Origin of the sequence: Mycolicibacterium litorale, assembly GCF_010731695.1 — a bacterium.
Classification (GTDB): domain Bacteria; phylum Actinomycetota; class Actinomycetes; order Mycobacteriales; family Mycobacteriaceae; genus Mycobacterium; species Mycobacterium litorale.
Genome location: NZ_AP022586.1, coordinates 4721901 through 4947413 on the forward strand (window position 1 = coordinate 4721901; position 225513 = coordinate 4947413).

Genomic DNA, 225513 nt, shown 5'->3' on the forward strand with positions numbered 1-225513 from the left:
GTCGAGCGCGACGGCGAGACCATCCAGCTCAACGCCGGCTTCCTGTGGGCCTGCAGCGGTTACTACAACTACGACGAGGGCTACTCGCCGGAGTTCCCCGGCGCCGACGACTTCGGCGGCACCATCGTGCACCCGCAGCACTGGCCCGAGGATCTCGACTACCAGGGCAAGCGCGTCGTCGTCATCGGCAGTGGGGCCACCGCGATCACGCTGATCCCCGCGCTGATCGACAGCGGCGCCGGCCACGTCACGATGCTGCAGCGCACCCCCACCTACATCGGCTCGCTGCCCGACAAGGATCCGTTCGCCGCGCGTGCCTACCGACTGCTGCCGGAGAAGCCCGCGTACACCGCGGTGCGGTGGAAGGCCATCCTGCAGGCCACGATTCAGTACCAGATGGCCCGCGTCATGCCGAACGTTTTCCGCAAGACGCTGCGCACCATGGCCGAACGGCGTCTGCCGGAGGGCTACGACTACGACAAGCACTTCAGCCCCAGCTACAAGCCGTGGGATCAGCGCGTGTGCCTCGCCCCGAACGGCGACATCTTCAAGGCGATCCGCAAGGGTAAGGCCGACGTGGTCACCGACGCGATCGAGCGCTTCACCGCCGACGGCATCCTGCTGAAGTCGGGCGAGCGCCTCGATGCCGACATCATCGTCACCGCAACGGGTCTCAACGTGCAGTTCTTCGGTGGCGCCGACGTGCTGCGCAACGGCGCCCCCGTGGACCTCGCTGACACTGTGGCGTACAAGGGCATGATGCTCTCCGGAATCCCGAACGCGGCGTTCACCTTCGGCTACACCAACGCCTCCTGGACGCTGAAGGCCGACCTCACCTCGGAGTACGTCAGCCGACTGCTCACCTACATGGACACCGAGGGCTACGACACCGTCGTGCCGCGCGACCCCGGTGCCGACGTCGAGCGGATGCCGTTCGTCGACCTGACGTCGGGCTACATCAAGCGCGCCCTCGACCGGCTCCCGAAGTCGGGTTCCAAGTCGCCGTGGCGGCTCAAGCAGAACTACCTGGTCGACCTGCGGGTCATCCGCAACGGCAAGGTCGACGACGACGCGCTGCAGTTCTCCAAGCACCGCGCGCCGGTTTCGGTCTAGTTCTCCCCGTCGACTGTGCGGTTTCATCCGCGCGCCACGGCGTTTCGCGGATGAAACCGCACAGTCGAAAGACGGGTCGGCCGGGCTACGGGGTGACGACGACGATGCCGTCGTCGTCGCTGTAGGCGACATCGCCCGGCGTGAACGTCACACCGCCGAACTCGACCGGCACATCCCGTTCTCCCGCACCGGTTTTCGTGCTCTTGCGCGGGTTGGTGCCCAGGGCCTTGATGCCGATGTCGAGGGTGCGCAGCGTCGACGCGTCACGCACCGCGCCGTTGATGATCAACCCGCTCCACCCGCTGTCGCGGCCCAGCGCGGCGATCACGTCGCCGACCAGAGCGGTGTGTACCGAGCCGTCCCCGTCGATCACCAGGACCCCACCGTCGCCTGGCTCGGCGAGCACCGACTTGAGCAGCGCGTTGTCCTGGAAACACCGCACGGTGGTGATCCGGCCCGCGAACTCGGACCGCCCGCCGAACTGGCGCAATTGCAGATCGCAGCTGCGGACGTCCGGTCCGATGTCGTCGACGAGGTCTGCGGTGGCGCGGGGTTCGATGGTCACCGGTCGATGCTAGCGACGACCACATCGTGCAGATACCGGGCCAACCCCGGCTCCCGGTCGTCGTAGTAGCGGGTGAAGCGCTCGTCGGCCAGATACATCTGCACCAGGCACCGCTGCATCTCGGCGTCGCAGTCGTAGAACCGCTCGATCGATGCGCGGTGGCGCGCCGCCAGCCGGTCGGCCTCCGGAGAACCGGGGGCCACCCCCGCCCTTTTGGCCGCCGCCAGATCCGCCAGCAGCGCGTCACCGTGGGCCTTGACGTCGATCCAGTCCTGCTTGGTCATCCGGGCCGCCCGCTGCTGGGACTGCCGCCACGCGTCGGTGTCGCCCCAGCGCTCCTCGGCCTCGGCCGCGTACTCGTCGCTGTGGACGGTGCTGCCGAAGATCTCGACCTGCTCCTGGGCCGTCAGCTGGATGCCTTCGCGGCGTGCGTTCATCAGTTCCTCCACTGCCTTGATGGTGTGCCGGATGCGGTCGGCGCGGTCGTGCAGCAGCTCGAGTTGGCGTTCGAGGTGTGCGACGACGTCGGCCCGCGGATCGTCGAGAAGCGTGCGGATCTCGTCGAGCGGCAGGCCCACCGACCGGTACACCAGCACCAGGTGCAGCCGTTCGACGTCGGCGTCGGTGTAACCGCGGTACCCCGCGGCGGTGCGCACGCTCGGCACCACCAACCCGATGTGGTCGTAGTGGTGCAGGGTGCGCACCGAGACGCCGGTGAGCCGGGCGACCGCGCCTACCGTGCTGGCTGCTGTGTCTTCCACGACGCCCACTATCGGCCCTGACGTGGCGTCAGGGTCAAGGGAAAATCAGCGGCGGCGTGCGACGAGGACCGCGAGCAGCACGAGCACGGCCGCGGCCACCGCCGCGGCGACCGGCAGCCGGGACTGATCGGGGCCGTCGACCGGCACCGGTGCCGGACCGGCCACCGGATTGCTGGCGGTCGCGACCGTCTTCTTCGCCTGCGCCGCGACCTCCTCGGCCGCGGCGGCGAGGTCACCGTTCGCGGTGACCAGGTCGGCGGGCGACGGCGGCGGTTGTTTCTGGGGCGGCGCGGTCTTCTTCGCCGGAGCCTTCTTGACGGCCTTGGCGGGCGCCTTCTTCGCCGCCGCCGCCTTCTTGGCCGGAGCTTGCTTGGCCGGAGTTTTCTTGGCGGTCGCCTTCTTCGCGGGCGTCTTCTTGGCGGGCGTCTTCTTCACCGGGGGTGCGGCATCGGCGGACGGCGCCGGCTCGGCGGGGCGGCCGGAGGTGTCGGCCTGCTCGTCGAACCCATCCTGGCGGTCGGCCATCGAGGCTGCTCCTTCGCGGTATTCGGGGTCGGCGACAGTGGTTACATCATGCCAGGCGGCGTGCGGGCTCATCCGGTGACGGCCAGCGCCGCGGCCAGCGTCAGCGCCACCGTCATCACCGCCAACTCCACCAGCGACCGCGACCGCGACAGCCCGGCGCTCGCGCGGTGACCCCGCGCCGCGGGCAGCCAGCGGCTCCGGTTGCGCCACGCCAGCGCTGTCAACGCGGCTGTCACCAGCAGCTTCGCCGTCATGAGCCGGCCGTAGCCGGTGGTGATCAGATCGCCGGGGGAGCCGACGGTGACCATCGCGCCCGCCAACCCGGCCAGCACCAGGGCGCCGACACAGCACAGCGCCAGCGTGGAGAACCTCGGGAGCACCCGCGCCCACTGCCCGCGGTGGGCCACCGTCGCCAGCAAGCCGACCAGCGCTCCGCACCACAGTCCCGCCGCCAGCGCGTGCACCGCGACCGCCACCCCGCCCAGCGGGCTCTCCGCGAGATGACCGGCCAGTGTCCTGGCGGCGAGCCCTGATGCGGCGATGCCGGCCGTGGCGAGCGTGACCGCCGTCGTGCGGGGCGCCGCGACCGCCATACCGCACACCACCGCGGCGGCCACCGCGCTGACCGCCCCGGCCCGACCCGCGGCGGTGTGGGTGATGAACTCGATGTAGGTCGCCACCCCGACGGTCCCGGCGGGCAGCGCCGCGGTCTGCGCGCTCACCACGACCAGCCGCACCAATTCGGTCAGCAGCCAGACCGCCGCGCCCACGGCCAGCGGCACCGCCGCCGACCGGGACAGCTCGCCGCGGTAGCGGCCGGTGTCGAGCAGGGGGACCACCGCGAGGCCGAGGGTGACGATCGCCGCGCAGTCCGCGGCGGCGCGGGTGGCCGTAGCGCTCAGCGAGTTCAGCGGCTGCGCGAGCGCCCACGCCGCGACCGACGTCGCCGCGATGACGCCGATGCCGCCGACCACCGCCCGCCAGGGCGGCGGATTCACGTCCGGCGTCGGGCCGCCCACCAGGCGGCTGCTCCGACCGCCGCGCAGGCGCCCACGATGAACGGCCACACCGGCAGATCGTCGCCGGGGGCGGGTGGCGGGGCCAGCGGTGCGGCCGACGGTCCGGGCGTCCCGGTGCCGCTGACGGTGAGCTCGAACGCCCACGAGCCGGTGACCACGTGTCCGTCCGCGGACGTGGCGCGGTAATTCACCGTGTAGGTGCCCGCCGGTCCGAGGGGCCGCAGCTCGACGGACACCACCGCGTCCTGGACCTGCGGCGCACCCGTCGACCAGAGGTTTCCGTCCGGACCCACGACGGTCATCGCGGCGAAGGCCGGTTGCATCGCCTCGTTGAACGTCGCGCTCACCCGCGCCGGTGCTTCGGTCAGCGTCGCCTTGTCGGCGGGATCGGTGCCGATGACGGCGGCGTGCGCGGCGGCGTGCCCCGCACCCACGAGCGAGAGGACGACGAGTGCGACCGCCGTGAACGCAGCCGCGAACCGGTGGACGAGGAATGGCATGGAACGTCTTTCGTCGAAACGGTCAGGCCACGCCGAGCCGGGCCATCAGGTCGGCGTCGATGCCGTCGAGCTGTTCGGCGATGGCGGCCTGTGCGGCCCGCCGGCGTGCGGTCGGCATGTTCTCCGCGGCGGTGACGGCCGCCGACAGGTCGCCGAGCCGCTCGGTGATCGCGGCGACGAACTGTTTGGTCTCGGCGTCCTTGGGCTTCTTCTGCGCGACCTGCCGCACGGACTGTTCGGCGCCGGCGATGCGCGCGGAGAGTTCGGCGCCGCTTCCGGAGAACTGCCCGAGCTGGCTCAGCGGCACCCCGAGGCGCTCGGCGCGCCGCTCGTCGGCGAATCCGCGGGCCGCGATCGAGGCGCGGTAGACCAGCGGCACCGCGATCGGCGCGAGCAGCCGGGCCACCGTGAGCAGGCGCCGGACGCGGCCGGGGGAGAAGAGCTTGCCTTCGCGGGCAGCCTTGAGTTGCATCTCAGCAACCTTGAGCGCACTGCGGTCACTCTCCCGCTGGGCGCGCAATTGGGCCTTGAGCGCCCGTGTCTCGGCCTTCTGTTGCGACTTGTACCGACGGGCCTCGTTCTTGGCCGACAGCCTGGCTTCCAGCTTCGCCTTCGCCTTGATCGCACGGGCCTCGGCTCGGCGGGTAGCGCGGCTTTTGCGTCGCTTGAACAAACCCATTCCCAGCTGCCCTCCGGTCCGGTGATCCACAGCCCCTGCGCGTGGCTGCATCGGTGCAGTCCAACCCTAGCGGTCGACGCCACCGCCGCGGCGGCCGCGCCTGGGGGCGGCCGCCCGATTCCATTCACTAGCAAACGCCCCGTACTAATTGTGCGAGAATCATCACAACGGTATGAAATGCCCGTTCGGGCGGGTGCGAGGGGCGGTGACAGGTGGGATCGCGGGTACGCGTCGCCGCGTCGGCCTGCCTCGTGGCCGCCGGCCTTTCACTCACGGGCCTGGGCGGAGCGATGGCACTGGCCGACTCCGATGACAGCGGCGCCACCTCGGCAGGTGCCGACGCCGGTGCCGGCCGCGACCTGACCGCACCTGAGGGTGATCGCACCAAAACCCAAGCGACGCAACAGGATCCGAATCCCGGCGACACCGGGGCGCCCAAGACCGAACGGCCGGAGGACCCGGGCACCTCGGTCCGCGGGCCCCGCTGGCCGGTGGGCTGGCGGTTGCCACGCTGGGGGTGGCCGCACGATTCCGACGAGACGAGCGCGCAGCCGTCGAGCCCACCCTCGTCGACCGACGTGACGCCCTCGACCCCGACCACCACTGCGGCGACCACCACTGAGCCGACCACCACGACACCGACCACGTCGCCGACCACCACGACGACGTCCACCACGACACCGACCACCACGACGACGTCGTCCGAGACGTCCACCTCGGAACCGCCGGGGGACACCGGCAGCGACGACGACGTGCCGGGTGGCTTCCCGCCGAAGCTCGACGAGCCGGGGCCGGTGAACCCCACCGTCGTCGACGTCGCGCCGGGCCTTCCGGTGGTGGTGCCGATGGCGCCGATCTCGGTTCCGGTGATCGTCGTCCCGCCGGTGGGCCTGCCCGCCGTGGTCGGCATCGGCGCACCGGGGTCGGCCGGATCCGGATCCCGGGGCGGCGGGGCGGCGCCCCGGGCGGGAGCGCCCGAAGCCCCGCCGCGCAGCGCACCCCCGCAGCGGCCCCCGGCCCGCGCACCCGAGGCACCCGTGCGCGGCGGCGACCCCGCGGCCGTGCCCGCGAACTTCCGTGTCGGATACGGCGAGTACCTGCGGACCGCGGGCGTCGCGCAGATCGCCGCGGTGGCCGTCCCCGGCACCGCGGGAATCCTGATGCTGACCGGACTCGGCGGCCTCGTCGGATACCGGCAGGCCAAGGCCGGCCGGGCCGTCCGCACCGAGAGCATCGCCCGGTTCATGAACTAGCCACCGTCGGCCGCTTCGGGAACGGCCGGCCACATCGAGAGTCGGAGAGGGGGAGACATGCCAACGAGCCGCACCGTCACGCGGGCGGTCAGCGCCGTACTCGACCTGGCACCGCGGCGCGGGGAAGTGTCGCTGCCCCGCCTGGTGCAGGCGGTCAGCGCCGACCGCGGACGGCCCATCGAGGTCAAGACCGCCGACCTGCCGCCCGGCGTGTGCGGGCAGTGGCGCCAGTACGCCGACCGCGACGAGTTCCTGATCCAGCAGGGGCTGCCCGCATGGGATCGCACGCTGGCGCACGAACTCGGCCACCTGGTGCTCGGACACGAGGGCATCCCGGTCGTCGAAGCCGCCCGCCAGACCACCGAGGTCGCCAGCTCCGAGCTGATCGGCTACATGCTCAACCAGCGCACCGGCTGTATGGGACCCAGCGGCGAGGACGCCGAACAGGAGGCCGAAGACTTCGCCGCTCTGCTGATCTACCGGCTCGGCCGGCTGCCCTGCGACCGCTCCTCGATCGTGCAGATCCGCCTCGGAGAGGCGTTTGGTTGATCGTCTGGGGCATCGCCGGACTGCTCGGGTTGGCGACCGGACTGCGCATCGGCTGGGCTCTGGTCAACAAACAGTCGCTGGTCAGCACCGCGATGATCCTGGCGCTCGGCAACCTGGCGGCCGTCGCGGCGCTGAACTGGCAGCCGCTGACCCTGCTGATCGACACGATGTTCTCCTGGCCGAACATCGCGATGGCGTTCAGCCAGATCGCGCTGATCATGTGCGCCGCAGGCAGCTGCGTGATGATCACGACCGTCGCGTCGGCGCGCACTCCGTCGGGCGCCCGCAGCGTCGCACTGGCCCAGTACGCGCTCGCCGCCGTCATCGCGGCGCTGAGCCTGGCGCTGTTCTTCGCCCAGGGCGCCCAGCCGCAGATGTCGCCCGAGGAGTACCTGCGTCGCAACCTCGGCTCCGGCGGAGCGTCGTGGGTGCTGCCGCTGATCTACGTGCTGCTGGCCATGTCGTTGGTCATGTGGGCGGGACTGCGCCACTCCAGCCGCAGCCGCCGCGGCCGGGCCCTGTTCGTGTTCACCGTCGGCATCACGCTCATCGTGGCGGTGGCCGTGCTGTTCCTTCTGCGGGCAACAGGGCTCGTCGAATCGGTGGGCGTGGGGACCGGAGCCACCCTGCTCGGCTGCGCCATGGTCGCGGTGGCCGTCGGGGCGCTGCTGCCCAGCATCGAGGACTGGTTCGGGGCGCGGCGCGAGCTGCGCGTCATCGAGCCGCTGCTGGCCGAACTCGGCCGGCGCCACGCCGACGTGGGCATCGGGGTGCGCCCGCACGGCCCGCTGGTCTTCCGGGTGGCCGAGCGGATGTCGCTGATCTCCGACGCGCTGTTCCTCGAGGCGTCGAGCGAACGCCGAACGGTGGACGCGCCGTCGGGACGCGCGGGCGACGCCGACCAGCGTCCCGAGGAGCTCACCGCGCCCGCGGTGACGCCCACCGAGCAGGCGCGGGCCATCGCGGCGTGGATCCACGCGGGGCGGGGTGACTCACCCGGCCACGGTCACGTACGGTTTCCTGGATTCGCCTGGTTGCGCCAGCCCGAGGTCTACTCGGACCGGGAATGGATACTTGCGATCGCCCGGGAGTACCGAGCGCTGGATCGCGAACGTCCCAGCGCACAACGCTGAGGCAAACACCACCGGCTTCGCCGCCCGCCGCCGCAGCGGACGGTCTCAGTCGTCCAGGTGTTCTTTGCGGCGCAGTTCGTCGACCTTGGCGACGATGTCCTGCTGCGCCTCCGGGGACAGCCCGACCGTGCGGGCCGCGATCCGGCGCACGCCCTCGTCCCGCATGTTCGCCAGCCACGTCAGCTCTTTGTCGAGCTTCTCGTAGTACTCGTCGTCGGTGAAGTAGGCGGGCTTGATCCGGAAGAAGTTGGCCAGGGCCGCCATGGTCGCCTGTGAGGGGTTGGTGCGGTTGCCCGAACGCAGCTGTGACAGGTACGGCGCCGACATCGTGATGCCCTCGGACTTGAGCGCACCGATCACCTCGGCGGATGTGTGCGGTCCACGGCCGGGCGGATAAACCGTGTCGAATAGGCGGTTCAGCCGTGCGGCGAACGTCTTGCTCATCGAATTGACCTCCACATGCGTGACGAGCGGGCTAAAGGGGCGGCGTATTTGCTGACCATCGTAGCGAGAGTTATGCCATCATCCAAGTGCAAACCGCCCAAATGTTCGTGTCGGTGCTTCCGTCAGGGGACGGAAACGCACGGAACTGCGGATTCGCGGGCTTCGACCGGAGACACGCCTCGCCGGAAGCAAATAATAACGTTTCCGTAGCATACCCTGTGCTGAGCACCCTCTCAGGTGCCTCCCAGCAATCGTTGTCTGCGCCGACGCGCAGATCGGCGGCCGGGACGTCACGGATTCGCGCGTTTGCCGCCTGTGCGCCGGCCGCGACGTGGCCGCTGCGCAGGCCCGCTGAACCGGGCGTCACCCGCCCATCAGGAGCGGGTCGAGGGTAGCCGGTCGCAGCTCAGACCGGTTCGGACGACGATTCCCGCGGCGTCGCCTGCGCGGCGCCGGCACGCCTGGCGCGGACACCGCGGACCACGGCGGCCGTCAACGCGAGAGCCGCCACCCCGCCCGTCGCGATCAGCGCCACGACCCGCCAGCCGAGCGCGGCGTCGAACAGCATCCAGAGGCCGAACAGCAGGAACAGCACGCTTGCCATCGCGTGCAGGAAGCCCTCGGGCAGCCGCTTGTGCAGGATTGCCCCGACGAGGATGGCAACGCCGTCGGCGAGCACCATGCCCACCGTGGCGCCGATCCAGACGCCGATGGCATCGCGGTCGCTGGCCAGGGCGACGGTCGCGAGCATGGTCTTGTCACCGAGTTCGGCGAGCACGAACGAGGAGATGATCGCCGGCACCACGAAGCGCGGTTCGGCCACGCGGACCTCGTCGTCGCCGGCGTTGCGGCCCTCCCGCCAGGTCCATGCCGCGAACAGCAGGAAGGCGATGGCCGCCGCGAACGCGATCGGCTTCTCGGGCAGCGTCACGCCGAGGAAGTGGCCGATCGCCACCGACAGGCCGTGGACGAGCATGGCGGCGATGCCGACCCCGGAGAGCACCACCCACCAGCGGTGGCGCAGCGCGTACGTCATCGTGATGAGCTGGGACTTGTCGCCGAGTTCGGCGACGAACACCACGGCGAGGCTGACCAGGATGGCGCCGAGCATCGGAAAACACCTTTCGACACGTCGCCGGAACGTGCGAAGACGCGCCGGCGTCGGAGTCGAAGGTCTCGCCCACCGAGGGTGCGGTTCGCCGGCCGGGCCCGCGGGCCAGTATGTCGACACGACGATTCGGGGCTACTCCCCTTCGCTGACGTCTACGACCATAGCGACGGGTCTCCCGGTGCGCCAGCGCCACAGACGAATTCGGGCAGCCGTATTCTCCGTTTGGGGCAGCGGTGTTCGCCGGGTTCCGTGCCCCGCTACGCGGCGAGCAGCATGGCCAGTACCGCGGTGTCGGGATGGCTGATGGGGTCGACGCCCACCCGGCTCACCATCGAGGTGACGGTGCCGTCGGATTCGGCCTCCACCCAGGCGGCGCGGTGCTCGAGGCCCAGATGCGGAAGGCCGGGCAGGAGGACACATCCCGATGCGGCGCCGCTGCACTCGGGCAGCGACGGGGTGGTCTCCGACGGCGGATGCAGCATGAGCAGTGCCGGCGGTTGGCGGTCGGCGAAGTAACCGGGCGGCACCGCGGCATCCCCGACGACGGTGCCCTCTGCGAGCACCAGCCCGACGGTGCCGGGTTCGGGTTCGTCCGGTAGCTCCTCGCGCACACCGAAAATCGTTGTGGTGGACAGTAACCCGGGCAGCGACGCGACGCGGACCGTGACCATCAGCAGCTGCGCCCACTCCTTGGTGGAGTCGGGCCAGCGCCCCGACACGACGAAGCCCTTGAGTGAACCGCCGGAATGAAAGGGCGCGATTTCGATCGCCCGACCGGACCCCGTCTCCATATCGCCTCCGAGACATCGGTGTTCGCCGTGAATCGACACGCCTGCGGGTCGTCTCGCATCAGGATGCGGCAGGGGTGCGCTGGCACGCAAGACGACACGAGTGCTAACGAGCGGTGAACTCTGGGCGTGAAAAAGCGGGGCGCCGCGCGAATTTCGCGCGGCGCCCCTCATGCGAGTCTGGCGATGTGCCGACGGTCAGCCCAGGATGATGCCGCTGGCCGAGCTGGTGGCCGTGGCGAAGCGGTTCTGGACGTCCTCCCAGTTGACGACGTTCCAGAACGCCTTGACGTAGTCGGCCTTCACGTTCTTGTACTGCAGGTAGTACGCGTGCTCCCACATGTCGACCTGCAGCAGCGGGATGATGCCCAGCGGGACGTTGCCCTGCTGGTCGAACAGCTGGAAGGTCAGCAGCTTCTGGCCCAGCGTGTCGTATCCGAGCACTGCCCAGCCGGAGCCCTGCAGGCCGTTGGCCGCGGCGGTGAACTGCGCGCGGAATCCGTCGAAGGAGCCGAACGCATCGTCGATCGCGGCGGCGAGCTCGCCGGTCGGCTTGTCGCCGCCGTTGGGGGAGAGGTTCTTCCACCAGATGGTGTGGTTGACGTGGCCACCGAGGTGGAAGGCGAGGTTCTTCTCGTTGAGGAAGATCGCGGAGTGGTCTCCGCTCTCGCGGGCTTCGGCCAGCTTGGCCAGCGCGTCGTTGGCGCCCTTCACGTACGTGGCGTGGTGTTTGCTGTGGTGGAGCTCGTTGATCTGCCCCGAGATGTGCGGTTCGAGTGCGCCGTAGTCGTAATCAAGATCGGGCAAGGTGTATTCAGCCATAAGGTTCCTTCCTCATCAGCGATCGATGGAGCTCGACATGCTCGACATCGTTGTCAACCTTGCTCCATCGCAGCGCGCACCGCAAGGATGCACGTTCCGCCCGCATCAATACCCGCCCGGCGGGCGATCAGAACAGGACGATCAGCGCGAGGATGCCCAGCAGGACCAGCGCGATGACGCCCGCCCGCAGGCACGCGATCAGCTGGCTGCGGGTGTAGACGCTCGCCGACGTGTGCCATTCCGAGGGCGGCATAGCCGAACCGTGTCCCATCGGAGGAGACGCCATCAGAAGCTCCTGACCTGCACGATCAATACAAACCCCCAGTGAGATCCATCACACGGCAACCGTGTGACGCCGATCATAACCGGTCGGGAACGCCGGGGGAAATCGGGTCGGCGCAGGACGCCACGATCCAGTGTCCGTCGATGTCAGAGGCGGTATCGGGACGCGGGCCCGGTCCGGCAGCGGGTTCGGATCACCGCGAGCGCAACCGCCCTCCGCGGGCGGGAACCGCGGCGGACAGCGAAGTCACGAGGTTGCCTCGGCGTGTCGACCGGGTACCCCGGGGTCTGGGTTGGCACACTGACTGCCCGGCCGCCGGACAGCTCTCGCGGCAGGGGTGAGTTCGGCCTGCCTTAGTGGTGCTAACCATTTCGCTCGACGGTTTCGTTACCGGCGTGTGACCTTTGGGCAGACTCTCGGTTTATCCACAGTTTCACTCGGCAAGCGCCCGCTTCGACTTGCGCGTTTCCGCTCACACACCAACCCGGGGCTGTGGATGAACCTGTGGAAATTGTGGATAACTCCGCGATTGCTGTCTTCCCGGGACGAGCGCGAGTCGGCGTCGGCGTGACAGCATGGAGCCCATGGACGACGTCGAGGTGATACAGGCCGACGTGACCGAACTCCCCGCTGCCTTCGACGAGTCGACTTTGCTGCTCGATGTGCGCGAAGACGACGAGTGGCAGTGCGGACACGCAGCGGACGCGATGCACATCCCCATGGGCGACGTGCCGTCGCGCCTCGGTGAGGTCGACCCCGAGGCCACGGTCTACGTGATGTGCCATGCCGGCGGCCGCTCGCAGCGCGTCGCGCAGTATCTGGCGCGCAACGGGTACCGGGCGATCAACGTCAGCGGAGGGATGCTGGCCTGGTCCGCGGCCGGACGACCGGTCGTCACCGACGACGGTGGCCCCGGAAGCGTGTGATCACCGCCGCTAGGCTGGTCGGATGATCCAGGTGTGTTCCCGCTGCGGAACGCGGTGGAACGTGCGCGACCGGGAACGACAGGTGTGTCCCCGGTGTCAGGGTGCGTTGATGGCGCCCTCGGCGCCACCGGCACCGGGTGCGGAGTGGAGCGGCGCCTCGGCCCGGCCCGGCGGCCCTCAGCGCCTGCCTGCCGGTTACCGCTGGATCGCCGTGCGGCCCGGTGCGCCACCGCCGCCGCGCGCCCGCCGCCGGCCGCTCGGACCCACCCCTCGCTACACGACGATCCCCCGATGGGGGCTCGTCGAGCACTTCGACGCCGTCGACCCGTCGGCGGCGCAGACCCGCACCGGCCCGTCGCCGACCGCGCTGCGCACGACGCTGATCGTGACCATGGCGGTGCTCGGCGCCACCGCCGCCATCCACGCGCTGCGGTACCTGCTGCTGCTGATCAACCGCACCACGCTGCTGCATCCGCTGGTGGCGGGTGCGGCGACCTGGTTGGGCGTCGCGATGAGCGTCGTGGCGGCGTTCCTGGTGGTCGCCAGCATCGTGCTGCTGACGAACTGGCTGATCGCGCGCCGCGGGGCCGCCTACGCCTACCGCGGGCAGGCCGATCCGCGGGATCCGCGGCGCATCCGGCTGGCCTGCCTGGTGCCGTTCGTCAACCTGTTCTTCGCCCCGGTCTACGCCCTGGAACTGGCCGCGCTGGAAAGCCGCACGTCGACGATGCGCAGGCCGATCATCGTGTGGTGGATTCTGTGGGTGCTCAGCACAGTCGTCTCGGTGTTCTCGATCGCGACCAGCTTCACCACCGACCCGCAGGGCATCGCCGACAACACCGTGGTGACCACGATCGCCTACCTGACCGCGCTGGCCACGCTGCTGGTGGCCCACCGCGTGGTGTCCGGCTTCGAGCAGGCGCCGGTGTCCCGCCCGGTCAAACGCTGGGTGATGGTGCCGGACGACGACGGGCCGGCGACGCCGGATGTGCACGCAGGCAGCCAATCCGGCGGTCCGGTTGAGTCCAGGGGCCAAGACCCGGCAGCATAGGGGCCATGAACCCGGATGACGGCACGCTCGGCGGTCATCCGTTCGTCGTCGCGCACCGTGGCGCCTCCGCCGACCGGCCCGAGCACACACTGGCCGCCTACGAGCTGGCGCTCAGAGAAGGTGCGGACGCGGTCGAGTGCGATGTGCGGCTGACCCGCGACGGCCATCTGGTGTGCGTCCACGACCGTCGGGTGGACCGGACGTCGTCGGGGACCGGGGTCGTCAGTGAGATGACGCTGGCCGAGCTGCGCGACCTGGACTTCGGCTCCTGGCACGCCAGCTGGCGCCCGGGCGCAGGCGCCGACATGACCGACGTGCTGACGCTGGAGAAGCTCGTCGAGCTGGTCCTGGACTGGCACCGGCCGGTCAAGATGTTCATCGAGACCAAACACCCCGTGCGCTACGGCGCGCTGGTGGAGAACAAGGTGCTGGTGCTGCTGCACCGCTTCGGTATCGCGGCGCCGGCCTCGGCCGATCTCGCGCGGGCCGTGGTGATGTCCTTCTCGGCGGCCGCGGTGTGGCGGATCCGGCGCGCCGCGCCGATGCTGCCGACCGTGCTGCTCGGCGAGACGTCACGCTATCTGGGCGGTAGTGCGGCGACGACGGTCGGGGCGACCGCCGTGGGGCCGTCGATCATGACGTTGCGCGAGCACCCCGAACTGGTCGACCGCGCCGCTGCCCAGGGGCGGGCGATGTACTGCTGGACGGTCGACCACTACGAGGACGTGCGGTACTGCCGAGACCTCGGTGTGGCCTGGGTGGCGACGAACCACCCCGGCCGCACCAAGGACTGGCTGCAGAACGGGTTGACCGGCGCGGCCGGCACCGATCGTTAGAGCGCGCCGCCCGCCGCGCGCGGGGCGCCCGAGTCGGATGCGCCACGCGGCATGTCGCGGGCGACGAAGTCCTCGAGGTGGAAAAGGTTGGCGCCCGCCCGCTCGGCGATGCGCACGAGCGTGGTCATCTGCGCGACCTCCTCGACCTGCTCCTTGAGGAACCACTGCATGAACTGCTCGCCGAGGTAGTCACCCTCTTCGCGGGCCACGCTGGCCAGCCGGGTGATCTGCTCGGTGACGGCGCGCTCCTGGTCGAGGGCCAGGGCGAGCGCGTCGCGGGGCGAGTCGAACCGGTTGCACACCTCGTCGACGCCCGGGATCTCCAGCTCGACGTCGCGGTCGATCAGGTACTGCACGAGCATCATGGCGTGGTTGCGCTCCTCGACGGACTGGCCGTAGAAGTGCTTGGCGAGCTGCGGCAGATCGGCGCCGTCGAAGTACACCGCGATCGCGATGTATTGCTGGGCGGCGGTGAATTCGCTGCGGATCTGTTCCTTGAGGAGTCCGTGGAATTTGGTGTCGAGAGCGCCGAATGTCGTCATGACCGCCACGATATAGCAGGTCAGAGGGCATTGTCAGCCAAGGTCAACCTTACTGAGGGAAGCTTCCCCTAAGCTGAAGCGGCAAATCTGTGACCGCGGTAACACACCAAGGCTTGGTTTGCTGAGTGTAGGCGTACCTCAGCGTGGGCCAGCCTGGGTCAACCTGGCGCGTCGAGCACGTCGGTGGGGACCGGGGTGTCGGCGGCCAGCGCGCCGAACAGCCGCCCGGCCGCATCGCCGTCCCACACCACGACGGCGCCGGAGCCGCCGCTGGTGAACTCGCCGATCGGGACCGTCGTGGTGGTGAAGTCCCCGCGCAGCGCCCAGCCGAGCCGGGCGAGGTCCCAGACATGCGCACCCGTGTCCACGGTCAGCGCGGCTCCGGCCGCGTGGGCCATCGGGAACCAGCGCAGCGGGTTGAGGAACACCGCGGGGCTCGCGGCGCGGTGCAGCAGCGCCGACATGAACGCCCGCTGGTTGATCATCCGGTCCAGGTCGGCGCGCGGGGTCGCGCGGGTGCGCACGAACCCCAGCGCGTTGCGGCCGTCGAGCTCCTGACAGCCGGCGGGCAGGTCGATGCCGGCGAGCGGATCGCTGATGGGCTCGGGCGGGCACATCGTGACCCCGCCGACGGCGTCGACCACCGCGGCGAACCCGTCGAAGCCGACCTCGGCGTAGTGGTCGAGCCGCAGTCCGGTGGCCTGCTCGACGGTCTGCGCCAGCAGCGGTGCGCCACCGAGCGCGAACGCCGCGTTGATCTTGTCCTCGCCGTACCCGGGAATCGGCACGTAGGAATCGCGGGGGATCGACACCATCGTCGTCGGGGCGTCCGAGCCCAGCCCCGGCAGGTGGACCAGCATGATCGTGTCGGTCCGGCCGCTGCCGACCTCACCGCCGGTGGCGAGCTGCGCCTGCTGCTCGGGGTCGAGACCGGCCCGGCTGTCGGAGCCCACCAGCAGCCAGGTGGTGCCGCGGCCGGCGGCGGGCCGGTCCGGGTAGGCGGTCAGCGCGGGGATGCGCTGCAGCGACGAGTCGACCCACACCACCAGGCCCACCAGCGTGAGGATCCCGACCAGCGCAACGGCCAGGACGATCCGGCCCCACGGCCGCCTGCGGCGGGGCTTGGCGGCCGCGGCCGGTGGGGGAGCCGGGGGCCGGGCGGGCGGGCGGACGCGCGGGGCGGGGGGTGGACGCCGGGCCGGTGCGGGTGGCGGCGGCGGTGGCAGTCGTTGCTCCCATGCCGGTGGCGGAGTGCGCGGAGGTGGGGGCGGCGCGGTCCGCGGAGGCGGGCTCGGCGGGTTGGGCGGCCAGACCGGCGGCGGCCGGTGCCCGGGTGGGCGGCGGATCACCTGCGACGGCTCTCGCGGACCGTCCGGTCGGCGCGGTCCGAACCCCTGCGGTCCGGGTCTGCCGCCGTCCGGCCGATTCGGGTTCACAGCGAAAAATGTACGTGCTGGATCACTGCAGCCAGCCGAGCCGCCCCGCAAGCAGGGCGTAGCCGACGAACGCCACCGCGTCGATCAGGGCGTGCGCGATGATCAGCGGCCACAGCCGGCCGGTGCGGTGCCAGACGTAGCCGAACACCAGCCCCATCGCCACGTTCCCCAGACCGGCACCGAACCCCTGGTAGAGGTGGTACGCCCCGCGCAGCAGGCTCGCCACGACGATCGCCACGACGGGGTTCACCCGCAACTGGCGCAACCGGGTCAGCAGGAAGCCGACGACGATGATCTCCTCGGCCCAGCCGTTGGCGAACGACATCGCCAGCAGCACCGGGATGCGCCACCAGGTGTCGTAGAGCTCGGCCGGCTCGACCGAGGCGTTGATGCCGAGGATGCGCGCCACCTGGTAGAGCGCCAGGCCGGGCAGTCCGATCAGCGCGGCGAGGCCGAGGCCGCCGAGGACGTCGGGCCGCATCCGCGGTCGCGCCAAGCCGATGTCGGCCAGGCGTGAACCGCTGCGCCACAGCAGGTAGACGCCCAGTGCCCCCCAAGCCAGGAGCTGGAAGACGCCGGCGAGGTTGAGCGCCAGGTCGATCAGATCGAAGGTGGACCGGCGCGGGTTGAGCGCGACCACCTGGCCGGACAGGCCGAGCAGGACGGATTCGAGCAGGCGCAGCAGCGCGGTGTAGGCGCTCAGCCCGAAGGTGACGGCGAGGACGACGGCGATCTCGATGCGCAGTGCACGGCGCTGCCGCTGATCAGGCAACTCGTCGGGAGGCCGGGTCACCGTCCATACGGTAGCGGTGCCCGGGGCCGGTCAGCCGCCCGGCCGCTCGAGGCGCCGGGCCTGCAGGCCGTTGAGGAACGGGCAGCCCATCAGCACCCGGATGGCCTGGCTCAGACCGGTCACGTCGTCGACGGGTTTGGGGAACGGTAGGCGAACGTCGTGGTCGCCGTCGGTGTCCTCGACGCGCAACTGGACGCCGTATCGGTCCAGGCCCAGCGGGCGCACGCGGCCGCGGCGCATCGCGGCGGGTAGCCGGCTGGCCAACCGGTCGACGACGTCCTGGTGTGCCGACTCCATGTGCTGCAGCCAGCAGGACTCCATCGCGCAGAACGGGTCGGGCCGGGCTTGCAGCAGCGCGCTGACGCCCACCGACTCCGCGCCGGTCGCGTCGGCGACCACCACCGACTCGATCTCAAGCCGCATCAGCGCGTAGCGGGAGTCGTCGCCCGAATTCACCTGCAGCAGAGCGGGATTGGGGTCCACGCTGGCGACCAGGTCGAGCAGGCCGGGTACGTCTGCGCCCGGCACGGTGTGCACGCGACCGCGGATCCACACCAGGGACCGCACCGGCTCGCGCAGCGGAAGAGGCGCGTAATCGGTCATCTCGAGCACGGCCTGGGCGCCCGCGGCGCCCGCGCGGGTGACCATCGCCGAGAGCGGACCGTCGACGGGAACGGTGATCGCGAACGATCCGTCGTCGAGGAGATGGTGCACGGGAGTGCTGACCGGGTCGGCGCCCTCCACCGCGAGCATCGCACCGCCGCCGCGGGCGCATGCGCTGCGGATTCGCTCGGCCGTTGTCGGTGTCGTCGTCGGTGCGGTACGTGCCATCGTGCTGCCTTCCGGTTGGTGAGGTAAGCCTTACTTAACTATGCGTGCCGGGGTCGCGCAAGACTTTGACCCGGACCCGTCCCGGTCAGCGGATAGTGTTGGGACGTGCCGCGCATCGCCTACCTCGGGCCCGAGGGGACGTTCACCGAGTCGGCGTTACGGCAGATGGTGGCCGGCGGCATGGTCCCCGGCGGCAACCCCGACGACAACCCCGACGACACCGCGGTAACCCCCGTGCCGACCGACAGCACGCCGGCCGGACTCGAGGCGGTCCGGTCCGGCGACGCGGACTATGCGTGCGTGCCGATCGAGAACTCGATCGAGGGTTCGGTGCTGCCCACGCTCGACAGCCTCGCGGTCGGGGCCCCGCTGCAGATCGTCGCCGAACTCACCCTCGACGTGTCGTTCAGCATCGTCGTCCGCCAGGACCACGACGGCGACGTCGCGACGGTCGCGGCGTTCCCGGTCGCCGCCGCCCAGGTCCGGCGCTGGCTGTCCGAGCACCTGCCCGCCGCGCGGCTCGTCCCCGCGCACTCCAACGCCGCCGCCGCGGCAGACGTCGCCGACGGGCGCGCCGACGCCGGTGTCAGCACCGCCCTGGCCGCCGAACGCTACGGCCTGCGCAGCCTCGCCGCAGGCGTCGTCGACGAACCCAACGCGCGTACCCGCTTCGTGCTCGTCGGGCGGCCGGCCCCGCCCCCGAAGCGCACCGGGGCCGACCGCACCTCGGTTGCGCTGCGGCTGCCCAACACCCCCGGCGCGCTCGTCGCCGCGATGACCGAGCTGTCCATCCGCGACATCGACCTCACGCGCATCGAATCCCGACCCACCCGCACCGAGCTCGGCACCTACGTGTTCTTCCTCGACTGTGTCGGTCATCTCGAAGACGATGCGGTCGCCGAGGCACTCAAAGCGCTGCACCGTCGTTGTGCAGATGTGCGATATCTGGGTTCCTGGCCGACCGGCGCGCCGGCCGGCGCGTCACCGCCGAGCAGCGACGAAGCCAACCGCTGGCTGACACGCCTTCGCGACGGGCTGCCGGAGGACGACCGATGAGCGGCAGGCTGGTGCTGGTGCGGCACGGCCAGTCGCACGCCAACGTGGAACGCCGGCTCGACACCCGCCCGCCCGGTGCGGCGCTGACCGACCTCGGCCACGACCAGGCACGCGCCTTCGCACGCGGACTGCTGCGCCCGCCCGGGCTGCTCGCGCACTCGATGGCGCGGCGCGCCGCGGAGACGGCCGCCGAGATCGCCGCGGCCGCGACCCTCGACCCGCTCGAGTTCGACGGTCTGCACGAGGTGCAGGTCGGTGAGCTCGAGAACCGCTCCGACGACGAGGCCATCACCGAGTTCGAGTCGATCTACCAGCGCTGGCACCAGGGCGATCTCGACGTGCCGATGCCCGGCGGGGAGTCCGGTAACGAGGTGCTCGACCGCTACGTGCCGGTGCTGACGCAACTTCGGATGCGCTACCTCGACGACCACGCCTGGCAGGACGACATCGTGGTGGTCAGCCACGGTGCGGCGATCCGCCTGGTATCGGCGGTACTGGCCGGCGTCGAGGGCACCTTCGCGCTCGACCACCACCTGGCCAACACCGAAGCGGTGGTGTTGGCCCCCATCACCGACGGCCGGTGGAGTTGTGTGCAGTGGGGTCCGCGGGTGCCGCCGTTCTATCCCGAACCAGGCGTCGACCCAGTGCACGACGCACTGGAGTCGGTCGACCCGATGGGCTAGGCGGTCAGATCGCGGCTCGGCCCGCGGCCGACTGGCCGCACTGGCAGCCCACCGCCTCGCAGTCGATGCGGAAGGTGTGCACCACCTCAGGGGTGGTGCAGTCGTCCTCGGTGCATTCGATGCGGTAGCGGACGTGGTGGATGACAGTGCCGTGGCAATGTTCCAGCCCGGCCCCGCACTCCCGGCACTGGATGGTCATGGCCCCGTTCTAGCACTGCGCGCCGACAAATGGGGAGTGCCGCGCTCACGCCCAGCCGAGTTCGTGCAGCCGATCGTCGTCGATGCCGAAATGGTGGGCGATCTCGTGGATCACGGTGATCGCCACCTCCTCCACCACATCCTCGTCGCTGTCGCAGATGTCGAGCAGCGCGTCGCGGTAGATCGTGATCGCGTCCGGCAACGAGCCCGCATAGGTGTGGTCGCGTTCGGTCAGCGCGACGCCCTCGTAGAGGCCGAGGAGGTCGGGCTCGTCGGGGTGGCGGCTCTCGACGAGCACCACCACGTTGTCGAGGGCGGCGGTCAACTCCGGCGGGATGAGGTCGAGCGCATCGGAGACCAGTTCGTCGAACCGCTGCGCGCTCATCCGGACGGCCACGCGGTTACGGCCCCGGCGGTGGGGGTGGCGGCGGAACCGGCTCGACCGGCGGCGCGGGCGCGGGAGGCGGCGGCGCGGGTGCCGGTGCGGGTGCGGGCGGCGGCGGAGGGACCGGCTCCGGGGCGGGCGGAGGCGGCGGTGCGGGGGCACCGGGTGCCGGCGGGGGCGGCGGTCCGTTGAGGAACGTGTTGCCGTCGCCGGCCGGCGGTGCCTCGGTCGGCGCGGCCTGTTGTTCGGTGGGCGCGGTCGTCTGCTGCGGGCCGTGCTGGGTCTGGGTCTCGTCGGTCTCGGTCTGCTCGCTCTGGCTGTAGTCCGGTTCGGACTGCGACGACGAGTCGACGGCGTCGGGCATCGGGATCGGCGGCAGGCTCAGCCGCTCCTCGGGGATGTCCGGCGGCGGGACCGGGGGCTGACCGTTGATCTGCAGCGGTCCCTTGGCGCTGTTGAGCAGCGTCGACCAACCGCCGTTGCCGAGCGTCGCGCCGATACTGCAGGACACCTGGCGGCTGCCCGCGGTCCAGCTCGGCAGCGAGACCGTGCTGTAGATCAGCGTCAGCGTGGTGCTGCGCAGCTGGATCGGCGCCAGGTACTGATCCGTCATCCGCGTGCAGGCGTCCTTGATGAACGCGTCCTGCTCGGGTTCGGGCGGCAATCCGCCGGGGAACTTCTCGGCGAGGTTCACCGCACCGGTGACCTCCATGGCGTGCGGGGCGGCGCAGTCGACGGGGATGTCGGTGGGCTGGTTGGTGGCCGGGTCGATGCCCAGGCAGGTGCCCGCGGGCCACACCTTGGACTGGTCGACGTCGGCGACCTTGCCCTTGAACGCCAACTGCTGGTTGTTGGCGCCCGGCAGCTGCAGACCGCACAGCATGCGGCGCTCGCCGGACTGGCGCCACGCCTTGTCCCCGGACCACATCATGCTGATCGTGAAGCGGCTGTTCGGGTCGAAGCGCGGGCCGAGGTAGCGGCGCACCGCGGCCTGGCACTGCTCCTGGCTGATCTGCTGGATGCGGGCCGGTGTCGGCGGCTCCGCATCGGGGCCGTACTCACTGCCCGGGAAGGTGCGCATGTCCACCGACTCGGCCACCTCGAAGCGGTGGTCGTCCTTGCAGTCGACGATCTGCGCGCCGTCGGGGTTGCGTTCCGGCCAGTTCAGGCAGTCGCCGCTCTTGGCGTGGTTGAACGTGTCGTTACCGCGCGGGCCGAGCGTGATCGCGCTGGCGCTCAGGCCGGGGCCGTTGCTGCCCTCGCTGCGGGGCAGGGCGGTGACGAGCCCGGCGATGAGCAGCCCGCCGAGCGCGGTCAACAACAGGGCGCGCCGGGTCGACGTGGCCTGCAGACTGTGCCACCACGGCGACGCCTCGCGCGTATCGCCCGCCGGGCGGTCGCGTTCTGGTGCCTCCAACATCCGCTCCATTGTGACAGGCGTGTCAGGTGCTGTGACAAGTGATGCAGTTGTAACGTTATGCGGTTGTGCCGGCCGGGACCCGGCGCGCGTAGATTCGGGCGTATGACGCGGCCCGACGACGCTGCGGACGAGGCGGGTCCCGACGAGGCGGTCGCCGAACTGGCCGGCCGGATCTTCGACATGGCGCGCACCGGTGACGCGGAGGCGCTGGCCGCCTATCTCGACGCCGGCGTGCCGGTGAACCTGACCAACGCCAAGGGCGACACGCTGGTGATGCTCGGCGCCTACTACGGCCACCCCGAGGTGGTGCGGGTGCTCGCCGCACGCGGCGCCGACGTCGACCGCGCGAACGACCGGGGGCAGACACCGCTGGCCGGTGCGGTGTTCAAGGGTGAGGACGACGTGGTGCGCGCGCTGCTCGACGCCGGCGCCGATCCACAGGCCGGCGCCCCGAACGCGGTCGAGACCGCACGGGTGTTCGGACGGACCGGCCACCTCCAGATGTTCGGAGCGGCCGGACAAAAGTAGGGTTGCGGCCGTGATCGACCTCAAACTCCTGCGCGAGAACCCCGACGTCGTGCGCGCCTCACAGCAAGCCCGCGGCGAGGATCCCGCACTCGTCGACGCCCTGCTCGAGGCCGACACCGCCCGGCGGTCGGCGGTGTCCGCGGCCGACAACCTGCGCGCCGAGCAGAAGGCGGCCAGCAAGAAGGTCGGCAAGGCCTCTCCGGAGGAGCGGCCCGCCCTGCTGACCCAGGCCAAGGAACTCGCCGAGCAGGTCAAGAGCGCCGAGGCCGCGCAGTCGGAGGCGGAGAAGGCGTTCAACGCCGCGCACATGGCGATCTCCAACGTCGTCGTCTCCGGTGTGCCCGCGGGCGGCGAGGACTGCTTCACGGTGCTCGACGTCGTCGGCGAGCCGCCGACGATCGAGAACCCGAAGGACCATCTGGAACTCGGCGAAGCGCTCGGGCTGATCGACATGGAGCGCGGCGCCAAGGTGGCGGGGTCGCGCTTCTACTTCCTGACCGGTCGCGGTGCGCTGCTGCAACTCGGCCTGATGCAGCTTGCGGTGCGGCTGGCCACCGACAACGGGTTCACGTTGATGATCCCGCCGGTGCTCGTGCGTCCCGAGGTGATGGCTGGCACCGGGTTCCTCGGCGCACACGCCGACGAGGTGTACCGCCTCGAAGCCGACGACATGTACCTGGTCGGGACGTCGGAGGTGCCGCTGGCCGGATACCACTCCGACGAGATCCTCGATCTGGCCAACGGCCCCCGGCGCTACGCGGGGTGGTCGTCGTGTTTTCGCCGCGAGGCCGGCAGCTATGGCAAGGACACCCGCGGCATCATCCGCGTGCACCAGTTCGACAAGGTCGAGGGCTTCGTCTACTGCAAGCCCGAGGACGCCGAGGCCGAACATGAACGGCTGCTCGGCTGGCAGCGCGAGATGCTCGCGCTGATCGAGGTGCCGTACCGGGTGATCGACGTCGCGGCCGGGGATCTGGGCTCGTCGGCGGCGCGGAAGTTCGACTGTGAGGCGTGGGTGCCGACGCAGCAGACCTATCGCGAGCTGACCTCGACGTCGAACTGCACGACGTTCCAGGCCAGGCGGCTGTCGACCCGTTACCGCGACGAGAACGGAAAACCGCAGATCGCCGCGACGCTCAACGGCACGCTGGCCACCACCCGCTGGCTGGTGGCGATCCTGGAGAACCACCAGCAGCCGGACGGCAGCGTGCGGGTTCCCGCCGCGCTCGTGCCGTTCGTCGGCGCCGAGGTGCTCGAACCGGTGCAGTAGCGGGTCAGTGCAGCAGGTTCGGCTCGTGGCGGACGATGCGGCGGGCCACCGCGGCCACCGGTTCGTGCCGCTCTTTGGCCAGCCGGATCAGCAGCGCGAACGCCGTCGCCGAGTCGATCGTGAAGCGCTCGCTGAGCACGCCTTTCGCCTGACCGATGATGTCGCGGTTGGCCAGCGCGGTACGGAAGTAACTCTCCCGGCGCCTGTTCTGCACGATCAAGGCCGCTTGGGCCGCGAACGTGAGCGCGAGGCCTTCGATCTCGTCGCCGTACACCCCAGGACGGTCGGCGTAGAAGGTCAGTGCCCCGACGGTGGGCCCGTCGCGGAACAACGGCATCGTGAGGATCGATCGGATCGGTGTCTGGCGGACCGCCACGTCGCAGAATGTCGGCCATCGGCTCTCGGTGGCCAGGTCGTCCGCGCGAAGCGCCGTCCCTGTTGTCGACGAGTCGAAACACGGACCTTCGCCGAGCCGTCCCTGGATCTCGCCGATGAGTCGGGGCACGCCGTCGGTGCACCCGACGCTGCGAATCGTCCGGTTCGTGACGATGGACACGCCGGCGTGATCGGCACCGGGAAGGTGAGCGACGGCGGCTTCGGTGAGCGCCGAGAGAACTCCGTCCGGGTCCGGCCCTGCTTCTGCGTGGATTCTGCCGGCGACTTCGACGACCGCCCGGTGGGTCGTCACCTTGGCCGTGCGGTTTCGCTTGGTTTCTCCTAGTACGTCCATCCGTCGTGCCTCTCCTCGGACGGTGATCCGGTCGCCGCGTCACACGGCCGAACCCTCGGCTTCGTCGACCGACGCGGCCAGCAGTGCGGCGATGTCCTGCCAGCTGTCGGTCACTGCGCAGGCGCCTGCGGCCGCCAGTTCGTCGCACCGTCCGGCGCGTTCACCGGGCGGCACGAACAGCAGGTTGCCGATGGTCGGGATCTCCGCGGCGACGGCGGACGCGACGCCGGGAACCGAATCCTCGATGGCCACCGCCTGTTCGGGTTGGATGCCGAGAGCGTCGAGGGCGAAGCGGTAGATCGCCGGATCGGGCTTGCTGGTCGGCGACGGCAGCGAATCCTCGGCACTGAATCGCACGTCCGCAGGGATCAGGCCGTCCAGGCCGGTTGCGGTGAAGCAGGCTTTCAGCCGCATCAGGGCGCTGGAGCTCACCGCCGCCAATCCGTACGCCCGGCTCACACGGCGCAGAGGTTCCAGGACGCGGGGGTCGGGTCGCAGCACCGAACCCAGGTGCGCGGTCACCTCGTCGCGTTCGCGGCGGACCCATTCCTCCAGCGCCCGGGCGGTCAGCACCGGGCCGGAGGCGTCGCCGGGCGCCACCGCACCGGATCGACCGCCTGCGAGCACCGTGTCCACCGGCACCCCCCACTCCACGGCGAGGTCGACGGCGGTGGTGCGAAAGTTCTTGCCCGTGGTGGCTATTCGCAGCTCCTGAGCCGTGTAGCGGCGGGAGATTCCCAGGCTCGCCAGATACCGGTTCGTCACGTCGACAGACGCGTCGAATGCGGGCTCTTCCGAGGGGAACAAGTTGCCGTCGGCGTCACACATCACGACGGTGACCGCCGCCGGCTCAAGCGGACGAAGGTATCGCAACGTCACTTCCTTCCTGCAGGCGATGACCGTGGCGACCCGCCAGCACCGTCTGCAGCGCTGCTGAGACGCCCCGCTGGTCGATGACGCGCATCATGCACTCGAGCGCGCCGACGAACTCCGGATCGTCACCGAGGTCTCCGAAGACCTCCCGTACCCCGAGCAACGGCCGCGGATCGCTGAGACCGAGTCGCGCCAGTGTCGAGAATTGTTGAGCGCGTTCATCTTCCACGATGACCGGCCGACCGGTGAGGTCGTAGCCGCGCAGGTACCGGAACCAGGCGGCCACCGCAAGGGTGAGCAGTGCCGTCGGCAAGCCACGCGAGCGGGCCTGACGCAGCGAGGGCAGCAGATACGACGGCATCTTCGTCGATCCACGCGCAGCCAGTCGCGAGAGAGCGTCGGGCACACCGGGATTCGTCAGACGACTGAGCAGGGTGAGCCGGTAGTCGACGAGGTCGATATCGGCCACTCCCTCCAGGAGCGGGGACAGTTCGCTCGCCATCAGCTGTTCGATGAAGCGGTAGACGCGCGGATCGCGCATCGCGACATCGGTGGTCTCGTGACCCAGCAGGATCCCGAGATAGCCCAGCGCGCAGTGCGATCCGTTGAGCATCCGGGTCTTCACCAGCCGGTACGGGCTGACGTCGGCGACGATGTCGACCCCGACGTCTTCGAGCGGTGGGCGACCGTTGCAGAACGAGTCCTCGACCACCCACTGCCGGAACGGTTCGGCGAGCACCGGCCACCGGTCGGCGATTCCGAAGGTCTCTGCGACAGCCGCGGTCGCGGCGGGCGTGGTCTTCGGGGTGATCCGGTCGACCATCGTGGCGGGGAACGCCACGTTGCGCTCGATCCAGCGGGCCAGTGGCGGGTTGCGCTGCGCGGTGAAGCCGACCAGCGCCCGGCGGGCCGCACCGCCGTTGTCGGGCACGTTGTCGCAGGACATGACGCTGAACGGCGGCAGCCCGCTGCGCCGCCGAAGCGCCAGTGCATCGGCGAGATACGCCCATGCGGTGAGGTAGGGGCCGGGCCCTTGGAGGTCGTGTCGCACTGCCGGGCAGTCGGCGTCGAACTCGTCCGTGAGCGCATCGCGGTGGTAGCCGTCGCCGGTGATGGTCAACGTCACCAGGCGCGTCCGCGGGTCGGCGAGCGCTGTGGTGACCTCGGCGTGCTCGTCGGGTGCGTACAGGTACCGGCGCAGCGATCCCACGACCCGTCCGTTGGACTCGCCGGGGCCGCGCTCCACGACCGTGTAGAGGCAGTCCTGGGCGGCCAACGCCTTCTTCATCTCGGGCCGGTGCAGTCCGACACCGGTGATACCCCAGTCCATCGAGGCACCGGTCCGAGCAAGATCGTCGAGGTAACTCGCCTGATGCGCCCGGTGGAACCCGCCGACACCGATGTGGACCACCGCCGGGGTCAGCGCCGAACGGTCGTAGTTCGGCACGGTGACCCGGCGGGAGTGGAGTGCGAGCGTGGCAGTCCTCAGGGGTACTCCGGTGTTCGGCCGCAGCCGGTTGACGTTGTGCATGGCGTTCTTCCCCCAGGCAGATGGGTGGCGAGCGCTCTGTGCGGAACGGCTCTGATGGGTCACGCGGTACTTCGGCGTGGGTCGATCGGCGTGGGCACGTGGTACCACCGATCGCCCCGGTTAAACAGTGATCGTGTACACCGGTGCGAGCAGGGCACGGAGCTGCGCCCACAACGCCGGGTGCGCGGCCAGGACGTCGCCGGTGGCCGGCCATGAGCCCGCGCTGGGCCCGGTCAGGTCGCCCACGGAGCCGCCGGCCTCTTCGACCAGCAGCACGCCGCCCGCACAATCCCAGGGGGAGAGACCGGGTGCCCACACCGCGTCGGCGGTGCCGGTCGCCACGTGGGCCAGTGCACTGGCGGCGCTGCCGCCGCGGCGCAGATCGCGTACGCAGCGGCCCAACTCGTGCACCATCTGCCCGGCGATCTCGCGCTGGTCGTCGCGGCCGAAGTTGATCTCGATCAGCGCGTGGGTCAGCGACTCGACGTCGTTGACGGTGACACGCCGGCCGTTGCAGTACGTGCCGTGCCCGCGCTGAGCGGTCGTGGTCCGGTCGAGCACCGGCTCGACCACCGCCGCGGCAACGACGACGTCGTCGCTGCACCGGACGGCGGCGACGCTGACCGCCCAGTCGGCGCGGCCGTAGAGGTAGCTCGTCGTGCCGTCGATGGGGTCGACCACCCAGCGGATTCCGCTGGTCCCGTCGACGGTTCCGCCCTCTTCACCCAGCACTCCGTCAGCAGGCCGCAGGCGTGCCAGCACGGCACGGATGGCGTCCTCGGCCTCGCGGTCCGCCCGGCTCACGAGGTCGCGCGGGCCCTGTTTCTCCTGGATCTCGAGTGCCCTGTGATCGGCCCACCAGCGCATGGCCACCTCGGCGCCGGCCGCGGCGGCCTGGTGCGCGACGTCGACCAACTCGGCCGGCTGCGGTGCATCGTCGTCGGCCGCAGCATCTTCGGCGACGTTGTGCTGCATGGCTTTCCATGTCGATGCGCCAAGAACCGCCTTGGCGGTGGCCCGGCAGAGCCGTTGCACGGCTGCGGTCATCACCCCCGGTCGACCGAGCGCGTCCAGGCTGCGGCTGCTGAAGAAGAGGTACGCCGCCGCGATCAAGACCCACGGCAGCACCGCGAGCAGCGGACGCGCACACCCGGTGACGTGGAAGTAACCGGTGAGCAGAACCGCCCCGACGGGGACGAGGAGCAGCCGAACCCGCCGCGCCGTCAGCACGGCAGCCAGCGTCACGGCCGCGCCGATGGTTGCCGCAGCGGCCCATTGGGTGACCGACGACGGTCCGCACAACCAGCGGCCCGTCGCCGCCGCCGCGCACCCGGCAGTCACCATCGCGACGTTCCACGGCGCGGCCGCGGGCGTCCGCTGTGACAGGGGAGCCCACCGTTTCACGTCGAGCCGCGGATCGGCCAGCCGTGCGGGCAGCCAGCGGATCAACACCAGCAGGTGTTCGCGAGCCTGGTCCGCGCGCGCCTCGAACCGCACCCGGCCGTCGTCGGCGGTGGCGAATGCCGTGGCCTCGACCGCCCAGCGACTGGTCACGAACGCCACACCGTAGGCCCACAGGGTCACGGCGGCCCAGATCGCGAGTGCCGGGTGCGCGGTCACGTCGATGGCCAGCGCCAGGCCGATCATTCCGCGCACGGCGTACCCGGCGCCGACCGTGAGCCAGATGAGCAGGACGCCCATGCGCAGCGGCGGCGGTACGCGGCCGTCGCGCCCCGTGAACCGGGAGCGCAGCCATTCGTAGACGAAGGCCACCCCGAACACACCGACGGCCGCGAACGTGAGAATGCCGCCGAGGTCGAGCCCCGGGAGCGCGATGACCAGCACTGGGACGCAGAGCAGCCGGAGTAGCGCCACCGTGCTGCTCGCGGCCACGTTCCGGCGTGCGCTGCACAGGGGTCCGGGGAGTCGGCCCCGGCCGGCGCAGTCGGGATGCCGCTGGTCGGCGACGAAGCCGCGGGCGTCGTTCCACTGATACCGGGCCGGGTAGATCAGGAGCTCGACCGCGGCCAGGACGACCAGTGCCCGGACCACGGAATGGGTGCTCAGCTCGCCGGTGGCGACGGTGCCGACCGCGTAGGTGACCGGGATCAGCGACGCTTTCACCAGGTCCTTGGGCCGTGGCATCAACAGGTAACCGGTCAGCGTCCGCTGTCGCACGACAGCGGTACTTACCGCCTGCTGCCGGGCTAAACGGTCCGTGGCGCTCGGCGACCCGTCCCGGCGAACTCTCAGCACCGCACTTTGTCCCGCGCGACCACCGGCATCGAGTGATGTGGGTCGCCGTCGGCAACTCGCGCTGCGCGCAGTGCCTCGGCGATGGAGTCGACGGCGGGAATTGCCCGATCCGCCCCGACAGCCCGCAGCAGCCGCCGCGCGGCGCCTCCGGTGACGACCGCCCAGGGCTGGCCGGTTTCCCGGCAGTCGCGGGCCACTTCGAGCAGAAAGCGGATCCCGGCGGCCCCCAGGAATCCCACATCGCTCATGTCGAGGACGAGGCGGTGACCCGAGCCGAGGAGCGGTCGGACGGTGTCGCGCAGCACGTCGACTATCGATCCGTCCACATCGCCGCGCACGTTCAGGACCGTGGCCGTCTGCGTGAGCGGAGGGTCGTCTTGTTCGACCGCGTGGTCGACTGGAGAGGAAGTCATGACTCACCCATGGGTTCGGTGTGCTGGTCGTCGGTCAGGGCAACGAAGGCGCAACGACGTCATCGGCTTGATTGCGACTGACCGACCACATGCCCGCAATCGGCGAAGTTATTCGTCCGGCCGGTCCCGACCGCGGCGCCCGCAGGGGTGGTTTCGGCTGGGCGGCGGCAGGTAGGTTCTGGGAGTGCCGATGCAGCAGACCGACCACCGTCGCCGCGAATCCGTCACCGGCGCCGAGGTGGCGAGGCCGTGATCGCGCTCGATCTCGACGACCTGCACTCATGGTTCGGGTTCGGGGTGGCGGGCAACTTCGCCGGTCACCTCGAGCAGGCCGGTGAAGCCGCGGATTTCGTCAACGTCACCTCCGAGGGGACGGCGCCGAAGGGGATCTTCCCCTGGTACGCACCAGGGGTCGGCGGACAACTCGGGCAGTTCCCGCTCTCGCACGACCGGATCGCGTTGCCCGCCAGCGGCGAACCGCTCAATCTGCAGATAGAACCCGAGGTCGGGCTGGCGTGCCGGGTGGTGTGGGACGGCGACACCGTCGTCACGCTGGAACCGTTCGCGCTCGGCGCGTTCAACGACTGCTCGATTCGCAGGCCCGGCGCCGCCAAGATCAGCGACAAGAAGAACTGGGGCACCGATTCCAAGGGGGTGGCCGCGCAGTTCTTCGAGATCAGCGACCTGACCCCGGACGGACCGACCGCCACGCTGCGGCTGGTGTGCTTCCTGCGGGACGCCGACGGGCACGAGCACGCCTACGGCGTGGACAGCCCGCTTCTCGGCTACTCGTACTACGGCGAGGTGCTGCTGGACTGGGTGGTGGAGCGACTGGCGCACCAGAAGGGTTCGCCCGACACCCCGCTGGAGGACGTCGGCGGGTTGATGGTCGCCGCCGGCCGTCCCGAGCACGTCCTGATCGGGATCGGCGCGACGCGCTACACCGAGCTGGGGGAGTCGACGTACCTGCAGCCCGGCGACGAGGCCATCGTGCGGGTGTACGACACCGAGTCCGGCGAGACCTCCGAACTGCGCCAGACCGTCGTCACGGGGTAGCCGCCCGGCCGTTTCGCCGTCCTCCGGCCGTGCCGTTTCGCCGTCCTCCGGCCGGGTGCCGTTTCACCGCACGCCGGCGGGGTATGGGCAGGGTCATGCGTGCCATGGTCTACCGCGGTCCCTACAAGATCCGGGTGGAAGAGAAGGACATTCCACCGATCGAGCATCCCAACGACGCGATCGTGCGGGTGGAGCTCGCGGCGATCTGCGGCTCGGATCTACACCTGTACCACGGGATGATGCCCGACACCCGGGTCGGGATGACGTTCGGTCACGAATTCATCGGGGTAGTCCACGAAGTGGGCCCCTCGGTGCAGAACCTCAAGCCCGGCGACCGGGTGATGGTGCCGTTCAACGTCTACTGCGGATCCTGCTACTTCTGTGCGCGCGGGCTGTACTCCAACTGCCACAACGTGAATCCCAACGCGACGGCGGTGGGCGGCATCTACGGCTACTCCCACACGTGCGGCGGATACGACGGCGGGCAGGCGGAATTCGTGCGCGTGCCGTTCGCCGACGTGGGGCCGTCGCTGATCCCGGACACCATCTCCGACGAGGACGCGCTGATGTGCACCGACGCGCTGGCCACCGGATACTTCGGAGCGCAACTGGGCGACATCGTCGAAGGTGACGTCGTGGTCGTGTTCGGTGCGGGTCCGGTCGGGCTATTCGCCGCGCAGTCGGCATGGCTGATGGGGGCCGGCCGGGTGATCGTGATCGACCACCTGGAGTACCGCCTGGAGAAGGCCCGCACCATGGCCCATGCCGAGACCTACAACTTCGCCGAATACGACGACATCGTCGTCGAGATGAAGAAGGCCACCGGCTATCTCGGCGCCGACGTCGTCATCGACGCGGTCGGCGCGGAGGCCGACGGGAACTTCCTGCAGCACGTGACGGCCGCGAAGTTCAAGATGCAGGGCGGTTCGCCGATCGCGCTGAACTGGGCGATCGACGCGGTGCGCAAAGGCGGAACCATCTCGGTGATGGGCGCCTACGGACCGATGTTCAGCGCCGTCAAGTTCGGCGACGCGATGAACAAGGGCCTGACCCTGCGGATGAACCAGTGCCCGGCCAAACGGCAGTGGCCGCGGTTGTTCTCCCACATCGAGAACGGCTATCTCAAACCGAGTGAGATTGTGACACACCGGATTCCGCTCGAGCACATCGCGGAGGGCTATCACATCTTCTCCGCCAAACTCGACAACTGCATCAAGCCGATCATCGTGCCCAGCGCAGCGTAAGGACTTCCATGACCTACACCGCAGACCATCCGCCCGTCCCGTCGTCCGAAGAGCTGCGGGCCCGTATCCCCGGCTGGGGTGCCGATCTGGACCCCGCCGACCGGCCGTCGGTGCCCAAGCTGCGACCCGAACCCACCGGTGCGCACTGGGACTTCCCCGAGCGGCAGCCCGAGAAGTGGCCGCGCGAGCGGTCCATCGAGCACAAGTTCCTCACCCCGGTGTTCGGCACGTCGACGCCGCCGCGCGGGCTGTCGGGAGCGATCCGCAAGTACTCCTACGCCAGACACAGCGAGGGCAAGGCCGCGCACTGGCTGCTGCTGATCCTCGCCGACCGGGTGGACGCCGTCGAACACCACCTGCAGTCGTTCGTGAGCCTGCGGCCGGACAACCCGTTCACCGAGACCGGGGTCAAGTCGGAGTTCACCCACAACGGGCTTGCGGCGCGCACAGACACCAAACGTGTTGATCGCAACCACATGTGGATCGACCCGATCCTCGTCGGCGGACCCTGGCTGGTGTCCGCGCTGGTCGCGGGGCGAGGCATCAAGAAGATCGCCACCCGCGTCCGGCGCTAGTCGGCCAGCAGTTCGTCGAGCATGTTCGTGAACTGCGCGGGGTCGGCCGGGGTGAACGCAGGTCGCCACCGGTTGTCGATGACGTCGAGGGTGATCAGCGTCGACCGGAACGGGCGGCGCACGTCCAGCGGTAACCACCGGCGCAGGTCCGAACTGCCCCACAACCGGTAGCGGTGCAGCAGGTTCAACGGCGCCGAAGTGTAGCCGCGGACCTGCCGCAACGGAATCACCTTCGAGGTGCCCGAGGGAAAGTGGTAGCGCCGCAACGTGATCGCGTGCTTGTCCAGCTGGACCAGCCCGTCGTCGTAGTACTGGCGCGGCGCGCTCACGGCTGTTCCGTCCGCAGTTCGTGACCCTTGGTCGTCAGGCATCGCCCGTTCTCCAGATTCCACTGCCAGCCGTGCAGGTTGCAGGTCAGCGTGCTGCCCTCGACGACGCCGAACTTCGACAGGTCGGCCTTCAGGTGCGGGCACCGCCGCTGGAACTCGTAGCCGCCCATGGTGATCGACGCCGAATCGTCGTGCGCCTCGGCGAACCAGCCGTCGGCGTAGGCCACGCGCTCGTCGGTCAGGCACTTGAAGAACGTGTACAGGTACTCGTTGTACCCGCCCACCCGCCACGCCCGGAACCGGGTGGACAGGAAGATGGTGTTGACCCAGTCGGGTTCCCCGTCGCGCAGCACGGTGCGCACCAGTTCCGGTGCGATCTCGAAGCCGTAGCGGAACTTCTCGTCTGGGATGGGTTCGCGCACAACCCGTTTCGGGAAGTCGACCACGATGGTCTCTGGGCCGATCCGCAGTTCGACCGGGTAGCCGATGCCGTCGCAGATCTGGTCGCTCTGCACCATGATCGGTTCGAACTTCTCCCGCAGCGGCTCGAGCAGCGATTCGCCGCCCGGCGCGGCCCACGACGCCTTCTCGGCGGCCAGTACCGGCGCCATCCGCTGGGCGAACGCCTCGATGTAGTCGGCCTTGCCGGTGGTGAAGATGGCCTCCACCTCGTCGTCCGGCAGCGGATGGGTCAGTGAGTCCAGTTGCGAGCCGGTGAATTCCGCGGTGGAACCGGGGATCATCAGCAGTCCGCCGTCGTGGCCGTGCCTGCGCATCTGGTCGAGGAACACCATCTGGTCCGGGAAGATGTTCGCCGGGTCACCGTGATCGTCGTTCAGGTCACGCAGCTCGGGGTCCAGGAAGCACGGCGGACCGGCCGACGGGATCACCCAGGTGGCGCCGACCTGGGCGATGTACTGGCGGCAGCGGTCCATCTGGCGCTGGCGCTTCTGCGTGCCGAACGCCTCCTTGGCCCGGGCAGGCATGTCGTAGACCATCGGGTACCAGATCGCCCCCGAGTACTGCAGCATGTGGACGTCGACCTGGCCGAAGTCGGCGGCCAGCACGTCGAGGTCGACCGGGCGGGCGTCGTTCATGTTGAACGCGACCGTCTCGCCGTCATCGACCACCAGCCCGGAGTCGCCGATCGGCCCGTCGGCCGGCGCCCGCAGCGCGATGATCATCACATCGAGGTCGCCCTTGGGGCCGCTGACGCGGTGCTTGACCGAGTCCGTGGTCTCGAAGAACCGGTGGAAGCCGAGCTTCTCGAGCTCCCGGCGCAGGTCCGGCACAGGATAGTCGGGCAGCAGCACGACGGCGTCCTTGTTGACGTGCTCGCGCAGGTTCTTCGGGTCGAAGTGGTCCTTGTGCAGGTGGGAGACGTAGAGGTAGTCGACGTCGCCGAGGGCGTCCCAGTCGAGCTGGGTGTTGTCGGGGAACGGGAACCACGAGGCGAAGTAGGCCGGATTGACCCACGGATCGCACAGGATGCTCCCCGCCCTGGTGTCGATCCTGAAGCCGGCGTGTCCCACGCTGGTGACCTGCACATTTTCCTTCCCGCACGCGCTCTCGCGCGCATGACGTCGCGGGTCCAGTCTAAGGGCCGGCACAGGTGGTTCCCGCCTGCCGCGGCGGGTGGTGTACGGCTCACCGCGACCCTGCGGCACGGCGCACTACGCTGGCCGTGTGGAACCGGTATACGGAACAGTCATCCAGATCGCGCGCCTGGCGTGGCGCATGCAGGGCTTGACGTTCACCGTCACCGGCGTGGAGAACCTGCCGAAGACCGGTGGCGCGGTCGTGGCGATCAACCACACCAGCTATTTCGACTTCACCTTCGCCGGTCTGCCCGCCTACCGGCAGGGGCTCGGCCGCAAGGTCCGCTTCATGGCGAAGAAGGAAGTGTTCGACCACAAGGTCACCGGGCCGATCATGCGCAGCCTGCGGCACATCGAGGTGGACCGCGAGAGCGGCGCCGCCTCGTTCGAGCACGCGTGCGAGGCGCTGGCCGCCGGGGAGCTGGTCGGGGTGTACCCGGAGGCGACGATCAGCCGCAGCTTCGAGATCAAGGAGTTCAAGTCCGGGGCGGCGCGGATGGCGATCGCCGCGCAGATGCCGATCGTCCCGCACATCGTCTGGGGTGCGCAGCGCATCTGGACCAAGGGCCACCCGAAGAAGCTGCTGCGCCCCAAGGTGCCGATCTCGGTGGCCGTCGGTGAGCCGATCGAGCCCACGCTGCCCGCTCCGGAGTTGACGGCGCTGCTGCACCACCGGATGCAGCATCTGCTCGAGCGGGTGCAGGACGCCTATGGCCCGCATCCGCCCGGCGAGTTCTGGGTGCCGCACCGGCTGGGCGGCGGGGCGCCGACGCTGGCGGAGGCGAACCGGATGGACATGGAGGAGGCGGCGCAGAAGGCGGCGCGCCGCGCCGAGCAGGCCGGGCCCGGCGGGGTGCCGGAGTAGCGCCTATGGAGCCGGTCTTTCGCACGCTGGAGATCGTCGCCGAGGCTGTCGCCAGGATCAACGGGACCCGGATCACCTACCACGGACTCGAGCACATCCCGGCTCGCGGCGGTGCGGTGGTGGCGATCAACCACACAAGCTACGTCGACTGGTTGCCCGCGGCCCTGGCGGTCAAGCAGCGCCGGCGACGGATGCGATTCATGATCAAGGCCGAGATGGAGCGGGTCAGGATCGTCGGATTCCTGATCAGGCACACCGGCACCATCCCGGTCGACCGGCGGGCGGGTGCGGGTGCGTACGCCGCAGCCGTCCAGTCGCTGCGCGCGGGTGAACTGGTGGGCGTGTACCCGGAGGCGACGATCAGCCGCAGCTTCGAACTCAAGGAGTTCAAGACCGGTGCGGCGCGCATGGCGATCGAGGCCGGGGTGCCGATCGTGCCGTTGATCGTCTGGGGTGCGCAGCGGGTGTGGACGAAGGATCATCCACGGGCCGTGGGTCGCAGCAGGATTCCGATCACGGTGGTGGTGGGCGAGCCCATCGCGGCGGCGGAGCCGGTGTCGGAGCTGAGCGTCACGCTGCGTGAGGCGATGGGCGCACTGCTGGACCGGGCGCAGTCCGACTACCCCCACCCGGCGGGGGAGTACTGGGTTCCACGCAGACTGGGCGGCGGTGCGCCGACCATCGAGGAGGCCAGGCGCCTCGACGAGGCCGAACTGGCGGAGCGGGCCCGGAGACGGGCGGAAGGCGGACGGCCTACATGACGCAAGCGAGGAGCGAAGGCGGATCGCGCATATGACGCAAGCGAGGAGCGAAGGCGGATCGCGCATATGACGCAAGCGAGGAGCGAAGGCGGATCGCGCATATGACATTGCCGGCGATGATCGCCACCGACGTGGACGGCACCCTGCTCGACGACGACGAGAAGGTCTCGCCCCGTACGCGCGCGGCCGTGCACGCCGCCGTCGACGCCGGTGTGCAGTTCGTGCTCGCGACCGGGCGCCCGCCCCGCTGGGTGGCGCCTGTGGTCGACGGGCTGGGACTGGCGCCGATGGCGGTGTGCGCCAACGGCGCGGTGATCTACGACCCGTCCACCGACCGCATCGTGTCGGCCCGCACGCTGTCGATCGACGCGCTGCGCGAGCTGGCCGACATCGCGAGCCGGGTCATCCCCGGTGCGGGGCTGGCCGTCGAGCGGGTGGGCCGATCCGCCCACGATGCGGCGACCCCGCAGTTCGTCAGCTCACCCGGTTACGAGCACGCCTGGCTCAACCCCGACAACACCGAGGTGTCGCTCGACGATCTCCTGAGCGCCCCCGCGGTCAAACTGCTCATCCGCAAGTCCGGTGCGCGCAGCGCCGACATGGCCGCGGAACTGGCCAAGCACATCACCGTCGAGGGTGATATCACCTACTCGACGAACAACGGTCTGATCGAGGTGATGCCGGCGGGCGTCAGCAAGGCCAGCGGAATCCAGGAGCTCGCGGGTCCGCAGGGTCTGGTCGCCGGCGACGTGCTGACCTTCGGGGACATGCCCAACGACATCCCGATGCTGCGCTGGGCCGGCCACGGCGTGGCGATGGGCAACGCGCATCCGGAAGCGGTGTCGGCCGCCGACGAGGTCACCAGCCGCAACAACGACGACGGTGTGGCGCGCGTGCTCGAACGCTGGTGGATGTAGACCCGGCTCAAGTTCGATTGTCGGACTCCTCAACGCGGCTCGTGCCTCGCCGCTTGATCGTCGTCCGACTAGGGATTGATCGGTGCGGTGAACCGTTCCAGCTGCACCGGCGGGGTGTGTGACGAAGCGGGCGGCAGTTCGAGCGGGACGCCGTCGATCACCCGGGTGACGGTGCCCTTCTCGCGGTCGAAGTTCAGCGTGCCGTGTTGGAAGTTCTGTTTGATCCACAGCGGTTCGTGGATCTCGCCGCTGGTGGGCAGTCCGAGTGCGCCGCGCTCGAATCCCAGTGCGCCCCAAGCGTCGTAGATGGCGCCCGTCACCGGCGCGGCGCCGCTCTCCGGTGACCAGTACATCGCGCCGCGCTCGAAGCGGACGTACTTGGCCGAGCCGGCGCCGGCGGCCTCCGGCGATGTCGGCGCGCCCAGCGCGCTGGTCATCGCACCCATCTTGGTCCATCGGTCGAAAATCGCTCCGCCGCGCAGGGTTTCGGCCAGATCCTCCGGCCCTGGGGGTGCGTTGAACCGGGCGGCGATGGCCCGCAGATCGCCCATCGCGGCGTAGGCGGCGCGGCCCGGGCATTCGGTGTTGCCGACGTCGCGGTGGGTGAAGATGCTCGGCAGTGTGGGGGTGGCGCCCTGCGGGAAGTGGGTGAACGACCCGCCGGCAGACGTCAGCACCACGGTCCCCATCGGGTCGACGCGGTCGAGTCCCAGCCGCCAGCCCAGCAGTCGTCCGGTGGTGCGCAACTGGATCGGGGTGGGCGGTACCAGGTCGAAGTTGCCCATCATCGCCACCCCCCAGGTGTCGATGTTGAACCCGCCGGTGTGCGATCCCTCGACTGGCCGGTCCATTCCGCCCGCGCGTCCCTCGAAGACCTGGCCGTACTTGTCGACCAGTGCGTTGTAGCCCAGGTCGCACCAGCCCAGCGTGCGGGTGTGGTACTCGTAGATCGACCGGACCATGCCCGCGGAATCCTCGGGTGCGTACTCATTGCTGCCCGCGGTGTGGTGCACGATCCCGGCGCGAACGGCCCTGTCGTAGCGCGGTTCTCCGCATCGCATCGATTCGTCGGCGCCCCACTGCGGGCGGGTGATGATGCGGGGTGGCACCCCCGGGGCCATCACCGCGTTGGGCAGCGGCAGTGTGTCGACCGGTGCCTGCGGCGGGCTGATCAGTACCGCGTTGATGTTCTGTGCGAACGGCTGCTCGACGGTGGCGGGGACGTACCCGAGCCGGGGTCCTTCGGGTGCTTTGGCCGGCGGTGCGGTGGGTGCGGCGTCGGGCGGCCGGGTCACCGCGATCTGCACGGTGGTGGTGCGTCCGACGAACACCGGGTCGGTGCCGCGCAGTGCGGCGTTCTCCTCGCCGACTCCTTCGAGTGGTTCGGCCTCGTACCACGGCCCCCATGAGCCGTCATCCTTCTTGGCGCGCACCCGTGCGGAGGTTCCGGTGAGGTCGTCGGCGGTCAGCGCGACCATGGAGAACGGAGTGTCCTGGTGGAGTTCGCGGATGGTCTCGCCGCCGCCGAGGCCGGGGAGGGCCTGCTCGGTCAGCACCGGTGCGCCGGGTGCCGCGGAATCGTTGTCGTCGCCGGGCAGTCCGTCGACCGCCCACGGCAGGATCACGATCGTCGCCGCGATTGCGGTGAAGAAGAGCGACGGCGCAGGTCGACGGGACAGCACGGACTGATGTTACGTATGTGTCAGTTGTTACTGATGTTTCGACACGGCCGAAAACGGCAACAAATCACAACTGCAACGGCACCGCAGAGTCGTCGTTGACTTCTGCGGTGCCGTTTCGATGCAGGACTACTACATACCCGGGGCCGGTGCCGGGGCCGGTGCAGGCGGCGGGAGCGGCGCGCCGGCGGGCGGGGCCGCCGACTTGATGGCCCCCGTGATCGCCGGCACCACGACGCCCTTGAGCAGGTCGATGGCCTGGCCCGCGCCGAGCTGGTTGGCCGCGCTGGACAGATCGCCGAGCAGGCCGGTGCTGGCCGGAGCGGTGGGCACCGTCGCCATCAGCGGATCGCCGAGGATCGGGTAGGTGCCCAGGGCCGGGTCGGTGGCCAGCGGCGCCGAGATCGGGATCTCTCCCGGCACCGGCAGGGCGCCGGTGGAAACCGGGGTCAGCGCCGGATCGAGGCCGGCCGCCGGCGTGGTCAGCCCCGGGGCGGTCAGCCCGGAGAGATCACCGGCGGGGCTGGTCAGCGCCGGGTTGGTGAGCGCGGGGTTGGTCAGCCCCACGTCGGTGAGCCCCGGCGCGGTCGCGGTCACCGGCGGCACGCTCACCCCCGGCGTCGTCAGACCGGGCGTGGTCAGGCCGGGCGTGGTCAGCCCCGGGGTGGTGAGACCGGGCGTGGCCAGGCCCGGGGTGGTCAGACCCGGCGTCGCGAGGCCTGGCGAGGTGAGACCGGGCGTGGCCAGGCCAGGGGTGGTCAGCGTCGGCGACGCGGCCGGGGTTCCGGTGAGCACGCTCGTCGGCATCGGCGGGAGGTTGATGCCGAACGAGGACAGGCCCTGCGACAGTGCGGACATCAGCTCGCTGGGCAGATCGGTGACCATGGCGGCCTGGACGAACTCTCGGTGCTGAGGCGCATCGGTGGACCCGGAGAGCTGGGTCACGGCCACGGCTGCGACTGGACTTGCGACGGCCAGGGCGGCGAACGCGCTCATGGCTGTCGAGGCCTTGTTGCGACGTCGGTTCGGCACGGAAGTCTCCTCAATACATGGACTACATGTGGTTATTGCTCGTCAGCTCAATCGATGTCGACGGCGCCGAACTCCCTCTCACGAGTCCACGCTTCGACCTGACCGATGCTACTGGCGTGACTGGTGTGACTAGAGTGACGATATGGAATCGTGAGCTAATTGCGACCTGACCCGCTGGCCCCACCGAGGGCTGCATGTCGGGGAAGGCGCTAACGGTCGGATACCCTGGCTGCCGATGAGCTCCCCTGTGTCCCCGGTCGCTCCGCCTCCATCCGGAGCCCACTACGACCTCTTCGTCGTCGGCTCCGGCTTCTTCGGCCTGACGATCGCCGAGCGCGTGGCGACCCAGTTGAACAAACGAGTCCTCGTCATCGAGCGGCGGCCGCACATCGGGGGTAACGCCTACTCCGAGCCGGAACCGCAGACCGGTATCGAGGTGCACCGCTACGGCGCCCACCTGTTCCACACGTCCAACCAGCGGGTGTGGGACTACGTGCGGCAGTTCACCGACTTCACCGGCTACCAGCACCGGGTGTTCGCGCTGTACAACGGCCAGGCCTACCAGTTCCCGATGGGCCTGGGCCTGGTCAGCCAGTTCTTCGGCCGCTACTTCACCCCGGACGAGGCCCGCGCCCTGATCGCCGAGCAGGCCGCCGAAATCGACACCGAGGACGCGCAGAACCTCGAGGAGAAGGCGATCTCGCTGATCGGCCGCCCGCTCTACGAGGCGTTCGTCAAGCACTACACCGCCAAGCAATGGCAGACCGACCCCAAGGAACTGCCCGCCTCGACGATCAACCGGCTGCCGGTGCGCTACACCTTCGACAACCGCTACTTCAACGACACCTACGAGGGCCTGCCCGTCGACGGCTACACGAAGTGGCTGGAGAACATGGCCGCCGACGACCGCATCGAGGTGCGGCTGGACACCGACTGGTTCGACGTCCGCGACGAGCTGCGCGCGGCCAACCCCGACGCCCCCGTCGTCTACACCGGGCCGGTCGACCGCTACTTCGACTACACCGAAGGCCGGCTGGGCTGGCGCACCCTGGACTTCGAACTCGAAGTGCTCGACACCGGCGACTTCCAGGGCACCCCCGTCATGAACTACAACGACGCCGACGTGCCCTACACCCGCATCCACGAGTTCCGGCACTTCCATCCGGAGCGCGCCTACCCCACGGACAAGACCGTGATCATGCGCGAGTTCTCCCGGTTCGCCGACGAGGACGACGAGCCCTACTATCCGATCAACACCGAGTCCGACCGCGCGCTGCTGGCCGCGTACCGGGCCAAGGCCAAGACCGAGACGGCGTCGGCCAAGGTCCTCTTCGGCGGGCGACTGGGCACCTACCAGTACCTCGACATGCACATGGCCATCGCCAGCGCGCTCAACATGTACGACAACACCCTGGCGCCGCACCTGCGCGACGGTGCGCCCCTGACCCAGAACGAGAACCCCGCATGAGTGACATCCCGACCGGCGCGCTGGCCGCCGGCGAATCGCGCGCCGTCAGCCTGCTGTCGCGCGTGATCCTGCCGCGGCCCGGCGAACCCCTCGACGTCCGCAAGCTCTATATAAAGGAATCCGACACCAACGCCCGGCGCGCACACGCGCCGACGCGCACCACGCTGGAGATCGGCGCCGAGTCCGAGGTGTCGTTCGCCACCTATTTCAACGCGTTCCCCGCCAGCTACTGGCGGCGCTGGTCCACGCTGGACTCGGTGGTGCTGCGCGTCGAACTCACCGGCAGCGCCCGCGTCGACGTGTACCGCACCAAGGCCACCGGCGCCCGCATCACCGTCGGCGGCACCGAGGTGACAGGCACCGAGGCCGAAACAGGCGTCGTCGAATTCGAGGTCGACCTCGGCCCGTTCGAGGACGGCGGCTGGATCTGGTTCGACATCACCACCGACTCCGAGGTCTCCGTCCGCAGCGCCGGCTGGTTCGCCGACTCGCCGGCGCCGGGCCGGGCCAACATCGCCGTCGGCATCCCGACGTTCAACCGGCCGGCCGACTGCGTCAACGCGCTGGCGGCGCTGACCTCCGATCCGCTGGTCGACGAGGTGATCGGGGCGGTGATCGTCTCCGACCAGGGCACGAAGAAGGCCAAGGACCACCCGGACTTCGAGGCCGCCGCGGCTGCGCTCGGCAACCGGCTGTCGATCCACGATCAGCCCAACCTCGGCGGATCCGGCGGTTACAGCCGGGTGATGTACGAGGCGCTGAAGAACACCGACTGCGAACAGATCCTGTTCATGGACGACGACATCCGCGTCGAACCGGATTCGATCCTGCGCGCGCTGGCCATGAACCGGTTCGCCAAGCACCCGACGCTGGTCGGCGGGCAGATGCTCAACCTGCAGGAGCCGTCACACCTGCACATCATGGCCGAGGTCGTCGACCAGGAGAACTTCATGTGGACGGCGGCGCCCAACGCCGAATACGACCACGACTTCGCCAAGTACCCGCTCGACGACGACGACGAGCGCAGCAAGCTGCTGCACCGCCGCATCGACGCCGACTACAACGGCTGGTGGATGTGCATGATCCCCCGCCAGGTCGCCGAGGAGCTGGGACAGCCGCTGCCGCTGTTCATCAAGTGGGACGACGCCGATTACGGGCTGCGCGCCGCCGAACACGGCTACGGCACCGTCACGCTGCCCGGCGCGGCGATCTGGCACATGGCGTGGAGCGACAAGGACGACGCCATCGACTGGCAGGCCTACTTCCACCTGCGCAACCGGCTGGTGGTCGCGGCCATGCACTGGGACGGCAAGGTCGGCGGCCTGCTCGCCTCTTCGGTAAAGGCGACGCTGAAACACCTTCTCTGCCTTGAGTATTCGACCGTCGCCATCCAGACCAAGGCGATGGCGGACTTCCTGGCCGGCCCCGAGCACATCTTCTCCATCCTGGAGTCGGCGCTGCCCGAGGTACGCAAGATGCGCGAGCAATACCCCGACGCCGTCGTGCTGCCCGGCGCCACCGCGCTGCCCGCACCGTCGGGCAAGGTGCGCCGCAAGATCCGCATCCCCACCAACAAGCCGGCCATCGCGATGCGGCTGACCCGCGGCGTGGTGCACCAGCTCAAGAAGGAGAACCCGGCCCACCACGAACGGCCGCAGCTCAACGTCGCCACGCAGGACGCCCGGTGGTTCCTGCTGTGCAAGGTCGACGGCGTCACGGTGACCACCGCCGACGGCCGCGGCGTGGTGTACCGCCAGCGCGACCGGGACAAGATGTTCGCGCTGCTGCGGGCGTCGATGCGCCAGCACATCCGGCTGGCCCGCAAGTTCAACCGGATGCGGCGCGTCTACCGCGAGGCGCTTCCGGTGCTGTCGAGTAAGCAGAAGTGGGAGACGGTGCTCCTCTCCCCGCATGAAGTGCGATGAACGATGGTTGACGAACCGCGCGGTGAGGACGCCGCGTTGGTGGCGGTACAGGCTGCCCTCGCAGGTCGCTCCGGTGTGCTGCCTGGCGCCCGCGCGCTGTCGCACTTCGGCGAGCACAGCGCGGGTTGGCTGGCCGTCGCCGGCGCCGGCGCCCTGCTGCAACCCTCGCGCAGGCGCGACTGGCTGGTCGCGGGCACCGGCGCGTTCGCCGCGCACGCGGCCGCCGTGCTGATCAAGCGCGTCGTCCGCCGGGAGCGCCCGCACCACCCGGACATCGCCGTCAACGTCGGCACACCGAGTCGGCTGAGCTTCCCGTCCGCACACGCCACGTCCACCACCGCCGCCGCGGTTCTGCTGGGCCGGGTGACCGGGTTGCCGCTGCCCGCGCTGCTGGTGCCGCCGATGGCGTTGTCGCGACTGGTGCTCGGCGTGCACTATCCCAGTGACGTGCTGACCGGCGTCGCGGTCGGTGCGGTGGTCGCCGAGGCCACCGCGCGTGCGGCCCACCGGAGAAGTGGAGTTTCGGCATGAGTGAGGAAGCGGCACCGGTCACCGGCCCGCCACGGAGCCTGCCCGCAGGCATCGTCAAGGCGATCCGGCCGCGGCAGTGGGTGAAGAACCTGCTGGTGCTGGCCGCGCCACTGGTCGCCCTCGGCGACGACCGGTTCACCTACGACTACCGCACCGTGCTGATCAAGGTGTCGGTGGCCTTCGTCGCGTTCTGCCTGGCGGCCTCCACGGTGTACCTGGTCAACGACGCCCGCGATGTCGAAGCCGACCGCGCCCACCCGACCAAGCGGTTCCGCCCGATCGCGGCAGGGGTGGTGCCCGAACGGCTGGCCTACATCCTCGCCGTCGTGCTGGGCGCGCTGTCGCTGATCATCTCGTGGCTGCTCACCCCGAACCTGGCGCTGGTGATGGCGGTCTACATCGCCATCCAGCTGGCCTACTGCTTCGGCCTGAAACATCAAGCGGTGCTGGACATCTGCATCGTCTCGTCTGGATTCCTCATCCGGGCCATCGCGGGCGGCGTGGCCGCCGACATCCCGCTGTCGCAGTGGTTCCTGCTCGTCATGGCGTTCGGCTCGCTGTTCATGGCGGCGGGTAAGCGCTACGCCGAACTGCAGCTGGCCGAACGGACCGGCGCCAAGATCCGCAAGTCGCTCGAGCGCTACACCACCACATACCTGCGGTTCGTGTGGACGATGTCGGCGACCGCGGTGGTGCTCTGTTACGGCCTGTGGGCGTTCGGGCGTGACGACCAGGGCGGCACCTCGTGGTTCGTCGTCTCGATGATCCCGTTCACCATCGCGATCCTGCGCTACGCCGTCGACGTCGACGGCGGCATGGCGGGGGAGCCCGAGGAGATCGCGCTGCGCGACCGGGTGCTGCAGTTCCTCGCCGTGGCGTGGATCGGGACCGTCGGTGCGGCAGTCATCTTCGGCTGACACGGTGCTGCCGCCGCGGCGACCGGACCCGGTGCGGACGGCGCGCGCGTCGGGGACCGTGCGACGGCTGGTCCGCGGCCCGGCGTTCCCGTACGACGTCACGGTGCGGGTGAGCCTGTGGGTGAGCGTCGTGCTGGTCGCGGTGCTGTTCGGCTGGGGCGCCTGGCAGCGGCGGTGGATCGCCGACGACGGCCTGATCGTGCTGCGCACGGTGCGCAACCTGCTGGCGGGCAATGGTCCGGTGTTCAACGCCGGCGAGCGGGTGGAGGCCAACACCTCGACGCTGTGGACGTACCTGATCACCGCGGGCGCCTGGGTCGGCGGGTCGGTGCAGCTCGAATACGTCGCGCTGGTGTTCGCGCTGGTGCTGTCGGTGGTCGGGGTGGTGCTGGCGATGCTCGGCACCGCCCGCCTCTACGCGCCGGGGCTGCAGGGCCGCCGCGCGCTGCTGCTGCCCGCGGGTGTCCTGGTCTACATCGCGGTGCCCCCGGCGCGCGACTTCGCCACCTCCGGCCTGGAGAACGGCATGGTCATCGCCTACCTGGGCCTGCTGTGGTGGATGCTGGTGGCCTGGTCGCAGGCCCTGCGCAACCCGTCGGCGACGGGCCGCGACGCGGTGAGCCGGCCCTTCGCCGCCGCACTGGCCTTCCTCGCCGGGCTCAGCGTGCTGGTGCGCCCCGAACTGGCGCTCGTCGGCGTCGGCGTGCTGCTGATGATGCTGGTGGCAGCCCGCTCCTGGCGGCGCCGGCTGCTGATCGTCGTGGCCGGCGGACTCCTGCCGGTGCTCTACCAGATCTTCCGGATGGGCTACTACGCCCTGATCGTCCCCGGCACCGCGGTGGCCAAGGACGCGACCGGCGCCAAGTGGACGCAGGGCTTCACCTACCTCACCAACTTCGCCGAGCCCTACCTGCTGTGGGTGCCCGCCGTCCTGCTGGTGCTCATCGGCGTGGTCCTGCTCAGCACCCGCAGCCGGCCGTGGTGGATCCGCCACCGGCCGCCGCCGGGCTACGGCCGGCTGGCCCGGCTGGTGCAGAGCCCCGCCACGGTGGTGCTGTTCATCGTGGTCAGCGGCCTGATCCAGGGTGTCTACTGGATCCGTCAGGGCGGCGACTTCATGCACGGGCGGGTGCTGCTGACCCCGCTGTTCTGCACGCTGCTTCCGGTCTCGGTGATCCCGGTCGTGCTGCCCGACGGCAGCCGCATCAGCCGGGAGACCGGATACCTGCTGGCCGGCGCGACCAGCGTGTTGTGGCTGGCGGTGGCGGGCTGGGCGCTGTGGGCGGCCAACTCGCCGGGGATGGGCCCCGACGCCACCCGGGTCACCGACACCGGCATCGTCGACGAGCGCCGCTTCTACGCGCAGGCCACCGGCCACGCCCATCCGCTGACCGCCGCCGACTACCTGGACTATCCGCGGATGCGGGCGGTGATCACCGCGCTCGAGAACACCCCCGACGGGGCGCTGCTGCTGCCCGCGGGCAACTACGACATGTGGGACGTGGTGCCCGCACTGCCACCGCCGCCGGACGCCGGCCCGGACTACGTCGGCCCGCACACGGTGTTCTTCACCAACCTCGGCATGCTCGGCATGAACGTCGGCCTCGACGTGCGGGTGATCGACCAGATCGGGCTGGCGAACCCGCTCGCCGCGCACACCGAACGCCTCGAGGACGGCCGGATCGGCCACGACAAGAACCTGTTCCCGGACTGGGCGGTGGCCGAGGGGCCGTTCCTGAAGATCCCGCCCTACCTGCCGACCTACCTCGACCGCGACTGGGTGGCCCAGGCCGAGGCGGCGCTGAAGTGCCCGTCGACCGAGGCGGTCCTCAACGCGATCCGCGGCCCGCTCACCCCGCGCCGGTTCCTGTCGAACGTGGTGCACGCCTACGAGTTCACCCAGTACCGCCTCGACCGGGTGCCGCGCTACGAGCTGATCCGGTGCGGTCTGCCCATTCCCGAACCCTTCGAGCCGCCCTACACCGGCATGCCGGCGACCGGGCCGTGACGGGCACCGGCGTGGCGTCGCCGATTTGTGACCCGCGCGCTTGGTCTGTTTGGGTAACGCCCGGGGCGGGTCGATGCGATATCCCGTTCGGGTGTCGTGCACACCCCAGTCGACGCTGCCCTGATGACCGCCGTGTGACGGCGCCGAACCGGTGGAGGACCGCAGATGCGTAGCACGTCAGCACCTGTTGGTGACCAATTCCACGAATCCGCCGGTGACTGCACCGCCACCCATCGATTTCCCCTCGGCGAGCACCCGCGCGCCGGGGCTCTGAGGTGCGCAAACGCACACCTCGACACCCGGCTCGAGCGCCGCTTTCCACGGGGCAGCAACGCTCGGGACGAAACCTGCAGGAGAGAGCGATCACACAATCGTGTGGTTGACTACACGGGCAACGCGGCCTGGTCTGGAGTGCCCGGACCGGTTGCGGCTTACGACAGATGGGATAGGTAGCAGTATGAGTTTCGTTGGGAAGATGCGCGACGCGGTGAAAGCCCTGCCGCGCCGGCTCACGATCGCGGCCGCGGTGGCCGCCGTGGTGCCCGGCCTGGTGAGCGTCGCAGGAGGCTCGGCGACTGCGGGGGCGTTCTCACGTCCGGGCCTGCCGGTCGAGTACCTCATGGTTCCGTCCGCGGGCATGGGCCGCGACATCAAGGTCCAGTTCCAGAGCGGCGGCGCCAACTCCCCGGGCGTCTACCTGCTCGACGGCCTGCGTGCGCAGGACGACTTCAACGGCTGGGACATCAACACCGCGGCGTTCGAGTGGTACGTCGACTCGGGCCTGTCGGTGATCATGCCGGTCGGCGGCCAGTCCAGCTTCTACAGCGACTGGTACAAGCCGGCCTGCGGTAAGGCCGGTTGCTCCACCTACAAGTGGGAGACCTTCCTGACCCAGGAGCTGCCCGCCTACCTGGCGTCCACCAAGGGTGTGAACCCGAACCGCAACGCCGCCGTCGGTCTGTCGATGGCCGGTTCCGCCGCGCTCACGCTGGCGATCTACTACCCGCAGCAGTTCCAGTACGCGGCCTCGCTGTCGGGCTTCCTGAACCTGTCCGAGGGCTGGTGGCCCATGCTGGTCGGCCTGTCGATGGGTGACGCGGGCGGCTACAAGTCCGAGGACATGTGGGGCCCGTCGAGCGACCCGGCGTGGAAGCGCAACGACCCGATGGTCAACATCGACAAGCTGGTCGCCAACGGCACCCGCGTGTGGGTGTTCTGCGGTAACGGCAAGCCTGCCGACATCAACGGCCAGGTCGAGGGCGACAACTTCAACGCGAAGTTCCTCGAGAGCTTCACGCTGCGCACCAACGAGACGTTCCAGGAGCAGTACCTGGCCGCCGGTGGCCGCAACGGCGTGTTCAACTTCCCGCAGGCCGGTACCCACAGCTGGGGCTACTGGGGCCAGCAGCTCCAGCAGATGAAGCCGGACATCCAGCGTGTGCTGGGTGCGGTGCCGCAGCCGTCTCCCGCGCCGGCACCGGCGGGCTGACAATCGCGCACTGATAGCAGCGGTCGGCGGCGGCGATCCCCTCGGGGTCGCCGCCGTCAGCCGTTTGCGGGGGCTTTTCGGCGCGTCCTGTGAGCGTGGTGTGATTCACTACCTGCGGGTTGGGCGACGGACGGACGTGAGGTGGGGCAGATGATGCGAGGGTTGTGGCGAGCGGTACTGACCGTGGTGGTGGCCGCGGGACTCTGGTCGGCCGTCGAGGCCACGTCCGAGACCACCGCGCGGGCCGACACCGTCGAGTACCTGATGGTCCCGTCGGCGGCCATGGGCCGCGCGATCCCGGTCGCCTTCCAGGGCGGGGGACCGCATGCGGTGTTCCTGCTCGACGCGTTCAACGCCGCCCCCGACGTCAGCAACTGGGTGACCGCGGGCAACGCCATGAACACCCTCGCCGGTAAGGGCATCTCGGTCGCCGCCCCCGCCGGCGGCGCCTGGAGCCTCTACACGAACTGGGAGCAGGACGGCAGCCGCCAGTGGGAGACGTTCCTGTCCTCCGAGCTGCCCGACTGGCTCGCCGCCAACAAGGGACTGGCCCCCAACGGGCACGGCATCGTCGGCGCCGCGCAGGGCGGCACCGGCGCGATGATGATGGCCACCTTCCACCCGGACCGGTTCCGCTACGCCGGCTCCATGTCCGGGTTCATGACGCCCTCGGCCACCGCGCTCAACGGAGCGATCACCGCCGGCCTCCAGCGGTTCGGCGGCGTGGACACCCGCAACATGTGGGGACTGCCACAGCTGGGCCGCTGGAAGTGGCACGACCCCGATGTCCACATCCAGCTGCTGGCGAACAACAACACCCGGCTGTGGGTGTACAGCCCGTCCACGCTGACGTGTGTCGACCCGGCCGCGATGATCGGTTACTGCGATCAGGCCCAGGGCAGCAATCGCGGCTTCTACCAGCACTACCGTGCCGTCGGGGGCAGCAACGGCCACTTCGACTTCCCGGCGGGCGGCGAACACGGCTGGGGCAGTTGGGGGCCGCAGCTCGGCGCGATGTCGGGCGACCTCGTGGCGGCCATCCGCTAGGCCGGCGGGCCTTTCGAGTCACCCGGAGCCCGGCAGGGCAGCCGGTACCGTGGAAGCGTGCAGCACAGCCAACGGCGGATCCTCCCGACGCTGCTCGTGCTGTCCGCGGTCGTCCTCGTCACCGCGTGTGCCTTGACCAACCCCGTGCTCAACCTCGACCAGACCTCGACCGCGGAGCCCCCGCCGGACGCGGCCGCGGGTGAGGCCGCCGACAGCGCTTCGGATCCGCCGGAGGTGGCCGCGCAGCCGGGCGCGCTGACCGTCACCGGCCAGCAGCGCCGCTACCTCGACGCGCTGAAGACCGCCGGGGTGCGCGCCACGAGCGATCTGCGGGCCCTGTCCATCGGTTCCACGGTCTGCCAGGCGCATGCCGCCAAACAGAGCGACCAGGCGGTGTGGGAGGCCATCCTGCCGCTCGTGCGCAGCGACGTGCGCGCCACCCGGCCGAATTCCATGCGAGTGTCGGCGAGCGAGGTCGACGACGCGACCGCCGACTACATTCGCATCGCAACAGAACGACTCTGCTAGCGCAGATCCGCGTACGCGAGGAGCCGAACACCCATGCCGAAATCCAGTCGACGTAAACGTCACCGAATCCTCGCCCTGGCCGCGGCCGGGGCGATGGCCCTGGTGGTGGTGCTGGTCGTGGCCATCATCGTGGTGGTGATGCGCAGGCCGGACACGCCGGAGACGGCGCTGCCGCCCACCGCGGTGCCGCCGACGGGCGTGCCGTCGACCGGTAAGCCGCGCCCGGAGTTCCAGGATGCGAGCTGCCCGGACGTGCAGCTGCTGTCGATCCCGGGGACCTGGGAGTCGTCACCGCAGCTCGACCCGTTCAACCCCACCCAGTTCCCGATCGCGCTGCTGCTGAACGTCACCAACCCGCTGCGCGCCGAGTTCGGCAACGACCGGCTGGAGATCTTCACGGTTCCCTACACCGCGCAGTTCCACAATCCGTTCTCCGCCGACAAGCAGATGTCCTACAACGACAGCCGCGCCGAGGGCACCCAGGCCGCGGTGAAGGCGCTGACGGACATGAACAACCGCTGCCCGCTGACCAGTTACGTGATCGTCGGCTTCTCGCAGGGTGCGGTGATCGCCGGCGACATCGCCAGCGACGTCGGCAACGGCCGCGGCCCGATCGACCAGGATCTGGTGCTCGGCGTGACGACGATCGCCGACGGCCGCCGCGAGACCGGGGTCGGGCAGGACGTCGGCCCGAACCCGCCGGGGGTGGGCGCGGAGATCACGCTGGCCGAGGTGCCGACGCTGAGCACCCTCGGGTTGAGCATGACCGGCCCGCGCCCGGGCGGCTTCGGACAGCTCAACGACCGCGTCTTCGAGATCTGCGCACCCGGCGACCTGATCTGCGCGGCGCCGGAGTCGGCGTTCTCGATCGTCAACCTGCCGCGGACGCTGGAGACCCTGGCGGGCGGCGCCGGGCAGCCGATCCACGCGATGTACGCCACACCGCAGTTCTGGCAGGTCGACGGCCAGTCCGCGACGCAGTGGACGCTGAACTGGGCGCGGGGCGTCATCGAGAGCGCACCGCAACCAAAACATGGTTGACACGTGACCGGAATGATTTGGCCGGTGCAGGCCGGTCACTTAACATTAAGAGAAAACTAAGACGGTGACCGACGGCCGGCACACGGCGTCGAGGCCGCCGCGGACCCACACCCGAGTAGCATCTTGGGGGTTTGGAGTTCGCGCGGTCCGTCGAGGAGGCTGCAGCGTCCCGTCGGTGCAACGCAGGCTTTGCGGGCCCGTAAGCCCGAAGTGCTTTGACAGGAGAGTGTGAGATGCCATTCCACAACCCGTTCATCAAGGACGGTCTCATCAAGTTCCCCGACAACGGGAACCTGGTGCGTCACGTCGAGCGGTGGGCGAAGGTGCGTGGCGACAAGGTGGCGTACCGCTTCCTGGACTTCTCCACCGAACGCGACGGCGTCGCCCGTGACCTCAACTGGAACGATTTCGGCGCCCGCAACCGGGCCGTCGGCGCGCGCCTGCAGCAGGTCACCCAGCCCGGCGACCGGGTGGCGATCCTGTGCCCGCAGAACCTCGACTACCTCGTCGCGTTCTTCGGCACCCTCTACTCCGGCCGTATCGCCGTGCCGCTGTTCGACCCGAACGAGCCCGGACACGTCGGCCGCCTGCACGCCGTTCTCGACGACTGTCATCCATCGGCGATCCTGACCACCACCGAGGCCGCCGAAGGGGTGCGGAAGTTCTTCCGGACCCGGCCGGCCAACCAGCGGCCGCGTGTCATCGCCGTCGACGCGGTGCCCGACGAGGTCGGTGCCACCTGGGAGCCGGTCGACGTCAACCAGGAGACCATCGCCTACCTGCAGTACACCTCGGGGTCGACCCGCATCCCGACCGGCGTGCAGATCACCCACCTCAACCTCGCCACCAACGTGGTCCAGGTGATCGAGGCGCTCGAGGGCGAGGAAGGCGACCGGGGCGTGTCCTGGCTGCCGTTCTTCCACGACATGGGCTTGATCACCGTGCTGCTGTCACCGATGCTCGGCCACTACATCACCTTCATGACGCCGGCGGCGTTCGTCCGCAGGCCCGGCCGCTGGATCCGCGAGATGGCCCGCAAGGAAGGCGACACCGGGGGCGTCATCTCCGTCGCCCCGAACTTCGCGTTCGACCATGCCGCCGTCCGCGGTGTGCCCAAGGACGGCGAGCCGCCGCTCGACTTGAGCAACATCAAGTGCATCCTCAACGGCAGCGAGCCGATTTCGGCGGCCACGGTGCGCCGGTTCAACGACGCGTTCGGGCCGTTCGGGTTCCAGCCCAAGGCGATCAAGCCGTCCTACGGTCTGGCGGAGGCCACGCTGTTCGTGTCCACCACACCGATCAGCGCCGAGCCGCGGATCACCTACGTCGACCGCGACGAACTGAACAACCACCGCTTCGTCGAGGTGACCGAAGATTCGCCGAAGGCCGTCGCGCAGGCGGGTGCGGGCAAGGTCGGCGTCGCGGAGTGGGCGGTCATCGTCGACCACGAGTCGGCCACCGAGCTGCCCGACGGCCAGATCGGCGAGATCTGGATCAGTGGCCAGAACATGGGCACCGGCTACTGGGGCAAAGAGGAAGAGACCCGCGAGACGTTCCACAACATCCTCAAGTCCCGCACTGAGCCCAGCCACGCCGCGGGTGCGCCCGATGACGCGACCTGGGTCCGCACCGGCGACCTCGGCGCCTACCACGACGGCGAGCTCTACATCACCGGCCGCGTCAAGGACTTGGTCATCATCGACGGCCGCAACCACTACCCGCAGGACCTCGAGTACTCGGCGCAGGAGGCCACCAAGGCGCTGCGCACCGGGTTCGTCGCCGCGTTCTCGGTGCCGGCCAACCAGCTGCCCGACGAGGTCTTCGAGAACGCCCACGCCGGTCTGAAGCGCGACCCCGCCGACACGTCCGAACAGCTCGTGATCGTCGGTGAGCGGGCGCCGGGCGCGCACAAGCTCGACATGGGCCCGATCGCGGACGACATCCGCGCCGCGATCGCGGTGCGCCACGGCGTCACCGTGCGCGACGTGCTGCTGACCCCGGCCGGCGCGATCCCGCGCACCTCGAGCGGCAAGATCGGCCGCCGCGCCTGCCGCTCGGCCTACCTCGACGGCAGCCTCCGCAGCGGGAAGGTCGCCAACGCCTTCCCCGACGAGACCGACTGACGAACGGGCCCCGCCCTTCCCACACACACCCGCCGCGGGCGGCGAAAGAGATGAACATGTCTGAAACACCGAACAATTCGCCCTCCGTGCAGAACCAGCCGGTCGTCGCGCAGGGGGAAGGCCATCTCGTCGCCTCCGGCGACGGTGGTCCGCTGAGGCCCGCGCAGGTCGACATGACCGTCGCCGAGATGCGCGAATGGCTGCGCAACTGGATCGCCAACGCCACCGGGCAGAACGCCGACTCCATCGACGAGTCGACGCCGATGGTGGAGCTCGGCCTGTCCTCGCGCGACGCGGTCGCCATGGCCAGCGACATCGAGGACCTCACCGGCGTCACGCTGACCGCGACGGTCGCGTTCCGGCACCCGACCATCGAATCGCTGGCGACGGTGATCATCGAGGGCGAGCCCGAACGCGCCGACGACGGCGCCGACGATCAGGACTGGAGCCGCGAGCGTGACGTCGAGGACGTCGCGATCGTCGGTATCGCGACCCGCTTCCCGGGCGACATGGACAGTCCCGAGGAGATGTGGCAGGCGCTGCTCGAGGGCCGCGACGCCATCACCGACCTGCCCGAGGGGCGCTGGGAGGAGTTCCTCGCCGAGCCGCGGATCGCCGAGCGTGTCGCCAAGGCGGCCACCCGGGGCGGCTACCTCAAGGACATCAAGGGCTTCGACGCCGAGTTCTTCGCGCTGTCGAAGATGGAGGCCGACAACATCGATCCGCAGCAGCGGATGGCGCTCGAGCTGACCTGGCAGGCGTTGGAGCACGCCCGCATTCCGGCGTCGAGCCTGCGCGGCGAACGGGTCGGCGTCTACATCGGCGCGTCGAACAACGACTACAGCTTCATGTCCGTCGCCGATCCGTCGGTGGCACACCCGTACGCGATCACCGGCACCACCAGCTCGATCATCGCCAACCGGGTCTCGTACTTCTACGACTTCCGCGGACCGTCGATGGCCATCGACACCGCGTGTTCCAGCTCGCTGGTCGCCGCACACCAGGGGGTGGCCGCGCTGCGCTCGGGCGAGGCCGACGTCGCCGTGGTCGGCGGTGTCAACGCGCTGATCACCCCGCTGGTGACCATCGGCTTCGACGAGGTCGGCGGCGTGCTGGCGCCGGACGGCCGGATCAAGTCGTTCTCGCAGGACGCCAACGGCTACGCGCGCTCCGAGGGCGCCGGCATGCTGGTGCTCAAGCGGTTGAGCGACGCCCGGCGCGACGGCGACGACATCCTCGCGGTGATCGCGGGCAGCGCGGTCAACCACGACGGCCGGTCCAACGGCATGCTGGCGCCCAACCCCGACGCGCAGGCCGAGGTGCTGCGCAAGGCGTACAAGGACGCCGGCATCAACCCGCGCGACGTCGACTACATCGAGGCGCACGGCACCGGAACCATCCTCGGCGACCCGATCGAGGCCGACGCACTCGGCCGCGTGGTCGGCCGCAACCGGCCGGCCGACAAGCCCGCGCTGCTCGGCGCGGTGAAATCCAATCTCGGACACCTCGAGTCGGCGGCCGGTGCGGCCAGCCTGGCGAAGGTGGCGCTGTCGCTGCGCAACGACAAGCTGCCGCCGTCGATCAACTACACCGGCCCGAACCCGTACATCGACTTCGACGCGGTGCGGCTGAAGGTCAACGACACCGTCTCCGACTGGCCGCGCTACAGCGGCCACGCGATCGCCGGTGTGTCCGGCTTCGGCTTCGGCGGTGCCAACGCGCACCTGGTGCTGCGCGAGGTGCTGCCCAGCGATCTGGTCGAGCCCGAACCCGAGCAGGTGGTCGAGGTGACCGCCGAGCCGAACAAGCCCGCCGTGTACGTGGGCGGGGTCCGGATGGACGAGTACGGCGAGTTCGTCTCCAGCGACGATGATGACGACGCACTGGACACCCCGGCCGCGGCCGCCGAACCCGAGTACGAGCTGCCCGGCCTGACCGACGAGGCCCAGCGGCTGATCGAGGCCGCCCGCCAGGAGCTCGAGGCGAAAGGACAGCCCACTCCGCTTGTCCCGCTTGCTGTTTCGGCATTCCTGACCTCCCGCAAGCGTTCCGCGGCCGCCGAGCTGGCCGACTGGATCGACAGCGAGGAGGGCCGGGCGGCGTCACTGGAGGCGATCGGGCGGACGCTGTCGCGCCGCAACCACGGCCGCTCCCGCGCTGTGGTGATGGCCCGCGACCACGACGAGGCCGTCAAGGGGCTGCGCGCGCTGGCCGAGGGTAAGCAGAGCCCGAACGTCTACAGCGCCGACGGACCCGTCACCAACGGTCCGGTCTGGGTGCTCGCCGGATTCGGCGCCCAGCACCGCAAGATGGGCAAGGACCTTTACCTGCGCAACGAGGTCTTCGCGGAGTGGATCAACAAGGTCGACGCGCACGTTCAGGACGAGCGCGGCTACTCCGTCGTGGAATTGATCCTCGACGACGCCATCGACTACACCAACGAGACCTGCGAGTACCCCATCGAGGTCGTCCAGACGGTGATCTTCGCCATCCAGATCGCCCTCGGTGAACTGCTCAAGCATCACGGTGCCAAGCCCGGCGCGGTCATCGGCCAGTCGCTCGGCGAAGCGGCCGCGGCGTACTTCTCCGGCGGCCTGTCGCTGGAGGACGCCACCCGCACCATCTGCTCGCGCGCCCACCTGATGGGTGAGGGCGAGGCGATGCTGTTCGGCGAGTACATCCGGCTGATGGCGCTGGTGGAGTACTCGGCCGACGAGATCAAGACCGTCTTCTCGGATTACCCGGGACTGGAGGTGTGCGTGTACGCCGCCCCCACCCAGACGGTCATCGGTGGTCCGCCCGAACAGATCGACGCGATCGTCGCCCGCGCCGAATCCGAGGGCAAGTTCGCCCGCAAGCTGCAGACCAAGGGCGCCAGCCACACCTCGCAGATGGACCCGCTGCTGGGTGAACTCTCAGCCGAGATCCAGGGCATCGAGCCGCATCCGCTGCAGACGGCGTACTACTCCACCGTGCACGAGGGCAGGCTGATCCGGGCGGGCGCCGACCCCATCCACGACGTGGACTACTGGAAGAAGGGGCTGCGCCACAGCGTCTACTTCACCCACGGCATCCGCAACGCCGTCGACAACGGGCACACCACGTTCCTCGAGCTCGCGCCGAATCCGGTGGCGCTCATGCAGGTCGGGTTAACGACGTCTGCCGCTGGACTCTACGATGGCCAGCTGATCGCGACGCTGGCCCGCAAGCAGGACGAGGTCGACTCGATGACCGCGGCCATGGCTCAGCTGTTCGTCCACGGCCACGACCTGGACATGCGCACCCTGTTCCCGCGGCGCTCGCGCGGGCTGGCCGGCGCGCTGGACTACGCGAACATCCCGCCGACCCGGTTCCGGCGTAAGCCGCACTGGCTCGACGTGCGCTTCAGCGGCGACAACGCCGGCGTCATGCCGGGTAGCCACGTCGCCACCCCGGACGGCAGGCACGTGTGGGAGTACGCGCCGCGCGGCGCGACAGATTTGGCCGTGCTGGTGAAATCTGCTGCCGCGCAGGTGTTCTCGGATGCCGCGGTGACAGCGGCCGAGCAGCGCGCGGTGCCCGGCGAGGGCGCCCGCCTGGTCACCACGCTGACCCGTCACCCGGGTGGGGCGTCGGTGCAGGTGCACGCCCGAATCGACGAATCGTTCACGCTGGTCTACGACGCGATCGTCACCCGCGGCGGTCAGGCTGTCGCGCTTCCCGCGGCCGTCGCCACGGGAACCGTTGCGGCGCAGGGCGAGGCGCTGGCACCGGCGGAGCCCGAGGCCGACGACGACGCGGCGATCCTGTCGGACAACCTGACCCAGGGTGCCAATCTCGGTGCGGGCCTGGGCAAATGGTCACCGGATTCCGGTGAGACGGTGCGCGACCGGCTGGGACTGATCGTCGGCGGTGCCATGGGTTACGAGCCCGAGGACCTGCCGTGGGAGGTGCCGCTGATCGAGCTCGGCCTGGATTCGCTGATGGCGGTGCGGATCAAGAACCGCGTCGAATACGACTTCGACCTGCCGCCGATCCAGCTGACCGCGGTGCGTGACGCCAACCTCTACGCCGTCGAGCAGCTCATCGTCTACGCGATCGAGCATCGCGACGAGGTCGACCAGCTGGCGGAGTCGCAGAAGGGCAAGACCGCCGAGGAGATCGCCGCGGAGCAGGCCGAGCTGATGGGCGGGGCGTCCACGGTCGCCGAGCTCGAGGAGAAGCTGGCGGCCGCCGGACATCCGCTGGGTGAGGCGGCGGCCGAACAGGCCGCCGAACAAGCCGCGGTGCTGTCCGGGGCCAACCTGACGACGGCGACCACCCAGGTGCCCGATCCGCAGGCCGAGCCGAGCACGCAGGACGACGACGCCCCGGCCATCCCGGCACCGCCGACCGATCCGTCGGGTCCGCTGTCCGATGTCGCGGCCGGGGCCGCTCCGAAGGCGGACATCCCTGCGCCGCCGACCAATCCGGCCGGGCCCTCGGCGGCCAAGTCCTCGGCGGCCAAGTCGTCGGCGGCCAAGGCGGCCGCGTCGGTGCTGACCCAGGAGGCCGTCACCGAGGCGCTCGGGGCCGACGTGCCCCCGCGTGATGCCGCCGAGCGCGTCACGTTCGCGACGTGGGCGATCGTCACCGGTAAGTCGCCGGGCGGCATCTTCAACGAACTGCCGAAGGTCGACGCCGCCACGGCGGCGAAACTGGCCGAGCGGCTGACCGAACGCGCCGAAGGCACCATCACCGCCGAGGACGTCACGTCCGCCACGACCATCGAGGAGCTGGCCACCACGGTGCGCGAGCATCTCGAGTCCGGCAAGGTCGACGGGTTCGTGCGGGTGTTGCGCGCCCCGTCGGAAGGCGGATCGCAGATTCCGGTGTTCGTGTTCCACCCGGCCGGCGGGTCGACCGTGGTCTACGAACCGCTGCTCAAACGCCTGCCCGCCGACGTCCCGATGTACGGCATCGAGCGGGTCGAGGGCTCCGTGGAGGAGCGGGCGGCCGAGTACGTGCCGAAGCTGCTGGAGATCAACGGCTGGACCGGCGGTCAGACGGGCAAGCCCTTCATCCTGGCCGGCTGGTCGCTGGGCGGGGTGCTGGCCTACGCGTGCGCCATCGGACTCAAGCAGGCCGGTGCCGACGTGCGGTTCGTGGGGCTGATCGACGCGGTGCGCGCCGGTGAGGAGGTGCCGCAGACCAAGGAGGAGACCCGCGCCCGCTGGGAGCGGTACGCCCGCTTCGCCGAGCGCACGTTCAACGTGCAGATCCCCGAGATCCCGTACGAGGAGCTGGAGAACCTCGACGACGAGGGCCAGGTGAAGTTCGTGATGGAGGCCGTCGCGGCCAGCGGCGTGCAGATCCCCGGCGGCATCATCGAGCACCAGCGCACGTCGTATCTCGACAACCGGATGATCGACACCGCCGAGATCAAGCCGTACGACGGGCACGTCACGCTGTACATGGCCGACCGCTACCACGACGACGCGATCTACTTCGAACCGCGATACGCCACCCGGCAACCCGACGGCGGCTGGGGTGAGTTCGTGTCGGAGCTCGAAGTGGTCCCGATCGGGGGTGAGCACATCCAGGCGATCGACGAGCCGTACATTGCCAAGGTGGGCGCTCACATGAGCGAGGCCATCAACCGGATTCACGGCGAAGCGCAGGAGAAGCAGGGGAAGTGACGACCGCGGACGTAACGCCCACCAAGCCCAAGACCACTGCCGAGAAGCTGGCCGAACTGCGCGAGAAGCTCGAGCTGGCCAAGGATCCCGGCGACGAGAAGGCGAAGGCGCGGCGCGACCGCAAGGGCCTGCCCAGCGCCCGCGCCCGCATCCACTCGCTGCTGGATCCGGGCAGCTTCCTGGAGATCGGTGCGCTGGCCAAGACGCCGGGAGACCCGAACGCACTGTTCGGTGACGGTGTGGTCACCGGCCACGGCACCATCAACGGCCGGCCGGTCGGGGTGTTCAGCCACGACCAGACGGTGTTCCAGGGTTCGGTCGGCGAGATGTTCGGCCGCAAGGTGGCCAAGCTGATGGAGTGGGTGGCGATGGTCGGCTGCCCGATCATCGGCATCAACGACTCCGCGGGCGCCCGCATCCAGGACGCGGTGACCTCGCTGGCGTGGTACGCCGAGCTCGGCCGCCGCCATGAGCTGCTGCGCGGTCTGGTGCCGGAGATCTCGATCATCCTCGGCAAGTGCGCCGGTGGTGCGGTGTACTCGCCGATCCAGACCGATCTGGTGGTCGCGGTACGCGACCAGGGCTACATGTTCGTCACCGGGCCCGACGTGATCAAGGACGTCACCGGTGAGGACGTCAGCCTCGACGAACTCGGCGGCGCCGACGCGCAGGCCCGCTACGGCAACATCCACCAGGTCGTGGAGGACGAGGCCGCGGCGTTCCAGTACGTCCGCGACTACCTGGAGTTCCTGCCGCCCAACACATTCGACGACGCCCCGATCGTGAACCCGGGGCTCGAGCCGGAGATCACCCCGCACGACCTCGAGCTGGACACGATCGTGCCGGACGCCGACAACATGGCCTACGACATGCACGAGATCCTGCTGCGGATCTTCGACGACGGCGACGTGTTCGACGTCGCGGCCAACCAGGGGCAGGCCATCATCACCGCGTTCGCGCGGGTCGACGGCCGCTCGGTGGGCGTGGTCGCCAACCAGCCGATGTACCTGTCCGGATCGATCGACAACGAGGCGTCCGACAAGGCCGCGCGGTTCATCCGGTTCTGCGACTCCTACAACCTTCCGCTGGTCTTCGTCGTCGACACCCCGGGCTTCATGCCGGGCGTCGAGCAGGAGAAGGGCGGCATCATCAAGCGCGGCGGCCGGTTCCTCAACGCCGTCGTCGAGGCCGACGTGCCGAAGGTGACGATCACGATCCGCAAGTCCTACGGTGGCGCGTACGCGGTGATGGGCTCCAAGCAGCTCTCGGCGGACCTGAACTTCGCCTGGCCGACCGCCCGCATCGCGGTGATCGGCGCGGAGGGCGCGGCGCAGCTGTTGGTGAAGCGGTTCCCGGATCCGACCGCGCCGGAGGTGCAGAAGATCCGCGCCGACTTCATCGAGGGCTACAACCTGAACATGGCGACGCCCTGGATCGCGGCCGAGCGTGGCTTCATCGACGCGGTCATCGAACCGCACGAGACGCGGTTGCTGCTGCGCAAGTCGATGCGCCTGCTGCGCGACAAGCAGATCAACCGCGTGCAGCGCAAGCACGGCCTCACCCCCATCTAAGTACTCAGCTCACTTCTCACCTCGCACCTCTCACCTCGCACCTCTCACCGCGACGGTGCGTGTCTGCACACGACATGCCGAGCCCCTCACAGGAGTCTGCGCACGCTCGCGGAGAGTCGAGGGTGCATGGTGGTCGGTACCGTCGGTTCGTATGCGCGATTCAGAGGTGACGGCCGACGTTCCGGCCGATGTGGTCGAACCCGTACAACCGCGGCGTTCCCGCGTGCGGTGGCGCCGCACGGCGATCGTGTCGGCCATCCTGCTGCTCCTCTTCGGGGTGCCGTGGTGGACGCTGCTGCTGGCCGGCACCGCCTGGCCGACGCCCGTCGTCGCCGCCGGTAGCGCGGTGTTCGCGGCGGCGTTCGTCGCGCTGCCGGCGCTGCTGTTCGTCGGCCGCGGCCGGCGGCGCCCCGACTGGGTCTCCGCCACGGCGGACGCACTGCTGGGCGTGGCGTGGGTGCTGTTCGTCTGGTCTGTGCTCGGGAACGTCCTGCGGCTGGTCCTGCTTCTCGCCGGAGTCGACGATCCGGTGCGGGGCCGGACGGTCGCGGCCGCGGTTCTGGCCGTGGCGGTCGTCCTCCTGGTGTGGGGATACGCCGAGGCGATGCGGGTGCCGCGGATAAAGACCGTCGACATCGGCATCGACGGGCTCGGTCGCGGCCTCGACGGTCTACGCGTCGCGATGATCACCGATACGCACTACGGCCCGATCGACCGCGCCCGGTGGTCGGCGGCCGTGGTGTCGCGCGTCAACGACCTCGGCGCCGACGTCGTCTGCCACGTCGGCGACATCGCCGACGGCACCGTCGAGCAACGCGAACCGCAAGCCGGCCCGCTGGCGGACGTGACGGCCGCCTGCGCCCGCGTCTACGTCACCGGCAACCACGAGTACTACAGCGAGGCGCAGGCCTGGCTGGACTACATGGAGCGCATCGGCTGGGACGCCCTGCACAACCGGCACATCGTCGTCGAGCGCGGCGGTGACCGGCTCGTGGTGGCGGGCGTGGACGACGCCACCGCCAAGGCGTCCGGTGTCCGCGGGCACGGTGCCAACCTCGACGCCGCCCTCGCCGGTGCGGATCGCAGCCTGCCGGTCCTGCTGCTGGCACACCAGCCCAAGCAGGTCACGCACGCCGCCCGCGCCGGGGTGGACCTGCAGATCTCCGGCCACACCCACGGCGGGCAGATCTGGCCGTTCAACTATTTGGTGCGTCTGGAGCAGCCGGTCGTCCAGGGACTCAGCCGGCACGGCGAGAGGACGCAGCTCTACACCAGCCGCGGCACCGGGTTCTGGGGTCCGCCGTTCCGGGTCTTCGCGCCGAGCGAGATCACGCTGCTCACGCTGCGCCGCACCTGACCGGCCGCGCGCGTGCGTACGCTCGCGATGAGTTCAGCGTGCGCTCGCGGTCTATCCGGCATGCGAAAGATCAAGGCCGGACTGTTCATCGCGCTCGACGGTGTCGTCGAGGCGCCCGACCAGTGGCACTTCCCCTACTTCGACGACGAGATGGGCGAGGCCGTCGGTGCGACACTCGGCGCAGCCGACACCGTGCTGCTGGGCCGCAAGACCTACGACAGCTTCGCCGGAGCGTGGCCGCAGCGGGAACGCGACGGCGGTGAGGACGCCGAATTCGCCAAGCAACTCGGCGACATGCGCAAGATCGTCGTCTCACGGCAGCAGCTGCGGTTCGACTGGCGCAACACCGAACAGCTCGCGGGCGAGCTCGTCGACGCCGTCACCGCGCTCAAAGCCGAGCCGGGCGGTGACATCGCGATGAGCGGGTCGGTGTCGGTGGTCCGACAGCTCCTCGACGCCGGCCTGCTCGACGAACTGCATCTGTTGGTGCACCCGATCGCGGTGCGCACCGGCGAGCGGCTGTTCGACAGCGGTGGCCCGGCACTGCCGCTGCGGTTGCTCTCCTCGCAGACCTTCTCGACCGGCGTGCTGAACCTGGTCTACGCGCCCGCTGATGCCCCACCGGCCGTGGGTTACGACGAAGCGAAGAAGCACATCGCGCAGCGCAGCTGAACCCCCGCTTGGCCACCGGCGCCGCACGTGGCCCGTAGGATTCGCCCATGCCGCTTGCGGAGGGGGAGAAGATCGCCGACTACACCGTCGTGCGATCGCTTGGTTCCGGCGGTATGGGCGAGGTGTATCTGGCCCAGCATCCGCGGCTGCCGCGCCAGGACGCGCTCAAGGTGCTCTCGGCCGCGGTGTCCGCCGACGACGAGTACCGCCAGCGGTTCCACCGGGAGGCGGAGATCGCCGCGACGCTGTGGCATCCGAACATCGTCTCCGTGCACGACCGCGGCGACGTCGGTGGCCTGCTGTGGATCTCGATGGACTATGTGCAGGGCACCGACGCGGCGCGGCTGCTCGCCGAACGCTATCCGAACGGTATGCCGCCCGACGTGGTGGTCCGCATCATCACCGGGGTCGCCCTCGCGCTCGACTACGCCCACCAGCGTGGCCTCTACCACCGCGACGTCAAACCCGCGAACATCCTCATCGCCGACCCGGGCACACCCGACGAGCGGGCGATGCTGGCCGACTTCGGGATCGCCCGCCAGGCCGGCGACACCGGCGGTCTCACCGGCACGAACATGACCGTCGGTACGGTGGCCTACGCCGCGCCCGAGCAGCTGCGCGGCGACCACATCGACGGGCGGGCCGATCAGTACGCGCTGGCCGCGACCGCCTACCAATTGCTCACCGGCACACCGCCGTTCACGCACTCCAACCCCGCCGTGGTGATCAGCGCCCACCTGACCGCCGAACCACCGGCCATCGGCGAGGTGCGCCCGGAACTGTCCGGCCTCGGGCCGGTGATCGGCCGGGCCCTGGCGAAGTCGCCGGACAAGCGGTTCGACCGGTGTATCGATTTCGCGCGGGCGCTCGAACACCGCATCGGCACCGACGACGCCACGATGGAGACGGTCTCGTCCAAGGCGGCGGCGATGCCCCGGCACGCGAAACCGGTGGAGCCCCGCACGCGGCGGACGCGGCTTCCCATGGTCGCCGCAGCGGTCGCGGTGGTGGCCCTGGCGGCCGCGGGCGGGTTCTGGTTCTCCCAGCGCGAGGAACCCAAGACGTCCGCGGATCCCGCCCTGCCGGTCGTGGTCGTCGGCGCGGACTGCGCGACGATGGGCGCCGCGGGCGTGACGCCGACCGGCACCCCGGCCTACTGCGCCCGCCTCACCGACACCAACGAGACGATCTGGTCGAAGTACCAGGGCGAGTTCGACAGCCCGTCGGTGCCGGCCGGGATGCAGCCCGACGAGGCGAACGTGCGGGTGTGCATGGAGCAGACCAATCAGTCGCAGGCTGACTGCGACACCGCGATCGACCGCCACAACGCCGCGAACGGCTGACCGGCAACTCAGTTCGTCGCTTGTGGTGGGGGTTGGAAGGGTGTGTACCACCACCAGTCGGCGCGTTCTCCGCTGGGTCCGCGGTAGGGCGGCACTGTGGGTGGGGGTAGGTTGGGTGGGCGGGCCAGCGATCCGGATCGGAGTTGTCGGCCGGTGCTGTCGGTGACGGTCAGCTGTGATGCGGGTCCGGTGATGGTGATGATGCCGCGGTGGTGCAGTCGGTGATGGTAGGGGCAGAGCAGCACGAGGTTGTCCAGGTCGGTGGGCCCGCCGTCTTCCCAGTGCACGATGTGGTGGGCGTGCAGACCACGGGTGGCCTCACAGCCGGGCATCGCGCAGGTGCGGTGGCGGTGTTCGAGCGCGCGCCGCAGTCGGCGGTTGACCAGGCGGGTGGTGCGCCCGGAGCCGATGACGGCTCCGTCGCGTTCGAACCACACCTCGGCGGTGGCGTCACAGCCCAGGTAGCGGCGGTCGGCGTCCGAGAGCAGCGGCCCCACATGCAGGGCGGCGATGCGGTCCTTGACATCGACATGCACGACGACGGTGGTGCGGTGGCTGTGGGGGCGGCGGGTGGCCTCGGCGTCCCAGCCGGCCTCGACCAGGGCGTTGAAGGCATCGATGCGGGTGGGCATCGGTGGCCGGTTCACGGCCGGGCTGTCGCCGTGGTCGCGTTTCCACTGCGCGATCAGCCCGTCGTGGTGGGACTGCAGCGCGGCCTCGAATGCTGCGCCTTCGATATGGGGCAGTGTGATGGTCCAGCAGGTGAATTCGTCGTCGGTGGTCGTGGTGATCGACCCGCGCGTCTCCGGCTCGGGCTCGGGTTCGGGCTCGGGTTCGGGCTCGGGTTCGGGCTCGGGTTCGGGCTCGGGTTCGTCGTCGGCGTCGGGGTCGGGTGCTGGTTCGGGTTCGGGTTTTGGTTCGAGTTTGATCGCGGTGCGTAGCTGGCTGACCGAGGCGTTGGCGGCGAGTTCGGCGTAGTGGTCATCAGAGCCTGGGCTGGCGGCGTCGGCGATGGCCCCGACTTGGTCGAGTGAGAGCCGCCCTGCGCGCAGGTCTGCCACGCAGCGGGGGAACTCGGCGATCCGCTGGGCGATGGTGGCGACGGTTTTCGCATTCGTGGGGGACACTCCGGTTTTCCATGCCACCAATGCGGCGATGGAGCGGGCACCGGTGGCGCCCCATAGTTCGTCACCGTCGATCTCGGCCACGATTTCCACGATGCGCCCGTCGATGGCGTTGCGCTGACCGGTCAGCTCCGCGAGTTCCTCGAAGCGCGCCTCGAGCCGCGCAGCGCGGGGCGCGCTGGGGACGAAAGATGGTGCGCTCGAAGACATGCCACCATCATGGCAGCGGGGTCTGACAAATCTCGGCCCGCAGCCCTACGGCTGGATGCGGATCTCACCCGGCTTCCACAGCCCGCTGTGCGTCGCGGTGCCCAGGTCGATCTTCGCCGGTTCGGCGTCGACGATCGTGTCGAAGCGGCGCAGCGAACCCCAGTCCTGGCCCCAGTCCTGCGACAGGTAGGTCGACATCACCGACGCCCGCAGCAGCAGGTCGGTGATTCCCAGCAGGCCGCCGTTGAGGCCGTCCTGCCACGTGTCGGTGGACTGCAGCTTGGCGTAGTAGTCCGGTGAGATGCGGAACTTCGGCACCTCGGTGACCCCGTTGGCGTGCAGCATCGGCTGCTGGCAGGGAAAAGCCAACCCGACCGCCCAGTCCAGCAGCACGGGCTGCTCGGAGCCGACGTACTCCTGCACCGACCGAACCTCGGGGACGCGCGGCGGCGTCACCGCGATCCAGTCGCCCTGGCCCAGGTTCAGGTCTTCGGCGATCACCCGCACCGCGACGGCGTCGGCCGGGACCAGATCCCGCGGGTAGCGCAGGTTGCGCCACGACGGCGTCGGGCCGATGTCGTAGGGGTCGACGCGGCCCGCGGGCACCGGCGCCCCGTCGGGGCCGCGGCGGGCGTATTCCAGCGCGACGGTCTGCCCGTCGGTGAATCCTTCGGCGACACTGCGTCCGGCGATCGTCCCTGCGGCGGTGATGGTCACCAACGGGTGGGCGTCGTCCGGAGCGGGCAGTTCGTACCAGGCCGAGGCCAGCCGGCTCTCCTGTTGCACGCCAGACGAATACGTTCCCGCGACGGGAACGCGGGCCGGATCCAGCCCGTAGGGCAGCGGCACCGTGGACCCGTTCACGCCGGGGCGCGACAGCTTCTCGGGCCGGTTCCAGTCGTAGTCGGTGCCGGGCTGCGGGTTGTTCAGCCGGATCGCCTCGGCGATGATCCGCTCCGGAACGCCGTTGGGGGAGAAGCCGACCGGATCGGTTCCGCCGAGCGGCCCCAGCGGACCGTAATTGCCGGGCAGCGGCCGCAGGAAGCCCGCGTTGGAGTCGGGTTCGACGAGCACGTCGTCGGCCAGGCCGCAGCCGCCGGCGAACGCCCGGATGTTGGCCCACCCGTTGGAGTAGGTGGGGTACTGGCGCACCACACCGACGGCCATCGACGCCACGAACACCACGACCATGAACCCCGCAGCGATGGGAAGCGGTGCGGCCGTGAGCTTGTCGACGATGCGTGATTCGCCGCGCTGGGTGAGGTGCAGCCAGAACGCCCACACTGCGGCGACGGCGAACAGCGCGAAGAACACCGCGCTGACGGTCACGCCGCCCAGTTGGGGGACCGAGGTGTTGAACGGCACCCCGAAGTTCGAGACGTACCACCAGCCGTTGGTCGACGCGAAGCACAGCGCCAGCACGAACAGCAGCGCCGCCAGGAACGCCATCCGGTTGCGCGCCGAACGCAGCACCGCCGGTGACACCAGCACCGTCGTCAGCGCCGCCATGGCCCCGCCCACCGCCGCGAACAGCCCGAAGTGGTGGATCCACTTCGTGGGGGTGAACATCAGGAAGAAGATCGTCGCGAAGATGACGCCCATCAGCCGCCAGGCCGGACCGCGTGCCACCCCGGCAACGCGCTTGCGTCGCAACATCATGAACAGCGACGGGAACAGGCACAGCGCGGCGAACAGGAACGCCACGCGCCGCGAGATCGCCGCGTCGGTGGTCGGCAGGATCAGGTAGTAGTAGCGAAGGACTTCGGTGTACCACTCCTGGCTGGGGCCGATCGCGGTGCGAATCCTGGTGGCTTCCAGCACTGTTGCGAGTGTCTGGTCGGCGAACACCACGGCCAGCACGACGGTGCCCGCGGCGAGCAGCGGTGCGATCAATGGCCAGGTGCCGACGATCTGCCTGCGCCGCATCAGGATTCGCAGGATCGGCCGGCCGCCTGCCACCAGCGCGGCCACCGCGATCAGGCCCGTGGGCTGGATGCCGAGTGTGAACGCGGCGCTGATGATCGCGAGCGCGGCGGGGGTGAGCCGGCCCGAGGTGATGGCCCGCTCGATGAGGACGTAGGTGATCAGCGCACCCGTGGCGATCTGGCCCTCCGGCCGCAGCCCGTTGTTGAACGCCATCCACGAGGCCAGCAGCACCAGCCCTGCCGACCACAATGCAGCGCGGCTGCCCATCACGGCGGGCCCGAGCCGGGGCAGTACTTCGCGGCTCAGCAGCAGCCAGCAGATCAGCGAGCAGATCAGGTCGGGCAGCCGGATCCAGATGCTGGCGTCGCTGACGTGGGTCATCAGCGCCAGCAGGTTGTAGTACCAGCCGAACGGGTCTTCGGGGCTGCCGAACCAGCGGAAGTAGTTCGACATGTAGCCGGCGTGGTCGGCCACCCGCGCCATGCCGAGGATGTAGCCGTCGTCCGACGAGTTGGCGCCGATGACGTACCAGACCAGGAATCCGGCGACCACCACCAGGTCGACCGGGCTGAAGGTGCGCCAGCGGGTCGGGATGACGTGGTGCATGCGCCGGCCGTCGAGGCGGTCCAGCCGCCACAGCGCGAGCAGCGCGATGACGGTCGAGATGATCGCCAGCAGGATCGCGGTCAGCTTCAGCGCCGTCGGCTGCGTGGTGAACCGAGTGTCGATGGTCGCCGAGAACGACAGCCCCGGCGGTGCGGGCCCGGTGAGATCGGTGAACACGCCGACGATCGCGGGCCTCAGGTTCGGGTCGGGGTAGCCGGTGCGCTGCGGTGACCCGTCGGCCTTGCGCAGTCCGACGAAGTCGGCGAACGTGCCGTCCTGCGACGAGGTGATGTCGATGCGGTCGCAGCCCGGGCTACCGGTGACCCGGTTCCGGTTGACGCTGGCGACCACGACGTTGCGGACGATGACGTCGACGCGGGTGCGCGTGACGTTGACGAGCATCGCGTTCAGCGCGGCGTCGCGGCCCTCGGCCGGTGCGGTGCCCAGCACCAGGCCGCCGTCGCGGGGCATGGTGCGGATGACCTCACACGGCACGGTCGCGGTCAGGCTCACCGGCGCCTGGGAGATCAGCGGTGCGGTGACGTTGGCGAACTGGCCCTGCTGCGGCCAGTTCAGCGTCGCGGTGGTCTGGGTGACCGGCAGCAGCGGCGTCGCCACCGCCATGACGAAGCCGAGCAGCCCGGCGATCGTGGCGACCCAGCGCGCGATCTTCACATCCCTACCGGCCGGCCGCGTCGGGGCGGCCGCGGTGTCGTCCGGCGCCACGGCCGTACTCACGGCTTGACCTGATGCGCCGTTCACGGCTTGACCTGATGTGCCGTTCACGGCGTCGCCCGATGTGCCGTTCACGGCAGTGCCCTGATCGGTCCGCCCCGGCTCCACCCGAACACTCGTTTCGATCCTTCCTCGATGACGGCGTCGGGCGCCTCGTCACGCGGCACAACCCGGATATAGCGTTCGATCGAACCCCAGTCCCGATACCAGTCGTCGCGCAGGTAGGTCGGGATCGTCGCGGTCCGCAGCAGCGCCTGGATGAACAGGAACGGGCCGCCGTCCTCCGCGGACTGCCACTGATTCGACGACGCGACCACCTGCTTGAAGTTCGGCAGGATCCGGTACTCCGGCAGTTCGGCCACCCCGAGGTGTTCGGTGAACGGCCGCTGGCATGGGAAGTTGGCGGCGGTGGCGATGTCCATCAGCACCGGCGTCTGCGAGCCGAGGAAGCTGCTGGCGGTCTCGAGCACCGGCACCCGCGGCGGGGTGAACGCGAACCACTGGTCTTCCGACAGGTTCGGGTCGTCGGCGACGATGCGGGCCACGTTGGCCTCCGGCGGCGCCCACGACAGCGGGAACCGCAGGTTGCGCCACGCCTTCTGCTGCACGATGTCGATCGGCTGCACCTCGTCGAGGGCCTGGTACGAGCCGTCGGGCCGGTGCACGCCCCACTGCAGTTTGAGCGACTGGCCGTAGTTGAACGAGCCGTCCTCCTCGTAGTACCAGATGGCCCCGGCGGCGGCGACGGTCACCAGCGGCCGGTCGGGGGTCCGGGGTGGCAGCTGGTACCACGCCGACGTCGCCTCGGCGGCGACGGTGTTCTCGTCGAAGCTGCCCATCACCGGGGTGCGGTCGGGGTCGAGCCCGAACGGCAGGAACACCCGCGACCCGTTGACACCCTCGGGGCCGTAGCCGCCGCCGGTGCCTGCCGCGTAGCCGACGCCGATGTTCGGTTTGTCGACGGGCCCGTCGGAGTTCACCGTGCCCGGGTTGGCGGCGACGGGTTCGGCGGGTTCGAGGGTGTCGCTTACCCCGTTGGGGGTGAAGCCGACGGGGTCCTCGCCGCCGAGCGGGCCGTACTCGCCGAAGCGCTGCCCCGGAACGGGTTGCAGCATGCCGGCATTGGTGTCGGCCTCGACGAGCACCTCGTCGGCCATCGCGCAGCTGTCGGCGGACAGTCCCGACCGCAGCGCGGCCGCGTTGGCGGCGCCGATCGTGTAGACGGGGTAGCGGCCGACGGTGGCCTTGACCATCGAGCCGAGTTCGAGCACCACCATGATGACGGCGACGACGAGCAGCGGCGTCGATGCGAGCGCGCGGTTGCGGCCGGTGTCGGCGACCTCGGTGTGCCCGGCGTAGTCCATGCGGAAGTGCAGCCAGCCGGCCAGCACGCCGCAGGCGATGGCCAGCACCAGGAAGATCGTGGTGACCGGGTAGCCGACGATGACCGGTTGCTTGTCGAACCACGGCACCCCGTAGTTGCCGACGTAGAACCAGCCGTTGATCCCGGAGGTCGACCACGCGAGCACGAACAGCAGCGCGGTCACGTAGAGCGCCAGGTTCCGGCGGCTGTTGACCCCGACCCGGGCGAACGCGAACGCGGTGACGGCGCCCAGGGCGCCCGCCAGGCCGGCGAACGCCCCGAACTGCACCGCCCATTTCGTGGGGGTGAGGGTCAGCAGCAGCAGCCCGACGGCGGTGGTGCCGGCCAGCCGCCACACCGGGCCGCTGAAGGTGCCGGGCAGCCGTCCGCGGCGCAACAGCAGCACGATGAGCCCGAACAGGCACAGCAGCAGGATGAAGACCGAGAAGCGGCGGGTCAGCGAGCCGTCCACGCTGTCCTCGACCGTGAGGAAGTAGTACCGCAGGAACTCCTGGTACCAGGGCAGCGTCGGTCCGACGACGTATTTGATGCGCACCGATTCGGCGACGGTGGCCAGGGTCTGATCGCGGAAGATCAGGACGAACACCAGCGACGCCGCGGCCAGCAGCGGCGCGATCGAGGACAGCAGCCCGTCGACGGGGCGGCGGGCGGAGACGTTGCTGGCGATGCCGCGCGCGCCCACGAGCAGCGGGGCCAGCGCGATCAGACCCTGCGGCGCGAGCGTCACCGAGAACATCGCGATCACGACGGCGACCGCGGCGGGCCACAGCCGGCGGGTGCCGATGGTCCGTTCGACCAGCATCCACACCGCGATCACCGCGAACGCGATGAGCGGTTCGGGCCGCAGGCCGTTGTTGAACGGCAGCCAGGCCGCCAGGAACACCGCGCCTGCGGTCCACACCGCGACCCGGTTGGCGGCCAGGCGCCTGCCGAGCCGGGGGATCACGCACCGGCTGATGATCAGCCACGTCGCGATCGCCGCCGCTGTGGCGGGGATGCGCATCCACACGCCGGCGGTGCTGATCGACGCGAGGTGCGACAGCACGCTCTGGTACCAGTCGAACGGGGCTTCCGACGCCCCGAAGTAGCGGAAGTAGTTGGTGGTGTAGCCGGCGTCGCCCGCCACTCGCGCGATCGTCAGGTTGTAGCCGTCGTCCGACGACTGCGCGCCGACCACGTGCCACACCAGCAGCCCGCCGACCACGCCGATGTCGGCCAGCCACGTCGACAGGCCGACCCGCCGCAGCCGCCGCCAGCCGCGCGGGATGCTGCGGCCGACGCGGCGGTCGAGCAGGGCCAGCGCGATGATCGAGCCCAGCACGCACAGCACGCCCAGCGTCATCACCGCGAGCTTGAGCAGTGTGGGGCTGGTGATGAACCGGGTGTCGACGTCGATGCGGGCGGAAAGGCGGGGTTCCGATGTCGCCGCCGGGGCGGCTCCGGGCTGCGACGCCACCTCCAGGTCGGTGAACACCCCGGCGACCTGCGGGCGCTTCTCGGGGGCGAGCGTGCCTGCCGCCCCGGGGATGCCGACGAAGTCGGCGCCCACCGCGCCGACGGTGGCCCAGATGCGCAGTTCGCTGCAGGCGCCCGCGGCGATCGCGGCACGCGGGGCGACCGCGGCGACCGAATCGCGGAACGCCACGACGACGTCGTCGGTGTTGGCGCGCACGAAGAGTCCGTTGCGGCCCGCGGCGATGCCGCCGGGCGGGATGGTCGAGAACACCAGGCCGCCGTCGGCGGGCATGGTGGCCATCACCTGGCAGGGGATCGTCACGTCCAGCGACAGCGGCGCACCGGACACCAGCGGCGCGGTCAGGTCACCGACGAACCCGTCCGCGGCGGGGGCCTGCGGCCACACGATGGTGGCGGTGGTCTGCTTGACCGGCAGCAGCGGGGCCAACGCGCACAGCACGATGCCCGCCAAGCCCGCGATGACAGCGATCAGGCGGATGGAACGGTGTGCGGGCACGAGCGTCGATGGTAGGCGAAGGTCCTAATGACGCAGCGGCGCCGGGCTCCACAGGCCGCTACGCGTTGTGGAACCGAGATCCAGCCGTGCCGGTTCGGCGTCCCGGTAGAACGGCGTGAGCTGCTGTAAGGCGCCCCAGTCGCGGAACCAGTCGTGGTCGAGGTACGTCGGCAGGGTGGTCGGCCGCACCAGCAGTTCAGTGATGCCGAGCGGGCCGCCGCCGAGGTAGTCCATCACCGGCGAGTTGGCCTCCGCGCCGAACCGGTCCGGCATGATCCGCCACTTGGGCACCTCGATGACGCCGTCGCGGTGGTCGAACGGCCGCTGGCAGGGGAACGCCAGGCCGACCAGCCAGTCCAGCAGCACCGGATCCTGCGACCCGACCACCTCCTGCAGCGTCCGCAGTTCGGCGATGCGGGGCGGGGTCAGGGCGATCCAGTGCTCCGGGCTCAGGTCGTCGTCGCCGGCGACCAGCCGGATGCGGGTGGCGTCGGCGGGGATCGCCGACAGCGGCAACCGCAGGTTGCGCCATGCCGGGGAGGCCCCGACGTCGCCCAGGCCGACGCTGCCGCCCGGCTCCGAATCGGCGCCGCCGTCGTCGGTGGCCCACTGCACCACGACCTCGCCGGGATCGAAGCGGCCCGCCGCCGACACCACCAGCAGCGGTCCGGCGGAGTCCCGGTCGGGCAGCCGGTACCAGGCCGAGCGCAGGCTGGCCGGCGCCTGGGTGCCGCTGCGCCAGCTGCCCAGCACCGGGGTGCGGGCGGGGTTGAGGTTGAACGGCAGCCGGGCGCGGGAGCCGTTGACGCCCGCGCGGGCGGTCGTGCCGCCCTCGGTGCCGGCCTCGCCACCGGTCTCGGTGTCGCCGTCGGTGTCGGCGAAGTTCGTCGCCCCCGGCTGGTCCATCACGGCGTCGGCGGAGACGTCGGACGGGATGCCGTTGGGGCTGAACCCCTGTGCGGTTGCGGCGCCGAGCGCGGCGCCGACGGGAACCCCGATCGGCGCCAGGAATCCGGCGTTGGGGTCCTGTTCGACCAGCACGTCTTCGGCCAGCCCGCACGTCTTGCCGGTCAGCGCCTCCAGGTTGGACCGTCCGACCGTCCACGCCGGGTACTGGCTGACCATCGCCACCGTCAGCGACACCACCTCGAACATCACGACCAGCCACGCGGCGATCGCCAGCGGGGACTGCACGATGCGGCGCCACCGCCAGCGGCCGTCGTCGGCGGGGGAGGTGTCGCGGCCCGAGAAGTGGAACCACGCCGCCAGCAGCAGCGTCAGCACCGACAGTCCGAGCAGCATCGTGGTGAACCCGAACTTGTACTCGGGGAACGAGTTCGACCACGGCACCCCGAAGTTGGAGACGTACCACCAGCCGTTGACGGTCGCGAACGACAGCGCGGCGACGAACAGCACGGTGGCCGCGAACATGGCGCGGTTGCGGCGCGACCGCATCGCGGCGGCCAGCACGGCGACGGCGGCCAGTGCGCCCAGCGATCCGGCGAGCCCGGCGAACACCCCGAAGTGGTGGGTCCACTTGGTGGGGGTGAACATCATGACCAGGAACGAGATGATCGTGATGCCGATGATGCGGCGACTCGGGCCGGCCGCGGTGCCGGGGATGCGGCCCTTGCGCAGCGTCATCGCCACGGAGACGGCGAGCGCGAGCAGCAGCGTCAGCACCGCGAAGCGCCGCGCCACCGACCCGTCGGGGCTGGTGGTGAACAGCCGTGAGTAGCGGATGTGCTCGTCGAACCAGCTCAGGCTCGGCCCGACCGCGCTCTTGAAGCTGCTGGCCTGCAGTTCGCCGACCAGGGTCTGGTCCCGGAAGATCAGGATCGCGGTGACGGTGCCCGCGGCGAGGATCGGCGCGAGCAGCGCCAGGTAGCCGAACCGCGAGGTGTGCCGGGCGACGATGGTCTTGAGCGGGCCGACGGCGACCAGCAGCGCGCCGACGGCGGCGATGCCGGTGGGCCCGGAGAACAGGGTGAGCGCGCCGATGATGATCGCGATCGCGACCGGTAGCAGCCGGCTGGTCGCCACCCCGCGTTCCACCGAGCACCAGGTCAGCAGGATGCCCAGCGCGATGATCGGCTCGGGGCGCAGGCCGTTGTTCAGCGGCAGCCAGAACGCCAGGAACATGCCGGCGGCCGTCCACGCCGCCGCGCGGTTCACCTTCACCGCGTGGCCGAGGCGCGGGATCACCTCGCGGCTGATCACCCACCAGCAGGCCAGCGCCATCAGCAGGGTCGGCAGCCGCATCCACACGCTGGCGGTGCTGACGTTCGACCACAGCGCGAGCAGGTCGTAGTACCAGCCGAACGGCGCTTCGGGGGTGCCGAACCAGCGGTAGTAGTTGGCCATGTAGCCGGCGTGTTCGGACACCCGGGCCATGGTCAGGATGTAGCCGTCGTCGGCGGTGTTGGCGCCGACGAAGTGCCACCACACCAGCACCGCGGTGACCACACCGTCCAGCGGCGTCATGGACCACCAGCGCGACGGCAGGAACCGGCGGTGGCGCATCCCGTCGTCGGTGTCGAGGACGTGCAGCGCGCCCAGCGCGATGACGGTCAGCGCTACACCGGCGAACATCACCAGCAGTTTGAGCAGGGTGGGGGTGCTGCTGTAGCGCGAGTCGACGGTCGCGGAGAACTGCAGGCCGGGCGGCGCGGGTCCGGACAGGTCGGTGAAGACGCCGACGATCTGCGGGCGGAAGTCGTAGCCGCTGCGTTCGCCGCGCAGCGGTTCACCGGGGGCTTCTCCCGGTTCCACGTCGTCCGGCCCCTTCACCAGCCCGACGAATTCGCCGGTCACCTTGTCGGCGTGGGCGGTGAACACGAAGCGCTCGCACTGCTGGCTGAGCACCTCGGTCAGCGGCGCGCTGACCACCGGGGTGTTGCGGACGATGACCAGCAGGTCGTTGCCCACCCGCTCGATCAGCAGACCGCGGTCGACGGCCTTGGGGGCCTGTTTGGGGACCGTGGACAGCAGCACGGTGCGCCCGGCGTTGGCCGGTCCGGCCAGTCCGGCGGCCACCTGACACGGCACCGTGATGGTGAGGTCGGTGGCGACGTAGCCGATCAGGGGTGCGTCGACGCTGCGCAGCACGCCGCTCTGCGGCCAGTTCAGTTCGGCCGTCGTCTGTTTCACCGGTAGCAGCGGGGTTGCCAGCGCCATCGCCGCGCCGAGCAAGCCGGCGACGATCGCGATGAGGCGCGCCGTCCGATGGTTGCTCCCGACCGCAACCCCAGGTTTCACGGGCCTAGATGTTAACGGCCGTGGCTGGGTGTCAGCCATCGACCGGTTGCCTGATCGCGAGGACGAACGGGCCGATGTCGGAGACCGCGAAGCGCGGGTCGTCGAACAGCGCCGCGTCGAGCTTCACCTGGTAGCGCCGCACGTTCGGGTGGTTGGGGTAGACGTCGGAGGCCAGCCGCAGCGTGTAGGTGTCCTCGCTGCCACGGCGCATCAGGAACACCGTGGGCGGGTCCCACGGCAGGTTGTCCAGCGCCGTCACGAACTGGTCTGCGTCGGCGAGGGTCTGCCAGCTCTCGATGGCTTTGGCCCGCGCGTCGAACTGGGCGAGCGGGTTGGCGTAGTGCGACGTCAGGCCCTGGAACCCGTAGTACGGGTAGTAGGACAGGAAGCTGTAGTCGGCGGTCAGCACGATCGTTTCGTTGCGCGGGCGGCCGGTGGCCTCGAGGATCGCCGCGTCCACCTCGCGGTAGTAGCGCTCGGCACCGGGCGGCCGGCGGTCGGCGCGCTGGCCGTAGCCGTCGGTGTCGGTGTAGGCGACGGCGATGTCCGGGCGCAGCACGTCGGGGATGTCCTGGGCGAACGTGAGCGCACCGATCGTGCCGATGGCGCCTGCGGCATCCAGCAGTCGCCGGCTGGAGAAGCTGTCGGCCAGGCCGCGGGCGGCCTCGACGAAACCGAAGACCCCGGCCGCGGACAGCAGGATCACCAGCGTCGGCTGCAGCCGGAACGACAGCAGCGTGGTGCCCGCGAGCGTGGTGAGCATCGACAGCAGCGACCAGGCGTAGACCGCGAGGACCGCGATGGCCAGGGCGCCGGCCGTCTGCTCTTCGCGCAAGCGCTCATCGCCGGCCCGGGTGGAGGTGCGGGCGCGCACGACCAGCCAGATCGTCCCGACCAGACACAGCGCGCCGAGCAGCGTGAAGCTCAGCATGGGGAACGACAGTTGCGCACCGTCGGCGGGCAGGTAGTGCTGGGCGGTGCCGGTGTCGGCGGGGGTGCCGCGCATCGCGGCCAGCAGGTACGGCGCCCACCCGATCAGCGCGATCGCGCCGGAGATGAAGGCGATGACGAGCAGGCGCAGCAGCGGTTCCCACGCCCGCCGGGCGATCGCGACGGTGGCCGCCATGATCACCAGCGTGAACGCGGCGTAGCCCAGCAGCAGCGTGTAGAAGAGCGCGGCCACGCCGAGGAACATCCCGACGCCGACGATCGCAGCCCACCCGCCGTTGCGGTTCGAGCCCCGCAACCCCGACCACGCCAGCACGAACACCGGGGGCAGCAGCACCGCGATGATCGCGGCATACGGTTCGGCCGGCGAGTAGGCCAGCATCACCGCGGTGGTGGCGGTGGTGACGATGAGCGCATAGCGGAAGCGGATCATCGCCGTCCACAACACGTACGCGAGCACGACGGCGATGGCGATCGAGATGATCGCCCACGGTTTGAACATCTCCCACGCGGGGGTTCCGGTCAGCGCGGCGAGGCGGCCGCCGAGCCAGAACCATCCGGGCGGATAGAACGGCGGCAGCCCGTAGTAGGTCATGTCGTGCAACGCGGCGGTGTCGGCGAACCGCGTCAGGTACTCGGTGCGGAACTGCTGGTCGACCGAGATGCCGAACAGGTAGAGCTTGGTGGCCCCCAGCGGCATCGCGAGCGTCACCACGACGAACGCGGACAGGAACACCGCCGACGCGGCGTGCGCCACCAGGTGCCGTCCGCGCTGGTGGATCCAGGCTGCCGCGAACAACCCTGCCAGACAGGCGAATTGGCCGACCGTGGTCAGCGCGTGCAGTTGGTTCGACGAGTTGTACGCCGGCCATTCGACCCGCGCGATCGCCGCCAGTGAGACGACCGCGACGGCGGCGGCGAGCAGGGCCGCCACGACCATCCGGCCCGCGACTCTCATCGGGGCGGTCAGCGAGTTGGTGGCCACCGGTTAGATGGGCAGCTTGCGGAAGATGGGGCGCGGAATGTGGCGCAGCACCATCATCACGTAGCGGAACGCGCCCGGCGCCCAGACCAGATCCTTGCCCTTGGCCGACGCGGTGACCGCCAACTCGGCGACGTACTCCTTGTCGACGGTCAGCGGCGCTTCTTTGACGTGTGCGCTCATCCGCGTCCGCACCTGGCCGGGGCGGATGACGAGGACGTGAACCCCGTACTCGCGCAGCGCTTCTCCGAGGCCGAGGTAGAACCCGTCGAGTCCGGCCTTGGTCGAGCCGTAGACGAAGTTCGACCGCCGCACCCGCTCGCCGGCGGCCGAGCTCATCGCGATGATCTGGCCGAACCCCTGTTCGCGCATCTTCTCGCCGAGCAGGACGCCCACCGAAACCGCTGCGGTGTAGTTGATCTCGGCGATCTGCACGGCTTTGCGCTGGTTCTGCCACAGCTCCTCGGCGTCGCCGAGCAGACCGAACGCGACAATCGCCACGTCGATGTCGCGCGCTCCGGCTTCGCTCGCGCGGTCGATCACGTCGGGATGGCTGGCGGTGTCCCTCGCGTCGAAGTCGATGACCTCGACGGATTTCGCACCGGCGCTGCGCATCTGCGCGACGGCGGCGTCGCGGCCGGGATCGTCGGGCAGCGCGGCCAGCACGATGCGGGCGGGTGCGTCGCGCAGATAGCGCTCGCAGATCGCCAGGCCGATCTCGGAGGTTCCGCCGAGCAGCAGGATGGTCTGGGGATTACCCACGGCGTCGATCACCATTCAGAGCAGCTCCAAACGTCGGGCCATGTCCGAGGCGAACACCCCGTCGGGATCGACCCGGCGGCGCACGGCGATCCACTCGTCGATGCGCGGATACATGGCGTGGAAGGTGTCGGCGGTGGTGCGGGAGTCCTTGGCGGTGTAGAGGCGGCCACCGAACTGCAGCACCCGGTGATCGAGTCCGCTGACGAACTCGCCGAGTCCCGGTTTGATCGGGAAGTCGACGCAGACGTTCCACCCCGGGATCGGAAAGCTCAGCGGCGCTTTGTTTCCCGGCCCGAAGAGCTTGAACACGTTGAGGAACGAGTAGTGCCCCGACCGCTGGATGTCGACGATGATGGCCTTGAACTCGTCGACGGCCTCGGTGGGCACCACGAACTGGTACTGCAGGAATCCGTCGCTGCCGTAGGCGCGGTTCCACTCCCCGAACATGTCGAGCGGGTGGTAGAACTGCGTCAGGTTCTGGACCTTGCCGCGGTAGGTGCCCGACTTGCGGTACCAGAGTTCGCCGATCGGCCCGAACGTCCACTTGTTGGCCAGTCCGTTGGGGAACAGGTCCGGGAACGTGAGCAGTTGCGGCGCATCGAATTTCAGCGGATTGCGCTGCAGCTTCTTCGGCAACTGGTCGAGGGTGGCCAGCGAGCCGCGGGAGATGGCGGCGCGGCCCAGTTTCGGAGGCGGGCTGATCGCGTCGAACCAGGCGCTGGAGTAGGTGTAGTTCGCCTCGCTGCCGTCGCTGTGGAAGGCGATGGTCTCGTCGAGGTCGGCGGTGACGTCGCCGTCGGCGATGAAGTACGCGGTCTCCGTCGGCGTCATCGCGATCGTGGCGCGCAGGATGATCCCGGTCAGCCCGTTGCCCCCGACCGTCGCCCAGAACAGGTCGGCGTCCTTGCCGCGCGGTTTGAGCGTGCGCACGGTGCCGTCCGCGGTGAGCAGGTCCATCGAGCGGACGTGGTTGCCGAAGCTGCCCGCGCTGTGGTGGTTCTTGCCGTGGATGTCGCAGGCGATCGCACCGCCGACGGTGACCTGCCGGGTGCCGGGCAGCACCGGAACCCACAGTCCCAGCGGCAGCGCCGCGCGCATCAGCTGGTCGAGGTTGACGCCGGCGTCGACGTCGACGAGGTGGGTGTCGCTGTCCATCGTGTGGATGCGGTTGAGCGCCGTCATGTCGACGACGAGGCCGCCGCCGTTCTGGGCGTTGTCCCCGTAGGACCGGCCGAGTCCGCGGGCGATGATCCCTCGCTGCGGATCGTCGGCGACCCGCGCGACCGCCTTGGCGATCTCCTCGGGGTCGGGCGTCGACAACACCTGGGCCACGGTGGGCGCGGTGCGGGCCCAACCGGTGAGCCGCCGGGTCGTGGTCTGCAACATCGTGACGAGGGTACCGCCCCTACTGCGGACTCCTATTCATCCCCGAGTCGTCCCGCTCCTGCCAACCGGAAGATCACCGTGCGCTGCACGACGAAGTTGATCACCGTCGCCGTGCCCTGCGCGATCACGAAAGCCACCGGCACCCGCCACGGCTTCTCCTCCCACGCCGTGAAGAAGACGTAGTTCAGGCCCACCTGCGCGGCGTAGGTGGTGGCGTACAGCGCGCACACCGCGAGGAACCGGGCCCGGCTCGGCGGCGCCTGGAAGGTCCAGCGCCGGTTGATCAGGTAGGCGGTGGTGGTACCGGCGATGAAGCTCAGCGTCTTGGCGATGTTGACGTGCAGACCGACCTCGAGCAACAGCACATATAGGCCGAAATCGACGATCGCGGAGAAGCCGCCGGTGAGCAGGAACCGCCACGCCTGCGTGGTCAGCGACAGCTGGGGCGACATGGGGGGCTCGGCCACCCCGGCAGCTTATGCGGTGCCGCGCTCAGCGCAGCGCAGCCTCCAGCACCCCGCAGAGCGCCTCGACGGCCGGGGCGAAGGCGTGCTCGGCGGGTGCGCCGAATCCGACGATGACGCCGTCGGGGTCGGCGACGTCCGGTCCGGCGGCGGGGTGGCGCATCACGGACAGGCCGATCAGGGCGACGCCGGCGTTGCCCGCCCGCTGCAGCACCTCGTGTTCGGCGCCGTCGGGCAGCGTGAGCAGGAGGTTGAGTCCCGCGGAGAGTCCGCGGACGCCGACGTCGAACGGGGCGAGTGCGTCGACGAGCCGGTCGCGCCTGCGCCGGTAACGCATCCGCATCCGGCGGATGTGGCGGTCGTACCGGCCGCTGGTGATGAAGTCCGCCATGGTCAGCTGCGCGAGCGAGTCGACGAAGAACTGGTTGCCGCCCGCCGCGGCGACCACGGGTTCGACGAGGTCGTCGGGCAGCGCCATCCAGCCCAGCCGCAGCGCCGGCGCCAGGCTCTTGCTGGCCGACCCGAGGTAGATCACCCGGTCGGGGGCGAGGCTCTGCATGGCGCCGACGGGTTGGCGGTCGTAGCGGAACTCGCCGTCGTAGTCGTCTTCGAGGACGTAGGCGCCGCGGCGCTGTGCCCATTCCGCGGTGGCGGTGCGACGGGTGGGGTGCAGCGGCATGCCGTGCGGGTTGTGGTGGGCCGGGGTGAGCAGGGCGGCGGCCACGTCATGGTTGTCGAGGTCGCTGATCACCGCGCCGTGCTCGTCGAGACCGATGGGCACCGTCGACGCCCCCAGCGCGCTGATCGCGTCGCGGAAGATGAACAGGCCGTAGGCCTCCACGGCGATCGGCCGCTGCGGGCCGAACACCCGGGTGAGCAGTTCGACCGCGTGCCGCACGCCCGCGCAGATGACGATGGTCTCGGGGGAGGTGCGCACGCCGCGCACCCGGCCGAGATAGTCGGCGAGCGCCTCGCGCAGTTCGCGTCGACCCCGCGGATCGCCCATCCACAGCGCCTCGTTGGGGGCGTCGGTCAGCGCGCGGCGGGCCGAGGCCAGCCAGGCGCTGCGCGGGAACTCCGACACGTCGGGGGATCCGGGCATCAGGTTGTGCCGTGCGGTCGTGCGCACTCCGCGCGGCCGGGCCGCCCGCTGCTGCGCGCCGGCGTTCACCACCCAGGTACCCGCGCCCTGGCGTGACGCCAGCCAGCCCTCGGCGACGAGTTCGGCGTAGCACTCGGCCACGGTGTTGCGGGCGACGCCGAGGTCGGCGGCCAGCGTGCGTGACGGCGGCAGCGTGGTGCCGGGGGTGAGGCGGCCCGAGCGCACCGCGTCGCGCAGCGCGTTGACGAGCAGTTCCCGCACTCCGCGGGCGCCGGGGCGGATCACCTCGCGCAGGTCGAGGTGCAGATCGCGCGCGCCCGAATTGGCCCACGAAGTCATGCATGAATTGAACCATCTGCGTGGGTTTTTCCGGGCTACGGTTCGAGGTATGACACAGACACTGGACACCGGGACCACCGACCGCATCAAGATGTTCAAAGCCTCACCGGAGCTCTACGGCGCGATGATGACGCTGTCGGAGGCGTCCGCCAAGGACGTCGACCCGATCATCGGCGAGCTGGTGAAGATCCGCGCCTCACAGATCAACCGCTGCGCGTTCTGCCTCGACATGCACACGCGCGACGCCCGCGCCCACGGCGAGACCGAACAGCGGCTCGCGCTGGTGGCGGCGTGGGAGGAGGCGGGCGACCTGTTCACTGAGCGTGAGCGCGCCGCGCTCGCGCTGGCCGAGGCCGTCACCGAGGTGGCGACGCGCGGGCCGGTCAGCGACGAGGTGTATCAGCGGGCCGCGGAGGTCTTCACCGACCGCGAGCTCGGCCAGGTGATCGCGATGGCGGTGACGATCAACGCGTGGAACCGGATCAACCTCGCCGCGCCGCAGCCGATCCCGCGCCGCTGAACGCAATACCGTCATTGGTGTGCAGACCCGGTCCGGTGCGGAGATCACCTTCGACGGTGAGGTGGTCTGCAAACTGCACCGGGCCGGCACCGATCCCCGGGCGCTGCGGACGCGGTTGACCCTTGCCGGCCGGTTGCGCGGCACCGTGCTCGCGCCGTTGACCGTCGTGCCGGAGCCGGTCGGCTCCCGGTGGCGGACCCGGTGGCCGCGGGTGGACGTCGTGGTGCCGCAGCCTGACCGGCTGCCGTGGGCCGAGGCCGGCGCACTGCTCGCACGGCTGCATGCTCACCCGGTCGACGCGCGGTTGCCGCACGGCTGGCCGGCCCGGTTGCGGCGCGCCGTCGAGCAGCTGCGGACCGCGGGCGCTGCGGCGGAGCCGGTGCGGCGGGCGGCGGCGGGGCTGCCGCCCGCGGTGTGGCGGGCCGGCTCGCCGGAGCGGCCGCGCACGGTCGTGCACGGCGACTTCCACCTCGGTCAGCTCGGACGGCGCGACGACGGGCCGTGGCTGCTCATCGACGTCGACGACCTCGGGGTCGGCGATCCGGCGTGGGATCTCGCGCGGCCGGCGGGCTTCTGGGCGGCCGGACACATCCCCGACGCCGACTGGGCGGCGTTCCTCGACGCGTACCGGCAGGCCGGCGGCGCGGCGCTCATCGCCGCAGCCGCCGACCCGTGGCCGGTGCTCGAACCGTTCGCCCGGGCGGCGGTGGTGGTCGCGGCCGCCCATCACCCGGACGACGAGCTGCTCGTCGAGGCGTGCGCGCGGATGGCCTAGCTGGAGAAGAACAGCCGTCCGAAGCCCTGCTTGCGGTAGTGCTTGTTGCCGCGTTGGCCCCAGCCCGGACCGTATCCGTAACCCGTCCCGTAGCCGCCCTGCGCTGGTGGCGGCGGGGCGGCCTGGACGAACCGGTTCTCCATCTGGGTCAGCGCCTCGAGCTCACCGAAATCGAGGAAGATGCCGCGGCAGCTGTCGCACTGCTCCAGATGGATGCCGTTGCGCTCGTAGGTCTTCATGTTCCCCGAGCACTTCGGACAGCGCAGCGTGTGGCTGCCGCCCGGGTTGGGAGACGTCGGCGGTTGATATGGCGGGATGCTCATATCGCGATAACGCTAGATGATCCTGGGAAGTGCCTGTGAGCTTTCGCGGACCGTCATACCCAGTACGGCACTCGAGCCCGGTACTGCTTCATGGCCAGCGCCGCCATCGTCCACCCGATGACCGTCAAGACGATCACCACGACCCAGTGCCGCAGCTCCTGGTCGGCGCCCAGCAGCGGAGCCCGCACGATGTCGAGGTAGTGCAGCAGCGGGTTGAGTTCGACGATCTTGGCCCACTGCCCGGCGCCCTGAGCCTGCAGCGTCGCCTCGTTCCAGATGATCGGCGTCATGAAGAACAGCAGCTGCACCACACTGTTGAGCAGCGGCCCGATGTCGCGGTAGCGGGTCGCGAGGATGCCGAAGCACAGCGACACCCACACGCAGTTCAGCATGATCAGCGCGAGCGCCGGGATCACCGCCAGATCGGTCCAGCTCCATGGTTTCGGATAGATGACCGCGATGATGACGAAGATGATGATGTTGTGCGCGAACAGGATCATCTGCCGCCACACCAGCCGGTAGACGTGCACCGACAGCGGTGTCGGTAGCTGTTTGATCAGGCCCTCGTTGGCGATGAAGACTTCGGCGCCTTCCAGGATCGACGCGTTGATCAGGTTCCAGACGATCAGGCCCATCGTCACGTACGGAAGGTGTTCGGACAGTTCGAGTTTGAACAGCTTCGAGTACAGCAACCCCATGGCGACCGCGGTGGCGCCGGTGGCGATGGTGATCCAGAACGGGCCGAGCACCGAACGGCGGTAACGCTGTTTGATGTCCTGCCAGCCCAGGTGCAGCCACAGTTCCCGCTTGCCGAACCCCTCCCGGAGGTCACGCCAGGCCCGCGCCATCGTCTTCGACTGCGCTGAAGCGTCAACGAACGTCACGTGCCCGGCCTCCCGAACTTCTCTTCCCGACCGAGACGGCGCAACCGGATCCACTCCCGGAGCGCGGCGGGATCGCGCTGGGACACCAGGAAGTACCAGCCGAACCGCACCCACTCCTGTGGCAGCAGCTTGCGCAGACCCGGCTGCGCCAGCAGGTATCCGCGGTTGCGATAGGTGAAGAAGCGTTTGGTGGCGTCGTCGGGATACTGCGTGTGCATCCGCCCGCCGAGGATCGGCTTGAATTCGTCGCTGCCGCACGGGTGGACGTAGGTCGCCTCCAGGCAGGTCCCGAACGGCAGACCCGAACGCACCAGGCGGCGGTGCAGTTCCACCTCGTCACCCCGGACGAACAGCCGCAGATCCGGCACCCCAACGGCCTCGATCGTCGACGCGCGGAACAGGGCGCCGTTGAACAGCGAGGCGATACCCGGCAGCAGGTCGCCGTCGCCGAGCTCGTCGACGCGGCGCCGCCACGCCAGCCCGCGCCGCAGCGGGAATGCCAGGCGGGCCGGGTCGTCGATGTCGCACACCATCGGCGACACCTCCGCGAGCCCGTGGCGCTCAGCGCAGTCGAGCAGCACACCGAGTACCGAGTGATCCAGCGGCCGTCCGTCGTCGTCGGCCAGCCACACCCAGTCCGCGCCGGCGGCCAGGGCGTGCAGCATGCCGAGCGCGAATCCGCCCGCGCCGCCGAGGTTGCGGCGCGACCCCAGATAGGTCGACGGGATCGGCTGGCCGGCGACCAGGTCACGCACCAGGGGGTCGTCGTCGTTGTCGACCACGATCAGCCCGTCGGGCCGACGGGTCTGCGCGCACAGCGCGTCGAGCGACCGCGCCAGTGATTCCGGACGCCGGTGGGTGACGACGACCGCGTGGACCGTTTCGGTCATCGGGCCGGCTCGTCGGTGGACCAGTCCCCGCGGTGTTCGTCGAGCACTTCCCGCACGTGCCGGGCCGCGTCCTCACCCTCGTAGGCGCGCACGACGTCCTCGATACCGCCCGCCATCTTGATGGTGCCGTGGTCGATCCACATCGCGGTCTTGCACAGCCGGGCGAGGAACTCGTTGGAGTGGCTGGCGAACACCAGGATCCCGGACCGTTCGACCAGCTTCTGCAGCCGCGTCTGGGCCTTCTTCAGGAAGTCGGCGTCGACGGCCCCGATGCCCTCGTCGAGCAGCAGGATCTCCGGGTCGATGCTCGTGACCACGCCCATCGCCAGCCGCACCCGCATACCGGTCGAGTAGGTGCGCAGCGGCATCGACAGGTACTCGCCGAGCTCGGTGAACTCGGCGATCTCGTCCACCTTGGCCAGCATCTGCTTGCGGGTCTGGCCGAGGAACAGCCCGCGGATGATGATGTTCTCGAAGCCGGAGATCTCCGGGTCCATCCCCACACCGAGGTCGAACACCGGCGCGACCCGGCCGGTCACCGTGGCCGAGCCGCGGGTCGGCTCGTAGATGCCCGACAGCAGCCGCAGCAGCGTCGACTTGCCCGCACCGTTGTGTCCGACCAGCCCGACGCGGTCGCCGAGTTCCAGCGACATCGTGATGTCGCGGAGTGCCTCGATGACCACGACGTTGGACTCGTTGCGTCCGATCGCGCCGCCGGCCTTGCCGAGGAACGCCTTCTTCAGCGAGCGGGTCTTGGCGTCGAAGATGGGGAATTCGACCCAGGCGTCCCGGGTCTCGATACGAGGAACCGCCACCGGTGCCCTAGAGGTACTGCCCGGTGCCGGGGTGCGCGGGCCCGCCGCGCTGACCCTGGACCCCGATGCCCGGGGGCAACGCGCCCTGTCGCATCTGTTCGAGCTGGGCCCTGGCGGCCATCTGCTGGGCGAACAGCGCGGTCTGGATGCCGTGGAACAGGCCCTCGAGCCAGCCGACCAGCTGGGCCTGGGCGATACGCAGCTCGGCGTCCGAGGGCGTGCTGTCCTCGGTGAACGGCAGCGTCAGCCGTTCGAGCTCTTCGCGCAGTTCGGGCGCCAGACCCTCTTCGAGTTCGCGGATGCTGGTGTGGTGGATCTCGCGCAGCCGGTTGCGGCTGGCGTCGTCGAGGGGAGCCGCGCGCACCTCCTCGAGCAGCTGCTTGATCATGGTGCCGATCCGCATCACCTTCGCGGGCTGCTCGACCAGGTCGGTCAGCGACTTGCCGTCGCCGTCCTGCTCCTCGGCGCGGGCGTCGCCGCCGATGATCTCGATGTTGTCGTCGTCGTTGTTCAGCGTCATCTCTGTCGCATTCCCTCTTAAGGCTGTTCTACCGGTGTGACACTAGTCCGTCCGTGCCGGTGCGCCCGCACGCCACCGGCCGCGCGGGTTGCCGGTGGGTTCCCAGGCGAACAACGGCGTCGAACGTGGGCACCGGCCGGTTGCGGAGGTGACTGCCCGGCCCCCTCCACCGATCATCGCGCGTGCCGAAAAAACGCGCTGTCGGCAAACAAGCGGTGGCCGCTGCGAAATGCCGGTCACTGACACGAACTGGCCGACCAGGTCGGCTGGTGGGACGGGCGTGCGCGTCCGCAGAGGTGGTTTACGCTCGCGTCAGCAACGGTGGGGGGATTAGCGCTCGGCACCGTCAGGGTCCTGGACTAGTATGGCTGCGCAGGTGAGCCGATCCAGTGCGGCAACGATCGATGCGCACGGTCGGGCACTCATCGAAATCGTGTCGGTTTGTGGAATTCACGAACGCTCTAAGGTGGCTGCAATGGCATACGACGTCGCCCGGGTGCGTGGGTTGCACCCCTCACTGGGCGACGGCTGGGTGCATTTCGACGCACAGCACGGGATGCTGCTGCCCGATGCCGTCGCCACGACGGTCTCCACCGCCTTCCGCGGCTCGATGTCGACGACCGTCGGACCACATCCGTCCGCCCGGCGCAGCGCCGCGGTGCTGCACGCCGCCCGCCAGGCCGTCGCCGATCTGGTCAACGGGGACCCGCGGGGTGTGGTGCTCGGCGCCGACCGCGCGCTGCTGCTGGCATCGCTGGCCGATGCCGCGTCGTCGCGGGTCGGGTTGGGCTACGAGGTCGTCGTCACGCGGCTCGACGACGAGGCGAACATCGCGCCCTGGCTGCGCGCGGCCAACCGCTACGGCGCCAAGATCAAGTGGGCCGAGGTCGACATCGAGACCGGTGAGCTGCCCGCCTGGCAGTGGGAGGGCCTGATCACCGGCCCGACGCGGCTGGTGGCCATCGGATCGGCTTCGTCGACCATCGGCACGGTGACCGACCTGCGTGCGGTGACCAAGCTGGTGCACGAGGTGGGCGGTCTGGTGGTGGTCGACCACTCGGCGGCCGCGCCGTACCGGCTGATCGACCTCGAGGAGATCGACGCCGACGTGGTGGCGCTCAACGCCGTCGCTTGGGGTGGGCCGCCGATCGGCGCGCTGGTCTTCCGGGATCCGTCGACCATCGACCAGTTCGGATCGGTGTCGCTGGACCCGTACGCGACCGGGCCCGCCCGGCTGGAGGTCGGTGTCCACCAGTTCGGCATGCTCGCCGGCCTGGTCGCCAGCATCGAATACCTGGCCGGCCTCGATGAGAACGCCACCGGCACCCGGCGGGAACGGCTGTCGCTGTCGATGCAGTCGGCCACGTCTTATATGAGCCGGCTGTTCGACTACCTGTTGATGTCGCTGCGCTCGCTGCCCCTGGTCATGGTCATCGGTCAGCCCGAGGTCCGCATCCCGGTGCTGAGCTTCGCGGTGCGCGACGTCCCGGCCGAGAAGGTGGTGCAGCGGCTCGCCGACAACGGCGTGCTGGCGATCGCGAACGCGAACTCCCGGGTGCTCGACGTCATCGGCGTCGACGACATCGGCGGCGCGGTGACGATCGGGCTGGCGCACTACACGACCGCCGCCGAGGTGGATCAGCTGGTGCGCGCCCTGGCGTCGCTGGGCTGATCAGTCGCGCACGCGCAGCAGGACCTTGCCCGACACCTCGCCGGAGTTCAGCAGTTCCTGAGCGGCTTGGGCTTCCTGCACCGGGAATTCCGCCCCGATGATCGGGCGCACCCGGCCGTCGGCGACCATCGGCCATACGTTCGCGACGACCTCGGCGACGATGTCGCTCTTGCCGCCCGGCCCCGCGACCGGACGTGAGCGCAGCGCGGTCGCCGTCACGCTGGCGCGTTTGCCCAGCAGCTTGCCGATGTTGAGTTCCCCTTTGACGCCGCCCTGCATGCCGATGATGACCAGGTGCCCGCCGGTGGCCAGCGCGTCGATGTTCCGGTCGAGGTACGCCGCGCCCATGATGTCGAGGATGACATCGGCGCCAGCGCCGTCGGTCTCGGCGCGGAGACGCTCGACGAAGTCCTCGTCGCGGTAGTTGATCGCCACCTCGGCGCCCAGTTCACGGCACAGGTCCAGTTTGTTGGCCGAGCCCGCGGTGACCGCGACGCGGCAGCCCAGCGCACGCGCCACCTGGACGGCGTGGGTGCCGATGCCGCTGGCCCCGCCGTGGACGAGCAGGACCTGCCCGGCCGCCAGCCCGGCCGTCATCACGACGTTCGACCACACCGTGCACGCCACTTCCGGCAGCGCGGCGGCGTAGGGGAGTTCCACCGAGTCCGGCACCGGCATCACCTGGTCGGCGGGCACGGTCACGTTTTCCGCGTATCCGCCGCCTGCCAGCAAAGCACACACCGGCTGCCCGACGGACCAGTCGGACACCCCGTCGGCGACTTCGCTGATGACACCGGAGACTTCGAGTCCCATGATGTCGCTGGCGCCTTTCGGGGGCGGATACTTGCCCGCGGCCTGCATCAGGTCCGCGCGGTTGATACCTGCGGCAACGACATCGATGCGGACCTCACCGGATTGAAGTGCGCGTTCGGGAACTTCCGTCCAAATCAGCTTCTCTGGGGACTCCGCAACGATCGCATGCATCATTTAAACCCTACCCCTGAGTACAGTTCGCTTCCCGGCAGCGGTTTCGTGTTCTACCATGGGCGGATGGAGGGGATGATCGGGGGGCGTACGGCGAGCGACATGCCGGGGCTCGACATTGCAGAACAGCGGTCCTGGCAAAATTTCCTGGACGCCGCGCTGAGGCTCTACGCAACGCTGAACAAGACGCTGGTCGAACAGCACCACTTGACGCTCAACGACGTCCGGTTGCTCGACATGCTGGACAAGTCGCCGACGGGCTCGGCACGTATGGGTGACCTCGCGGAGAAGCTGATGTCGTTGCCCAGTCGGGTGACGCGGCAGATCCGCCGGCTCGAGATGCAGGGCCTGGTGCGGCGGGGCGCCAGCCCGGACGACGGTCGCGGCGTGCTGGCGACGATCACCGATGACGGCCGCGCCCAGGTACGCGAGGCGATGGTCACCTACGGCGACGGCGTGCGGGCTCATTTCCTGGGCCGGCTGTCGCGGCCGCAGATCGCGGCGATGGGGGAGAACTGCCGCCGGGTGAGCGCGGCGATGCGGGCGGGCTCGGCGCCCGCCAGACTCGGCCGCGTGTAGCACCCACTACGCTGTTGCGCGGTGGCGTGGCAGAGCGGCCTAATGCACTCGCCTTGAAAGCGAGAGACGGCTAACACCGTCCGGGGGTTCAAATCCCTCCGCCACCGCTCATTCGCCGGTGAAATTCGGCGGCCGCGATCAGGTGGAGTTTCGATCGCGCCGACCAGGACACGAGGCTGTAGGACTCTTCTGGCCGTGCACCACCCGGTGCCTGCGTCCCCTGTGAGAATTGACCGATGGCTAGCCGCGCCGACTCCGACGAGCACTACGTCCTCGACCTGTGCGACGAGGTCCTCAGGATTCCGGGACATCGCCAGGCGAGGTTCGACTGGCTCCGCGGAGATCCGTCGCCTACACGGCCGCGTGGGGCGACGCTTCCCGTGGACGGGCACTGGCCGGACCTGGGACTCGTCGTCGAGTTCCAAGAGGAGCAGCACTCACAACCTTCGCCGTTCTTCGACCGGCGCCAGACCGTCTCCGGGATCGGCCGCGGCGAGCAGCGCCGGCTCTACGACGCACGCAAGCGCACGTTGATCCCCGAGCATGGGCTGCGACTCGTAGTGATCGAGAAGTCCGCCTTCACGGTGAGGTCGCGGCGGATCGCGCGTGACCGCACGAGGGACATCGCCGTTGTCCGTGAGCACCTCGATCCGGGATGAGACAAACGGGAAGGCGAGGCGACACAGCCGCTGTGAAAGTGGGGTAGGCGCGTTGCGGCTGTTCCGTGTCACGGTCAGTCCCAGACCGACCGCCACCCGTTCAGCCACGCCGCTTCGTCGTCAGGGTGCAGGCCAGACGGGCACATGCGGTGCCCGCTGTCTTCGCTCCACCCGAACCCCTCGCGGCGCACTTCGCGGGCTGCGTCGCGGCCGGCGATGAACGAAGCGGACTCGGCAAGGTCGTCGTAGATGCTCATGGCCGACATGGTGCTCGCGACCACCGACAACCGGCGCGCTTCACGCGTCGAACAGGTCAGCGGTGTGGGTAGTGGTCCGGCTCGTGACGTGCCACATGGGCGACACGTGACCGGGAATCAGAGCGCACATTCACGCCGCAGCTGCCTGGTCAGAGCTCTGTGACAGACCCCGCGCGCAGCGGAAACCGTTGGTGCCGCGAGCTTGAAAGCGAGAGACGGCTGAAACCGTCCGGGGGTTCAAATCCCTCCGCCACCGCTCATTCGCCGGTGAAGTTCGGCGGCCGCTTCTGGAACATCGCGGTGACGGCCTCGCCGAGATCCTTCGACGGCAGGAACGCCGAATTCCACGCCGCCACATAGCGCAGGCTTTCCGACACCCGGGCGATGCGCTGCTGATCGAGCACGTCCTTGACGCCCTGCACGGTCAGCGGCGGGTTCGCCGCGATGTCCTCGGCGGTGGCGCGCGCGGCGGCCAGCGAGGCCTCGGGATCGTCGAACACCTCGTTGACCAGGCCGATCTTCTCGGCGCGCGCCGCGTCGATGTCCTTACCCGTCAGTGCCAGCTCGCGCAGGTGCCCGTCGGTCAGGATCAGCGGCAGCCGGGCCAGGCTGCCCACGTCGGCCACGATCGCCAACTTCACCTCGCGCACCGAGAACTTGGCGTCGGCGCTGGCGTAGCGGATGTCCACCGCGCTGATCAGGTCCACCCCGCCGCCGATGCACCAGCCGTGCACCGAGGCGATCGTCGGGGTCCGGCAGTCGGCGACCGCGCTGATGGCGCCCTGCATCTTCTGCAGCCGCTTGTGGAAGTCGGCGCGCGACTTGGCGCCGGCGTCCAGACCGGGCAGCTCGGCGCCCATCGCGGCCAGGTCCAGCCCGTAGCTGAAGTTGCGGCCCGAGCCGGTGAGCACGATCGCCCGCACCTCGGGATCGGCGTCGAGGGAGCCGAACACGTCGGGCAGTTCGGCCCAGAACGCCGGCCCCATCGCGTTCCCCTTGCCGGGACCGATCAACGTCACCTGTGCGACGTGGCCGTCGACGCCGACGGTCACCGACTCGTATGTATCGCCCATAGGGCTGAGGCTAGCGGCCGACCAGGATCTCGCTGAGCCGGGCCGCGGGTAGGTATTCGCAGATCGCGTCGGCGAGCGTCTTGGCGACCACGGTCCGCTGGGAACCCATCCGACCGCTGCCCTCCTTCATCAGCTCGCCGATGATCGCGAGCTGCGCGTCCTCTTCGAGGGCGCCGTACTCCTTGCAGGTGACGGTCTGTGCGTCGGGGATCGGCGGACCCGGCTCGGTGGTCTGCGCGACGGTGCCGGTCACCGTCTGGGTACAGCCGGCGAGCAACCCCGCGCTCAGGAGTGCTCCCGCCGCCAGGCGTGCCGTCAGAGTCCTCGCATGCGTACCCATCTGGGCCACGATAGGCGCACCGCCACGTAACCTGAGCACCATGCGTAGCGACCTGCCGCAGGGACCCGACTCACCGCCGACCAACGAACTGCGCAGTGCCGAGCTCAGTCTCGGTGTGCTGCACCAGGTGGTGCGCGGAATCGCCCAGGACGATCTGGGCAAGCAGACGCCGTGCCGCGAATTCGACGTGGCGGGACTGACCGATCACCTGTTGAGGTCGATCACGCTGATCGGCGGCGCGGCCGGGGCGGAGATGCCCGAGCGGGATCCGTCGGAGTCGGTGGAACGTCAGGTGATCCTCGCCGCTCGGCCCGCACTCGACGCGTGGCACCGCCGCGGACTCGACGGCGCGATCGACGTCGGCGGCACCGAGATGCCGGCCACGGTGCTGGTCGGCATCCTGTCGCTCGAATTCCTCGTCCACGCATGGGATTACGCCGCCGCGACCGGCCGCGAGGTGCCCGCGCCCGATTCGTTGAGCGAGTACGTCCTCGGGCTGACGGAGAAGTTCCTGACGCCGGAGGGCCGCGTGCGGGCGGGCTTCGACGAGCCGGTGGAGGTGCCCGAGGACGCGCCGCCGCTGCAGCGGCTGTTGGCCTTCACCGGCCGCCGCGTCGAGGCTTAGACCCGCTCGAGGTAGAAGTAAAGGTGGCGGCCGGCCCCTGAGCTGAAGTCGAGGGCGCCCTTGCCGTTCATGATGCCCAGCAGGGTGTTGTCGTCGACCTTCTTGAAGTGGTCGTGCACGGGTGCGCCGTCGTAGACCATCGACGCGGTCACCTGGCCGCGGAACTCCTCCATCCAGAGGCTGGCTTCGCCCTTCATCGCCTCGGTGTTGGAGAATTTGTTGCCGTCGGCGTCCAGGCAGACCAGCGGTTTCGCGTCGGCCGCCGAGTGGAACGTCTTGCCGAACCAGTTGAGGCGCTCCATGAAGCCGTTCGCCTTATGACCGGTGTGGAACTCGCCGCCCTTCCACTCGCCGATCATGAAGTCGATGTCGACCGGTTCGAGCGTGGCCCAGAACTCGTCGAGTTCGGAGTCGGCGATGGTGTCGGTCCGGTCCTTGAGCTCGTCGAACCTCGTGCGGGTCATCGGTCTCCAATCCAGTTGCAGGCGAAGTCGAGAAACGCGTCGTTCTCGTGTGGTGCGGCGACGGTGACGCGCACGCCGTCCTCACCGTAGGGCCGTACCACCAACCGGTTCTCGGCTGCACGGCGGACGAAGTCGAGGGTGCGCTCGGCCAGTGGCAACCAGACGAAGTTGGCCTGCGACGGGGGCAGCGTGAACCCGGCGTCCCGCAGCGCGGCGGTGACGCGGGTGCGTTCGGCGACGACCTCGTCGGTGCGGGCGAGCAGTTCGTCCGCGGCGTCGATGGAAGCGATCGCGGCGGCCTGCGACACGGTGGTCGCGGAGAACGGGACGTAGACCTTGCCCAGCGCGGTGACGATGTCGGGGTCGGCCACGGCGTATCCGATGCGCAGCCCGGCCAGCCCGTAGGCCTTCGAAAACGTCCGCAACACCACGACATTCGGGTGCGACCGGACCAGCCCGAAGCTGTCGGGCAGCAGGTCGTCGCGGATGTACTCGACGTAGGCCTCGTCGAGCGCGATGAGGATGTGCGGCGGGACGGCCTCGACGAACCGGGCCAGCGCCTCGGGGTCGACGACGGTGCTGGTCGGGTTGTTCGGGTTGCACACGAAGATCAGCCGCGTGCGGTCGGTGACGGCGGCCAGCATCGCGTCGAGGTCGTGGGTGTGGTCGCGCAGCGGAACCTGCACCGGGGTGGCGCCCGCGGTGCGGACCTGCAGCGGGTAGATCTCGAAGCTGCGCCACCCGAACACCACTTCGTCGCCCACCGACGACGTGATCTGGATCAACTGCTGGCACAGGCTGACCGAGCCGCAGCCGACGGAGATCTGCTCGGGCGTGAAGGCCCCGCCGTCGAGGTGCTTGGCCAGGTGCTCGCGCAGTTCGAGGTAGCCGTTGTCGGGATAGCGGTTGATCTGGTCGGTTGCCTTCTCGATCGCCGCCCGCACGCTGGGCAGCGGGCCGTGCACGGTCTCGTTGCTGGCGATCTTGACGGCACCCGGAACCGTCTTACCCGGTGTGTAGGCCGGGATGTCGGCCAGTTCGGGGCGTAGGCGGGCGGTCACCCGACCAGCATAGGGTGGCCCATCGACCGCTTTGCTTCCACGGCCGACGGATGTGTAGGCTGTGCGACCGGCGGTAACGTCAGGAGGCGTGCCAGAGCGGCCGAATGGGACTCACTGCTAATGAGTTGTCCCCCTTACAGGGGACCGGAGGTTCAAATCCTCTCGCCTCCGCCGCGGCTGACTCGTCAGCCACGACTGAAGTACGACGGACAACTGAACACGGTAAGCGCCCGTAGCTCAACGGATAGAGCATCTGACTACGGATCAGAAGGTTAGGGGTTCGAATCCCTTCGGGCGCACTCAATACCAGCGCATATGCGTTTCAGCGGCTCAGCGGACACGCCCGTAGCTGACACTTTCCGGATACTTTCACTCTCACGTCTCGCCGACGAAGGCTTCCAGCGTTTCCCGTACGTCGGGGCCGCGGGTCTGGCGCTGCAAATAGTGCTTCTCGGTCGTGTCCAGCTTCGCGTGTGACAGTTGCTGTTGCGCCAACGCAGGCCCGTGAGCATCCCGCACGACAGTGGCAACCGTCCGTCGAAACGAGTGCGGCGTGATCCAGGCGAGGCTGTCAGGAAGCGCTGCGCGCAGAGCCCGACGCATGTTCGTCAGAGACATCCACCCGCCCAGACGGTTCGCGAATACCGGTCCGTCCGCAGCAGCTCCATCCTCTTTCAGTGTCAGCAGAGCGTCGACGCCGAACTGGGGGAGCACCACCGTGTGCTCCGGCGCCCCACCCTTGCGGAGATCCTGTCGGTGTAGCGGCATGCCCGCGATGCGACCGTGATCGATCAAGGTGCCCGTGATGGTAACGGTGGGAGGATCGCTGCTGAGATCTACGTCGGACCACCGCAGGGCCAACACCTCGTTCGGCCGGCCGCCGGTGGCCACCAGGAGATCGACGAACGGCAGTAGTAGGCGACCCGGTTGCGGTCCGGACCCCTGACGTTCCGCGTAGGCGCGCACCGCTGCCCGAACCTGATGAAATTCGTCCGCCGTGGCCGCCCGGGGAGAGATCGACGAGGTCTTAGTGACCTTCGCTTCCCTGATCGGGTTGACGCCGACAACATCGAATCCCACCGCGAGTGTGAACATTCCGCGCAGGACCATTCGGAGGCGCGTGGCCTGAGTAGTAGCGCCCATCAGCTTGAGGTGGGCATTGGCTCGACTGGTCGGCAGCTCTGTGACGGTGAGCGCGCCGAGCTGTTGAAGGCCATGCTTCTCCCAGACCGCCCTGTATTGATCGGCGGTCTGCTGGCTGATCCCGTCCTCGGCTGCCTTCGCCTCGATCCAGAGCTCGAAGATCTCGGCGAGAGTCGTCCGCTCCGTGATCGCTTGCCCAGACAGGGGTGTTCGGCGATGAGCGAGATGTCGCTGCAGAAGACGGCGCGCGTCCTCGATGGACTTATTACTTGACCGCTCTACTCGACGGCGCTTGCCGTCGGCATCACGTACGTACGTTGTCGCGAAGAATCGCCCGCCGCTGGACCTCTCAGCGATGCGGCCGTGCTCGCCGGGCTTCATTCGCTGTCTAGGCATGGCCGCGGGGGTAGGACAGCGGGAAGTTGAATTCGAACTCGTCGAATGTAGCGCCCGGGATCTCCCGCATCATCCGCTCGATCTGCCGGATGTGCGACACGTAATCGATCCGAGGCCAGGACTTCCCGTCAATGGGTTCACCACGTGCTGCCATCCTGGCCAGCGTCTGTTCCTGCCTCTTGGCGCTACGAATCATGCCCTCACGCTCACGGGATAGATGCAATAGTCGGGGCAGGTACTCCGGCGAGCCGGTGTCATCTTCGCCCGCGAACCAGCGGACAGCAGACAGAGCGGTTTCGACTTTCCCTGGGGTTCGCTCGACCTCTCCGTCAGGCAGATTCGGATAAAGCAGTGTCACTGGCGGAACCTCAAGTGCTGCAGCAATGATCAGAAGCTCGGCAACACTGAGAACCTCACCCCGGTGGCCAGAGTCCAACTTCGCGATCACGGTCGGGGAGATCCGATAGCCGAGCTCTTCCGTTCGTTCGCTGAGCCACCTCGCAGACCCATTCGCTCGGGCCGCCTTCGCAGCGCCACCAACCCGTCTGACAATCTCCGCCGCCCACGTCCGTACGGGCGCTTCACCCGACTCATCTTTCGCCACACGCAGAGTATACGGACTTTCTTGCGTCCGTAGAAAGCCGTGGTAGTCTTCGTCTCACGCAGATACGAACCAATACTCTGCGCAATACGAAGAAAGGGTCGAAATGTCAGCACCTCTGGCGGACCGAGCCAACGCTCAGTTGCACGGCGTGGAATCGGTGATGGTCAGGCTCGGCGTAGGGAGAAGCAAGGTCTTCGAACTCATGGCCAGCGGCGAATTGCGCAGTGTGAGAGTTGGCCGTAGACGGCTGGTCTCGGAGGCAGCCATCAATGAGTTCATCAACAAGATCGACGACGGCGCTGCCTGATGCGGGACTTGCCGCAGCAAGATCACTGCGACCTCGGGTTGGTCGACGACGACCAGACCCCGGATATGCGAAAGGCCCCGGTTGCAGCCGAGGCCCTTCGGAGAAACGACCACCCAGCAGTCACCACAACCACGAAGGAGATCTAGACATGAGTGTAAACACTTCATCCGCGAAGCGGACAAATACCGCCATCGATCAGCGGTTGGACACGATTGTCAACTTAATCGACCGGGTGCGCCTGGACCTTAACGGCATCCTCCGAGAGTCGCTGCAGGACGCGCCGCTGTTCGCGGTTTCCGATGTCGTGGCCGGGCTGGGCCACTTGCGGCAGGCCGCCGCGTTCATCGACCGTGCGTCCGATGTCCTCGAAGCCGAGGGAATCCGGCGATGAGCACCCGTCGACAGGCACTCTGCTGCGAGTGCGGCAACACCCGCACCTGCGAGCGCCCACGGAATTACCGCATGGAGAACTACTGGTTCAACTATCCGATCAACAACGACTGGCACCGGGAGGTTGGTGATCTCAAGTGCTCGGCGTGCGGTCGGATAACCCGTCACGCGTTGTTGAATCCGGCGAACGACAGCTACTACCGGGACCACGCTGAGGTCCTGCAGCAGCTCGCACTGGGGTTCAGCAACAACGGTCACTTCTCCGAAGAGCGACTCTCCGATATCCGGCGCGCGTACCGGCAGGCATTTCCACGCAATCCGTTCACCCGCCACAAGTGGTGGAGGTCCGACGAGGACGCCGCCCGTGCGGCCGGCCACACGCAGTTCCCGGCCATGTGCGGCGAGATGCTCGACGTGCCCGAGAAGCGGTACCCGGGCGGAGATGTGACTGAACTGAGAGCTCCCAGCCAAATCAACGATCTCGACGAACTGAACTTTGAACGACTCGATGTCGAGACCGGGATGTATTGGGATGTTGGCGATTGCGTCAATTGCCTCGCATACCGCAACGCCTGGTTGGTGAACAAGCGACGGGAAGAACTCAAGTACCTGTTTATCAAGATGGCCGCTTCCACAGAGAGTCTCGATGCCGCCCAGGTCCAGAAGATCTGGAGCGTACTGCAGGAGATCCCCTGTGACCGTTGACCGTAATAGCGAATCAGCTAATACCGACGAGGAGACCCCCGCCAGCACCGGCGGGGGCACTCCCGCGTCCCGACAGGTCAATTGGTTTGAGACCTTCCGGTACGCCAGCAGGATCGCCGCCGAGCACGGTGTCGTACTCAATCATCGTGCTCTTCCCGTCGCGGGGACGTTGCAGTGGTGCGGCATGGCAGACAACGACGCGCGCAAGTTGTTGTCGCTCATCCTCGGCGGTGTCCGGGAGGCTCTGACCAACGACGCCCGCCAGGAAGCGATTGCCGACGCCGGACGCGAGATCTCGACCGCCGCGCCCTGGTCCCGGATCGCTCAACAACAACTCGAACGTGCCCGGTGGGAAGAAGCGCACCCCTGGGCACGTCAGTACGGAAAGGGCGACGCCGCCTGATGACCACCGACGAGTTCTTCAACAGCACACCCGAACTGCGGACGATCCACCAGTGGGCACGCGCACGATTCGCCGCACCATGGGCAGTCTTCGGGGCCACGCTGCTGCGGGTATCGGCTAGCACCGGCCCCGAGGTCCAGTTGCCAGGCATCATCGGTGGCCGCGCATCCCTGAACCTGCTGGCTGCGTTCGTCAGTGCCAGCGGGGGCGGGAAAGGGATCAGCGACAAGGTCAGTCGGCTGGCGTGGCCGGCGCCCATCATCGAGCGCCCGATTGGGTCCGGTGAAGGTATCGCCGCGTTGTTCGCCCCACCGAAGAAAGAGGGCGCTGAACGGGTTACCCGCGCCATCATCAACGTCACCGAGATCGACACGCTGGCTGGTATCGCGTCCCGGCAGGGTTCCATCCTGCTGGCCCAACTGAAGGCGATGGCGATGGGCGAGCTGTTGGGGCAGTCCAACGCCTCGGAGGCAACATCACGTGTGGTGCAACCCCATACCTACCGGTGCTGTCTTTCGGTGGGCGCTCAGCCCGGTCACACGAGCGTGATATTCGGTGACACCACCGGCGGCACGCCGCAGCGATTCCTGTGGTTCCCTACCGTCGACCCGGATATGCCCGACAGTGCGGCCGACGACCCGGAACCGCTCAACACCAATCTGCCGGTCTGGGCTCGCGGGTCGGCCGAGGTGGTGGAGATCCAGTACGGCCCCGAGGAGATCGCCCGCACGGTGATTCAGGCGCATCTCGCCCGCCAGCGCGGAGAGGCGCACGCCCTCGACGGACACGCGGTGCTCACCCGATTGAAGGTGGCCGCCACGCTGGCGATCATGCATCACCGGTCGGTGGTGTCTGATCTCGACTGGCAGCTGTCCGAGGAAGTGATGGCAGTGTCGGATCGCACCCGCGATTGGATCGTCGAGCAGGCTCAGCAGGCTGCTCGAGCAAGGGTCCGTGATCGGGCGATCGCTCGTGCCGCCGGGGAAGAGTTCTACGAGTCGAGTCGCCTCGAGACGGTGAAGCGGAGCATCCATCGGATGTTGGACCGGGATGGCGAGCAGGCCGGAAGTGACCTTCGGCGGCGTCTCGGTACCCGCGAAAAGCGGGACCTTTTCGATCAGGCTATGAGTTTGCTGGAACATGAGGGCATCGTCAGTTCAGTGCCAGGTCAGATCAAGGGTGTTCGATACCGCTTAAGTGGTCACGGTGACCACGGTGGTCACCCCCCATATCCGCAGGTCAACAGCGGTGACCAGGCTAGTCACGGTGACCACTCAGATAACGTCACAGACCTCGATACCCGCAGGTGGCACGATCCGAGAAAACCGAAGCCGTCAGCCCGCGAGTGGTTCGAAGAACACATCCAACAGCTCCGAGAGGAGGGGCATACGACCGCAACATCGTTTGCTGTCTACGAAGCTGGAATGGCTGCCGGGCACAGTAAGAGCACCCTTGCTCAGGCTGCCAGCGCCCACCCCGAGGTGACGGTGATCGACCGCTCCCGTGGTACCGCAACGTGGTCCATCGTCCCTGGGGAGCAAGGTGCTTACGTGCCTGCGTCAGCGTGGGTCACCCGGTACCTCGACAACCTCCCCGAGGGGACCACGGTCGTCGATCAAGCACACTTCCGCGCCGCTGCCATCGCCGCGGGATACGACCACTCCACCGCTCGCACCGTCCTGCACAAGTCGGATCGGATCGTCTCGGAGCCGGCAGTTGGCAACGCCGTCAACAACAGGATCTGGCGCATCGTCAAAGACGACGACGGGGAACGAAGCGCATGATCGATCGACGGGTGCTGCTTGTCCATGAGCCCGAGAGCGGTGAGCGGCTGATGTCCGCGACGGCGGTCGCCCTGCTGATGGGTGTGCCGGTCGCCGAAGTTGAACAGGTGTGGGATACGTCAGTGGGACCGGCATGTCTGCCGGCGGAGTGGATCAAGGCGGGTAAGCGCCGTTCGGCGGAGGCGCGCGCTCACACTGGTGGAACGTCGGCCGCCATCGCCCTGGCGTACTGGGCGCGCAAGGACTTCGGCGCGGAGATTGAGTTCGATGAGAACACCCGCGAGGTCTGGTTGGTGACGCCGTGACTCGCCCTCCTGTTCAGCACTTCGCGGGGGCGGTCCTGTTGCAGGGTCAGGCATTGCAGGATGCGTACTACCTCGTGTCGGCGGGGATTCGCGCCGCCTCACGTAACGGGTATCCGACACAGCGGTTCGAGGAGATCCGTAGGGCGATACGCGCCGCCGATATGGCGCTGCGACGCCACGGCGACGTCGTTTCCATTGCGTCGCAGTCAGACTGGGGTAGTGATGACGAGTCCGCGGTCGACCCTATCGACACCGCCGAGGCTGCCCGAATACTTGGGCTGTCGCTTCGTAGCTGTCAGCGTCTGGCCCACGCCGGCCTCGGGCGCCGGGTTGGTGGCCGATGGGTGCTTGATCGCGGACTCGTCGTCGCCGAAGCCGCAGCACGAAAGGAATCTGCATGATGGCCGAACCAGCCGACGATAGTTACCCGGAGGCGTGGACCCCTCCGCACGTGCGGGAGATGCGGGCGGTGAGCGAGGCTGTCGAGCAGTACGTGGCCAACCTCTCCGACGAGCAGTTCGCCGACCTCGCGGCCCGGACCCGGCCGGGGGTGGTGTGATGCGAATCAACCCCATGTTGACCGACATCACCCACGTGCGCCGGCTGATGGACGCGGTCACCGAATGTGGTGTCACCCCACCGGAATCGCTGTCCTCGGTGCTCGACGGGCTCGACACCCTCACCGGCGCTACGGCGATCAGTGACCCGACGCAGGCGTTGATCCGGGCGGCGTTCGACGGTGGCGCCCCGGCGGCGGAGAAGAGTCTCGCGGAGTTCGCGGTGGCCGAGCTGGTCGCCGAGAAACGCAAAGGGCTGCGCGGCGTCATCGACCCGGCGTTCACTCAGGAGTTCTGCGACCGCCTCGAAGCCGGTGGTGCTGACGAGATCCTCGACATTCTGCGACCGGCGTTCGATGATGCGGTCGCGGTGATCGCTGACGCGCAGCGGATGGTGGACGTGACCGCCGACGCGCAGACCGTGATGGATGAGGCCAGCGCCGAGCAGCTCGCCGCCTGGCAGTCGATTCCGGGCGCTGTCGCCAAGCTCGACCAGATTGCCTCCGTCGCTGGGTCGTTCGGACCGAAGGCGCAGTCCTTCTCGCTCGTCGCCCCGCCGCACGGCCTCGAGTTCGGGTGGGCGCAGAACAACGCGGTGATGTGCTCGGCCGGCGACCTGATCAACGACTCCCGCGCCTTCGCGATGGCGGGTAACCAGCCGCGCCAATCCGCGTGGCTGCGGGTCGCACCGCGGCTCAACACCATCGCTGAAGCCCGTGAACGGGTCCGCGCCTACGCCGAATCCGCCTGGGCGTCGATGAACGGACACGCCAAACGGGGCCGACTCACCGACACGGGCGACGTGGCATGGGATCCGGTGCGCAACCCCTTCGCACTGGCCAACAAGTAGGGAGCAGCCCGTGGCCTCAATCGCGGACATTTTTGTCAGTGTCATACCGGAGACCAGTCGGGTCGCCAGCGGTGTCCGCGAGGTGTTCCGCGATATCGACCGCGAGGCGTATCAGGCGGGGCAGCGGTGGGGGCGCGAGATGGAGCGCGGCATGGGCCGTCCCCGGATCGGGGCCGATACCCGCCCAGGCGAACGTGACGTCGATGAGTTCAAACGGAAGGTCGACAAGACCCGCGCTTCGGTCAAAGTCGATGTCGATAAATCCGGGTTCGACGCGGCGGCCACGTCGCTGCGGAACTTGTCTACGAACTACAAAGCCGTCGGGCTTGCCAGCGCGGCCATTGCTTCGCCCACGGCGATCGCGGGCACCGTTTCGGTGGTGTCCCAACTGTCTGGCGTCCTCGGTCTGATTCCGGCCGCTGCGGGTGCAGCCGGGTTGGCGATCGGATCGCTCAAGGTCGCCACCGCAGGTTTCAGCGATGCGGTCAAAGAGGTCCGTGACCCAGAGAAGTTCGCCGAGGCGATCGGCAAGCTGTCACCGAACGCACAGCAGGCCGCCACCGCCATTCAGGGGATGCTGCCCGCGCTCGACCAACTCAAGTTCACCGTCCAAGACGCGTTCTTCGCCGGGTTCGGGCAGCAGTTGCAGCAGTTGTCCTCGAGCTATCTGCCGATGTTCCAGACCACCATGAGCAAAATCGCGGCGTCGGCCAACAGTGCGATGACCGAGGTGTCGCAGCAGTTGCAAACCCCGGCGATGCAGGGCGACATCGCGACGATGGGCGGCGTCATGGCCGTCGCGTTCGACAAACTCTCCGGGGCGCTCGCACCGATCGTGTCGTCGTTCGTGGACATCGGCCTGGTGGGTTCGGGGTTCCTGCCGCAACTCGCGGACGGCGCCGCCCGTGCGGCTGAAGCGTTCTCGCAGTTCGTCGGCGAGGCCCGCGCCTCGGGGGACATGCAAGCGTGGATCGAAGGTGGCATCGCCGGGTTCAAGCAACTGGGCGACATCATCGGCAACATCGGTGGGATCCTCGGTGGCTTCGCGTCTGCAGCCCCCGAAGGTGGTGGGCCGCTGGGGATGCTGCAGAGCCTCACCCAGGTCGCCAACGATTTCGTCAACTCCCCGGCAGGTCAGGGTGCGCTGACCTCGTGGATGACGGCCCTGCGGGACACCATGTCTGCGCTCGCCCCCGCAGCCGGCGCGTTCCTTCAGGCCATCGCCCCCATCGGCGGGATAGTCGGCACCGCGCTCGTCACCACCGTGGAGGCCATCGCCCCGGCGCTCACGTCGTGGTTCAACGCCATGCAACCGGTCGTGCAGCAGCTCTCGGGCGCGTTGACGCCGGTCGTCCAGGCCCTCGGCCCCGTCCTCGAGCAGATGGCCAGCGTCCTTGCCGGGCAGATGGTTTCGGGCATTCAAACCATCTTGCCCGTCCTGATTCCGTTCGTGCAGCAGTGGGGTCAGGCGCTGACCTCGATCATGCCGCTGTTGCCGTCACTGCTGCAGCTAGCCATGAGCGCGCTACCCATGGTGCAGCAGGCCGTCGCGGTCATCCTGCCCCCGATGACGCAGTGGATGAGTTTGATGGCCAACCTCGGCAACCTGGTCATCCCTCCGTTGAATGCAGCCATCACCACCATGTCGACGGTGTGGCAGGCCAGCTTCGGCACGATGCAGAACGTGGTGTCCACCGCGTGGAACGTCATGCAACCGGTGTTCAACGCCATCAAAACCGCGATCGACGGATTGTTGGGCCCGCTCGACGAGATCATCGGACTCGCTAGCCGGCTGCCCGGTGTGCAGTCCGCTATCGGCACCATCAAAGGCGTAGCGGGAGCGGCCACAACACCAGGCGCCATCCCCGGCGCAACCACCATTCCGGGACTCCCGGCCGCCTCCACCAAGCCGGCGGGTACCTACCGCACCCGCGACGGACAGATCAGGACCATTCCCCGCGGCACCGCGCCCATCGCCCCCATCGCCGGTGTCCCGACGACGCAGTTGCCGATCCCGCCGGTGTCGACGTACGTCGCGCCGGTGACCAGTTCGGGCGGAGGCAGCGGCTCGTCGACCGCTTCGAAGCCTCAGTTCAGTGACGCCAACCTGGTGCCGAACGCGGCCCGCCTCAACGACCTCATCGCCGAGCAGTTCCCGCAGATCCGCGAGATCGGCGGCTACCGCGCGAATGGCGGCGGGTCCAACGACCACCCCTCCGGCCGCGCACTGGACATCATGATCCCCGACTGGGACACCCCCGAAGGCAAGGCCCTCGGCGACCAGATCAACCAGTGGCTGCACCAGAACTCTGATCAGTTGGGTATCGACTCCACCATCTGGCAGGACTTCTGGGCACCCGTCACCGGAGGCGGTAAGCGCCTCGGCCGCCAAGGCGCCAACGAAGGCCACTACAACCACATCCACGCCAAGGTCAGCGACAAGCCCGCAAGCGGCACCTACACCTCGCCGCTGTCGGCGACGTACCCCGACACCACCGAATACACCGCCTACGACCCGATGGGCTCCACCTACGACACCACCGGAGATAAGTCGCTTCGCGACGCACAGCAGAAGGTGGACGACAAGTCCTTCGCCATCGAGCAGGCGCAACGCAAACTCGACGAACTCCCCGGCGACGCCAGCGGCTCGCAGCGCGCCCAACGGGAACGCGCACTCGCCAACGCCAAACGCGAACACGCTGATGCCCTCGAAGATCTCGCTGCCGCGCAGGGGAAGTACAACGAGAAGGCCGCTGCTGACCCGAGCGCGAAGGGCGGGAATTCGGACTTCAAGAGCCTTGGCTCCGACCTCGTCTCCGGGATGTTCGAAGTCCTCGGCATCGGGGACATCTTCAAAGACCCCACCCAGTTCGGCCTGTTCAAGATCGCCAAAGCCGTCATGGGTCTCGACATCAACACCGGAGCGGCCGGCGGCGAAGGCAGCGGCATGTTCCCCGGCGGCGGCGGTGGCGGTGGGGGATTGACGAGCCTGTTGTCCAACATCCCCGGAGCTATGGGCGCACTCAACATCGCCGGAAGCCCCGACGCCCCCACACCCTTCATGCCCTCCATGCCCCAAGCAGGCGGAGGCGGAGTCGTCCTGCCCGGCAACATGATGGCCTCACCGTTCAGCCCCACCGGCGCCAACAGCGCAGCCGGGCCAGGCAACCAACCACAGATCGACCAAAGCGTCACCATCAACGGCGCCCGCTTCGGCTACTCCCAAACCCAAGTCCAAGACCAGATCCGCAACACCCACCTATCCCAAGCCCGCGTGCCCCTCCGCACCCTGCCCACCCAGTAGGAGCCACCAGTGAGTCGACAGACCCGGATCAACAAGGAGCTCCGCGGCCAACTCCGCAGGGGGCAGCGGTGACAGGCGATCTCGGCTTCATCCTCGCTTACCCAACCCGGGCAAGCCGCCCCGCACTATCCTCACGGAAGGTCGCCTGCGCGCGCGCATACTTCTTTCCAGACGTTTCTCTTCCTCCGGCCGCGCCGCCCGCAGTTTGCGCTCAAGTCGCTCGACCTCTTTCTCGTACCATGCGACGACAGCTTCTACCTCTCTGTCCTGCTCGGCCGCCCAGTCTTCCCAGAGTTGCGACAGCCACGCTGGCAGCAACTTCTCACACTTCGGACACACACTCTGCGGGCGAAATGAAGTCTGCTCTAGAGGCTGATCAAACGGGTGGCCGCACAGTGCGTGATCGTCACGCCCGAGCCGATAGTCCCAATGGTGAACCGGCGCCGGCCTCGGCTCGTCTCGAATGTAGAAGTACGGCCACTCCATGGCGCGACGATACGACCGCCACCGTCTGTGGCGGCACGAATCCGCAGATCGCGGCCAGGGGTGGGGGGTGGCTCGCCTCCGGATCCCAGCGGCCACCCTACGGGCATAGCGTCTGCCACAGCGCGCATCGCATCGTGAAATCCCACGGGTCTAGCGGCGAAAGTGCTGCTCAAGCGGTGTTGGAGGTGTCGTGAGAACGCCCATAACGGCCGGTAAACGGCTCATAAACGCTCTTTCCGAGGCTTTAGAGGCCGGTATGGAGTGGACAGAAGCCGAGGAAGCGACGCTCGGGTTGATCGAATCGGCGGCTGATCGGGTGGCGATTCTGAAGCGGTTGTTCGACACCGAGGTGGAGAAGCCGGAGGTGTCGACCCGGCGGGTGACGGAGTTGTCGGCGGAGATCCGGCAGCATGAAGCGAACATCCAGAAGTGGGTTTCGGTCCTGGATCCGTATATGAGCCGGCAGCCGAAGTCGAAGCAGCATCAGTCGGCGGCGCACTCGAGGTGGCATGGTGGCGCGGCTTAAGCACCGCGGCAACGAGGTCGGGCTGCGGGAGTACCTGCTCGAGGAAGCCATCTACTTGCGCAATCTGTATGGGCACATCGATGGCTGTTGGGAGCCGCTGGCGATCCCGGTGGATCAGCTCGTGGGCCGTGAGCGGTACGGCTTCTATCGATACGAACTGCCTGGTGATCACCCGCTGCGACGGGCCGGCGAACTCCGTGACCGCCTGGTGCTCACCGAGGACGACCAGCTGTTGTCAGCGTGACTTCTTTAAGCGAGATAACGACTTAATCAGCCTTTCCACTTCAGGGGACTCGGGCTCGCGCCGCAGGGCTTGATCTACGAGCCCACGGTCGGGGTGTCTAAAGCGTTCTGGGTTCTTGAGGTGGTTGTGCTGGCGGTTGAGAACCATGAACAGGGATGTATTGGGGTCCTCGTCGGTGTCTCCGTGAAGTTCGCACAACTCGACGGTCTCGGGTCCGTACAGCTCAACCAGGCGACGCCTGACGAGCTTCTTGCGGACGACGCCCAACTGTTCGGCTGAAGTGAGGAATGCGCCACACACTGTGATGTCGTCGGTGTGAAACAAGTTCCGGTCGTCGTCTCTGCTCATCGAACTGCGGGCGTGCGCTTGATACTTGCGTACGTCGGAGAGCAGCCTGCCTGCGCGTTCGTTGATCTGCTCGCGGGCGTTGAGCTTGTTCGCGCCACGTTGCTGTCTGCCAGCAACATGGGGGGCGGCGACCCACGACGCTATCGCGCCGGCGAGTGCGCCGGCACCCGCAGAGGCGAGTGTGGTCCAGGTGTCGATAGCCATCAGGGTGCAGTGACGCGCTTCTGGGCTGTCCTGTTCAGCGGGTCCTTAATGGCCATGCGTCAACGTTGCTCGGATCGAATTACCCGCGCCTCGAGCTCCTTCACCGCTTCGTAGAGGGCCTTGACGACGAAGGTTGATTTGATGTCACCTGTCTTCGCCTCGTCCCAGACGGCGGCCGCCAGGGGGAGTTCGTCGGGCCGGTCGCCCCACGGGTGCGGGGGTTCGTAGTTGCCGTAGTGAGTGGTCTGCACCATGTTCATGACGCTGAACGTACAAGCCGACGACGAAGGGCGCGCTGGAAGCGTTCAGGCGGTCTCGCCGGCTACAACGTTCTGAACCGGCGAGACCTTGACGAGCAACGAATGGTGCACCACTCATCTCGCCCGGGAAAACCGATGCCCCAGCAGGCCGCCGGCCAAACAAAATGCCGAACGTACATTCCAGCTACGACGCCCACCGGATCCCCTCAACAGCCCCTCTAGCCGCCCGCTCGCACTACCGACTCCCTCCTGGAGGCACGCATTCGGATGCTCGCCCGCCGCCGCCCATCACCCCTGCCTGCTACGAGCAGCAACACCTCATCCTGCCCAGATCGACACTGCTAGATCGCACTGGCACATTGGCACAAGGTTGTGCACGGTCGGTGGGTGATTCGGTCAGAATCTCCACTTTCCTGACACAAACGCTCCCGAAACCGAGCGGACGACTGCGCACGCTTCCGGACTGTAAATGGCCATACCTGCTGATAGCTCAGTACTTTCACGCTCTACTACGGACGAACGCGTACGGTGCGACTACGCCAGAAGGTTAGGGGTTCGAATCCCTTCGGGCGCACTCACTCAACGACTCCCGCGGCATGCGTCACGCCCGGGAGTCGTTGCTTTCGGTAGTTCCGGTCGTGATCATGATCGATAATCCGCGTCATGTATCGCCTCAGTTCGCTCGCCGGTGCGGACGGCCGTGTCTTGGGCAGGCAGCGCGTCCGGCTGCTGCGGATCTACCTGGGCGCGACGACATTCCTCTATCTGTACGGCGTCGTGTTCACGATCTTCCCGGTGCGCACCGACATCGCGTATGCGAACCCCGTCGGGGGGATCGTCGCGATCGTCCTCGGGGTGGCGGCGCTGACGTATCTGGCGGTCAGACCGGAGCGGCTGATGCCGGCGACCCTCGCCGCGATCGCGGCCACCCCCGTGGTGATGGCCTTCCACGTCACGATCACCGCCGAGTACGTCTGCTTGATCGGCCCGATGTTCCTGGCGATGTATCTACGGGCGTTCCACCCGCCGCGCCAGGCATGGCTGTTGATCGCTTCGCTCACCATGGCGTGCCTGGTCGCGGTCGGCGCGGCCCCGGCGCCGCACGTGGGCGTCATCACCTTCCTCATCATGGTCGTGGCGATCGTCGGGGCGGCCGAATCGTTCGGGCTGCTCATGCGGGCGATGTTCACCGCGGCGTGCACCGATCCGCTGACCGGTCTGCTCAACCGCGCGGGGTGGGAGATCGGGACGGCCGACGTCGTGGCGCGGTGCCGCTCGGGTTCGGCGACCGTGTCGGTCGTCGCGCTGGACATCGACGGTCTCAAGGCCATCAACGACACCTACGGTCACCTCGCCGGCGACCGCCACATCACCGAGTGCGCTCGTCAGTGGAGGCGGGCCGCGCCAAGGGGCGCGGTGTTGGCGCGGCTCGGCGGCGACGAGTTCGCCGCCTGCATCGCCGGTGCCGATGACGGCACGGTGGCGGAGTTCGTGCGCGAGATCGAGGTGCGCACGCCCGGGGTGAGTGTGGGCACGGCCAGCCGGCCCTGCCGCGCGGCCGGCGTGGCCGACCTGTATGCCGAAGCCGACGCCGCGATGTACCGCGGCCGCGGCCGGCCGGTGCGCGACGACGCCGAGCCCCGGTGAGGCTCGGCGTCGGGTCGTGCGGTTCTTACAGGCGGCCCACCGCGTAGCTGGCGGCCTGCTGCGTCATCCCGTTCACGCCGTACAGGGCGTGCGCGATGCTCGGCTGTCCGCCGGGTGCGCCGTTGCAGATGGTGTCGCCGTCGGCGCACAGTTCGAGGGTCTTGGGCTGGTAGAGCGGCCCGATGACGACCGGCGGGGCGCCGTAGGTGCCGAGCCACTGCGGTGACGGCAGGCCGAACAGCGTGACCGCCGCGACGTGCTCGGAGACCTCGGCGGCCAGCGGCTGGGGCACGGAGTTCCGGTATGCGGCAGGCACCGCTTCCGGGACCGTGGACGAGGTCACGAAGCCGGCGACGACCGCGCCCTGGGAGAAACCGCCCAGCACGATCCGGGTGTTCGGGCACGTGTTGGCGATGGTCTGGACGCGGCTGCCGGCGTCCCGGATCCCGTCGACGACGGTCCTGGCCAGCTCGTCGCGGGCGTCGAAGTTGTTGGAGGCCGCGTAGTTGACCGCATAGACGTTCACGGTCCGGGGCGCGGCCTGCGCGCGCAGCGCGTCGACGAACGACTGGCCGACGCCCCCCACACCCACCGCCTCGCCGGTGCCGCGGGCGAAGACCACCTCGACGTCGGGACACGGTTGCGCGGACGCCGACGGGGCGGCCACACCGACCATCGCGGCCCAGGTGGTCAACGCCACCGCACCGATGAAGCGACCGATCTGGCGAACTCTCATGTGAAACTCCTGCGAAATAGTGGCCCGACGCCAGCCGTGATTACCCTCACGTTTCTGCACCAAACCCCGCGTAATCTCGCACGGTATGACGACACCTCCGGTCATCCAGCGCTGGCTCGAGCTCATCGACGACGGCCACGGCGGCGACGGCGGCGATGGTGGCGACGTGACGGCGCTGCTGGCACCGGATGCGGTGTTCTACTCACCGGCGGTGTTCACCCCGCAGGAGGGGCGCGACAAGACCGCCGCCTACCTGACCGCGGCTGCGAAGCTGTTCGGCGGTAACGACTTTCGCTACGTCAATCAGTGGTACGCCGAGCGTTCGGCGGTGCTGGAGTTCGTCGCCGACATCGACGGCATCCACGTCAACGGCATCGACATGATCGAGTGGAACCAGTCCGACGAGATCACCTCGTTCAAGGTGATGCTGCGCCCGTTCAAGGCGTTGCAGACCGTCATCCCCAAGATGGCCGAGTTGTTGGGGAACTGATGCGGCTGCTGCTCATCTCGGACACCCACGTGCCCAAGCGGGCGCGTGATCTGCCCGCGGTGGTGTGGGACGAGGTGGCGCGCGCCGATGTGGTGATCCATGCCGGCGACTGGGTGGAGCCGGCGCTGCTCGACGTGCTCGAGGAGCGCTCGGCGCGGTTGGTGGGCTGCTGGGGCAACAACGACGGCGCCGAACTGCGCCGCAGGCTGCCCGAACGAGCGGACGTCACGTTGGGTGGGGTGCGGTTCACCGTCGTGCACGAGACCGGGGCGTCGGGCGGGCGCGACGCCCGGATGGCGAAGCTCTACCCGGACACCGACGTGCTCGTGTTCGGCCACAGCCACATTCCGTGGGACACCACCGCGGCGACGGGGCTGCGGCTGCTCAACCCCGGCTCGCCGACAGACCGCCGCCGCCAGCCCTACTGCACGTACATGACCACGACCATCGCCGACGGCGCGCTCGGTGACGTCGAACTGCACAATGTGGAGCAGCGTGGCTGACCGACCCGCCCGGGTCGCCGACGTGCACGAGATCGCGGCCGCGATGCCGCACACCACGCGCATCGAAGGGCCCAAGGGCAACGCCATCTACCAGGTCGGCGGCAAGTCGTTCGTGTTCTTCCGCACCCCGCAACCGGACGCCGCGGACCCGGACAGCGGTGAGCGCTATCCCGATGTGATCATGATCTGGGTGGAGTCCGAGGAGGACAAACTAGCCTTGATCCAGGACCCACAGTCGCCGTTCTTCACCACCAACCGGTTCGACGGTCATCTGTCGGTTCTGGTGCGCGGCAAGGACATCGGCCGGATCGGCGTCGAGGAGCTGACCGAGTTGATCCAGGACGCCTGGTTGTCGCGGGCGTCCAAGCGGCGCGCCGAACGCTGGCTCGCCGAACAGCGGCGCTGACAAGGCTGTTGACCGGCCCCGGGTAGCGCTAGCCGGTGCTCGCGGCGACGATCAGGTCGATGTGCTTGGTCGCCCAGTTGCCCAGCGGCTCGAGCGCGTCCAGGAGTTCCCGGCCGGCGGGAGTCATCGAGTACTCCACGCGCGGTGGCACCTCGTGGTAGCTCTCCCGGTGCACCACGCCGTGGCGCTGCAGTTCCTTGAGGTGCTGGGTGAGCATCTTCTGCGAGATGCCGGCCAGACTGCGGTGCAGCGCGTTGAACCGCTTCGGGCCGTCCTGGAGTTCCCACAGGATCAGCGGCTTCCACTTTCCGTCGACCACCGCCATCGCGGCGTCCAGGCCGCAGGTGTACTCGCCGAGCCGGCTCATTCGACCTCCTGGTCAGCGCCATTACTTACCTCGAGGTGAGTATCGCACTTTGAAGTGGGTACTTGCTGAGAACTCCGCGTCGAATCGACGATGGGCCCATGACAATCAGCTTCCTGGGACTGGGCGAGATGGGGTCGGCTCTCGCCCGCAGCGCGATCGATGCCGGCCACGACGTCGTCGTCTGGAATCGCAGCCCGGCGCGCTCGGCCGCGTTCGCCTCTTCCGCGCGCGTGGCCGGATCGGCGGCCGAGGCGCTCGAGGCGGGTGACGTCGTCGTCGTCTGCCTGTTCGACGCCGAATCGGTGCACCGGGTGCTCGACCCCGTCGCGGACCGTCTGACCGGCCGTCACGTCATCAACCTCACGACCACCACACCCGAGGCCTCCCGCGACCTGGCCGGCTGGGCGGCCGGGCACGGCGCCGACTATCTCGACGGCGGCGTCATGGCGGTGCCTGCGATGATCGGCACGCCGGAATCGCTGGTCTACTACAGCGGTTCGCGTGCGGTGTTCGACGGGCACCGGGACCTGTTCGAAACCTGGGGTGCAGCAGAGTATTTCGGGCAGGACCCGGGGCTTGCCAGCCTGCACGACCTCGCGCTGCTGTCGGCGATGTACGTGATGTTCGCCGGGTTCTTCCACGGCGCCGCGATGGTCGGCACCGTCGGAACGTCGGCCAAGGAGTTCGCCGGCCGGGCCACCGCGTGGCTGCAGGCTCTGCTGCCCGCACTCGCCGGCTACGCCGAGGTGATCGACGGCGGCGACTACACGCTGCCCGGCCAGCAGAGCCTCGCGTTCTCCGACATCACCGAGATCGTCGAGGCCAGCCGCGCCGCCGGGCTCAGCACCGAGGTGGTCGACGTGGTGCAGCGTCTCATCCACCGCCAGATCGACGCGGGCCACGGATCCGAGGGCTTCGCCCGCATCATCGAGAGCATCCGGAACCCGGGGCGCGCGGCATGATCTCGGTACTCGGGCTCGGGCCGATGGGGCAGGCGCTGACGAGTGCGCTGCTCGACGCCGGCCAGCAGGTGACGGTCTGGAACCGCACCCCTGCCAAGGCCGCATCCGTACGCGCTCGCGGTGCGCAGTGGGCCGACGACCCGGCGGCGGCCGTCACCGCGAGTGCTGTCACGCTGATCAACGTCGTCGACCAGTCCGCCCTCGACGCGGTGGTCAGCGCCGCCGGTGACGCGGTGGCCGGCCGCGTCATCGTCGGACTGGCCTCGGACACCCCGGAGGCGGCACGCGCCACCGCGGCGCTGGTCGAGAAGCTGGGTGGGCGTTACCTCGACGGCGCGATCATGACGCCGACCGACACCGTCGGCAGCCGCGAGGCCCGCATCCTGTTCGCCGGCCCGCGCGACCTCTACGACGCGCACCGCGCGGTGTTCGACACGCTGGCCACCACGACCTGGCTCGGCGAGGATCCGGGGCGGGCAGCGGCTTACGACATGGCGCTGCTCGACCTGTTCTGGACGTCGGTCAGCGGGGTGCTGCACGCGGTGAATGTGGCTCGGGCGAACGGCATCTCACCCGATGAGCTGTTACCGCACGCCCAGGGCATCGTCGGTATCCTGCCGCCGATCGTCGACGATCTGCTCGGACGTCTGGCCGCCGACCGGCACGACGAGAGCACCGCATCGGTCTCGTCGGTGGCGGCATCGGTGCGTCATCTGATCGCCGCATCGCGGGCCGCCGGGGTCGACGCCGGGGCGCTCGAGGCGTTGCGCGGGTACGTCGATGCGGCGGTGGCGGCCGGTTACGGTGCCGACGAGATCAGCCGCATCGCCCACATGATGAGGTGATTCGGTGGCAGGGTCATCGCCATGGACTCGAAGCCACCGAGCGCGATCATCGAAGCGGCACACCGCGACCACCTGGGCAGCCTGCCGTTCGCCGACACCAGGGACTTCGAGGCCGCCGACCGCGGCTTCCTCGCCGCGCTCGACCCGTGCGTCATCGAGGCGGCCGACGGGCGGGTGGTGTGGGACAACGACGCCTATGCGTTCCTGCGCGCCGACGCGCCCACGTCGGTGCATCCGAGCCTGTGGCGCCAGTCGAGGCTGGCCGCCAAACAGGGGCTCTACGAAGTGGTCGAGGGCATCTATCAGGTGCGCGGCTTCGACCTGTCGAACATCACGTTCGTCGAGGGCGACACCGGCGTCATCGTCATCGATCCGCTGATCTCCACCGAGACCGCCGCGGCCGCGCTGGCGCTCTACCGTCAGCGCCGCGGTGACCGGGCGGTGGCCGCGGTGATCTACACCCACAGCCACGTCGACCACTTCGGCGGCGTGCTGGGGGTGACCACACAGGCCGACGTCGATGCCGGCCGGGTGCCGGTGATCGCGCCCGAGGGGTTCATCGACCACGCGGTGTCCGAGAACGTCTATGCCGGTACGGCGATGACGCGTCGCGCGACGTACATGTACGGCACGATGCTCGACGTCGGACCCGCCGGGCAGGTGGGTTGCGGGCTGGGACAGCGCACGTCGACCGGTGAGGTCGCGGTGATCGTGCCGACGCTCGACATCCGTACGACCGGGGAGACCCACGCGATCGACGGCGTCGAGATCGAATTCCAGATGGCGCCGGGCACGGAGGCACCGGCCGAGATGCACTTCTACTTCCCGCAGTTCCGCGCGCTGTGCATGGCGGAGAACGCCACCCACAATCTTCACAACCTGCTCACGCTGCGGGGTGCGCTGGTGCGTGACCCGCACAGCTGGGCGCGATACCTCACCGAGGCGATCGACACGTTCGCCGACCGCGCCGACGTGGTGTTCGCCTCGCACCACTGGCCGACGTGGGGCCGTGAGCGGATCGTGGAATTCCTGTCGTTGCAACGGGATCTGTACGCCTATCTGCACGACCAGACGCTGCGCCTGCTCAACCAGGGGCACACGGGGATCGAGATCGCGGAGGACTTCACGCTGCCGCCCGCGCTGGAGAAGGCGTGGCACGCGCACGGCTACTACGGGTCGGTGAGCCACAACGTCAAAGCGGTGTACCAGCGGTACATGGGCTGGTTCGACGGGAACCCGGGCCGGTTGTGGCAGCACCCGCCCGCGGCCGCGGGCCCGCGCTACGTGGAGGCGATGGGCGGGCTCGACCGGGTGGTCGAGTTGGCCCGCGCCGCGTTCCACGATGGCGATTATCGTTGGGCAGCAACGCTATTGGACCACGCGGTGTTCACCGATGAACAGCATGCCGGAGCGCGTGAGCTGTATGCGGACACCCTGGAGCAGCTGGGCTACGGGGCGGAGAACGCGACCTGGCGGAACTTCTTCCTGTCCGGGGCGACCGAGCTGCGGGAGGGGAACTTCGGCACGCCGACGCAGACTGCGTCGCCGAGCATGCTGGCCCAGCTCACGCCCGAGCAGATGTTCGACGCGTTCGCGATCAACGTCAACGGGCCGCGGGCGTGGGACCTCGACGTGGCGGTCGACGTGACGTTCGGGGACACCGGCGACAACTACCGGCTGACGCTGCGCAACGGGGTTCTGGTGCACCGAAAGGTGGCGGCCGATCCGTCGAGCGCCCACGCGACGATCCGGTTGGGGGACAAGCTGCGGTTGTTGGCGTACGCGGCGGGCGACAGTGCGTCGCCGGGTGTCGAGATCGACGGCGAGCAGGGCGCGCTGGCGTCGATCGTGGGCGTGTTGGACCGGCCGGACCCGGCGTTCGACATCGTCACCCCGTAGTGCCTACGGCTGCCCGCCGTCCGCTCGCAGGATTGAACCGGTCGTGAAACTCGACGCGTCCGACATGAGAAACAGTGCGGCGCCGACGATCTCGGACGGCGAGCCGGCCCTCGCCAGCGCGAGGTGACCGAACGGCTCCGCCACACCGGAGAAATCCCACGCCTTGCTGATGTCGGTGAGGAACGGCCCGGCCATCAGCGTGTTGACCCGCACCGTCGGCCCGAACGCCTTTGCCAGCCCCTCGGTCAACGTGTTCAGCCCGGCTTTGGCCGCCGCGTACGGCAACATCGTGGGGTCGGGCCGCAGCGAACCGCTCGAGCTGACGTTGACGATCACCCCGCCACCGTCGGCGACCATCCGCTCACCGACCAGCGCGGCCAAGCGGAACGGGCCTTTGACGTTAAGGTTGAACACCGCGTCGAAAAGCTTCTCGGACACCGACGTCAGCGAGTCGTAGAGCGGCGACATCCCCGCGTTGTTGACCAGCACGTCGAGTCTGCCGAACCGCGAGTACACCGCGTCGACGAGCCCGTCGAGCTGATCCCACCGCCCGACGTGCACCGCGTACGCCATGGTTTCCCGGCCGGTCGCCTCGGAGATCTCCGTCGCCGTCGCCTCGCACGTCTCCAGCGACCGGCTGGCGATCACGACGGAGGCACCGCACCTGGCCGCCGCGTACGCGATCTCCCGCCCCAACCCCCGGCTGCCCCCGGTGACCAGCACCACCCGGCCACTGAGATCGAACAGATCGTCGGCGTATCCCATGGCCCCATATGGTGGCACGGTGCAACTGCTTCTGGTCAGACATGCGCTGCCTCTGCGCAGTGAACCCGGTGAGGGCTCCGACCCCGTCCTGTCCGAGGAGGGCATCGAGCAAGCCAAACGGCTGCCCGACGCGTTGTCGCGATTTCCGATCGCCCGGTTGGTGAGCAGCCCACAGCGCCGTGCGGTGCAGACGGCCCAGCCGGTCGCCGACGCGCTGGGCCTCGACGTCGAGGTCGACGATCGCCTCGCCGAATACGACCGCGACCTGCCGCACTACATCCCGATCGAGCAGATCGCGAGGGAGAATCCGCAGGAGCTCGAGCGGCTGATGAACGGCAAGCTGCCCAGCGGAGTGGACGAGGACGCGTTCATGGCGCGGATCTTCGCCGCCGTCGACGACATCGTCACGAGCGCCGAGCGCGAGGACACCGTCGCGGTGTTCAGTCACGGCGGGGTCATCAACGCGCTGCTGCACCGCGTACTGCGCACCGAGAAGCTGCTGTCCTTCCACGTCGACTACGCCTCGGTCACCCGGCTGCTGTGGTCCTCGCGGGCCGGAGCGCTCACGGTGGCGTCGGTCAACGGCACCGAGCACGTATGGGATCTGCTGCCCCGAAACCTGCGGTGGTAGGAAAAGCGCATGACGTCTTCCACCCTCGACGGGCTCGACCTCGACGCACTCGACCGCCATCTGCGATCGGAGGGCATCGCCCGCACCGGTGACCTGCGCGCCGAACTGATCGCCGGCGGCCGCTCCAACCTGACGTTCCTGGTGTTCGACGACGCCTCGAAGTGGGTGCTGCGCCGCCCGCCGCTGCACGGGCTGACCCCCTCGGCGCACGACATGGCCCGCGAGTACCGGGTGGTGGCCGCACTCGCCGACACCCCGGTGCCGGTGGCCCGCGCGGTGACGATGCGCAACGACGATTCGGTGCTCGGAGCCCCGTTCCAAATGGTCGAGAACGTCGAGGGCCGGGTCATCCGCCGCGCCGACGAGCTCGAGGCCCTCGGCGACAGGGCGACGATCGAGGGCTGTGTCGACGAACTGATCCGGGTGCTGGCCGAACTGCACGCGGTGGATCCCGCCGCGGTCGGCCTCGCGGACTTCGGCAAGCCCAACGGCTACCTCGAACGGCAGGTGCGGCGCTGGGGTTCGCAGTGGGGGCATGTGCGGCTGGAGGACGATCCGCGCGACGCCGACGTGCACAAGCTGCACGCCGCGCTCGGCGAACGCGTCCCGACGGAGAGCCGCGCGTCGATCGTCCACGGCGACTACCGCATCGACAACACGATCCTCGACGCCACCGACGCGACCAAGGTGCGCGCGGTGCTCGACTGGGAGATGTCCACCCTCGGCGATCCGCTCAGCGACGCGGCGCTGATGTGCGTGTACCGCAACCCGATGTTCAACTACGTCCACAGCGACGCGGCATGGACCTCGGAGCTGCTGCCGACCGGCGACGAGATGGCACAGCGCTACGCGACGGCGTCGGGCCAGCCGCTGGCGCACTGGGACTTCTACATGGCGCTGGCGTACTTCAAGCTGGCGATCATCGCGGCGGGCATCGCCTTCCGTGCCCGCATGGGCGGCACGGAGGACAACGTCGGTGACGCGGTGGCACCGCTGATCGCGGCGGGGCTCGAGGCCCTCGACTGACGCCGACTCAGCGCAGCGCGGCCTTGTAGTTCTTCTTCGCGGCGCGCCGCAGCTGGAACAGCCGCGCGGCTCCGGCCAGCGACGCGATCAGCCCGCCGCACACGGCGGCCAGCAGGATCGCCACTCCCAGTGGCAGGTTCCACTGCCAGCCGAAGAACGCGAACTCCGCGGACTCGGTGTTCTGGGCGATGAAGATGAGCAGCACGATCAGGATGAGCAAGCCGACGATCACCGACGTCCACAGTGCGGCCGCCCTGGTGAAGTGGACCTTCTTGACCTCAGCCGGACTGCGATCCGCCACCGGGTAGTCCCCCGGCACCGGCGGGCCGGGGTTGGGCGGGTCGTAGGGCCCCGGCTCATGCCCTGCTGACGGCCCGTACGGATCGGTGCTCATAGCTGCTAATTGCCCATTCGCACGGTGTGTGAAACCCGTGTCGCGCTGAGGTAAAGGAGGGCGCACCCGGCCGCATCCCGCTAGTGTCCGCAAGAGCCACCCGCATGAGCACCTTGGCCGAGAGGACATCCGAATGGCGAGCACGCGCAGTCGCAGGCGGGGCGTGACCCGGCTGGCGGCGCTTCTGGCGTCGGTCACGTTGGCCGTGGCCGCATGCGGCAGTTCGAACCCGCTCGGCGGCGGGCAGATCTCCGGGGACCTGAAGACGATCGCCGTCGGGTCGGCGGACTTCACCGAATCCAAGATCATCGCCGAGATCTACGCCCAGGCGTTGGAGGCCAACGGTTTCGACATCAGCAGGCAATTCGGCATCGGCAGCCGCGAGACGTACATCCCCGCCGTGCAGGACCACTCGATCGACCTGATCCCCGAGTACACCGGCAACCTGCTGCAGTACTTCGACGAAGAGACCAAGGTGACCACGCCCGACGAGGTGGTGCTCGGGCTGCTGCGGGTGCTGCCCGGCGACCTGTCGATCCTGTATCCCTCGCCCGCCGAGGACAAGGACACCGTCGCCGTGTCGGCCGCGACCGCGCAGCGGTGGAACCTCAAGACGATCGGCGACCTCGCCGCCCACTCACCCGAGGTGAAGTTCGGCGGTCCGTCGGAGTTCCTCAACCGCACCGAGGGCCTGCCGGGGCTGAAGGAGAAGTACGGCCTCGACATCGCGCCCGCCAACTTCGTGGCGATCAGTGACGGCGGCGGGCCGGCGACGGTGCGTGCGCTGACCGACGGCACGGTCACCGCCGCCAACATCTTCAGCACGTCACCGGCGATCGAACTCAACGATCTGGTGGTGCTGGAGGATCCGAAGAACAACTTCCTGGCGGCCAACGTGGTGCCGCTGGTCGCATCGCAGAAGAAATCCGACGAGCTCAAGTCGGTGCTCGACGCGGTGAGCGCGAAACTCACCACCGAAGGCCTCATCGAACTCAACTCGGCGGTCGAGGGCAACCAGGGTGTCGACCCTGACGAGGCCGCGCGAAAGTGGGTCGAGGACAACGGCTTCAACCATCCCCTGCAGAAGTAGGCGACCCGATGATCACGTTCTCCGACATCACCAAGCGGTACCCGGACGGAACCGTCGCCGTCGACGACCTGAGCCTCGAAGTGCCCGAGGGCACGCTGACGGTGTTCGTCGGCCCGTCCGGCTGCGGTAAGACCACGTCGATGCGGATGATCAACCGGATGATCGAGCCCACGTCGGGCACGCTCACCGTCAACGGCGACGACGTCACCAAGGTCGACGCGGTCAAACTGCGGTTGGGGATCGGCTACGTCATCCAGAGCGCCGGGCTCATGCCGCATCTGCGGGTGGCCGACAACGTCGCGACCGTGCCGGTGCTGCGCGGCGAATCGCGACGCAGCGCCCGCAAGGCCGCACTGGCGGTGATGGAACGCGTCGGCCTCGACGCCGGGCTGGCCGACCGCTACCCCGCGCAGCTGTCCGGCGGTCAGCAGCAGCGCGTCGGGGTCGCCCGCGCGCTCGCCGCCGATCCGCCGATCCTGCTGATGGACGAACCGTTCAGCGCGGTCGACCCGGTGGTCCGCGAGGAACTGCAGGCCGAGATCGTGCGGCTGCAGAACGATCTGCGCAAGACCATCGTGTTCGTCACCCACGACATCGACGAGGCGATCAAGCTCGGCGACAAGGTCGCGGTGTTCGGCCGGGGCGGCAGGCTGCTGCAGTACGACGCCCCGGCGCGGCTGCTGTCCAACCCGGCCGACGACGCGGTGGCCGGGTTCGTCGGCGCCGACCGCGGCTACCGGGGGCTGCAGTTCCGCCACGCCTCAGGTCTGCCGCTGCACGACATCCGCCACGTCCGCGAACCCGAGATCGACGCGCTGCAGCTGGGGGTCGAGGACTGGGTGCTGGTCACCCGGCCGGACGGCACGCCGTACGCGTGGATCGACGCCGACGGTGTCGCCCTGCACCGCAGCGGCAGTTCGCTCTACGACAGCACGACCGCCGGCGGGTCCCTGTTCCGGCCGGACGGCACCCTGCGGCTCGCACTCGACGCCGCGCTGTCGTCGCCATCGGGGCTCGGGGTCGCGGTCGACGAGGCCGGTCAGGTGATCGGCGGGGTGAGGGCCCACGACGTGCTGGCCGCACTCGACCGGCAGCGGCGGGGTGTGTGAGCCGGTGCGGTATCTGCTGACCCACCTCGACGACCTGTGGGCGCTGACGGTGATCCACCTGCGGCTGTCGCTGGTCCCGATCGTGCTCGGACTGGTGATCGCGGTGCCGCTCGGAGCGCTCGTGCAGCGCACCACCGCGCTGCGGAGGCTGACCACGATCACCGCCAGCATCATCTTCACCATTCCGTCGCTGGCACTGTTCGTCGTGCTGCCGCTGGTCATCCCGACGCGCATCCTCGACGAGGCCAACGTCATCGTCGCGCTGACCCTCTACACCGTCGCCCTGCTGGTGCGCGCGGTGCCCGAGGCGCTGGACGCGGTGTCGCCCGCGGTGCTCGACGCGGCCACCGCCGTCGGCTACACACCGCTGGCTCGGGTGCTGAAAGTCGAACTGCCCCTTGCCGTTCCGGTACTGATCGCCAGCCTGCGCGTCGTCGCGGTGACCAACATCTCGATGGTGTCGGTGGGTTCGGTGATCGGCATCGGCGGGCTGGGCACCTGGTTCACCGAGGGCTACCAGGCCAACAAGAGCGATCAGATCGTCGCGGGCATCATCGCGATCTTCGTGCTGGCGGTGGTCGTCGACACGCTGATCATGCTGATCGGCAAGGCACTGACGCCTTGGATGAGAACGACAGGCGCGAACCGCCCGGCCCGCGCCAAGACCGTGGGGGCCGCCGCGTGAACTTCCTGTCCGAGGCGCTGTCGTTCATCTTCACCGCCGCCAACTGGGCCGGTCCGGCGGGACTGGGCGCCCGCATCGTCGAACACCTCGAGTACACCGTCATCGCGGTCGTGTTCTCCGCGCTGATCGCCGTGCCGCTCGGGATGATCATCGGGCACACCGGCCGGGGCACGTTCCTGGTCGTGACGGGGGTCAACGCGCTGCGCGCACTGCCGACGCTCGGGGTGCTGCTGCTCGGGGTGCTGCTGTGGGGGCTGGGGCTGATCGGCCCGACCGTCGCGCTGATGCTGCTCGGCATCCCGCCGCTGCTGGCGGGCACCTACGCCGGCATCGCGAACGTCGACCCCGCAGTGGTCGACGCCGCCCGATCGATGGGCATGACCGAACGCCGCGTGCTGCTGCGCGTCGAGGTGCCGATCGCGCTGCCGCTGATCCTCGGCGGACTGCGCACCGCGACGTTGCAGATCGTGGCCACCGCGACCGTCGCCGCCTACGCCAGCCTCGGCGGGCTGGGCCGCTACCTGATCGACGGCATCAAGGTCCGCGAGTTCTATCTGGCGCTCGTGGGCGCGCTGATGGTGACGGCGCTGGCGCTGATCCTCGACGGGTTGCTCGCGCTGGCGGTGTGGCTGTCGGTGCCCGGCACCGGTCGGTGGCGGCGCGCGGGCCGGATGCCGCAACCGTTCCTGAGCGACGAGGTGGCGCTGGAGTCACGAAGTCGTGGCGGATCACGGTCGACTTCGGCAGCGGGCTACGAACCTGCGGGCGCGTCGCCTACGGTAGAAGGGTGAGTGAAGCCGACCGCTCTGACTCGAAGAACACGTGGCCCGCGGTCTTGACCTGGCGGGCGCATGACGTCGCGCGGATGGAGTCCGTCCGCGTGCAGATGTCCGGTAAGCGCATCAAGGCCTACGGCCGGATCGTCGCGGCCCGCTGTGACGCGCACCCGGCGTTCTCCGCCTCCTACGATCTCGTCACCGACGAACACGGCGCCACCAAACGGCTGTCGATGACCGTCACGTTGGCCGAGCGGGAGCGGCAACTCTCGATCGCCCGCGACGAAGAGAACATGTGGCTGGTGCGCAATCAGCAGAACCAGATGAAGCGCGCCGCGTTCGACGGCGCCCTCGATGTCGACGTCGTGCTCAGCCCGTTCTTCAACACGCTGCCGATCCGTCGCACCGGTCTGCACGAGCACGCCGATTCCATCACCGTCCCGGTGGTGTACGTGCGGCTGCCCGAGTTCTCGGTGGAACAGGCCTCGATCAGCTACAGCGGCGGCGGGCCGGGCAACCCGGATGGCATCAAGGTGCATTCACCGGTCGCCGAGACCACGATCACCGTCGACGCCGACGGCTTCGTCGTCGACTATCCCGGGTTGGCAGCGCGGATCTGACCACCCCGCCGGCCCGGCCGGCCGCGGCCAGTTCGTCGCGCCAGTTCTCGGCGCCGATCACGGTGGTGATGATCTCCGGGCGGCTGAAGCTGTCGTAACGCATCCGGGCGGCGTGCCCTGATTCGACCAGTTCGGCCACCGAACCGTGCCGCGCCAGGGTGTGGCGGGCGGCGGTGAGCAGTTCGATGGTGCGGTCCAGTGCGGGCACGAGCTGCGCCGAGTTCGCCTCGCACATCGCCCGCACCAGATCGGGTGCGGTCGCGGCGACGCGGGTGCCGTCACGGAACGATCCGGCCGCCAGCGCGAACGCCAGCGGCACTTCCCCTGCGGTGACGGCGAGCGCCTCGGCGAGCAGGTGCGGCAGGTGCGAGATGCCGGCCGCGGCGGCGTCGTGTTCGTCGGAGCGGGCGGGCACCACCACGGCGTGGCAGTCCAGCGCGAGCGTCATCACCTGCGCCCACACGTCCGGGTCGACGTGGTCGTCGACGCTGATCACCCAGGGCGCACCGACGAACAGCGCGGCGTCGCCCGCGGCCCAGCCGGAATGCGCGGTGCCGGCCATCGGGTGTCCGCCGACGAACCGGTCCAGCAGCCCGAACGAGCGGACCTGTTCCAGCACAGCGCTTTTCACGCTCGTGACATCGGTCAGCGGGCACTGCGGCGCGGTGTCGCGGATGTGGCCCAGCATGAGCCCGAGGGCGGGCACGGGGACGGCCAGCACGATCAGCGCGGAGGTCTCGGCGGCGCGGCCCAGGACCTCGTCGACGTGTTCGCTGGCGTCGAACCCGTCGAAGCGTGCGGCCTGCACACCCTCCACCGACCGGTTGTATCCGAACACCTCGCGCCCGGCCGCGGCGGCCGCCCGCATCAGCGATCCGCCGATGAGGCCGAGGCCCAGCACGCACACGGGTGGTTTCGTCACCGTTCCAGGTTGGCACACCGCGTCGGCGGCGGTGCCCATGCCTGGTCAAAGGCGCTGGTGGGCGACTACCGTACTGCGACATGGGAGCACAGAGTGCGCCGGCGCAGGGCACACCCGACGGGTTCGGGGTGGCGGTCGTCCGCGAGGACGGCAAGTGGCGCTGCGCGCCCATGCGGCGGGCCGCGCTCAACAGCCTGTCGGTCGCTGAGAAGGAGCTGTGTGAGATCCGCAGCGCCGGAGCGGTGTTCGGGTTGCTCGACATCGACGACGAGTTCTTCGTGATCGTTCGGCCCGCACCGTCGGGGACGCGGCTGCTGCTGTCGGACGCCACCGCGGCGCTGGACTACGACATCGCCGCCGAGGTGCTCGAGCAGCTCGACGCCGACATCGAACCCGACGACCTCGACGACGCCGATCCGTTCGAGGAGGGCGATCTCGCCGTGCTGTCCGACATGGGTCTGCCCGAGGCGGTGCTCAGCGTCATCCTCGACGAGACCGACCTGTACGCCGACGAGCAGCTCGGCCGCATCGCCCGGGAGATGGGCTTCGCCGACGAGCTGTCCGCGGTGCTCGACAAACTCAATCGGTGACCTCCGACGAGACCCTGATCCGCACCGCGCTCGACGCCGCGGCGCTGGCCGGTCCGCGCGATGTGCCGATCGGTGCGGTGGTCTTCGGGCCCGACGGCACCGAGCTGGCGCGGGCGGCGAATGCGCGGGAGGCGCTGGGCGATCCGACGGCGCACGCGGAGGTGCTCGCATTGCGGGCGGCCGCGGCGGTGGTCGGCGACGGCTGGCGGCTGGAGGGGACGACGCTGGCGGTGACCGTCGAACCGTGCACGATGTGCGCCGGCGCGCTGGTGCTGGCGCGGGTGGCGCGGTTGGTGTTCGGGGCGTGGGAGCCGAAGACCGGTGCGGTCGGTTCGCTGTGGGACGTGGTGCGCGACCGCAGGCTCAACCACCGGCCCGACGTCCGCGGCGGGGTGCTCGCCGAGGAGTGCGCGCGCCCGCTGGAGGCGTTCTTCGGGGCACAGCGCTAGGGGTCCGTCGAAACTGCGCGTAGGGCTGCCAGCTCCCTCGATTGACGACCCTGGGCGCAGTCTCGATTAGGGCGAGCGGTCGAGCTTCGGTAAGCTGCCACACGGTGGCGTGTCCGAGCGGCCTAAGGAGCACGCCTCGAAAGCGTGTGACGGGTAACCCCCGTCCGAGGGTTCAAATCCCTCCGCCACCGCCAACACCGCCCGCCTGTTACCGCAGGTAAGGGCGGTTTTTGCGTTTGCTGGCGCGTGGTCGTGGATCCGAGTCGGCAGATCGGCTCAACTGGCTTACGGACGGTGGCGTGAAAGTTAAGGTGCGCGTATGGCGGAAGACGACGTGGAACGCGTGATCGACGACCTCAACCAGAGGGCGGAAGAAGAAGAATCGGAATTGCCGGAACAGGCTGACGTGCCTCTGAATGTCAGCGAGGACGAAGCGATACAGGCGGTTCAGAAGCAGTTCAAGGACGCGGGCACCGAGTGCACCGAAGAGGAGGCGCGCACGTTGGTGCACGCCGCCCGGGAGAAGGCGGAAAGGAAGAAGGCGGAGAAGAAGTCCGGCAGCGACTCGGACGAGAAGTCGGATGACGAATCCGACAAGGACTCGGACTCTTAGCGCAGTCGGCTCTGCCCGCGAGGAACTGTTCTCCCCTGCGCATCCCAGCTACTTGGAGTCAGGGCTCGTCACCGAGGGGGCGACGTTCGCGGCGGGACGGCTTCGGTAGGAGCGTCGAACTCGGCGATACTGACCCGGTGTCTGAACTCAATGTGCTCGGCGGTCCGCTTCAGGAGTGCGGCACCGATCCACTGACCGGCTTCTACCGCGACGGCTGCTGTTCGACCGGCCCGGAGGATCGCGGCGCGCACACGATCTGCGCGGTCGTCACCGTCGAGTTCCTCGAACATCAGCGCTCGATCGGCAACGACCTGTCCACCCCGCGGCCCGAGTACCGGTTTCCCGGCCTGAAACCCGGCGACCGCTGGTGCGTCACCGCCGCGAACTGGCTACGCGCGCACCGCGACGGGTGTGCCGCGCCGGTGGTGCTCGCCGCCACCCACGAACGCACCCTCGACGTGGTGCCGCTCGAGGCGCTGCAGGAGCATGCCGTTGACGTGCCCGACGACCTGGGCGGCCTCTAGCTGTAGTAGAAGGTGGTGAAGTCGGGTTTCCAGGCGCCGGCTTTGCACGTCAGCACCAACCCGTCGGGGGTCTGCGCAACGCCGGTGCTGTCGTGACACGGCAGCCCGTTGGTCCGCACGCCGACGAGCGCTGGTTGCGCCACCCACTCGCCCTGCACGTTGCACAGGTAGTTGTTGCCCGAGGCGTCGAGACCGAACAGGTAGCGGCTGCCGCCGGGGACGCATGATTCGCTCGGGTTGATGTTGCGGTCCACGTACGGCACGCAGTCGGCGCTGTTGCAGGGGGTCGCCCCGGCGGGCGATGCGGTGACGAGCGGCGCGGCGAGCGCGCCGCCGGCCAGGGCAAGAACAGCCACCAGTTTCATGGGATCAGCTTGCCCGATTCACCCCGCCGGCCGCAGGAAGTTCCCCGAGACGGTGATCGCCGGCGCCGACGAATCGCCGCCCACCACGAGCGTCGCGAACGCGATGTCTCCGGCGATCCCCGCGAACCAGCCGTGGGAATGGGTGTTGTCGCCGAACTCCGCGGTGCCGGTCTTGCCGCCGAGGTCGGGGATGTCGGACAGCACGTTCGCGGTGCCCTCGGTGACGGTCGCGCGCATCATCGTGCGCAGCGCGCCGACGACGTCGGCAGGCAGCGGTTCGGACGGGGTGTCGGCAGTGGTCTCCTCGCCGAGCACGAGGGTCGGGGTGATCGTCGATCCGTGCGCGAGGCTGGCCTCAGCGACCGCGAGCCCGAACGGGCTGACCGTGACGGTGCCCTGGCCGATGCCGTTCTCGACGCGCTGGGCGGCGGTGTCGGCGGCGGGCACCTTGCCGGTGACCGTGGTCAGGCCGGGGACGACGTAGTCGACGCCGATCCCGAACTCGCGCGCCGTGGTGGACAGTGCATCGGCGGGTAACCGGTCGGCCAGCGCGGCCATCGAGGTGTTGCAGGACCGGGCGAACGCCGTCGTCAACGGCACGGTGCCGAGATCGAATTCGTCATCGTTGGGGATGGTGCGGTTCTCGATCGTGAGCCGCCCCGGGCATTCGACCGGCGTCTGCGGCGTGACCAGTCCGGCCTCGAGCGCCGCCGCGGTGGTGATGGTCTTGAACGTCGAGCCCGGCGGGTACAGCCCGGAGAACGCGATGGCGCCCTGCGCGTCGGCCGCCTCGTTCTGCGCGGCCGCAATGATGCCACCGTCCGATGGCGAGATGGCGACCAGCACCGTCGGCCGCGGTTCGGTGGCGACCGCCTGCTGCGCCAGGAGCTGCAGGCGCAGATCCAGCGAGGTGCGGACGGGGTCGGTCGGGGCGGGCGGCGTCGCGGTCAGCCGCTGCGCGACGGCACCGTCGCCGTCGACCAGGTACACCGACCAGCCGGCGGTGCGGGTGATGCGGTCGTGCCACACCTTCGGCAGTTCGGCCATCGCGGGGGAGCGCAGCGCCCGGTCGGCGGTGAGCAGGTCGCCCTGCTCGGCGATCGCGACCCCGGGCACGGCGCGCAGCTGATCGGCGATCGGGGTGAGGTCGGCTTCGCGCAGCCGGATCACGGTGACCACCTTGTCGGCATTGGCGTCGAACTGTGCCGAGATCGATTCGGGCGTGATGCCCGGCTCGATCGGCGCGAGCAGTGCCGCGAGCGCGGCCGCCGACTGCCGGTGGTCCCGGTCCAGCGTGATCACACCGACGGTCTGCCACGTCATCAGTGGTTGACCGGTGCGGTCGAGCACGGGGGTCTGCAGCTCGCTGTCCTCGCTGTACTGGAACTTCAGGCCCGGCTGCAGGTCCGGGTGCAGCAGCGTCGGCGACCACGCCAGCCGCCACTCGTCACCGCTCTGCTCGGCGGTGCCCGTCGTCTCGTAGCCGAATTCGCGGCCGGGAGCCAGCGTCCACTGATAGCGCAGCGTCTGCCGGTTCTCCTCACCGTCGACGGCGGCCGCCTCGACGCGAACGCCGGCGTCGGCGCCCAACCCGTCGAACATCGCCGCGATCACCGGTTCGGCGGCGGACGGATCGGTGGTCTGCTGCGCCGCGGCCTTGGCATCGCGCCGGCCGAGCGCGTCCGCGAACGCGCCGAACGGGTCCGCGGGGCTCGACGACGAGCAGGCGGTGAGGGTGACGACGAGTGCGGCGACGAGCGCGAGGACGAGTCGTTTCACGCCCCCCATCGTGTCAGCCCGCAAAAGGGCCAGAAACGCCGACCGAAACCGGCATCGCGTGTCGCGCGCCGACACGGCAGGATCAGCGCTGTGACGGAAATCAACGACCTCGCGCAAGGTCGGATGCGAATTCTGGATGCGAAACCGGTCAATCTCGACGGATTCAGCGTCACCGACCCAGCGTTGGGGCTGGTCGCCATGCGCAGCCCGCACGACCCCGAGCCGTCGTTGGTCGTGCGTGACGGGCAGGTCGTCGAACTCGACGGCAAGCCGGTGGAGGACTTCGACGTCATCGACGAGTTCATCGCCCGCTACGGCCTCGACCTCGCGGTCGCCGAGGAGGCGATGGCGCTCGACGATGCGGCGCTGGCGCGGATGGCCGTCGACGTCAACGTGCCCCGCGCGGAGGTCGTGCGGCTGATCGGCGGCACCACGCCGGCCAAACTCGCACGGGTGCTCGCGGTGTTGACGCCGGTCGAGATGCAGATGGCGATGCACAAGATGCGCGCGCGGCGCACCCCGAGCAATCAGGCGCACGTCACCAACCAGCTCGACGATCCGCTGCTGATTGCTGCCGACGCAGCGAGCGCGGTGGCGTACGGCTTCCGCGAGGTCGAGACGACGGTGCCGGTGTTCGGCGACGCACCGTCGAACGCGATCGCGCTGCTGATCGGCAGCCAGGTCGGTGTCCCGGGCGCGATGGCGCAGTGCTCGATCGAAGAGGCGATGGAACTGCGGCTCGGCCTGCGCGGCTTGACCAGCTACGCCGAAACCATCTCGATCTACGGCACCGAGCAGGTCTTCGTCGACGGGGACGACACCCCGTTCTCCAAGGCGATCTTGACCGCCGCCTACGCCTCGCGCGGGTTGAAGATGCGCGTCACCAGCGGCGGCGGCGCCGAGGTGCTGATGGGCGCAGCCGAGAAGTGCTCGATCCTCTACCTCGAATCGCGGTGTGTGTCGCTGGCGCGGGCGCTGGGCTCCCAGGGCGTGCAGAACGGCGGCATCGACGGGGTCGGGGTGGTGGCGTCGGTGCCCGAGGGCATGAAGGAGCTGCTCGCCGAGAACCTGATGGTGATGATGCGCGATCTTGAGTCGTGTGCGGGCAACGACAACCTGATCTCCGAATCGGATATCCGCCGCAGCGCGCACACCCTGCCGGTGCTGCTGGCCGGCGCGGACTTCATCTTCTCCGGGTTCGGCTCGATTCCGCGCTACGACAACGCTTTTGCGCTGTCGAACTTCAACGCCGATGACATGGACGACTTCCTGGTGCTGCAGCGGGATTGGGGCGCCGACGGCGGTCTGCGCACGGTGTCGCCCGAGGATCTGGCGCGGGTGCGCAGGCGGGCGGCGACGGCGGTGCAGGCCGTCTACCGTGACCTCGGGCTGGCTGATTTCGACGACGACCGCATCGACGCGGTCGTGGTCGCCAACGATTCGCGGGACCTGCCCGCCGGTGACCCCAAGGCCGTCGCGGAGGCGGCCACCTCGATCGAGGCCAAACAGCTCACGGTGTTCGACGTGGTCGCGGCGCTGCATCGCACCGGCTACGCACCGGAGGCCGAGGCGATCATGCGCCTGACCCGCGAACGCCTGCGCGGCGACCAGCTGCAGACCTCGGCGATCTTCGACGACCAGTTCCGCGTGCTGTCGAAGATCACCGATCCGAATGACTACGCCGGGCCGGGCACCGGATACTCGCCGACCGAGGAGCGCCGCGCGGAGATCGACGGGATCCGGCAGGAACGCACCGCCGCCGAACTCACCGCCGACCAGGCCGAGCATCAGGGCCATCTGGTCTTCACCGAGGTCGAACCGGCTCGCCAGGGCAGCGACCCGCGGGAGGTGTGCATCGGGCTGTCCCCGGCGCTGGGGCGTTCGGTGTGGCTGTCGCTGTGCGGTCTGACGGTCGGTGAGGTGCTGCGGCAGATCTCTGCCGGGCTGGAGGAGGAGGGCTGCGTCCCGCGCCTGGTGCGGATCCGCTCGACCATCGACGTCGGGCTGATCGGGTTGACCGCGGCCCGGCTGTCAGGCTCCGGCATCGGAATCGGATTGCAGGGCAAGGGAACCGCGCTCATCCACCGCCGGGACCTGGCGCCGCTGGCGAACCTCGAACTGTTCAGTGTCGCCCCGCTGCTCACCGCGAAGATGTACCGGGAGTTGGGCCGCAACGCCGCCAGGCACGCCAAGGGGATGGCGCCGCTGCCGATCCTCGCCGGCGGCACCGACGAGTCCATCTCCGCCCGCTACCACGCCCGCGCGGTCGCGCTCGTGGCACTGGAACGTCAGGCCTGCGAACCCGGACAGGCGCCGATCACCGTGGAGGCCAAGCGCGTATGACCGAGAAATTCACCGTGGCGGCAGCGGTCGACGGCAAGCTGACGCTGTCGGATCTTCGGATGGACCCCACCACGCTGGCCTACCAGGCGGTCGTCGCCGAGGAGAACGGCAACCCGCAGCTGGCCGAGAACTTCCTGCGCGCAGCGGAATTGGCGGTCATCGACGACGACGCGGTGATGGGCCTCTACGAAGCGCTGCGCCCGTACCGGTCGACGGCCGCCGAACTCGAGGCGCTGCGGGTGTCGCTGGAGACCCGCGGTGCCTCGCGGTGTGCCGAACTGGTCCGGCAGGCCGCCGACGTCTACGCCAGGCGAGGCCTGCTGCGGTGAGTGTCGTGGCCGGTTGCGATGTCGGCAACCACACCACCGAGATCGTCCTCGCCCGCGTCGACGACGGCGGAGTGCAACCGCTGACCTACGGACAATCGCCGACCCGCGGGCGCAAGGGTTCGGTCGAGTCGCTCGAGGGGGCCGCGGCGCTGCTGCACCGGCTCGAGGTGGAGGCGCAGGTGCGGGTGGACGAGGTGGTGCTCGCGACGATTCGCCCGGTCGACACCGCGACCGCCCCGCTGGCGCCGGCGACGTCCCCACGGGCGCCGGTGCGCAGCCTGCGCCGCCCGGACGCCAGCACGCCGGCCGGCGCGGGCTACGGCGTCGGCAGGCATGTGCCGCTGGTCGACCTGACCGGACCGGTGCATTCCGAACCGGTGATCGTGTCCGTCAGCGCGGCAACGGATTTCGAGGTCGCGGCCCAGGCGGTCGCCGACGGGGTGGCCCGCGGCTGGAACATCGCGGGCGTGCTGGTCGCCCAGGACGATGCGGTGCTCATCCGCAACCGCATCCCGATCGACGTCCCCGTGGTCGACGAGGTGGACCTCGACGGTCTTCAGCGCGGTGCGCTCGTGGCCGTCGAGGTGGTCGCCGAGGGCCGGGCCTACCGCGCGATGGCCGACCCGATCGCGCTGTCCGCGGCGCTGCAGCTCGGCCACGACCGGCTGCATGACGTCGCCGAGTTCACCCGGGAGCTGGCCGACGCCCCGGCGATCGCCGTCACGGCCCGCACCACACCGCCCGACCCGCCCACGGTGGACGACGATTACGTCGCCTGCCGCGTCGGCGGTGAGATCGTCCGGTATGCGCCCGCCGCCGCGCACAGTGTGTTGCGGCTCGAGCCGCCGGGCAGCGCGGTCGAGATGCGGCTACGGGCGCTTCCGGCGGCGGCGGACGGGCTCGCGGTCGACGACGCGTTCTTCACCGACCTCGCCGCCATCGACAACGGTGCGTGGTTGCGCCGCGGTGTGGCGGACGCGCGCGGCACTGTCGTGGCGCTGCTGGCCGCCGACGCGCTGACCGACGCCGCCGCAACGCTTTCCGAGCTGAGCGGCCGGCCCGCCAGGACCTTGACCACCGAACCGGCGGCGGCCGCGCGCGGTGCGCACACCACGCCCGGATTGCCGCCCGGTGCGGTGGTGTGCGACATCGGCGGCGGCACGGTCGATCTCATCGGGCAGGGCCGCACGGTGACGGCGGCGGGCGCGGGCGAGACCATCACCACGGCGGTGTCCCGCGTGCTGGGCATCCCGCGCGCACTCGCCGAACGGGTCAAGCGGACACCGGCGCTGCGGGTCGAAGGCCCGCACGTCGCCCACGAGGAGGACGGCCGGCGGGTGTTCCTCGACAGTCCGGCGCCCGCCGACGCGATCGGCCGGTTGTGCACCCGCGGCAGCGCGGGTCTGGTGCCGTTCTCGCACCGCCTGGCCGCCGAGGAGTGGCGCAGCCTGCGGCTGGCGATCAAACAGGAGACCGTGGCGTCGAACATCGCGCGGTGCCTGCGGACGTTCGACGAACCGCCGAGCGCGCTGCTGCTCGCCGGTGGCGGCGCACTCGACGACGAACTGCTGCGCACGGTCGGTGAGTCGTTGCGCGGGGCGCGGGTCGTGGTGGGCCGGGCCAACATCGGCGGTGTGCACGGTCCGCGGTTCGCGGTGGCGTCCGGTCTGGTGCACCTGTACGCCGAGGACCGTGTGGCGACGACGGCGCGGACCTGAGTCAGGCGACGAAACGGCGGCCGCCCCGAAGGGCAGCCGCCGCCGTGGTGCTCGTCGGTGCTACGGGCAGGTGACCTCGATCTCGAACGGCTTGGTCACCGGTTGCAGCGGGTTGGCCATGTCGACGCCGGTGGCGTTGCCCTTGATGTTGTAGGTCTTGTCGTCCTTCTCCACCTCGGCGTTGCCCTGTCCGGTGCCCTGCTGGAAGCCGAGCGTCACGCCGTTGACGTTGCCCAGGCCGACCGACTGCACCGCGGGCGGGTCGGCTTCGGTGACCACCGCGCCGATACCGGTGGTGGCCTGGCCGATCGCGATGTTGAGGTTGCCGCCCATCGAGGTGCACGCGACGGTGCCCTGGATGGCCTGCTCCTGGCCGTCGATGATCACCTTCGCGCCACCGGGGGCCGAGGTGGCCTCGGCCGATGCGCTGGCGGTGGCCGTGTCGCTCGTCTCCGCGGACGTCGTCGACTCGGACGAGCCACTGTCCGACGAACAGCCGGCCAGACCGGCGATGACGATCGCCGCGCCGCCCACGCTCACCAGGAAACCACGCTTCACACTGTTCTCCTTCTCGTCGCGCGACCCGCTTCTGTTTGCCGGGCCGTCGCCCTGCAGTATGGCCGGGCGTGTCGATGCGGTTCCGCGATTGGCGGAAAAGGTCACTACCGGACCGGTAGGTTCAGCCGCATGCGGACACTACGCACTCCTGAGGACCGCTTCGCGAACCTTGCCCAATTCGGCTATCCCGCACAGTATTTGGAGGTCGACGACGGGGAGGGCGCCACGTTGCAGGTGGCGTGGGTGGAGGACGGCCCCGCCGACGCCGGTCCGGTGCTGATGCTGCACGGGGAGCCGTCGTGGTCGTTCCTCTACCGGAAGATGATTCCCGTGCTGACCGCCGCGGGGCACCGGGTGATCTGTCCGGATCTGGTCGGCTTCGGCCGTTCGGACAAGCCCACCGAGGTCGCTGATCACACCTATGCCCGCCACGTCGAGTGGATGCGCGCGCTGGCGTTCGACGGCTTGGATCTACGGCGAGTGACCCTGGTCGGCCAGGACTGGGGCGGGTTGATCGGCCTGCGGCTGGCCGCAGAACACCCTGACCGCTTCGCCCGGATTGTCGTGGCCAACACCGGACTGCCGACGGGGGACATCCCGATGCCTGAGATCTGGTGGCGGTTTCGGGAGGCGATCCAGTCCGCGCCGAGCATCGACGTCGGTCGTTTCGTGCAGGGCGGATGCCGAAGGCCGATGTCCGACGAGGTGCGCGCCGGATATGACGCCCCATTCCCGGACGACTCCTACTGCGCCGGGCCCAGGGCGATGCCGGGGCTGGTGCCGACCACGCCCGACGACCCGGCGTCGGCGGCCAACCGGGCGGCGTGGGAGACGCTGACCCGCAGCTCGACGCCGATGCTCGTCGCATTCAGCGACGGCGATCCGATCACGGGTGCGATGGCCCCGGTCCTGCAGCGGTCGATGCGCGGCGCTGCCGGGATCGACCATCCGGTGATCGCCGACGCCGGACACTTCCTGCAAGAGGATGCCGGCGAGGATCTGGCGCGGGCGATCGTGGATTTCATGGCGCGGTACTGAGCGGTGTTGAATACCCGCGTGGGTCAGCAGTTCTTCACCGTCGAGGCCAGACTTCCCGGGCAACGCGGCCGGGTCGGCGTGATCCACACCCCGCACGGCGACATCCACACGCCGGCGTTCATCGCCGTCGGCACGCAGGCCACCGTCAAGGCGGTGCTCCCGGAGACGATGAAAGAGCTTGGCGCACAGGCGGTTCTTGCCAACGCCTACCACCTCTACCTGCAGCCCGGCCCCGATATCGTCGACGCCGCAGGCGGCCTCGGCGCGTTCATGAACTGGCCGGGCCCCACGTTCACCGACAGCGGCGGCTTCCAGGTGATGTCGCTGGGGGTGGGGTTCAAGAAGGTGCTCGCGATGGACGCCAACCGGGTGCAGACCGATGACGTCATCGCCAAGGGCAAGGAACGTCTGGCCCACGTCGACGAAGACGGTGTGACGTTCCGCTCACATCTCGACGGCACCACCCACCGGTTCACCCCGGAGGCGTCGATCGGCATCCAGCACCAACTGGGGGCCGACATCATCTTCGCGTTCGACGAGCTGACGACGCTGGTCAACACCCGCGGCTATCAGGAGCAGTCGGTGCAGCGCACGCATGAGTGGGCGGTGCGCTGCCTGGCCGAACATCGCCGCCTGCGCGAGGAGCGGTCGCACAAACCGCCGCAGGCGCTGTTCGGCGTCGTGCAGGGAGCTCAGTACGAGGACCTGCGCAGGCGGGGGGCCCGGGGGCTGGCGGAACTCGGTTTCGACGGGTTCGGCATCGGCGGCGCATTGGAGAAGCAGAACCTCGCCACCATCGTCGGCTGGGTGACCGATGAACTGCCGGAGGACAAACCGCGTCACCTGCTCGGGATCAGCGAGCCCGACGACCTGTTCGCCGCGGTGGCCGCCGGCGCCGACACCTTCGACTGCGTGTCGCCGTCGCGGGTCGCCCGCAATGCCGCGGTGTACTCGGCGACCGGGCGCTACAACATCACCGGGGCGCGCTACCGCCGTGACTTCACCCCGATCGACGCCGAGTGTGACTGCTACACCTGTGCGCACTACACCCGCGCCTACATCCGCCACCTGTTCAAGGCCAAGGAGATGCTGGCCTCGACGCTGTGCACGATCCACAACGAACGCTTCGTCATCCGCCTGGTCGACCAGATCCGCGCGGCGATCACTGCCGGTGAGTTCGACGAGCTTCGCGACCACGTGCTCGGCCGCTACTACGGCTGACCTGCGGCGGAGCGTCCGTCTGCACAATGACAGCCATGACCACCGCGGACACCCAGACGCTGCTCGGCAGGCTGCTCGACCCCGCCAACCGGGCCGACCCCTATCCGCTCTACGCCGATCTGCGTGCGGCCGGTCCGCTGTCGTTGCCGTCGACCAACCTGGTGGTGTTCTCCTCGTTCGCCGACTGCGACGAAGTGCTGCGGAACCCGGCCTCGGCCAGTGATCGGCTGAAGTCGAGCGTCGCGCAGCGCGAGATCGCCGCGGGCGCGGTCGCCCGCCCGTTCGGGGCCCCCGGATTCCTGTTCCTCGATCCGCCCGACCACACGCGGTTGCGCCGGCTGGTCAGTTCGGCGTTCGTGCCCCGGGTGGTCAAGGCGCTGGAGCCGGACATCGTGGCGCTGGTGGATTCGCTGCTCGACACGGTGGCGGCCAAGGGGGAGTTCGACGCCGTCGCCGACCTGGCCTATCCGCTGCCGGTGGCGGTGATCTGCCGTCTGCTCGGGGTCCCGCTCGAGGACGAACCGCAGTTCAGCCGCGCGTCGGCGTTGCTCGCCCAGTCACTCGACCCGTTCATCGCCGTCACCGGCCAGTCGGCGCAGGGGTTCGAGCAGCGGCTCGAGGCGGGGTTGTGGCTGCGCGAGTATCTGCGCGAACTGATCGCCGGACGGCGGGTCGAACCGCGCGACGATCTGATCTCCGGGCTGATCGCCGCCGAAGAGGCCGGTGACCAGCTGACCGAGGATGAGATCGTCGCGACCTGCAATCTGCTGTTGGTGGCCGGGCACGAGACGACGGTCAACCTGATCGCCAACGCGATCCTGGCGATGCTACGCCGGCCCGGTCAGTGGGCGCGGTTGGCGGCGGATCCGCAGCGGGCGTCGGTGGTTGCGGAGGAGACGCTGCGCTACGACCCGCCGGTGCAACTGGTGGTCCGGATCGCCGCCGAGGACATGACGATCAACGGTGTCACGGTGCCCCGGGGCGACAGCATGCTGCTGCTGTTGGCGGCGGCGCACCGCGACCCCGAGGCGTTCGACCGCCCCGACGAGTTCGACCCGGACCGGCCGCAGATCCGGCATCTCGGGTTCGGGAAGGGCCCGCACTTCTGCCTCGGGGCGCCGCTGGCCCGGATGGAGGCCGCCGTCGCGCTGTCGGCGGTGACGACGCGATTCCCCGACGCCCGGTTGGCGACGGATCCGGTCTACAAGTCCAACCTCACGCTGCGCGGTATGGAAACGCTTTCCGTCGCCATATAGCCGTTCAAGTGTGGAAACCGTCGCAGAACGCGCGCGTTACCCCGAATTCCGTATTAGGGTGCCGGTCATGCGAATCCTGTTGGTGGGTGCCGGCGGCGTCGGGTCCGCGTTCTGCGCGATCGCCGCGCGGCGCGACTTCTTCGAGCAGGTCGTCGTCTGCGACTACGACGCCGACCGGGCGCGCCACGCCGCCGAGGCGGTCGGCGACGCGCGGTTCGTCTCCGCACAGGTCGACGCCACGTCGGCGGATGCGGTCGCGGCGCTGGTTCGCGAGCACGCGATCACCCACGTCATGAACGCCGTCGACCCGCGGTTCGTGATGCCCATCTTCAATGGCGCACTCGCCGGCGGCGCGGACTACCTCGACATGGCGATGAGCCTGTCGCACCGCCATCCCGAGCAGCCGTATGAGCTGACCGGCGTGAAACTCGGCGACGAACAGTTCGCGGCCGGAGAAGACTGGGCCGCCGCGGGGCGCCTGGCCCTCGTCGGCATCGGCGTGGAGCCGGGGCTGTCCGACGTGTTCGCCCGCTACGCCGCCGACCACCTGTTCTCCGACATCGACGAACTCGGCACCCGCGACGGGTCGAACCTGACCGTCGAGGGGTACGACTTCGCGCCGTCGTTCTCCATCTGGACGACGATCGAGGAGTGCCTGAACCCGCCGGTGATCTGGGAGGCCGACCGCGGCTGGTTCGTCACCGAACCGTTCAGCGAGCCGGAGGTGTTCGACTTCCCCGACGGTATCGGCCCGGTCGAGTGCGTGAACGTCGAGCACGAAGAGGTGCTGTTGATGCCGCGCTGGGTCAAATGTAAGCGCGCGACGTTCAAATACGGTCTGGGGACCGAGTTCATCGACGTGCTCAAGACGCTGCACAAGCTGGGGCTCGACCGCACCGAGAAGGTCCGCGTCGGCAGCGACAAGGGTCAGGTCGAGGTGTCCCCGCGCGACGTGGTCGCGGCGTGCCTTCCCAACCCGGCGACGCTCGGCCCGAAGATGCGCGGGAAGACGTGCGCGGGGCTGTGGGTCACCGGCACCGGCAAGGACGGCGAGCCGCGGTCGACGTACCTGTACCACGTCGTCGACAACGAGTGGTCGATGGCAGAGTACGGGCATCAGTGCGTGGTCTGGCAGACCGCGATCAATCCCGTTGTCGCGCTGGAACTCCTGGCCAACGGCACGTGGAGCGGAACCGGTGTTCTGGGGCCGGAGGCGTTCGACGCGGTGCCGTTCCTGGAACTGCTGACCGCCTACGGCTCACCGTGGGGCGTCAAGGAGCTCAACTGACCTCGTCTCCGCGACGGTGCGTGTCTGCCCACGACACGCCGCGGTCTTCCCAGCGCTTTGCGCACGCTCGCAACCCTCAGAGCGGGTTGAGGATCCGCTGCAGGAACTGACGCGTGCGCTCCTCCTTCGGGTCGCCGATCACCGCATCGGGCGGACCCTGCTCGAGGATCACGCCGCGGTCGGTGAACAACACCTGGTTGGACACCTGCCGCGCGAACTGGATCTCGTGGGTGACGACGACGAGCGTCCACCCCTCGACCGCCAGATCCTTGATGACAGAGAGCACTTCGCCGACCAGCTCGGGATCGAGCGCGGAGGTCGGCTCGTCGAACAGCACGACCTTCGGCCGCAGCGCCAGCGCGCGGGCGATCCCGACGCGCTGCTGCTGACCCCCGGAGAGCTGATACGGATACTGGTCGCGTTTCTCGGCCAGCCCGACCTGTTCGAGCAGTTGGACCGCCGCCGCCTCGGCTTCCTGCCTCGGCTGCTTCTGCACGACAATCGGGCCCTCGGTGACGTTCTGCAGCACCGTCTTGTGCGGGAACAGGTTGTGGGACTGGAAGACGAACCCGCTCTGCATCCGGTAGCGCCGCAGCTCGTCCTTGGACACCGGCTTGGCGAAGTCGACGCTGACATCGCCGATGCACACGGTGCCGGCATCGGGTACGTCGAGCGCGTTGAGCGCGCGCAGCAGCGTCGTCTTCCCTGAGCCGGACGGCCCGATGATCGTGGTCACCGACCCGGCCGCGACCCGGAACGACACCCCTTTGAGTACCTCGTTGTCGCCGAAGGCCTTGTACAGCCCGTCGGCGACCACTCGATCTTCGGTCATCTCGCCACGTACCTTTCCAGCCGGCGTTCGATGCGGCCCTGACCGAACGACAACGCCAGGCAGATCACCCAGTAGTACACCGCGGCCGTGCCGTACAGCGCGAAGAACTCGAACGTCGGGGCCGCGACGATCTGCGCCTGCCGCAGCAGTTCGGTCACCAGGATCGTCGACGCCAGTGAGGTGTCCTTGACCAGGGAGATCAGCGTGTTCGACAGCGGCGGCACCGCCACCCGGGCGGCCTGCGGCAAGACGATCCGCCGCAGCGACGTCGCATAGGTCATGCCGATGGTCTCGGCGGCCTCCCACTGTCCCTTGGGGATGGACAGGATCGCCGAGCGGATGATCTCCGCGGCGTACCCGCCGACGTTGAGCGAGAACGCGATCACCGCGGCTGGGAACGGGTCGATGCGCACCCCGAACTCCGGCAGCGCGAAGAACACGATGAACAGCTGCACCAGCAGCGGGGTGCCCCGGATGATCGAGATGTAGAACCGGGCGACCCCGGACAGTGCGGCGTTCGACGACAACCGGGCCAGGGCGACGCCGAGGGCGATCACCAAGCCGATCGCGAAGCTGATCACGGTCAGCGGAATCGTCATGGTCAGTGCCGCCCGCGCCAGCGGCCACAGGTTGTCGAGGATCAGCTGCCAGGTGGACCGGGGGGCCGCGGTCTCGGCGGCGGCGGGTGCCCCGGAAGCGTTGGCGTTGAGGTACTTCTGCGAGATCGTCGCCAGCGTGCCGTCCGCGCGCAGCTCGTCGAGCGCGCGGTTGAGCTCGGGCAGCAGACCGCTGTCCTTGCGGGCGGCGAACCCCTGTTCGCTCTTCTCCCCGACGGTGCCCGCGATCTTGACCGACGTGTCGCCCGTTTCGGCGAGGTATGCGTACACCGCGATGCTGTCGTTGACCACGACGTCGACCCGGCCCTGGTTGAGCAGCGTGATGGCCTGGGTGAACCCCTCGACGGCCTCCACCCGCGCGCCGGCCTTGCGGGCGACCTCCGACCAGTTGCTGGTGGCGTTCTCGGCGGCGACCTTGCCCTTCAGGTCGTCGAGCGAGGTTATCGAATCGTTGTCGGCGCGGGTGACGATGACGCCTTCTCCCACCGAATACGGTTGCGAGAGATCGTATTTGGCTTTCCGCTCGGCGTTGATGGTCACTTCGTTGGCGACCACGTCGAACCGGCCCGCCTCCAGCGCGGCGAACATCGAATCCCACGGCGTCTCGACGAACTCGACCGGCACCCCGATCTTGGCGCCGACCGCGCGCGCCACGTCGACGTCGTAACCGACCAGCTGACCGGATTCGTCGTGGTAGCTGAACGGGGCGTACACCCCTTCGGTGCCGACCCGCAGCACGCCGGCCGCCTTGATCGGTTCGTCGCCGCTGTCGCCGGCCGGTCCGCACGACGCGACGGCCAGCACCGCCAGCAGCAGCAGGAGCGCTCGAAGAAACCTCACCGGCGGACGCTAGCAAGACCGCCGTCGGGACAGAAGGGTTCTGCTCAGGCCGGAAGGTAGATCCACGGCCGGTGCGGTAGCGCCTCCGGATCGAATTCGGCCAGCATCCCGCCGACGTCTCCTGCGTCGTAACCGAGCGAATCGGCGATCTGCCGCAGCGCCCGCGGCACCCCGATCTCGGCGAGTGTCACCGCGCCGTCGCGTTTGGCCAGGCGCGCCCCGTCGGTGTTGAGGACGAGCGGGACGTGGGCGTAGACGGGTTCGGGGTGGCCGAGCAGCCGGGCGAGGTAGGCCTGCCGCGGCGACGAGCTGAGCAGGTCGTCGCCGCGCACCACCTGGTCGATCCCCGCCGCCGCGTCGTCGACCACCACGGCGAGGTTGTAGGCGGGCACCCCGTCGCCGCGGCGGACCACGAAGTCGTCGACGATGCCGGTGTGCTCACCGTGCAGGAGGTCGGTGACGGTGTAGGTCAGTACGTCGGTGCGCAAGCGCAGCGCGGGTGGGCGGCCCGTCTCCCGGCGTCGCACAGCGCGTTCGGCGTCGGTGAGGTCGCGGCAGATCCCGGGATAGGCGCCCTGCGGCGCATGCGGGGCGCGCGGTGCCTGCGCGATGTCCTTTCTGCTGCAATAGCATTCATAGACCATGTCGTCGGAGACCAGCCGGTCGATGACGCGGTCGTACCGCTCGCGGTGAGCGGACTGGTATTCGGCGGGTCCGTCCCAGGTCAGGCCGAGTGCGGCGAGGTCGGCGAGTTGGCGGGCGGCGATGTCGGAGTCGGTGCGGTAGTCGAGATCCTCGACGCGCATCAGGAAGCGGCGGCCGGTCGACCGGGCGAACAGCCACGCGAGCACGGCGGTGCGCAGGTTGCCGATGTGCAGATCGGCCGACGGGCTCGGCGCGAACCGGCCCGCGGGGGAGCGGGTCACGACCGCAATCTAGCCGCTCGCGCGCGTCGGTTCGGGACCCGCCGACCACACCCCGTACTCTTACCTGTGACCGCCGTGGACACATACATCTGGGAGACGCCGTGGCGAAAGACCTGACCGAAGTGCAACTGCTGACCGAGCTCGAACCGGTCGTGGAGGCGAACCTCAATCGGCATCTGCGGATGCGCAAGGATTGGAACCCGCACGACTTCATCCCGTGGTCCGACGGCAAGAACTACTACGCGCTCGGCGGGCAGGACTGGGAGCCCGAGCAGTCGAAGCTGTCCGAGGTCGCCCGCACGGCGATGGTGCAGAACCTGCTCACCGAGGACAACCTGCCGTCGTACCACCGCGAGATCGCGATGAACTTCAGCCTCGACGGCGCCTGGGGTCAGTGGGTGAACCGCTGGACCGCCGAGGAGAACCGGCACGGCATCGCGCTGCGCGACTACCTCACGGTCACCCGCGCCATCGACCCGGTCGAGCTCGAAGAGCTGCGGGTGGAGCAGATGACCCGCGGCTTCTCGCCCGGCCAGAACGGGCAGGGCGAGGAGGTGCTGTTCGCCAGGAGCCTGTTCGACTCCGTCATCTACGTGACCTTCCAGGAACTCGCCACCCGCGTCTCACACCGCAACACCGGCAAGGCGTGTGCGGAGCCGGTCGCCGACCAGCTGCTGCAGCGGATCTCCGCGGACGAGAACCTGCACATGATCTTCTACCGCGACGTGTCCGAGGCCGGCTTCGACATCGCCCCCGACCAGGCCATGCACTCGCTGCACCACGTGCTGCGCAACTTCAAGATGCCCGGCTACACCGTGCCCGACTTCCGCCGCAAGGCCGTGATCATCGCCGTCGGCGGCGTCTACGACCCGCGGATCCACCTCGACGACGTGGTGATGCCGGTGCTCAAGAAGTGGCGGATCTTCGAGCGCGAGGACTTCACCGGCGAGGCCGCCCGCATGCGCGACGACCTCGGTGTCCTGATCGAGGAACTCGAGGAGACGTGCGAGAAGTTCGAGACGGCCAAGCAGCGCCGCCTCGAGCGCGAGGCCAAGATGGCCGAGAAGCGCGACGCCAAACGGGCCGTGGCGGCGTCTGTCTGACTCAGGTCCCCAACCCGGGGAGGATGTCGCCCAGCCGGAACGTGACCGGCTGCTCGAGTTGCGCGAAGGTGCACGAGCGCGGGTCGCGGTCCGGGCGCCAGCGGTTGAACTGGGCGGTGTGGCGGAACCGATCGCCCTCCATGTGGTCGTAGCGCACCTCCACCACCCGTTCCGGACGGAGCGGTACGAACGACAGGTCCTTACCCGCGTTCCAGCGCGACCCACCGCCGTAGCGGCGCACCACCTCCGGGTCGACGTGGGCGGCCCAGTTCCATGGGTGCTGCTCGAACTCGGTGACCAGCGGCTGCAGGTCGACGAACAGCTGCCGCCGGGTGGCCATGGGGAAGGCGCCGATGACTCCCACCGACGCCAGGTCGCCGTCGTCGCGGTAGAGCCCGAGCAGCAGCGAACCGACCGCATCGTCGCCCGACTTGTGCAGCCTATAGCCGGCGACGACGCAGTCGGCGGTGCGCGCGTGCTTGATCTTGTACATCACCCGCTTGTCGGGCTGGTAGGTCAGGTCGAGCGGTTTGGCGATTACCCCGTCGAGCCCGGCGCCCTCGAATTCGTCGAACCAGCGCTGCGCGGTGGCGACCTCGGTGGTGGCCGGGGTGACATGCACGACGGGGCCGCACCCGGCGAGCGCGTCGACCAGCGCGGCGCGACGTTCGCTGAACGGGCGGTCGGTGTAATCGTCGTCGCCGAGCGCGAGCAGGTCGAAGGCGATGAACGACGCCGGCGTCTTCTCGGCGAGCATCTGTACCCGCGAGGCGGCGGGATGCAGCCGCAGCTGCAACGCCTCGAAGTCCAGACCCCGGTCGGTGGCGATCACGATCTCCCCGTCGATCACACACCGTTCGGGCAATTCAGTGGTCATCGCGTCGACCAGTTCGGGGAAGTAGCGGGTCATCGGACGCTCGTTGCGGCTGCCCAGTTCGACCTCGTCGCCGTCCCGGAAGCAGATCGACCGGAACCCGTCCCACTTCGGTTCATAGGACGCCTCGGGCGGAATGGCCGGTACCGACCTGGCCAGCATCGGCCGCACCGGAGGCGAAACGGGAAGCTGCACCCACCCATTGTGGCCGCGCGTTGTCGACACTGAACTCGTGCAGGTCCGCTCTCGCACTTTCGCTGGGGGACTTCAGCCTCGCGGCCGTGCCCCTCGGCCGTAGGTGATGTCCGCCCGCTCGGGGTCCCACCGGTTGCGGAACACCACGTCCGACAACGGCCGCCGCCGGACCGGTCCGTGCCGTCCGCGCGGCCAGCCCACCACGACGTGCCCGGCCAGGAACCATTCGTCGGGTATGCCGACCGCATCGCGCAGCGCCCGCTCGCCACCGTAGGACGCCCAACTGGTGATGCACGCACCCAAGCCCTGTGCGCGTGCGGCGAGGTAGAAGTTCTGCAGCGCGGGGTAGATCGAACCGCCCTGGAGGAACTCCGACGAGAACTCGTTTTTGAAGGCGGCGAACAGCACCGAGGTGAATTCGCCGGCACGGTCGTGCAGCTCGTAGGTGGCGCGGTTGTTGCGGGCCGCGCGGCTGTCGTCGTCTTCGGCAGGCCTCGTCATCCCGTAGATGGATTCGATTGAGGCCAAGGCGATTCGGGCCGCCTCGGCGACGGCGGCGCGCTGCTGGGGGCCGTCGAGGACGATGAAGCGCCACAGCTGCGCGTTGGCGCCGTTGGGGGCCCACGTCGCGGCCTGCAGACAGCGGTCGAGTGTCTCGTCGTCGACCGGCTCGTGGGTGAAGCGCCGGATCGCGCGCGCGGTCGACAAGACTTCCCAGACGTCGTCGGTGGGATGCGGCATTGCACTGGTGTATCACGCCGGATTCGGCGTCGCGACGGTCCGCCTTCGGCAACGGATCGCCCGACACCGTCGCACAGCCGGGGTGAGCGTCACCCCTCGGGCGTAAGAATGGACACGTGGACCTCCCCGTCATGCCTCCGCTCGAACCGATGCTGGCCAAAGCTCAGGTCAAGGTGCCCACCGAGGAGGGGGTGTGGTCCTACGAACCGAAGTGGGACGGGTTCCGGGCGCTGGTGTTCCGCGACGGTGACGAGGTGCTGCTGCAGTCGCGTAACGGCAAGGACCTGGGTCGGTACTTTCCCGAACTGCTCGACGCGCTGCGCGCCGAACTCGCCGAGCGCTGTGTGCTCGACGGAGAGATCGTCGTCCCGCGCGATATCGGCGGCCGCGTGCGGCTGGACTGGGAGTCGCTGAGCCAGCGCGTCCACCCCGCCGCCAGCCGCGTCAAGATGCTCGCCGAGCAGACGCCGTCACACTTCATCGGTTTCGACGCGCTGGCCACCGGTGACACGTCGTTGGTGAAGGAACCCTTCCGGGTGCGCCGCGAGGCGTTGTCGGCCGCAGTGAACGAGAACCAGTGGTGTCACGTCACCCGGACCACCGAGGACCCGACGCTCGGCGCGCAATGGCTCGACACCTTCGAGGGCGCGGGCCTCGACGGCGTGATCGCCAAACGGCTCGACGGGCCCTACCTGCCCGGCAAGCGGGAGATGGTGAAGGTCAAACACGCCCGCGACGCCGACTGTGTGGCCATCGGCTACCGCATCCACAAGAGCGGTGAGGGCATCGGTTCGATCCTGCTCGGGCTGTACACCGATGACGGTGAACTCCAGATGGTCGGCGGCGCAGCCTCTTTCACCACCAAAGACCGCATCAAGCTGCTGGCCGAGCTCGAACCGCTGCGCGAGGGCGACGAGGTGCGCGAGGGCGACCCGAGCCGGTGGAACTCCGCGGCGGACAAGCGCTGGATCCCCATCCGGCCGGAGCGGGTGGCCGAAGTGGCCTACGATCAGATGGAGGGAAACTCGGTGCAGGGAAGACGCTTTCGGCACGCGGTCAAGTTCCGGCGGTGGCGCCCGGACCGTGATCCGCAGAGCTGCACGTTCGATCAGCTGGAAGTCCCCCTCAACTACGATCTGTACGACGTCCTGGAGCGCTCCTGATGCCAACGCCCGCAGAGGAAATCGACGTCGACGGTGTCGCCGTGCGCTTGACCAATCCGGACAAGGTCTACTTCCCCGAGTTGGGTTCGGCAGGCACGAAACGGAAACTGGTGGAGTACTACCTGTCGGTCAGCGCGCCGATGGTGTCCCTGCTGCGGAACCGGCCGGTGCATCTGCAGCGGTTCCCGGACGGCATCGACGGCGAGGAGATCTATCAGAAGCGGGTGCCGCAGAAGCATCCCGACTATCTGGAGACGTGCACCGTCACCTTCCCCTCCGGCCGGACCGCGGACGCGCTCAAGGTGACCCACCCGTCGGCGATCGCCTGGGCGGCGCAGATGGGCACGATCACGCTGCATCCGTGGCAGGTGCGCTGCCCGGACGTCGAACATCCCGACGAGCTGCGCATCGACCTCGACCCGCAGCCGGGCACCGGATTCCGGGAAGCCAGTGTGGTCGCCGTCGACGTCCTCAAACCGCTGCTCGACGAGCTCGGGCTTGTGGGCTATCCGAAGACCTCGGGTGGTCGCGGGGTGCATGTGTTCCTGCGGATCAAGACCGACTGGGACTTCGTGGCGGTGCGCCGCGCCGGCATCGCACTGGCCCGCGAGGTCGAGCGGCGGGCGCCTGACGCGGTCACCACCTCGTGGTGGAAGGAGGAGCGTGGCGAGCGGCTGTTCATCGACTACAACCAGAACGCCCGCGACCGCACCTTCGCCTCCGCGTACTCGGTGCGTAAGACGCCGATTGCCACGGTGTCGACGCCGCTGACGTGGGCTGAGCTGGCCGACGCGGATCCCGACGACTACACGATCAGCACGGTGCCGCAGTTCGTGGCGGGGCGCCCCGATCCGTGGGCGGACATCGAGGCGAAGGCCCAGTCGATCGAACCGCTGCTGGAGATGGTCGCCGCCGATGAGGAGCGCGGGCTCGGAGATCTGCCCTACCCGCCGAGTTATCCCAAGATGCCAGGGGAGCCGCCGCGGGTGCAGCCGTCGAAGAAAGTGGCCGAGCACTGGGACGAGAAGGGCAACCGAAAGTAGATCGGCCCGCCACCGTAGAGGTGGCGGGCCGACCGGGAGAGCTCGTACTACGCGCGCGGCGTCCCGTACCCGGGCGTACCCGGCGCCGGGGTGGCGACGTGGTGGTCATTACGCCGCTTCAGGCCCAGAAGCCCGAGCAGACCCAGCAGGCCCGCCAGACCCCACAGGCCGGTGTTGTCGCCGTCTTCCTGCTCGTCGGCCTGTGCCACCACGGTGGTCGTCGGGCCCTGAGCGGGGACGTATTCGGTGGTGGCGTTGGCCACGCCGGCCCCGCCGAACAGAAGCGCACCGGTAGCGGCGGCGACAGCAACGAATTCACGCATAGAAACTCCAAACTTTGTGACCCGGAGGTCGTTCCGGGCCGGTGGACGGACGGACCATGGGCTGCAGTCCACGCACGCAGGGGAACGACGTTCGTCCCCCTCGGTCGCAAGGGATCAGATACCCCAGCGAATTGTCACGAAACGTTAATCTTCTGATCAGGTTTCGAGCGTAGAACGGTTAGCTGTTCTAATTCGGTCGGCCCGCACCGTCCTCACCGGCGCACATTCAGCTAACGGGCACCACTCCGCGCGGCAGAATCAGCGGCAAATCCGTGTAGGTCACGATGCCGGGAGGGGCCGCGACAACCGCGGGTATCGCGTTGAGCGGTGGGGTCGCGGTCATGATGTGACCGAGCACCATGAACTCCTCGAGCGTGGTGGCCTCGAAATCCGGGGGCGGCAGGAAGCCCACCTTCATCGTCACCGTGGGTCGTCCCGCGACCTCGATCACCCAGCCGTCCTGATCGATCTGCCAGTCCGGCTCCAGTGTCTGTCCCTTACGCCACCGCAGGGTCAGCTCCACCCGGGTGGTGCCCGCGACGACGCCCTTCCAGCTGACGAACACCCCGGCCACCCCGCCCGCCGGAATGGTCCACGACCCGAGGTCGAGATCTTCCGTGGTCTTGGCGTACTCGGCGTCGCAGCGGACCTCGTCGAACTGCACGCCCAGCGCGTCACCGATCATGCGCACCGCCTCACCGAAGACGCCGGTGCCGTGCGCGGTCATCGCCTGCAGCTCCGGATGATCGATCGGCTGCCCGAAGCCGACGGGCTTCTCGGTGGCGGGTGAGTCGTAGAACGTGGTGTCGGCCGCCTCGTTGACGGTCACCTTGTCGACGCGGTCGCAGATGCCCGCGGCGACGATCGCCAGCTGGTTGACGTAGCCCGGGCTGATGCCGGACCCGAACATCGTCGCCCCGCCGCGCTCACACGCCCGGGCGATCCGGTCGCGTCCCTCGCCCTGGTTGTGGCCGGTGATGAACGATGCGGTGGCGACGACGTTCACGCCGGCTTCCAGGATGCGCACGAGTTCGTCGACATCGATCCACATCGGGTTGTACACCACGACATCGGGTTTCAGCGCGAGAAGCGCCTCGACGTCGTCGGTGGCGCTGATGCCGAGCGGCTCGATGCCCACCAGTTCGCCGACGTCGCGGCCGACCTTCTCCGCCGACCAGGCGTAGCAGCCGACGAGTTCGAGGTTCGGGTTCGCGGCGATCGCCGCGACGGAGCTCTTTCCGACATTGCCGGTCGTCCACTGGACGACCCGATAGGGAGTGTTTGGCACTCGCTCAGGCTAGGACGCGGGACACCGCTTTTTTACCGATCGGCGAAAATTCATCGCCCGCTGCGTAGGCTGAGTCCGTGGGAGACGAGCGTCGGGCGCGGGGCCGCCCGGCCCGCATCAACCGCGAGCAGATCGTCGCCGCCGCGCGCCGGGCCGCAGGCCCGCAGCTCACCATGCAGGCCGTCGCCGACGAACTCGGTGTGAGCCGCAAAGCCCTGCACTACTACGTCGGGAATCGCCAGGGCCTGCTCACCCTCGTCGTCCTCGACCGTTTCGACCACGAACTGCAGCGGGTGCGGCTGCCCGACGACGGCGACTGGCGGGCGGTCCTGCGCGCGTACGCGTTCGCGTTCCGGGACGGCATCGTCCAGGTGGGGGAGGGCGTCGACCAGATGCCGTTCAGCGGGGTCGGCGCGGTCGCGGTCCTCGCGCTTGCCGAGCGGGTGCTGGCCGCCATGCTGAGTGCCGGATTCGCCCCCGACGACGCCCGCCGCGGCGTCACCGCCGTCGCGAACATCGCGCAGTCCGCAGCCCATGACACCCTGCGCAGCTCGGTGCGGGACTTCCACCAGGCCCAGACCCGAGCCGCCCTGGAGCGGTCGGCGGACACCGACTATCCGGCGCTGCGCCGGGTCCTTGCCGCCGCCCCGTCACCGGACGACGGTCAGTTCGCGTTCGAACTCGACCTGGCGATCGCCGGTCTGGAGCGCCTGTTGGCGACGACGCCGTGATCCGTCAGGGGCCGGGGGCCAGCGTGGCCTTGCCCGTGCGTTCCTGGCCGGCGCGGTCGATCCACGTGATGTCGACGACGTTGCCCGGGTAGAACCGGTCCAAGGTGTAGGTCAGCGCGGTCGCGGACTGGAGGCGGGTGCCGTTGATGGCGATCAGCACGTCGCCGTCCATCAGACCGGCCGCTTCGGCGGGCCCGCCCCGCAGCACCTCCTGGATCAGCACACCCGGCACATCGCTCGGCGCGGTACGGACACCGACGCCCAGCAGCGCGGGCGGACCGATGTGGACGGTGTCCGACGGAACCCGGGAGCGGATCTGGTTGGCGACGCCGATTGCATCGTTGATCGGGATCGCGAAGCCCTTACCGCCGGGGCCCATCCGGTAACTCACCGACGCGGCGGTCGTGATGCCGACCACCTGGCCGGCACCGTTCACCACCGGGCCACCCGAATCACCGGCACGCACCGGCGCGGCGAACTCGATCAGCCCGTTCAGTTCGTCGGAGGCGCCGGTCAGCGAATCCTCGGCCTGCACGGTGCGGCCGAACGCGGTGACGCTGCCGACCTCACGGGTCAACGGGGCCGCGGAACCTTCGGCGTTGCCGAGAGCGACGACGGGTTCACCGGCGGCCAGCGCCGCCGAGTCGCCGATCGGGGCGACCGGCAGCCCGCCCGCCCCGAGCAACTGGATCACCGCGATGTCCCGCCCGCGGTCGTAGCCGATCAGCTCGGCCGGGAAGTTGCGGCCCGCGACGGTGGCGCTGATGCGGTCGGCCCCCTGGACGACGTGGTAGTTCGTCAGTACCTGGCCGCCCGGGTCGAGCACGATGCCGGTGCCCGCCCCGAAGGCGTTCTGGTAGTCGATCTCGGTGTCGATGCGTGCCACGGCGGGCTCGACGGCGGCTGCGGCCGCGAGCGGATCGGCCGGTGCGGCGCTCGATGTGGCTGGGGAGAGTGGCATGACCAGCGCGAGCGCCGTGGCCAGGACGACCGACAGCACGGACAGCCAACGAAGACGGAGCATGCCCATGAATTGCCCTTCGACGACGATTTATAACTCGGGTTCTGATGACATTCTTCGTGATCAGCTACCGAGGTGTCGAAGTGAGGGTTCTGACCTCAGTCTTCGAGCGCGATACCGCCGCGCGAACGGCGGCGTCGGCGCGGAGAATCACCCTTGCCGGACGGGCGCCGGTTGCGCAACCGGCCGTTGCCGGCGGGTTCGGCTTCGCTGGTGTCGGCCTCGGACGCGGCTCCGGTTAACGCCGACTCGGAGGACTCGGAGGACTCGGACTCGGAGGTGTCGGAGTCGGAGGTGTCGGTGGGCGTCGCCGCCGGTTCCGCGGCGTGGTCGGACTCCGCCAGTTCGGCGTCCTCGGTGGTGGCTTCGTCAGCCGTCGCCTCGTCGGTGGTGGCTTCTTGCGCGGCCTTGCGACGGCCACGGCGCCCGGTCTTGGCCTTGGGCTTGAGCGGTTTGGGCGGTGGCGGCGGCATCTCGGCGACAAACGCCAGGTAGAAGCCGAAGATGCCGAGCAGCGCAATCGCTGCGGCCGCGCCGTAGATGCCGAACAGCCACGGCCCGGCGGAGTCGAGGTCCAGCCAGATCTCGCTGATCGCCGCGCCCAGGATCAACGCGGCGGCCAGCACGTGCAGCGCGATCGACGCGATCCGCAGCCGAAGCGCCAGCTGCGGTGTGCCGTACTCCGGCCTGCGCGTGCGCAGCAGTGTGAACACCACGGGGAGCGCGGCCAGACCGATCAGCGCCGCGGTGACGATGCGCAACACCGTGCCGAGCGTGTGCGACGTCGAACCCATCAGCTCGAACCAGCGCGGCAGGACGAAGAAGAAGTACAGAACTGCAGCGATGACGGAGAACGATGCGTGCCAGATGACCGCGACCGAGCGCCGCATACTCCTCCTCGAGATTGGTGGCCGGCGGTGCGATCAGGACCTCGATCTCTGACCGCACCCCGGGCCGAGTGCGGAGGATAGGGGATTTGAACCCCTGAGGGCTGTTAACCCAACCCGCGTTCCAGGCGAGCGCCATAGGCCACTAGGCGAATCCTCCGCGGGCAATGGTAGCCGACGAGCCGACCGCGCCCGTCGCGATGGCCCCCGAGGCGGGTATTACACTCAGGTCGGACCCCGCGCGGCGTCCATCCTGTGAACTCCCCCAGGGCCGGAAGGCAGCAAGGGTCAACGGGCTCTGGCGGGTGCGCGGGGTCCCCTTGATTTCTGTCTCCCGGTTGTCCTGGTGAAAGGCTCGCGGTGTCGTTCCACTCTCTCAGCCGCGACGATCTGACCGCCCAGCATGAGCAGCAGCGGCGCGCCTACGCCGAGCTGCAGGCCAAGGGTCTGCACCTGGACCTGACGCGCGGGAAGCCGTCGCCGGAGCAGCTCGACCTGTCCAATGCGCTGCTCGAACTCCCGGGCAGGGACACCTTCAAAGACAGCGACGGCACCGACGTCCGCAACTACGGCGGCCTGCACGGGCTGCCCGAACTGCGCGCGATCTTCGGCGAACTGCTCGGCATCCCGGTGCCCAACCTGATCGCCGGCAACAACGCCAGCCTCGAGCTGATGCACGACACGGTGGTGTTCTCGCTGCTGTACGGCGGCGTCGACTCACCCAAGCCGTGGAAAGACGAGCCCGTCGTCAAGTTCCTCTGCCCGGCCCCCGGTTACGACCGGCACTTCGCGCTCACCGAGAACTTGGGGATCGAGATGCTGCCCGTGCCGATGCGCGAGGACGGGCCCGACGTCGACCTGATCGAGGAACTCGTCGCCGCCGACCCGGCCATCAAGGGCATGTGGTGCGTGCCGGTGTTCGGCAACCCCACCGGCATCACCTACTCCTGGGAGGTGGTCCGTCGGCTGGTTCAGATGCGCACCGCCGCAAGTGATTTCCGCATCTTCTGGGACAACGCCTACGCGGTGCACACGCTGACCCCTGAGTTCGTGCGCCAGGTCGACGTCCTCGGCCTGGCGGCCGCGGCGGGCAACCAGAACCGGCCGCTGGTGTTCGCCTCGACCAGCAAGATCACCTTCGCCGGGGCGGGTGTGAGCTTCCTCGGCGGCTCGCTGGGCAACATCGCGTGGTACCTGCAGCACGCGGGGAAGAAGTCGATCGGCCCGGACAAGCTCAACCAGTTGCGGCACCTGAAGTTCTTCGGTGACGCCGACGGCGTGCGCCTGCACATGCAACGCCACCGCGAACTGCTGGCGCCCAAGTTCGCGCTCGTCGGCGAGATCCTCGAGGACCGCCTCGGCGAGTCGAAGATCGCCTCGTGGACGGACCCCAAGGGCGGCTACTTCGTCAGCCTCGACGTATGGCCGGGGACCGCCAGGCGCACGGTTGCGCTGGCCAAGGACGCGGGGATCGCGGTGACCGAAGCCGGGTCGGCGTTCCCGTACCGAAAAGATCCGGAGGACAAGAACATCCGGATCGCCCCGTCGTTCCCGTCGTTGGACGACCTGCGGGGGGCCATCGACGGTCTGGCGACGTGCGCGCTGCTGGCCGCCACCGAGTCGCTGCTCGGTTGACCATCCGTCGTATGCCGTCGGTAGCCTGCTGACCGTGGCGCTCTACCGCAAGTACCGACCGGCGACCTTCGCGGAGGTGGTCGGGCAGGAACATGTCACCGAGCCGCTGTCCACCGCGCTCTCGGCGGGCCGGATCAACCACGCCTACCTGTTCTCCGGTCCGCGGGGCTGCGGAAAGACGTCGTCGGCGCGCATCCTGGCCCGTTCGCTGAACTGCTCGCAGGGGCCGACCCCGACGCCGTGTGGCACGTGTGACTCGTGTGTCGCGCTGGCGCCGAACGGGCCGGGCAACATGGACGTCACCGAACTCGACGCCGCCAGTCACGGCGGTGTCGACGACACCCGCGAACTGCGTGACCGCGCGTTCTACGCCCCGGCGCAGTCGCGCTACCGCATCTTCATCGTCGACGAAGCGCACATGGTCACCACGGCCGGCTTCAACGCGCTGCTCAAGATCGTCGAGGAGCCGCCGGAGCACCTGATCTTCGTGTTCGCCACCACCGAACCGGAGAAGGTGCTGCCGACGATCCGGTCGCGCACCCACCACTACCCGTTCCGGCTGTTGGCGCCCAAGACGATGCGGACGTTGCTGGAGCGCATCTGCGCCGACGAAGGCGTCACCGTCGACGACGCGGTGTATCCGTTGGTGATCCGCGCCGGCGGCGGTTCACCGCGCGACACGCTCTCGGTGCTCGACCAGTTGCTTGCCGGGGCTTCCGGCGACCGGGTCGAGTACGGCCGCGCGCTGGCGCTGCTGGGCGCCACCGACGTCGCGCTGATCGACGACGCGGTCGACGCGCTGGCCGCCGGTGACGCCGCCGCACTGTTCGGTGCCGTGGAATCCGTGATCGACGCCGGACACGATCCGCGCCGGTTCGCCACGGATCTGCTCGAGCGTTTCCGCGATCTCATCGTGCTGCAGGCGGTGCCCGACGCCGCCGCGCGCGGGGTGGTCGACGCGCCCGGTGACGTTCTCGACCGGATGCGGGACCAGGCCGCCCGGCTGGGGGCCGCGACGCTGGCCCGCTATGCGGAGGTGGTGCACGCCGGGCTGGGGGAGATGCGCGGCGCCACCGCTCCCCGGTTGCTGCTCGAGGTGGTGTGCGCGCGGCTGTTGCTGCCGTCCGCCAGCGATACGGAATCGGCTCTGCTGCAACGGGTCGAGCGCATCGAAACCCGCCTCGACATGTCGATCCCGGCCTCGGACATGCCTGCGGTCACCCGTGCGGCGGAGCCGGGCAAGACGTTCATGCGCAGAAGCCAGGCGCAGGACGCACCCGCGCCGACCGAGCCGGCGCCTGCGCCGCGTCCGGAGCCTGCGCCGCGTCCGGCGACTCCTCCGCCCACCCCGCCTCCGCCGGCTCCGGAACCGGTGTCGCGGCCCGAGCCGACGCCACCGTCCGCCGAGCCGACTCCACCGTCGCCGCCTCCGGTGCGCCCGCCCGCTGACCCGGTGGTCGAGGTGCCTGCGACGGCGCCCCCGGCGGCCGGTGCACCCAACGCCGCGGCCGTGCGCAGCATGTGGACCACGGTTCGGGAGAAGGTGAGGCAGCGCAGCCGCACCATCGACGTGATGCTCGCCGGCGCCATCGTGCGCGCGGTGGAGAACGACACGCTGGTGCTGAGCCACGAGTCCGCGCCGCTGGCGAAACGACTTGTCGAACAACGGAACTCCGACGTCATCCGCGAGGCGCTCAAGGATGCGCTCGGCGTGAACTGGAAGATCCACTGCGAAGCCGGCGGCGCGCCGGCGAATGCTCCCGCGGAGCCGGTTCGTTCGGCACCCGTCGCTCCGCCTCCGCCGCCGGAGGACGATGAAGAGAGCATGCTCGCCGAAGCGGTTCACGAGGACGCCGGTCCGCGGCGTGATCCGGAGGAAGCCGCGCTCGAACTGCTGCAGAACGAACTCGGTGCCCGCCGAATCGAAGGCAGTTAGACCGGCGGGGGCACGAGTGGGCGCGAGACTGAAACCTCGCAGCCCCTACTCGCAAAAGCGCTGTGTAGCTTCAGCCTCGCGAAGGCCTCTCGACCGGCCACGCATCGAATGTGTCGTGACGGCGCCGAGTGTGTCCACACGGCTGGATTTCCCCACGAAACTCGCCGTGGTTACACACTCGGCGCAAGCACGCCTAGGCCGACCACCACGGCCGCAACGGCAGCCCGCCGTCGTTACCGCGCTCGTCCAGCTTGACCGCCAAAACCTGGTGTAGCTGAACGATGTTCGTCTCGAAGCCCAGCCGCGAGCCCGCCATGTAGAGCCCCCACACCTTCGCGGTGCCCAGCCCCACCTCGGCGACCGCCTCGTCCCAGTGCTCGACGAGGTTGCGGCACCAGTCGCGCAGCGTCAGCGCGTAGTGGTGCCGCAGGTTCTCCTCGTGCACCACCTCGAGGCCGACGTCCTGCGCCTCGGTGATGATGCGGCCGGACCCGGTGAGCTCACCGTCGGGGAACACGTAGCGGTCGATGAATCCGCCCGCTGTCGGCGCGGAGCGGTTGTCCGGTCGGGTGATGCAGTGGTTGAGCAACAGGCCGCCGTGGCGCAGCTTCGACTGCAGGAACCGGAAATACGACGGGTAGTTGTGCACGCCGATGTGTTCGGTCAGCCCGATCGACGACACGGCGTCGAACCCGATCTCGCGCACGTCGCGGTAATCGCCGTGCCGAATCTCCGCCAGGTCGGTCAGGCCCTCGTCGGCGATCGCCTTCTGCCCCCACAGCGCCTGTTCCTTCGACAAGGTGACACCGACGGCCTTCACGCCGTGACGTGCCGCGTGCCGCACCATGCCGCCCCAGCCGCAGCCGACGTCGAGCAAGCGGTCGCCGGGCTGCAGCCGCAGCTTCTCGAACACCAGCCGGTACTTGTTCTCCTGCGCTTCTTCGAGTGTCGCGTCGGGGCTGGGGTAGCACGCGCAGGTGTAGGTCATCGACGGGCCGAGCACCCACTCGTAGAACGCATTCGACACGTCGTAGTGGTGGTGGATGACTTCGGCGTCGCGGGTCTTGCTGTGCCGCAGTCCTTCCGCGATGCGGCGCCAGCGGGGCAGCGTCTCCTGCGGCGGCGGCGCGATCGGCTTGAGGTGTTCGATCCCGATGGAGCGCACGATGTTCGCCAGCACCCTGGGCGGCGGCAGCTTGAAATCCATTTTCGCGGTCAGCGCGTGGAGCAGATCGTACGGATCGCCGGGATGCACACCGACGAGGTCGAGGTCACCGGACACGTACGCACGCGCCAGGCCCAGATCGCCCGGCGCGGTGGCCAGATAGGTGGTGCCGCGGGGCGTCTTCAATTCGAGGCCGAGCGTGGCGTCCGCCGGGCCGGCGGTGCTGCCGTCATAGGCGCTGAATTTCAACGGTTCCTCGCCGGCGACGAAGATCTCGAGGATCTCGGCCAGCGTCAGCTTCTGTTCCGGTACACGTTTCGTCATCGCAGGTCCCTACTCTTCGCGCACGTGTTCATCTTCTCTGCACCGCCTTGGCATAGAGGTCGAGCAGACGGGAGTCGGGGTCGTAGGCCTTCTTGACCGTCTTGTACGTCTCGCCTCCGTACAGTTCGTGAAACTCGTCCTCGGAGTAGTACGCGTCCGAGTACAGCGATTTGTGACCGTCGAGTTCACTGACCTTGCGCTCGATGAGCCTGTTCGTGTGGCCCTCCTCGGGCCCGACCGGCACCGACGACCAGAAGCCGACGTTGACGTAGGTGTGCCGCGGACGGATCGGGTACAGCGGCCAGCTGCTGTCATCGCGTAACCGCAACGGGCACAGCCAGATCGGTTCGATGGGCACATTCTTCAAGAACCAGTCGAGGAACTCGGCGGTGCGGCCGATCGGTACCTCGATGTCCTGCACGACGCGTTCCCGGGGCGGCCGGCCGTTGCGCTTCTCGATGCGGTCGGCGATGTCGAACCGCTGGTCGTAGCCGATGAGCTTCCAGTAGAAGCTGCTCCGGCGGTAGCGGTGCGGCCAGAACCGCCGGATCCTCGGGTTCTGCGCCCCGAAAGCCCGCGAGCACCAGAACCAGTCCGTGTCCCAGCGCCACAGGTAGTCAAGGATGGTTAGCCGGTCGTGCTTCTCACCGCTCTCGTGCTGGATGGAGCGGTAGTAGATCTGCTGGCCGGTGTAGTCGCTGACCGGGCCCGGCGTCGACGTCCGCACGCCCACACACAGGTAGCTCTCGTCGGCGCTGAACACCACACCGTCGAGGTAGTCGACAGGGTCACCGTCGAGACCGCGCGTTTCGACGATGCGATCCATCGTCTCGACCAGTTCGGTCAGCGAGGTGAAGCGCAGATGACGCAGCGCGACGAACGGTTTGACCGGTTCGAGCTCGATCTTCAGCCGCACCGAGTACCCGAGCGTGCCGTAGGAGTTGGGAAACGCATGAAAGAGGTCCGAGCACAGGTCTCGATTCGCGGTGATCACCTCGCCCGTGCCGGTGAGGATGTCCATCTCCAGCACCGACTCGTGCGGCAGACCGTTGCGGAACGACGTCGACTCGATGCCCAGCCCCGTCACCGCCCCGCCGAGCGTGATGGTCTTGAGCTGCGGCACCACCAGTGGGGCCAGTCCGTACGGCAGCGTCGCGGCGACCAGGTTCTCGTAGGTGCACATGCCGGCGACGTCGGCGGTGCGGGCGTCGGGGTCGACGGCGATCACATCGGTCAGGCCGGACACGTCGAGACCCTTGGCGGTGGCCTTCGCGCGTGCCCGGAACAGGTTGGAGGTTGGTTTGGCGAGACGCACGGTGGCGGTCGGCGGAATCGCCCGGTAGCTGGCGAGTAGCCGCTCCACGCCTGCGGCGTGAGCAGCCCGTGCGTCGGTCGGGACAACAGACACGGATATACGCTAGTCCGCGGCCGCAGCCGATGCGACCGCACCGCGACGAAGGAGTGTCACATCATGGGACAGGTCAGCGCGTCCAGCACCGTCATGATCAACGCCGAGCCCGCGGCAGTGCTGGCGGCCGTCGCCGACTATCAGACCGTCCGCCCGAAGATCCTCTCCGAGCACTACCGCGACTACCGGGTGCTCGAGGGTGGCCAGGGTGCCGGCACCGTCGCCACCTGGAAACTGCAGGCCACCAAGTCGCGGGTGCGCGACGTCAAGGCCAGCGTCGACGTGGCCGGTCATACCGTGATCGAGAAGGACGCCACTTCGACGCTGGTGACCAACTACACCGTCGCGCCCGCGGGCGCGGGGTCGTCGGTCACGGTCAAGACGTCGTGGACCGGCGCCGGTGGCGTCAAGGGCTTCTTCGAGAAGACGTTCGCGCCGCTCGGGCTGAAGAAGATCCAGGCGCAGGTGCTCGACAACCTCAAGCGTGAGGTCGAGAAGGGCGCCTGACCCCGTCAGGACAACGCCAGGAACGCCGCGATACCGCGCACGACCGCGTCGGCGTAGCGCTGCCTGCCCTCGGCGGTCTTCATCACCGCGGAATCGGCCGGGTTCTTCATGTTGCCCAGTTCGACCAGGATCGACGGGTACTGCGCGAGGTTGAGGCCGGCGATGTCGCTGCGCGGATTGAGCCCGCCCGAACCGATGTAGGTCGACGGCACGAATCCGGACCCGGACAGCTGATCGCGCATGATGCGGGCGAACTGCACCGCCGGACCGGCCTGCGCGTCGTTGAGCGGGGGCGACGAGTACAACACGTGGAATCCGCGGCCGGTCGGCGGGCCGCCGTCGGCGTGCACCGACACGATCGCGTTCGGGCGCACCGAGTTGGCCAGCGCGGCCCGCTCGTCGACGCACGGTCCCAGCGCGTTGTCGTTCCCGCGCGACATCGCGGTGCGCACCCCGAGTGCGGTCAGCGCGGCCCGGATGCGCAGCGTGGTGTCCCACGCGAACGTGTGCTCGGGATAGCCATCCTCGGTCGAGGTGCCGCTGGCCTGGCAGTCCTTGGTGCCGCCGCGGCCGGTGGGCACCTGCCTGCTGATCGAGGCGTCGTTGGCGCCGTTGTGTCCGGGATCGAGGAACACGATCTTGCCGGCGATGTTGGCGGGCGCGGCGGAGGCGGGGGCGGCGAACGTCGTCGTGGCGAAAGTCGAGGCGGCGACGAGCAGGCTGGTGGCGATCGCGGCTCCGACACGCAGGCGGGCAGGCACGGGCGCCACCGTAGCCCGGGCGCGGACTACGCTTAAAGCCCAAAGCGCCGGATACGGGCGAGAGAAACCAAGTCGAGACCAACGCGACATCAACACGCAAGGGGACCAGTCATGCAACCCGGTGGCCAGCCCGATATGTCGGCACTCCTCGCCCAGGCGCAGCAGATGCAGCAGCAGCTGATGGAGGCACAGGAGTCGCTCGCGAACTCCGAGGTGCACGGTCAGGCCGGGGGCGGTCTGGTGCAGGTGACGATGAGGGGCAGCGGTGAGGTCGTCTCCGTCGCGATCGACCCCAAGGTCGTCGACCCCGACGACGTGGAGACGCTGCAGGATCTGATCGTCGGTGCGATCGCCGACGCCGCCAAGCAGGTCACCATCCTCGCGCACGACCGGCTCGGGCCGCTCGCAGGCGGGATGGGCGGCCTGGGCATCCCGGGGCTGTAGTTGTTCCCGCATGTTTGAGGGCCCCGTACAGGATCTGATCGACGAGCTCGGCAAGCTGCCGGGTATCGGACCGAAGAGCGCGCAGCGCATCGCCTTTCACCTGTTGAGCGTGGAGCCGCCCGACATCGACCGGCTGACCGCCGTGCTCAACCGGATCCGCGACGGGGTCAAGTTCTGCGAGGTGTGCGGCAACGTCTCCGACGCGGACCGCTGCCGCATCTGCAGCGACCCACGGCGCGACGCGTCGCTGGTGTGCGTGGTCGAGGAGCCCAAGGACGTCCAGGCTGTCGAGCGGACGCGGGAGTTCCGCGGCCGCTATCACGTGCTGGGCGGCGCACTCGACCCGTTGAGCGGGGTGGGGCCCGATCAGCTGCGCATCCGTGAGCTGCTGAACCGGATCGGCGAGCGGGTCGACGGCGTCGACGTGGCCGAGGTCATCATCGCCACCGACCCGAACACCGAGGGCGAGGCGACGGCGACGTACCTGGTGCGGATGCTGCGCGACATCCCCGGGCTGTCCGTGACGCGGATCGCGTCCGGGCTGCCGATGGGCGGCGACCTCGAGTTCGCCGACGAGCTCACCCTGGGCCGGGCACTGGCCGGCCGCCGCGCGATGGCCTGATTCGCGGCTCGCCGTTTTCGCCCAAACGGACAAACGGGCGCATTTGTGCGAGTAGATCGCGCCATTTCGTCGATCTCGGCGGGGGTGTCAGACCCGTCGACGACCATGCGGCCATGACTGAGGTATTCCTGGGCACAGAGGCCCTCGGCGTCGGTTTGCCGCGTAGCGAGCTGCGGCGCTGGTATCGCCCGATATTCCGTGGTGTGTACATCCCGAAGAACGCGGTCCCGACGCTGCACGACCGGACGGTCGCCGCCTGGTTGACGTCGGGCCGGACCGGCATCGTGACCGGGGTCGCGGCGTCCGCGTGGCACGGCGCCGACTGGGTCGACGATCACGAACCGATCGAAATCCTCGTCCGCGAACGACGCAAGCAGGCCGGTCTCCTGGTGCGGATGGACCGCGTCGCCGATGACGAGGTGACCCGAATCGACGGTGTGCCGGTGGCGACGCGCGCGCGTACCGCGTTCGACCTGGGGCGCTATCAGAAGCGAGCCGCGGCCATGGGCCGACTCGACGCGCTGATGCGGGCGGCGCCGTTCGAACCACGCGAGGTGACGGCGTTGACCGACCGGTACGGCCCGGTCCGTGGTGTCCGTCAACTCCGGCAGCTGCTGCCGCTGATCGACCCGGGTGCGGAGTCGCTGAGGGAGAGTTGGCTGCGGCTGCTGCTGATCGACGACGGCTTTCCGATCCCCGAGACGCAGATCCCGGTGATCGACGATTGCGGGGAGCCGTTCGCCAGGCTCGACATGGGGTGGCGGGATCAACAGTTGGCCGTCGAGTACGACGGCGACCACCACCGCACGAACCGGACCGCCTACGTCAAGGACATGCGGCGGCTGGAGAAAATCGGGCGCTGCGGGTGGGAGGTGATCCGGGTGATCAAAGAAGACCATCCGGCGGCGATACTGGCCCGCGTGCGCGAAGCGTATAAGCGCCGCGCCGAGATCGACGAAATGCCCGCGGCATCTCGGCATTTGGCGCCCGTTCGTTCGTTTGGGCGCAACGAGGCGGCCTAGGCCCGCCGCGGGGCCGCCAGCCGTTCCCGTCGCAGCCGTGCCACCTCGTCGAGATCCAGCGGCGGCAGGTCGCCGACGACCTTGCTCAGCAGGTGGTCCGCCAACTGCGGGTTGCGGGCCAGGCAGGGGCCGTGCAGGTACGTCGCGACGACGCTGCCCTGCACCGCGCCGTCGACGCCGTCGCCCTCGCGGTTGCCCGCGCCCTTCTCGACACGGGCCAGCGGCGCCGCGGCCGGCCCCAGAGTGGTTCCACCGCGGTGATTCTCGAAGCCGGTCAACTTCTCGGACAGTCCGTCGACCAGCGGTTGGGACACCACTTCGCCGATCGTGCGGGCAGGCTGCGGTGAGGTGGTGACGTCGAGCATCCCCACCCCGTCGACCCGTTCACCCGACGACGTCTCGTACCAGTGGCCGAGCACCTGGATGGCCGCGCAGATCGCCAGCACCGGCGCGCCGCGTTCCGCTGCCTGCTGCAGGCCGGGATAACGCTGCAGGTGTTTGGTGGCCAGCCGTTGCGCGTAGTCCTCCGCGCCGCCGAGGGTGTACAGGTCGAGTTCCGCGGGCACCGGATCGGCCAGCGTGATCTCCACGACCTCGGCGTCGATACCGCGCAAGCGCAACCGCTGCCGCAGCACCACCGAGTTGCCGCCGTCGCCGTAGGTGCCCATCACGTCGGGCAGCACCAGCCCGATCCGCACCGTGGAGTCGCTCATCGTGCCAACCGCCGGTTCAGTTGCAGGAACGCCGTGTAGTTCGCGATCACCTCGACGTGACCCGGGGGACACGAGCGGATCGCCGCGACGGTGTCGTGCACCAGTGTGTGCTCGACGCCGGCGTATCCGAGCCGCACCGCGAGATCGGTGCCGCGCTCACCGGCGGCCACCACCTGGGTGTCCTCGAAGTGCTCGAACCGGACGTCCCACAGCCACGACAGGTCCTCGCCGTCGGGGACCTGCCCGTTGACTGCGATCACCACCCCGGCGCCGTGCTTGTCGACCATCGACAGCGCCTCCTGCCAGCCGGCGGGGTTCTTGGCCAGCAGCACCCGTGCCGTGTGGTCGCCGATCGTCACCGTGCGGTACCGCCCGGCCACCTCGTCGACTCCCGACACCGCGGCCACCGCGGCGGCCGGGTCCGCGCCGAGCGTGACCGCGGCGGCGACGGCCTGCGCGGCGTTGCCGCGGTTCACCGCACCGGGCAGCGCCAGCGTCATCGGCAGCGACAGCCCGTCGGGGCCGTGGAGATGGGTGTCGTCGTACCACCACTGCGGCGTCGGCCGCTTGAAGGCCCGAGGGCCCCCGGGCCCGACATCGGTGAGGGTGCCGGTCGAATACCAGTCCAGGCCGTCGCGGACGATGATCTCGCCGGAGCGCGGGCAGCTCACCGAATCGTTGGCCCAGCTGCCGCCCGCGGCCACCCAGACCACGTTCGGGCTGTCGTAGGCCGCCGACGTCATCAGCACGTCGTCGCAGTTGGCGACCACGACCGCGGACGGATGACGGGCCAGGCCCGCGCGCAGGGTGCGTTCGATGTGGTTGATCTCACCGACCCGGTCGAGCTGGTCGCGGGACAGGTTCAAGAGCACGACGACCGCGGCGTCCACCGCATCCATCACGTGCGGCACGTGCATCTCGTCGACCTCGAGCGCCGCCAGCCCGGCGGTGCGGTCGGCGGCGAGCGCGGCGACCAGGCCGGCGTCCATGTTCGCGCCTTCGGCGTTGGTGGCGACCGGGCCGACAGTGGCCAGCGCCGCCGCGGTCATCCGCGTGGTCGTGGACTTGCCGTTCGTGCCGGTGACGACGACCGTGCGCCTGCCTGCGCCGAGCTGGCCGAGGATCGACCGGTCCAGCGTCATCGCGACGAGCCCGCCGATCATCGCGCCCGCACCGCGGCCGGTGACGCGTGACGCCCACCGGGCGGCGGCTCCGGCCGCCAGCGCGGCGCGTCCTCGAGGGGTGACCATCCCCGGCAGTTTAGGTGCCCGACACGCACCGCTGCGATCCGAGGATTGTCGGAGGGGCGTGCCACGCTGAGGTGGTGAGCCACAGCTGGGGAAGACCGGCGGTCGATACCGGTACGGGCTGGGCCGTCGTCGATGTCGAGACGTCGGGTTTCCGGCCGGGGCAGGCGCGCATCGTCAGCCTGGCCGCACTGGCGGTGGGGGACGACGGCAACGTCGAGCAGAGCCTGGCGACGCTGCTCAACCCGGGCGTCGATCCCGGGCCCACCCACGTGCACGGGTTGACCGCGCCGATGCTGGAGGGCGCGCCCGAATTCGGCGACGTCGTCGCCGACCTGGCCGAGCTGCTGCGCGGGCGCACGCTCGTCGCGCACAACGTCGGATTCGACTACTCGTTCCTGACCGCCGAGGCCGAACTGGTCGGCGCGGAGCTGCCCATCGACTCGGTGATGTGCACTGTGGAACTGGCCCGTCGCCTCGATCTGGGCACCGAGAACCTGCGGTTGGAGACGCTCGCCGCGCACTGGGGTGTCTCGCAGCTCAAACCGCACGATGCGCTCGACGACGCGCAGGTGCTCGCCCAGATCCTCAAACCGACGCTGGCCCGGGCCCGGGAGCGGCGGGCCTGGCTGCCGACGCGTCCGGTGAGCCGGCGGCGGTGGCCCAACGGCCGGGTGACCCACGACGAGCTGCACCCGCTGAAGTCGGTGGCCGCGCGGATGCCGTGTCCGTACCTCAACCCGGGCCGCTACGTTCCGGACCGGCCGCTGGTGAAGGGAATGCGGGTCGCGGTGGCGGCCGAGGTCACCCACACGCACGAGGAACTGATCGAGCGGATGATCACCGCCGGGCTCGCCTACTCCGACACCGTGGACCCGGTGACCTCACTGGTCCTGTGCAATCAGCCCGACGTCGAACAGGGCAAGGGCTACCAGGCGCACGAGTTCGGGGTGCCGGTGCTCTCCGACGCCGCGTTCATGCGCGCACTCGACCACGTCGTCGGCGGCACCGGTATCGAGGACTTCTTCGACCCGACGACGGTGGGCGACCAGTTTGCCCTGTTCTGACCGCGGTGATCACGACGACGCGTGCGGGACGAACCGCCGCGCGACGTCGAGCCACTTGTCCAGCTCCGGCGACGTCTCGTACTCGGAGTCGATCAGGTAGAGGCTCGGCGCCGGGCAACTGGCGCCGATCTCGACGAGCACGGGCCGCAGCGTCAGTTCGGGCGCGAGCGCATGGGTCGGCGATCCGCCGAGCATGAGCGGGAATGTGGTGACCTGACCCAGTTCGCCCGCGCCGAACTGGTCGAGGAAGAGTTTCAGCAGACCGGTGTAGGTCGCCTTGAACGTCGGGGAGGCCACCACCAGCGAGTCGGCCGACTTCACGATCTCCTTGGCGGCGGCCACATTCGGATCACCCCACCCGAGGAGCCCGGCGCCGAGGTCGACGACGTCGATCACGTGCTCGGGCGCCGCGCCGGTCAACTTCTCGGCGACCAATTCGGCCGCCGCCCGCGTGCGCGACATCGGCTTTGGATTCCCTACGACTACGACCGTCATCTACGCATCCTCCAGTTCGCCGGCAACGACCGGCCTCATTGTCGCAGTCAACGAGGTCTCCGTTTCCTCGGCCGCCGTTCGCGGTTGACCTGTATTGAGCCGCCCCGGGGCCGGTGGCCGCGGTGGTGACGAAGTTGCGTAGACGTGGCGCCGGAGCCCGGTCGGCGACATTCAGAACTCGCGCAGGTGGTCGCGCAGCATCTCGGTGGTGTACTCGCTGCGAGTGCGGCCGAGTTTCTGCAGCGCAGGCACCAGACCGTCGGTGATCTCGGTGACGTAGCGGCGGTTGAGACGCATGACGGGGCTGGTGATCAGGTAGCCGTCACCGCCGACCTCGTCCATCACGTCGGCCATTTCCTGCGCGACATCGGCCGGGGTGCCGGTGAATTGGACATGGCTGGTCATCCCGCTGCCGGTGACCAGTTCGCGCAGCGTCTTCTCCTTGCCGCGGCCGACGAAGCTCTCCAGCGATCCCCGCTCACCGTTGGTCCACACCTCGGGCAGTGGCTTGTCGAGATCGAACTGCGAGAAGTCGATCTCGGTGATCGAGGAGATCTCGGCCAGCATGTATTCGATGTACAGCGGGTCGGTGAACCATCGCTCACGTTTGGCCAGCGCCTCCTCGGTGGTGTCGGCGACGATCGGCGACACCAGGTAGAACACCTTGCAGTGCGCGGGATCTCGGCCGTTGGCTTTCATGCGCGCGTGGATGTCGTCGCGGTAGGCCTTCATCTTCTCGGGGCCGTCGGCGGGCGCGACGATCGTGTCGGCGTGCTGGGCGGCCAGTTCGCGGCCCGGTGGGGAGGCGCCGGCCTGGGCGATGGTGGGTCGGTACTGCGGTGACGGCGCGGTGTTCAGCGGACCGCGCGACTTGTAGTACTTGCCCTCGAAGTCGATGGTGCGCACCCGGGTGTGGTCGGCGTAGGTCCCGGTCTCCTGGTCCCGCACGATCGCGTCGCGGTCCCACGACTCCCACAGCTTGGTGACCAGTTCCAGGTACTCGGTGGCGCGGGCGTACCGTTCGTCGTGCTCGTAGAGCTTGTCGAGACCGAAATTCTGTGCGGAGCGGTCCTCACCCGAGGTGACGACGTTCCAGCCGAACCGGCCGCGAGCGATGTGGTCGATCGTGCTGCACAGCCGGGCCAGCAGGAACGGCGGGTAGAAGCTCGTCGACATGGTGGGCACGACGCCGAGCCGGCTGGTGGCGTTGGCCATCAACACCGCCAGCGGGACCGGATCGTGTTTCGGGTTCACCCCGTGCTTGAGGTCGTACTCCATGGTGCCGCCGTAGGCCGTCGACACCATGAGCTTGTCCTCGATCAGCACGTAGTCGAACTTCGCGCGTTCGAGGTCGCGGGCCATCTCGACGTAGAAGTCGCCGGTGAAGTCGCGGCCACCGTCGCCCCAGGGCCCGTTCCACTCGTCGGCGACGAAGTTGAGGAACCACGCCAGGTGGAACTTGCCGGCCATTCGTTCTCCCATCACTGTCTGGTGAGAACAGGCAACCAGTGAGGCGTTACCGGCCGGTGTCGTCGCAGTACCGCCGATATTGCGCGGGTCCCGGCGGTGACCGCGTCGCCACAGGCCGCCGGGTACAGGATCCTATAATTACCTGAAAAGACCTATCGTTAGCGTGATAGGGAGTAATAGAGTAGTTTGACAGCCATGAGCAGCACCATGTACTCCGCCGAACAGGTGGCGGACATCCTGGGACTGCACGTGCGCACCGTGCGTGGATATGTCCGCGACGGGCGCCTCAAAGCCACGCGGATCGGTAAGCAGTACCGCATCACCGAACGGGATCTGCGAGGGTTCACCGGGGAGACAGCCGACGAGCCGGCACGCGCTCCCCATGCGCACGTCTCGACCGTCGTGCACATCGACGACGTCGATCGGCTCACGATGGACCGTATCGTCACACACCTCGGCGCTGCGGCCATCGGTGGTTCCAGCCCGTCGACGCACCTCGATCTCCACTCGAGCTATGACGAATCGGCGTGCAGGCTCACGGTCTTCGCCGTCGGTGACACCGAATCAACGGCGGCCGTAGTGAGTCTGATCGGCGCCCTGACACGTCAGCACCGGACATGACCGCCGACATCTACCGCTCGACGTCCGGCCGGGACGCGGTCCAGCGCGCCTATCGGGAGCAGTTGCAGCGCTGGACGATCCCGCTGCGGCACCGCACCGTGGCCACCCGGGAGGGCGGCACCTTCGTCCTGGATTGCGGCCCCATCGACGCTCCACCGGTCGTGCTGCTCCACGGTGCAGGGAGCAACAGCGCGATCTGGCAGTCCGATGCGTCGCGCTGGTCGTCGACCCACCGGCTCTACCTGGTCGACGTCATCGGTGAGCCCGGCCTGAGTGCTCCGTCTCGGCCCGGCCTCGCCTCCGATGCCCATGCGCGGTGGCTCGACGACGTATTCGACGCGCTGTCGATCGAGTCCGCCGCCATCGTCGGCGTCTCGTTGGGAGGCTGGCTGGCCACCGACTACGCGATCCGCCGACCCGGCCGCGTCGAACGAATAGCGCTGCGCGCCCCGGGGGGGCATCGGCCGGCAACGCTACGGCGCAGTCCTCGCAGCGCTGGCGCTCACGCCGTTCGGAGACCGCGGGATCCGGCGGGCGCTGCAGATCGCGCTCGGACCAGGTGAGATCCCCGGCCCTGTCCTCGACTACATGGTGCTGATCCACCGCAATTACCGGCCGCGCCGCGACACGCTGCCCGTCTTCTCCGACGACGAACTGAGCGCCATCACCGCCCCGCTTCTCGTGGTGCTGGGTGCCTGCGACCGCATGCTCGATTCACACGACACCGCCGCCCGGGTGACCCGGCTGCTCCCCGCCGCATCGGTGGACCTGCGTGCCGGAGCGGGTCACGGTCTGCTCGACGACGGCGGCGATCTGCACGCCTTCCTCGGTTACGGCGCGACATCGTGACACCGGCAGACGAGCCCGTGGCCTTCCGTGAACGACTGCGCCACGATCTCCGGGCCGCGATGAAAGAGCGCCGGCGCGAGGCGGTCTCGGCGCTGCGCACCCTGATCGCCGCGATCGACAACGCCGAGGCTGCCCGGCCGGGCACGGGGTCGCCGCGGTCCGCGGGCGGTGTCATCGCCCAGTCCTCGCCGGGAGTCGGATCGACCGAGGTGCCCCGCCGCCTGCTCACCGCCGAGGACGTCCGCGCGATCGTCGACGACCTCGTCGCCGAGTACGAGACGCAGGCGAAGCAGTACGGTTCGATGCGGCAGGAGGACGCGGCCGAGCGTCTACGACGCGCGGCCGACGTCCTGCGGGCCTACAGCTAGTTGCGGGCGGCTCGGTTGACCGCCGACACCACCGCGCGCAGCGAGGCCGTCGTGATCGACGTCGCGATACCCACACCCCACACCGTCTTCCCGCCGACGGAAGCCTCGACGTAGGCCGCGGCCTGCGCCTCCTCGCCGGCGGACAGCGCATGTTCGGAGTAGTCCAGCACGCTGATGTCGAAGCCGATCGCGCCCAGCGCGTCGACGAACGCCGCGAGCGGGCCGTTGCCCGCGCCGACGATCTCGCGTTCGACGCCGTCGACCTTCACCACCGCGGTGATCGTGTCGGTGCCGCCGTCGATCTCCGCGGCGTCTACCCGCTGGCGCATCCGCTCCAGCGGCCGGATCGGGGACAGGTACTCCTCGGCGAAGACATCCCACATCTCCTTGGGCGACACCTCGCCGCCCTCGCCGTCGGTGATCTTCTGAATCGCCTGGCTGAACTCGATCTGCAGGCGGCGCGGCAGCACCAGACCGTGGTCGGCCTTCATGATGTAGGCGACGCCGCCCTTGCCCGACTGCGAGTTCACCCGGATGACGGCCTCGTAGGTGCGGCCGACGTCCTTGGGGTCGATCGGCAGATACGGGACCTGCCACAGGATGTCGTCGACGTCCGAATCCGCTTCGTCTGCAGCCACTTTCATTGCGTCCAGGCCCTTGTTGATCGCGTCCTGGTGGCTGCCGGAGAACGCGGTGTAGACCAGATCACCGCCGTACGGGTGACGCTCGTGCACAGGCAGCTGGTTGCAGTACTCCACGGTGCGGCGGATCTCGTCGATGTTGGAGAAGTCGATCTGCGGGTCGACGCCGCGGCTGAACAGGTTCAGACCCAGCGTCACCAGGCACACGTTGCCGGTGCGCTCACCGTTGCCGAACAGGCAGCCCTCGATGCGGTCGGCCCCGGCCTGGTAGCCCAATTCGGCTGCGGCGACGGCGGTTCCGCGGTCGTTGTGCGGGTGCAGGCTCAGGATGATGCTGTCCCGTGGGCTCAGGTGCCGGTTCATCCACTCGATGGAATCGGCGTAGACGTTGGGGGTGGCCATCTCGACGGTGGCGGGCAGGTTCACGATCAGCGGCACCTCGGGGGTGGGCTTGACGATGTCGGCGACCGCGTTGCACACGTCGACGGCGTACTCCAGCTCGGTGCCCGTGTAGGACTCGGGGGAGTACTCGAACCGCCACTGGGTGTCGGGGTACTTGGCGGCTTCTTCGACACACAGCCGGGCGCCGTCGGTGGCGATCTTCTTGACGGCCTCGCGGTCGGCGCGGAACACCACGCGGCGCTGCAGAATCGACGTCGAGTTGTAGAAGTGCACGATCGCGCGCGGCGCGCCCTGGCAGGCCTCGAAGGTGCGGGTGATCAGCTCGGGGCGGCACTGCGTCAGCACCTGGATGGTGACGTCGTCGGGGATCGCGCCCTGTTCGATGATCTCGCGGACGAAATCGAAGTCGGTCTGGCTGGCCGACGGGAAGCCGACCTCGATCTCCTTGTAGCCCATGCGGACCAGCAGGTCGAACATGCGGCGTTTGCGCTGCGGGCTCATCGGGTCGATCAGCGCCTGGTTGCCGTCACGCAGGTCGACCGCGCACCACATCGGCGCGGTGGCGACGACCTTGTCGGGCCAGGTGCGGTCGGGCAGCGTGATCGGCTCGACCTCTTCGGCGAAGCTGCGGTAGCGGCTGACCGGCATGGCGGAGGCGCGCTGGGTGTTCCACGCCGGCTGACCGGGATGCGGCGGACCGGACGGGGTGGTGATGGTGCGGGCGGACGAGTAGGCGTCTGACGAATTCGGCGTGTTCATATCGATGGCTCCGGGAGTGTGACGAGGGACTCGACCGGCGCATCGCGAAAACCCGCGACGGGAAGCCGGTCTGGTCAGACCCCGCCGCGGCGGCCGAGAAGGAGCGCCCGCTGCACAAACATGGTGAAGCCCACTGTAGCGCCTGGTGGCGGCGCCGCCCAAATGGCCCCGGTTCGCCGAGACTGCTGGGAGATCACGATCGGCGGCGATTCGGCGATCTCACCGCAGTCTCGGCGGTCAGACGTGGGAGTCGGGGAACGCGATGACAGACAGGAACCGGATCGGCAGTTCCACCAGGTCGACGGGTCCGTGGGCGCCTTCACCGTCGATCTGCAGCGAGTCGCCGGGGTGCAGCCGGTACACCGACCGGCTGTGGCTGTAGTCCATGACGCCTTCGAGCATGTAGATGAACTCGGTGCCCGGATGCTGGAAGAGCGGGTAGGTCCGGCTCTTCTCCGAGAGCGTCACCTCCAGACACTCCAGGCGCTTGTGCTCACCGCGCAGCGACCCGAGCAGCTGGTAGTCGTGACCTTCCTTGGTGCCGTTGCGGACGATCCGCGCGCCGGTCCCGGCCTTGACGAACGCCGCAGGCCGCTCGACGTCCGCTCCGCGAAACAGGCTGGTGACCGGCACGTCGAACCCCTTGGCCAGCAGCGCCAGCGTCGACAGGCTGCACGACGTCTGGGCGTTCTCGATTTTGCTCATCATGGCCTTGGAGATGCCAACCCGGGACGCCATCTCGGCGACGGTCAGACCCTGCTGCTGGCGCAGCTGGCGCACATTGCGTCCGATGGCCGCCTCGAACTCGGTGTCCTCGACGGGTTCGTGCGGGTCGCGCTCGCGCGCGGTGCCCGACTGGTTGCGGAGAAGCGGGACGTCGGACACCTGACCACTCTACTAAGACGTCGTCTCCCTGAGGGAAACGCAGCGTGTCAGCGCATCTCCCCGGCGCCGACGTACGGGTATGGCGTCTTGAGCAGATCGCCCTCGGCGAACCGGGACAACCGGAAGTCGGTCTCGGGGATGCGAGGGTCGCCGCTGTGTCCGTCGACGATGAGGTCCGCCACCAACCGGCCGACCGCGGGAGCGATCTTGAACCCGTGGCCACTGAAGCCCGCGGCGATGACGAGCCCGTCGAGGTCGGTGCGGGAGATCACCGGGTTCCAGTCGGCGGTGACGTCGTAGCAGCCGGCGTAGCTGCTGGTGATCGAGGCGTCGGGGAAGCCGGGGAACCGGGTGCCGACCTTGTCGACGGTGACGTCGACGAAGTCGTCGGTGGCGCGGTTGAGGTAGTCGTCCGGGTCGGTGTCCTCGTGGTCGGCCAGATCGCTGTTGCCGAACAGCACGGTGCCGTCGGGCTCGGGACGGATGTACTGCAGCGACACCAGATCGGAGAACACCGGCACCGGGCCGAGATCCACGCCCGGGTCGATCAGCACGATCTGTTCGCGCACCACGCGGATGGGCACGTCGATGCCGTGCTGGGCGAGCAGCGGCCGGGTCCAGGCGCCGGTGGCGACGACGACGGTCTCGGCGGAGATCTCGCCGCCGTCGGCGAGCCCCACCCCGGTGACGCGGTCGCCGTCGGTGAGCAGGCTCTGCACCGCCGTGCCCTGCCGCACACGCACCCCCGCGGCGCGCGCGGCGACCGCGAACGCCTGGGCGGTTCGATACGCGTCGCCGTAGCCACCGCGCGGCTCCCAACCGAACGCGGCGAACGGCTCCAGATCGGCGAACGGCCACATCTTCGCGACCTCGCCGGCGTCGATCTCCTCGGTCTGCACCCCGACCGCGCGCTGCGCGGCGAGGCTGCAGCGCATCGCCGCGGCGTTCTGTGCGCCCACCCCGACGACGTAACCCGTCTGGCGGAAGCCGATATCGGTGCCGAAGATCTCCTCGGCTTTCTCGAAGACCTCGAGTCCGGCCGCGGCCATCGCGGCCAGCGAGGTGACCCCGTAGTGGCAGCGCACGATGCCGCTCGACTTGCCGGTCATCCCGGAGCCGACGGTGTGCCGTTCCGCGACAACCACATTCGTCACGCCCCGATCGGCCAGCGCCCAGGCGGCCGCGGCGCCTTCCAGGCCGCCGCCGACGATGACGACGTCGGCTGTCTCGCTCATCAGAACCCCGCTCCGGGAATCCAGTTCGTGCCGGCCAGCGGGATGCGGGCCATCGCCGCGGCCTCGATCGTGACGGCCACCAGATCCTCGGGTTCGAGGTGGCAGACATGGGCCTTACCGCACGCGCGGGCGATGGTCTGCGCCTCCATCGTCAGCACCCGCAGGTAGTTGGCCAGTCGCCTGCCCGCCTCCACCGGATCGAGGCGGGCGGCCAGTTCCGGGTCCTGCGTGGTGATGCCGGCCGGATCGCGGCCGTCCTGGAAGTCGTCGTAACACCCTGCGGCGCTGCCGATCTTCTCGTACTCGGCGGCGTGGCGCGGATGGTTGTCACCAAGGGCGATCAGCGCGGCGGTGCCGATCGCGACCGCGTCGGCGCCCAGCGCGAGTGCCTTGGCGACGTCGGCGCCGGTGCGGATGCCGCCCGACACGATGAGCTGCACACCCTTGCGGTGCACCCCCAGTTCCTGCAACGCCTGCACGGCCTGCGGAATCGCCGCCAGCGTCGGGACGCCGACGTGTTCGATGAACACCTCCTGGGTGGCGGCGGTGCCGCCCTGCATCCCATCGACGACCACGACGTCGGCGCCGGCGTGCACCGCGAGTTTGACGTCGTAGTAGGTGCGGGTGGCGCCGACCTTGACGTAGATCGGCTTCTCCCAGTCGGTGAGCTCACGCAGTTCGTTGATCTTGATGGTGAGATCGTCCGGTCCCGTCCAGTCCGGGTGCCGGCACGCCGAGCGCTGGTCGATGCCCTGCGGCAGCGTGCGCATCGACGCGACCCGCTCGGAGATCTTCTGGCCCAGCAACATTCCGCCGCCACCCGGTTTGGCGCCCTGTCCGAGCACCACCTCGATCGCATCGGCCTTGCGCAGGTCGTCAGGGTTCATGCCGTAGCGCGACGGCAGGTACTGGTACACCAGGTGCTTGCTCTGCCCGCGCTCCTCCGGCGTCATGCCACCGTCGCCGGTGGTGGTCGAGGTGCCGACCTCGCTGGCGCCGCGGCCCAGCGCCTCCTTGGCCTGACCGGACAGCGCACCGAACGACATCCCCGCGATGGTGACCGGGATATCGAGGTGCAGTGGGTATTTCGCGTGGCGGTCACCCAGCACGACGTCGGTCGCGCACTTCTCGCGATAGCCCTCCAGCGGGTAGCGCGACATCGATGCGCCGAGGAACAGCAGATCGTCGAAGTGCGGCAGCGCACGCTTGGCGCCCCAGCCGCGGATGTCGTAGATACCGGTCTCGGCCGCCCGCTGGATGCCCGCGATGGTGGCACGGTCGAAGGTCGCGGATTCGCGCAGGCCCCAGGTGCTCATCAGTAACTCCCTGTGTTGTCGACGTGGAAGTGGTAGAGCTCGCGGGCGGAGCCGTAGCGGGTGTACGCCGCGGTGTCATCGTCCTCGAAACCGGCGGCCTTGAGCAGCCGCCCGAGTTCCTCGTGGTGTTCGGCGCGCATCTCCTTGGCCACGCAGTCCGCGCCGAGCGAGGCAACCGAGCCGCGAACGTAGAGGCGCGCCTCGTAGATCGAGTCGCCGAGCGCCTCACCGGCGTCCCCGCGCACCACGAGCCGGCCGGCCTGGGCCATGAACGCGCTCATGTGGCCGATGTCGCCGCCGACGACGATGTCGACACCCTTCATCGAGATACCGCACCGGGCAGCGGCATTGCCCTCGATCACCAGCAGCCCGCCGTGGCCGGTGGCGCCCGCGGACTGCGACGCGTTGCCCTTGACCCACACGGTTCCGCTCATCATGTTCTCGGCCACACCGGTGCCGGCGTTGCCGTCGATGACCACCTCGGCCTGCTGGTTCATTCCGGCCGCGTAGTAGCCGACGTGACCCTCGACCGTCACACGGACGGGGGCGTTGAGCCCGACGGCGACGTTGTGCGCACCGTCGGGATGCCGGATCACGACGTCCCCGGCGATGTCACCGGCGTGCAGCGCGGCATTGACGTCGCGCAGCTTGGTCGTGTGGAGGTCGAATGTCAGCGCGGCTGTCATCTCTTCCATGCGTACACCACCTCGGGCTCGGGCTCCCAGATCGCGGCGTTCTCGACGCCGGGAAGGCTTGACAGCGCGCGGTATTCGCTCGCCATCGCGACCCAGTCGGACGTCTCGGCGATCACCGCGGGTTTGCAGGCGATCGCGTCACGCACGACCGCGAACGAGTCGCGGTTGGACACGAGCAGCGTGTAGAAGCCGTCGAACGTGGCGCACAGTTCCTTGAGCGCGGTCTCGACGTCGCGACCGGCGGCCAACTGGGTGGCGACGAACCGCGCCCCGACCTCCGTGTCGTTCTCGCTGTCGAATTCGACACCCGCGGCGCGCAGTTCACGCCGGATGGTGGCGTGGTTGGCGAAGGACCCGTTGTGCACCAGGCACTGATCGGGTCCGACCGCGTACGGGTGCGCACCCGAGGGCGTCACCGCCGATTCGGTGGCCATCCGGGTGTGGCCGACGCCCTGCCAGCCCTGTGCTGTCGCCAGACCCCACGAATCGGCCAGCCGGCGCGGATCGCCCACACCCTTGAGCACGGCGAGATCGTCACCGAAACCGGCGACGAGCGCCTCGGGGAACGCCGCGCGGGCCGCGGCCAGCACGGCCTCGGACTCGGCCTGCGCGGTCACCAGGTAGGTGGCGTCGAGCACGGTCACCGACACCGCGACGCCCAGCGCCGATCCCACCGCATCGCTGACCGATTCGGGCGACGCCCCGATCTCCAGCAGTGAGACACACCCGTGGCCGGCCGGCGTCCACGTCGGGTCGCCGTACACCGCGACGCCCGCCGAATCGCTACCGCGGTCGGACATCTCGCACAGCATGCCGGTGAGCAGCTCGCCCAGCCGGGGATGGAGTTCGGGGTTGCGCAGGTGCAATCCGACGATCCCGCACATCAGTCGCTCGCTTTCTGTGTTCTCTGCAGTGGATCGGGACGATCTAGAACGCGGTCAGGTACTGATCGACCTCCCACGGGCTGACCGTCCCGTGGTAGTCGAAGAACTCCTGCCGTTTGAGGTCGGCGAAGTACCGCGCGACGCCGTCGCCCGCGGCGTCGAGGACACCTGAGACGACGGGGTCGGCCTCGAGCCGGTCCACCGCGTGGAGCAGGGTGGGCGGCAGCGTCGAACGGCTCTCGACCACCGCGCCGACCGCACCCGGGTCGGCCGAGCGCTTGATGCCGTCGAGGCCGGCGCCCAGGGCGGCGGCGACCGCGAGGTAGGGGTTGGCCGAGCCGTCCCCGCCACGCAGTTCGATGCGCTGTGAATCGGGGACGCGGATGTAGTGGGTGCGGTCGTTGCCGCCGTAGGTGGCGCTGCGTGGCGCCCACGATGCGCCCGACGCGGTGCTGACCGCGCCGGTTCGCTTGTAGGAGTTGACCGTCGGCGCGATCACCGACTGCAGTGCGCAGGCATGGTCGAGGATCCCGCCGATGAACGAGTACGCGGCGTCCGACAGGCCCAAACCGCGTTCGTCGGCGTCGCAGGGGAACACCGGCGTGCCGGCACTGGTGAGCGACAGGTGAAGGTGCAGCCCGCTGCCGGTGCGGTCGCCGAACGGTTTGGGCATGAAGGTGGCCACCATTCCGCGCTCGGCCGCGATCATCGACAGCAGGTAGCGCAGCGTGATGACCCGGTCGGCGGTGGTGAGCGCGTCGGCGAACTGGAAGTTCTGCTCGAACTGGCCGTTGCCGTCCTCGTGGTCGTTGGCGTAGTTCGCCCAGCCCAGCTGGTTCATCGCGGTGGAGATCGCGGTGAGGTGGTCGTACATGCGCGTCACCCCGCGTGCGTCGTAGCAGGGCTGGGCGGCGGTGTCGGCGGTGTCGGCCGTGGACAGGCTGCCGTCGGCGTTGCGGGTGAGCAGGAAGTACTCGACCTCCGCGCCCACCCACGGCTCGAAACCGGCGTCGGCGGCCTGCTCGATGAGGGTCTTGAGGATGACGCGCGGCGCGTACGGCCACGGTTTGCCCTCGACGTGGGGATCGCAGTGCACGATCGCCAGGCCGTCCTTGACGAAGGGGATCGCGGTGAACGACGCCGGATCGGGGATCGCCATCAGGTCGGGGTCTTTGGGCTCCTGGCCCATGGCGCCCACCGCGTATCCGGCGAAGCCCACGCCCTCGGTGGCGAGTTGTTCGACCGCTTCGACGGGAACCAGCTTGGCGCAGGGCTTTCCGCGCAGATCGACGAACAGCGCCAGGATGAACTTGGTGCCGGTCTTCTCGGCGAGCGTGGCGAGATCGGTGGACATAACAGGAACCCTGTCTCTTGATATGAATCAATGTATCACACTGGGAAACTCGATGGATATGCGAATGCGGCCGGCGCGAGGCTGCACACCCCTCGCCGGCCGCAGCGTCTGACTAGACGGGTTGCCAGTCGTATGAGGATTCGCGGTGGAACTTGGCGTCGATACCCTGCTCCTCCTCGTCGGGGGAGACGCGGATGCCGACGGTCTTCTTCAATGCGAACGCGATGAGGTAGGCCACCGCGAACGAGTAGAGCATCACCGCACCGGCCGCGACCGCCTGCTTCCACAGCTGGTCGATGCCGCCGCCGTAGAGCAGCCCGTTGACGCCGTTGGGCATGCCCTCGCTGGCGAAGAAGCCGATAAGCAGGGTGCCGATCACGCCGCCGACGAGGTGCACGCCGACCACGTCGAGCGAATCGTCATAGCCGAAGCGGGTTTTCAGGCCGACCGCGTACACGCAGACCGCACCGGCGATACCGCCGACGAAGATCGCGCCGACCGGGGTGACCGCACCGCAGGCGGGGGTGATCGCGACCAGGCCGGTGATGGCGCCCGATGCCGCGCCGACACCGGTGACGTGACCGTCCTTGATCTTCTCCACGGCGAGCCACGCCAGCACCGCGGCGCAAGTCGCGACGAACGTGGTGACCATGACGATGGCCGCGGAGTTGCCTGCGGCCAGTGCGGAGCCGCCGTTGAACGCATACCACCCGGCCCACAGCAGGCCCGCGCCCAGCAGCGTCAGCGGCACGTTGTGCGGTTTGCGCAACTGCCCGAACATCGCCGACTTACCGAGCACGATCGCGACGGCGAGTGCGGCGGCGCCGGCGTTGATGTGCACCGCGGTGCCACCGGCGAAGTCGACGGCGCCGAGCGTGTTGGCAATCCAGCCGCCGACCGAGTTCTCGGTCACCACACCGTCGAACGCGAACACCCAGTGCGCGACGGGGAAGTACACCAGCACCGCCCACAGGGTGGCGAAGCCCATCCAGGCGCCGAACTTCATCCGGTCGGCGACCGCACCGGAGATCAGCGCCACCGTGATCGCGGCGAACAGCGCCTGGAAGACCGCGAACAGGCTGATCGGGAGCCCGTCGACGGTCGTCATCGGCTCGAGGAGATCCTTCATCCCGGCGAACTCCGTCAGGCTGCCGACGAAACCGCCGTAGGAGGTGCCGAAGACCATCGAGAAGCCGAACAGCACCCACAGCAGTCCGACGGAGGCGACGGCGCCGAACGTCATCATCATCATGTTCGTCGAACTCTTGACGGAGACCATGCCGCCGTAGAACAGCGCGAGACCCGGAATCATCAGCGTGAGGCCGATGATGCAACACAGCATGAAGGCTGTGGTTCCTGTATCCATGTGAAACCTCTTCTGCAAGGGATAAGCGGCCCACGGCGGCCGATCACTGGCAGTAACTGATGTTTCTGTTACAGAGACAGGGTCATTCGTGTTGCATCGCCGTTAAATGTGGTCCCATGTCAGCAGCCGCCGTTCGATCAGGTCGGCGCCGCGGGCTGCGCCACCGGTGGCGGCGTAGCCGGCGGCGACACGGCGCGCGCCCGCACTCATCGCCATGGCCTTGAGAACCGCGTCGCGCAGCCGGGCGGCGGTCAGATGCTTGGGCAGCAGCCGAGTGCCGCATTTCGCCACCTCCACGCGCCGGGCCACCTCGAACTGATCGCGGCCGTAGGGCACCACGCACACCGGTACGCCCCGTGCCAAGGCCTTCTGCGTGACGCCCATCCCGCCGTGGGTGATCGCGCAGGCTGCACGGTCGAGCACCAGGCTGTGCGGCACGAACGCGCACACCGTGGCGTTGGCCGGTGCCGCGATGTCACGCGGCACGCCGGCGGGGAATGTGGCCACCACGTGTACAGGCTCCTCTGCAAGTGCCTCGAGCGCTACTCGTGCCAACTCGAAGTCGCCTTGGTTCTCCGAGGACGTCGACGCCAGAACAATCGGCCGCTCGATGCCCACCAGCCATTCGGGCACGGTCGAAGGTGCCGGGTCGAAGGAGCAGGCGCCGATGAACTGAATGGAGTCGTCCCAATCCGGACGTGGATATTCGAACGGTGGGGCGGTGGCCACGAGAATCAACGGCGCCCGACGCGCGTAGTCGTCGGACGACTTGATCGGCGGAAGGCCGAGCTGGGCCCGGATGATGTTGTGCGAGTCGACCCACGAATCCAGTGCGTTGAACTTCTTTCGAAGCAGTGCGTCCCGAAGCCGGCCCACCGGGCCGGGCCATGGCCGGAGTCCCGGCCCCCACGGCGGGACTCCTCGCGACCGCAGGTATGGCAGGAAGGCCCAGAACGACACCCACGGCAAGCCACTGGCTTCGGCCACCGCAGATGCGCCCCAGCAATTCGGGTCGATGATCAAAAGGTCCGGCCGGGAGTCGGCGATGGCACCGGTCAGCTCGGGAACTTCATATTCGGCCCGCTGCGCGAACGTCTCTCGCACCCGGGACAGCGCCTCCTCCGGGGTCACAGCGCCCGCGTCATCGAGGGGGATGGTCTCGATGCGCGGATCCACCGGCTTGGTCGCGAAACCCATGTCGAGGCCGGCATCCACACCGGCACCGAGGGTGTGCAGCGCGATGTCATGCCCCCGGTCGCGCAACTCCGTCAGAAGCACGCTGATCGGGAAGAAGTGGCCCATCGCGGGAGTTTGGTAGGCGAGGATCTTGGCCATGACGGAACCTTTCTCGGTGGTCGGGGATGTGGAGGTCGAGCGAATCCGGACACGGCACGGCACTGTGCGATGCCGAGACAGTCAGTTGCGCAGCGGCTTTCGTCGGTACCCGTCGCCGCCATCACTTCTGCGAGTGATGAACAGCGCGACTGCTGCCGCCGACGTCGCACCGAACATCACCAGCCCCATCGGTGACGCGCTGCTGTGACCAGCCAGGCCGACCAACGGTGAGGCGACTGCGCCGGCCGTGTACTGCGCGAATCCGAAGATCGCCGACCCGGTACCTGCGGCGTGGCGGACCTGGGTCGTCGCGAGCATGGCCGAATGGCCGTACAGGAAGCCGACACCTGCCATGAAACAACCCATGAGCGCGATCGTCGACACGGGGTGCACCCCGCCGATCGTGACCGTGCACAGGATCAGGGCAGTGATCACCACCAGCGCGGTGACCCCGCCCTCCATCACCCGGCGCGGTGCGACGGTACTGACGGTGCCGCGTGCGACGACGCTGCCCAGGGCGACCGCAAGCGAACACGCGGCGAACGCGGAGGAATACGCCGCAGTCGACAGCCCCACGATGTCCTGCAGGACGAAGGGCGATGCCGACACAAAGCCGAACATGGCGGCCGAGATGAACGCGGAAGCGGCCGTGTAACCGAGATAGCGGCGGTTGATCAGGACGAGGTAGCTGCCGGCGGCCAGCGCCTTCAGTCCATCGGGGCGCCGAAGCGCCCGAGGCAGTGACTCCCCGACGAAGAGGACGACGCCGAGAAGCGTCGACAGGTTCAAGACGGCCAGCACGGCGAACACGGCACGCCATCCGAAGGCGGTGACGACGGCCCCGCCCAGAATCGGGGCCGCGATCGGCGCGAGCACCGTCATCAGGGTCATGTTCGAGAAGACCTTCAGCGCAACGCGTCCGTGAGAGCGGTCCGCGATGATCGCTCGGGCGATGACGACACCCGCCGCACTGGCGAACCCCTGAACGAACCGCAGGCCGATCAGGATCTCGACGATCGGGGCGACGCTGCACAACGTGCTGACCCCGAGGCAGATCGCGGAACCGGCGATCAACGGCGGGCGACGGCCACAGCGATCGGAGAGCGGCCCGATCACGAGTTGTCCACTGGCCAAACCGATCAGGAATGCCGTCATCGTCAATTGAATCGACGACGGTGACGTGTGCAAGTCGCGCGCCATGGCAGGGAAGGCGGACAAGTACATGTCGATCGAGAAAGGCGCCACGGCGGTGAGTGCCGCCAAAGTGGCGATCACGACGAGCGGCGTGCCCCCCGGTGGTTCGCAAGCCACTCGGATGAATCCGTCAGGCGCACGAAAAGCCATATCCCACCGGACGACTGTCCTCGAAAACTTTCCCGTTCGAGATCAACATGCCTTCAACGGTAGGTGCGGTCCTGCACCGATCGTGGGCCACTTCGCAGCGGTGATGAGGGGCCAGTTCAGCTCGCCGCGTCAGGCAGCAGCTGGATCAGGGCGTCCAGGGCAGCCGACCACGCACTTGGAGCAGGCGATGCGAACCCGATCACCAATCCATCGCGTGCACTGACGGTTTCGGGATGACGGAACCCACCAAGCCCCTCCACGCCGAGCCGCCGCCACGCCAGTTGGCGCACCAGATCGCTCTCGCCGCCACGAGCGAGCTCGAGCATCACGTGCAGTCCTGCAGGCGTTCCCGCCACCGTGCTCTGCCGTGACGAGCGGGCGACTGCCGCAACGAGTTGCTCACGGCGACGGCTGTATTCGGCGCGCATCCTCCGGATGTGTCTGTCGTAGGAACCGGACACGATGAATTCGGCCATCGTCAACTGGTCGACGAAGCCGGAAGTCCCCTCGATTTCCCCCTTCTGCCGGGCGACCGCGTCGACAAGTCGCTCCGGCAACGCCAGCCAGCCGAGCCGAAGCCCCGGCGCCAGCGACTTGCTGACTGTTCCCATGTAGATGACATGTTCGGGGTCGACACCCTGCAGCGCACCGACAGGTTCACGGTCGTAGCGGAACTCTCCGTCGTAGTCATCGTCGATGATCACTCCGCCGGTGCGTCGCGCCCAATCGACCACCGCTGCTCGGCGCTGCGGATGCAGGGTCACACCCAGCGGGAACTGGTGCGACGCGGTGAGCAGCACACCGCCAACCTCCGGCATGTCGTCGAGTGCCGTGACGTCGGCACCGTCAGAGTCGACTGCCAGCGGCGGGCACCGGATTCCCGCTCGATCGAGCGAGGCCCATTGCGTCGGCAGCCCGAACTCCTCGACCGCCACGGCGACGATGCCCTCGCCCGCCAACGCGCCGGCGATGAGACCCAGCCCTTCGGCCGCCCCGGAACACACGACGATGTTGCACGGTCGGGTGCGGACTCCACGAGTGCGAGCGAGGTACTGGGAAAGGGCGCGGCGTAACTCCGGCCGGCCATACGGGTCGGCGTAGCCGAACGCCTCGACCGGTGCGGCGTCCAATGCGCGCTTGACCGCTCGACTCCACTCCGCCCGTGGGAACGCCGAAAGGTCCGGCCGCCCCGGCCGCAAGTCGTGGTCCAGCCGGCGCGCCGGTGGCCGTCGCGGCGGAGGCGTCGCGACAGACCGGACGATCTCTGTCGCCCGGCGCGAAACGCACGTGCTCGAGCCGTGCTGAGACGTCAACCAGCCCTCGGCGATGAGCTCGGCGTAGGCGCGCGCCACGGTGTTCCTCGCGACACCGAGATCGCCGGCCAGCGCGCGGCTCGACGGCAGTCGTGTGCCCGGCGCGAGTCGCCCGGAGCGGATCGCGTCGCGAACGGCGTCGGTCACACTGTCTCGAACGCTGCCGCCGGAACGATCGAGGTGAAGGTCCAAGGAGGCATCTCTTCCGAAGGTGATTCCAAAGGCGATGTTCGAGTGAACGCTCCGATGGCCCGCCCTATTGCCTCTTGTTGAAGACGGGAAGACTCAGAACGCGGGGTGACCCCACGTCTCGGTGAACGCGACCTGCTCGAGCGGCAGTCGCACACGCGGCTGGGAGTCGCGTTCGGCGATCGCGTCGTCGGCCGTCGCGTAGTCGCCGAGTCTCCCGACCGCCACCACGGCCAGAGGCAGCACGCCCCCGGGGATCGCGAACGCCTCCCGGGCGGCGTCGACGTAGAACCCGGCCATCGGATGGGTGATGAGCCCGCGGGACACCGCCTCGACGCTGAGGTTGGCGATCGCGGCGCCGGCATCGAGCGCCGCGTAGCGCGCGGTGCGCTCGTCCTCACCCTCGTCCGCGCACACCAGGATCAGCGCGCTCGCCGCCCGCGCGTAGCTGTTGCCGCGGCGCAGGACCTCGGCCAGCGCCCCGAACGTCGAATCGCCACGACGCCCGACGAGGAACCGCACCGGCTGGCGGCCACCCCACGTCGCGGCCCACCGCGCCGCCTCCAGCAGCGCTGTCAGCGCGTCGTCGTCGAGGACCGCCGCCGGATCGAACGCGCGCGGGCTCCAGCGGGCGGCGAGGTGGGCATGGATCGGCACGCGGGTGTCGGCGTCCCGATCGGCGGGCGGGTTGGGCACCACCCGAAGCTACCGGCGGAGAAAAGCAGGTGCGCGCAGCCCTTATCCTTGGTGGGACTTTTTCCCGCGTGAAAGGCTTGACAGTGGCGCTCGTCGTCCAGAAATACGGTGGCTCCTCGGTGTCGGACGCCGAGCGCATCCGTCGCGTCGCCGAACGCATCGTCGAGACCAAGAAGGCCGGCAACGACGTCGTGGTCGTCGTCTCGGCGATGGGTGACACCACCGACGACCTGCTCGACCTGGCCAAGCAGGTGTGCCCGGCGCCGCCCGCGCGTGAACTCGACATGCTGCTCACCGCCGGTGAGCGCATCTCCAACGCGCTGGTGGCGATGGCCATCGAGTCGCTCGGCGCCCAGGCCCGCTCGTTCACCGGATCGCAGGCCGGCGTCGTCACGACCGGCACCCACGGCAACGCCAAGATCATCGACGTCACCCCGACGCGGCTGCGTTCCGCGCTCGACGAGGGCCAGATCGTGCTGGTCGCCGGGTTTCAGGGTGTGAGTCAGGACACCAAGGACGTCACCACGCTGGGCCGCGGCGGGTCCGACACCACCGCCGTCGCCGTGGCCGCCGCCCTGAACGCCGACGTGTGCGAGATCTACACCGACGTCGACGGCGTCTACACCGCCGACCCCCGCATCGTGCCCAACGCCCACAAGCTCGACACCGTCAGTTTCGAGGAGATGCTCGAGATGGCGGCGTGCGGCGCCAAGGTGCTGATGCTGCGCTGTGTGGAGTACGCGCGCCGCTACGACCTGCCCATCCATGTGCGCTCGTCGTACTCGGACAAACCCGGCACCATCGTCAAAGGATCGATCGAGGACATCGCCATGGAAGACGCCATCCTGACCGGAGTTGCTCACGACCGCAGTGAGTCCAAGGTCACCGTTGTGGGCCTGCCCGACGTTCCCGGTTACGCCGCCAAGGTGTTCCGCGCCGTCGCCGACGCCGACGTGAACATCGACATGGTGCTGCAGAACATCAGCAAGATCGAGGACGGCAAGACCGACATCACGTTCACCTGTGCGCGCGACAACGCCCCGGGTGCGGTCGAGAAGCTCACCTCGCTGCAGGACGAGATCGGGTTCACCCGCGTCCTCTACGACGACCACATCGGCAAGGTGTCGCTGATCGGCGCCGGTATGCGCAGCCATCCGGGCGTCACCGCGACATTCTGCGAGGCGCTCGCCGAGGTCGGCGTGAACATCGACCTGATCTCCACCTCGGAAATCCGGATCTCGGTGCTGGTCAAGGACACGGAATTGGACAAGGCCGTGGCCGCGTTGCACGAGGCGTTCGGCCTCGGCGGTGACGAAGAGGCGGTCGTCTACGCGGGAACGGGGCGGTAGTTCAGATGGTCAGTATCGGTGTGGTCGGCGCGACCGGCCAGGTCGGCCAGGTGATGCGCACCCTGCTCGAGGAACGCGATTTCCCGGCGACCAGCGTGCGGTTCTTCGCCTCGCCCCGGTCGGAGGGCAAGAAACTGCCGTTCCGCGGCCAGGAGATCGAAGTCGAGAACGCCGAGACCGCGGACCCGAGCGGGATCGACATCGCGCTGTTCTCCGCGGGCGCGACGATGTCGCGGGTGCAGGCGCCGCGATTCGCCGGAGCCGGGGCAGTGGTCGTCGACAACTCGTCGGCATGGCGCAAGGACCCTGACGTGCCGCTGGTCGTCAGCGAGGTCAACTTCGAGAGGGATGTCGCCAACCGTGCTCGGTCCCTTCCCCGGGGCATCATCGCCAACCCGAACTGCACGACCATGGCCGCGATGCCGGTGCTCAAGCCGCTGCACGACGAGGCCGGTCTGGTGCGGATGATCGCGTCGACCTATCAGGCGGTATCGGGCAGTGGTGTCGCCGGAGTCGAGGAGCTGTTCGGTCAGGCCAGCGCCGTCGTCTCCGGCAGCCGTGACCTGGTGCACGACGGCGGCGCTCTGGCCTTCCCCGCGCCTAACAAGTACGTCGCGCCGATCGCGTTCAACGTGGTGCCGCTGGCCGGCGCGCTGGTCGACGACGGCTCCGGGGAGACCGACGAGGATCAGAAGCTGCGCAACGAAAGCCGCAAGATCCTCGGCATCCCCGATCTGCTTGTGAGCGGGACGTGTGTGCGGGTGCCGGTGTACACCGGGCATTCGCTGTCGCTCAATGTCGAGTTCGCGCAGCCGCTTTCGGTGCAGCGCGCGCAGGAACTGCTGGCGGATGCGCCGGGCGTGAAGCTGGTCGACGTCCCGACGCCGCTGGCCGCCGCGGGTGTCGACGAATCGCTGGTGGGGCGCATCCGCCAGGATCCCGGCGCCCCGGACGGCCGCGGGCTGGCGCTGTTCATCTCGGGGGACAACCTGCGAAAAGGCGCCGCGCTGAACACGATTCAGATCGCCGAGTTGCTGGCCGCCCAGCTCTGACAGGCGGGTGTACGGGGGCCGTTTGACCGCCGTCGCGGTCGTCGCTGCCGCGTTGTCGGTGCCCGCCGCCCAGGCGCAGCCACCAGCGCCCGCACCGGGACCCGTGTTGCCGCCGCTTGCGCCGGGACAGGTGGTGCGGATCGGACCCACGGCCGGAACCGGTACGCCCACCCGTGATTACGGCATCGGCGCGACCGACCTGTGTGAGTTCATGGAGTTCCCGAGCGGGATCCTGCAGGTGTGCGGGGACAGTTTCGCCGGGCAGGGCGTGGGCTTCGGGGGCTGGTACTCGCCGATCGCGCTGCACGTGGAGACGGAGTCGATCCTCGACCCGGGCGGGGTGCGCTACGACGGCGTCACCGGCGTGAACACTCCGCTGCTGGCCGACCCCACGCCGGCCGGGTCCTCGCAACTGCCCGCCGGGGTGGTGCAGATCAACCGCGAGAACTACATGCTGGTCACCACGACCCGCGATCTTCGGCCGCAGTCGTCTCGGCTGGTGAAAGCTGAAGCAGGACAGGGGCAGTGGCGCACCGTGGCGGGTTCGGAGCGGGACGTCGACCACGCCGGCGGGTCGCAGTCGCAGATCAGCGGCTACTACGACCCCATACCGACCGCGGACTCGCCCAGTGGGTGGGTGTACATCGTGGCCAACAACTTCGACCGCAGCGCGCCGGTCGTGCTGTATCGCGTGACGCCACAGGCGTTCACCGACCGCGACGCGTGGCAGGGCTGGTCGGCCGAGCAGGGCTGGGGTGGCGCGCCGACACCGCTGTGGCCGGACCGCGTCGGCGAGATGAGCGTGCGGCAGATCGAGGGCAAGACCGTGCTGTCGTACTTCAACGCCGGCACCGGCAACATGGAGATGCGGGTGGCCGACAGCCCGATCGGGCTGGGCGCGGCCCCGGTGACGACGGTGGTCGTGGCCGCCGACTGGCCGGAGCAGGCGGAGTATCTGCCCCCGCCGGAAATCAACCGGCTGGCCCAGCCGTACGGCGGCTACATCTCGCCGGGTTCCACGCTCGACGAGGTGCGGGTGTTCGTCAGCCAGTGGAACACCACACCGCTGGGCGACAATGCGCCCTACCGGGTGATCCAGTTCGCGGTCAACCCGTTCAAGCGGTAGCCGGCGGACGGGATCTCCGGACCGCGGGGCTCCTGGCGCCGTCGCCTACTTGTCGTGCGCGATATTGCTGATGGCCGCGCCCGGAGTCCGGTATCGGCCCTCCGTCGCGTTGTCCACGGATTCAGGTGTCGATTCGTTCGGTGTTTGCGCCAGTTCCCTGACCGTGGAGCCTGGAGCGGTGCCGTCGAGATTCCCGGGGATGCTCGGCGCGACGCGCTTGACGTCCTGGCCAGGGGCCCGCACGCGCCCTCCGGTCACCTCGTAGACGGTTTCAGGCGTGGATTGGCCTGGGACCTGCGCCAATTCGCGGACCAGTGAGCCCGGACTGATGCCGTCGATGTTGCCCGGAAGCCCCGGGTTGTCGGTGGTGGGGTCCGCTGCTGCAATTCCGGCGAAGGGGACGGAGAGGGACAGGGCTGCCACAACGGAAGTCAGGAGTTTTTTCGACATGATCGTCTTCCCTGCAGTTCATCGAAAGGCGCCGTGAGGCGGCACCGAAGAAAAGCGTATGGCGCGCTCCAGGACCGGACAACGGGGTTCACCACTCTTCGTCGCAGCGCTCTTGCGATGGTAAGAAACCACGCTACGCAACCGTGCCGAGCGCCGGCTTCACAGCGAATTCATAGCGCATACAGGACCGCTACATCAGCAACGCTCGCATCATCGGGCGCATGACCGAAACCCCGTCGACCTCCGCGTCGTCCCCTGATCCCGCGACCGAACCCGTCCACACCACCACGGCACCGCCGCAGCAGCCCGCTTACGTCGACACGCGGGAGGAGCGACGCCGGCCGAATCGCGTCACCACCATCGCCGCCTGGGTCGGCGTCGTGGCGGGTGTCGTGTTCATCGTCGCCGTCGTCTTCTTCTCCGGCTTCGTGCTGGGCAAGAGCTCCGGCGGGGGCGGTCATCACCGCGACGGCGGCCCCGGGCACGGCCAGATGATCTTCCACCGCGACGGCCCACCGGCCGGCATGTTGCCGATGATCCCGCGCGGCCAGTTCGAGCGCCCGGGGATGCCCTTCGGCCCTGGTCAGCCCGGTGTGCAGGGACCCGAGCAGAGCCAGCCGGGGAGCCCCTCGACCACTGCGCCCGCGCGACCGTGATTGGAATCATTCCAGACTTAATCTTGACTCAGTCCAGAAAAGGCGCATACTCGATGGCATGACCCCTTTGCGTGAATCCGACCTCGCGGCCCGGTTGCGGGCCGCGGGGCTTCGGGTCACCGCACCTCGACTCGCGGTGCTGACCGCGCTCGCGGACGCCCCGCACTCGACGGCCGACGACGTCGCCGGCCACGTGCGCGAGGCGCTCGGCTCGGTGTCCACCCAGGCGATCTACGACGTCCTACGGGCGTGTGTGTCGGCAGGCCTGGTCCGGCGGATCGAGCCCGCGGGTTCGTCGGCGCGTTACGAGACGCGCATCGGTGACAACCACCACCACCTGGTGTGTCGAGGCTGCGGCCGGGTGGCGGACGTCGACTGCGTCGTCGGCGCCGCGCCATGCCTGCACCCCGCCGGCGTGGAAGACGGCTTCACCGTCGACGAAGCCGAGGTCGTGTTCTGGGGCACCTGCGCGGATTGCCGAGCGCAGCAACAGGTTTCATTCCATCACATCACTCATCAGGATGAGGAGTCCGCCGAATGACCAAACCCACCACCAGCAACACCGGTGTGCCCGTCGAAAGTGACGACGAGTCGCTGACCGCAGGCGCACAGGGGCCGGTCCTGCTCCACGACTGGTACCTGATCGAGAAACTCGCCCAGTTCAACCGCGAACGCGTCCCCGAGCGCATCGTGCACGCCAAGGGCGCGGGCGCCTACGGCGAACTCGTGATCACCAACCCCGAGATCGCCGACTACACCAAGGCCAAGCTCTTCCAGCCCGGCGTGCGCACCGAATCACTCGTGCGCTTCTCCACCGTCGCCGGTGAGCAGGGCAGCCCCGACACCTGGCGCGACCCGCGCGGTTTCGCGGTCAAGTTCTACACCGAAGACGGCAACTACGACATCGTCGGCAACAACACGCCTGTCTTCTTCATCCGGGACGCGATCAAGTTCCCGGACTTCATCCGCAGCCAGAAGCGCCTGCCCGGCAACGGACTTCGCGACCACAACATGCAGTGGGACTTCTGGACCCTGCGCCCGGAGACCGCTCACCAGGTGACCTGGCTGATGGGTGACCGCGGCATCCCGAAGACCTACCGCCACATGAACGGCTACGGCAGCCACACCTACCAGTGGGTGAACGCCGCCGGCGAGCGGTTCTGGGTGAAGTACCACTTCAAGACCGACCAGGGCATCGACTACCTGACCCAGGAGGAGGCCGACCGGCTGGCGGGCACCGATCCCGATTACCACCGCGCCGACCTGTGGAACGCCATCGAGCGCGGCGAGTACCCGAGCTGGACGCTGAAGGTCCAGATCATGCCCGTGGACGAGGCGGAGTCCTACCGGTTCAACCCGTTCGACCTGACCAAGGTGTGGTCGAAGAAGGACTATCCGCTCATCGAGGTCGGCACCTGGACGCTCAACCGCAACCCGCAGAACTACTTCGTCGAGATCGAGCAGGCCGCGTTCGCGCCGTCGAACATCGTTCCGGGCATCGGGTTCTCACCGGACAAGATGCTGCTGGGCCGGGTGTTCTCCTACGCCGACGCCCAGCGCTACCGCGTCGGGACCAACTACGCCGAGCTGCCCCCGAACCGGGCCCGCGCCGCGGAGGTGAACTCCTACTCCAAGGAGGGCGCCATGCGGCACACCTTCAACGCCCCTGAGGTTCCGGTGTACGCACCGAACTCCTACGGCGGTCCGCACGCCGACCCCGAACGCGCCGGTGACGGCGGCCAGTGGGGCTTCGACGGCACCGCCGTGCGTGCCGGCTACATCCGGCACGCGGAGGACGACGACTTCGCGCAGGCCGGCACGCTGGTGCGTGAGGTGATGACCGCCGAGGAGCGGGAGCGGCTGGCGCACAACATCATCGGGCACGCGTCGAACGGCGTCACGCCCGAGGTGCTCGAGCGGGTGTACCAGTACTGGCGCAACGTCGACGCCGACCTCGGCGCGAAGGTGGAGGCGGGCGTCAAGGCCAACCTCGCGGAGGCCGACGGCGCCGCGCACCAGCCGGCGCAGGAAGGCCAGAGCGCCGTCGCCGGCGACAGCGCCGCACCGAAGGTGAAGGTCGGCGCGCAGGCGTAACTCATCGCCGAGTGCACGGTTGTTGCACACCCCTCTCGGGTGTTGCGTACAACAACCGTGCACTCGGCGTTGGTGTTGGTCGGTCTTGCCGTCTGCGGCGGGGCTGGCATGATCGGTGACCATGAGCATCGAAGTGAAGTACACCGCAGAGTCGACGGCCAGCGGCGGTGGCCGCAACGGTCACGTGAAGTCCAGCGACGACAAGATCGACTTCGACACCCGGCCCCCGAAGGAGATGGGCGGCAGCGGCGAAGGCGTCAACCCCGAGCTGCTCTTCTCGGCCGGCTACGCCGCGTGCTTCCTGGGCGCGCTGCGCCTGCAGGCCAAGAACAACGACATCGAGATCGACGAGGCGTCGGCGATCACCGCGCAGGTCGGGTTCGGCCCGGACTCCGAGGGCGGCTTCGGTCTCACCGCTCACCTGATCGGCTACCTGCCCGGCCTCGAGCAATCCGTCGCCGACGACCTGATGGAGAAGGCGCACGCGTTCTGCCCGTACTCCAAGGCCACCCGCGGCAACATCGACGTGAAGCTGTCGGCGAAGGTCTAGCACCGATGCGGTTCCTCGTGGGCGTCGCGGCGGCCGGTCTCGCATTGGCCGCGGCGGTGCCCGCGCAGGCCCGCCCCTCGGATCCGGGCGCGGTCAACTACGCCGTACTCGGCAAGGGCTCGGTGGGCAACATCGTCGGCGCCTCGCTGCGGTGGGAGTCGTTCTTCACCAACCCCGTGCAGGGTTTCTACGTCGACAACCCGGCGTGTAACAACTGGGCCGACATCGGTCTGCCCGAGGTCTACAACGACCCCGACCTGGCGTCGTTCAACGGCGCCGTCGCGCAGGAGTCGCCGACCGACGCGACGCATCTGGTCAAACAGGCGGTCGGGGTGTTCGCCACCACCGACGCCGCCGAACGCGCCTACCGCCGCGTGGTCGACCGCACCGCCGGCTGCGCGGGCCAGACCACCGCGATGCACCTCGACAACTTCACCACCCAGGTGTGGACCTTCACCGGCGGGCCGCCCGGCCCCGCCGACGCCGACTGGGTCAAGCAGGAGGCAGGCACCGACCGGCGCTGCTTCACCACCACCCGCAAGCGCGAGAACGTTCTTTTGCAAGCAAAAGTCTGCCAATCCGGCAACGGTGGTCCGGCCGTCAACGTCCTGGCCGGCGCCATGCAGAACACCCTGGGGCAATGATCGCCCGCGTCGGCACGCACATGTCACCGAGCCGTCACCCATAAATTGAGGTGAACTTGTCGGTCCGCTCTGGACAATGAGACGGATGCCGGGATCGCCCGATCCCGCGGCTGCCTACCAGCGGTCCAGTCCCAGTGGTCCGGACCCGGGAGGGATGGGTTGAGATGACCGTTCCGATCACGTGCGAGCCGGGGTGCGACACCGCGCCCGAAGAATTCGCCTCGGCGGCCGATGCCGCCGAGTACATCACCGCCCACTGCCTGGACGACGGTCCCGTCGGCCGGGTCGGTCTGGAGATCGAGGCGCACTCCTACGACCTGGCCGATCCGCACCGGCGCCCCGGCTGGGGTGAGGTGACCGACGCGATCGCGAGCGTTCCGGCGCTGCCGGGCGGCAGCAGGATCACCGTCGAACCCGGCGGTGCCGTCGAACTGTCCGGCCCACCCGGCGACGGCCCGGTCGACGCCGTCGCCGCGATGATCTCCGACCGGGCGGTGTTGCGGACGGCCTTCGCGCAGCGCGGGCTCGGGCTGGTGCTGCTCGGCGCCGACCCGCTGCGCCGCCCGCGGCGGGTCAACCCCGGGGCGCGGTACTCGGCCATGGAGGCGTTCTTCTCCGCCAGCGGCACCGGTGCGGCCGGTGCGTTCATGATGACCTCGACCGCGTCCGTCCAGGTCAACCTCGACGCCGGCCCGCGCAGCGGCTGGGCGGCCAGGGTCCGGTTGGCGCACGCGCTCGGCCCGACGATGATCGCCGTCACCGCCAACTCCCCGATGCTGGCCGGCCGGTTCTCGGGGTGGCGCAGCAGCAGGCAGTGGGTCTGGGGTGAACTCGACGAGGCGCGCTGCGGACCGATCCTCGGCGCCAGCGGCGACGACCCGGCCAGCGACTGGGCGCGGTACGCGCTGCGCGCACCGGTGATGCTGGTGCACAGTCCGGATCCGGTGGCCGTGACGAACTGGGTGCCGTTCGCCGACTGGGCCGACGGACGCGCGATCCTCGGCGGGCGGCGGCCCACACCTGCCGACTTCGAATACCACCTCACCACGCTGTTCCCGCCGGTCCGGCCCCGGCGCTGGCTCGAAATCCGTTATCTGGACGCGGTTTCCGACGCGCTGTGGCCAGCGGTCGCGTTCACGCTGACCACCTTGCTCGACGATCCGGTGGCCGCGGACATCGCCGCGGAGGCCACCGAACCGGTGGCCACCGCGTGGGACCGGGCCGCCCGCACCGGCCTCGGCGACCGCCGGTTGCAGTCCGCGGCGGTGCGCTGCGTCGAGACCGCCGCCGAGCGGGCGCCCGCGCCGATCATGGAATCGATGCAGCTGCTCGTGCGTTCGGTCGAAGAAGGCAGGTCCCCGGCGGACGACTTCTCCGACCGGGCCGTGGCGTACGGGATCGGCCCCGCCGTGCGCCAACTCGCGAAAGGTGAGTCTTGACCCCACGTGACACCCTGGCCGACGGTCTCACCCGGGCGCGGGAGCGCACCCTGCGCCTCGTCGACTTCGACGACGGGGAGTTGCGGCGTCAGTACGACCCGTTGATGAGCCCCCTGGTGTGGGACCTCGCGCACATCGGGCAGCAGGAGGAGTTCTGGCTGCTGCGCGACGGCAACGCCGACCGGCCGGGCATGCTGGCCCCCGCCGTCGAACGTCTCTACGACGCGTTCGTCAACTCGCGGGCCAGCCGGGTCGACCTGCCGCTGCTGCCACCGACGGACGCCCGCGCGTACTGCGAGACCGTGCGCAACAAGGTGCTCGACGCCCTCGACGCGCTACCCGCCGACGAGAGCGCGGACTTCCGGTTCGCGTTGGTGATCAGCCACGAACACCAGCACGACGAGACCATGCTGCAGGCGATCAACCTGCGGACCGGCGCTCCGCTGCTCGGGCCCGGCGCACCGCTGCCGCCGGGGCGGCCGGGCGTCGCGGGCACCTCGGTGCCGGTGCCGGGCGGGCCGTTCGTGCTGGGCGTCGACGCCGTCACCGAGCCGCACTCGCTGGACAACGAACGCCCCGCGCACGTCGTCGACGTGCCGGGCTTCCGGATCGGGCGGGTTCCCGTCACCAACGGCGAATGGCAGCAGTTCGTCGACGATGGCGGCTACGACCGGCGCCAGTGGTGGTCGGAGCCCGGCTGGGCGCACCGGCAGGCCGCCGGATTGACCGCTCCGCAGTTCTGGAACGGTGACGGCACCCGCACCCGGTTCGGGCACGTCGAGGAGATCCGGTCGGACGAGCCCGTCCAGCACGTCACGTTCTTCGAAGCCGAGGCGTACGCGGCATGGGCGGGAGCGCGTCTGCCCTCGGAGATCGAGTGGGATAAGGCCTGCGCCTGGGATCCGGCCGCCGGGCAGCGCCGCCGCTACCCGTGGGGATCGTCGGCGCCCACCGCTCACCTGGCCAACCTGGGCGGCGACGCGTTGCGGCCCGCACCCGTCGGCGCATACCCGGCCGGGGCGTCGGCGTACGGCGCCGAGCAGATGCTGGGCGACGTGTGGGAGTGGACCACTTCCCCGCTGCGGCCCTGGCCCGGCTTCACGCCGATGATCTACGACCGGTACTCCCAGCCCTTCTTCGAAGGCACCGGGTCCGGCGACTACCGGGTGCTACGCGGTGGATCGTGGGCGGTCGCGCCGGACATCCTGCGGCCCAGCTTCCGCAACTGGGACCACCCGATCCGCAGACAGATCTTCTCCGGCGTCCGGCTGGCGTGGTCGGAGGACCAGGGGAGTGCGGCCTGATGTGCCGCCACCTCGGCTGGCTCGGCGCGCCGCGCACGGTCGGCGAGCTGCTCCTCGACCCGCCGTACGGGCTACTCGTGCAGTCGTATTCGCCGCGCCGCCAGAAGCACGGGCTGATGAACGCCGACGGCTGGGGTGTCGGCTTCTTCGACGGGGCGATCGCCCGGCGGTGGCGCAGCGCGGCGCCGCTGTGGGGCGACGTGTCGTTCGCGTCGGTCGCTCCCGCGCTGCGCAGTGAGTGCGTCGTCGGGGCGGTCCGCTCGGCCAGCATCGGGATGCCGATCGAGCCGACCGCCTCCGCCCCGTTCACCGACGGGCGGTGGCTGCTGTCGCACAACGGGCTCGTCGACCGGACGGTGCTGCCGCTGTCCGCGCACGCCGAATCGACCGTCGACAGTGCGCTGCTCGCCGCGCTGATCTTCGACCGGGGCATGCCCCGGCTCGGCGACACCGTCACCGAGGTGGCAGCACGCGACCCCGACGCGCGGCTGAACATCCTGGCTGCCAACGGATCCGAGATGCTCGCCACCACCTGGGGCGACACGCTGTCGGTGCTGCGCACGGGCGACGGCGTGGTTCTGGCCAGCGAACCCTACGACGACGACCCGCGCTGGGAGGAGGTCCCGGACCGCCACCTCGTCCACACCGACGGGTCCGCGGTGCGGATGACCGCGCTGAAAGGATCGGTATGACGTTCACCCTCGCCACCTATCTGGCGGCGGACTCCGCGGCCGACGCGCTGCGCCGCGACGTACGCGACGGCCTGACCGCCTCGCCGAAGGCGTTGCCGCCCAAGTGGTTCTACGACGCCGTCGGCAGCGATCTGTTCGACCAGATCACCCGGCTGCCCGAGTACTACCCGACACGCACCGAGGCGCAGATCCTGCGCGACCACTCCGCCGAGATCGCCGTCGCCACCGCCGCCGACACCCTGGTCGAACTCGGCAGCGGCACCTCGGAGAAGACCCGGATGCTGCTGTCGGCGCTGCGGGACCACGGCTCGTTGCGTCGGTTCATCCCGTTCGACGTGGACGCGAGCGTCCTGCGCAGTGCCGGCGCGGCGCTGCAGGACGAATACCCCGACCTCGAGATCGAGGCCGTCTGCGGTGATTTCGAGGAACACCTCGGCAAGATCCCCCAGGGCGGCCGCCGGGTGATCGCATTCCTCGGGTCGACGATCGGCAACCTCACCGCGGAACCCCGCGCAGAATTCCTCACCACCCTGGCCGACACGATGGCGCCCGGCGACGCACTGCTGCTGGGCACCGACCTGGTCAAGGACACCGACCGGCTGGTCCGCGCCTACGACGACAGCCAGGGTGTGACGGCGCGGTTCAACCGCAACGTGCTGGCAGTCGTGAATCGGGAACTCGACGCCGACTTCGACGTCGCCGCGTTCGCGCACGTCGCCCGCTGGAACGCCGACGAACAGCGCATCGAGATGTGGTTGCGCGCAACGGGTTCCCAACGGGTGCGCATCGGTGCGCTCGACCTGAGCGTCGAATACGCCGACGGGGAGGAGATGCTCACCGAGGTGTCCTGCAAGTTCCGGCCCGACGACGTCGCCGCCGAACTCGCCGCCGCCGGACTGCGCCGCACCCACTGGTGGACCGATCCGGCGGGTGACTTCGGGCTGTCCCTGGCGGTCAAATGACCGACACCCTGGCGGAGCGCTGGCGGGCGGCGCGACCCAAACCCGCCGGCGTACACCTCGACAGCGGCGCCTGCTCCCGGCAGGGTTTCGCGGCCATCGACGCCGCGGCCCAGCACGCCCGTCACGAAGCCGAAGTCGGTGGCTACGTCGCGCTGGAGGCGGCCGCCCCGGTGCTCGACGCCGGTCGGGCCGCCGTCGCCGCCCTCACCGGACTGGCCGCCACCGACGTCGTCTACACCACCGGGGCGAACCACGCGCTGAATCTGCTGCTGAACAGTTGGGCCGGCGAACGTTCGGTGGCGTGCCTGCCCGGCGAGTACGGACCGAACCTCGCGCTCATGGCCCTCAACGGATTTCGGGTGTCACCGCTGCCCGTCGACGAGCACGGACGGTTGCGGGTCGACGCGGCGGCCGACGCGCTGCGGCGTGACCGCCCAGGCCTGGTGCACCTGACCCCGCTGGGCAGCCACCGCGGTCTCGCCCAGCCGCTGGGTCCGCTGGCCGAGATCTGCCGCGACCTCGGGTTGCCACTCGTCGTCGACGCCGCGCAGGCGCTCGGCCATCTCGACTGTGCGGTGGCGCCCGCGGCGATCTACTCCTCGTCGCGCAAATGGCTGGCCGGCCCGCGCGGCGTCGGGGTGCTGGCCGTCCGCCCCGATCTGATCGAGGCGTTGCGACCGCGGTTCCCACCGTCCGAACCCGCCGCGCCGTTGACCGTCCTGCAGCAACTGGCGCACGGCGAGTCGAATGCCGCTGCCCACGTGGGGTTCTCGGTTGCGATCGGCGAGCACCTCGCCGCCGGGCAGGCGGCCGTTCGGGCCCGGCTCGCCGAGGTGGGCCGCCAGACGCGGACGGCGATGGCCGACGTCGCCGGGTGGCGCGTCGTGGAGCCGGTCGACGAACCGACCGCGATCACCACGCTGGAGCCGACCGGTGGCGCCGACCCGCACCGGGTGCGGGCCTGGCTGATCGCCGAGCGGGGCATCGTCACCACCGCATGCGATGCGCGGCGCGCCCCGACGGAGCTGACGGTTCCGGTGCTGCGGCTCTCCCCGCATGTCGACGTCACACCCGGTGACCTCGAACTGGCGGCGGCCGCGCTGGCCGACGCCGCGGCGGGGTGACCCTATTCGGGTTTGTGGGCGGTCAGCAGGAACGCCGGGAACTTGACGCGGTCCTTCTCGTCGCGGTCGTACGGGACGTCCGCCGAGAGCCCCGGCATCTGCAAGGCGTTGGCGTGGATGAAGGCCGGCCGGATCTCGTCGACGGTCCAGTGCCGCGACACCGCGTCGCGCAGTTCGGCTTCCTCGACCTCGTGCGGCTTCGTCTCCAGATCGGCGGGGAAGGCGCCCTTGGCGAACGCGAGGATGAACAGCTGCGCGCCGGGCGCGGCGGCCCGGTGGACCGAGCGCAGGTAGCCGTCGCGTCCCTCGATGGGCAGCGAGTGGAACAGCGTGCTGTCGAGCACCGTGCTGAAGCGTCCGTCGTAGCCGGTGAACGCCGTGATGTCGGCCTGGGCGAAACTCGCGGTGGCCAGACCCCGCAACTGGGCGGCCTGATTGGCCGCCGCGATCGCGGTCGGGCTGATGTCGAGACCGACGACGGTGTAGCCGTCCTGCGCCAGCGCCAGCGACAACTCGGCGTGACCGCACCCGGCGTCGAGTACATCGCTGCGGAACCGGCCCTGCCGGTGCAGCGCCGCCAGCTCCGGCTGCGGTTCCCCGATGTTCCACGGGGGCGGGCCGCTGAACACGCCGTCGCCCCGGTACACACCGTCCCAATCCATCGCGTCTGACGTCATGGCGCCAACCTACGCGGGCCCGTCCCAGGTGTGCACGGGCTCGTTGCTGTGCATGCGCTGGCAGTACAGCCGCAGCATCTCGGCCAGCGCGGCGGGGCGCGCCAGCCCGCGTTCCTGCAGCGCGTGCACCGTCTCGATCTGCCAGGTGGCGCCGTTGCGGCCGGTCTTCGCGCGGCCCTCGATGACCCCGAGGTAGCGGTCGCGCACCTCGGTGGCCACCCCCCACCGGCGCAGCCCTTCGTCGGCCATCGGCAGTAGCTGCCGCAGCACCAGCTCGTCGGGTGTGACCTCACCCAGGCCCGGCCAGTACAGCCGCGCGTCCATCCCGTTCTGCGCGGCGTCGCGGAAGTTGTGTTCGGCCGCGGCGAAGCTCAACTTCGTCCACAGCGGCCGGTCCTCCTCGGACATCGTTCGCAGCACGCCGTAGTAGAACGCGGAGTTGGCGAGCATGTCGATCACCGTCGGGCCGGCCGGCAGCACCCGGTTCTCCACCCGCAGATGGGGTTTGCCGTTCACCACGTCGTAGACGGGGCGGTTCCACCGGTAGATGGTGCCGTTGTGCAGCCGCAGCTCCGAGAGTTTCGGGGTGCGTCCGGCGGCCAGTTCGGCGACGGGATCCTCGTCGGAGACCTCGGGCAGCAGCGACGGGAAGTAGCGGACGTTCTCCTCGAACAGATCGAAGATCGAGGTGATCCAGCGTTCGCCGAACCACACCCGCGGCCGGACGCCCTGGGTCTTCAACTCGTCGGGCCGAGTGTCGGTGGCCTGGGTGAACAGCTCGATGCGCGTCTCGGCCCACAACTGGTGGCCGAAGAAGAACGGGGAGTTCGCGCCCAGCGCCAACTGCGGTCCCGCGATCACCTGGGCGGCGTTCCAGTTCCGCGCGAAATCGGCAGGGGAGACCTGCAGGTGCAGCTGCATGCTCGTACACGCCGACTCCGGGGCGATGGTCGCGGCCTGGATGCTCAGCCGCTCCGGACCGCCGATGTCGATGAGGATGTCCTCGCCGCGCGCGGTGAAGATCGAGTCGTTGAGCGCCTGGTAGCGCGTCGACTCGCTCATCCACCCGTTCGACAGGTGCTCGGGCATCAGCGTCGGCAGGATGCCGATCATCACGATGTGCGCGCCGTCGGCGCCGGCCTTGCCCTCCGCGGCGTTGAGGCTCGCGCGCACCTCGGATTCCAATTCGAGGGCCGCGCGACCGGGCAACGGCCGCGGCGGCACGTTGAATTCGATGTTGTAGGCGCCCAATTCGGTCTGGTACGCCGGATCGGCGATCGAGGCGAGCACCTCGGAATTGCTCATCGCGGGCTGGTAGTCGGCGTCGACGAGGTTGCACTCGATCTCCATACCGGTCAGCGGCCGCTCGAATTCGAAGCTCGACTGCGCCAGCATCGTCTCGAACACGTCGAGGCACAGCTGCACCTTGCGGCGGTACTCGCGGCGGTGTTCCCGGCTGAAGTCCGTCTGCTTCACTTCTTCGCCCACACCGCCGATGCTAGTGACGCCCACACCGGTATTCGCTTGATCGCTGCGTGCATATCCGCGGCGAACGTGGGTAGCACCGCCTCATGGACATCACCGTGACCTTCATCGGTAACGCCACGACGCTGCTCACCATCGATGGAATCACGTTGTTGACGGATCCGAACTTCCTGCACCGCGGCCAGCACGCGTATCTCGGCTACGGGCTGCTGTCGAAGCGGCTGCACGATCCCGCGCTCGACATCGACCGGCTGCCGGCCCTCGATGCGGTGCTGTTGTCGCACATGCACGGCGACCACTGGGATCGGGTGGCGCAGAACGGGCTGGACCGTTCGTTGCCGGTGGTGACCACGCCGCATGCGGCCAAACGGCTGCGCAAGCGCGGGTTCGGCCACTCCGTCGCGCTCGAGACGTGGCAGCAGCACACGATCACCAAGGGCGGCGCCACGGTCACCATCACCGCGCTACCCGGACGGCACGCGCCGACGCCGATCAACCGCGTGCTCCCCCCGGTGATGGGGTCGATGGTGGAGGTGTCGGGGCCCGACGGTTCGACGCGGCGGCTCTACATCTCCGGCGACACGCTGCTCATCGAGGAGTTGAGCGAGATCCCCCGCCGGTTTCCCGACATCGACGCCGGCGTCCTGCATCTCGGCGGCACCCGGCTGCCGTTCGGCAGGCACCTGCCGGTCGGGTTGACCGTGACCATGGACGGCCGCCAGGGCGCGGGCGCGGCCGAACTGCTCGACCTGCCGAAGGTGATTCCCGTGCACTTCAACGACTACGGGGTGTTCGCCTCGCCGCTGTCGGATTTCCTCGAGGAGATGAAGCGGCGCGGCCTCGCCGAGCGGGTCATCGAACTGGACCGCGGGGCGTCGGTCACGGTCTAGCTCTGCGAGCGGGCGCTCAGAGTTCGGCGAGCGCCCGCGGACGGAGCAGCAGCGTGGCGATCACACTGATCAACGCCGTCGCGACCAGGTAGCCGCACGCCAGCCACGGCGTGTTGCCCCCGGCGGCGATCAGCGCGGTGAGGATCAGCGGGGTCAGACCGGACGCGTAGACACCGGAGAGCTGATAGACGGTGGACAGGCCGGTGTACCGGATGCGGGTCGGGAACAGCGACGCGTACAGCGTGCCCTGGGCGCCGTAGAACCAGGCGTGGATGACGCCGAACACCACGATCATGCCGACCGTGTAGGCCACCATGCTGCCGGTGTCGAACAGAGCGAACACGGGGAACACCGCGGCGGCGTAGGCGGCGATGCCGGTGCCGTAGACCACCTTGGCGCCGAACCGGTCGACGAGCATCCCGGACACCGGCAGCAGGACAGCCATCAGCAGCGCCGACACTGTCACCACGATCAGCACCGGCACCTTCTCGAAATGCAGGGTGGCCGTCGCATAGGAGATCGCGAACACGCCCCAGGTGTTGAACGCGGCGCCCTCACCCCAGCGCGACAGCATGCCGAGCACCGTCGTCTTGAGCACCGGCGGCCGGAAGATCTCCTTGACCGGAACCGCGGACCGCTGATCGTCGGCGCGGACCTTCTCGAACGCCGGCGTCTCGGCGGCCTTGAGGCGCACCACCACCCCGAAGATGACCAGCACGACGCTGACGAGGAACGCGATCCGCCAGCCGTAGGACAGGAACGCCTCGTCGGGCAGCGCCACCTGCAGCAGCGCGAACACCCCGGTGCCGAGCGCCAGGCCCAGGGCGAGACCGATCTGCGGGACGCTGCCGGAGAAGCCGCGGCGTCTGGCCGGGCTGTGCTCGACGGCCAGCAGCACCGCCCCGGCCCATTCGCCGCCCAGTGCGAAGCCCTGCGCCATGCGCAGCAGCAACAGCAGAATCGGGGCCAGCACACCGATCTGGGCGGCCGTCGGCAACACACCCATCAGCGCGGTCGCGCCGCCCATCAGTAACATCGTCAGCGCCAGCGTGCGTTTGCGGCCGATGCGGTCCCCGATGTGGCCGAACACGAACCCGCCGATCGGCCGCACCACGAAGCCGACGGCGAACGTCGCGAACGACAGCATGGTCCCGACGAACGAGCTCTGGTCGGGGAAGAACGCGTGGTTGAACACCAGGCTCGCCGCGGTGGCGTAGAGGAAGAAGTCGTACCACTCGATCGTGGTGCCGACCAGGCTCGACAGCAGTGCGGTGCGCACCCGGCGTTCGTCGGGCTCGGCGGCGTCGGCTCCGGGGGCGATCGGCGGCTCGGCGATGGTCACGTTGCGCCATTAGCCCCGATGCGACGCGCACCGACAAGGTTTGTGCGCGCCGTGATCCGAAGTCAGGGTCAGGCGGCGGTGCGGCGCGCCAGCACGATCTGCTCGCTGAGCACGCCGCCGCGCAGCTCGACCTCGATCGTGGGATCGGCGTGCGCAGCCAGCGCCCGCAGCGCCGACGGGCTGTAGGTGCGCAGCGAGCTGATCACCCCGTCGTGCACGAACGGGACGAACGGCGCGAACGGCAGCATCGTCAACAGCCGCATGACGTGAAGCGGCGCGGGCGGCCGGGGCAGGTCGACGATCAGCAGGGTGCCGGCGACCCGGGTGCCCTCGGAGATCGCGCGGGCGGCCTGTGACGGCGACAGGTGGTGGAACGACAGCGCGAACACCGCGAGGTCGAACGCGCCGTCGGGGGCGTCGATCGCGGTGGCGTCCATGATCTGCACCCGGGCCCGCCGATGGTGGCCGAGTTCGCCCTCGGCCATCGCCGCCACCGACGTCTCGTCGATATCGGTCACCGTCACCTCGGCGGTGGGGTGTGCGTCGAGCAGCCGGCGCGACAGCCCGCCGTGCCCGGCACCGAGTTCGAGCACCTTCGGGTCGGGCACGTCCGCGATCTCCGCCAGCGCGATCTCGGCGAACTTGTCGTGATGGCCGAAGAACTCACCGGTGCGCTCGAGGGCGCGCACGACGCTGCGCTTGCGGGCTTCCATTGCCGCGTCTCCCTCGGAGTCGCGGTCGAGGTACTCGAGCCGGTCGGTCTCCAGGAGCCGGTCCAGGCACGACGCGCGCGGGCCACCGCGGGGCATCCGGTCGATGTCGGCGATCTGCGTACCCATGTGGTCCATGATGGACGACTGACCCCGAAACGATGGACACGAAGGAGAAGTGTGGCCGAGTCTCGCCAGTTTGTGGCCGCCATCGACCAGGGCACCACCAGCACGAGGTGCATGATCTTCGACCACGACGGCGCCGAGGTCGGCCGCCATCAGCTCGAACACGAGCAGATCCTGCCGAAGGCCGGCTGGGTGGAGCACAACCCGGTCGAGATCTGGGAGCGCACCGCATCGGTGATGATGTCGGCGCTCAACCGGACCAACCTGTCGGCGACCGATCTGTGCGCGGTCGGCATCACCAACCAGCGGGAGACCGCCCTGGTGTGGAACCGGCGCACCGGGCGGCCGTACTACAACGCGATCGTCTGGCAGGACACCCGCACCGACCGCATCGCCACCGCGCTCGACCGCGACGGCCGCGGTGAGGTGATCCGCCGCAAGGCCGGGCTGCCGCCGGCGACGTACTTCTCCGCGGGCAAGGTGCAGTGGATCCTCGACAACGTCGACGGCGTGCGCGAGGCCGCCGAGAAGGGCGACGCGCTCTTCGGCACCGCCGACAGCTGGGTGGTGTGGAATCTGACCGGCGGGCCGCGCGGCGGTGTGCACGTGACCGACGTGACCAACGCCAGCCGCACCATGCTGATGGACCTGGAGACGCTCGACTGGGACGACGAGCTGTTGTCGTTCTTCGGCATTCCGCGTCAGATGCTGCCGGAGATCAAGCCGTCGTCGTGCCCGGACTGCCACGGCGTCACCCGCGAGGACGGACCGCTCGGCGGTGAGGTGCCGATCACCGGCATCCTCGGCGACCAGCAGGCCGCGATGGTCGGACAGGTGTGCCTTTCGGCGGGGGAGGCCAAGAACACCTACGGCACAGGCAATTTCCTGCTGCTCAACACGGGCGAGAAGATCGTCCGCTCGGACAACGGGCTGCTCACCACGGTCTGCTACCAGTTCGCGCCCAGAGATGGTGGTCCAGCGAAACCCGTTTACGCGCTGGAGGGTTCGATCGCCGTGACCGGGTCGGCGGTCCAGTGGCTGCGCGATCAGCTCGGCATCATCAGCGGCGCGTCGCAGAGTGAGGCGCTGGCCCGGCAGGTCGACGACAACGGCGGGGTGTACTTCGTGCCCGCGTTCTCGGGATTGTTTGCGCCCTATTGGCGTTCGGATGCCCGCGGCGCGATCGTAGGGCTGTCGCGGTACAACACCAACGCCCACGTGGCCCGCGCGACGCTGGAGGCGATCTGCTACCAGAGCCGCGATGTCGTCGACGCGATGGAAGCCGACTCCGGTGTGCACCTGGAAGTGCTCAAGGTCGACGGCGGCATCACCGCCAACAATCTGTGCATGCAGATCCAGGCCGACGTGCTCGGCGTCGACGTGGTCCGGCCGGTGGTGGCCGAAACCACCGCGCTGGGGGCGGGTTACGCGGCCGGGCTGGCGGTCGGGTTCTGGGACGGCGCCGACGATCTGCGCCGCAACTGGCAGGAGGACAAGCGCTGGACGCCGGCGTGGACCGACGAACAGCGCGCCGAGGGATACGCCGGCTGGCAGAAAGCTGTCCAGCGCACCCTCGACTGGGTCGACGTCGAGTGATTTCGGTGTAGTTGGTCGCGCCCAGCGCGACCAACTACACCGAAATCGCGGCTATTCCTCGCCGAGCACCGTGTAGATCTCGCGGCGGGCGTTGTTGACGATCTCGAGGATGCGGGCCTGCTGTTCGTCGCTGGCGGCGTACGCCGACTGTGCGACGGCGCCCATCAGCTGGCCGACCGCAGTGCGCAGGTTCGCGTGACCTGGGCCGGCGTCGTCGGTGATCTGTTCCCACGGCGGGGTCTCGACCTTCTCGGCGGCCGCGCGGCCGTCGTCGGTGACTTCGAACAGCTTCTTGCTGCCCTCGGTCTCGGTGCCGACGATGAGACCTTCGTCGACCAGCAGTTGCAGTGTCGGGTAGACCGAACCGGGGCTGGGTTTCCACAGCCCGTTACTGCGTTCGGCGATCTCCTGGATCATCTCGTAGCCGTGCATCGGCCGTTCGGCCAGCAGGGTGAGGATCGCGGCACGCACGTCGCCGCGCCGTCCGCGTCCGCGGCCCCCGCCGCGCCTACCGCGCGGACCCGGCCCGAAACCGAGTCCGCCGCGCGGGTCGAATCCGAACTCGAAGCCGGGGCCGGGGCCGCGGCCGAAACCGGGACCGAAGCCCGGTCCGAACGCGGCACCGTGGTCGTTGACGCAGTCGGGACGACGCTGTTCGCGTCGCTGGTCGCGGAATTCGCGGCGGGCGTGACGACGCTGCTCGTGCAGTGCTCGCCGGTCCATCGGGCCGAAGCCGAAGCCGAATCCGCCGGGTGGGGTGAATGGGTTGCTCATGTTCGTGAGTCCTTCGTGGTCGAGGAAGCACGAAACGTGCTTCCGATACGTTGACGATATATCGGAAACTATCGCGATGCAACGTTGGCTTCAACGACGTTCGGCGATGGCGACCGCCAGGCCCGCAGCCCACTCCTTCTCCATCGCCGCGAGACGCAGCCCGTATTCGAGGGCCGCTCGGCCGTAGAACGCGGCATCGTCGTCGTCCCAGTGCAGCGAATCGCGAAGCTCTTCGAGGCGGCGCAGTTCCGATGCCGCGTGGTCGGCGAACCCGGCGGCGTAGCTGCGCGCCGCGGCAGGGCTGAGCTCGCCGAGCAGGAACACCCTGAGCAGATCCGGCCGGCGCAGCGGTGGGTCGTCGGCCGGATCGGTGATCCAGCGCCGGAGTTCGGCCCGGCCCGCCGCCGTGACCCGGTATTCCTTGCGGCCGCGCGGACCGACTGCCGTGACCTCGATGAGGCCGCTGTCGGCCAGTCGGTTGAGCTCGCCGTACAGCTGGCTCTGTGTCGCAGGCCAGACGTTGGCCATCGACTTCTCGAAGCGTTTGAGCAGGTCGTACCCGCTGCCGGGATGCTGTGCGAGGAGGCCGAGGGCGGCGAATCGAAGGCTCACCAACGAAGCGTACGGCCCGACATTCCGGGTGTGGAATGTCGGGCCGTACGTCGTCTGACTCAGTTGGCGACCAACGTGGCGCCCTCGGCGACGCGGAGCGCGGTCATACGCCACGGGCCGCGGGTGGCCAGCACGTAGTACATGGCGAACGCCACGCCGCAGCCGATGAACCAGCTGTACTGGGCGGCGCCGGCCATGCCGAACACCACGCCGCCGAGCAGCACGGGGGCCATGGCCAGGACCGCGCCCACCAGTGTCGCGGCCACCGCGGCCGGGTTGTAGCCCTTCTTGTACCAGTAGTTCGCCGTCTTCGACATCGTGAACAGGTCGTCGACGACGATCTTCTGCCTGCGCACCAGATAGAAGTCGGCGATCAGCACCCCGAACAGCGGGCCGATGAACGCGCCGAGGGTCTCCAGCGTGTAATGGATGACCTCCGGGTTGCTGTAGAGGTTCCACGGTGTGAGCAGCACCGAGCCCACGGCGGCGATCATGCCGCCCATGCGCCAGCTGATGCGCTGCGGGCTCACGTTGGAGAAGTCGAACGCGGGGCTGATGAAGTTGGCGACGATGTTGATGCCGATCGTGGCGATGGAGAACGTCAGGGCGCCGAGCACGATCGCGGTGACGCTGTCGATGCGGGCCACGGTCTCGACCGGATCGGTGAGGAGCTCGCCGAACACCGGCACCGTCGCGGCCGCGGTGACGACCACCAGAATCGAGAACATCAAGAAGTTGACCGGCAGGCCCAGGAAGTTGCCCTTCTTGACCGCCTCGAAGCTCTTGCCGTAGCGCGCGAAGTCGCCGAAGTTCAGCATGGGCCCGGAGAAGTACGACACCACAAGGGCGATCGCGCCGAGCATGACGACCACTGTGTTGCCCTGCTTCTCGCCACCGAGCGACAGGCTGACGTGCCAACCCGACTTCCACAGCAGGTAGCCGCAGAGGATGAACATCACGACGTAGACGGCGGGCCCGCAGAAGTCGATGAACTTGCGGATCGACTCCATCCCGCGCCAGAACACGCACGCCTGCAGCACCCACAGCACCATGAAGCTGCACCACCCGAGCAGCGACAGTCCGGTGAACCCGTACTGGTCGACGTCGGCGTAGGGCGCCAGGCCGGGAAACAGCTTCAGCAGCACGACATCCAGGGCCGCCGATGCCAGATAGGTCTGGATGCCGTACCACGCCACCGCGATCAGGCCGCGGATGATGGCCGGGATGTTGGCGCCGAGGACACCGAAGGAACTGCGGCACACCACGGGGTAGGGCACGCCGGCCTGCTGGCTGGGTTTGGCGACGAGGTTGCACAGCACGTTGACGATGACAATGCCGACGAGCAGAGCGATCAGGACCTGCCAGCTCGCCAGGCCGAGGGCGAACAGGCTGCCCGCGGTGACGTAGCCGCCCACGCTGTGCACGTCGGACATCCAGAACGCGAAGATGTTGTACGAGGACCACGTCTGCTTGCCCAGCGGCGCGAGGTCTTCATTGGTCAGCCGCGGATCGTAGGTGTCTTTGATCACCCCGCTACCGACCGGATGCCCTGCGGCTTCGACGACGTCGCCCGCGCCGACCACGGCGCTCGGCGGAAGGTCACGGGTGTCTGTCATGGTGGAGTTCCTGTTCGTCGGGCGAGGCGATGAACGGAACGTAGCTGCGGTGTGTTTCACCGTCGTTGCGCCGCAAATATATTTGGGCGCCATCGGCAACATGATCGACTCATTCGCCGCTCAGCCGTGCGCGATCAACCCGCTGTCAGGAGGGAGCGCGGCCACCACGGTGTTCAGCCGCTGGTGGTGGCGCCTGCTCGTGGCGAGCAGTGCGTCGACGTCGCGGTCGAGGAAGGCTTCGAGCATCCGGCCGTGGTCGGCGTGTAGCGCTGCCCGTTCGGACGGCTCGACATGCACCATCAACTGCACGGGTTCGGTGATGTTCCAAGCGGATTCGAGCATGTGCACCAGCCGCAGCGTGCCGGACGGCCGGGCCATGCCGATGTGGAAGTGCCGGCTCTGGCGGTGGTAGGAATGCCGGTCGTCCTCCTGGACCGCCCGCTCCAGGAGGCGGTGCGCTGCGGCCACCGCCCTGCGATCGGCCTCCGATGCGTTGGCCACCGCGGCCGCCAGAGCCGCCGATTCGAGCGTCTCGCGGACGATGTACATCTCGGCGAGTTCCGTGGCCGTCAGCAGCGCGACGCTGTAGCCGACGTTCGGCTGGTGCGCGACGAGGCCCTCGGCGACGAGCGTCTTGAGGCTCTCGCGGACCGGGATGGCGCTGACGCCGAGCGCCTCGGCGACCTCGTTGACCGGGATGGACGACCCTGGCGGAGCGCCGCCTTCGAGGATGACGCGGCGCAACTCGTCGACCACGGGAGGCCGCGAGTGCGGCGATCGGTTGGCCGACAGCGTGGTCAACAGAGCGGAGTGTCGACGGGCCGGCATCCGGAAGATCTTCCTCCGTTGCGCGCCGGTGCGCTGCCCGACGTGTCGAAGCGCCGACGGGCCTTCAGCTGCCGACCGGCGCGGGTTGCTCGTCGCGGTCGTGCCAGCTGGCCAGCAGGCGCAGCGCCGTCTCGGAGGGCGAACCCGGTTCGGTGGTGTAGACGAAGAGGATCTGGTCGGGGTCCCCGACTCCACACATTCCACTATTGACATGTCATATTAGGACTGTCAGGGTGGTGGCAGACTTTCCAGTCCAGCCCGAGGAGTTCGACATGACCGACACCACCGACACCTCCGCCCTGTTCGGCACCGGCCAGTTCTTCCAGAAGGGCAACTACGCCCCTGTCGCCGATGAACTCACCGCGTTCGACCTTCCCGTCGAGGGCCAGATCCCCCAGGACCTCGACGGCTGGTACCTGCGCAACGGACCGAACCCGCGACAACCCACCGAGCACTGGTTCACCGGCGACGGCATGATCCACGGCGTGCGTATCGAAGGCGGCCGCGCCGCCTGGTATCGCAACCGGTGGGTGCGCACGGAGAGCTTCGAGAACCACTTCGGCGTCTACAACGCCGACGGCACGCGCAACCTGCACTCGAGCGTCGCCAACACCCACGTCGTCAACCATGCGGGAAAGACCCTGGCGCTCGTCGAATCCTCATTGCCTTACGAGATCTCGAACGATCTGGAGACCATCGGCGCCTACGACTTCGGCGGCCGGCTCGTCGACTCCATGACCGCGCACCCGAAGATCTGCCCGACCACCGGGGAGTTGCACTTCTTCGGATACGGGAACCTGTTCGAACCGCACGTGACCTACCACCGGGCCGACGCCGACGGCCAGCTGACCGTCAACCGGCCGATCGACGTCAAAGCGCTGACGATGATGCACGACTTCGCGATGACCAGCGGGCACGTCGTGTTCATGGACCTGCCGATCGTGTTCAACATGGACATCGCGCTCAAGGGCGAAGGCGACATGCCCTACCGCTGGGACGACGACTACGGCGCCCGCCTGGGCGTACTGCGCCGCGACGACCCGTTCGGCGAGATCCGCTGGTTCGACATCGACCCGTGCTACGTCTTCCACGTCGTCAACGCCTACGACGACGGCGACACACTGGTGGTCCAGGCTGTGCGCTACCCCGAATTATGGCGCGGCACTGGGGGATTCGAGACCGACGGCGTGCTGTGGAGCTGGACGGTGAATCTGGTGACCGGCGCCGTGCGCGAGGGTCAACTCGACGACCGGGCGGTGGAGTTCCCCCGCATCGACGACCGGCTGGCGGGGCTGCCGGCCCGTTACGCGGTGTCGGTGGGCGATCACCGGCTGGTGCGCTACGACCTGACGACCGGCGCCGCGACCGAACATGTCTTCGGCACCGCGGACGCACCCGGCGGACCGGGCGAGGCGGTGTTCGTCCCCGCCAGCTCGGGACCCGCGGACGAAACCAACGGGTGGTACCTGGCATACGTCTACGACCCGGGCCGCGACGGCAGCGATCTGGTGATCCTCGACGCCGCCGACATCGCGGCGCCGCCGGTGGCGAAGATCGCCCTGCCCCAACGTGTTCCGTACGGCTTCCACGGCAACTGGATCGAGGGGTAAGCCGCTCAGCCCGGCGGGGTGAAACCCGAACCCGGCGGCGGCGCCGCGGCGGCATAGGACGGCCCCGCCGCCGGGGGCGCCGGCCACGTCGCCGGGGCGGGCACCAGCCGGGCGAGTTCCCGGCGGTGCCGTTCGGCCAGCACGGCGGCCAGCACGTATTGCGGTGGTGTACCGGGCGGCGGTGGCGGCGAGATCCGCGCGACGACCTCGCCGGCGATGCGGTAGGCCATCTCGTCGCGCAGGCGGGGCTCCAGTTGGCTTGCCCGCGACAGGAACTGGCGGGCCAGCTCGGCCTGCTCCGGACCGAGTGCCGACAGTTCCAGCGACGCCGCCCACCACGCCAGCGCGGGCGGCATCACCGGCGGCGGGCTCATCCGCGGCGCCCGTTCGCTGATCACCACGGTGCCGGCGAAGATGTCGCCGATGCGCTTGCCTTTCGGCGACAGCAGACTGCACACCGCGGCCGGCCCCCCGGCGAGCATCCACAGCTCGATGAACCCGGCCAGTGCTCGAAACAGAGCTTGCCGGAATCGTTCCGGGCCGCCGTCCTCGGACACCACGCGCAGCCCGAGTGCCATCTTGCCCAGCGTCCGGCCCCGGGTGGCGGTCTCGAAGACGACGGGGTAGCCCACGAGCGTGAGCACGGTGAAGATGATCAGCACCGCCGCCGACAGCGCGGTGTCGAAGTCGCTCAACGTGATCGCCCACAGGACGACGCCCAGTACGTATCCGACGAACACGACAAGGATGTCGATCATCGCCGACAGCGCCCGGATCGGCAGCTGGGCGGTCTGCACGTCGAGGACCACCGCGTCACCGGTCACCACCGGTTCGGGCTGGGAGACCATACCGCCACGCTACTAGGGTGGCCAGCGTGGATGTCGACGCGTTCGTGCTGGCCCACCGTCCCACCTGGGACCGGCTCGAGGAGCTCGTCAAGCGGCGCCGCCGGCTCACGGGTGCCGAGGTCGACGAACTCGTCGACCTGTACCAGCGCGTCTCGACGCACCTGTCGATGGTGCGTTCGGCTTCCACCGACTCCATGCTGGTCGGCCGGCTCTCCGGGCTGGTGGCGCGGGCGCGGGCGGCGGTCACCGGCGCGCACGCCCCGCTGTGGCGGGAGTTCCTGCGGTTCTGGACCGTGTCGTTCCCCGTCGTCGCCTACCGCGCCTGGCGGTGGTGGCTCGGCTCGGCCGCCGCCTTCTTCCTCGTCGCCGTGCTGATCGGGTTCTGGGTGGCGGGCAACCCCGAGGTGCAGGCGGCCGTCGGGACCCCCAGCGACATCGACCAACTGGTCAACAACGACTTCGCCTCGTACTACAGCGAGAACCCGGCCGGTTCGTTCGCCCTGCGGGTGTGGGTGAACAACGCGTGGGTGGCCGCGCAGTGCATCGGCTTCGCGATCCTGCTCGGCGTGCCCATCCCGTACATCCTGTTCCAGAACGCCGCCAACCTCGGACTCACCGGCGGCCTGATGTTCGACGCAGGCAAGGGCGACATCTTCCTGGGGCTGCTGACCCCGCACGGCCTGCTGGAGCTGACCGCGGTGTTCCTCGCCGCGGCCGCGGGGATGCGGCTGGGCTGGATGGTGATCGCGCCCGGCCACCGACCGCGGGGCCAAGTGCTCGCCGAACAGGGCCGCGCGGTCGTGGCCGTCGCGGCCGGGCTGGTGGTGGTGCTGCTGTTGTCCGGGCTGATCGAGGCGCTGGTGACGCCGTCCCCGCTGCCCACGTTCGTCCGCATCGCCATCGGGGTGGCCGCCGAACTCGCGTTCCTCGGCTACATCGTGCACTTCGGCCGCAAGGCGGTCCGGGCGGGTGAGTCCGGTGACATCGAGGATGCGCCCGACGTGGTGCCCACCGGCTGATCACATCCGGCCGGTGGCCTTCATCGCGAGGTAGCGGTCGGCGAGCGCGGGTGCGAGTTCCTCCGGCGGGGCGTCCACCACGTCGACTCCCGCCCGCCGCAACCTGCCGGCGAGGGCGTGCCGGTCGTTGCGCGCGCGTTCGGCGGCGGCCGCGTCGTACACGGCGGCGGCGTCGTCGCGGCCCGCGGCGAGCACCTCCACCCGCGGATCGGCGACCGCGGCGATCAGGACGTGGTGGCGCGCGGCCAGTTGGGGCAGCACCTCCATCAGACCCTCCTCCAGCGCCGAGGCGTTCAGGTCGGTCAGCAGCACCACGAGCGCGCGGCGGCGCACGCGGCGCTGGATCGCCGACGCCATCGCGGCCGGATCCGATTCGACGAGCGCCGGCTGCAGCGGCGCCATCGCGGCCACCAACTGCGCCAGCAACTCGGTGCGCGAGGCGTTGAACACCCCGGCGCGGGTGACCCCGTCGTGGGCGAGGAAGTCGACGTGGTCACCGGCGCGCGCGGCGAGCGCGGCCAGCAGCAGCGCGGCGTCCATCGACCAGTCCAGCCGCGGCCAGCCGCCCAGGTCAGCTGCGGTGGGGTCCACCCCGACGCGACCGGCCGAGGTGCGCCCGGTGTCGAGGACGATGACGATGCGCTGATCGCGTTCCGGCCGCCACGTGCGCACCACGACGTCGGCGCGCCTCGCGGTCGCGCGCCAGTCGATCGAGCGGACGTCGTCACCGACGACGTATTCGCGTAGCGAGTCGAATTCGGTGCCCTGGCCGCGGATCAACGCCGGCGTGGACCCGTCGAGCTCACGCAGCCGCGCCAGCCGGGACGGCAGATGCTTGCGAGAGAGGAACGGGGGCAGTACCCGGATCTGACCGGCCACCCGGTGCGACGTCTGCCGGCCCGCCAGCCCGAGCGGCCCGATCGAGCGGGCGGTGACGAGTGCGGACCGCAGATCACCGCGCCGTGTCGGCCGCAGTGTGGTGGTCAGTGTGGTCCGTTGTCCCGCAGCTAATTCCACCTCGTGGGTGCGGGGCGCGCCGTGCGCACTCGGCGGCCAGGCGTCGCGCAGCCGGCCGCGGAACCGCCGCCTGCCGGGGTGGTGCACGCTCAGTACCGAGTCGACCGACTGACCGAGCCGCGCTGCGGTGTCCCCGGACCGGGTGAGGTCCAGCCCGCGGGGGCTCACCGCCAGCGCGATGTCCACGACGACCGCCACGGCCAGTGCCGCGAACAGCACGACGAACACGACCGCCGGGTCGGGGGCCAAGGCGATCGGCACCACACACAGCAGCGCCACCAGCGCGGCGCGTCCGGTGAGGACCACTAGCGCGGAACCGGCACGGCCGTCAGGATGCCGTCGAGCACACCGTCGGGGGTGGCGCCTTCCAGCTCGGCCTCCGGCCGCAACGCGATGCGGTGCCGCAGTGTGGGGCGGGCCATCGCCTTGACGTCGTCGGGGGTGACGTAGTTGCGGCCGGACAGCCATGCCCACGACCGGGCCGTGGCCAGCAGCGCGGTGGCGCCGCGGGGTGAGACACCGAGTTGCAGCGACGGAGACTGCCGGGTGGCGCCGGCGATGTCGACGATGTACCCGAGCACCTCGTCGGCCACCCGCACCTGACGGACCGCCGCCCGGCCCGCGGCCAGTTCGGCCGGACCGGCGACCGGGCGCACCGCCGACAGGTCGCGGGGATCGAATCCACGGGCGTGGCGGTCGAGGATCGCGATCTCCTGATCACGCGGGGGCAGCGGCACAGTGAGCTTGAGCAGGAACCGGTCCAGCTGCGCCTCGGGCAGCTGGTAGGTGCCCTCGTACTCGATCGGGTTCTGGGTGGCGGCGACGATGAACGGGTCCGGCAGCGGGCGGGCTTCGCCTTCGACGCTGACCTGTCGCTCCTCCATCGCCTCCAGAAGCGCCGCCTGGGTTTTCGGGGGAGTGCGGTTGATCTCGTCGGCCAGCAGCAGATTGGTGAACACCGGGCCCGCGCGGAACTCGAACTCGGCGGTGCGCGCGTCGTAGACCAGAGAGCCCGTCACGTCACCCGGCATCAAGTCCGGGGTGAACTGCACGCGTTTGAACTCCAGCTGCAGGGTGGCGGCCAGCGTGCGGACCAGCAGCGTCTTCGCCACGCCCGGAACGCCTTCGAGGAGGACATGGCCGCGGCACAGCAGCGCGATGACCAGTCCGCTGACCACCGCGTCCTGACCGACCACGGCCTTGCCGATCTCGTCGCGCAGGGCCAGCAACGCCTGGCGCGCGGAATCGCCTGTCGCGCCGCCAGTCTGAGTGGTTTGCGCTGATGGCTGTGTCACGAGTGGGCGACCTGCCTTTCGATGTCGTCGAGTTGTCGGGCGATGGTGACGAGGTCGGCGTCGGTGGCCGGGGCCGGGCCGTAGAGCACGTGGCCGACGACGGAGGGGTCGGCGCCGATGCGGGCGGCGACGGCCTGGGTGACGGCGCCGGGCTGAGCGGTGGCCGAGAGGCCGAGGCGGGGCAGTAGACGGGCGAGCGTGCCGGTGCGCAGCGCGTCGGCGGCCCGGTCGCGGGCGCGCCGTGACCGGTAGAGCCTGCCGCGGCCCTCCACGGTCTCCGACGCCCGGATCACCACCGGAAGCGATTCGGCGACAAGCGGTCCCAGCCGCCGGCCCTGCCATATCGCCAGCAGCACCACCGCCAGGATCAGTTGCAGGACGATCCAGCTCACCTGGTCGGGGATGAGGTCGGCCAGGGAGGCGTCCCCGCCGGCGCCGTCGCGCTCCTGCGGGGTGAACCAGATGACGCGGGCTGCGGCGCCGGCCAGGTTCATCGCGAGCGCGGCGTTACCCTGGCCGAGCAGTGCGTCGTTCGTCATGAATGCGGAGGTCCCGACGACGGTGATCGTGCGACCGGCGTCGGTGTAGCGGACCAGTGCGCCGTCGTAGCACCTCGTCACGTCCACGTCGGGATCTGCCGCCCGGTAGCTCTCGGCCAACCCGAGTTGCGCGTCACCGGCGCGGTTCGCCTCCCGCAGGTCGCAGTCGGGGGAGACCGCGAACGAGCTGAGCCCGTCGGTGCGCAGGCCGGGAGCGAGCGCTTCGCGGGCGCGGGACACGGGCTCCACCAGGAGCCGGTCACCGGGCAGCTCCGCCAGCCGGCGCAACTGGTCGTCGTCGGTGAGGCGGGAGGTTTGCGCGAACACGATCAGGGTGTCGTCGCGGGCGGCCCGTTCCACGTCGGCGACACTGCGGGCCTCCACCACGTCGACGCCGCGGTCGCGCAGCAGGGAGACGAGCGCGCGGGCGCCGTCCGGTGAGGTCGACTGCGGGTCCATCGGCTCACCGGGCCGCGGGGCGGTGAGATAGGTGCCGACCGCGGCGATCACGACGATGACGAGCAGCGCAAGGACCACCCAGCGGCCGGTCCGCCAACGCTGTCCGATGGTCGGGCCGACCGCCGTCGCAGGGCGGGTCATCGCACGTCCGCCCAACCCGTGTGCGTCCGCGGCGCATCGGTGGCGTGGGTGGCGGAGGCGCCCGCGGCGCGGATGTGGTCGTCGAGGTCGGCCACCGAGCGGTACTCCGCCTCGGAGCCGGGCCGGTCACCGTAGGTTACGTCATTGAAAGTGGTTGCTGCGGTGCGCAATTCGCCGGTCAGCTGTGGCAACACCTGTGCGGCGTCGCCGGCCAGCTCGGTGGCGGTGCGGCCGGGAACCGGTGGGAGGACGCCTGATTCCTCGAGTTGCCGCGCCACTGCCCGCAATCGGTGCCGGATGGCGAGCGCCCACCGGCCGGCCGCGGCATGCTGCTCGGCGGTGGCGCGGTGTTCGGCCGCACTCAGCTCGTGGCCGCCGTAGAGCGAGTGGTCGGCCCGGTCGGTGCGCATGGTCCTGCGCGCGATGCGCACGGCCACCACGACCGCGACCGTCACCAGCAGGAGCAGCACGCCGATCGTCAGCCAGCCGCCCGGTACCCCGGCCCCGCCCTGTGCGATCCGGTAGATCAGATCGTTGATCAGCTCGGTGAGGCGATCGGTCAGCGACGCCCTGGGATAGATCGGCTTGTTCAACTCCTGCTGGGCGGCCTCGTGTGCGGCGTCCCGATCGATGTCTATGGAAGGCACGTCACGGGCGGCGGGTCAGCCACAGGTGGTCGGTGGAATCCTGCGGGACGCCCGGCCCTGCCGCCGCGCCGGTGTGCAGCACCAGATCGAACGCCTCGGCCCGGATCCTGCGGTCGGTGTAGAGCAGGACGATGACGCCGGCGCTGAACGGGGCGGTGAGGATCTGGCCGACCGCCGCGCCGATCGCGACGAGGATGAGCCCGGCGACCGCGCCGCCGTTGGAGCCCGACCCCGAGGCGAGCAGCTGGCCGCCGAAGCTGAACGGAACCCCCACGGCGCCGGCGATGACGGCCGCGACGAGCGCGGCGAGGATCCAGATGCCCAGCACCCGGAAGAAGTCCTTCTTCACCAAGGCGAACGACCGTTTGGCCGCGTCGACGATGCCGAGCCGTTCGAGCACGATGAGGGCGGGAGTGAACAACAACGACGTCGCGACATACACGACGACCAGGAATGCGACGAGGACCAGCGGGGCGCCCACCAGGAAGGCCGCGACGCCACCGCCGGCCGCCTCGGCGGCGACGACGGCCACCACGACGACCACGATCAGCACCAGGATTGCCAGCGCCTCGAGTGCGGTGAAGCCGAGCAGGGCGAGCAGCCGGCCCTTGACCCGCTGCCACGCCTCGCCGATGGTGATGTCCGCACCGAACACCGCGCGCCCGACGATCACGGTCAGCATGCCGCTGAGCACCACCGACGCCAGCGCGGTGGTGATGGACCCGGCCAGCGACGACCCGGACAGCACGGCGATGTCACCGGCGGTGGCCGCTTCGCCGCTCAGGGTGGGATCGATGTCACCGGTGATGATCAGCGGTCCGAGGATCTGCAGGATGAGCGCGATGAGCTGGGCGGTCACCACGACGATGGCGGTCAGACCCAGCGTGGCCTTCGGGTTGCGCCGAATGTAGTTCACCGCGCCGTTGAAGATGTCGGACAACCCGAGCGGCCGCAGCGGGATGACACCCGGCTTGAGGACACCGGCCGGCGAATAGCCCTGTGGCGGGGGCGGATAGCCGGGCTGATACCCGGGCGGCGGGTATCCCTGCTGGTATCCCGGCGGCGGATAGCCCGGCTGGTACCCGGGCGGCGGATACCCCTGCTGATATCCGGGGGGCGGGTAGGCCTGCTGATAGCCGGGCGGCGGATACCCCTGCTGGTAACCCGGCGGCGGGTAGCCCTGCGGCGCGTATGGCGGCGGCGGGTCGACCTGACCGGGCCCCCCGGCGTCGTTGCTCATGGGCACCATCCTGTCGATCACCACGCCGATTGACAACGTGGCGCGCGTGTTTGCGGGGTCGGCGGGCGGATCCACGTACTTTCGATGTCATGGCTGAACTCAAGGCGCGGCTGCGCGCAGATCTCACGGCCGCGATGAAGGCACAGGACAAACTCCGGACCGCGACGTTGCGGATGCTGCTCGCCGCGATCCAGACCGAGGAGGTGTCGGGTAAACAGGCGCGTGACCTGACCGACGACGAAGTGGTGAAGGTGCTTGCGCGGGAGTCGCGTAAGCGCGGCGAGGCGGCAGAGGTGTACACGCAGAACGGGCGCGGCGAACTCGCCGCGAACGAGCACGCCGAGGCGCGCATCATCGACGAGTACCTGCCGACGCCGTTGACCGAAGCCGAACTCGCCGACGTCGTCGACACCGCGATGGCCCAGGTCGCCGAGGAACTCGGCGAACGCCCGACGATGAAGCAGATGGGTCAGGTCATGAAGGCCGCCACTGCGATCGCCGCGGGGAAGGCCGACGGGTCGCGACTGTCGGCCGCCGTCAAAGCCCGTCTGTAGATCGTCGTAAAACACCGGCCCACAACGTATCCGGTCGCCGTCGTTTGCGCTCGTCCGGCACGGGCTACCCGCGTGCCATGACGCGTTTCGGCTACACCCTGATGACCGAACAGAGCGGACCCAAGGATCTGGTCCGCTACGCCGCCGCCGCGGAGAACGTGGGATTCGACTTCGAGGTGTCCAGCGACCACTTCTCGCCCTGGCTCTCGGCGCAGGGCCACGCCCCGAACGCCTGGACCACACTGGGCGCCGTCGCGCATGTCACCGAGCGCGTCGAGCTGTTCACCTACGTCACGTGCCCGACGATGCGGTACCACCCCGCGATCGTCGCCCAGCAGGCCGCGACGCTGCAGATCCTCGCCGACGGCCGCTTCACCCTCGGCGTCGGCACCGGGGAGAACCTCAACGAACACGTCGTCGGCAAGGGCTGGCCGACGATCGCCCGCCGGCAGGACATGCTGCGCGAGGCCATCCAGATCATCCGCGAACTGTTCACCGGCGAAGTGGTCGACTGGCGGGGTGAGTACTTCGAGATCGACTCGGCCCGGCTGTGGGACCTGCCCGAGACGCCGGTCGCGATCGCCGCCGCCGTATCCGGCGAACGCTCGGTCGAGGCCTTCGCCCAGCTCGCTGACCACCTCATCGCCGTGGAGCCGAAGAAGGACCTCGTCGACGAATGGCACGATGCGCGCCGCGCTACGGGCCTGCCGGGGCATGTGCGGGTGATCGGGCAGATCCCGATCTGCTGGGATCCCGACCGCGAGGCGGCGGTGGCGCGGGCACACGAGCAATTCCGCTGGTTCGCCGGCGGGTGGGCGGTCAACGCCGACCTGCCGACCACGGCGGGGTTCGCGGGTGCCACCCAGTTCGTCCGCCCGGAGGACACCGCGGAGTCGATCCCGTGCGGACCCGACCTGGACGAGATCGTCGAATCGGTCAGCGAGTACTGGAAGGCCGGGTTCACCGACATCGCGCTGGTGCAGGTCGGCGACGAAGGTCAGGACCGCTTCCTCGCCGAGGCTGCGGGCCCGCTGCTGGAGAAGCTGCGCAGCGCGGCCGGCTGATCAGCCACGACCGGCACTGCGGGACCGCAGCACTCGACAGCTGTCGAGTGCACCGGTTTTGGTCCTGCGGGCCCCGGGTACGCCAAGGCGACCGCATCCTGCCTGCGACAGAAGGAGAGCCCCGTGCCCCGTGGAGAAGGCATCTACGACGAAGAACACGCCAGCGAGCCCAAGGGCGGCCGCCCCGGCCCGACCGATCAGGGCCACGAGGGCGGGATGGCCTCGCGCGAGGTGGCCCCCGAGATCACCACGTCCGAAGACACTGAGGAATCGCCGGAGTAGGCGTCACTCGGCGTCGCGACCCTCCCGGCTGCGACGGTAGGCGGCCCGGCGGAAGTCGGTCAGCCAGCCGGGGCTCAGCGACACCCCCGGTGCCGTGTTGAGCGTCGGGTCGAACGACACGTCCTTGTCGGGCGGGATCACCTCGGACAGCGTCAGCCGGGCCAGCGGGCCGAATTCGCCCGTCCCCGCCGCCTGGTCGACGCTGAACTCGAGGTCCCCGCGTGCCAGCTGATCGGTGACGGAGTCGAGCGACAGCCCCGGGCTGTCGAGTTTCGTCGTGAGCCGAGCTCGCAGCCACCACACGCCGTCCTGATAGCGCAGCGGCATCAGGCTGGAGTACGTGGTGTTGTCCCACGACGTGGTCGGCAGCAGGAAAAACCGGTTGATCGCGGTGGTCGCCAGCAGGATGTCCCACGGCCGTGAGTCCACGGTCATCCGCCAGGCCAGCCCGGCGATGTCGGGCACCGATCCCGGCAACCCGATGGCCTTGGACACCCGGCCGACGACGTCGCCCGTTTCGATCGGCAGGCCCTGACCCGACGGTGCGACCCGCTCGATGCGTCCGCGGGCGAGTACCCCGGCGGGGTGGAACAGCCGGCGCTGGCGCACCGCGGAGCCGACTTCGACCGGTAGCGCGAGGAGATCTGAGACTTTCACGCCTGTCCGGGTGCCCGCCCTAGCAGCAGCGCAAACGGCGTGTGCTGGTTTAACAATCGCGATACAGGGCATTAATCAACCCAGCAAATGACCCCTTGACGTCGAGAGGCCCACGTGACGACTGCATACACCGGCGAGCGCGAAACCGTTGTCGCAGCGGAAGGCGTCTACGCCCCGCAGGAAGATTCGCAGCTGCTGATCGACATCATGGAGAAGACCGGTCTCGCTGTCGGTCGTCGCGTCGCCGACCTGTGCACCGGTAGCGGAGTGGTGGCGGTGAACGCCGCCCAGCAGGGTGCCTCGTCGGTGACCGCCTTCGACATCTGCCCCCGCGCGGTGCGCTGCGCCCGCGGCAACGCGCTGGGCGTCGGTGTCGACGTCGACGTCCATCTCGGGTCCTGGGCGCGCGCGGTGGAATTCGCGCCGTTCGATCTGGTGACCTGCAACCCGCCGTACATCCCGCACGACCCGGACGCCGAGCGCGACCCGGTGCCGTCGACCGTGGGGCCTGCGCGTGCGTGGGACGCCGGATACGACGGCCGCCTCATCCTCGACCCGCTGTGCGAGGCCATGCCGGACCTGCTCGCCGATGGCGGCAGCCTGCTGCTCGTGCAGTCCGAGTTCGCCGATCCGCGGCGCACTCTGGCGGCGCTGTCGAGCGCCGGGCTGGATGCGGAAGTCATTGCCTGGCAGTGGATTCCGTTCGGGCCGGTGCTGACCGCACGGGCCGAGTGGCTCGAGGAGACCGGGCGGCTTGATCCGGGCCGTCGTGAAGAAGAGCTGCTGGTCATCCGGGCGGACAAGCCATGAGCGAACCCCGCACCGTGCGGGTGGTGAAGGGCGGGCCCATCATGGTCGAGGGCCCGGTACGTATCGAGATGCCCGACGGCAGCGTCGTCGAGTCCGACCGGTTCATGGTCGCGATCTGCGTATGCAAACGCAGCAAGGACTATCCGCTGTGCGACACCAGCCATCGTCGGCGTCGCCGTGGCGACGCCGACGCGGCTACTTCCTCAGCTCCGTCAGGACAGCGCTCGGCGTAACGACGTCTCGCCCGCCGTCCAGCACGCCATCAGGTGATCGGCGAGCCGGTCCTCGACCAGGGCGTGCGCCCGGATACCGAAGACCACATCGGCGTCCAGTTGCGGCTCCCGCGCGACCAGGTCACCCACGACATCGGTGCGCACCACCTGTTCGTGGACGGCATCGGCCTCGACGTGCTCGCGGTAGAACGCCGCGCACGTGTCCGGTGCACCCATCCGCTCAAGTGCGTCGACGAGCCGTCGCGATCCCGGTGACGACGTGATCTCGGTGGAGGCGAAGTGACCGACCGCCGCCCCGCGCAGCGCGCGGTGCAGGCCGAACAGTGACATCAGGTTGACCGCCGCCAGCGCCTCGGCCGGCACGTCGTTGATGTAGCCCAGGTAGGTGGCGTCCAGATCGGCGGCCGCCATCAGGTCGGCGAACAACTGCTGGTGCAGCTGCGGGCCGCGGCCACCGCCGAACTCGTCGAATTCGACCGCGACGAACGAGGCCTTGGCCTGTCCTGTCAGCCGGGGGATCGCGAACGCGTGCGGATCGCCTTCCTTGAGGTGGTAGAGCGACCGGTGCACGAAGTACTCGCGCATCTGCTCCCAGGTGCCCTTGTCGCGCAGGTAGTACGACGGGCCCTCACCGTCGACCGGTTCGACGGCGAGCGCGGTCATCTCGTCCGCGGCGGTCTGGTCGGGGCTGATCTCGCCGACATCGCGACGCACCGCGCCGAGGAACAGTTGTTCCATCTGCCCGCGCAGGTGCAGCAGGCCGGCGTTCCACTCCCAGTGCGGGTCGACCCCGGCAAAGCCGCGGTAGTGCAGTTCGTAGCAGACGTAGAGCGCCAACTGCAGGTCGAGCCCGTACGGGTCGGAGTCGCCGAGCGACGCCTCGATGCGGGCCAGGTGGTTGCGCGGGGCACGCTCGGTGAGCAGGTTCACCACGGCCAGCGAAAGCGGGCCACGAGCGTCGGGCAACATCGGTTCAACCATGATCGGCGCGGAAGTCACGCCCGGGGACTTACCCGTTACTTGGGTGTTCCAATCGCTGGTGTGCAGGGAATCTCGGTCGGTCAGAACCGCCAGAGCGCTTCCTGGGTGGTGCTGGCGATCAGCACACCGCCGTCGTCGTACAGCGAACCCACGGCCAGACCGCGCGCGTCGCTGTTGTTCACCCCGCTGACCTCGTAGCGGTGCCAGCGGTGCGGGTCGAACGGCCGGTGGAACCACACCGAGTGGTCCAGCGACGCCGCCATCCCGGCACCCGGTTCATCGGGCGCCCCGGCCGGACGGGCGGCCGGAACCGGGCCGAGGTCGGACATGTAGGTCAGCATGCAGGCGCGGGTCAGCGGATCGTCCTCGATCGGATCGCGGGTGCGGATCCAGAACGGCGGGACGGCGAACGGCGATGTGTCCTCGGGCCGGCAGCGGATCTCGAACCGGTCCACCGACTCGAGGTCGGGCGACTTCGGCACCGCGTCCTCGAAGGCCAGCGCCGGCGGTCGCGACGGATGCCAGTCGGCGCTGTCCTCCGGGCGGTGGAACGACGCGATCATCTCGAGGATGACCTTGCCCTCCTGGACGGCGGTGACGCGACGGGTGTCGAAGGAGCGGCCGTCGCGGGTGCGCTCGACCTGCAGTTCGACGTCGATTCCGTACTTGCCGCCACGTACGAAGTACGCGTGCAGTGACTGCGCCCGCTTGTCCGGGTCGACCGTCGCGCCGGCCGCGCCCAGCGCCTGCGCGGCGATCAGCCCGCCGAACAGCCGATGCGCCGGGCCGCTGGTGACCTGCGGGGCGAGGAAGACGTCCCCGTCGCGGTCGAAATCGAGCAGACGCGCGATCCAGCTCGCGCCGTGCGGCCAGGAGTTGTCTGCGAGCGCGCTCATCCTCGGCAGCCTATCTACCAACTGGTTGGGTGCGCTCAGAGGGGGCGGACAGGGAGTAGACAGGAACCGAGTGCGCGGCCAGGACGCGCGACCGACCGAGCCAGCATCGGGGTGATGGAATGTGCCGCCTCTTCGGACTGCACGCCGACGGCCAGGCGGTGAAGGCCACCTTCTGGCTCCTGCAGGCCCCCGACAATCTGGCCGAACAGAGCCGGCGCAATCCGGACGGCACGGGCCTGGGTGTGTTCGGCCCCGACGGCACCCCGGTGGTGCGCAAGCAGCCCATCGCCGCGTGGCGCGACACCGACTTCACCGCCGAGGCCCAGGAGCTCACCGGTACCGCGTTCATCGCGCACGTCCGTTACGCCACGACCGGATCGCTCGAGGTGCGCAACAGCCATCCGTTCCTGCAGGACGGGCGGCTGTTCGCGCACAACGGCGTGGTGGAGGGCCTCGACGGGCTCGACGCGCGGCTCGACGAGTTGGGCGTCCGCGATCTCGTACTCGGTGAGACGGACTCCGAGCGGATCTTCGCGTTGATCACCGCGTCGGTGCGGGCGCGTGGCGGCGACATCGGCGCAGGCATCGCCGACGCCCTGCACTGGCTGGCCGACAGCGTGCCGATCTACGCGGTGAACCTGCTGCTGGCCACCCCCACCGACATGTGGGCGCTGCGCTACCCGGACACCCATGAGCTGTACCTGCTCGACCGGACGGCGCCAGACGACACCGAGTTCTCGTTGCGTACCAACCGGATCAGTGCCAGCAGCCCGCACCTCGTTAGACGGCCGGCGGTGGTCTTCGCGAGCGAGCCGATGGACGACGAGCAGTGGCAGCTGATGACACCGGGGGAGTTGGTGCACGTCGATGCCGGCCTGCGGATCACCCGGCAGATGGTGCTGCCCGACCCGCCCGCCCGTCCGCTCACGCGCGCCGACCTCAGCCCGGCAACGGCCGAATCGCAGCACGTGCCGGCGTAGCCCCGAAAACGGAAGAAGGCCCTGACCGGAAAAACCAGTCAGAGCCCTAACCGCGACACTGTGAGTCGGGGTGGCGGGATTCGAACCCACGACCTCTTCGTCCCGAACGAAGCGCGCTACCAAGCTGCGCCACACCCCGCGTGAAGCGTTGAAAGGGTATCGCACCGGTGCCTCGGAAAGCCAAACGGCCTCCGCCCGGCGGGCCGCGGCGGTGGCGTCAGATCTCGCGACACGCATCACACCGGGCGCGGAATGCCGGGGCTTGTCGGTGGCGTTGACCAGAATGACGGCAGAGCGCCGCACAACTGGTGAAACGAGGCAGATATGACCGGGTTAGGGGCTTCCATCTACCTGGGATTCTTCGCTCTGGCGGCGATCTGGCTGTTTCTGACCGCAGACGGCCCGCTGTCGGGCGGATCCGACGATCAGCGCCAGACGCAGGACCGCTCGAAGTCGGCCAGCACGTCCGCCGAATCCGACGGATCGATGCCCTGGCTGCTCAGCCACTCGTCGCAGAAGTAGGTGTCGGCGTAGCGGTCGCCGCTGTCGGCGATCAACGTCACCACCGAGCCCTGGCGCCCCTGCGCCGTCATCTCCGCGAGAAGTCCGAAGGCACCCCACAGGTTCGTTCCGGTCGACGGGCCGACCCGCCGGCCCAGCACCCGGCTCGCATGCCGGGCCGCGGCCACCGAGGCCCCGTCCGGAACCGCCACCATCCGATCCACCACATCCGGCAGGAACGACGGCTCCACCCGCGGGCGGCCGATCCCCTCGATCCGCGAGGACGCGCCCGTGACCACCTTCGAATCGCGCTGTTCGTACGACGGGAAGAACGCCGAGTTCTCCGGGTCCACCACGCACAGCCTGGTGGCGTAGCGGCGATAGCGAATGTAGCGGCCGATGGTCGCGCTCGTCCCTCCGGTGCCCGCACCGACCACCACCCACTCCGGGATCGGATGCCGTTCGTCGGCCATCTGGTGGTAGATCGACTCGGCGATGTTGTTGTTGCCGCGCCAGTCGGTGGCGCGTTCGGCATTGGTGAACTGGTCGAGGTAGTGCCCGCCGGTCTCCTCCGCCAGCCGTTCGGCCTCGGCGTACACCTGCGACGACTCGTCGACGAAATGGCAACGGCCACCCTGTGATTCGATCAGCGCGACCTTGCTGGGGCTGGTCGACGACGTCATCACCGCGATGAACGGCAGCCCCAGCAGTGCCGCGAAATACGCCTCGGAGACCGCGGTCGACCCGCTGGAGGCCTCGATGACCGTCGTGCCTTCGCGAATCCACCCGTTGCACAGGCCGTAGAGGAACAGCGAACGCGCCAGCCGGTGCTTGAGGCTGCCGGTGATGTGCGTCGACTCGTCCTTGAGGTACAGCGCGACGCCGCAGTCCTCACCCCACGCCGACGGCAGCGGGTACCGCAGCAGATGGGTGTCCGCGCTGCGCCGGGCGTCGGCCTCGATCAGCCGGACGGCGTTGTCGACCCACGCGCGGGGCTGACTGTGACTGGCGATCGACGATCGCCCCGTCACCGGCTCCTCACCGCGCAGCGACGGTCGACGGCGACTGCCCGGCGTGCACGTCGGCGTCCCGGCCCCCGGTCGGTGCGGCCACCAGCGTCAGCAGCGTGGCCTCGGGACGGCAGCAGAACCGCACCGGCGCGAACGGCGACGTACCGATACCCGCAGACACGTGCAGCGCCATGTCGGCGCCCCACCGCGATGCGCCCTTGGCCCGTGACCGGTCCAGCTCGCAGTTGGTGACGATCGCGCCGTAGAACGGCAGGCACAGCTGCCCGCCGTGGGTGTGCCCCGCCATCACCAGGTGATAGCCGTCGGCGGCGAACCGGTCGAGGACCCGCGGTTCGGGGGAGTGCGTCAGACCCAGCGACAGATTGGCGGTCGGGGTGGCGGCACCGGCGATCGTGTCGTAGCGGTCGCGCTTGAGGTGCGGGTCGTCGACACCGGCAAGCGCGATGCGCAGCCCGGCGACCTCGAGTTCCCGCCGGGTGTGGGTCATGTCCAGCCAGCCGCGTTCGGTGAACGCCGCCCGCAGGTCCTGCCAGGGCAGCGGCTGGCCGTGCACCCGGTGGCCCGGGTTGGTGAGGTAGTTCAGCGGGTTCTTCAGCTGCGGCGCGAAGTAGTCGTTGCTGCCGAAGACGAACACGCCGGGCACCGACAGCAGCTCCGAGAGGGCCTGCACGACGGCGGGCACCGCCCGCGGATGCGCCAGGTTGTCGCCGGTATTGACCACCAGATCCGGTTCGAGGCGCGCCAGGTCGCGCAGCCACGCCTGTTTGCGGCGCTGACCGGGGCGCATGTGGAGATCGCTGAGGTGCAGCACCCGCAGCGGGGAGGACCCCGGCGTCAGCACCGGCATGGTCACCTCACGCAGCGTGAACGCATTGCGTTCGATGAGCGACGCATAACCGATCCCGGCGACCAGTGAGCCGGCACTCACCGCAGCGGTGTTCTTCAGGACTTTGATCGACGTCGAAACCGTCGGTCGTGGCAGAGCAGCAGCCATGGCTGCAGCTTACTGCCAGATGGTCTCGCCCACCGCTTCCCACCGGGTCACCGTGGGAAAGTGCACAGCGAACTCCCGGTCAGCCGTCGATCACGGTGGCGGGGGCGGTGGCGGCGGTCCGAGCACCGGCACGGTGATCGGCGGCAGCCCCGGAATCTCGACGACCGTCTGCCCGATCGGAGCCGGCGGCCCGCCCGGCAGGCCGGGGATGCTGATCGGCGCCGGTGGCGGCGGCGCCGGCGCGATGCCGTTGCTCACCTGGATCGTGACGATCGAACCGGGGATCGTCTGGCCGTTGGGGTTCGTGCCCACCACGGTGCCGGCCCGGGAACCGCTGTTCACCGAGCTGGTCTGGTCGGCGACCTGGAAGCCGGCGTCCCGGAGCCGCTGCCGGGCGGCGTCTACCGTCAGCCCGGACACACTGGGCACCTGCGAGCCCGGCCCGCCGTCGACGTAGCGCGGATCCGTCGGCGGCAGCGCGACCGGACCGAAGTTGGTGGCGATCGGCTTCATCGCGGTGAACCACGTGCGCGCCGGCTCGTTGCCGCCGAACAGGTTGCCCGATCCGCACTGGCGCAGCGGGAACGAGCACAGCTCGCCCGGACTCGGGGAGTCGTCGTAGATGTAGTTCGCCGCCGCCAGCTGATTGGTGAAGCCCAGGAACGCCGAGGACCGGTTGGACTCGGTCGTCCCGGTCTTACCCGACATCGGCAGATCCCAGCCCACCGAACTGGCCGCCCCGGCGGCGGTACCCGCGCCGGTGTCGTCCTTGCTCAGCGCGTTGGCCAGCGTGTTGGCCAGGCCCTCGGGAACCGCCTGCTCGCAGGTCTCGGTGGTCACCGACACCTCTTCACCGTTGCGGTCGACGACCTGGGCGATCGGGTTGGGCGGGCACCAGACCCCGCCCGACGCCAGCGTCGCCGCGACGTTCGACAGTTCGAGCCCGTTGACCTCGATGGGTCCGAGCGTGAACGAGCCGATGTTCTGGCGTTTGACGAAATCGGCCAGGCTCTCGTTGCTTTCCGGGTCGTAGTCGCGGGCGGTGCCGGGCAGTGCGTAGGACCGCAGGCCCAGCCGGACCGACATGTCCACGGCGCGTGCCACCCCGACCTGGGAGATCAGCTTCGCGAACGCGGTGTTGGGCGAGGTGGCCAGCGCGTCGGTGACGTTCATCGAGCCGCGGTAGCCACCGGCGTTGCTCACACACCACGTCGCCGCGGGGCAGCCGGGGCGGTCGCTGCTGCCCAGACCCTTGGCCTGGAACGAGCCGGGCACCTGCAGCTGGGTGTTGATGCCCATGCCCATCTCCATGGCGGCGGCGGTGGTGAAGATCTTGAACACCGAACCGGCGCCGTTGCCCGCAAGCGTGAACGGCTGCGGCTGCATGGTCTCGTAGGCGTCGAGGTTGAGGCCATAGGTGCGATTGGACGCCATCGCCAGCACCGGATGGGTCTCCTTACCGGGCCGGATCACGCTCATCACGCTCGCGACGCCCGGCGTGGTCGGATCGGCGAAGTTGTCGACCGCGGACTTCACCGACGCCTGCACGTCGGGATCCAGCGTCGTCTTGATCAGGTAGCCGCCCTTGGCGACCTGTTCCTTGCTGATGCCGGCGCGCGCCAGGTACTCCAGCGCGTAGTCGCAGAAGAACGCCCGGTCACCAGCGGCGATGCAGCCGCGCGGCAGTTCGTTGGGCACCGGGAGGACACCCAGCGGTTCGTTCTTGGCCGCGCGCAGCGCCTCGGCCTCGTTGGGCAGGTTCTCGATCATCGTGTCGAGCACCAGGTTGCGGCGGGCCAGCGCACCGTCGGGATTGGTGTAGGGGTTCAGCGTGCTGGTGGACTGCACCAGGCCGGCGAGCAGGGCGGACTGCTGCCAGTTCAGCTCCGAGGCGTTCACGCCGAAATACGTCTGGGCCGCGTCCTGGATGCCGAACGCCCCGTTGCCGAACGAGACGAGGTTGAGGTAGCGGGTCAGGATCTCGGGTTTGGTGAACGTCTTGTCCAGCGTGAGCGCCATCCGGATCTCACGCAGCTTGCGCGCCGGGGTGGTCTCGATGGCCGCGCGCTTCTCCGAGTCGGTCTGCGCCACCACCAGCAACTGATAGTTCTTCACGTACTGCTGTTCCAGCGTCGACCCACCGCGGGTGTCGGTGTCGCCGCGCAGATACCCGGCCAACCCGGTGAGCGTGCCCTGCCAGTCCACACCGTTGTGTTCGGCAAACCGCTTGTCCTCGATGGAGACGATCGCCAGCTTCATCGTGTTGGCGATCTGCTCGCTGGGCACCTCGAAACGTCGCTGGGAATACAGCCACGCGATCGTGTTGCCCTTCGCGTCGACCATCGTCGACACCTGCGGGATCTCCCCTTCGACGAGAGCGGCCGAACCGTTCGCGACGACGTCGGAGGCACGGTTCGACATCAACCCGATGCCACCGACCACCGGGAACATGAGTGCGGCCGCCAGCACGCTGGCCAGCAAGCAGCACCAGGCGAGCTTGACGACCGTGACGGCGGTTGGCGGGCGCTCCGGCATGCATACAGAGTAACGACGCCCCCCGGCGACGACGCCAGAGCAGCACGATTGACCGGGTTCGCGCTTGTCAATCCGCCACGCGGACGGACGTCAACTCTAAGAACTCGATCAGACGGCACGGTCGTCCCAAAAAAGTCGGGCACAAAGTGTTGCGTAAATGTGCCCTGACCACCTAGCTTGGACACACAGTGCGATCCAGAACACACTATCTGGCGCAGTGTGGCGTAGATCGCATCAGCGTTCTACTCCGGAGGACTCGCCGTCGCTGCGGCGGCAGGAACGAAGGGATCGCTGGTGTCAAGTATTCGGCCCGCGGTGCGAAAGACCGTCACAACCGTCCCCTCCTCGACCCCCGTTCACGGTGCAGAGGCCGAAGCACGGATCGCCTGGGTCTCCCAGGCCCGCTGCCGCCAGGCCGACCCGGATGAGCTGTTCGTCCGCGGCGCCGCGCAGCGTAAGGCCGCCGTCATCTGCCGCCACTGCCCGGTCATCCTGGAATGTGGTGCGGACGCCCTGGACAACCGGGTCGAATTCGGGGTGTGGGGCGGCATGACCGAACGTCAGCGCCGTGCGTTGCTCAAGCAGCATCCCGAGGTCGTTTCCTGGGCCGAGTTCTTCTCCGCGCAGCGCAAACACCGCAGCGCGGTCTGAGTTCCCCTTCTTCTTTCCGCTTCGCCCCGGCCGTCAGGCGGCGGGGGCCGAGCCGGTGATCTGATCGGCGATCGCCCGCAGCGCCTCGAGGTCCGACACGTCGAACGGCAGCGAAGGCACACCCACGATCCCCACGTGCGGATTGGCGCCGGTGAACCGCGACAGCAGTCGCACCTCGCGCTTGGCGGTCTGCGTCCGGTCGGCGTGGATCTTCAGTGCCGCCGCCGTCAGCGACTCGGGATCCTTGGCGACCAGCGTCTCGGCGACGTCGTTGGCCTTGTCCGCGTGCAGCGAGCACAGCGTGGGGTGGGTGCGGTTGAGAATCAGCCCGGCCAGTGGCATCCGCTCCGAGGACAGCCGGTCGACGAAGAACGCCGCCTCGCGCAGCGCGTCGGGTTCGGCCGCCGACACCACCACGAACTGGGTGCCGCGCCGCTTGAGCAGCTCGTAGGTCCGGTCGGCCTTCTCGCGGAACCCACCGAACGTCGCGTCCAGTGACTGCACGAAACCTGCTGCGTCCGAGAGCATCTGCGATCCGAGAATGGTCGACATGGCTCTCATCGCCAGCCCGACCGCACCCGTCACGAGCTTGCCGATACCCCGGCCGGGCGCCAGCAGCATCCGCCACAGCCTGCTGTCCATGAAGCTGCCGAGGCGTTTGGGCGCGTCGAGGAAGTCCAGCGCGTTGCGCGACGGCGGGGTGTCCACCACGATCAGATCCCATTTGTCCTCGGCGAGAAGCTGTCCCAGCTTCTCCATCGCCATGTACTCCTGCGTGCCGGCGAGTGAGGTGGCCACCGTTTGGTAGAACTGGTTGTCCAGGATCGCGTCGGCCCGGTCGGGGCCCGAGTACTGGATCACCATCTCGTCGAACGTGCGACGCATGTCGAGCATCATCGCGTGCAGTTCCCCGGGCACCTCCGGTGCCAGCGGCACCCGCTGCGGTGTGTTCCCGAGGTCCTTGATGCCAAGAGCCTGTGCGAGACGCTTGGCCGGGTCGATGGTCAAAACCACCACGGTGCGGCCGTAATCGGCGGCCCGCAGGGCCATCGCCGCGGCCGTCGTGGTCTTCCCGACACCGCCGGCGCCGCAGCAGACCACCACCCGGTTGGAGGTGTCGTGCAGGATCGCGGCCATGTCGAGGGCGGGCGGTGTCGTACTCATCTCCGGGCCTCCATGCTCATCGCTTCGGTCATCGCACGCCTTGCTGGGCCAGCACTTCGGCCAGTTCGTAGAGGCTGCCCAGGTCGACACCTTCGGGCAGGGCGGGCAGTTCGAGCCGCGGCACGTCGAGGCGCTCGAGTTGTTCGGCGGTCTCCGCCCGCGCCGTGATGCGGGTGGCGT

General features: G+C 69.1%; 225 protein-coding genes, 6 tRNA genes and 1 other RNA gene (2 of these 232 running past the window's edge). 119 read left to right on the top strand and 113 right to left on the bottom strand.

The features are described from left to right. On the top strand, nt 1-1113 hold the 3' portion of the coding sequence (locus G6N30_RS22535) for a flavin-containing monooxygenase (RefSeq protein WP_134057301.1). The gene continues 357 nt to the left of window position 1, outside the view; 1113 of the gene's 1470 nt are visible here — the last part of the coding sequence; the start codon falls outside the window, past its left edge; its stop codon occupies nt 1111-1113. 85 nt (nt 1114-1198) lie between these two features. Here the strand turns inward: G6N30_RS22535 and rraA are convergent, their stop codons facing one another. The 6 genes from rraA to G6N30_RS22565 form a co-directional block, all read right to left on the bottom strand. Further along, nucleotides 1199-1678 carry a ribonuclease E activity regulator RraA gene (rraA, locus tag G6N30_RS22540; protein ID WP_134057299.1) on the bottom strand — a complete coding sequence of 160 codons (480 nt, stop codon included), beginning with the start codon at nt 1676-1678 and terminating at the stop codon, nt 1199-1201. After that, complete coding sequence (locus tag G6N30_RS22545) at nt 1675-2439, bottom strand: MerR family transcriptional regulator (RefSeq protein ID WP_134057297.1); 765 nt, start codon at nt 2437-2439, stop codon at nt 1675-1677. Before G6N30_RS22545 ends, rraA begins: the two co-directional genes overlap by 4 nt. 45 nt (nt 2440-2484) lie before the next feature. Continuing rightward, nucleotides 2485-2964, bottom strand: a complete 480-nt coding sequence (locus G6N30_RS22550; RefSeq protein WP_134057295.1) for a hypothetical protein — start codon at nt 2962-2964, stop codon at nt 2485-2487. A 68-nt stretch (nt 2965-3032) separates the two neighbouring features. After that, nucleotides 3033-3983, bottom strand: a complete 951-nt coding sequence (locus G6N30_RS22555; RefSeq protein WP_179965516.1) for a CopD family protein — start codon at nt 3981-3983, stop codon at nt 3033-3035. Continuing rightward, nucleotides 3959-4483 carry a copper resistance CopC family protein gene (locus tag G6N30_RS22560; protein WP_134057293.1) on the bottom strand — a complete coding sequence of 175 codons (525 nt, stop codon included), beginning with the start codon at nt 4481-4483 and terminating at the stop codon, nt 3959-3961. Before G6N30_RS22560 ends, G6N30_RS22555 begins: the two co-directional genes overlap by 25 nt. A gap of 22 nt (nt 4484-4505) precedes the next feature. Beyond that, nucleotides 4506-5162 (bottom strand): DUF6474 family protein, encoded by a 657-nt coding sequence (locus G6N30_RS22565; protein ID WP_134057291.1) that lies wholly within the window; start codon nt 5160-5162, stop codon nt 4506-4508. A 290-nt stretch (nt 5163-5452) separates the two neighbouring features. Between G6N30_RS22565 and G6N30_RS22570 the strand changes: the two genes are divergently transcribed. The 3 genes from G6N30_RS22570 to G6N30_RS22580 are packed head-to-tail and all read left to right on the top strand — an operon-like array spanning nt 5453 to nt 8097. Further along, on the top strand, nt 5453-6415 hold the full coding sequence (locus G6N30_RS22570) for a hypothetical protein (RefSeq protein WP_234880237.1): 963 nt from the start codon (nt 5453-5455) through the stop codon (nt 6413-6415). 57 nt (nt 6416-6472) lie between these two features. Beyond that, complete coding sequence (locus G6N30_RS22575) at nt 6473-6964, top strand: ImmA/IrrE family metallo-endopeptidase (protein WP_134057287.1); 492 nt, start codon at nt 6473-6475, stop codon at nt 6962-6964. Then, complete coding sequence (locus G6N30_RS22580; RefSeq protein WP_134057286.1) at nt 6961-8097, top strand: hypothetical protein; 1137 nt, start codon at nt 6961-6963, stop codon at nt 8095-8097. Before G6N30_RS22575 ends, G6N30_RS22580 begins: the two co-directional genes overlap by 4 nt. Before the next feature lie 45 nt (nt 8098-8142). Here G6N30_RS22580 and G6N30_RS22585 read toward each other — a convergent pair whose 3' ends face one another. The 5 genes from G6N30_RS22585 to G6N30_RS27375 all read right to left on the bottom strand — a co-directional run bounded on the left by G6N30_RS22585 (nt 8143) and on the right by G6N30_RS27375 (nt 11515). Further along, a complete protein-coding gene (locus G6N30_RS22585) occupies nt 8143-8541 on the bottom strand; it encodes a secretion protein EspR (protein ID WP_059090497.1) in 399 nt (132 codons plus the stop codon). A gap of 406 nt (nt 8542-8947) precedes the next feature. Further along, nucleotides 8948-9652 (bottom strand): TMEM165/GDT1 family protein, encoded by a 705-nt coding sequence (locus G6N30_RS22590; RefSeq protein WP_134057284.1) that lies wholly within the window; start codon nt 9650-9652, stop codon nt 8948-8950. A gap of 257 nt (nt 9653-9909) precedes the next feature. Then, a complete protein-coding gene (locus G6N30_RS22595) occupies nt 9910-10443 on the bottom strand; it encodes a peptidase (RefSeq protein WP_134057282.1) in 534 nt (177 codons plus the stop codon). 195 nt (nt 10444-10638) lie between these two features. Further along, on the bottom strand, nt 10639-11262 hold the full coding sequence (locus G6N30_RS22600) for a superoxide dismutase (protein ID WP_134057280.1): 624 nt from the start codon (nt 11260-11262) through the stop codon (nt 10639-10641). Nucleotides 11263-11389: 127 nt separating this feature from the next. Then, on the bottom strand, nt 11390-11515 hold the full coding sequence (locus G6N30_RS27375) for a hypothetical protein (protein ID WP_264007089.1): 126 nt from the start codon (nt 11513-11515) through the stop codon (nt 11390-11392). Between the two features lie 605 nt (nt 11516-12120). Here G6N30_RS27375 and G6N30_RS22605 point away from each other — a divergent pair. From G6N30_RS22605 to G6N30_RS22615, 3 genes are read left to right on the top strand one after another with little or no spacing between them, the layout of a single operon-like run. After that, entirely contained in the window at nt 12121-12471 is a 351-nt protein-coding gene (locus G6N30_RS22605) for a rhodanese-like domain-containing protein (RefSeq protein WP_134057278.1), read from the top strand. Between the two features lie 22 nt (nt 12472-12493). Continuing rightward, nucleotides 12494-13522 (top strand): DUF4328 domain-containing protein, encoded by a 1029-nt coding sequence (locus tag G6N30_RS22610; protein ID WP_134057276.1) that lies wholly within the window; start codon nt 12494-12496, stop codon nt 13520-13522. A 5-nt stretch (nt 13523-13527) separates the two neighbouring features. Continuing rightward, the gene (locus G6N30_RS22615) at nt 13528-14358 is read left to right on the top strand and encodes a glycerophosphodiester phosphodiesterase (protein ID WP_134057274.1); all 831 of its coding nucleotides are present in this window, start codon (nt 13528-13530) and stop codon (nt 14356-14358) included. Here the strand turns inward: G6N30_RS22615 and G6N30_RS22620 are convergent. The 4 genes from G6N30_RS22620 to G6N30_RS22635 all read right to left on the bottom strand — a co-directional run bounded on the left by G6N30_RS22620 (nt 14355) and on the right by G6N30_RS22635 (nt 17960). Then, nucleotides 14355-14900, bottom strand: coding sequence for a ferritin (locus tag G6N30_RS22620; RefSeq protein ID WP_134057272.1), 546 nt, complete (start codon nt 14898-14900; stop codon nt 14355-14357). The two genes, G6N30_RS22615 and G6N30_RS22620, sit on opposite strands and share 4 nt — an antisense overlap. 158 nt (nt 14901-15058) lie before the next feature. After that, nucleotides 15059-16336, bottom strand: coding sequence for an LCP family protein (locus G6N30_RS22625; RefSeq protein ID WP_234880236.1), 1278 nt, complete (start codon nt 16334-16336; stop codon nt 15059-15061). Nucleotides 16337-16358: 22 nt separating this feature from the next. Further along, nucleotides 16359-17129, bottom strand: coding sequence for a CPBP family intramembrane glutamic endopeptidase (locus G6N30_RS22630; RefSeq protein WP_134057270.1), 771 nt, complete (start codon nt 17127-17129; stop codon nt 16359-16361). Between the two features lie 30 nt (nt 17130-17159). Next, on the bottom strand, nt 17160-17960 hold the full coding sequence (locus G6N30_RS22635; protein ID WP_134057268.1) for a DUF2470 domain-containing protein: 801 nt from the start codon (nt 17958-17960) through the stop codon (nt 17160-17162). 105 nt (nt 17961-18065) lie between these two features. Here G6N30_RS22635 and pheA point away from each other — a divergent pair, with 105 nt between their 5' ends. Further along, on the top strand, nt 18066-19016 hold the full coding sequence (pheA, locus tag G6N30_RS22640) for a prephenate dehydratase (protein WP_134057266.1): 951 nt from the start codon (nt 18066-18068) through the stop codon (nt 19014-19016). Next, on the top strand, nt 19013-19699 hold the full coding sequence (locus G6N30_RS22645) for a histidine phosphatase family protein (RefSeq protein WP_134057264.1): 687 nt from the start codon (nt 19013-19015) through the stop codon (nt 19697-19699). The genes pheA and G6N30_RS22645 overlap by 4 nt, the downstream gene beginning before the upstream one ends. Before the next feature lie 4 nt (nt 19700-19703). Here the strand turns inward: G6N30_RS22645 and G6N30_RS22650 are convergent, their stop codons facing one another. Genes G6N30_RS22650 through G6N30_RS22660 form a run of 3 tightly spaced genes read right to left on the bottom strand, consistent with a single transcriptional unit; the run spans nt 19704 to nt 21711 of the window. Continuing rightward, nucleotides 19704-19898 carry a hypothetical protein gene (locus G6N30_RS22650; protein ID WP_134057262.1) on the bottom strand — a complete coding sequence of 65 codons (195 nt, stop codon included), beginning with the start codon at nt 19896-19898 and terminating at the stop codon, nt 19704-19706. 45 nt (nt 19899-19943) lie between these two features. Beyond that, a complete protein-coding gene (locus G6N30_RS22655) occupies nt 19944-20294 on the bottom strand; it encodes a metallopeptidase family protein (protein WP_134057260.1) in 351 nt (116 codons plus the stop codon). Between the two features lie 4 nt (nt 20295-20298). Continuing rightward, nucleotides 20299-21711 (bottom strand): septum formation family protein, encoded by a 1413-nt coding sequence (locus tag G6N30_RS22660; RefSeq protein WP_134057258.1) that lies wholly within the window; start codon nt 21709-21711, stop codon nt 20299-20301. A 93-nt stretch (nt 21712-21804) separates the two neighbouring features. Here G6N30_RS22660 and G6N30_RS22665 point away from each other — a divergent pair, with 93 nt between their 5' ends. Both G6N30_RS22665 and serS read left to right on the top strand, forming a co-directional pair. After that, a complete protein-coding gene (locus G6N30_RS22665; RefSeq protein WP_134057256.1) occupies nt 21805-22230 on the top strand; it encodes an ankyrin repeat domain-containing protein in 426 nt (141 codons plus the stop codon). A 10-nt stretch (nt 22231-22240) separates the two neighbouring features. Further along, the gene (serS, locus tag G6N30_RS22670) at nt 22241-23500 is read left to right on the top strand and encodes a serine--tRNA ligase (RefSeq protein ID WP_134057254.1); all 1260 of its coding nucleotides are present in this window, start codon (nt 22241-22243) and stop codon (nt 23498-23500) included. Nucleotides 23501-23504: 4 nt separating this feature from the next. Here the strand turns inward: serS and G6N30_RS22675 are convergent, their stop codons facing one another. From G6N30_RS22675 to G6N30_RS22695, 5 genes are all read right to left on the bottom strand, one after another. Further along, nucleotides 23505-24230 (bottom strand): GAF and ANTAR domain-containing protein, encoded by a 726-nt coding sequence (locus tag G6N30_RS22675; RefSeq protein WP_134057252.1) that lies wholly within the window; start codon nt 24228-24230, stop codon nt 23505-23507. Between the two features lie 39 nt (nt 24231-24269). After that, entirely contained in the window at nt 24270-25109 is an 840-nt protein-coding gene (locus G6N30_RS22680; protein ID WP_407664670.1) for an HAD family hydrolase, read from the bottom strand. Next, nucleotides 25081-26634: a mannitol dehydrogenase family protein gene (locus G6N30_RS22685; RefSeq protein WP_134057250.1), complete on the bottom strand. Its 1554-nt coding sequence runs from the start codon at nt 26632-26634 to the stop codon at nt 25081-25083. Before G6N30_RS22685 ends, G6N30_RS22680 begins: the two co-directional genes overlap by 29 nt. Before the next feature lie 120 nt (nt 26635-26754). Further along, the gene (locus tag G6N30_RS22690) at nt 26755-28812 is read right to left on the bottom strand and encodes an inositol monophosphatase family protein (RefSeq protein WP_134057248.1); all 2058 of its coding nucleotides are present in this window, start codon (nt 28810-28812) and stop codon (nt 26755-26757) included. A gap of 71 nt (nt 28813-28883) precedes the next feature. Continuing rightward, on the bottom strand, nt 28884-29303 hold the full coding sequence (locus G6N30_RS22695; protein ID WP_134057246.1) for an STAS domain-containing protein: 420 nt from the start codon (nt 29301-29303) through the stop codon (nt 28884-28886). 249 nt (nt 29304-29552) lie between these two features. Here G6N30_RS22695 and G6N30_RS22700 point away from each other — a divergent pair, with 249 nt between their 5' ends. The 3 genes from G6N30_RS22700 to G6N30_RS22710 all read left to right on the top strand — a co-directional run bounded on the left by G6N30_RS22700 (nt 29553) and on the right by G6N30_RS22710 (nt 32178). Next, nucleotides 29553-30359: a DUF5718 family protein gene (locus G6N30_RS22700; protein WP_179965517.1), complete on the top strand. Its 807-nt coding sequence runs from the start codon at nt 29553-29555 to the stop codon at nt 30357-30359. Between the two features lie 95 nt (nt 30360-30454). Continuing rightward, nucleotides 30455-31603 carry a zinc-dependent alcohol dehydrogenase gene (locus G6N30_RS22705; RefSeq protein WP_134057244.1) on the top strand — a complete coding sequence of 383 codons (1149 nt, stop codon included), beginning with the start codon at nt 30455-30457 and terminating at the stop codon, nt 31601-31603. Between the two features lie 8 nt (nt 31604-31611). Then, entirely contained in the window at nt 31612-32178 is a 567-nt protein-coding gene (locus G6N30_RS22710) for a hypothetical protein (protein ID WP_134057242.1), read from the top strand. Here the strand turns inward: G6N30_RS22710 and G6N30_RS22715 are convergent. Together G6N30_RS22715 and G6N30_RS22720 are read right to left on the bottom strand one after the other, a co-directional pair. Beyond that, a complete protein-coding gene (locus G6N30_RS22715) occupies nt 32175-32507 on the bottom strand; it encodes a hypothetical protein (protein ID WP_134057240.1) in 333 nt (110 codons plus the stop codon). The genes G6N30_RS22710 and G6N30_RS22715 overlap by 4 nt on opposite strands. Continuing rightward, on the bottom strand, nt 32504-34054 hold the full coding sequence (locus G6N30_RS22720) for an MBL fold metallo-hydrolase (protein WP_134057238.1): 1551 nt from the start codon (nt 34052-34054) through the stop codon (nt 32504-32506). The genes G6N30_RS22715 and G6N30_RS22720 overlap by 4 nt, the downstream gene beginning before the upstream one ends. Nucleotides 34055-34193: 139 nt before the next feature. Between G6N30_RS22720 and G6N30_RS22725 the strand changes: the two genes are divergently transcribed. The 3 genes from G6N30_RS22725 (at nt 34194) to G6N30_RS22735 (ending at nt 36648) form a co-directional block, all read left to right on the top strand. Further along, a complete protein-coding gene (locus tag G6N30_RS22725) occupies nt 34194-34970 on the top strand; it encodes a lysophospholipid acyltransferase family protein (protein ID WP_134057236.1) in 777 nt (258 codons plus the stop codon). 5 nt (nt 34971-34975) lie between these two features. Continuing rightward, nucleotides 34976-35731, top strand: coding sequence for a lysophospholipid acyltransferase family protein (locus G6N30_RS22730; RefSeq protein WP_134057234.1), 756 nt, complete (start codon nt 34976-34978; stop codon nt 35729-35731). Nucleotides 35732-35832: 101 nt separating this feature from the next. Next, nucleotides 35833-36648 (top strand): HAD family hydrolase, encoded by an 816-nt coding sequence (locus G6N30_RS22735; protein ID WP_134057233.1) that lies wholly within the window; start codon nt 35833-35835, stop codon nt 36646-36648. Between the two features lie 68 nt (nt 36649-36716). Here G6N30_RS22735 and G6N30_RS22740 read toward each other — a convergent pair whose 3' ends face one another. Together G6N30_RS22740 and G6N30_RS22745 are read right to left on the bottom strand one after the other, a co-directional pair. Further along, a complete protein-coding gene (locus G6N30_RS22740) occupies nt 36717-38330 on the bottom strand; it encodes an N-acetylmuramoyl-L-alanine amidase (RefSeq protein ID WP_134057231.1) in 1614 nt (537 codons plus the stop codon). A gap of 129 nt (nt 38331-38459) precedes the next feature. Further along, entirely contained in the window at nt 38460-39359 is a 900-nt protein-coding gene (locus G6N30_RS22745; RefSeq protein ID WP_134057229.1) for a hypothetical protein, read from the bottom strand. A gap of 235 nt (nt 39360-39594) precedes the next feature. Between G6N30_RS22745 and glf the strand changes: the two genes are divergently transcribed. The 15 genes from glf to G6N30_RS22820 all read left to right on the top strand — a co-directional run bounded on the left by glf (nt 39595) and on the right by G6N30_RS22820 (nt 63036). Continuing rightward, complete coding sequence (gene glf, locus G6N30_RS22750; RefSeq protein WP_134057227.1) at nt 39595-40827, top strand: UDP-galactopyranose mutase; 1233 nt, start codon at nt 39595-39597, stop codon at nt 40825-40827. Continuing rightward, a complete protein-coding gene (locus G6N30_RS22755; protein WP_134057225.1) occupies nt 40824-42752 on the top strand; it encodes a glycosyltransferase in 1929 nt (642 codons plus the stop codon). The genes glf and G6N30_RS22755 overlap by 4 nt, the downstream gene beginning before the upstream one ends. 3 nt (nt 42753-42755) lie before the next feature. Then, nucleotides 42756-43283, top strand: coding sequence for a phosphatase PAP2 family protein (locus G6N30_RS22760; protein ID WP_134057223.1), 528 nt, complete (start codon nt 42756-42758; stop codon nt 43281-43283). Continuing rightward, nucleotides 43280-44200: a decaprenyl-phosphate phosphoribosyltransferase gene (locus G6N30_RS22765; RefSeq protein WP_134057221.1), complete on the top strand. Its 921-nt coding sequence runs from the start codon at nt 43280-43282 to the stop codon at nt 44198-44200. Before G6N30_RS22760 ends, G6N30_RS22765 begins: the two co-directional genes overlap by 4 nt. Further along, entirely contained in the window at nt 44178-46208 is a 2031-nt protein-coding gene (gene zomB, locus G6N30_RS22770; RefSeq protein ID WP_163687743.1) for a terminal beta-(1->2)-arabinofuranosyltransferase, read from the top strand. The genes G6N30_RS22765 and zomB overlap by 23 nt, the downstream gene beginning before the upstream one ends. Before the next feature lie 457 nt (nt 46209-46665). Further along, complete coding sequence (locus G6N30_RS22775; protein WP_134057219.1) at nt 46666-47697, top strand: esterase family protein; 1032 nt, start codon at nt 46666-46668, stop codon at nt 47695-47697. Between the two features lie 150 nt (nt 47698-47847). Further along, nucleotides 47848-48744, top strand: a complete 897-nt coding sequence (locus G6N30_RS22780; RefSeq protein ID WP_134057217.1) for an alpha/beta hydrolase-fold protein — start codon at nt 47848-47850, stop codon at nt 48742-48744. 57 nt (nt 48745-48801) lie between these two features. Beyond that, nucleotides 48802-49272 carry a DUF732 domain-containing protein gene (locus G6N30_RS22785; RefSeq protein ID WP_134057215.1) on the top strand — a complete coding sequence of 157 codons (471 nt, stop codon included), beginning with the start codon at nt 48802-48804 and terminating at the stop codon, nt 49270-49272. Between the two features lie 33 nt (nt 49273-49305). After that, nucleotides 49306-50313, top strand: a complete 1008-nt coding sequence (culp6, locus tag G6N30_RS22790; RefSeq protein WP_134057213.1) for a carboxylesterase Culp6 — start codon at nt 49306-49308, stop codon at nt 50311-50313. 233 nt (nt 50314-50546) lie between these two features. Further along, entirely contained in the window at nt 50547-52436 is a 1890-nt protein-coding gene (gene fadD32 / locus G6N30_RS22795; protein WP_134057211.1) for a long-chain-fatty-acid--AMP ligase FadD32, read from the top strand. 50 nt (nt 52437-52486) lie between these two features. Further along, a complete protein-coding gene (gene pks13, locus G6N30_RS22800; protein ID WP_163687745.1) occupies nt 52487-58093 on the top strand; it encodes a polyketide synthase Pks13 in 5607 nt (1868 codons plus the stop codon). Beyond that, nucleotides 58090-59664, top strand: a complete 1575-nt coding sequence (locus tag G6N30_RS22805; protein ID WP_134057209.1) for an acyl-CoA carboxylase subunit beta — start codon at nt 58090-58092, stop codon at nt 59662-59664. The genes pks13 and G6N30_RS22805 overlap by 4 nt, the downstream gene beginning before the upstream one ends. Nucleotides 59665-59815: 151 nt before the next feature. Continuing rightward, nucleotides 59816-61021 (top strand): metallophosphoesterase, encoded by a 1206-nt coding sequence (locus G6N30_RS22810; RefSeq protein WP_134057207.1) that lies wholly within the window; start codon nt 59816-59818, stop codon nt 61019-61021. A 60-nt stretch (nt 61022-61081) separates the two neighbouring features. Continuing rightward, entirely contained in the window at nt 61082-61693 is a 612-nt protein-coding gene (locus G6N30_RS22815; protein WP_134057205.1) for a dihydrofolate reductase family protein, read from the top strand. 47 nt (nt 61694-61740) lie between these two features. Then, nucleotides 61741-63036 carry a serine/threonine-protein kinase gene (locus tag G6N30_RS22820; protein WP_134057203.1) on the top strand — a complete coding sequence of 432 codons (1296 nt, stop codon included), beginning with the start codon at nt 61741-61743 and terminating at the stop codon, nt 63034-63036. 8 nt (nt 63037-63044) lie between these two features. Here G6N30_RS22820 and G6N30_RS22825 read toward each other — a convergent pair whose 3' ends face one another. From G6N30_RS22825 to pdxR (G6N30_RS22865), 9 genes are all read right to left on the bottom strand, one after another. Further along, nucleotides 63045-64370 (bottom strand): HNH endonuclease signature motif containing protein, encoded by a 1326-nt coding sequence (locus G6N30_RS22825; protein WP_134057201.1) that lies wholly within the window; start codon nt 64368-64370, stop codon nt 63045-63047. 45 nt (nt 64371-64415) lie between these two features. After that, on the bottom strand, nt 64416-67628 hold the full coding sequence (locus tag G6N30_RS22830) for an arabinosyltransferase domain-containing protein (protein WP_407664762.1): 3213 nt from the start codon (nt 67626-67628) through the stop codon (nt 64416-64418). Nucleotides 67629-67708: 80 nt separating this feature from the next. After that, complete coding sequence (locus G6N30_RS22835; RefSeq protein ID WP_134057199.1) at nt 67709-70993, bottom strand: arabinosyltransferase domain-containing protein; 3285 nt, start codon at nt 70991-70993, stop codon at nt 67709-67711. A gap of 24 nt (nt 70994-71017) precedes the next feature. Beyond that, entirely contained in the window at nt 71018-74290 is a 3273-nt protein-coding gene (locus G6N30_RS22840) for an arabinosyltransferase domain-containing protein (RefSeq protein WP_134057197.1), read from the bottom strand. Continuing rightward, nucleotides 74283-76157, bottom strand: a complete 1875-nt coding sequence (locus tag G6N30_RS22845) for a galactan 5-O-arabinofuranosyltransferase (protein ID WP_197906181.1) — start codon at nt 76155-76157, stop codon at nt 74283-74285. The genes G6N30_RS22840 and G6N30_RS22845 overlap by 8 nt, the downstream gene beginning before the upstream one ends. Nucleotides 76158-76187: 30 nt before the next feature. Next, the gene (locus G6N30_RS22850) at nt 76188-76958 is read right to left on the bottom strand and encodes a decaprenylphospho-beta-D-erythro-pentofuranosid-2-ulose 2-reductase (RefSeq protein ID WP_134057195.1); all 771 of its coding nucleotides are present in this window, start codon (nt 76956-76958) and stop codon (nt 76188-76190) included. After that, entirely contained in the window at nt 76959-78329 is a 1371-nt protein-coding gene (locus G6N30_RS22855; RefSeq protein ID WP_134057193.1) for a decaprenylphosphoryl-beta-D-ribose oxidase, read from the bottom strand. It lies immediately after the preceding gene. 32 nt (nt 78330-78361) lie between these two features. Then, entirely contained in the window at nt 78362-78781 is a 420-nt protein-coding gene (locus G6N30_RS22860; protein WP_134057569.1) for a GtrA family protein, read from the bottom strand. 40 nt (nt 78782-78821) lie between these two features. Next, on the bottom strand, nt 78822-80234 hold the full coding sequence (gene pdxR, locus G6N30_RS22865; RefSeq protein WP_163687750.1) for a MocR-like pyridoxine biosynthesis transcription factor PdxR: 1413 nt from the start codon (nt 80232-80234) through the stop codon (nt 78822-78824). Nucleotides 80235-80283: 49 nt separating this feature from the next. Here pdxR (G6N30_RS22865) and G6N30_RS22870 point away from each other — a divergent pair, with 49 nt between their 5' ends. Together G6N30_RS22870 and G6N30_RS22875 are read left to right on the top strand one after the other, a co-directional pair. Continuing rightward, complete coding sequence (locus G6N30_RS22870; RefSeq protein ID WP_134057191.1) at nt 80284-80754, top strand: carboxymuconolactone decarboxylase family protein; 471 nt, start codon at nt 80284-80286, stop codon at nt 80752-80754. 19 nt (nt 80755-80773) lie between these two features. Further along, entirely contained in the window at nt 80774-81529 is a 756-nt protein-coding gene (locus tag G6N30_RS22875; protein ID WP_134057189.1) for a phosphotransferase enzyme family protein, read from the top strand. On the opposite strand, the gene G6N30_RS22880 is transcribed toward G6N30_RS22875, so the two are convergent. The 5 genes from G6N30_RS22880 to G6N30_RS22900 are packed head-to-tail and all read right to left on the bottom strand — an operon-like array spanning nt 81526 to nt 84961. Further along, the gene (locus G6N30_RS22880) at nt 81526-81852 is read right to left on the bottom strand and encodes a TFIIB-type zinc ribbon-containing protein (RefSeq protein WP_134057187.1); all 327 of its coding nucleotides are present in this window, start codon (nt 81850-81852) and stop codon (nt 81526-81528) included. The two genes, G6N30_RS22875 and G6N30_RS22880, sit on opposite strands and share 4 nt — an antisense overlap. 53 nt (nt 81853-81905) lie before the next feature. Further along, nucleotides 81906-82736, bottom strand: coding sequence for a galactan export ABC transporter permease subunit Wzm/RfbD (gene wzm / locus G6N30_RS22885; protein ID WP_134057185.1), 831 nt, complete (start codon nt 82734-82736; stop codon nt 81906-81908). Next, complete coding sequence (gene glfT1 / locus G6N30_RS22890; protein WP_134057183.1) at nt 82733-83626, bottom strand: galactofuranosyltransferase GlfT1; 894 nt, start codon at nt 83624-83626, stop codon at nt 82733-82735. The genes wzm and glfT1 overlap by 4 nt, the downstream gene beginning before the upstream one ends. Next, complete coding sequence (wzt, locus tag G6N30_RS22895; protein WP_134057181.1) at nt 83623-84441, bottom strand: galactan export ABC transporter ATP-binding subunit Wzt/RfbE; 819 nt, start codon at nt 84439-84441, stop codon at nt 83623-83625. The genes glfT1 and wzt overlap by 4 nt, the downstream gene beginning before the upstream one ends. A gap of 7 nt (nt 84442-84448) precedes the next feature. Then, complete coding sequence (locus tag G6N30_RS22900) at nt 84449-84961, bottom strand: bacterial proteasome activator family protein (RefSeq protein ID WP_134057179.1); 513 nt, start codon at nt 84959-84961, stop codon at nt 84449-84451. Nucleotides 84962-85436: 475 nt separating this feature from the next. Here G6N30_RS22900 and G6N30_RS22905 point away from each other — a divergent pair, with 475 nt between their 5' ends. After that, nucleotides 85437-86633, top strand: a complete 1197-nt coding sequence (locus G6N30_RS22905; protein WP_134057177.1) for a cysteine desulfurase-like protein — start codon at nt 85437-85439, stop codon at nt 86631-86633. Here the strand turns inward: G6N30_RS22905 and G6N30_RS22910 are convergent, their stop codons facing one another. Next, the gene (locus G6N30_RS22910) at nt 86634-87617 is read right to left on the bottom strand and encodes an NAD(P)H-quinone oxidoreductase (protein ID WP_134057175.1); all 984 of its coding nucleotides are present in this window, start codon (nt 87615-87617) and stop codon (nt 86634-86636) included. It abuts the gene before it with no gap. Nucleotides 87618-87683: 66 nt separating this feature from the next. Between G6N30_RS22910 and G6N30_RS22915 the strand changes: the two genes are divergently transcribed. The 3 genes from G6N30_RS22915 to G6N30_RS22925 all read left to right on the top strand — a co-directional run bounded on the left by G6N30_RS22915 (nt 87684) and on the right by G6N30_RS22925 (nt 88855). Continuing rightward, the gene (locus G6N30_RS22915) at nt 87684-88196 is read left to right on the top strand and encodes a MarR family winged helix-turn-helix transcriptional regulator (RefSeq protein ID WP_134057173.1); all 513 of its coding nucleotides are present in this window, start codon (nt 87684-87686) and stop codon (nt 88194-88196) included. 20 nt (nt 88197-88216) lie between these two features. Further along, nucleotides 88217-88303 (top strand) — tRNA-Ser (locus tag G6N30_RS22920). A gap of 129 nt (nt 88304-88432) precedes the next feature. Further along, nucleotides 88433-88855 (top strand): hypothetical protein, encoded by a 423-nt coding sequence (locus G6N30_RS22925; RefSeq protein ID WP_134057172.1) that lies wholly within the window; start codon nt 88433-88435, stop codon nt 88853-88855. Nucleotides 88856-88929: 74 nt separating this feature from the next. Here the strand turns inward: G6N30_RS22925 and G6N30_RS22930 are convergent, their stop codons facing one another. The 3 genes from G6N30_RS22930 to G6N30_RS22940 all read right to left on the bottom strand — a co-directional run bounded on the left by G6N30_RS22930 (nt 88930) and on the right by G6N30_RS22940 (nt 90525). Further along, nucleotides 88930-89112 (bottom strand): hypothetical protein, encoded by a 183-nt coding sequence (locus G6N30_RS22930; RefSeq protein ID WP_134057170.1) that lies wholly within the window; start codon nt 89110-89112, stop codon nt 88930-88932. A gap of 257 nt (nt 89113-89369) precedes the next feature. Further along, complete coding sequence (locus tag G6N30_RS22935; protein WP_134057168.1) at nt 89370-90185, bottom strand: crotonase/enoyl-CoA hydratase family protein; 816 nt, start codon at nt 90183-90185, stop codon at nt 89370-89372. A gap of 10 nt (nt 90186-90195) precedes the next feature. Then, the gene (locus G6N30_RS22940; protein ID WP_234880234.1) at nt 90196-90525 is read right to left on the bottom strand and encodes a hypothetical protein; all 330 of its coding nucleotides are present in this window, start codon (nt 90523-90525) and stop codon (nt 90196-90198) included. Between the two features lie 40 nt (nt 90526-90565). On the opposite strand from G6N30_RS22940, the gene G6N30_RS22945 reads away from it, so the two are divergent. Continuing rightward, on the top strand, nt 90566-91150 hold the full coding sequence (locus G6N30_RS22945; protein ID WP_134057164.1) for a TIGR03086 family metal-binding protein: 585 nt from the start codon (nt 90566-90568) through the stop codon (nt 91148-91150). Here G6N30_RS22945 and G6N30_RS22950 read toward each other — a convergent pair. Beyond that, nucleotides 91147-91614: a DUF4334 domain-containing protein gene (locus G6N30_RS22950; RefSeq protein ID WP_134057162.1), complete on the bottom strand. Its 468-nt coding sequence runs from the start codon at nt 91612-91614 to the stop codon at nt 91147-91149. The genes G6N30_RS22945 and G6N30_RS22950 overlap by 4 nt on opposite strands. Continuing rightward, a complete protein-coding gene (locus tag G6N30_RS22955; RefSeq protein WP_134057160.1) occupies nt 91611-92675 on the bottom strand; it encodes a pyridoxal phosphate-dependent aminotransferase in 1065 nt (354 codons plus the stop codon). The genes G6N30_RS22950 and G6N30_RS22955 overlap by 4 nt, the downstream gene beginning before the upstream one ends. Nucleotides 92676-92757: 82 nt before the next feature. Here G6N30_RS22955 and G6N30_RS22960 point away from each other — a divergent pair. Continuing rightward, a tRNA-Ser gene (locus G6N30_RS22960) sits at nt 92758-92846 on the top strand. Between the two features lie 55 nt (nt 92847-92901). Then, nucleotides 92902-92974 (top strand) — tRNA-Arg (locus tag G6N30_RS22965). A gap of 76 nt (nt 92975-93050) precedes the next feature. Here the strand turns inward: G6N30_RS22965 and G6N30_RS22970 are convergent. Together G6N30_RS22970 and G6N30_RS22975 are read right to left on the bottom strand one after the other, a co-directional pair. Then, entirely contained in the window at nt 93051-94214 is a 1164-nt protein-coding gene (locus tag G6N30_RS22970) for a tyrosine-type recombinase/integrase (RefSeq protein WP_134057158.1), read from the bottom strand. Further along, complete coding sequence (locus G6N30_RS22975) at nt 94207-94818, bottom strand: hypothetical protein (protein WP_134057156.1); 612 nt, start codon at nt 94816-94818, stop codon at nt 94207-94209. Before G6N30_RS22975 ends, G6N30_RS22970 begins: the two co-directional genes overlap by 8 nt. A 103-nt stretch (nt 94819-94921) precedes the next feature. On the opposite strand from G6N30_RS22975, the gene G6N30_RS22980 reads away from it, so the two are divergent. From G6N30_RS22980 to G6N30_RS23035, 12 genes are all read left to right on the top strand, one after another. Further along, nucleotides 94922-95125 (top strand): excisionase family DNA-binding protein, encoded by a 204-nt coding sequence (locus G6N30_RS22980; RefSeq protein ID WP_134057154.1) that lies wholly within the window; start codon nt 94922-94924, stop codon nt 95123-95125. 148 nt (nt 95126-95273) lie between these two features. After that, complete coding sequence (locus G6N30_RS22985) at nt 95274-95516, top strand: hypothetical protein (protein WP_134057152.1); 243 nt, start codon at nt 95274-95276, stop codon at nt 95514-95516. 71 nt (nt 95517-95587) lie between these two features. After that, nucleotides 95588-96220, top strand: coding sequence for a hypothetical protein (locus G6N30_RS22990; RefSeq protein ID WP_134057151.1), 633 nt, complete (start codon nt 95588-95590; stop codon nt 96218-96220). After that, entirely contained in the window at nt 96210-96623 is a 414-nt protein-coding gene (locus tag G6N30_RS22995) for a DUF2742 domain-containing protein (protein WP_163687754.1), read from the top strand. The genes G6N30_RS22990 and G6N30_RS22995 overlap by 11 nt, the downstream gene beginning before the upstream one ends. Further along, nucleotides 96623-98407 carry a hypothetical protein gene (locus G6N30_RS23000; protein WP_134057147.1) on the top strand — a complete coding sequence of 595 codons (1785 nt, stop codon included), beginning with the start codon at nt 96623-96625 and terminating at the stop codon, nt 98405-98407. The genes G6N30_RS22995 and G6N30_RS23000 overlap by 1 nt, the downstream gene beginning before the upstream one ends. After that, nucleotides 98404-98712 (top strand): hypothetical protein, encoded by a 309-nt coding sequence (locus tag G6N30_RS23005; protein ID WP_134057145.1) that lies wholly within the window; start codon nt 98404-98406, stop codon nt 98710-98712. The genes G6N30_RS23000 and G6N30_RS23005 overlap by 4 nt, the downstream gene beginning before the upstream one ends. Beyond that, on the top strand, nt 98709-99113 hold the full coding sequence (locus tag G6N30_RS23010; protein ID WP_134057143.1) for a hypothetical protein: 405 nt from the start codon (nt 98709-98711) through the stop codon (nt 99111-99113). The genes G6N30_RS23005 and G6N30_RS23010 overlap by 4 nt, the downstream gene beginning before the upstream one ends. Further along, nucleotides 99110-99271 (top strand): hypothetical protein, encoded by a 162-nt coding sequence (locus G6N30_RS23015; RefSeq protein WP_163687757.1) that lies wholly within the window; start codon nt 99110-99112, stop codon nt 99269-99271. The genes G6N30_RS23010 and G6N30_RS23015 overlap by 4 nt, the downstream gene beginning before the upstream one ends. Then, on the top strand, nt 99271-100119 hold the full coding sequence (locus tag G6N30_RS23020) for a hypothetical protein (protein WP_134057142.1): 849 nt from the start codon (nt 99271-99273) through the stop codon (nt 100117-100119). The genes G6N30_RS23015 and G6N30_RS23020 overlap by 1 nt, the downstream gene beginning before the upstream one ends. Before the next feature lie 10 nt (nt 100120-100129). Further along, the gene (locus tag G6N30_RS23025; protein ID WP_134057140.1) at nt 100130-103423 is read left to right on the top strand and encodes a phage tail protein; all 3294 of its coding nucleotides are present in this window, start codon (nt 100130-100132) and stop codon (nt 103421-103423) included. A 676-nt stretch (nt 103424-104099) separates the two neighbouring features. Then, nucleotides 104100-104435: a hypothetical protein gene (locus G6N30_RS23030; RefSeq protein ID WP_134057138.1), complete on the top strand. Its 336-nt coding sequence runs from the start codon at nt 104100-104102 to the stop codon at nt 104433-104435. Beyond that, nucleotides 104419-104679 (top strand): hypothetical protein, encoded by a 261-nt coding sequence (locus G6N30_RS23035; RefSeq protein WP_134057136.1) that lies wholly within the window; start codon nt 104419-104421, stop codon nt 104677-104679. Before G6N30_RS23030 ends, G6N30_RS23035 begins: the two co-directional genes overlap by 17 nt. Here G6N30_RS23035 and G6N30_RS23040 read toward each other — a convergent pair. Both G6N30_RS23040 and G6N30_RS23045 read right to left on the bottom strand, forming a co-directional pair. Beyond that, nucleotides 104671-105231: a hypothetical protein gene (locus G6N30_RS23040; protein WP_134057134.1), complete on the bottom strand. Its 561-nt coding sequence runs from the start codon at nt 105229-105231 to the stop codon at nt 104671-104673. The genes G6N30_RS23035 and G6N30_RS23040 overlap by 9 nt on opposite strands. 59 nt (nt 105232-105290) lie before the next feature. Further along, nucleotides 105291-105491 (bottom strand): hypothetical protein, encoded by a 201-nt coding sequence (locus G6N30_RS23045; RefSeq protein ID WP_234880233.1) that lies wholly within the window; start codon nt 105489-105491, stop codon nt 105291-105293. A 663-nt stretch (nt 105492-106154) separates the two neighbouring features. On the opposite strand from G6N30_RS23045, the gene G6N30_RS23050 reads away from it, so the two are divergent. Beyond that, nucleotides 106155-107138 (top strand): GGDEF domain-containing protein, encoded by a 984-nt coding sequence (locus G6N30_RS23050; protein WP_134057132.1) that lies wholly within the window; start codon nt 106155-106157, stop codon nt 107136-107138. Between the two features lie 25 nt (nt 107139-107163). Here G6N30_RS23050 and G6N30_RS23055 read toward each other — a convergent pair whose 3' ends face one another. Beyond that, nucleotides 107164-107874 carry a cutinase family protein gene (locus G6N30_RS23055; protein WP_134057130.1) on the bottom strand — a complete coding sequence of 237 codons (711 nt, stop codon included), beginning with the start codon at nt 107872-107874 and terminating at the stop codon, nt 107164-107166. A gap of 85 nt (nt 107875-107959) precedes the next feature. Here G6N30_RS23055 and G6N30_RS23060 point away from each other — a divergent pair, with 85 nt between their 5' ends. The 3 genes from G6N30_RS23060 to G6N30_RS23070 are packed head-to-tail and all read left to right on the top strand — an operon-like array spanning nt 107960 to nt 109273. Continuing rightward, entirely contained in the window at nt 107960-108364 is a 405-nt protein-coding gene (locus G6N30_RS23060) for a nuclear transport factor 2 family protein (RefSeq protein ID WP_134057128.1), read from the top strand. Further along, on the top strand, nt 108364-108867 hold the full coding sequence (locus G6N30_RS23065) for a metallophosphoesterase family protein (protein WP_134057126.1): 504 nt from the start codon (nt 108364-108366) through the stop codon (nt 108865-108867). The genes G6N30_RS23060 and G6N30_RS23065 overlap by 1 nt, the downstream gene beginning before the upstream one ends. Further along, nucleotides 108860-109273, top strand: coding sequence for an MmcQ/YjbR family DNA-binding protein (locus G6N30_RS23070; protein WP_134057124.1), 414 nt, complete (start codon nt 108860-108862; stop codon nt 109271-109273). Before G6N30_RS23065 ends, G6N30_RS23070 begins: the two co-directional genes overlap by 8 nt. A gap of 28 nt (nt 109274-109301) precedes the next feature. Here G6N30_RS23070 and G6N30_RS23075 read toward each other — a convergent pair whose 3' ends face one another. After that, a complete protein-coding gene (locus G6N30_RS23075) occupies nt 109302-109640 on the bottom strand; it encodes a winged helix-turn-helix transcriptional regulator (RefSeq protein ID WP_134057122.1) in 339 nt (112 codons plus the stop codon). A gap of 98 nt (nt 109641-109738) precedes the next feature. Here G6N30_RS23075 and G6N30_RS23080 point away from each other — a divergent pair, with 98 nt between their 5' ends. Genes G6N30_RS23080 through G6N30_RS23090 form a run of 3 tightly spaced genes read left to right on the top strand, consistent with a single transcriptional unit; the run spans nt 109739 to nt 113346 of the window. Then, a complete protein-coding gene (locus G6N30_RS23080; protein ID WP_134057120.1) occupies nt 109739-110602 on the top strand; it encodes an NAD(P)-dependent oxidoreductase in 864 nt (287 codons plus the stop codon). Beyond that, on the top strand, nt 110599-111447 hold the full coding sequence (locus tag G6N30_RS23085; protein WP_134057118.1) for an NAD(P)-dependent oxidoreductase: 849 nt from the start codon (nt 110599-110601) through the stop codon (nt 111445-111447). Before G6N30_RS23080 ends, G6N30_RS23085 begins: the two co-directional genes overlap by 4 nt. A gap of 21 nt (nt 111448-111468) precedes the next feature. Beyond that, complete coding sequence (locus G6N30_RS23090; protein WP_134057116.1) at nt 111469-113346, top strand: alkyl/aryl-sulfatase; 1878 nt, start codon at nt 111469-111471, stop codon at nt 113344-113346. Nucleotides 113347-113349: 3 nt separating this feature from the next. On the opposite strand, the gene G6N30_RS23095 is transcribed toward G6N30_RS23090, so the two are convergent. Next, nucleotides 113350-114111, bottom strand: coding sequence for an SDR family NAD(P)-dependent oxidoreductase (locus G6N30_RS23095; RefSeq protein WP_134057114.1), 762 nt, complete (start codon nt 114109-114111; stop codon nt 113350-113352). Between the two features lie 19 nt (nt 114112-114130). On the opposite strand from G6N30_RS23095, the gene G6N30_RS23100 reads away from it, so the two are divergent. After that, entirely contained in the window at nt 114131-114742 is a 612-nt protein-coding gene (locus G6N30_RS23100; protein ID WP_134057112.1) for a histidine phosphatase family protein, read from the top strand. A 9-nt stretch (nt 114743-114751) separates the two neighbouring features. Next, a complete protein-coding gene (locus G6N30_RS23105; protein WP_134057110.1) occupies nt 114752-115768 on the top strand; it encodes a phosphotransferase family protein in 1017 nt (338 codons plus the stop codon). A gap of 7 nt (nt 115769-115775) precedes the next feature. Here the strand turns inward: G6N30_RS23105 and G6N30_RS23110 are convergent, their stop codons facing one another. Continuing rightward, nucleotides 115776-116162: a LapA family protein gene (locus G6N30_RS23110; protein ID WP_134057108.1), complete on the bottom strand. Its 387-nt coding sequence runs from the start codon at nt 116160-116162 to the stop codon at nt 115776-115778. A 133-nt stretch (nt 116163-116295) separates the two neighbouring features. Here G6N30_RS23110 and G6N30_RS23115 point away from each other — a divergent pair, with 133 nt between their 5' ends. Genes G6N30_RS23115 through G6N30_RS23135 form a run of 5 tightly spaced genes read left to right on the top strand, consistent with a single transcriptional unit; the run spans nt 116296 to nt 120442 of the window. Beyond that, nucleotides 116296-117252, top strand: a complete 957-nt coding sequence (locus G6N30_RS23115; protein ID WP_134057106.1) for an ABC transporter substrate-binding protein — start codon at nt 116296-116298, stop codon at nt 117250-117252. A gap of 8 nt (nt 117253-117260) precedes the next feature. After that, the gene (locus G6N30_RS23120) at nt 117261-118361 is read left to right on the top strand and encodes an ABC transporter ATP-binding protein (RefSeq protein ID WP_134057104.1); all 1101 of its coding nucleotides are present in this window, start codon (nt 117261-117263) and stop codon (nt 118359-118361) included. Between the two features lie 4 nt (nt 118362-118365). Then, nucleotides 118366-119046, top strand: coding sequence for an ABC transporter permease (locus G6N30_RS23125; protein ID WP_134057102.1), 681 nt, complete (start codon nt 118366-118368; stop codon nt 119044-119046). Then, entirely contained in the window at nt 119043-119837 is a 795-nt protein-coding gene (locus G6N30_RS23130; protein WP_134057100.1) for an ABC transporter permease, read from the top strand. Before G6N30_RS23125 ends, G6N30_RS23130 begins: the two co-directional genes overlap by 4 nt. Then, nucleotides 119834-120442, top strand: a complete 609-nt coding sequence (locus G6N30_RS23135) for a putative glycolipid-binding domain-containing protein (RefSeq protein ID WP_134057098.1) — start codon at nt 119834-119836, stop codon at nt 120440-120442. Before G6N30_RS23130 ends, G6N30_RS23135 begins: the two co-directional genes overlap by 4 nt. On the opposite strand, the gene G6N30_RS23140 is transcribed toward G6N30_RS23135, so the two are convergent. Further along, entirely contained in the window at nt 120384-121349 is a 966-nt protein-coding gene (locus G6N30_RS23140; protein ID WP_134057564.1) for a prephenate dehydrogenase, read from the bottom strand. The two genes, G6N30_RS23135 and G6N30_RS23140, sit on opposite strands and share 59 nt — an antisense overlap. Before the next feature lie 95 nt (nt 121350-121444). Between G6N30_RS23140 and G6N30_RS23145 the strand changes: the two genes are divergently transcribed. The 5 genes from G6N30_RS23145 (at nt 121445) to G6N30_RS23165 (ending at nt 123540) form a co-directional block, all read left to right on the top strand. Further along, nucleotides 121445-121954: a tRNA adenosine deaminase-associated protein gene (locus G6N30_RS23145; protein WP_134057097.1), complete on the top strand. Its 510-nt coding sequence runs from the start codon at nt 121445-121447 to the stop codon at nt 121952-121954. Further along, nucleotides 121951-122403, top strand: a complete 453-nt coding sequence (locus tag G6N30_RS23150) for a nucleoside deaminase (RefSeq protein WP_134057095.1) — start codon at nt 121951-121953, stop codon at nt 122401-122403. The genes G6N30_RS23145 and G6N30_RS23150 overlap by 4 nt, the downstream gene beginning before the upstream one ends. Before the next feature lie 103 nt (nt 122404-122506). Then, a tRNA-Ser gene (locus G6N30_RS23155) sits at nt 122507-122597 on the top strand. A gap of 125 nt (nt 122598-122722) precedes the next feature. Next, nucleotides 122723-123016, top strand: a complete 294-nt coding sequence (locus G6N30_RS23160) for a hypothetical protein (RefSeq protein ID WP_134057093.1) — start codon at nt 122723-122725, stop codon at nt 123014-123016. Nucleotides 123017-123153: 137 nt separating this feature from the next. Beyond that, complete coding sequence (locus tag G6N30_RS23165) at nt 123154-123540, top strand: DUF2237 family protein (protein WP_134057091.1); 387 nt, start codon at nt 123154-123156, stop codon at nt 123538-123540. On the opposite strand, the gene G6N30_RS23170 is transcribed toward G6N30_RS23165, so the two are convergent. Together G6N30_RS23170 and G6N30_RS23175 are read right to left on the bottom strand one after the other, a co-directional pair. Continuing rightward, nucleotides 123537-123905 (bottom strand): hypothetical protein, encoded by a 369-nt coding sequence (locus G6N30_RS23170; protein ID WP_134057089.1) that lies wholly within the window; start codon nt 123903-123905, stop codon nt 123537-123539. The two genes, G6N30_RS23165 and G6N30_RS23170, sit on opposite strands and share 4 nt — an antisense overlap. Before the next feature lie 18 nt (nt 123906-123923). Continuing rightward, the gene (locus tag G6N30_RS23175; RefSeq protein WP_134057087.1) at nt 123924-125684 is read right to left on the bottom strand and encodes a penicillin-binding transpeptidase domain-containing protein; all 1761 of its coding nucleotides are present in this window, start codon (nt 125682-125684) and stop codon (nt 123924-123926) included. Nucleotides 125685-125807: 123 nt separating this feature from the next. Between G6N30_RS23175 and G6N30_RS23180 the strand changes: the two genes are divergently transcribed. From G6N30_RS23180 to G6N30_RS23190, 3 genes are read left to right on the top strand one after another with little or no spacing between them, the layout of a single operon-like run. Continuing rightward, nucleotides 125808-128027 (top strand): propanediol/glycerol family dehydratase large subunit, encoded by a 2220-nt coding sequence (locus G6N30_RS23180; protein ID WP_134057085.1) that lies wholly within the window; start codon nt 125808-125810, stop codon nt 128025-128027. After that, complete coding sequence (locus G6N30_RS23185) at nt 128024-128356, top strand: diol dehydratase small subunit (protein ID WP_134057083.1); 333 nt, start codon at nt 128024-128026, stop codon at nt 128354-128356. Before G6N30_RS23180 ends, G6N30_RS23185 begins: the two co-directional genes overlap by 4 nt. Then, nucleotides 128353-130074, top strand: a complete 1722-nt coding sequence (locus G6N30_RS23190) for a diol dehydratase reactivase ATPase-like domain-containing protein (protein ID WP_134057081.1) — start codon at nt 128353-128355, stop codon at nt 130072-130074. Before G6N30_RS23185 ends, G6N30_RS23190 begins: the two co-directional genes overlap by 4 nt. A 60-nt stretch (nt 130075-130134) precedes the next feature. On the opposite strand, the gene G6N30_RS23195 is transcribed toward G6N30_RS23190, so the two are convergent. Next, a complete protein-coding gene (locus G6N30_RS23195; protein ID WP_166674607.1) occupies nt 130135-130632 on the bottom strand; it encodes a lipoprotein LpqH in 498 nt (165 codons plus the stop codon). 129 nt (nt 130633-130761) lie between these two features. On the opposite strand from G6N30_RS23195, the gene G6N30_RS23200 reads away from it, so the two are divergent. The 4 genes from G6N30_RS23200 to G6N30_RS23215 all read left to right on the top strand — a co-directional run bounded on the left by G6N30_RS23200 (nt 130762) and on the right by G6N30_RS23215 (nt 135435). Next, nucleotides 130762-131670, top strand: a complete 909-nt coding sequence (locus tag G6N30_RS23200; protein WP_134057079.1) for a haloalkane dehalogenase — start codon at nt 130762-130764, stop codon at nt 131668-131670. 18 nt (nt 131671-131688) lie between these two features. Continuing rightward, entirely contained in the window at nt 131689-132891 is a 1203-nt protein-coding gene (tgt, locus tag G6N30_RS23205; RefSeq protein ID WP_134057077.1) for a tRNA guanosine(34) transglycosylase Tgt, read from the top strand. 26 nt (nt 132892-132917) lie between these two features. Continuing rightward, complete coding sequence (locus G6N30_RS23210; protein WP_134057075.1) at nt 132918-134147, top strand: cytochrome P450; 1230 nt, start codon at nt 132918-132920, stop codon at nt 134145-134147. 67 nt (nt 134148-134214) lie between these two features. Beyond that, a complete protein-coding gene (locus G6N30_RS23215; protein ID WP_134057073.1) occupies nt 134215-135435 on the top strand; it encodes a saccharopine dehydrogenase family protein in 1221 nt (406 codons plus the stop codon). Nucleotides 135436-135511: 76 nt separating this feature from the next. On the opposite strand, the gene G6N30_RS23220 is transcribed toward G6N30_RS23215, so the two are convergent. Genes G6N30_RS23220 through gluQRS form a run of 3 tightly spaced genes read right to left on the bottom strand, consistent with a single transcriptional unit; the run spans nt 135512 to nt 138650 of the window. Further along, entirely contained in the window at nt 135512-136267 is a 756-nt protein-coding gene (locus tag G6N30_RS23220) for an amino acid ABC transporter ATP-binding protein (protein ID WP_134057071.1), read from the bottom strand. Further along, nucleotides 136264-137724, bottom strand: coding sequence for an ABC transporter permease subunit (locus G6N30_RS23225; protein WP_134057069.1), 1461 nt, complete (start codon nt 137722-137724; stop codon nt 136264-136266). The genes G6N30_RS23220 and G6N30_RS23225 overlap by 4 nt, the downstream gene beginning before the upstream one ends. 44 nt (nt 137725-137768) lie before the next feature. After that, nucleotides 137769-138650, bottom strand: a complete 882-nt coding sequence (gene gluQRS / locus G6N30_RS23230; protein WP_134057067.1) for a tRNA glutamyl-Q(34) synthetase GluQRS — start codon at nt 138648-138650, stop codon at nt 137769-137771. 101 nt (nt 138651-138751) lie between these two features. On the opposite strand from gluQRS, the gene G6N30_RS23235 reads away from it, so the two are divergent. Beyond that, nucleotides 138752-139753: an acyl-ACP desaturase gene (locus G6N30_RS23235; RefSeq protein ID WP_134057065.1), complete on the top strand. Its 1002-nt coding sequence runs from the start codon at nt 138752-138754 to the stop codon at nt 139751-139753. Between the two features lies 1 nt (nt 139754). On the opposite strand, the gene G6N30_RS23240 is transcribed toward G6N30_RS23235, so the two are convergent. Together G6N30_RS23240 and G6N30_RS23245 are read right to left on the bottom strand one after the other, a co-directional pair. Next, on the bottom strand, nt 139755-140822 hold the full coding sequence (locus G6N30_RS23240; protein WP_134057063.1) for an ATP-dependent DNA ligase: 1068 nt from the start codon (nt 140820-140822) through the stop codon (nt 139755-139757). A gap of 72 nt (nt 140823-140894) precedes the next feature. Beyond that, nucleotides 140895-141563, bottom strand: a complete 669-nt coding sequence (locus tag G6N30_RS23245) for a nitroreductase family protein (protein ID WP_134057061.1) — start codon at nt 141561-141563, stop codon at nt 140895-140897. Nucleotides 141564-141694: 131 nt separating this feature from the next. Here G6N30_RS23245 and G6N30_RS23250 point away from each other — a divergent pair, with 131 nt between their 5' ends. Next, the gene (locus G6N30_RS23250) at nt 141695-142726 is read left to right on the top strand and encodes an ATP-dependent DNA ligase (RefSeq protein ID WP_163687959.1); all 1032 of its coding nucleotides are present in this window, start codon (nt 141695-141697) and stop codon (nt 142724-142726) included. Then, nucleotides 142726-143769, top strand: coding sequence for a non-homologous end-joining DNA ligase (ligD, locus tag G6N30_RS23255; protein ID WP_134057057.1), 1044 nt, complete (start codon nt 142726-142728; stop codon nt 143767-143769). The genes G6N30_RS23250 and ligD overlap by 1 nt, the downstream gene beginning before the upstream one ends. Before the next feature lie 47 nt (nt 143770-143816). Here ligD and G6N30_RS23260 read toward each other — a convergent pair whose 3' ends face one another. Continuing rightward, nucleotides 143817-144092 carry a WGxxGxxG family protein gene (locus G6N30_RS23260; protein WP_134057055.1) on the bottom strand — a complete coding sequence of 92 codons (276 nt, stop codon included), beginning with the start codon at nt 144090-144092 and terminating at the stop codon, nt 143817-143819. A 226-nt stretch (nt 144093-144318) separates the two neighbouring features. After that, nucleotides 144319-145380, bottom strand: coding sequence for an NAD(P)H-dependent amine dehydrogenase family protein (locus tag G6N30_RS23265; RefSeq protein WP_134057053.1), 1062 nt, complete (start codon nt 145378-145380; stop codon nt 144319-144321). Nucleotides 145381-145457: 77 nt separating this feature from the next. Here G6N30_RS23265 and G6N30_RS23270 point away from each other — a divergent pair, with 77 nt between their 5' ends. Then, the gene (locus tag G6N30_RS23270) at nt 145458-146111 is read left to right on the top strand and encodes a TetR/AcrR family transcriptional regulator C-terminal domain-containing protein (RefSeq protein WP_134057051.1); all 654 of its coding nucleotides are present in this window, start codon (nt 145458-145460) and stop codon (nt 146109-146111) included. A 4-nt stretch (nt 146112-146115) separates the two neighbouring features. Here G6N30_RS23270 and G6N30_RS23275 read toward each other — a convergent pair whose 3' ends face one another. The 3 genes from G6N30_RS23275 to G6N30_RS23285 all read right to left on the bottom strand — a co-directional run bounded on the left by G6N30_RS23275 (nt 146116) and on the right by G6N30_RS23285 (nt 148179). Then, a complete protein-coding gene (locus G6N30_RS23275) occupies nt 146116-147141 on the bottom strand; it encodes a S1C family serine protease (protein ID WP_134057049.1) in 1026 nt (341 codons plus the stop codon). A gap of 89 nt (nt 147142-147230) precedes the next feature. Further along, nucleotides 147231-148022 (bottom strand): lipid uptake coordinator LucA, encoded by a 792-nt coding sequence (locus G6N30_RS23280; protein ID WP_134057047.1) that lies wholly within the window; start codon nt 148020-148022, stop codon nt 147231-147233. A 71-nt stretch (nt 148023-148093) separates the two neighbouring features. Then, a tRNA-Ser gene (locus tag G6N30_RS23285) sits at nt 148094-148179 on the bottom strand. 68 nt (nt 148180-148247) lie between these two features. On the opposite strand from G6N30_RS23285, the gene ffs reads away from it, so the two are divergent. The 3 genes from ffs to G6N30_RS23300 all read left to right on the top strand — a co-directional run bounded on the left by ffs (nt 148248) and on the right by G6N30_RS23300 (nt 151590). Then, nucleotides 148248-148344: signal recognition particle sRNA small type (ffs, locus tag G6N30_RS23290), an RNA gene on the top strand. A gap of 35 nt (nt 148345-148379) precedes the next feature. Continuing rightward, the gene (locus tag G6N30_RS23295; protein WP_134057045.1) at nt 148380-149654 is read left to right on the top strand and encodes an aspartate aminotransferase type Ic; all 1275 of its coding nucleotides are present in this window, start codon (nt 148380-148382) and stop codon (nt 149652-149654) included. A gap of 34 nt (nt 149655-149688) precedes the next feature. After that, nucleotides 149689-151590: a DNA polymerase III subunits gamma/tau gene (locus tag G6N30_RS23300; protein ID WP_134057043.1), complete on the top strand. Its 1902-nt coding sequence runs from the start codon at nt 149689-149691 to the stop codon at nt 151588-151590. 193 nt (nt 151591-151783) lie between these two features. Here G6N30_RS23300 and G6N30_RS23305 read toward each other — a convergent pair whose 3' ends face one another. Together G6N30_RS23305 and G6N30_RS23310 are read right to left on the bottom strand one after the other, a co-directional pair. After that, on the bottom strand, nt 151784-153079 hold the full coding sequence (locus G6N30_RS23305; protein ID WP_134057041.1) for a class I SAM-dependent methyltransferase: 1296 nt from the start codon (nt 153077-153079) through the stop codon (nt 151784-151786). A 28-nt stretch (nt 153080-153107) separates the two neighbouring features. Beyond that, on the bottom strand, nt 153108-154487 hold the full coding sequence (locus G6N30_RS23310) for an FAD-binding oxidoreductase (RefSeq protein WP_134057039.1): 1380 nt from the start codon (nt 154485-154487) through the stop codon (nt 153108-153110). Nucleotides 154488-154550: 63 nt separating this feature from the next. Here G6N30_RS23310 and G6N30_RS23315 point away from each other — a divergent pair, with 63 nt between their 5' ends. After that, nucleotides 154551-154994 carry an SRPBCC family protein gene (locus G6N30_RS23315; protein WP_134057037.1) on the top strand — a complete coding sequence of 148 codons (444 nt, stop codon included), beginning with the start codon at nt 154551-154553 and terminating at the stop codon, nt 154992-154994. 5 nt (nt 154995-154999) lie between these two features. On the opposite strand, the gene G6N30_RS23320 is transcribed toward G6N30_RS23315, so the two are convergent. Further along, nucleotides 155000-155755 (bottom strand): Rv3717 family N-acetylmuramoyl-L-alanine amidase, encoded by a 756-nt coding sequence (locus tag G6N30_RS23320; RefSeq protein WP_134057035.1) that lies wholly within the window; start codon nt 155753-155755, stop codon nt 155000-155002. A gap of 111 nt (nt 155756-155866) precedes the next feature. Between G6N30_RS23320 and G6N30_RS23325 the strand changes: the two genes are divergently transcribed. From G6N30_RS23325 to G6N30_RS23335, 3 genes are all read left to right on the top strand, one after another. After that, the gene (locus G6N30_RS23325; RefSeq protein WP_134057033.1) at nt 155867-156199 is read left to right on the top strand and encodes a YbaB/EbfC family nucleoid-associated protein; all 333 of its coding nucleotides are present in this window, start codon (nt 155867-155869) and stop codon (nt 156197-156199) included. Nucleotides 156200-156209: 10 nt separating this feature from the next. Next, nucleotides 156210-156821, top strand: a complete 612-nt coding sequence (gene recR, locus G6N30_RS23330; protein ID WP_134057031.1) for a recombination mediator RecR — start codon at nt 156210-156212, stop codon at nt 156819-156821. A 113-nt stretch (nt 156822-156934) separates the two neighbouring features. Beyond that, nucleotides 156935-157843 carry a type IV toxin-antitoxin system AbiEi family antitoxin gene (locus tag G6N30_RS23335; protein WP_134057029.1) on the top strand — a complete coding sequence of 303 codons (909 nt, stop codon included), beginning with the start codon at nt 156935-156937 and terminating at the stop codon, nt 157841-157843. On the opposite strand, the gene G6N30_RS23340 is transcribed toward G6N30_RS23335, so the two are convergent. Then, on the bottom strand, nt 157840-158556 hold the full coding sequence (locus G6N30_RS23340; protein ID WP_134057027.1) for a type 1 glutamine amidotransferase: 717 nt from the start codon (nt 158554-158556) through the stop codon (nt 157840-157842). The genes G6N30_RS23335 and G6N30_RS23340 overlap by 4 nt on opposite strands. Next, nucleotides 158553-159806, bottom strand: a complete 1254-nt coding sequence (locus G6N30_RS23345) for a Mur ligase family protein (RefSeq protein WP_134057025.1) — start codon at nt 159804-159806, stop codon at nt 158553-158555. Before G6N30_RS23345 ends, G6N30_RS23340 begins: the two co-directional genes overlap by 4 nt. Nucleotides 159807-159877: 71 nt before the next feature. Between G6N30_RS23345 and G6N30_RS23350 the strand changes: the two genes are divergently transcribed. Further along, complete coding sequence (locus G6N30_RS23350) at nt 159878-160870, top strand: DEDDh family exonuclease (protein ID WP_134057023.1); 993 nt, start codon at nt 159878-159880, stop codon at nt 160868-160870. Between the two features lie 9 nt (nt 160871-160879). Here the strand turns inward: G6N30_RS23350 and G6N30_RS23355 are convergent, their stop codons facing one another. Both G6N30_RS23355 and G6N30_RS23360 read right to left on the bottom strand, forming a co-directional pair. Next, nucleotides 160880-161365 carry an NADPH-dependent FMN reductase gene (locus tag G6N30_RS23355; protein WP_134057021.1) on the bottom strand — a complete coding sequence of 162 codons (486 nt, stop codon included), beginning with the start codon at nt 161363-161365 and terminating at the stop codon, nt 160880-160882. Between the two features lie 171 nt (nt 161366-161536). After that, nucleotides 161537-162835 (bottom strand): NtaA/DmoA family FMN-dependent monooxygenase, encoded by a 1299-nt coding sequence (locus tag G6N30_RS23360; protein WP_134057019.1) that lies wholly within the window; start codon nt 162833-162835, stop codon nt 161537-161539. A 195-nt stretch (nt 162836-163030) separates the two neighbouring features. On the opposite strand from G6N30_RS23360, the gene G6N30_RS23365 reads away from it, so the two are divergent. Genes G6N30_RS23365 through G6N30_RS23375 form a run of 4 tightly spaced genes read left to right on the top strand, consistent with a single transcriptional unit; the run spans nt 163031 to nt 164673 of the window. Continuing rightward, nucleotides 163031-163456 (top strand): helix-turn-helix domain-containing protein, encoded by a 426-nt coding sequence (locus G6N30_RS23365; protein ID WP_134057017.1) that lies wholly within the window; start codon nt 163031-163033, stop codon nt 163454-163456. Beyond that, complete coding sequence (locus G6N30_RS23370) at nt 163453-164019, top strand: alpha/beta fold hydrolase (protein ID WP_197906158.1); 567 nt, start codon at nt 163453-163455, stop codon at nt 164017-164019. Before G6N30_RS23365 ends, G6N30_RS23370 begins: the two co-directional genes overlap by 4 nt. A gap of 25 nt (nt 164020-164044) precedes the next feature. Continuing rightward, nucleotides 164045-164305 carry an alpha/beta fold hydrolase gene (locus G6N30_RS27040; protein ID WP_197906159.1) on the top strand — a complete coding sequence of 87 codons (261 nt, stop codon included), beginning with the start codon at nt 164045-164047 and terminating at the stop codon, nt 164303-164305. Beyond that, nucleotides 164302-164673: a GatB/YqeY domain-containing protein gene (locus G6N30_RS23375; RefSeq protein WP_197906160.1), complete on the top strand. Its 372-nt coding sequence runs from the start codon at nt 164302-164304 to the stop codon at nt 164671-164673. The genes G6N30_RS27040 and G6N30_RS23375 overlap by 4 nt, the downstream gene beginning before the upstream one ends. On the opposite strand, the gene leuA is transcribed toward G6N30_RS23375, so the two are convergent. From leuA to G6N30_RS23435, 12 genes are all read right to left on the bottom strand, one after another. Next, complete coding sequence (gene leuA / locus G6N30_RS23380; protein WP_134057013.1) at nt 164670-166475, bottom strand: 2-isopropylmalate synthase; 1806 nt, start codon at nt 166473-166475, stop codon at nt 164670-164672. The two genes, G6N30_RS23375 and leuA, sit on opposite strands and share 4 nt — an antisense overlap. A gap of 237 nt (nt 166476-166712) precedes the next feature. After that, a complete protein-coding gene (locus G6N30_RS23385; protein ID WP_134057011.1) occupies nt 166713-167360 on the bottom strand; it encodes a type II toxin-antitoxin system RelB family anti-toxin in 648 nt (215 codons plus the stop codon). A 47-nt stretch (nt 167361-167407) separates the two neighbouring features. Continuing rightward, nucleotides 167408-168595 (bottom strand): NAD(P)/FAD-dependent oxidoreductase, encoded by a 1188-nt coding sequence (locus G6N30_RS23390; protein ID WP_134057009.1) that lies wholly within the window; start codon nt 168593-168595, stop codon nt 167408-167410. Continuing rightward, entirely contained in the window at nt 168595-169911 is a 1317-nt protein-coding gene (locus G6N30_RS23395; protein WP_134057007.1) for an FMN-binding glutamate synthase family protein, read from the bottom strand. Before G6N30_RS23395 ends, G6N30_RS23390 begins: the two co-directional genes overlap by 1 nt. Further along, entirely contained in the window at nt 169911-170597 is a 687-nt protein-coding gene (locus G6N30_RS23400; protein ID WP_407664763.1) for a protein glxC, read from the bottom strand. Before G6N30_RS23400 ends, G6N30_RS23395 begins: the two co-directional genes overlap by 1 nt. Further along, nucleotides 170594-171490, bottom strand: coding sequence for a class II glutamine amidotransferase domain-containing protein (locus tag G6N30_RS23405; protein ID WP_134057004.1), 897 nt, complete (start codon nt 171488-171490; stop codon nt 170594-170596). The genes G6N30_RS23400 and G6N30_RS23405 overlap by 4 nt, the downstream gene beginning before the upstream one ends. A 43-nt stretch (nt 171491-171533) precedes the next feature. Next, nucleotides 171534-172844 carry a type III glutamate--ammonia ligase gene (glnT, locus tag G6N30_RS23410; RefSeq protein WP_134057001.1) on the bottom strand — a complete coding sequence of 437 codons (1311 nt, stop codon included), beginning with the start codon at nt 172842-172844 and terminating at the stop codon, nt 171534-171536. Nucleotides 172845-172956: 112 nt separating this feature from the next. Continuing rightward, a complete protein-coding gene (locus G6N30_RS23415) occupies nt 172957-174210 on the bottom strand; it encodes an ammonium transporter (protein ID WP_134056999.1) in 1254 nt (417 codons plus the stop codon). A 102-nt stretch (nt 174211-174312) separates the two neighbouring features. After that, nucleotides 174313-175545, bottom strand: coding sequence for a glycosyltransferase (locus G6N30_RS23420; RefSeq protein ID WP_134056996.1), 1233 nt, complete (start codon nt 175543-175545; stop codon nt 174313-174315). An 81-nt stretch (nt 175546-175626) separates the two neighbouring features. Continuing rightward, entirely contained in the window at nt 175627-176820 is a 1194-nt protein-coding gene (locus G6N30_RS23425; protein ID WP_234880231.1) for a multidrug effflux MFS transporter, read from the bottom strand. A 185-nt stretch (nt 176821-177005) separates the two neighbouring features. After that, nucleotides 177006-178349, bottom strand: coding sequence for a MocR-like pyridoxine biosynthesis transcription factor PdxR (gene pdxR / locus G6N30_RS23430; protein WP_234880230.1), 1344 nt, complete (start codon nt 178347-178349; stop codon nt 177006-177008). 138 nt (nt 178350-178487) lie between these two features. Further along, complete coding sequence (locus G6N30_RS23435; protein ID WP_134056990.1) at nt 178488-179087, bottom strand: nitroreductase family protein; 600 nt, start codon at nt 179085-179087, stop codon at nt 178488-178490. A gap of 83 nt (nt 179088-179170) precedes the next feature. Between G6N30_RS23435 and G6N30_RS23440 the strand changes: the two genes are divergently transcribed. The 3 genes from G6N30_RS23440 to G6N30_RS23450 are packed head-to-tail and all read left to right on the top strand — an operon-like array spanning nt 179171 to nt 182614. Continuing rightward, a complete protein-coding gene (locus G6N30_RS23440) occupies nt 179171-180436 on the top strand; it encodes an aspartate kinase (protein ID WP_134057560.1) in 1266 nt (421 codons plus the stop codon). Nucleotides 180437-180441: 5 nt separating this feature from the next. After that, complete coding sequence (locus G6N30_RS23445; protein WP_134056989.1) at nt 180442-181488, top strand: aspartate-semialdehyde dehydrogenase; 1047 nt, start codon at nt 180442-180444, stop codon at nt 181486-181488. A gap of 22 nt (nt 181489-181510) precedes the next feature. Beyond that, nucleotides 181511-182614, top strand: a complete 1104-nt coding sequence (locus G6N30_RS23450) for a DUF4185 domain-containing protein (protein WP_134056987.1) — start codon at nt 181511-181513, stop codon at nt 182612-182614. A gap of 45 nt (nt 182615-182659) precedes the next feature. Here the strand turns inward: G6N30_RS23450 and G6N30_RS23455 are convergent, their stop codons facing one another. After that, a complete protein-coding gene (locus tag G6N30_RS23455) occupies nt 182660-183064 on the bottom strand; it encodes a hypothetical protein (protein ID WP_134056986.1) in 405 nt (134 codons plus the stop codon). 221 nt (nt 183065-183285) lie between these two features. On the opposite strand from G6N30_RS23455, the gene G6N30_RS23460 reads away from it, so the two are divergent. The 10 genes from G6N30_RS23460 (at nt 183286) to egtE (ending at nt 192529) form a co-directional block, all read left to right on the top strand. Beyond that, nucleotides 183286-183720, top strand: coding sequence for a hypothetical protein (locus G6N30_RS23460; protein ID WP_276026810.1), 435 nt, complete (start codon nt 183286-183288; stop codon nt 183718-183720). Nucleotides 183721-183778: 58 nt separating this feature from the next. Next, nucleotides 183779-184261, top strand: a complete 483-nt coding sequence (locus tag G6N30_RS23465; protein ID WP_134056982.1) for a Fur family transcriptional regulator — start codon at nt 183779-183781, stop codon at nt 184259-184261. Continuing rightward, complete coding sequence (locus tag G6N30_RS23470) at nt 184258-185814, top strand: catalase (protein ID WP_134056980.1); 1557 nt, start codon at nt 184258-184260, stop codon at nt 185812-185814. The genes G6N30_RS23465 and G6N30_RS23470 overlap by 4 nt, the downstream gene beginning before the upstream one ends. A 121-nt stretch (nt 185815-185935) precedes the next feature. Continuing rightward, nucleotides 185936-186364: an organic hydroperoxide resistance protein gene (locus G6N30_RS23475; protein WP_134056978.1), complete on the top strand. Its 429-nt coding sequence runs from the start codon at nt 185936-185938 to the stop codon at nt 186362-186364. A 5-nt stretch (nt 186365-186369) separates the two neighbouring features. Beyond that, nucleotides 186370-187008 (top strand): sensor domain-containing protein, encoded by a 639-nt coding sequence (locus tag G6N30_RS23480; RefSeq protein ID WP_134056976.1) that lies wholly within the window; start codon nt 186370-186372, stop codon nt 187006-187008. Between the two features lie 164 nt (nt 187009-187172). Beyond that, complete coding sequence (gene egtA, locus G6N30_RS23485; protein WP_134056974.1) at nt 187173-188447, top strand: ergothioneine biosynthesis glutamate--cysteine ligase EgtA; 1275 nt, start codon at nt 187173-187175, stop codon at nt 188445-188447. Next, the gene (gene egtB, locus G6N30_RS23490; protein ID WP_134056972.1) at nt 188444-189751 is read left to right on the top strand and encodes an ergothioneine biosynthesis protein EgtB; all 1308 of its coding nucleotides are present in this window, start codon (nt 188444-188446) and stop codon (nt 189749-189751) included. The genes egtA and egtB overlap by 4 nt, the downstream gene beginning before the upstream one ends. Further along, nucleotides 189751-190443 (top strand): ergothioneine biosynthesis protein EgtC, encoded by a 693-nt coding sequence (gene egtC / locus G6N30_RS23495; RefSeq protein WP_134056970.1) that lies wholly within the window; start codon nt 189751-189753, stop codon nt 190441-190443. The genes egtB and egtC overlap by 1 nt, the downstream gene beginning before the upstream one ends. After that, a complete protein-coding gene (gene egtD / locus G6N30_RS23500; protein ID WP_134056968.1) occupies nt 190440-191405 on the top strand; it encodes an L-histidine N(alpha)-methyltransferase in 966 nt (321 codons plus the stop codon). The genes egtC and egtD overlap by 4 nt, the downstream gene beginning before the upstream one ends. Next, the gene (gene egtE, locus G6N30_RS23505; RefSeq protein WP_134056966.1) at nt 191402-192529 is read left to right on the top strand and encodes an ergothioneine biosynthesis PLP-dependent enzyme EgtE; all 1128 of its coding nucleotides are present in this window, start codon (nt 191402-191404) and stop codon (nt 192527-192529) included. Before egtD ends, egtE begins: the two co-directional genes overlap by 4 nt. Nucleotides 192530-192531: 2 nt before the next feature. Here egtE and G6N30_RS23510 read toward each other — a convergent pair whose 3' ends face one another. Further along, nucleotides 192532-193206 carry a class I SAM-dependent methyltransferase gene (locus tag G6N30_RS23510; RefSeq protein ID WP_134056964.1) on the bottom strand — a complete coding sequence of 225 codons (675 nt, stop codon included), beginning with the start codon at nt 193204-193206 and terminating at the stop codon, nt 192532-192534. Nucleotides 193207-193215: 9 nt separating this feature from the next. Next, nucleotides 193216-194694, bottom strand: coding sequence for a glutamate-cysteine ligase family protein (locus tag G6N30_RS23515; protein WP_134056963.1), 1479 nt, complete (start codon nt 194692-194694; stop codon nt 193216-193218). Nucleotides 194695-194777: 83 nt separating this feature from the next. On the opposite strand from G6N30_RS23515, the gene G6N30_RS23520 reads away from it, so the two are divergent. Then, on the top strand, nt 194778-195581 hold the full coding sequence (locus G6N30_RS23520) for an MBL fold metallo-hydrolase (RefSeq protein ID WP_163687763.1): 804 nt from the start codon (nt 194778-194780) through the stop codon (nt 195579-195581). A gap of 16 nt (nt 195582-195597) precedes the next feature. Here G6N30_RS23520 and G6N30_RS23525 read toward each other — a convergent pair whose 3' ends face one another. Further along, entirely contained in the window at nt 195598-196923 is a 1326-nt protein-coding gene (locus G6N30_RS23525; protein WP_134056961.1) for an MFS transporter, read from the bottom strand. A 68-nt stretch (nt 196924-196991) separates the two neighbouring features. Beyond that, complete coding sequence (locus G6N30_RS23530; RefSeq protein WP_134056959.1) at nt 196992-197771, bottom strand: class I SAM-dependent methyltransferase; 780 nt, start codon at nt 197769-197771, stop codon at nt 196992-196994. Nucleotides 197772-197873: 102 nt separating this feature from the next. Between G6N30_RS23530 and glpK the strand changes: the two genes are divergently transcribed. After that, nucleotides 197874-199355: a glycerol kinase GlpK gene (gene glpK, locus G6N30_RS23535; RefSeq protein WP_234880256.1), complete on the top strand. Its 1482-nt coding sequence runs from the start codon at nt 197874-197876 to the stop codon at nt 199353-199355. 51 nt (nt 199356-199406) lie between these two features. Here glpK and G6N30_RS23540 read toward each other — a convergent pair whose 3' ends face one another. The 5 genes from G6N30_RS23540 to G6N30_RS27380 all read right to left on the bottom strand — a co-directional run bounded on the left by G6N30_RS23540 (nt 199407) and on the right by G6N30_RS27380 (nt 203384). After that, nucleotides 199407-200129 carry a PadR family transcriptional regulator gene (locus G6N30_RS23540; RefSeq protein ID WP_134056955.1) on the bottom strand — a complete coding sequence of 241 codons (723 nt, stop codon included), beginning with the start codon at nt 200127-200129 and terminating at the stop codon, nt 199407-199409. A gap of 90 nt (nt 200130-200219) precedes the next feature. Continuing rightward, complete coding sequence (locus G6N30_RS23545) at nt 200220-200744, bottom strand: PadR family transcriptional regulator (RefSeq protein WP_134056953.1); 525 nt, start codon at nt 200742-200744, stop codon at nt 200220-200222. 56 nt (nt 200745-200800) lie between these two features. Further along, nucleotides 200801-202357 (bottom strand): NCS1 family nucleobase:cation symporter-1, encoded by a 1557-nt coding sequence (locus tag G6N30_RS23550; RefSeq protein ID WP_134056951.1) that lies wholly within the window; start codon nt 202355-202357, stop codon nt 200801-200803. A gap of 120 nt (nt 202358-202477) precedes the next feature. Beyond that, nucleotides 202478-203185, bottom strand: a complete 708-nt coding sequence (locus G6N30_RS23555) for a GntR family transcriptional regulator (protein ID WP_134056949.1) — start codon at nt 203183-203185, stop codon at nt 202478-202480. Nucleotides 203186-203249: 64 nt separating this feature from the next. Beyond that, nucleotides 203250-203384 (bottom strand): hypothetical protein, encoded by a 135-nt coding sequence (locus tag G6N30_RS27380; RefSeq protein WP_264007068.1) that lies wholly within the window; start codon nt 203382-203384, stop codon nt 203250-203252. Nucleotides 203385-203457: 73 nt separating this feature from the next. Here G6N30_RS27380 and G6N30_RS23565 point away from each other — a divergent pair, with 73 nt between their 5' ends. Next, on the top strand, nt 203458-204795 hold the full coding sequence (locus tag G6N30_RS23565; protein ID WP_134056947.1) for a carotenoid oxygenase family protein: 1338 nt from the start codon (nt 203458-203460) through the stop codon (nt 204793-204795). A 5-nt stretch (nt 204796-204800) separates the two neighbouring features. Here the strand turns inward: G6N30_RS23565 and G6N30_RS23570 are convergent, their stop codons facing one another. Then, nucleotides 204801-205643: an RDD family protein gene (locus G6N30_RS23570; RefSeq protein WP_134056945.1), complete on the bottom strand. Its 843-nt coding sequence runs from the start codon at nt 205641-205643 to the stop codon at nt 204801-204803. 26 nt (nt 205644-205669) lie between these two features. Between G6N30_RS23570 and G6N30_RS23575 the strand changes: the two genes are divergently transcribed. Further along, the gene (locus G6N30_RS23575; protein ID WP_134057556.1) at nt 205670-206662 is read left to right on the top strand and encodes a stage II sporulation protein M; all 993 of its coding nucleotides are present in this window, start codon (nt 205670-205672) and stop codon (nt 206660-206662) included. Here the strand turns inward: G6N30_RS23575 and G6N30_RS23580 are convergent, their stop codons facing one another. From G6N30_RS23580 to G6N30_RS23600, 5 genes are read right to left on the bottom strand one after another with little or no spacing between them, the layout of a single operon-like run. Then, entirely contained in the window at nt 206663-207985 is a 1323-nt protein-coding gene (locus G6N30_RS23580) for a DUF58 domain-containing protein (protein WP_134056943.1), read from the bottom strand. After that, on the bottom strand, nt 207985-208974 hold the full coding sequence (locus G6N30_RS23585) for an AAA family ATPase (RefSeq protein WP_134056941.1): 990 nt from the start codon (nt 208972-208974) through the stop codon (nt 207985-207987). Before G6N30_RS23585 ends, G6N30_RS23580 begins: the two co-directional genes overlap by 1 nt. Continuing rightward, a complete protein-coding gene (locus G6N30_RS23590) occupies nt 208971-210113 on the bottom strand; it encodes a DUF4350 domain-containing protein (protein ID WP_179965518.1) in 1143 nt (380 codons plus the stop codon). The genes G6N30_RS23585 and G6N30_RS23590 overlap by 4 nt, the downstream gene beginning before the upstream one ends. Beyond that, nucleotides 210110-210760 (bottom strand): DUF4129 domain-containing protein, encoded by a 651-nt coding sequence (locus G6N30_RS23595; RefSeq protein ID WP_134056939.1) that lies wholly within the window; start codon nt 210758-210760, stop codon nt 210110-210112. The genes G6N30_RS23590 and G6N30_RS23595 overlap by 4 nt, the downstream gene beginning before the upstream one ends. Nucleotide 210761: 1 nt before the next feature. Further along, on the bottom strand, nt 210762-212009 hold the full coding sequence (locus G6N30_RS23600) for a DUF7847 domain-containing protein (protein ID WP_134057552.1): 1248 nt from the start codon (nt 212007-212009) through the stop codon (nt 210762-210764). Between the two features lie 80 nt (nt 212010-212089). Here G6N30_RS23600 and G6N30_RS23605 point away from each other — a divergent pair, with 80 nt between their 5' ends. From G6N30_RS23605 to G6N30_RS26955, 3 genes are all read left to right on the top strand, one after another. Next, on the top strand, nt 212090-212554 hold the full coding sequence (locus G6N30_RS23605; protein ID WP_134056937.1) for a GatB/YqeY domain-containing protein: 465 nt from the start codon (nt 212090-212092) through the stop codon (nt 212552-212554). A 77-nt stretch (nt 212555-212631) separates the two neighbouring features. Then, nucleotides 212632-213618 carry an LLM class F420-dependent oxidoreductase gene (locus G6N30_RS23610; RefSeq protein WP_134056935.1) on the top strand — a complete coding sequence of 329 codons (987 nt, stop codon included), beginning with the start codon at nt 212632-212634 and terminating at the stop codon, nt 213616-213618. Nucleotides 213619-213741: 123 nt separating this feature from the next. Next, a complete protein-coding gene (locus G6N30_RS26955) occupies nt 213742-213900 on the top strand; it encodes a hypothetical protein (protein WP_166674606.1) in 159 nt (52 codons plus the stop codon). A 3-nt stretch (nt 213901-213903) separates the two neighbouring features. Here G6N30_RS26955 and G6N30_RS23615 read toward each other — a convergent pair whose 3' ends face one another. Then, the gene (locus G6N30_RS23615) at nt 213904-214629 is read right to left on the bottom strand and encodes a phosphodiesterase (protein ID WP_134056933.1); all 726 of its coding nucleotides are present in this window, start codon (nt 214627-214629) and stop codon (nt 213904-213906) included. A gap of 42 nt (nt 214630-214671) precedes the next feature. Here G6N30_RS23615 and G6N30_RS23620 point away from each other — a divergent pair, with 42 nt between their 5' ends. Both G6N30_RS23620 and G6N30_RS23625 read left to right on the top strand, forming a co-directional pair. Further along, nucleotides 214672-215367 (top strand): HemK2/MTQ2 family protein methyltransferase, encoded by a 696-nt coding sequence (locus tag G6N30_RS23620; protein ID WP_134056932.1) that lies wholly within the window; start codon nt 214672-214674, stop codon nt 215365-215367. Continuing rightward, nucleotides 215364-215600 (top strand): CDGSH iron-sulfur domain-containing protein, encoded by a 237-nt coding sequence (locus G6N30_RS23625; protein ID WP_134056930.1) that lies wholly within the window; start codon nt 215364-215366, stop codon nt 215598-215600. The genes G6N30_RS23620 and G6N30_RS23625 overlap by 4 nt, the downstream gene beginning before the upstream one ends. Here the strand turns inward: G6N30_RS23625 and G6N30_RS23630 are convergent. Together G6N30_RS23630 and G6N30_RS23635 are read right to left on the bottom strand one after the other, a co-directional pair. Then, nucleotides 215580-216569 (bottom strand): iron-containing redox enzyme family protein, encoded by a 990-nt coding sequence (locus G6N30_RS23630; protein ID WP_234880229.1) that lies wholly within the window; start codon nt 216567-216569, stop codon nt 215580-215582. The two genes, G6N30_RS23625 and G6N30_RS23630, sit on opposite strands and share 21 nt — an antisense overlap. A gap of 92 nt (nt 216570-216661) precedes the next feature. Then, the gene (locus G6N30_RS23635; protein WP_134056926.1) at nt 216662-217477 is read right to left on the bottom strand and encodes an acyl-CoA thioesterase; all 816 of its coding nucleotides are present in this window, start codon (nt 217475-217477) and stop codon (nt 216662-216664) included. A 119-nt stretch (nt 217478-217596) separates the two neighbouring features. Between G6N30_RS23635 and G6N30_RS23640 the strand changes: the two genes are divergently transcribed. After that, nucleotides 217597-218457: a class II glutamine amidotransferase gene (locus G6N30_RS23640; RefSeq protein WP_134056924.1), complete on the top strand. Its 861-nt coding sequence runs from the start codon at nt 217597-217599 to the stop codon at nt 218455-218457. Between the two features lie 65 nt (nt 218458-218522). Here the strand turns inward: G6N30_RS23640 and G6N30_RS23645 are convergent. The 4 genes from G6N30_RS23645 to ponA2 all read right to left on the bottom strand — a co-directional run bounded on the left by G6N30_RS23645 (nt 218523) and on the right by ponA2 (nt 223518). Continuing rightward, nucleotides 218523-218596, bottom strand: a tRNA-Pro gene (locus tag G6N30_RS23645). A gap of 286 nt (nt 218597-218882) precedes the next feature. Next, complete coding sequence (cds1, locus tag G6N30_RS23655; RefSeq protein ID WP_134056920.1) at nt 218883-219989, bottom strand: L-cysteine desulfhydrase Cds1; 1107 nt, start codon at nt 219987-219989, stop codon at nt 218883-218885. A gap of 7 nt (nt 219990-219996) precedes the next feature. Continuing rightward, nucleotides 219997-220983: a metallophosphoesterase gene (locus tag G6N30_RS23660; RefSeq protein ID WP_134056918.1), complete on the bottom strand. Its 987-nt coding sequence runs from the start codon at nt 220981-220983 to the stop codon at nt 219997-219999. Nucleotides 220984-221073: 90 nt separating this feature from the next. After that, nucleotides 221074-223518 carry a transglycosylase/D,D-transpeptidase PonA2 gene (gene ponA2, locus G6N30_RS23665; protein ID WP_163687766.1) on the bottom strand — a complete coding sequence of 815 codons (2445 nt, stop codon included), beginning with the start codon at nt 223516-223518 and terminating at the stop codon, nt 221074-221076. Nucleotides 223519-223812: 294 nt separating this feature from the next. On the opposite strand from ponA2, the gene G6N30_RS23670 reads away from it, so the two are divergent. Continuing rightward, the gene (locus G6N30_RS23670; RefSeq protein ID WP_134056916.1) at nt 223813-224169 is read left to right on the top strand and encodes a WhiB family transcriptional regulator; all 357 of its coding nucleotides are present in this window, start codon (nt 223813-223815) and stop codon (nt 224167-224169) included. A gap of 33 nt (nt 224170-224202) precedes the next feature. On the opposite strand, the gene G6N30_RS23675 is transcribed toward G6N30_RS23670, so the two are convergent. Beyond that, entirely contained in the window at nt 224203-225333 is a 1131-nt protein-coding gene (locus G6N30_RS23675) for an ATPase BagB (RefSeq protein WP_134056914.1), read from the bottom strand. Between the two features lie 28 nt (nt 225334-225361). Beyond that, nucleotides 225362-225513, bottom strand: the end of a protein-coding gene (locus tag G6N30_RS23680; protein ID WP_134056912.1) for an ATPase BagA. It continues 868 nt past the right edge of the window; 152 of the gene's 1020 nt are visible here — the last part of the coding sequence; its start codon lies off the right edge, out of view — the gene reads right to left on this strand; its stop codon occupies nt 225362-225364.

Bases quoted from the DNA above. Each gene is read 5' to 3' on its own strand.
- G6N30_RS22550 (WP_134057295.1), bottom strand. From the start codon at position 2,964: ATGGCCGACCGCCAGGATGGGTTCGACGAGCAGGCCGACACCTCCGGC.
- G6N30_RS22560 (WP_134057293.1), bottom strand. From the start codon at position 4,483: ATGCCATTCCTCGTCCACCGGTTCGCGGCTGCGTTCACGGCGGTCGCA.
- G6N30_RS22565 (WP_134057291.1), bottom strand. From the start codon at position 5,162: ATGGGTTTGTTCAAGCGACGCAAAAGCCGCGCTACCCGCCGAGCCGAG.
- G6N30_RS22570 (WP_234880237.1), top strand. From the start codon at position 5,453: ATGGCACTGGCCGACTCCGATGACAGCGGCGCCACCTCGGCAGGTGCC.
- G6N30_RS22575 (WP_134057287.1), top strand. From the start codon at position 6,473: ATGCCAACGAGCCGCACCGTCACGCGGGCGGTCAGCGCCGTACTCGAC.
- G6N30_RS22585 (WP_059090497.1), bottom strand. From the start codon at position 8,541: ATGAGCAAGACGTTCGCCGCACGGCTGAACCGCCTATTCGACACGGTT.
- G6N30_RS22590 (WP_134057284.1), bottom strand. From the start codon at position 9,652: ATGCTCGGCGCCATCCTGGTCAGCCTCGCCGTGGTGTTCGTCGCCGAA.
- G6N30_RS22595 (WP_134057282.1), bottom strand. From the start codon at position 10,443: ATGGAGACGGGGTCCGGTCGGGCGATCGAAATCGCGCCCTTTCATTCC.
- G6N30_RS22600 (WP_134057280.1), bottom strand. From the start codon at position 11,262: ATGGCTGAATACACCTTGCCCGATCTTGATTACGACTACGGCGCACTC.
- G6N30_RS27375 (WP_264007089.1), bottom strand. From the start codon at position 11,515: ATGCCGCCCTCGGAATGGCACACGTCGGCGAGCGTCTACACCCGCAGC.
- G6N30_RS22605 (WP_134057278.1), top strand. From the start codon at position 12,121: ATGGAGCCCATGGACGACGTCGAGGTGATACAGGCCGACGTGACCGAA.
- G6N30_RS22610 (WP_134057276.1), top strand. From the start codon at position 12,494: ATGATCCAGGTGTGTTCCCGCTGCGGAACGCGGTGGAACGTGCGCGAC.
- G6N30_RS22615 (WP_134057274.1), top strand. From the start codon at position 13,528: ATGAACCCGGATGACGGCACGCTCGGCGGTCATCCGTTCGTCGTCGCG.
- G6N30_RS22620 (WP_134057272.1), bottom strand. From the start codon at position 14,900: ATGACGACATTCGGCGCTCTCGACACCAAATTCCACGGACTCCTCAAG.
- G6N30_RS22635 (WP_134057268.1), bottom strand. From the start codon at position 17,960: ATGGCACGTACCGCACCGACGACGACACCGACAACGGCCGAGCGAATC.
- G6N30_RS22645 (WP_134057264.1), top strand. From the start codon at position 19,013: ATGAGCGGCAGGCTGGTGCTGGTGCGGCACGGCCAGTCGCACGCCAAC.
- G6N30_RS22650 (WP_134057262.1), bottom strand. From the start codon at position 19,898: ATGACCATCCAGTGCCGGGAGTGCGGGGCCGGGCTGGAACATTGCCAC.
- G6N30_RS22660 (WP_134057258.1), bottom strand. From the start codon at position 21,711: ATGGAGCGGATGTTGGAGGCACCAGAACGCGACCGCCCGGCGGGCGAT.
- G6N30_RS22665 (WP_134057256.1), top strand. From the start codon at position 21,805: ATGACGCGGCCCGACGACGCTGCGGACGAGGCGGGTCCCGACGAGGCG.
- G6N30_RS22675 (WP_134057252.1), bottom strand. From the start codon at position 24,230: ATGGACGTACTAGGAGAAACCAAGCGAAACCGCACGGCCAAGGTGACG.
- G6N30_RS22685 (WP_134057250.1), bottom strand. From the start codon at position 26,634: ATGCACAACGTCAACCGGCTGCGGCCGAACACCGGAGTACCCCTGAGG.
- G6N30_RS22695 (WP_134057246.1), bottom strand. From the start codon at position 29,303: ATGACTTCCTCTCCAGTCGACCACGCGGTCGAACAAGACGACCCTCCG.
- G6N30_RS22705 (WP_134057244.1), top strand. From the start codon at position 30,455: ATGCGTGCCATGGTCTACCGCGGTCCCTACAAGATCCGGGTGGAAGAG.
- G6N30_RS22710 (WP_134057242.1), top strand. From the start codon at position 31,612: ATGACCTACACCGCAGACCATCCGCCCGTCCCGTCGTCCGAAGAGCTG.
- G6N30_RS22730 (WP_134057234.1), top strand. From the start codon at position 34,976: ATGGAGCCGGTCTTTCGCACGCTGGAGATCGTCGCCGAGGCTGTCGCC.
- G6N30_RS22735 (WP_134057233.1), top strand. From the start codon at position 35,833: ATGACATTGCCGGCGATGATCGCCACCGACGTGGACGGCACCCTGCTC.
- glf (WP_134057227.1), top strand. From the start codon at position 39,595: ATGAGCTCCCCTGTGTCCCCGGTCGCTCCGCCTCCATCCGGAGCCCAC.
- G6N30_RS22755 (WP_134057225.1), top strand. From the start codon at position 40,824: ATGAGTGACATCCCGACCGGCGCGCTGGCCGCCGGCGAATCGCGCGCC.
- G6N30_RS22760 (WP_134057223.1), top strand. From the start codon at position 42,756: ATGGTTGACGAACCGCGCGGTGAGGACGCCGCGTTGGTGGCGGTACAG.
- G6N30_RS22765 (WP_134057221.1), top strand. From the start codon at position 43,280: ATGAGTGAGGAAGCGGCACCGGTCACCGGCCCGCCACGGAGCCTGCCC.
- G6N30_RS22775 (WP_134057219.1), top strand. From the start codon at position 46,666: ATGAGTTTCGTTGGGAAGATGCGCGACGCGGTGAAAGCCCTGCCGCGC.
- G6N30_RS22780 (WP_134057217.1), top strand. From the start codon at position 47,848: ATGATGCGAGGGTTGTGGCGAGCGGTACTGACCGTGGTGGTGGCCGCG.
- culp6 (WP_134057213.1), top strand. From the start codon at position 49,306: ATGCCGAAATCCAGTCGACGTAAACGTCACCGAATCCTCGCCCTGGCC.
- fadD32 (WP_134057211.1), top strand. From the start codon at position 50,547: ATGCCATTCCACAACCCGTTCATCAAGGACGGTCTCATCAAGTTCCCC.
- pks13 (WP_163687745.1), top strand. From the start codon at position 52,487: ATGAACATGTCTGAAACACCGAACAATTCGCCCTCCGTGCAGAACCAG.
- G6N30_RS22810 (WP_134057207.1), top strand. From the start codon at position 59,816: ATGCGCGATTCAGAGGTGACGGCCGACGTTCCGGCCGATGTGGTCGAA.
- G6N30_RS22815 (WP_134057205.1), top strand. From the start codon at position 61,082: ATGCGAAAGATCAAGGCCGGACTGTTCATCGCGCTCGACGGTGTCGTC.
- G6N30_RS22820 (WP_134057203.1), top strand. From the start codon at position 61,741: ATGCCGCTTGCGGAGGGGGAGAAGATCGCCGACTACACCGTCGTGCGA.
- G6N30_RS22825 (WP_134057201.1), bottom strand. From the start codon at position 64,370: ATGTCTTCGAGCGCACCATCTTTCGTCCCCAGCGCGCCCCGCGCTGCG.
- G6N30_RS22840 (WP_134057197.1), bottom strand. From the start codon at position 74,290: ATGGCTGACACCCAGCCACGGCCGTTAACATCTAGGCCCGTGAAACCT.
- G6N30_RS22845 (WP_197906181.1), bottom strand. From the start codon at position 76,157: ATGAGAGTCGCGGGCCGGATGGTCGTGGCGGCCCTGCTCGCCGCCGCC.
- G6N30_RS22850 (WP_134057195.1), bottom strand. From the start codon at position 76,958: ATGGTGATCGACGCCGTGGGTAATCCCCAGACCATCCTGCTGCTCGGC.
- G6N30_RS22855 (WP_134057193.1), bottom strand. From the start codon at position 78,329: ATGTTGCAGACCACGACCCGGCGGCTCACCGGTTGGGCCCGCACCGCG.
- G6N30_RS22860 (WP_134057569.1), bottom strand. From the start codon at position 78,781: ATGTCGCCCCAGCTGTCGCTGACCACGCAGGCGTGGCGGTTCCTGCTC.
- pdxR (WP_163687750.1), bottom strand. From the start codon at position 80,234: ATGACTTCGTGGGCCAATTCGGGCGCGCGCGATCTGCACCTCGACCTG.
- G6N30_RS22870 (WP_134057191.1), top strand. From the start codon at position 80,284: ATGACACAGACACTGGACACCGGGACCACCGACCGCATCAAGATGTTC.
- G6N30_RS22880 (WP_134057187.1), bottom strand. From the start codon at position 81,852: ATGAGCATCCCGCCATATCAACCGCCGACGTCTCCCAACCCGGGCGGC.
- glfT1 (WP_134057183.1), bottom strand. From the start codon at position 83,626: ATGACCGAAACGGTCCACGCGGTCGTCGTCACCCACCGGCGTCCGGAA.
- G6N30_RS22900 (WP_134057179.1), bottom strand. From the start codon at position 84,961: ATGACGCTGAACAACGACGACGACAACATCGAGATCATCGGCGGCGAC.
- G6N30_RS22905 (WP_134057177.1), top strand. From the start codon at position 85,437: ATGGCATACGACGTCGCCCGGGTGCGTGGGTTGCACCCCTCACTGGGC.
- G6N30_RS22910 (WP_134057175.1), bottom strand. From the start codon at position 87,617: ATGCATGCGATCGTTGCGGAGTCCCCAGAGAAGCTGATTTGGACGGAA.
- G6N30_RS22915 (WP_134057173.1), top strand. From the start codon at position 87,684: ATGGAGGGGATGATCGGGGGGCGTACGGCGAGCGACATGCCGGGGCTC.
- G6N30_RS22925 (WP_134057172.1), top strand. From the start codon at position 88,433: ATGGCTAGCCGCGCCGACTCCGACGAGCACTACGTCCTCGACCTGTGC.
- G6N30_RS22930 (WP_134057170.1), bottom strand. From the start codon at position 89,112: ATGAGCATCTACGACGACCTTGCCGAGTCCGCTTCGTTCATCGCCGGC.
- G6N30_RS22935 (WP_134057168.1), bottom strand. From the start codon at position 90,185: ATGGGCGATACATACGAGTCGGTGACCGTCGGCGTCGACGGCCACGTC.
- G6N30_RS22940 (WP_234880234.1), bottom strand. From the start codon at position 90,525: ATGGGTACGCATGCGAGGACTCTGACGGCACGCCTGGCGGCGGGAGCA.
- G6N30_RS22945 (WP_134057164.1), top strand. From the start codon at position 90,566: ATGCGTAGCGACCTGCCGCAGGGACCCGACTCACCGCCGACCAACGAA.
- G6N30_RS22950 (WP_134057162.1), bottom strand. From the start codon at position 91,614: ATGACCCGCACGAGGTTCGACGAGCTCAAGGACCGGACCGACACCATC.
- G6N30_RS22970 (WP_134057158.1), bottom strand. From the start codon at position 94,214: ATGCCTAGACAGCGAATGAAGCCCGGCGAGCACGGCCGCATCGCTGAG.
- G6N30_RS22980 (WP_134057154.1), top strand. From the start codon at position 94,922: ATGTCAGCACCTCTGGCGGACCGAGCCAACGCTCAGTTGCACGGCGTG.
- G6N30_RS22985 (WP_134057152.1), top strand. From the start codon at position 95,274: ATGAGTGTAAACACTTCATCCGCGAAGCGGACAAATACCGCCATCGAT.
- G6N30_RS22990 (WP_134057151.1), top strand. From the start codon at position 95,588: ATGGAGAACTACTGGTTCAACTATCCGATCAACAACGACTGGCACCGG.
- G6N30_RS23000 (WP_134057147.1), top strand. From the start codon at position 96,623: ATGACCACCGACGAGTTCTTCAACAGCACACCCGAACTGCGGACGATC.
- G6N30_RS23005 (WP_134057145.1), top strand. From the start codon at position 98,404: ATGATCGATCGACGGGTGCTGCTTGTCCATGAGCCCGAGAGCGGTGAG.
- G6N30_RS23015 (WP_163687757.1), top strand. From the start codon at position 99,110: ATGATGGCCGAACCAGCCGACGATAGTTACCCGGAGGCGTGGACCCCT.
- G6N30_RS23020 (WP_134057142.1), top strand. From the start codon at position 99,271: ATGCGAATCAACCCCATGTTGACCGACATCACCCACGTGCGCCGGCTG.
- G6N30_RS23035 (WP_134057136.1), top strand. From the start codon at position 104,419: ATGGTGGCGCGGCTTAAGCACCGCGGCAACGAGGTCGGGCTGCGGGAG.
- G6N30_RS23040 (WP_134057134.1), bottom strand. From the start codon at position 105,231: ATGGCTATCGACACCTGGACCACACTCGCCTCTGCGGGTGCCGGCGCA.
- G6N30_RS23045 (WP_234880233.1), bottom strand. From the start codon at position 105,491: ATGAACATGGTGCAGACCACTCACTACGGCAACTACGAACCCCCGCAC.
- G6N30_RS23050 (WP_134057132.1), top strand. From the start codon at position 106,155: ATGTATCGCCTCAGTTCGCTCGCCGGTGCGGACGGCCGTGTCTTGGGC.
- G6N30_RS23055 (WP_134057130.1), bottom strand. From the start codon at position 107,874: ATGAGAGTTCGCCAGATCGGTCGCTTCATCGGTGCGGTGGCGTTGACC.
- G6N30_RS23060 (WP_134057128.1), top strand. From the start codon at position 107,960: ATGACGACACCTCCGGTCATCCAGCGCTGGCTCGAGCTCATCGACGAC.
- G6N30_RS23065 (WP_134057126.1), top strand. From the start codon at position 108,364: ATGCGGCTGCTGCTCATCTCGGACACCCACGTGCCCAAGCGGGCGCGT.
- G6N30_RS23075 (WP_134057122.1), bottom strand. From the start codon at position 109,640: ATGAGCCGGCTCGGCGAGTACACCTGCGGCCTGGACGCCGCGATGGCG.
- G6N30_RS23080 (WP_134057120.1), top strand. From the start codon at position 109,739: ATGACAATCAGCTTCCTGGGACTGGGCGAGATGGGGTCGGCTCTCGCC.
- G6N30_RS23085 (WP_134057118.1), top strand. From the start codon at position 110,599: ATGATCTCGGTACTCGGGCTCGGGCCGATGGGGCAGGCGCTGACGAGT.
- G6N30_RS23090 (WP_134057116.1), top strand. From the start codon at position 111,469: ATGGACTCGAAGCCACCGAGCGCGATCATCGAAGCGGCACACCGCGAC.
- G6N30_RS23095 (WP_134057114.1), bottom strand. From the start codon at position 114,111: ATGGGATACGCCGACGATCTGTTCGATCTCAGTGGCCGGGTGGTGCTG.
- G6N30_RS23105 (WP_134057110.1), top strand. From the start codon at position 114,752: ATGACGTCTTCCACCCTCGACGGGCTCGACCTCGACGCACTCGACCGC.
- G6N30_RS23110 (WP_134057108.1), bottom strand. From the start codon at position 116,162: ATGAGCACCGATCCGTACGGGCCGTCAGCAGGGCATGAGCCGGGGCCC.
- G6N30_RS23115 (WP_134057106.1), top strand. From the start codon at position 116,296: ATGGCGAGCACGCGCAGTCGCAGGCGGGGCGTGACCCGGCTGGCGGCG.
- G6N30_RS23120 (WP_134057104.1), top strand. From the start codon at position 117,261: ATGATCACGTTCTCCGACATCACCAAGCGGTACCCGGACGGAACCGTC.
- G6N30_RS23145 (WP_134057097.1), top strand. From the start codon at position 121,445: ATGGGAGCACAGAGTGCGCCGGCGCAGGGCACACCCGACGGGTTCGGG.
- G6N30_RS23160 (WP_134057093.1), top strand. From the start codon at position 122,723: ATGGCGGAAGACGACGTGGAACGCGTGATCGACGACCTCAACCAGAGG.
- G6N30_RS23170 (WP_134057089.1), bottom strand. From the start codon at position 123,905: ATGAAACTGGTGGCTGTTCTTGCCCTGGCCGGCGGCGCGCTCGCCGCG.
- G6N30_RS23180 (WP_134057085.1), top strand. From the start codon at position 125,808: ATGCGAATTCTGGATGCGAAACCGGTCAATCTCGACGGATTCAGCGTC.
- G6N30_RS23185 (WP_134057083.1), top strand. From the start codon at position 128,024: ATGACCGAGAAATTCACCGTGGCGGCAGCGGTCGACGGCAAGCTGACG.
- G6N30_RS23200 (WP_134057079.1), top strand. From the start codon at position 130,762: ATGCGGACACTACGCACTCCTGAGGACCGCTTCGCGAACCTTGCCCAA.
- G6N30_RS23210 (WP_134057075.1), top strand. From the start codon at position 132,918: ATGACAGCCATGACCACCGCGGACACCCAGACGCTGCTCGGCAGGCTG.
- G6N30_RS23215 (WP_134057073.1), top strand. From the start codon at position 134,215: ATGCGAATCCTGTTGGTGGGTGCCGGCGGCGTCGGGTCCGCGTTCTGC.
- G6N30_RS23220 (WP_134057071.1), bottom strand. From the start codon at position 136,267: ATGACCGAAGATCGAGTGGTCGCCGACGGGCTGTACAAGGCCTTCGGC.
- G6N30_RS23245 (WP_134057061.1), bottom strand. From the start codon at position 141,563: ATGCCGCATCCCACCGACGACGTCTGGGAAGTCTTGTCGACCGCGCGC.
- G6N30_RS23250 (WP_163687959.1), top strand. From the start codon at position 141,695: ATGCCTCCGCTCGAACCGATGCTGGCCAAAGCTCAGGTCAAGGTGCCC.
- ligD (WP_134057057.1), top strand. From the start codon at position 142,726: ATGCCAACGCCCGCAGAGGAAATCGACGTCGACGGTGTCGCCGTGCGC.
- G6N30_RS23260 (WP_134057055.1), bottom strand. From the start codon at position 144,092: ATGCGTGAATTCGTTGCTGTCGCCGCCGCTACCGGTGCGCTTCTGTTC.
- G6N30_RS23275 (WP_134057049.1), bottom strand. From the start codon at position 147,141: ATGGGCATGCTCCGTCTTCGTTGGCTGTCCGTGCTGTCGGTCGTCCTG.
- G6N30_RS23280 (WP_134057047.1), bottom strand. From the start codon at position 148,022: ATGCGGCGCTCGGTCGCGGTCATCTGGCACGCATCGTTCTCCGTCATC.
- G6N30_RS23305 (WP_134057041.1), bottom strand. From the start codon at position 153,079: ATGACGAAACGTGTACCGGAACAGAAGCTGACGCTGGCCGAGATCCTC.
- G6N30_RS23315 (WP_134057037.1), top strand. From the start codon at position 154,551: ATGGGACAGGTCAGCGCGTCCAGCACCGTCATGATCAACGCCGAGCCC.
- G6N30_RS23325 (WP_134057033.1), top strand. From the start codon at position 155,867: ATGCAACCCGGTGGCCAGCCCGATATGTCGGCACTCCTCGCCCAGGCG.
- recR (WP_134057031.1), top strand. From the start codon at position 156,210: ATGTTTGAGGGCCCCGTACAGGATCTGATCGACGAGCTCGGCAAGCTG.
- G6N30_RS23335 (WP_134057029.1), top strand. From the start codon at position 156,935: ATGACTGAGGTATTCCTGGGCACAGAGGCCCTCGGCGTCGGTTTGCCG.
- G6N30_RS23340 (WP_134057027.1), bottom strand. From the start codon at position 158,556: ATGAGCGACTCCACGGTGCGGATCGGGCTGGTGCTGCCCGACGTGATG.
- G6N30_RS23345 (WP_134057025.1), bottom strand. From the start codon at position 159,806: ATGGTCACCCCTCGAGGACGCGCCGCGCTGGCGGCCGGAGCCGCCGCC.
- G6N30_RS23355 (WP_134057021.1), bottom strand. From the start codon at position 161,365: ATGACGGTCGTAGTCGTAGGGAATCCAAAGCCGATGTCGCGCACGCGG.
- G6N30_RS23360 (WP_134057019.1), bottom strand. From the start codon at position 162,835: ATGGCCGGCAAGTTCCACCTGGCGTGGTTCCTCAACTTCGTCGCCGAC.
- G6N30_RS23365 (WP_134057017.1), top strand. From the start codon at position 163,031: ATGAGCAGCACCATGTACTCCGCCGAACAGGTGGCGGACATCCTGGGA.
- G6N30_RS23370 (WP_197906158.1), top strand. From the start codon at position 163,453: ATGACCGCCGACATCTACCGCTCGACGTCCGGCCGGGACGCGGTCCAG.
- G6N30_RS27040 (WP_197906159.1), top strand. From the start codon at position 164,045: ATGGTGCTGATCCACCGCAATTACCGGCCGCGCCGCGACACGCTGCCC.
- leuA (WP_134057013.1), bottom strand. From the start codon at position 166,475: ATGAACACGCCGAATTCGTCAGACGCCTACTCGTCCGCCCGCACCATC.
- G6N30_RS23390 (WP_134057009.1), bottom strand. From the start codon at position 168,595: ATGAGCGAGACAGCCGACGTCGTCATCGTCGGCGGCGGCCTGGAAGGC.
- G6N30_RS23395 (WP_134057007.1), bottom strand. From the start codon at position 169,911: ATGAGCACCTGGGGCCTGCGCGAATCCGCGACCTTCGACCGTGCCACC.
- G6N30_RS23400 (WP_407664763.1), bottom strand. From the start codon at position 170,597: ATGACAGCCGCGCTGACATTCGACCTCCACACGACCAAGCTGCGCGAC.
- G6N30_RS23405 (WP_134057004.1), bottom strand. From the start codon at position 171,490: ATGTGCGGGATCGTCGGATTGCACCTGCGCAACCCCGAACTCCATCCC.
- glnT (WP_134057001.1), bottom strand. From the start codon at position 172,844: ATGTCCACCGATCTCGCCACGCTCGCCGAGAAGACCGGCACCAAGTTC.
- G6N30_RS23415 (WP_134056999.1), bottom strand. From the start codon at position 174,210: ATGGATACAGGAACCACAGCCTTCATGCTGTGTTGCATCATCGGCCTC.
- G6N30_RS23420 (WP_134056996.1), bottom strand. From the start codon at position 175,545: ATGGCCAAGATCCTCGCCTACCAAACTCCCGCGATGGGCCACTTCTTC.
- G6N30_RS23445 (WP_134056989.1), top strand. From the start codon at position 180,442: ATGGTCAGTATCGGTGTGGTCGGCGCGACCGGCCAGGTCGGCCAGGTG.
- G6N30_RS23455 (WP_134056986.1), bottom strand. From the start codon at position 183,064: ATGTCGAAAAAACTCCTGACTTCCGTTGTGGCAGCCCTGTCCCTCTCC.
- G6N30_RS23460 (WP_276026810.1), top strand. From the start codon at position 183,286: ATGACCGAAACCCCGTCGACCTCCGCGTCGTCCCCTGATCCCGCGACC.
- G6N30_RS23465 (WP_134056982.1), top strand. From the start codon at position 183,779: ATGACCCCTTTGCGTGAATCCGACCTCGCGGCCCGGTTGCGGGCCGCG.
- G6N30_RS23470 (WP_134056980.1), top strand. From the start codon at position 184,258: ATGACCAAACCCACCACCAGCAACACCGGTGTGCCCGTCGAAAGTGAC.
- G6N30_RS23475 (WP_134056978.1), top strand. From the start codon at position 185,936: ATGAGCATCGAAGTGAAGTACACCGCAGAGTCGACGGCCAGCGGCGGT.
- G6N30_RS23480 (WP_134056976.1), top strand. From the start codon at position 186,370: ATGCGGTTCCTCGTGGGCGTCGCGGCGGCCGGTCTCGCATTGGCCGCG.
- egtA (WP_134056974.1), top strand. From the start codon at position 187,173: ATGACCGTTCCGATCACGTGCGAGCCGGGGTGCGACACCGCGCCCGAA.
- egtC (WP_134056970.1), top strand. From the start codon at position 189,751: ATGTGCCGCCACCTCGGCTGGCTCGGCGCGCCGCGCACGGTCGGCGAG.
- egtD (WP_134056968.1), top strand. From the start codon at position 190,440: ATGACGTTCACCCTCGCCACCTATCTGGCGGCGGACTCCGCGGCCGAC.
- egtE (WP_134056966.1), top strand. From the start codon at position 191,402: ATGACCGACACCCTGGCGGAGCGCTGGCGGGCGGCGCGACCCAAACCC.
- G6N30_RS23510 (WP_134056964.1), bottom strand. From the start codon at position 193,206: ATGACGTCAGACGCGATGGATTGGGACGGTGTGTACCGGGGCGACGGC.
- G6N30_RS23520 (WP_163687763.1), top strand. From the start codon at position 194,778: ATGGACATCACCGTGACCTTCATCGGTAACGCCACGACGCTGCTCACC.
- G6N30_RS23530 (WP_134056959.1), bottom strand. From the start codon at position 197,771: ATGGACCACATGGGTACGCAGATCGCCGACATCGACCGGATGCCCCGC.
- glpK (WP_234880256.1), top strand. From the start codon at position 197,874: ATGATCTTCGACCACGACGGCGCCGAGGTCGGCCGCCATCAGCTCGAA.
- G6N30_RS23540 (WP_134056955.1), bottom strand. From the start codon at position 200,129: ATGAGCAACCCATTCACCCCACCCGGCGGATTCGGCTTCGGCTTCGGC.
- G6N30_RS23550 (WP_134056951.1), bottom strand. From the start codon at position 202,357: ATGACAGACACCCGTGACCTTCCGCCGAGCGCCGTGGTCGGCGCGGGC.
- G6N30_RS23555 (WP_134056949.1), bottom strand. From the start codon at position 203,185: ATGCCGGCCCGTCGACACTCCGCTCTGTTGACCACGCTGTCGGCCAAC.
- G6N30_RS27380 (WP_264007068.1), bottom strand. From the start codon at position 203,384: ATGTGTGGAGTCGGGGACCCCGACCAGATCCTCTTCGTCTACACCACC.
- G6N30_RS23565 (WP_134056947.1), top strand. From the start codon at position 203,458: ATGACCGACACCACCGACACCTCCGCCCTGTTCGGCACCGGCCAGTTC.
- G6N30_RS23570 (WP_134056945.1), bottom strand. From the start codon at position 205,643: ATGGTCTCCCAGCCCGAACCGGTGGTGACCGGTGACGCGGTGGTCCTC.
- G6N30_RS23590 (WP_179965518.1), bottom strand. From the start codon at position 210,113: ATGACCCGCCCTGCGACGGCGGTCGGCCCGACCATCGGACAGCGTTGG.
- G6N30_RS23600 (WP_134057552.1), bottom strand. From the start codon at position 212,009: ATGGTGCCCATGAGCAACGACGCCGGGGGGCCCGGTCAGGTCGACCCG.
- G6N30_RS23605 (WP_134056937.1), top strand. From the start codon at position 212,090: ATGGCTGAACTCAAGGCGCGGCTGCGCGCAGATCTCACGGCCGCGATG.
- G6N30_RS23610 (WP_134056935.1), top strand. From the start codon at position 212,632: ATGACGCGTTTCGGCTACACCCTGATGACCGAACAGAGCGGACCCAAG.
- G6N30_RS23615 (WP_134056933.1), bottom strand. From the start codon at position 214,629: ATGCCCTGTATCGCGATTGTTAAACCAGCACACGCCGTTTGCGCTGCT.
- G6N30_RS23625 (WP_134056930.1), top strand. From the start codon at position 215,364: ATGAGCGAACCCCGCACCGTGCGGGTGGTGAAGGGCGGGCCCATCATG.
- G6N30_RS23630 (WP_234880229.1), bottom strand. From the start codon at position 216,569: ATGTTGCCCGACGCTCGTGGCCCGCTTTCGCTGGCCGTGGTGAACCTG.
- G6N30_RS23635 (WP_134056926.1), bottom strand. From the start codon at position 217,477: ATGAGCGCGCTCGCAGACAACTCCTGGCCGCACGGCGCGAGCTGGATC.
- G6N30_RS23640 (WP_134056924.1), top strand. From the start codon at position 217,597: ATGTGCCGCCTCTTCGGACTGCACGCCGACGGCCAGGCGGTGAAGGCC.
- G6N30_RS23660 (WP_134056918.1), bottom strand. From the start codon at position 220,983: ATGGCTGCTGCTCTGCCACGACCGACGGTTTCGACGTCGATCAAAGTC.
- ponA2 (WP_163687766.1), bottom strand. From the start codon at position 223,518: ATGCCGGAGCGCCCGCCAACCGCCGTCACGGTCGTCAAGCTCGCCTGG.
- G6N30_RS23675 (WP_134056914.1), bottom strand. From the start codon at position 225,333: ATGAGTACGACACCGCCCGCCCTCGACATGGCCGCGATCCTGCACGAC.